Source organism: Chitinophaga vietnamensis, assembly GCF_902167635.1.
GTDB classification, from domain to species: domain Bacteria; phylum Bacteroidota; class Bacteroidia; order Chitinophagales; family Chitinophagaceae; genus Chitinophaga; species Chitinophaga vietnamensis.
Genome location: NZ_CABHMS010000003.1, coordinates 115344 through 346029, shown reverse-complemented (window position 1 = coordinate 346029; position 230686 = coordinate 115344). Strand labels below are relative to the sequence as shown.

Annotated in this window: 179 protein-coding genes and 2 tRNA genes (1 of these 181 running past the window's edge); 60 read left to right on the top strand and 121 right to left on the bottom strand. The window is 48.3% G+C overall.

Annotation, left to right across the window (positions count from 1 at the left end; all coding sequences use genetic code 11):
- From FPG75_RS09520 to zwf, 3 genes are all read right to left on the bottom strand, one after another.
- A protein-coding gene (locus FPG75_RS09520) for a DNA/RNA non-specific endonuclease (RefSeq protein ID WP_143306552.1) crosses the window boundary here: on the bottom strand, positions 1-1331 show its 5' portion. Its footprint begins 37 nt before the window's first position; the window shows 1331 of its 1368 coding nt (coding positions 1-1331); the start codon lies at positions 1329-1331; its stop codon lies beyond the left edge, outside the window.
- Positions 1332-1373: 42 nt separating this feature from the next.
- Positions 1374-1766 carry a nuclease A inhibitor family protein gene (locus FPG75_RS09515; RefSeq protein ID WP_143306551.1) on the bottom strand — a complete coding sequence of 131 codons (393 nt, stop codon included), beginning with the start codon at positions 1764-1766 and terminating at the stop codon, positions 1374-1376.
- Between the two features lie 214 nt (positions 1767-1980).
- Entirely contained in the window at positions 1981-3486 is a 1506-nt protein-coding gene (zwf, locus tag FPG75_RS09510) for a glucose-6-phosphate dehydrogenase (RefSeq protein WP_143306550.1), read from the bottom strand.
- A 74-nt stretch (positions 3487-3560) separates the two neighbouring features.
- Between zwf and FPG75_RS09505 the strand changes: the two genes are divergently transcribed.
- On the top strand, positions 3561-4547 hold the full coding sequence (locus FPG75_RS09505; protein ID WP_143306549.1) for an SUMF1/EgtB/PvdO family nonheme iron enzyme: 987 nt from the start codon (positions 3561-3563) through the stop codon (positions 4545-4547).
- Between the two features lie 5 nt (positions 4548-4552).
- Here FPG75_RS09505 and FPG75_RS09500 read toward each other — a convergent pair whose 3' ends face one another.
- Complete coding sequence (locus tag FPG75_RS09500; protein ID WP_143306548.1) at positions 4553-6325, bottom strand: eCIS core domain-containing protein; 1773 nt, start codon at positions 6323-6325, stop codon at positions 4553-4555.
- 140 nt (positions 6326-6465) lie between these two features.
- Here FPG75_RS09500 and FPG75_RS09495 point away from each other — a divergent pair, with 140 nt between their 5' ends.
- Positions 6466-6990, top strand: coding sequence for a hypothetical protein (locus FPG75_RS09495; RefSeq protein ID WP_143306547.1), 525 nt, complete (start codon positions 6466-6468; stop codon positions 6988-6990).
- Between the two features lie 28 nt (positions 6991-7018).
- Entirely contained in the window at positions 7019-7807 is a 789-nt protein-coding gene (locus tag FPG75_RS09490; protein WP_143306546.1) for a hypothetical protein, read from the top strand.
- 204 nt (positions 7808-8011) lie between these two features.
- Here the strand turns inward: FPG75_RS09490 and FPG75_RS26005 are convergent, their stop codons facing one another.
- On the bottom strand, positions 8012-8182 hold the full coding sequence (locus FPG75_RS26005; protein WP_161596738.1) for a hypothetical protein: 171 nt from the start codon (positions 8180-8182) through the stop codon (positions 8012-8014).
- A gap of 100 nt (positions 8183-8282) precedes the next feature.
- On the opposite strand from FPG75_RS26005, the gene FPG75_RS09485 reads away from it, so the two are divergent.
- Entirely contained in the window at positions 8283-9434 is a 1152-nt protein-coding gene (locus FPG75_RS09485; RefSeq protein ID WP_143306545.1) for a hypothetical protein, read from the top strand.
- 49 nt (positions 9435-9483) lie between these two features.
- On the opposite strand, the gene FPG75_RS09480 is transcribed toward FPG75_RS09485, so the two are convergent.
- Positions 9484-9858, bottom strand: coding sequence for a winged helix-turn-helix transcriptional regulator (locus FPG75_RS09480; RefSeq protein WP_143306544.1), 375 nt, complete (start codon positions 9856-9858; stop codon positions 9484-9486).
- A 101-nt stretch (positions 9859-9959) separates the two neighbouring features.
- Between FPG75_RS09480 and FPG75_RS09475 the strand changes: the two genes are divergently transcribed.
- From FPG75_RS09475 to FPG75_RS09445, 7 genes are all read left to right on the top strand, one after another.
- Positions 9960-10910 (top strand): quinone oxidoreductase family protein, encoded by a 951-nt coding sequence (locus tag FPG75_RS09475; protein ID WP_143306543.1) that lies wholly within the window; start codon positions 9960-9962, stop codon positions 10908-10910.
- A gap of 107 nt (positions 10911-11017) precedes the next feature.
- The gene (locus tag FPG75_RS09470; protein WP_143306542.1) at positions 11018-11926 is read left to right on the top strand and encodes a hypothetical protein; all 909 of its coding nucleotides are present in this window, start codon (positions 11018-11020) and stop codon (positions 11924-11926) included.
- 63 nt (positions 11927-11989) lie between these two features.
- The gene (locus FPG75_RS09465) at positions 11990-12274 is read left to right on the top strand and encodes a Crp/Fnr family transcriptional regulator (RefSeq protein ID WP_201747921.1); all 285 of its coding nucleotides are present in this window, start codon (positions 11990-11992) and stop codon (positions 12272-12274) included.
- Positions 12275-12517: 243 nt separating this feature from the next.
- Positions 12518-13399 carry a pirin family protein gene (locus tag FPG75_RS09460; protein ID WP_143306541.1) on the top strand — a complete coding sequence of 294 codons (882 nt, stop codon included), beginning with the start codon at positions 12518-12520 and terminating at the stop codon, positions 13397-13399.
- An 11-nt stretch (positions 13400-13410) separates the two neighbouring features.
- Positions 13411-13971, top strand: a complete 561-nt coding sequence (locus FPG75_RS09455; RefSeq protein WP_143306540.1) for a YceI family protein — start codon at positions 13411-13413, stop codon at positions 13969-13971.
- 31 nt (positions 13972-14002) lie between these two features.
- Positions 14003-14671, top strand: a complete 669-nt coding sequence (locus tag FPG75_RS09450) for an isochorismatase family protein (RefSeq protein WP_143306539.1) — start codon at positions 14003-14005, stop codon at positions 14669-14671.
- A 158-nt stretch (positions 14672-14829) separates the two neighbouring features.
- Positions 14830-18918 carry a hybrid sensor histidine kinase/response regulator transcription factor gene (locus FPG75_RS09445; RefSeq protein WP_143306538.1) on the top strand — a complete coding sequence of 1363 codons (4089 nt, stop codon included), beginning with the start codon at positions 14830-14832 and terminating at the stop codon, positions 18916-18918.
- 3 nt (positions 18919-18921) lie between these two features.
- Here FPG75_RS09445 and FPG75_RS09440 read toward each other — a convergent pair whose 3' ends face one another.
- The 6 genes from FPG75_RS09440 to FPG75_RS09415 all read right to left on the bottom strand — a co-directional run bounded on the left by FPG75_RS09440 (position 18922) and on the right by FPG75_RS09415 (position 31417).
- Complete coding sequence (locus FPG75_RS09440; RefSeq protein ID WP_143306537.1) at positions 18922-20850, bottom strand: sialate O-acetylesterase; 1929 nt, start codon at positions 20848-20850, stop codon at positions 18922-18924.
- 10 nt (positions 20851-20860) lie between these two features.
- Complete coding sequence (locus FPG75_RS09435) at positions 20861-21727, bottom strand: hypothetical protein (RefSeq protein WP_143306536.1); 867 nt, start codon at positions 21725-21727, stop codon at positions 20861-20863.
- 21 nt (positions 21728-21748) lie between these two features.
- Positions 21749-23341, bottom strand: a complete 1593-nt coding sequence (locus FPG75_RS09430) for a RagB/SusD family nutrient uptake outer membrane protein (protein WP_143306535.1) — start codon at positions 23339-23341, stop codon at positions 21749-21751.
- Between the two features lie 17 nt (positions 23342-23358).
- Complete coding sequence (locus FPG75_RS09425) at positions 23359-26484, bottom strand: SusC/RagA family TonB-linked outer membrane protein (protein ID WP_143306534.1); 3126 nt, start codon at positions 26482-26484, stop codon at positions 23359-23361.
- Positions 26485-26526: 42 nt separating this feature from the next.
- Positions 26527-29346, bottom strand: coding sequence for a TIM-barrel domain-containing protein (locus tag FPG75_RS09420; RefSeq protein WP_236652911.1), 2820 nt, complete (start codon positions 29344-29346; stop codon positions 26527-26529).
- Positions 29347-29485: 139 nt separating this feature from the next.
- Entirely contained in the window at positions 29486-31417 is a 1932-nt protein-coding gene (locus FPG75_RS09415; protein ID WP_143306532.1) for a glycoside hydrolase family 97 protein, read from the bottom strand.
- A gap of 122 nt (positions 31418-31539) precedes the next feature.
- On the opposite strand from FPG75_RS09415, the gene FPG75_RS09410 reads away from it, so the two are divergent.
- Entirely contained in the window at positions 31540-32451 is a 912-nt protein-coding gene (locus FPG75_RS09410) for a sugar phosphate isomerase/epimerase family protein (protein ID WP_143306531.1), read from the top strand.
- 43 nt (positions 32452-32494) lie between these two features.
- Here FPG75_RS09410 and FPG75_RS09405 read toward each other — a convergent pair whose 3' ends face one another.
- The 9 genes from FPG75_RS09405 to FPG75_RS09365 form a co-directional block, all read right to left on the bottom strand.
- Positions 32495-33082, bottom strand: a complete 588-nt coding sequence (locus FPG75_RS09405) for a hypothetical protein (RefSeq protein ID WP_143306530.1) — start codon at positions 33080-33082, stop codon at positions 32495-32497.
- A 67-nt stretch (positions 33083-33149) separates the two neighbouring features.
- A complete protein-coding gene (locus FPG75_RS09400; RefSeq protein ID WP_143306529.1) occupies positions 33150-34994 on the bottom strand; it encodes a cellulase family glycosylhydrolase in 1845 nt (614 codons plus the stop codon).
- Positions 34995-35010: 16 nt separating this feature from the next.
- Positions 35011-37098 carry a beta-galactosidase gene (locus FPG75_RS09395; RefSeq protein WP_143306528.1) on the bottom strand — a complete coding sequence of 696 codons (2088 nt, stop codon included), beginning with the start codon at positions 37096-37098 and terminating at the stop codon, positions 35011-35013.
- 21 nt (positions 37099-37119) lie between these two features.
- Positions 37120-38337: a glycan-binding surface protein gene (locus FPG75_RS09390; RefSeq protein WP_143306527.1), complete on the bottom strand. Its 1218-nt coding sequence runs from the start codon at positions 38335-38337 to the stop codon at positions 37120-37122.
- Positions 38338-38356: 19 nt separating this feature from the next.
- Positions 38357-39928 carry a RagB/SusD family nutrient uptake outer membrane protein gene (locus FPG75_RS09385; RefSeq protein ID WP_143306526.1) on the bottom strand — a complete coding sequence of 524 codons (1572 nt, stop codon included), beginning with the start codon at positions 39926-39928 and terminating at the stop codon, positions 38357-38359.
- 25 nt (positions 39929-39953) lie between these two features.
- Positions 39954-43112, bottom strand: coding sequence for a SusC/RagA family TonB-linked outer membrane protein (locus tag FPG75_RS09380; RefSeq protein ID WP_143306525.1), 3159 nt, complete (start codon positions 43110-43112; stop codon positions 39954-39956).
- A gap of 424 nt (positions 43113-43536) precedes the next feature.
- Positions 43537-44547: a zinc-binding alcohol dehydrogenase family protein gene (locus FPG75_RS09375; protein WP_143306524.1), complete on the bottom strand. Its 1011-nt coding sequence runs from the start codon at positions 44545-44547 to the stop codon at positions 43537-43539.
- A 131-nt stretch (positions 44548-44678) separates the two neighbouring features.
- Positions 44679-46010 (bottom strand): xylose isomerase, encoded by a 1332-nt coding sequence (xylA, locus tag FPG75_RS09370; protein ID WP_143306523.1) that lies wholly within the window; start codon positions 46008-46010, stop codon positions 44679-44681.
- Positions 46011-46039: 29 nt separating this feature from the next.
- Positions 46040-47515 (bottom strand): xylulokinase, encoded by a 1476-nt coding sequence (locus tag FPG75_RS09365; RefSeq protein ID WP_143306522.1) that lies wholly within the window; start codon positions 47513-47515, stop codon positions 46040-46042.
- Positions 47516-47669: 154 nt separating this feature from the next.
- Between FPG75_RS09365 and FPG75_RS09360 the strand changes: the two genes are divergently transcribed.
- Positions 47670-48563 carry an AraC family transcriptional regulator gene (locus FPG75_RS09360; RefSeq protein WP_143306521.1) on the top strand — a complete coding sequence of 298 codons (894 nt, stop codon included), beginning with the start codon at positions 47670-47672 and terminating at the stop codon, positions 48561-48563.
- Positions 48564-48568: 5 nt separating this feature from the next.
- Here the strand turns inward: FPG75_RS09360 and FPG75_RS09355 are convergent, their stop codons facing one another.
- From FPG75_RS09355 to FPG75_RS09345, 3 genes are read right to left on the bottom strand one after another with little or no spacing between them, the layout of a single operon-like run.
- Positions 48569-49444, bottom strand: a complete 876-nt coding sequence (locus tag FPG75_RS09355) for an alpha/beta hydrolase (RefSeq protein WP_201747920.1) — start codon at positions 49442-49444, stop codon at positions 48569-48571.
- 25 nt (positions 49445-49469) lie between these two features.
- Positions 49470-50486: an aldo/keto reductase gene (locus FPG75_RS09350; RefSeq protein ID WP_143306520.1), complete on the bottom strand. Its 1017-nt coding sequence runs from the start codon at positions 50484-50486 to the stop codon at positions 49470-49472.
- Between the two features lie 11 nt (positions 50487-50497).
- The gene (locus FPG75_RS09345) at positions 50498-52147 is read right to left on the bottom strand and encodes an alpha-L-fucosidase (protein WP_143306519.1); all 1650 of its coding nucleotides are present in this window, start codon (positions 52145-52147) and stop codon (positions 50498-50500) included.
- Between the two features lie 147 nt (positions 52148-52294).
- On the opposite strand from FPG75_RS09345, the gene FPG75_RS09340 reads away from it, so the two are divergent.
- Positions 52295-53176 carry a helix-turn-helix domain-containing protein gene (locus FPG75_RS09340; RefSeq protein WP_143306518.1) on the top strand — a complete coding sequence of 294 codons (882 nt, stop codon included), beginning with the start codon at positions 52295-52297 and terminating at the stop codon, positions 53174-53176.
- A gap of 5 nt (positions 53177-53181) precedes the next feature.
- On the opposite strand, the gene FPG75_RS09335 is transcribed toward FPG75_RS09340, so the two are convergent.
- The 4 genes from FPG75_RS09335 to FPG75_RS09320 form a co-directional block, all read right to left on the bottom strand.
- Positions 53182-54357, bottom strand: a complete 1176-nt coding sequence (locus tag FPG75_RS09335; RefSeq protein WP_143306517.1) for a DJ-1/PfpI family protein — start codon at positions 54355-54357, stop codon at positions 53182-53184.
- Positions 54338-55270, bottom strand: coding sequence for a GlxA family transcriptional regulator (locus tag FPG75_RS09330; RefSeq protein ID WP_143306516.1), 933 nt, complete (start codon positions 55268-55270; stop codon positions 54338-54340). Before FPG75_RS09330 ends, FPG75_RS09335 begins: the two co-directional genes overlap by 20 nt.
- A 67-nt stretch (positions 55271-55337) precedes the next feature.
- Complete coding sequence (locus FPG75_RS09325) at positions 55338-56543, bottom strand: alginate lyase family protein (RefSeq protein ID WP_236652910.1); 1206 nt, start codon at positions 56541-56543, stop codon at positions 55338-55340.
- A 171-nt stretch (positions 56544-56714) separates the two neighbouring features.
- Positions 56715-57536: an alpha/beta fold hydrolase gene (locus FPG75_RS09320; protein WP_143306515.1), complete on the bottom strand. Its 822-nt coding sequence runs from the start codon at positions 57534-57536 to the stop codon at positions 56715-56717.
- 364 nt (positions 57537-57900) lie between these two features.
- Here FPG75_RS09320 and FPG75_RS09315 point away from each other — a divergent pair, with 364 nt between their 5' ends.
- Both FPG75_RS09315 and FPG75_RS09310 read left to right on the top strand, forming a co-directional pair.
- On the top strand, positions 57901-58824 hold the full coding sequence (locus tag FPG75_RS09315) for a hypothetical protein (RefSeq protein WP_143306514.1): 924 nt from the start codon (positions 57901-57903) through the stop codon (positions 58822-58824).
- Positions 58824-59282, top strand: coding sequence for a type II toxin-antitoxin system VapC family toxin (locus FPG75_RS09310; protein WP_143306513.1), 459 nt, complete (start codon positions 58824-58826; stop codon positions 59280-59282). Before FPG75_RS09315 ends, FPG75_RS09310 begins: the two co-directional genes overlap by 1 nt.
- A gap of 75 nt (positions 59283-59357) precedes the next feature.
- On the opposite strand, the gene FPG75_RS09305 is transcribed toward FPG75_RS09310, so the two are convergent.
- The 3 genes from FPG75_RS09305 to nudK all read right to left on the bottom strand — a co-directional run bounded on the left by FPG75_RS09305 (position 59358) and on the right by nudK (position 60656).
- Positions 59358-59441: transfer RNA gene (locus tag FPG75_RS09305), tRNA-Leu, on the bottom strand.
- 85 nt (positions 59442-59526) lie between these two features.
- Positions 59527-59931, bottom strand: coding sequence for a carbohydrate-binding protein (locus FPG75_RS09300; protein ID WP_143306512.1), 405 nt, complete (start codon positions 59929-59931; stop codon positions 59527-59529).
- Positions 59932-60074: 143 nt separating this feature from the next.
- Positions 60075-60656 carry a GDP-mannose pyrophosphatase NudK gene (gene nudK / locus FPG75_RS09295; protein ID WP_143306511.1) on the bottom strand — a complete coding sequence of 194 codons (582 nt, stop codon included), beginning with the start codon at positions 60654-60656 and terminating at the stop codon, positions 60075-60077.
- Positions 60657-60733: 77 nt separating this feature from the next.
- On the opposite strand from nudK, the gene FPG75_RS09290 reads away from it, so the two are divergent.
- Both FPG75_RS09290 and FPG75_RS09285 read left to right on the top strand, forming a co-directional pair.
- Positions 60734-61351, top strand: a complete 618-nt coding sequence (locus tag FPG75_RS09290; RefSeq protein ID WP_143306510.1) for a TetR/AcrR family transcriptional regulator — start codon at positions 60734-60736, stop codon at positions 61349-61351.
- A 94-nt stretch (positions 61352-61445) separates the two neighbouring features.
- The gene (locus FPG75_RS09285; protein ID WP_143306509.1) at positions 61446-62261 is read left to right on the top strand and encodes a universal stress protein; all 816 of its coding nucleotides are present in this window, start codon (positions 61446-61448) and stop codon (positions 62259-62261) included.
- Here the strand turns inward: FPG75_RS09285 and FPG75_RS09280 are convergent.
- The 18 genes from FPG75_RS09280 to FPG75_RS09200 form a co-directional block, all read right to left on the bottom strand.
- Positions 62258-63043: a hypothetical protein gene (locus tag FPG75_RS09280; protein WP_201747918.1), complete on the bottom strand. Its 786-nt coding sequence runs from the start codon at positions 63041-63043 to the stop codon at positions 62258-62260. The genes FPG75_RS09285 and FPG75_RS09280 overlap by 4 nt on opposite strands.
- Positions 63044-63055: 12 nt before the next feature.
- A complete protein-coding gene (locus FPG75_RS09275) occupies positions 63056-65557 on the bottom strand; it encodes an eCIS core domain-containing protein (RefSeq protein WP_143306507.1) in 2502 nt (833 codons plus the stop codon).
- Between the two features lie 3 nt (positions 65558-65560).
- Complete coding sequence (locus FPG75_RS09270; RefSeq protein ID WP_143306506.1) at positions 65561-66970, bottom strand: ATP-binding protein; 1410 nt, start codon at positions 66968-66970, stop codon at positions 65561-65563.
- Positions 66971-66980: 10 nt separating this feature from the next.
- Complete coding sequence (locus tag FPG75_RS09265) at positions 66981-68429, bottom strand: contractile injection system tape measure protein (protein WP_143306505.1); 1449 nt, start codon at positions 68427-68429, stop codon at positions 66981-66983.
- Positions 68430-68446: 17 nt separating this feature from the next.
- On the bottom strand, positions 68447-71956 hold the full coding sequence (locus FPG75_RS09260; protein ID WP_143306504.1) for a hypothetical protein: 3510 nt from the start codon (positions 71954-71956) through the stop codon (positions 68447-68449).
- A gap of 31 nt (positions 71957-71987) precedes the next feature.
- Entirely contained in the window at positions 71988-76430 is a 4443-nt protein-coding gene (locus tag FPG75_RS09255; RefSeq protein WP_143306503.1) for a hypothetical protein, read from the bottom strand.
- Between the two features lie 38 nt (positions 76431-76468).
- The gene (locus FPG75_RS09250) at positions 76469-76894 is read right to left on the bottom strand and encodes a GPW/gp25 family protein (protein WP_143306502.1); all 426 of its coding nucleotides are present in this window, start codon (positions 76892-76894) and stop codon (positions 76469-76471) included.
- 10 nt (positions 76895-76904) lie between these two features.
- Entirely contained in the window at positions 76905-77195 is a 291-nt protein-coding gene (locus tag FPG75_RS09245) for a PAAR domain-containing protein (RefSeq protein ID WP_143306501.1), read from the bottom strand.
- Positions 77196-77205: 10 nt separating this feature from the next.
- Complete coding sequence (gene vgrG / locus FPG75_RS09240; protein WP_143306500.1) at positions 77206-78837, bottom strand: type VI secretion system tip protein VgrG; 1632 nt, start codon at positions 78835-78837, stop codon at positions 77206-77208.
- A gap of 30 nt (positions 78838-78867) precedes the next feature.
- Positions 78868-79548: a CIS tube protein gene (locus tag FPG75_RS09235; RefSeq protein ID WP_143306499.1), complete on the bottom strand. Its 681-nt coding sequence runs from the start codon at positions 79546-79548 to the stop codon at positions 78868-78870.
- Positions 79548-79709: a DUF5908 family protein gene (locus FPG75_RS25995; protein WP_161596737.1), complete on the bottom strand. Its 162-nt coding sequence runs from the start codon at positions 79707-79709 to the stop codon at positions 79548-79550. Before FPG75_RS25995 ends, FPG75_RS09235 begins: the two co-directional genes overlap by 1 nt.
- A gap of 4 nt (positions 79710-79713) precedes the next feature.
- Positions 79714-80181 carry a phage tail protein gene (locus tag FPG75_RS09230; RefSeq protein ID WP_143306498.1) on the bottom strand — a complete coding sequence of 156 codons (468 nt, stop codon included), beginning with the start codon at positions 80179-80181 and terminating at the stop codon, positions 79714-79716.
- A 3-nt stretch (positions 80182-80184) separates the two neighbouring features.
- A complete protein-coding gene (locus FPG75_RS09225; protein WP_143306497.1) occupies positions 80185-80619 on the bottom strand; it encodes a phage tail protein in 435 nt (144 codons plus the stop codon).
- 56 nt (positions 80620-80675) lie between these two features.
- A complete protein-coding gene (locus FPG75_RS09220) occupies positions 80676-82118 on the bottom strand; it encodes a phage tail sheath family protein (protein WP_143306496.1) in 1443 nt (480 codons plus the stop codon).
- 10 nt (positions 82119-82128) lie between these two features.
- Complete coding sequence (locus FPG75_RS09215; RefSeq protein WP_143306495.1) at positions 82129-83316, bottom strand: hypothetical protein; 1188 nt, start codon at positions 83314-83316, stop codon at positions 82129-82131.
- 7 nt (positions 83317-83323) lie between these two features.
- Positions 83324-83938: a DUF4255 domain-containing protein gene (locus FPG75_RS09210; RefSeq protein WP_143306494.1), complete on the bottom strand. Its 615-nt coding sequence runs from the start codon at positions 83936-83938 to the stop codon at positions 83324-83326.
- Between the two features lie 547 nt (positions 83939-84485).
- Positions 84486-88853 carry a glycosyl hydrolase family 18 protein gene (locus tag FPG75_RS09205; protein WP_143306493.1) on the bottom strand — a complete coding sequence of 1456 codons (4368 nt, stop codon included), beginning with the start codon at positions 88851-88853 and terminating at the stop codon, positions 84486-84488.
- Positions 88854-89113: 260 nt separating this feature from the next.
- Complete coding sequence (locus tag FPG75_RS09200; RefSeq protein ID WP_143306492.1) at positions 89114-90622, bottom strand: alpha/beta hydrolase-fold protein; 1509 nt, start codon at positions 90620-90622, stop codon at positions 89114-89116.
- Between the two features lie 68 nt (positions 90623-90690).
- On the opposite strand from FPG75_RS09200, the gene FPG75_RS09195 reads away from it, so the two are divergent.
- Positions 90691-92031: a vanadium-dependent haloperoxidase gene (locus FPG75_RS09195; RefSeq protein WP_143306491.1), complete on the top strand. Its 1341-nt coding sequence runs from the start codon at positions 90691-90693 to the stop codon at positions 92029-92031.
- Between the two features lie 13 nt (positions 92032-92044).
- Here FPG75_RS09195 and FPG75_RS09190 read toward each other — a convergent pair whose 3' ends face one another.
- Both FPG75_RS09190 and FPG75_RS09185 read right to left on the bottom strand, forming a co-directional pair.
- Positions 92045-93247: an acyltransferase family protein gene (locus FPG75_RS09190; protein ID WP_143306490.1), complete on the bottom strand. Its 1203-nt coding sequence runs from the start codon at positions 93245-93247 to the stop codon at positions 92045-92047.
- 84 nt (positions 93248-93331) lie between these two features.
- A complete protein-coding gene (locus tag FPG75_RS09185; protein ID WP_143306489.1) occupies positions 93332-95110 on the bottom strand; it encodes an AMP-dependent synthetase/ligase in 1779 nt (592 codons plus the stop codon).
- Between the two features lie 177 nt (positions 95111-95287).
- On the opposite strand from FPG75_RS09185, the gene FPG75_RS09180 reads away from it, so the two are divergent.
- A tRNA-Leu gene (locus FPG75_RS09180) sits at positions 95288-95371 on the top strand.
- A gap of 387 nt (positions 95372-95758) precedes the next feature.
- Positions 95759-96853, top strand: a complete 1095-nt coding sequence (locus tag FPG75_RS09170) for a site-specific integrase (RefSeq protein WP_143306487.1) — start codon at positions 95759-95761, stop codon at positions 96851-96853.
- 329 nt (positions 96854-97182) lie between these two features.
- Here FPG75_RS09170 and FPG75_RS09160 read toward each other — a convergent pair whose 3' ends face one another.
- From FPG75_RS09160 to FPG75_RS09145, 4 genes are read right to left on the bottom strand one after another with little or no spacing between them, the layout of a single operon-like run.
- Positions 97183-98076, bottom strand: coding sequence for a DUF4397 domain-containing protein (locus tag FPG75_RS09160; protein WP_143306486.1), 894 nt, complete (start codon positions 98074-98076; stop codon positions 97183-97185).
- Between the two features lie 13 nt (positions 98077-98089).
- Positions 98090-99826, bottom strand: a complete 1737-nt coding sequence (locus tag FPG75_RS09155) for a hypothetical protein (RefSeq protein WP_143306485.1) — start codon at positions 99824-99826, stop codon at positions 98090-98092.
- Between the two features lie 21 nt (positions 99827-99847).
- Positions 99848-103255: a TonB-dependent receptor gene (locus FPG75_RS09150; RefSeq protein WP_143306484.1), complete on the bottom strand. Its 3408-nt coding sequence runs from the start codon at positions 103253-103255 to the stop codon at positions 99848-99850.
- 40 nt (positions 103256-103295) lie between these two features.
- Positions 103296-104327, bottom strand: coding sequence for a FecR family protein (locus FPG75_RS09145; RefSeq protein ID WP_143306483.1), 1032 nt, complete (start codon positions 104325-104327; stop codon positions 103296-103298).
- Between the two features lie 123 nt (positions 104328-104450).
- Between FPG75_RS09145 and FPG75_RS09140 the strand changes: the two genes are divergently transcribed.
- The 4 genes from FPG75_RS09140 (at position 104451) to FPG75_RS09125 (ending at position 109040) form a co-directional block, all read left to right on the top strand.
- Positions 104451-105083 carry an RNA polymerase sigma factor gene (locus tag FPG75_RS09140; protein ID WP_143306482.1) on the top strand — a complete coding sequence of 211 codons (633 nt, stop codon included), beginning with the start codon at positions 104451-104453 and terminating at the stop codon, positions 105081-105083.
- A gap of 473 nt (positions 105084-105556) precedes the next feature.
- On the top strand, positions 105557-106321 hold the full coding sequence (locus FPG75_RS09135) for a DUF2490 domain-containing protein (RefSeq protein WP_143306481.1): 765 nt from the start codon (positions 105557-105559) through the stop codon (positions 106319-106321).
- A 40-nt stretch (positions 106322-106361) separates the two neighbouring features.
- Positions 106362-107408: a P-loop NTPase family protein gene (locus FPG75_RS09130; protein ID WP_143306480.1), complete on the top strand. Its 1047-nt coding sequence runs from the start codon at positions 106362-106364 to the stop codon at positions 107406-107408.
- A gap of 18 nt (positions 107409-107426) precedes the next feature.
- A complete protein-coding gene (locus FPG75_RS09125) occupies positions 107427-109040 on the top strand; it encodes an ABC transporter transmembrane domain-containing protein (protein WP_143306479.1) in 1614 nt (537 codons plus the stop codon).
- 14 nt (positions 109041-109054) lie between these two features.
- Here FPG75_RS09125 and FPG75_RS09120 read toward each other — a convergent pair whose 3' ends face one another.
- The 12 genes from FPG75_RS09120 to FPG75_RS09065 all read right to left on the bottom strand — a co-directional run bounded on the left by FPG75_RS09120 (position 109055) and on the right by FPG75_RS09065 (position 125507).
- Complete coding sequence (locus FPG75_RS09120) at positions 109055-110098, bottom strand: NAD(P)-dependent alcohol dehydrogenase (protein ID WP_143306478.1); 1044 nt, start codon at positions 110096-110098, stop codon at positions 109055-109057.
- Positions 110099-110517: 419 nt separating this feature from the next.
- Positions 110518-111891, bottom strand: coding sequence for a glycosyltransferase (locus FPG75_RS09115; RefSeq protein WP_143306477.1), 1374 nt, complete (start codon positions 111889-111891; stop codon positions 110518-110520).
- 345 nt (positions 111892-112236) lie between these two features.
- The gene (locus tag FPG75_RS09110; RefSeq protein WP_143306476.1) at positions 112237-112680 is read right to left on the bottom strand and encodes a lipocalin-like domain-containing protein; all 444 of its coding nucleotides are present in this window, start codon (positions 112678-112680) and stop codon (positions 112237-112239) included.
- 177 nt (positions 112681-112857) lie between these two features.
- A complete protein-coding gene (locus FPG75_RS09105; protein ID WP_143306475.1) occupies positions 112858-116640 on the bottom strand; it encodes a type I polyketide synthase in 3783 nt (1260 codons plus the stop codon).
- A 194-nt stretch (positions 116641-116834) separates the two neighbouring features.
- Positions 116835-117587, bottom strand: coding sequence for an SDR family NAD(P)-dependent oxidoreductase (locus FPG75_RS09100; protein ID WP_143306474.1), 753 nt, complete (start codon positions 117585-117587; stop codon positions 116835-116837).
- 48 nt (positions 117588-117635) lie between these two features.
- Complete coding sequence (budA, locus tag FPG75_RS09095) at positions 117636-118400, bottom strand: acetolactate decarboxylase (protein WP_143306473.1); 765 nt, start codon at positions 118398-118400, stop codon at positions 117636-117638.
- Between the two features lie 332 nt (positions 118401-118732).
- Positions 118733-120658, bottom strand: a complete 1926-nt coding sequence (locus FPG75_RS09090; RefSeq protein WP_161596736.1) for an Ig-like domain-containing protein — start codon at positions 120656-120658, stop codon at positions 118733-118735.
- 573 nt (positions 120659-121231) lie between these two features.
- The gene (locus FPG75_RS09085) at positions 121232-121738 is read right to left on the bottom strand and encodes a GNAT family N-acetyltransferase (protein ID WP_143306471.1); all 507 of its coding nucleotides are present in this window, start codon (positions 121736-121738) and stop codon (positions 121232-121234) included.
- 104 nt (positions 121739-121842) lie between these two features.
- On the bottom strand, positions 121843-123021 hold the full coding sequence (locus FPG75_RS09080; protein ID WP_143306470.1) for a chromate transporter: 1179 nt from the start codon (positions 123019-123021) through the stop codon (positions 121843-121845).
- Between the two features lie 35 nt (positions 123022-123056).
- Positions 123057-123980 carry a DUF1259 domain-containing protein gene (locus FPG75_RS09075; RefSeq protein ID WP_201747917.1) on the bottom strand — a complete coding sequence of 308 codons (924 nt, stop codon included), beginning with the start codon at positions 123978-123980 and terminating at the stop codon, positions 123057-123059.
- A 132-nt stretch (positions 123981-124112) separates the two neighbouring features.
- Positions 124113-124955: a chromate resistance protein ChrB domain-containing protein gene (locus FPG75_RS09070; RefSeq protein WP_143306468.1), complete on the bottom strand. Its 843-nt coding sequence runs from the start codon at positions 124953-124955 to the stop codon at positions 124113-124115.
- Between the two features lie 165 nt (positions 124956-125120).
- Positions 125121-125507, bottom strand: coding sequence for a YkvA family protein (locus tag FPG75_RS09065; protein WP_143306467.1), 387 nt, complete (start codon positions 125505-125507; stop codon positions 125121-125123).
- Between the two features lie 97 nt (positions 125508-125604).
- On the opposite strand from FPG75_RS09065, the gene FPG75_RS09060 reads away from it, so the two are divergent.
- Complete coding sequence (locus FPG75_RS09060; protein ID WP_143306466.1) at positions 125605-126357, top strand: SDR family NAD(P)-dependent oxidoreductase; 753 nt, start codon at positions 125605-125607, stop codon at positions 126355-126357.
- Here FPG75_RS09060 and FPG75_RS09055 read toward each other — a convergent pair.
- From FPG75_RS09055 to FPG75_RS09040, 4 genes are all read right to left on the bottom strand, one after another.
- A complete protein-coding gene (locus FPG75_RS09055) occupies positions 126329-127357 on the bottom strand; it encodes a beta-ketoacyl-ACP synthase III (protein WP_143306465.1) in 1029 nt (342 codons plus the stop codon). The two genes, FPG75_RS09060 and FPG75_RS09055, sit on opposite strands and share 29 nt — an antisense overlap.
- A gap of 26 nt (positions 127358-127383) precedes the next feature.
- On the bottom strand, positions 127384-128379 hold the full coding sequence (locus FPG75_RS09050; protein WP_143306464.1) for a beta-ketoacyl-ACP synthase III: 996 nt from the start codon (positions 128377-128379) through the stop codon (positions 127384-127386).
- Between the two features lie 51 nt (positions 128380-128430).
- Entirely contained in the window at positions 128431-129873 is a 1443-nt protein-coding gene (locus FPG75_RS09045) for an acyl-CoA dehydrogenase family protein (RefSeq protein WP_143306463.1), read from the bottom strand.
- 82 nt (positions 129874-129955) lie between these two features.
- Complete coding sequence (locus tag FPG75_RS09040) at positions 129956-131410, bottom strand: hypothetical protein (RefSeq protein WP_143306462.1); 1455 nt, start codon at positions 131408-131410, stop codon at positions 129956-129958.
- A gap of 385 nt (positions 131411-131795) precedes the next feature.
- On the opposite strand from FPG75_RS09040, the gene FPG75_RS09035 reads away from it, so the two are divergent.
- The 3 genes from FPG75_RS09035 to FPG75_RS09025 all read left to right on the top strand — a co-directional run bounded on the left by FPG75_RS09035 (position 131796) and on the right by FPG75_RS09025 (position 135211).
- Positions 131796-133025, top strand: a complete 1230-nt coding sequence (locus FPG75_RS09035; protein WP_236652750.1) for an NRAMP family divalent metal transporter — start codon at positions 131796-131798, stop codon at positions 133023-133025.
- A 633-nt stretch (positions 133026-133658) separates the two neighbouring features.
- Positions 133659-134162 (top strand): SRPBCC family protein, encoded by a 504-nt coding sequence (locus tag FPG75_RS09030; protein ID WP_143306460.1) that lies wholly within the window; start codon positions 133659-133661, stop codon positions 134160-134162.
- A gap of 146 nt (positions 134163-134308) precedes the next feature.
- A complete protein-coding gene (locus FPG75_RS09025) occupies positions 134309-135211 on the top strand; it encodes a hypothetical protein (RefSeq protein ID WP_143306459.1) in 903 nt (300 codons plus the stop codon).
- Positions 135212-135234: 23 nt separating this feature from the next.
- On the opposite strand, the gene FPG75_RS09020 is transcribed toward FPG75_RS09025, so the two are convergent.
- Entirely contained in the window at positions 135235-136359 is a 1125-nt protein-coding gene (locus tag FPG75_RS09020) for a serine hydrolase domain-containing protein (protein WP_143306458.1), read from the bottom strand.
- A gap of 209 nt (positions 136360-136568) precedes the next feature.
- Here FPG75_RS09020 and FPG75_RS09015 point away from each other — a divergent pair, with 209 nt between their 5' ends.
- The 7 genes from FPG75_RS09015 (at position 136569) to FPG75_RS08985 (ending at position 146359) form a co-directional block, all read left to right on the top strand.
- Entirely contained in the window at positions 136569-137594 is a 1026-nt protein-coding gene (locus FPG75_RS09015; protein WP_143306457.1) for a lysylphosphatidylglycerol synthase transmembrane domain-containing protein, read from the top strand.
- A 161-nt stretch (positions 137595-137755) separates the two neighbouring features.
- Positions 137756-138193 carry a hypothetical protein gene (locus FPG75_RS09010; protein WP_143306456.1) on the top strand — a complete coding sequence of 146 codons (438 nt, stop codon included), beginning with the start codon at positions 137756-137758 and terminating at the stop codon, positions 138191-138193.
- A 136-nt stretch (positions 138194-138329) separates the two neighbouring features.
- Positions 138330-139235: an EndoS/ChiA family endoglycosidase gene (locus tag FPG75_RS09005; protein ID WP_143306455.1), complete on the top strand. Its 906-nt coding sequence runs from the start codon at positions 138330-138332 to the stop codon at positions 139233-139235.
- A gap of 121 nt (positions 139236-139356) precedes the next feature.
- Entirely contained in the window at positions 139357-139968 is a 612-nt protein-coding gene (locus FPG75_RS09000; RefSeq protein WP_161596735.1) for an RNA polymerase sigma factor, read from the top strand.
- A 56-nt stretch (positions 139969-140024) separates the two neighbouring features.
- Complete coding sequence (locus tag FPG75_RS08995; RefSeq protein ID WP_143306453.1) at positions 140025-141176, top strand: FecR family protein; 1152 nt, start codon at positions 140025-140027, stop codon at positions 141174-141176.
- Between the two features lie 184 nt (positions 141177-141360).
- Positions 141361-144636 carry a SusC/RagA family TonB-linked outer membrane protein gene (locus tag FPG75_RS08990; RefSeq protein ID WP_143306452.1) on the top strand — a complete coding sequence of 1092 codons (3276 nt, stop codon included), beginning with the start codon at positions 141361-141363 and terminating at the stop codon, positions 144634-144636.
- Between the two features lie 10 nt (positions 144637-144646).
- The gene (locus FPG75_RS08985; protein ID WP_143306451.1) at positions 144647-146359 is read left to right on the top strand and encodes a RagB/SusD family nutrient uptake outer membrane protein; all 1713 of its coding nucleotides are present in this window, start codon (positions 144647-144649) and stop codon (positions 146357-146359) included.
- A gap of 64 nt (positions 146360-146423) precedes the next feature.
- Here FPG75_RS08985 and FPG75_RS08980 read toward each other — a convergent pair whose 3' ends face one another.
- The 10 genes from FPG75_RS08980 to FPG75_RS08935 form a co-directional block, all read right to left on the bottom strand.
- Positions 146424-148592, bottom strand: coding sequence for a peptidase domain-containing ABC transporter (locus FPG75_RS08980; RefSeq protein ID WP_201747916.1), 2169 nt, complete (start codon positions 148590-148592; stop codon positions 146424-146426).
- Between the two features lies 1 nt (position 148593).
- Positions 148594-149097 (bottom strand): TlpA family protein disulfide reductase, encoded by a 504-nt coding sequence (locus FPG75_RS08975; RefSeq protein ID WP_143306450.1) that lies wholly within the window; start codon positions 149095-149097, stop codon positions 148594-148596.
- 1 nt (position 149098) lies between these two features.
- Positions 149099-149743, bottom strand: coding sequence for a hypothetical protein (locus FPG75_RS08970; protein ID WP_143306449.1), 645 nt, complete (start codon positions 149741-149743; stop codon positions 149099-149101).
- 277 nt (positions 149744-150020) lie between these two features.
- Positions 150021-150218 (bottom strand): hypothetical protein, encoded by a 198-nt coding sequence (locus FPG75_RS08965; protein WP_143306448.1) that lies wholly within the window; start codon positions 150216-150218, stop codon positions 150021-150023.
- A 53-nt stretch (positions 150219-150271) separates the two neighbouring features.
- Positions 150272-150460, bottom strand: coding sequence for a hypothetical protein (locus FPG75_RS08960; protein WP_143306447.1), 189 nt, complete (start codon positions 150458-150460; stop codon positions 150272-150274).
- A 388-nt stretch (positions 150461-150848) separates the two neighbouring features.
- Complete coding sequence (locus FPG75_RS08955; protein WP_143306446.1) at positions 150849-151586, bottom strand: DUF4397 domain-containing protein; 738 nt, start codon at positions 151584-151586, stop codon at positions 150849-150851.
- A gap of 81 nt (positions 151587-151667) precedes the next feature.
- The gene (locus FPG75_RS08950; RefSeq protein ID WP_143306445.1) at positions 151668-154190 is read right to left on the bottom strand and encodes a TonB-dependent receptor; all 2523 of its coding nucleotides are present in this window, start codon (positions 154188-154190) and stop codon (positions 151668-151670) included.
- Between the two features lie 68 nt (positions 154191-154258).
- Entirely contained in the window at positions 154259-155230 is a 972-nt protein-coding gene (locus FPG75_RS08945; protein WP_143306444.1) for a FecR family protein, read from the bottom strand.
- A gap of 57 nt (positions 155231-155287) precedes the next feature.
- Positions 155288-155827 (bottom strand): RNA polymerase sigma-70 factor, encoded by a 540-nt coding sequence (locus FPG75_RS08940; protein ID WP_161596734.1) that lies wholly within the window; start codon positions 155825-155827, stop codon positions 155288-155290.
- A gap of 202 nt (positions 155828-156029) precedes the next feature.
- Positions 156030-156236, bottom strand: coding sequence for a hypothetical protein (locus FPG75_RS08935; protein ID WP_143306442.1), 207 nt, complete (start codon positions 156234-156236; stop codon positions 156030-156032).
- A 190-nt stretch (positions 156237-156426) separates the two neighbouring features.
- Here FPG75_RS08935 and FPG75_RS08930 point away from each other — a divergent pair, with 190 nt between their 5' ends.
- On the top strand, positions 156427-156993 hold the full coding sequence (locus tag FPG75_RS08930; RefSeq protein ID WP_143306441.1) for a Crp/Fnr family transcriptional regulator: 567 nt from the start codon (positions 156427-156429) through the stop codon (positions 156991-156993).
- Between the two features lie 34 nt (positions 156994-157027).
- On the opposite strand, the gene FPG75_RS08925 is transcribed toward FPG75_RS08930, so the two are convergent.
- From FPG75_RS08925 to FPG75_RS08900, 6 genes are all read right to left on the bottom strand, one after another.
- On the bottom strand, positions 157028-157489 hold the full coding sequence (locus tag FPG75_RS08925) for a pyridoxamine 5'-phosphate oxidase family protein (RefSeq protein ID WP_143306440.1): 462 nt from the start codon (positions 157487-157489) through the stop codon (positions 157028-157030).
- A gap of 21 nt (positions 157490-157510) precedes the next feature.
- Positions 157511-161701, bottom strand: coding sequence for an alpha-glucan family phosphorylase (gene glgP, locus FPG75_RS08920; protein WP_143306439.1), 4191 nt, complete (start codon positions 161699-161701; stop codon positions 157511-157513).
- Positions 161664-162908 (bottom strand): glycoside hydrolase family 57 protein, encoded by a 1245-nt coding sequence (locus FPG75_RS08915; protein WP_143306438.1) that lies wholly within the window; start codon positions 162906-162908, stop codon positions 161664-161666. The genes glgP and FPG75_RS08915 overlap by 38 nt, the downstream gene beginning before the upstream one ends.
- 13 nt (positions 162909-162921) lie before the next feature.
- Positions 162922-164205 carry a glycosyltransferase family 4 protein gene (locus FPG75_RS08910; RefSeq protein WP_143306437.1) on the bottom strand — a complete coding sequence of 428 codons (1284 nt, stop codon included), beginning with the start codon at positions 164203-164205 and terminating at the stop codon, positions 162922-162924.
- A gap of 6 nt (positions 164206-164211) precedes the next feature.
- Positions 164212-166197 carry an amylo-alpha-1,6-glucosidase gene (locus FPG75_RS08905; protein ID WP_143306436.1) on the bottom strand — a complete coding sequence of 662 codons (1986 nt, stop codon included), beginning with the start codon at positions 166195-166197 and terminating at the stop codon, positions 164212-164214.
- Between the two features lie 110 nt (positions 166198-166307).
- A complete protein-coding gene (locus tag FPG75_RS08900; RefSeq protein WP_143306435.1) occupies positions 166308-167426 on the bottom strand; it encodes a baeRF3 domain-containing protein in 1119 nt (372 codons plus the stop codon).
- 137 nt (positions 167427-167563) lie between these two features.
- On the opposite strand from FPG75_RS08900, the gene FPG75_RS08895 reads away from it, so the two are divergent.
- Genes FPG75_RS08895 through FPG75_RS08875 form a run of 5 tightly spaced genes read left to right on the top strand, consistent with a single transcriptional unit; the run spans position 167564 to position 173536 of the window.
- Positions 167564-168745 (top strand): MFS transporter, encoded by a 1182-nt coding sequence (locus tag FPG75_RS08895; protein ID WP_143306434.1) that lies wholly within the window; start codon positions 167564-167566, stop codon positions 168743-168745.
- A gap of 60 nt (positions 168746-168805) precedes the next feature.
- Positions 168806-169297, top strand: a complete 492-nt coding sequence (locus FPG75_RS08890) for a hypothetical protein (RefSeq protein ID WP_143306433.1) — start codon at positions 168806-168808, stop codon at positions 169295-169297.
- A gap of 5 nt (positions 169298-169302) precedes the next feature.
- Positions 169303-170145 carry a universal stress protein gene (locus tag FPG75_RS08885; RefSeq protein ID WP_143306432.1) on the top strand — a complete coding sequence of 281 codons (843 nt, stop codon included), beginning with the start codon at positions 169303-169305 and terminating at the stop codon, positions 170143-170145.
- A gap of 7 nt (positions 170146-170152) precedes the next feature.
- Positions 170153-172717: a magnesium-translocating P-type ATPase gene (gene mgtA, locus FPG75_RS08880; protein ID WP_143306431.1), complete on the top strand. Its 2565-nt coding sequence runs from the start codon at positions 170153-170155 to the stop codon at positions 172715-172717.
- Between the two features lie 12 nt (positions 172718-172729).
- Positions 172730-173536 (top strand): universal stress protein, encoded by an 807-nt coding sequence (locus tag FPG75_RS08875; RefSeq protein ID WP_143306430.1) that lies wholly within the window; start codon positions 172730-172732, stop codon positions 173534-173536.
- 89 nt (positions 173537-173625) lie between these two features.
- Here the strand turns inward: FPG75_RS08875 and FPG75_RS08870 are convergent, their stop codons facing one another.
- Genes FPG75_RS08870 through FPG75_RS08860 form a run of 3 tightly spaced genes read right to left on the bottom strand, consistent with a single transcriptional unit; the run spans position 173626 to position 175123 of the window.
- On the bottom strand, positions 173626-173856 hold the full coding sequence (locus tag FPG75_RS08870; RefSeq protein WP_143306429.1) for a BON domain-containing protein: 231 nt from the start codon (positions 173854-173856) through the stop codon (positions 173626-173628).
- A gap of 26 nt (positions 173857-173882) precedes the next feature.
- Positions 173883-174719, bottom strand: coding sequence for a universal stress protein (locus FPG75_RS08865; protein ID WP_143306428.1), 837 nt, complete (start codon positions 174717-174719; stop codon positions 173883-173885).
- Between the two features lie 20 nt (positions 174720-174739).
- Positions 174740-175123, bottom strand: coding sequence for a hypothetical protein (locus FPG75_RS08860; RefSeq protein ID WP_143306427.1), 384 nt, complete (start codon positions 175121-175123; stop codon positions 174740-174742).
- A gap of 210 nt (positions 175124-175333) precedes the next feature.
- Here FPG75_RS08860 and FPG75_RS08855 point away from each other — a divergent pair, with 210 nt between their 5' ends.
- Entirely contained in the window at positions 175334-175525 is a 192-nt protein-coding gene (locus FPG75_RS08855) for a hypothetical protein (RefSeq protein WP_143306426.1), read from the top strand.
- Positions 175526-175536: 11 nt separating this feature from the next.
- On the opposite strand, the gene FPG75_RS08850 is transcribed toward FPG75_RS08855, so the two are convergent.
- Complete coding sequence (locus FPG75_RS08850; RefSeq protein WP_143306425.1) at positions 175537-176463, bottom strand: 1-phosphofructokinase family hexose kinase; 927 nt, start codon at positions 176461-176463, stop codon at positions 175537-175539.
- Positions 176464-176633: 170 nt separating this feature from the next.
- Between FPG75_RS08850 and FPG75_RS08845 the strand changes: the two genes are divergently transcribed.
- Positions 176634-177467, top strand: coding sequence for a universal stress protein (locus tag FPG75_RS08845; protein WP_143306424.1), 834 nt, complete (start codon positions 176634-176636; stop codon positions 177465-177467).
- Between the two features lie 30 nt (positions 177468-177497).
- Positions 177498-177863: a hypothetical protein gene (locus FPG75_RS08840; protein WP_143306423.1), complete on the top strand. Its 366-nt coding sequence runs from the start codon at positions 177498-177500 to the stop codon at positions 177861-177863.
- Position 177864: 1 nt separating this feature from the next.
- On the opposite strand, the gene FPG75_RS08835 is transcribed toward FPG75_RS08840, so the two are convergent.
- From FPG75_RS08835 to FPG75_RS08825, 3 genes are read right to left on the bottom strand one after another with little or no spacing between them, the layout of a single operon-like run.
- Complete coding sequence (locus tag FPG75_RS08835) at positions 177865-178929, bottom strand: response regulator (RefSeq protein WP_143306422.1); 1065 nt, start codon at positions 178927-178929, stop codon at positions 177865-177867.
- A complete protein-coding gene (locus tag FPG75_RS08830; RefSeq protein ID WP_236652749.1) occupies positions 178922-180502 on the bottom strand; it encodes a sensor histidine kinase in 1581 nt (526 codons plus the stop codon). Before FPG75_RS08830 ends, FPG75_RS08835 begins: the two co-directional genes overlap by 8 nt.
- A gap of 35 nt (positions 180503-180537) precedes the next feature.
- On the bottom strand, positions 180538-181296 hold the full coding sequence (locus tag FPG75_RS08825) for an LOG family protein (RefSeq protein ID WP_143306421.1): 759 nt from the start codon (positions 181294-181296) through the stop codon (positions 180538-180540).
- 128 nt (positions 181297-181424) lie between these two features.
- Here FPG75_RS08825 and ppsA point away from each other — a divergent pair, with 128 nt between their 5' ends.
- A complete protein-coding gene (ppsA, locus tag FPG75_RS08820; RefSeq protein WP_143306420.1) occupies positions 181425-183824 on the top strand; it encodes a phosphoenolpyruvate synthase in 2400 nt (799 codons plus the stop codon).
- Between the two features lie 78 nt (positions 183825-183902).
- Here the strand turns inward: ppsA and FPG75_RS08815 are convergent, their stop codons facing one another.
- Positions 183903-185198 (bottom strand): DNA polymerase III, encoded by a 1296-nt coding sequence (locus tag FPG75_RS08815; RefSeq protein ID WP_143306419.1) that lies wholly within the window; start codon positions 185196-185198, stop codon positions 183903-183905.
- Positions 185199-185209: 11 nt separating this feature from the next.
- Positions 185210-186064: an ATP cone domain-containing protein gene (locus FPG75_RS08810; RefSeq protein WP_143306418.1), complete on the bottom strand. Its 855-nt coding sequence runs from the start codon at positions 186062-186064 to the stop codon at positions 185210-185212.
- Between the two features lie 296 nt (positions 186065-186360).
- Here FPG75_RS08810 and FPG75_RS08805 point away from each other — a divergent pair, with 296 nt between their 5' ends.
- Genes FPG75_RS08805 through FPG75_RS08795 form a run of 3 tightly spaced genes read left to right on the top strand, consistent with a single transcriptional unit; the run spans position 186361 to position 188584 of the window.
- Positions 186361-187182 carry a universal stress protein gene (locus FPG75_RS08805; RefSeq protein ID WP_143306417.1) on the top strand — a complete coding sequence of 274 codons (822 nt, stop codon included), beginning with the start codon at positions 186361-186363 and terminating at the stop codon, positions 187180-187182.
- A gap of 11 nt (positions 187183-187193) precedes the next feature.
- Positions 187194-187841, top strand: a complete 648-nt coding sequence (locus tag FPG75_RS08800) for a hypothetical protein (RefSeq protein WP_143306416.1) — start codon at positions 187194-187196, stop codon at positions 187839-187841.
- A 14-nt stretch (positions 187842-187855) separates the two neighbouring features.
- Positions 187856-188584, top strand: coding sequence for a polysaccharide deacetylase family protein (locus FPG75_RS08795; protein WP_143306415.1), 729 nt, complete (start codon positions 187856-187858; stop codon positions 188582-188584).
- On the opposite strand, the gene FPG75_RS08790 is transcribed toward FPG75_RS08795, so the two are convergent.
- The gene (locus FPG75_RS08790) at positions 188585-189034 is read right to left on the bottom strand and encodes an OsmC family protein (protein ID WP_143306414.1); all 450 of its coding nucleotides are present in this window, start codon (positions 189032-189034) and stop codon (positions 188585-188587) included. It abuts the gene before it with no gap.
- Positions 189035-189204: 170 nt separating this feature from the next.
- Between FPG75_RS08790 and FPG75_RS08785 the strand changes: the two genes are divergently transcribed.
- From FPG75_RS08785 to FPG75_RS08755, 7 genes are all read left to right on the top strand, one after another.
- Positions 189205-191241: a site-2 protease family protein gene (locus tag FPG75_RS08785; protein WP_143306413.1), complete on the top strand. Its 2037-nt coding sequence runs from the start codon at positions 189205-189207 to the stop codon at positions 191239-191241.
- 84 nt (positions 191242-191325) lie between these two features.
- A complete protein-coding gene (locus FPG75_RS08780; protein WP_143306412.1) occupies positions 191326-191574 on the top strand; it encodes a hypothetical protein in 249 nt (82 codons plus the stop codon).
- 26 nt (positions 191575-191600) lie between these two features.
- A complete protein-coding gene (locus FPG75_RS08775; protein ID WP_143306411.1) occupies positions 191601-191999 on the top strand; it encodes a hypothetical protein in 399 nt (132 codons plus the stop codon).
- Positions 192000-192012: 13 nt separating this feature from the next.
- Positions 192013-193047 (top strand): 2-hydroxyacid dehydrogenase, encoded by a 1035-nt coding sequence (locus tag FPG75_RS08770; RefSeq protein WP_201747915.1) that lies wholly within the window; start codon positions 192013-192015, stop codon positions 193045-193047.
- Positions 193044-195530 carry a cation-translocating P-type ATPase gene (locus FPG75_RS08765; RefSeq protein WP_143306410.1) on the top strand — a complete coding sequence of 829 codons (2487 nt, stop codon included), beginning with the start codon at positions 193044-193046 and terminating at the stop codon, positions 195528-195530. Before FPG75_RS08770 ends, FPG75_RS08765 begins: the two co-directional genes overlap by 4 nt.
- 22 nt (positions 195531-195552) lie before the next feature.
- Positions 195553-196005, top strand: a complete 453-nt coding sequence (locus FPG75_RS08760) for an Hsp20/alpha crystallin family protein (RefSeq protein ID WP_143306409.1) — start codon at positions 195553-195555, stop codon at positions 196003-196005.
- 174 nt (positions 196006-196179) lie between these two features.
- Positions 196180-196503, top strand: coding sequence for a nuclear transport factor 2 family protein (locus FPG75_RS08755; protein ID WP_143306408.1), 324 nt, complete (start codon positions 196180-196182; stop codon positions 196501-196503).
- On the opposite strand, the gene FPG75_RS08750 is transcribed toward FPG75_RS08755, so the two are convergent.
- The 19 genes from FPG75_RS08750 to FPG75_RS08660 all read right to left on the bottom strand — a co-directional run bounded on the left by FPG75_RS08750 (position 196500) and on the right by FPG75_RS08660 (position 222390).
- Positions 196500-199781: an efflux RND transporter permease subunit gene (locus FPG75_RS08750; protein ID WP_143306407.1), complete on the bottom strand. Its 3282-nt coding sequence runs from the start codon at positions 199779-199781 to the stop codon at positions 196500-196502. The genes FPG75_RS08755 and FPG75_RS08750 overlap by 4 nt on opposite strands.
- Positions 199778-203038, bottom strand: coding sequence for an efflux RND transporter permease subunit (locus FPG75_RS08745; protein WP_143306406.1), 3261 nt, complete (start codon positions 203036-203038; stop codon positions 199778-199780). Before FPG75_RS08745 ends, FPG75_RS08750 begins: the two co-directional genes overlap by 4 nt.
- A gap of 20 nt (positions 203039-203058) precedes the next feature.
- Positions 203059-204267, bottom strand: a complete 1209-nt coding sequence (locus FPG75_RS08740) for an efflux RND transporter periplasmic adaptor subunit (RefSeq protein WP_161596733.1) — start codon at positions 204265-204267, stop codon at positions 203059-203061.
- Between the two features lie 31 nt (positions 204268-204298).
- Complete coding sequence (locus FPG75_RS08735; protein ID WP_143306404.1) at positions 204299-205675, bottom strand: TolC family protein; 1377 nt, start codon at positions 205673-205675, stop codon at positions 204299-204301.
- A gap of 269 nt (positions 205676-205944) precedes the next feature.
- Positions 205945-206229, bottom strand: a complete 285-nt coding sequence (locus tag FPG75_RS08730; protein ID WP_143306403.1) for a hypothetical protein — start codon at positions 206227-206229, stop codon at positions 205945-205947.
- Positions 206230-206250: 21 nt separating this feature from the next.
- Positions 206251-206472 carry a hypothetical protein gene (locus FPG75_RS08725; RefSeq protein ID WP_143306402.1) on the bottom strand — a complete coding sequence of 74 codons (222 nt, stop codon included), beginning with the start codon at positions 206470-206472 and terminating at the stop codon, positions 206251-206253.
- Between the two features lies 1 nt (position 206473).
- Positions 206474-207163, bottom strand: coding sequence for a hypothetical protein (locus FPG75_RS08720; RefSeq protein ID WP_143306401.1), 690 nt, complete (start codon positions 207161-207163; stop codon positions 206474-206476).
- Positions 207153-208442: a glycosyltransferase family 25 protein gene (locus FPG75_RS08715; protein WP_143306400.1), complete on the bottom strand. Its 1290-nt coding sequence runs from the start codon at positions 208440-208442 to the stop codon at positions 207153-207155. The genes FPG75_RS08720 and FPG75_RS08715 overlap by 11 nt, the downstream gene beginning before the upstream one ends.
- A gap of 20 nt (positions 208443-208462) precedes the next feature.
- Positions 208463-209248, bottom strand: a complete 786-nt coding sequence (locus tag FPG75_RS08710) for a GLPGLI family protein (RefSeq protein WP_143306399.1) — start codon at positions 209246-209248, stop codon at positions 208463-208465.
- Positions 209249-209251: 3 nt separating this feature from the next.
- Complete coding sequence (locus FPG75_RS08705; RefSeq protein WP_143306398.1) at positions 209252-211993, bottom strand: outer membrane beta-barrel protein; 2742 nt, start codon at positions 211991-211993, stop codon at positions 209252-209254.
- 103 nt (positions 211994-212096) lie between these two features.
- Positions 212097-212426, bottom strand: coding sequence for a hypothetical protein (locus FPG75_RS08700; RefSeq protein WP_143306397.1), 330 nt, complete (start codon positions 212424-212426; stop codon positions 212097-212099).
- Between the two features lie 37 nt (positions 212427-212463).
- The gene (locus tag FPG75_RS08695; protein WP_143306396.1) at positions 212464-213003 is read right to left on the bottom strand and encodes an RNA polymerase sigma factor; all 540 of its coding nucleotides are present in this window, start codon (positions 213001-213003) and stop codon (positions 212464-212466) included.
- Between the two features lies 1 nt (position 213004).
- On the bottom strand, positions 213005-213346 hold the full coding sequence (locus FPG75_RS08690) for a DUF6249 domain-containing protein (protein WP_143306395.1): 342 nt from the start codon (positions 213344-213346) through the stop codon (positions 213005-213007).
- Positions 213347-213476: 130 nt separating this feature from the next.
- Entirely contained in the window at positions 213477-215072 is a 1596-nt protein-coding gene (locus FPG75_RS08685; RefSeq protein ID WP_143306394.1) for a tryptophan halogenase family protein, read from the bottom strand.
- A gap of 24 nt (positions 215073-215096) precedes the next feature.
- Positions 215097-216845, bottom strand: coding sequence for an ABC transporter ATP-binding protein (locus FPG75_RS08680; RefSeq protein WP_143306393.1), 1749 nt, complete (start codon positions 216843-216845; stop codon positions 215097-215099).
- A gap of 10 nt (positions 216846-216855) precedes the next feature.
- Positions 216856-218643 (bottom strand): S8 family serine peptidase, encoded by a 1788-nt coding sequence (locus FPG75_RS08675; protein ID WP_143306392.1) that lies wholly within the window; start codon positions 218641-218643, stop codon positions 216856-216858.
- The gene (locus tag FPG75_RS08670) at positions 218637-220085 is read right to left on the bottom strand and encodes a radical SAM/SPASM domain-containing protein (RefSeq protein WP_161596732.1); all 1449 of its coding nucleotides are present in this window, start codon (positions 220083-220085) and stop codon (positions 218637-218639) included. The genes FPG75_RS08675 and FPG75_RS08670 overlap by 7 nt, the downstream gene beginning before the upstream one ends.
- Before the next feature lie 74 nt (positions 220086-220159).
- On the bottom strand, positions 220160-220387 hold the full coding sequence (locus FPG75_RS08665; protein WP_143306390.1) for a hypothetical protein: 228 nt from the start codon (positions 220385-220387) through the stop codon (positions 220160-220162).
- An 89-nt stretch (positions 220388-220476) separates the two neighbouring features.
- Positions 220477-222390 carry a S41 family peptidase gene (locus FPG75_RS08660; protein WP_143306389.1) on the bottom strand — a complete coding sequence of 638 codons (1914 nt, stop codon included), beginning with the start codon at positions 222388-222390 and terminating at the stop codon, positions 220477-220479.
- Positions 222391-222967: 577 nt separating this feature from the next.
- Here FPG75_RS08660 and FPG75_RS08655 point away from each other — a divergent pair.
- The 3 genes from FPG75_RS08655 to FPG75_RS08645 are packed head-to-tail and all read left to right on the top strand — an operon-like array spanning position 222968 to position 225473.
- Positions 222968-223885 carry a choline kinase family protein gene (locus FPG75_RS08655; protein WP_143306388.1) on the top strand — a complete coding sequence of 306 codons (918 nt, stop codon included), beginning with the start codon at positions 222968-222970 and terminating at the stop codon, positions 223883-223885.
- On the top strand, positions 223872-224399 hold the full coding sequence (locus FPG75_RS08650) for a class I SAM-dependent methyltransferase (RefSeq protein ID WP_143306387.1): 528 nt from the start codon (positions 223872-223874) through the stop codon (positions 224397-224399). Before FPG75_RS08655 ends, FPG75_RS08650 begins: the two co-directional genes overlap by 14 nt.
- A 9-nt stretch (positions 224400-224408) precedes the next feature.
- The gene (locus tag FPG75_RS08645) at positions 224409-225473 is read left to right on the top strand and encodes an MBL fold metallo-hydrolase (protein WP_143306386.1); all 1065 of its coding nucleotides are present in this window, start codon (positions 224409-224411) and stop codon (positions 225471-225473) included.
- Here the strand turns inward: FPG75_RS08645 and FPG75_RS08640 are convergent.
- The 4 genes from FPG75_RS08640 to FPG75_RS08625 are packed head-to-tail and all read right to left on the bottom strand — an operon-like array spanning position 225452 to position 229625.
- Positions 225452-226324, bottom strand: coding sequence for a hypothetical protein (locus tag FPG75_RS08640; protein WP_143306385.1), 873 nt, complete (start codon positions 226322-226324; stop codon positions 225452-225454). The two genes, FPG75_RS08645 and FPG75_RS08640, sit on opposite strands and share 22 nt — an antisense overlap.
- Before the next feature lie 3 nt (positions 226325-226327).
- On the bottom strand, positions 226328-227599 hold the full coding sequence (locus FPG75_RS08635) for a LicD family protein (protein ID WP_143306384.1): 1272 nt from the start codon (positions 227597-227599) through the stop codon (positions 226328-226330).
- Complete coding sequence (locus FPG75_RS26140; RefSeq protein ID WP_201747914.1) at positions 227577-228875, bottom strand: glycosyltransferase family 25 protein; 1299 nt, start codon at positions 228873-228875, stop codon at positions 227577-227579. The genes FPG75_RS08635 and FPG75_RS26140 overlap by 23 nt, the downstream gene beginning before the upstream one ends.
- A 6-nt stretch (positions 228876-228881) precedes the next feature.
- On the bottom strand, positions 228882-229625 hold the full coding sequence (locus tag FPG75_RS08625) for a sugar phosphate nucleotidyltransferase (protein WP_143306383.1): 744 nt from the start codon (positions 229623-229625) through the stop codon (positions 228882-228884).
- Positions 229626-229883: 258 nt separating this feature from the next.
- Here FPG75_RS08625 and FPG75_RS08620 point away from each other — a divergent pair, with 258 nt between their 5' ends.
- Entirely contained in the window at positions 229884-230624 is a 741-nt protein-coding gene (locus FPG75_RS08620; RefSeq protein WP_143306382.1) for a hypothetical protein, read from the top strand.
- The last annotated feature ends 62 nt before the right edge of the window (positions 230625-230686 follow it).

The following is a 230686-nucleotide window of genomic DNA, read 5'->3' as shown; positions in this document are numbered from 1 at the left end:
GAGGGGCGCAGGTTCGAGAGCAGGTTGTAACCGGTAGCGCTTTCGATATCGCGAACGGTAACTTTATATTGTGTCCAGTCGGAATTGATGCTGTTATCATTGGGCGTATTCACGGCGATCACACGGGTGCTGCCATTGACCCTGCTCAAGTCGTTATTGCCATCAGGCAGCACTACGATCACTTTCCAGATGTTGGAAGGAACGGTTACGTTGCCATTGTCGATGGTGGTGGTTACGCCGCCGAGAGAGCCGGTGCCGCCTTGTCCGTATGAACCACAGATCACATATACTTCATTACCGCTGTTTACGAGGGTACGGGTGTAGTTTTCGAGGTTAGCCCAGGTATTGCGGTTGTTATTAGGCGCCTGCGGCATCATGTTGGTCATGAGGAAAGTGGCGGAGTTGGCGGTAGCGTCCGAGGTTCTGTCGCCTGAAGGGCAATTGTGGCCGCGATCGAAGCCGGAACCGGTATAGCTGGTATTCTGTACCTGGTACCAGCCGGCGGGCAGGGTATTATCGGCGCGGAAATCGTTGCTGCGTGACAGTGAGCCCAGGTCAGATGCCTGTACATGCCAGCTCACCCAATTGGGAGTACCACGGTCACGGTTATACGATAATGTGTAGTATGTTTTTGCCATCAGATAGTTGAGCGGATAGTTCACATCGGCTACGGCGCCGCTGGGGTTACCCATCAGCATATTGTCGTCATCGCCGGGAACGGGGCCACCGCCACCGGGATTGCCGCCGCCGGTAGTATCGGCGCTGCTGATCTTGATATCATCAATATTGATCCTGTTGGTACCGCCGGAAGTTTTACGGATGGAGATGCGCATGCTGGCGATCGCCGGGAAGGAGAAGGTAGCGGTTTGCAAGGTGCTGCCGGTGGTAACGGTGCTGCCCTGTTGTGCCCAGGTAGAGCCGTTATCGGCAGAGGTCCACAATTGCCAGTTGCTGGGCGCATCGGCGCCATAGGTTCCGTGGCTTACGGTAACTGTAATGTTGCCGGTGCCGCCGGTGATGTTGAAGTCGGTGGTGATAGATCCGGTGTTACGGATACGTACAGACTTGCTGCCATTTTTCAGGTCGTTGGCGAGTGTGCCGATCAGGGCGTCGTCGAAGGTCCAGGAGCCGCTGGCGAGGCTTACAGAGCCAATAGCATAGGCTGTTTTGGAGCCTGATTCAAAATCTTCGGTGAGCAGGGTAACAGCTTCAGTTGCGGCTTTCCGTGGGGTGTTCCCGGTTTGCGGGCGTATATCAGTTTCTTTTTTACAGGCGCTGAATAACAGACCGCCAAGGCAAATGACAAAGCATTGCCGGAGGAATTTTTTCATAATCTGGATTTTATAGGTTTCAATAAATAAGTGCTGGCGGGCTTATGATTCTATCGCTGTGGTAGCGAGGGCAATGCAAGCGCCTTCGGGCTGGTTACCGGTGATATACACGGGGATGGTGGTCCCGTTTTCCACGCGGTGTACCTGGATGCTGGCCAGATGGTCGTTTAAGAACTGGTGCAATGCCTTGAATCGTTGTGCATTTTCTACGATCGGTGTGTCGTTAGGATCGGCGCTTCTTTCTATCTGGGCAAAAAACTCGCTGGCGTCTACGGGTTTAACTACATGCTGGTCAACGTTGTGAATGGCGGCGATCTTGTGCGCTACTTCGGTTGCCGGCAAAGGTCCCCATTGCTCAATGGTAAGTGGGTACTCGGATTCGCTGAAATATAAGATGCCGGCGATCTTATCAGACAGTTGCTCTAACAGGGTCATGTGATTTACTTTTGCAGAACATGAAGATAGTTATTCTCATGTAATCATTTTATCATGCCCGCATTAGTAACAATTGCTTAATAATTTACGGATTTAGGGATTTTCGGATTTTCGGATTTGGAATTTACGGATTTAGAGATTTATGGATTTAGGGATTTTTTGATTGCTTGATTTATTCTAAATCCGAAAATCAAAAAATCCCTAAATCCCTAAATTATTTTATGCTTTCTCCGCGGGCGGCGAGGCGGAACCAATCCTTGGCGTATGGCTTCAACAGCTCGGTGGCGGCGGATGGGCCCCAGGTGCCGGCTTTATAGAGATGCAGCTCTTTAGCGGGATATTTTTTCCAGGTATCGAGGATCGGCATCACCACTTTCCAGGCGGCTTCTACCTGGTCGGCACGCATGAACAAGGTAGGATTCCCATCCAGCACATCGAGTAATAATGCTTCGTATGCTTCGGGGATCGTTTCGGTGTAGGAGTCCTGGTAGGTGAAATCCATTTCCACTGGTTTCAGTTTCATCTTCAGGCCGGGCACTTTGGCTTCAAACAACAGGCTGATCTCCAGTTCCGGCTGAATGCTGATCACCAGGCGGTTTGGCGTGATATCATCTTTGAATATCTTGTGCGGTGAATCTTTAAATTGTATGGTGATGACGGAAGATTGTACCGGCAAGGATTTACCGGTGCGGAGAAAGAAAGGCACGCCTTTCCAGCGTTCATTGTCGATGAAGAGACGAGCTGCCACAAATGTTTCGGTATTGGACGCTGCCTGCACCTGCTCCTCTTTGCGATAGGCCGGGCGCGGCGTTCCGTGCACGTTCCCCGCGGTATACTGGCCCCTGATCACATTCTTCAGCACCTGTTGCGGAGTATAAGGACGGATATGTTTCAATACTTTCACTTTGGCATCGCGGATCAGCTCTGATTCATAGAAGCCGGGGCGCTCCATCGCGATGATGCACAGCAACTGCAAAAGGTGGTTCTGCACCATATCGCGCAGCGCGCCGGCGCCGTCGTAATAGCCGCCACGCTTGCCTACGCCCACTTCTTCCGCCACACTGATCTGCACATGATCGATGAATTTCCGGTTCCACAAAGGTTCAAATACATAGTTGGCAAAACGGAATGCCATGATGTTCTGCACCGCTTCCTTTCCGAGATAGTGATCGATGCGGTAGATCTGCTTTTCCGCGAAACGCTTGCCCAGGAAGCGGTTCAGCTTCTTGGCGGTATCGAGGTCGGTACCGAAAGGTTTTTCCACTACGATGCGGTCCAGCCCATCGCGGCCACAGAGTTCGTGTTCATATAAAGCATCTGCAATCACCTCGATGAAACGCGGGGCTACAGCAAAATAAAAAACGTGTACGCTGTCTTTCTTGTTCTGCGCATCAAATGCTTCGAGCCTGGTTTTCAGATTATCAAACGTTTCTTTCTTCATGAAATCGCCTTGCAAATAGTTGATGTGCTTTGCAAACTCATTCCATTCCTCTTCCTTGGCTTGTCCGTTCCGGCTAAATTCATTCACGCCTGCCAGCAGGTCGTTCTTGAAAGCCGTTTCTTCCTCGGCGAGGAAGTCCACACACACGATGGCGAAACCGGGTGGTAACTGGCTATCGGTATACAGGTTGTAAAGCGCCGGAATCAGCTTTCTTTTCGTCAGATCCCCTTTTGCGCCGAAGATGGTGACTACGGAGGGGAGATTTTTTCCAGGTTTCATCTAAGCATCGGTTTATGCCCGTAATTTAAGCATCAATTCGGGAAATTCATAATTTAGCAGATAATTGAAAGGAGATGGATACTACGCCTATATACGATCGCAAGACCTGGAACGCGCTATCGCACGATGCTGCGCAGGAATTATTACAACATATGGTGGCCACGCAATTGCCTGGCTTTACGATCAAAAGCTTTGAAACATTCCGGAAATTTGACCAGCATACTTACACGGCCGTAATGGATCATGAAGGCAGCGAATTTGTATTCGTTCCCGGCGATACTGTTACCCTGGGGCTGAACAGCTGGTCCATAGCGGAAAACAACAAGATCAACCTGCTCAGCTTCTTCAATAATAATGAAGCGGAGTTGGATCAATATATCCTGGAACGGATGTCGCCCCTGCGCACCGCCACCATTGGCCCAATGATCGTAGAGCGCTGTGTACAGAGCACCGGCTTCTTTCCGGCAGCTATGGATGATCCGCGCCTGCTGACTGACAAATATTTCGAAGAGGCTTTGCGCACCGTACAATCTTCCGAACGGGAAAAATATATGTATACGGTACACAACAGCTTCCGTCTCGAAAAAGACGGCGACACCATCCGCGCATTGCTCTATTTCCCCTCTTCTCACGAAGAGATCATACAATCCTTTACCAGTAAAGGTTTCAGGCTACCTACGGAAGATGAATGGGAATACCTCTGTGGTGGCGGCTCCCGCACGCTTTTCCCCTGGGGCGACCATTTCGACCATGATCAGAAATATCATCATTTCATGACGGCAGAGGACAGCAACAGTGTCCCCTATCTCGACACACCCAATCAATTTGGCCTGGTGATCGCCAATGATCCCTATCATTATGAGATCATGATGGACAGCGAGCAATTCCTCAAATCCGGCGACGGCGGCTGCAACATCTGTGGCGGCGGTGGCATAGAATTGGGCTATCTGCCGGTATCTACCTATTACCGCGATCCTTACATCTTCGATGATGCAATGGAATATAAAGCAGAGATCACCGGCGATTATACCTATACCCGGCGGATAAAACGGCTGGAATAAAATATTTAAAACCGCGTTTCAAAAGACGCACCCGTAAATCCCAGCGGCTTTTCTTGTTGCACCGGCCTTGGCATATCAGACAAAAGCCTTGCCTGATGGGTATCTATAAATGGTTGATTGGCGAAATCGTTCACGCCGGGCAAGAGGAACATGCCGCCGAGTGTCAGGAATGATTTATTGCCGCTGCCCACCGGTACGGAGAGAGATGGTATGGGTAGCCCTGCTCCCGGCGCATGCAGCGCGAGACCGACGATGCCAGGCAGCACCGACAATGCGCCCAATGCGCGTACATCACCGAGGCGGTTGGCTTCCAGGCCACGCAGGGGACTAAAGTCCCATTGGTTTTGTGTAACGATGGTACGGTTGCGGATATCGCGGATCTTTTCCCGCATAGCTTTTCCGCCTCCCTGCAACAATGTTTCCCACCATTTATCCTTATCTGATGGCGGCCGGAAATAACGACTGAGTTTTTGCATGATCTCTCCCACTGCAGCCATGCGGGCATCTTTATCTTTTATCTGGAATATATCTTTCAGTGATTTCGCGGTTTCATTCACCACCAGTGCGGCCAGCACCATGGCCAGTTCATGATTTTTGTTGCTGGTGTAATCCTTGGCTATCCTGGCATGCGCAGTGGCAGGCAATGTTGCTTGTCCTGCCAGGAATTTCTCGTGGTATTGTTCACTCACACTTCCACTGGTAACATTGGAGAGGATAGAGTTGATGGCCGTATTATCGCCTGGTTCTACAGAGCCGGTGAAGAGCTCATGTCCGGCGGAATAATCGCCTTGCGTGAGCTCAAGGAAATTGGAATGCGCGAAGAAATCTTCCATCGTATGAAAAGCATTGCCGATGCGTTCGAAGCCGGCGGCGGATGGCGGCGTTTCCTGCACGGCTGCCAGCAGCTCTCCTTCGATAAATTGCAGCGGCGTCTTTTTAGGCGGCCCTATCCTGGGCACAGCCGTGGGTTTGGGCGCCCATTGCTTGCTGTAATCGTCCCAGGTTTTGTCCCAGTCTACCCTGCTGATCCAACGTTCTTTCTCTTTATCCCAAATGAAGTTATCGAAGTGTTCATAATCTTTATAACCTCCGAATAAGTTGTACTGTCCTAAGAAGAGGGCATTAAGTATGGGTAAAGGGCTTTGACTGTAATCGCGGCGTGTATTGCCTTTCTCTACATTGCGCTGCTGTTCTTCGCTGAAAATGCCGGCAGCGGCGGCTTCATCCACTACATGGTGATCGTCGTCCGCAAAGCGCTGGATGAGGGAGGTGCTGCCGCCTTGTTGTATGGTATGTGTGAGTTCATGTGCCAGCAGGCGTTTGCCGCTGTCGGATTGCGGATCGTATTTACCGCTGTTGAAATAGATGTCGTTGCCAACAGTAAAAGCCTGTGCATGTAAATCGCGATTCATCTGCGCCGACTCATGATCGGTATGTATCCTGACCTGGCTAAAGTCGGTATTAAAGCGGCTTTCCATGAAGGATTGCGTATGGCCATCCATCGATTGTCCTTTGCCGCTTGAAGCATGTATCTGCCGGCTGGCGGTTTCGGACACGGTAGCATTTCCGCCGTTCTCTTTCCGCTGGATGAAAGGAGTGTTCATCACTTTGTTGGCCATGGCATCGGCCTCGGCTTCCATGGGATCGTTGATGGCGCCGACAGTCAGTTTACAGGCAACATGTAAGGGTGCAGTATTGGCAGCAGGCCTTGAAGACGGGCTGTCATCGGCCTTGGTAGCCCGCTGTGCGGGCGCCGGGGATGTTAACAAAGTACTCATATCGGGGGTTACAAAGTACAATATTAGCAACTGACGGCAACATAATGAAATGCGCCGTTTAAATTCAGTAGAAATACTTAGGGAGATATTGGATATTATATTTACAAGATGTACTTTTGCCGGGTTGTCAATGTTAACCAATGTATCCGATTTATATCTTCCAGAACAAAAAAATTATCCGCACTGCCATTATTCTCTATACGCTCATTCTACTCATGTTTTGCTGGGGACTATTCGGTAGCAGGGGATTTTTCAAAGGAGGCATCTATTATGCCGTCCTGGTAATAATGCCTGTTGCGATCATATGCTTGCTGATTACGTTGGCGAGAAAGCTGCGGCAGCTGCGACACAGCGGCCCTGTTATTACTTTGTTGCGCGAGGGTATCACGTTTACAGAAGCGCCTTTCCGGGAAATCGGCGTTGTGAAATGGGCGGATATCACAGCTTGCTTTGATGCGCCCGGCGGGCTGTTCAATGAAAAGTTCCTGTTCATTGGCGTTGCCAATCCCGATGAATACATCAGTAAAGTCGATGCAGGCCAGCGTGATCGCTTCGCGAAGCAATGCCGGAAAAAACAGGCGCTGTTATGGACAGAGGCCGACCTGCTCAAATATGACCTGGTGGAATTAAAGCGAACTATTTTTCAATCGATAGATCATCATTAATTGTTAATCCAAATCAATCATTTTCATTATGGTAATTTTTTATCAGGTTGTTGTAAAGCCTTTAACATCAAAGGTCCTGGCCGACGAGCCTTGCCCTGTATGCGGCAAAAAAGGCGGCGTTCAGGTAACGCTTTATTCGCGGTATATATCGGCATTATTGCCGGTATTCGGATTGGGCACACGCACTGGCGTTCATTGCGGATTATGTTCCCATGAGATCAAAAATCCACAGGCATCTGTATTTGCCAAGCAACAGTACTCCCCTGCCATTGCCGCGGCCATTACGGATATCAGGCGCACCTATAAACGCAGCTTATGGCAATTACTTTATCCCTGGACACTCTGCTGGTGTTTCCTATTGCTGATCGCGGTGGCCTGGTTCGCCGGCGCCGGCAGAAGGCACCGGGATGCCAATAACCGCGCCCTGCTGGCCAACCCGCAACCCGGCGATATCTATAAAGCGCGCTGGGACGATGCAGCAGGAGCCGATCATGGCATGTTAGTAAAATTAAACCGCATCGAAGGCGACACCATGTATGTAGCACTGGGCGCACATTCCATACCGGTGAGCTTCAATGCCGACGATTGGGCCAAGCTGTCATCACAAAGCGAAACTTTTGGTCCACAAGAACTGAAGGTCAGCTATTCAAGATTCAAAGCATCCAGCGATTTCTATGAATACCTGCCACCAGCGCCACCTGTCAGCGATGAGCAATTCACTGTTAACCGCAACAGCGATAGAGTGCCGCTGACATATAAAGGCCAGGTAGCCGCCAAAGGCAGTGTGAATTTTGATGTGGTAGAACGAAAGCAATAAATAATATCGTTTGATAAAAAGGCGCTCCTGAAAGGGCGCTTTTTTTATGCCCGATCATCTATTAGACAGGATTCCTTATTATCTTATCGAGCATAATTTAGACTATCTCCATTCGAACATTTTTCAATACTTTTACAACGTATTGTTAATCGCTCTCTGATTGAGACACAACCTATATTCGCCATGTTATTATCCATTCGCAGCTCAATGTATCATCCTTTCATTTTCTTCAGTCCCTTGTTGATAAGCTGATAGCTTTTTGCTATTGCTTGCTTCATAGTTCAGATAGCCGTTTTCCTGGCTGCCGGGGATACCTGTTCCCTCTTTGTACTGTGGTTTCATGAACCCTGCAGGAGCAGCCATGTATCTATTCACCAAAAAAACAATTGTATGATGTTATGCTTCTCCTCCACGTCGCCTCCATGGCTCATTTCGGACCCAAACAACGTTATTCCTCATTCTAAAATCAGCATTTATGTCAAAGTACTTTTTTAAATCTTCCCTACTGATAGCCATCGCCTTTGTGGGCGCAAGTTCCTGTAAAAAAGATGTAACGGCAGATACCAGCAATGCCGTGAAGCCAGCCGAAGTAAGCGTTGAAAATGGTTATCTTGCCTTCAACAATTCCGCGCAATTTTCTAAAACATTAGATGACATGGCTACCGGCAAGCTCACGGCGGCCGACCTGCAAAGTCGCTATGGTTTTGAATCTGCCAACACTTTCTTCGAACGGGCGAATAATGAATTTGCAGCACTTGGCAACCAGGAACAGTTCCAACGCTTCCTGAAAAAGTATGAAGGCCAAATCGAGTACACGAAAGACAGCACCCTGCGCCTGATCAATGGCGCCGCGCTTTTCAACAGCCTGTTGAACAAAGATGGTATGGTGAAGATCGGGAAGAAACTGGTGAGATATGGTAAAGACCGTATCTATGAAAGCGAAACTGCCAGCGCCGATGAGCTGCTGCAAGCCGGTAATACAACCAATGCCCGCTCAGGTAGCGATATTACGGTCATCAATTTCAATAAAGGCAGGAGCCACCAGGAGATGGCCCGCACTACCAATGCGCCTTATGAAGCCTATCGCGCCACCAATCAATGGAGCAGCAGCAACCGCAAGTTCTGGCTGGAGCTGGTAGAAACTTTCAATATCGAGCCTTATTACGGCACGATCTCCGACCAGATACTTGGCAACAAAGACGGCTATCTTTGTTTCTATAGAATGCAGGTTTTCTTCACTTCACAAAAGAAAGTGCTGTTTGGCTGGACCAACTATAACGCGGATTATTCCATTACAGAAATGAAATATAACTGTAACATGGCCATACAACCCGTTGCCAGCGTGATACAACCCAATGGCAAACCAAATTATCATTTCCCGTTTGAAAATGTGTCCAACAACTATAGCGGGGCCGACAAATGGGTAGGTTCCGGCTCGAAATTCGATTGGAGCATGGGCCGCTGGGAAGCCTTGTCGCCCTACACTTACTGGAGAATATTTGTAGATAAAAATGCTTTCAGCGAAGGGCGTGTAGCCGTTCCCGTAGCTGATTTCAACACGCCTTTCTCCTGCATCGGGAAAAACTCAGCAATGGGAAATTACTTACAGATCACTTATTCCAATTAACCTGAGGATCAGCAGGTTGCCTATGCGCAGGCAGCCCGCTGATCTCCTGCTAGCGATCTGCGGCTGCCCTCATCTGCGCTTTGATCGTCTTCCTGTGCTTTTCTCCAAATATGATCAATGCTTCCATCACCCCTCTTATCTCTTTCGCATAAGTAGTGACGGCATATTCCACCGTCACTGGTTTCGTATTTTTAACCGTGCGAACGATCAACAGGTTTTGCTCCAATTCCTGCAACTCGCGGGTCAGTACTTTAGGACTGATCTGCAAACGCTCCTGCAGGTCGGTGAAGCGTAATGCGCCATGCGCAAGGTTTTTCAGGATGCTGAAACGCCATTTGCCACTGAGCAGCTCTATCGCATCTTTCAGGGCCAGGGACCTTTCTTTCCAATCAATATTGCCGCTGTTGCAAATATCTGCCGACATAATGTTTTCTGTGCTTTTAATGCACGCCCTTACCTAAAGGTAACCCATAGCAATGGAACCTGAAAGAATGTGCAAATTGCCAAAAGAAAAAATAACAAGACATGCAAGCGATACAATTAGCATATCCGGGCGATACCAGCGTATTAACGATGCACGAAACTCCCATCCCCGACTGCAAAAACGATGAAGTACTGGTCCGGGTGGCAGCCGTTGGATTAAACTATGTAGACACGCTCATTCGCAAAGGCAGTCACCCCGTGCTGAAACAATTCCCGGCCTTTATGCCCGGAGAAGTAGAAGGCGTGATCACTACCGTTGGCAGCGATGTGCCCGGTCTTCGGCCCGGCCAGCGGGTTACCGGCTATTCCAATGCAGGCTATGCACAGTTCGCCCTTATCTCCGCAAGCGAAGTGACCGTGCTGCCCGATGACCTGCCATTGGGGCAAGGCATGATGATTCAGCATCTAACAGCACAAAATCTTTTGCATACATCCAAAAGCTATGCATCTGTGCTGATCACCGCCGCCGCCGGCGGCGTAGGCTCCTCCACCGTCCGGATAGCCAGATTAAAAGGCATTCCAATGATCATCGGCCTGACCAGCAGCCTTGATAAAGCGCCCTACATACGATCCCTCGGCGCCACACATGTGATCATTTATACACAAAACGACTGGCAGGAACAAATAAGCGCCATCACCAACAACAACGGTGTAGACCTGATACTGGAATCCGTTGGCGGAACAATTGGTTCAGCATTGCTCACACAATTATCGCGCGGCGGCACGATGGTCGTATATGGCAACAGTTCAGGACAGCCCTCCCCTGTTACCTTGCAAAGCGTGATCATGTCAAATACGACGATCACCAGCTCCAGACTTTATGCAACGCCTTTGGCACTAAGAAAACAATGGGCCGATGAGATCATTCAATGGATACAATCGAAGCAGCTGGAAGTAGCCATAACAGCCTATCCGCTGGCACAGGCAGGAAAAGCGCATGATGATATGGAGAAAAGAGCGAGCACAGGAAGATTGATACTAACGCCTTTCTAATCTCATTTTAATTAACACACCAATAACATCAACAGCGATTTACAGATTAAACCTTTTGATGATAGACGCGTCTATCATCTCTATACATTCTTAATCTGTAAAAGCACATGAAAGTTCTATCTCTATGTATTCTGTTACTGCCGGCAATACCTATGTTCGCGCAGCAGCGGGATTCACTGCCAACTAACGGTCATGAACAAACGATAACAGCCAGGGAGATACATCCATCGCATTTCAGTCTTGGCTTGCAATACCTGAGCGACAACGTATATATGGGCAGAAAAGATGCTACCCGTATCCCGTATCTGTCCACTACCTTGGGCTACTATCATAAATCGGGCTTATATGCAGAGGGCATCGCTTCCATGTTAATGGATAACGGCACCCGCGTAGATGCCGGCGTACTTACCGCGGGGTATATGTTTACCAAAGGCAATTTTGACGGAGATATCAGCGCTTCCAAATTTTTCTACAACGACCTGAGTGATAACATCCGCTCAGAAGTAAATGGCGACGTGCATGCCAGCGCGGCCTATGATTTCAATGGCATTGTGACGGCTAACGCAGACGGCTATATTAATTTTGGATCAAAAACCGACTACACCGTCAGATTTGCGCTGGAACATCCTTTCGATCTCTTCAAGGAACGTTTGAGCATCATTCCCGGCGTATCGGCCAATGCCGGTACACAGCATTATTATGACGACTACTACAACTACCGCCGTCTCAGCCCTGTTGTGAAAGTGAGCAAGAAGAAAAAACAACGTCAGCCGCCTACGGTGGTAGCGGATATGAGCGATGCCTCCCATTTTACCGTACTGGATTATGAGTTCAGCTTACCGATATCTTATACCATTCATAAACGGCTCACTTTTTCTTTTGAGCCCACTTATGCGCTGCCATTGCATCCCGCGGTGCTGACCCTCACCACACTATCCACAAAAGAATCCACTGTAAAGGTGGAGCCACTGAGCAATCAGTTCTATTGGTCTTTTGGTATTAGTTACAAGTGGTAAAAAAGGTTGTACTGTTTTTTTATAGAAATTGTTGTAAAATAGCGACAGCATACTTAAAAAAACATGTACGACGCCCTTATTCAATATATCAATGCCCATACGTCAACGCCGCTTTCGGAAAGCGAGATAGATATCGTTAAAACTATATTTACGCCTCGCAGGATCCGTAAGCGCCAGTATTTTTTACAGGAAGGCGAAGTATGCAAACAGATGGGGTTTATCGTAAAAGGAGCCATGCGGCAATATACCGTCGATAACAAAGGTATAGAACATATTGTCCGTTTCCATATTGAAAACTGGTGGGTAGGCGACCGCCATCAGTTTGCCGGCAGATCAACGATATGCTGATCTGGAAAAAACCTATCCGGAATTTTTGCAGCGGTTTCCGCAACATATGATCGCTTCCTATCTTGGTATCACCAAAGAAACACTCAGTAGAGTAAGGCGTAAGCGCTAAATATTCATCATCTCCCATCATAAAAGCTATAAAAGCCTGTTGACAAATGTCAACAGGCTTTTATAGCTTTTATCATCGTTTTCCGCCTCCTGATCATAGCATCTTTGTAATGTCAATTCAAAAAAAGAAATGCTATGAAAAAGAACATCATCTTCAGCTCCCGGGGCCGCCGGGCCGATGTAGGCGAGTACAAGATCTACCGTATATTTCCCAATCATTATGCACGGTCCGCAGGTCCATTTGTTTTCCTGGATTATGCGCCTCCTGTTTTGCATGCCGCTGATGAGCCGCACAAAGTAGTAAACGGCAGCGGGGCGCACCCGCATCGCGGAATTGCTACGCTAACATATGTGCTCAATGGCGAAGCCGATCATTTCGACAGCAACGGCCATCATGCACGCGTTTATTCCGGCGGCGCCCAATGGATGAAAGCAGGTACCGGCGTTATTCACGACGAAGCCATGAACCCCGATCCCAACACCGGCGATCATCTCACCCATGCCTTCCAGTTCTGGGTGAACTTGCCGGCAGCAAATAAAAAAGAGAAACCAGATTACCTGCCTGTACAGGCGAATGAAATGCCCGTAAAGAATTTACCCGGTAATGCAGGCTGGTTAAAGGTTGTATCCGGCGCTTATGAGGAGCTGGTCTCAAAAATCCCCTCCTACCTCGAACAGTTCATCTATCATATTCATCTCGAAGCAGGAAAAGAATTTGTGCTGCATGGCCAGGCAGGTATTGAATATGCCATCTTCCTGCCCACCCACGCAACTATCGTCAATGATGTGATGTACAGTGATGGCGCCTTTCTTTTCCTCGATACACAGCAGGGCACTATTGAACTGAAAAATCCTTCCGGCGCCGCTGCGGAGATCATCGTATTCGGCGGCGCGCCTTACACAGAGCCCATTGTAGCCGAAGGCCCTTTTGTAATGAATACCCACGAAGAGATCGTTGCCGCCTACACGGATTTCCACCAGGGCAAATACGGCAAAATAGAATATAGTCAACATTAAAACCATCTGTCATGCAAACACAAGCAACAACTACTAAAACAAAATGGGTCATCGATCCCATGCACAGCCTGGTTGGCTTTAAAATAAAACATCTCATGTTCACGAATGTGAGAGGGCATTTCACCGAATACGAGGCGAGTATTTATACCACCGGTTATGATTTCCTGACCGCTGAAATTGACTGCTGGCTCAATCCCGCATCCATCAGCACAAATGATGAGAAAAGAGACCTGCACCTGAAAAGCGCCGACTTCTTTGATGTGGAGCAATTCAAAGAGATCACCTTCCGCGGAAATACCTATGAAAAAATAGACAAGGGCAATGATCATATCCTCTACGGCGATCTTACCATAAAAGGCATTACCAAACAGGTAAAGCTGTATGTGGAATTCAACGGCATCGTAAAAGATCCCTGGGGCAATGAAAAAGCAGTGTTCAATATTGAAGGAAAGATCAACCGGAAAGATTGGGGCCTGAACTGGAATGCCGCACTGGAAGCGGGCGGCATGCTGGTGGGGGAAGAAGTGCAAATTGATATCGAAGTACAACTGACCAAAGCAACAACATTATAATCCTTTTTTATCATCTTAAAAAATATAGATCATGAACGCAAAAACAAATCCTATCTGGAAAGCAGAAGACAGTGCATTGATATTAATCGACTATCAACCAGAAGTGCTGGATAATATTCACGACAGGGACCTGAAGCTGGTAGAACTGAATGCTGTTGCCCTGGCAAAGATGGCCACAAAGCTCAACATACCCGTTGTTTTAAGCACCGTAGCTGTGAAGCTGGGCTTTGAACAGCCCACCATTCCCGCCCTGAAAGCGGCCCTGCCAGGCGTGGAAGAAATTGACAGAACCACCATGAACGCATGGGAAGACGAAGCCTTTGTAAATGCAGTGAAGGCAACAGGGCGCAAGAAACTGGTAATGGGCGGTATTGTTACCTCTGTTTGTCTTACCTATCCGGCTGTAGCAGCTCTGGCAGAAGGCTATGAAGTGATGTTCATAGAAGATGCGGTGGGCGACAGATCAAAAGAAGAGCACGACATGGCCGTGATGCGATTGATCCAGGCCGGCGCTGTTCCTAACAATACCGTAGCAATGATCACCGAATGGTTCCGCGATTGGGCCGCACCGGCAGCCAATTTCGCCCGTGAAATATTTCCTGAATACCTGGTGGAAGTATATAAAAGAAAAGGCTTCCCGCTGCCTAACTGGGCAAAACAAAACAGCCTGGAAGAAAATAACTGGGCCTCAAAAGCATAAATATTCAATGCAATAAAGCAACTCTTACCAGTGATGCGCCGCCTTCGCCCTTTACCGGGCGAAGGCGGCGCATTAAAATATTATTTGTCATTTTTACAATTATATCTAACTTACGGGACTTGGCTATGCTGCAACGATAAATTATAAGTCAACACGTTATGATGCGCATTCTCCTTTTTCTGGCAATGCTGGCATCACCTTTTCAGGTTTTTGCTCAGGCGGCCGTTTACAATTTTTCCAAGCTGGATAGCTATTCCGGCTTGTCGAACAACCAGGTCACGGCTATCCTCAAAGACACGGAAGGTTATCTCTGGTTCGGTACTGTATCGGGGCTTAACCGCTACGACGGGCATACCTGCAAGGTATTGCGCAACCAGCAGTACGACAGCACCTCGCTGGCCGACAACTATGTATTTTCACTGTATGAACTGCCGGATGAAAAAATCTGGGTGGCTACAAAAACCAGCTCCTGCATCTATCACTCCTCTACAGAAAGCTTCGACCCCAATAGCGGCGCTTACCTTAAATCCATTGGGCTGCCGGATGGCGCGATGCACAGCATCATCAAAGGTGATAACGGAAGATACTGGTTCCTGTATGAGAACGGCAGCTTGTTTGTATACGCCAACAAACAAACGAAAAAAATCACGCTAGCCCCGGCCGACAAGATCATCGCCGTAAGAGAAGCCGGCGCCAACAAGGCATGGATACTGCACCAGGACGGCATTTTACAGCAATATGATATCCTCTCCGGTAAAACTATCTTCACCAGCACTACGATTCAACAACAAACCAACAATCAACTCCCTACCAACCTTTTTATTGACAGCGACGGCGACATATGGCTCTGGAGCTTTAACTACGGCGTCTATCTTTTCCGTCCGCAGGACAATACTATCAAAGCATTCAACGAAAGCTCCGCTCCGGCCAGGCTGCAATCCAACCTGGTGAGCCAGATCGTACAGGACAACAACGGTATCATCTGGATCGCAACAGACCATGGCGGTATTACGCTCATAGATAAAAAGAAAGATTTCCATATCACTTACCTGCTCAATGATCCCAAAAACCCGCAGAGCCTGAGCCAGAACAGCATCAACGCTTTGTATAAAGATGACAAGGGTATCCTGTGGGCAGGCACTTACAAGCAGGGCGTGAACTACTTCAACAGCAATGTGCTGCGGTTCCCGCACTATCACCACCAGGATTCAGATCCCGCGAGCCTTCCCTATGATGACGTGAACCGCTTTGTGGAAGACCGGCAAGGTAATCTCTGGATAGGCACCAATGGCGGCGGGCTAATTTACTTCGACAGAAAAAACAATACTTTCAGGCAATACCAACACCAGGCCGGCAACCCTAACAGCATCAGCAATAATGTGATCGTGAGCCTCTGGCTCGATCATCAGAATATACTCTGGATAGGCACTTATTTCGGAGGGCTCAACAGTTTTGATGGTAAAAAATTCACCCGTTACCAGCACCATGAACAAGACTCCTCCTCCCTGGCCGATGATAAAGTATGGGAGATATTTGAAGATAAAGACCAGCGCCTGTGGATAGGCACCTGGGGCGCGGGCCTGGACCTGTTTGACCGCAATACCGGCCGGTTCCAGCACTTTTACCGCAAGAGGACCGGTAACCTGTCGTCCAACTACATCTCCTCACTGATGGACGACCACAAAGGCAATTTGTGGATTGGCACCACCAACGGCGTGCTGGTTTTTTCCCGCGATAAAAAACTTGTGGCCACCTATGCCCATACTACCGATAAAAAAAGCCTGAACAGTAATAATATTACCTGCTTCCTGGAAGACAGCCACAACAGGATGTGGATAGGCACACATGAAGGCCTTCAGCTATTAAATGAGCAAACGGGCAACTTCGAGTTGTTCACCATCGCTGATGGCCTGCCGGATAATATCATCCTCAATATATTGGAAGATAATACGCACAAGCTGTGGCTTTCCACGCCCAGCGGGCTTTGTAGCGCCACGGTGCAACAGAAAGGCAACAACATCTCCCTTTCCATTGTCAACTACGATGAGGCCAACAATCTTCAGAACCGCGAATTCAACGAAAACGCCGCATTTAAAACCAGCGCCGGAGAACTGATCTTCGGAGGCCCTTCCGGTTTTAATATCATCAACACCAGCCAGACGGCCAAACCGGATGATCATCCCAAACTGATCTTCACTGGCCTGCAAATACTGAACAACACGATCAAACCGGGCGAGAAAGTCAACGGCCGTATTGTACTGGCGCAATCCTTGTCGAAACTGAAAGGCATCGACCTCGAATACCGGGAGAACGTTTTCTCTATTGAGTTTACGTCGCTGGACTATGGGCACAAGGCGCATCACCGTTACGCCTATACGCTGGAAGGTTTCAACACGGATTGGCTATACGCAGATGGCGATCAACGCAAAGCCACCTATACCAACCTGAACCCGGGCTATTATGTTTTTAAAGTCAAAGCGCTCAATAACGATGGTTCCTGGAGCGATCCCATATCGCTGAACATCCACGTGCGGCCGCCTTTCTGGCGAACGCCCCTCGCTTTCGTGATATACCTGCTGCTGGCGGTAGGCCTGCTATTGCTGGCACGGCGTATTACGCTGGACAGGATACACATGCGGTACGAAGTGAAGCAACAGCGCCGCGAAGCAGAAAGAGCGCACGCGATAGAACAGGTTAAAACAAAATTCTTTACCAATGTGAGCCATGAGTTGCGAACGCCGCTAAGCCTGATCATCGCGCCATTGGATACCATCATCAAAAATACCCGCGACGAAGTACAACAAAAGCAGTTAGGCCTGGTGCTCCGTAACGCCAAACGCTTGCTGAACCTGGTGAACCAGTTGCTCGATTTCAGGAAAATGGAAGTACAGGCCATCCGGCTGCATCTGTCCATGGGCGATATTATACAGTTCATCAGGGATATCAGTCACTCCTTTGTGGATATCGCTGAAAAGAAAAATATCACGTTTAACTTCTCCTCTACTATCGACAGTCTTGAGATATATTTTGATAAAGACAAGATTGAAAAGATCCTGTTCAACCTGCTGTCTAACGCTTTCAAATACACGCCGGACAATGGCGCGGTGGAGCTGCGGCTTTCCTGCGAACCATCTTCCGGGACGGAGGAAGATACTACGCTCGTTATAGCCATACAGGATACCGGCATCGGTATTCCCGAGAACCAGCAGCAGAAGATCTTTGAGCGGTTCTTCCAAACAGATGTGCCGGCAGATATGGCCAACCAGGGCACTGGCATAGGATTGGCCATCACAAAGGAGTTTGTAAAACTTCACCAGGGCCTGATAACCGTAAAAAGTACGCCGGGTATTGGCACCTGCTTCACCGTTCGTATCCCCGCAAAAAAAATGTACAACCCTGCGGCGCGCAGCACTACGCCACTGGTAACAGAGGAAGACGCCACACAAATGCTGTCTGAAAAAACGCGAAAAAATGATAAATTAAAAACCATCCTTGTGGTGGAAGACAATGAAGATCTCCGCTTCTATCTTAAAGATAACCTGCGGGGCCGGTATCATGTTGAAGAAGCCGCCAATGGCAGGGAAGGCTGGGAAAAAGTGAAGCAATGCAGCCCTGACCTGGTGGTCAGCGATATCATGATGCCGCTATCAGATGGCATAGAGCTGGTCAAAAATATCCGGGCAGAGACAGGCACTGCGCATATCCCCGTTATTCTGCTCACCGCGGTGGGCGATGAAGGCAGGCAGCTACAGGCCTTTTCAGCCGGCGCAAACGATTATATCACCAAGCCCTTCACTTTTGAAATACTGGATTCAAGAATTAAAAACCTGCTGGCCCAGCAAAAGCTGTTACAGAAAAGATTTCAGAAACAGATAGAGGTGAATCCGGCGGAGATAACCGTTACCTCCGTGGATGAGACCTTCCTGCAAAATGCCCTGGATGTGATCGAAAAACAAATGGATAATCCTGATTTTTCTGTAGAAGATTTTGGTGCAGCGATGCACATGAACCGGGTAACGCTTTACCGGAAAATCCTGGCACTTACCGGCAAATCGCCGCTGGAGTTCATCCGCTCCATCCGGCTGAAACGTGCTGCACAGCTGCTGGAGAAGAGCGGAATGACCGTCGCGGAGATTGCCTATAAAGTGGGATTCAACAATCCAAAACAATTTTCGAAGTTCTTTAAAGAAGAGTTCAAGATACTTCCTTCTCAATATACCACGCGTAAAAAAGAAACGGACAGTTAAATATCAATGTTGCGTTATTCCTTTCCAGCTGTCGGTCCTGAAAGGAACGGCCGGCAGGCCACCCGAGTTAACCAGGTTACAAACCGGATTATCCGCCCAGGCATAACGTACAGCCGTTGGCGTTAGTACGCGGTCTGAATAAACGATCACCTCGTCTCCTTCAATAAGGGCCGTGGCCCAGTAAAAATGTTTGTCCGCGCCGGCAATGGCAAAACCGGTCACTGCGCCGCCGTCTTTGGTGGAAAGGCCTTTCCCTGTATTGGTGAAACGGATACGAACACGATGAGCATCTACCTTAAAGCCTGCAAAAGAGGGTCCTGATACAATGCCCTGCTGATGATATACTTGCTTGCCTGCTACCAGCGCAAGCCGGCGACCTACCTCCTGCTTGTTTTTCGGGTGAATATTATCTGCTTCCCCGATGTCGATTATGCAGGCCATACCGGTATTGGGGAGCGACAGCGTCATCGCCTGCGCCTCCCTCACCTCGGCCCATCCGCTCTCTGAAGGCGCCGGCTGAATTTTTTTAAAGTTCGCCAGCTGCACAAACAGGAAAGGGAAAGCGCCTTGCTGCCAGCGTTGCCGCCAGTCTTTGATCAAACCGGGAAACAGCTGCCGGTAGTCGAAACCGGCGCCTTCATTGGCTTCTCCCTGGTACCAGATCGCGCCTTTGATCGCATAAGGCGCCAGGGGATGGATCATCGCGTTGAACAACACAGCAGGATAACAGTGATAGTTCTGTGTTACCGGCAGCGATTCAATGTCTTTTTTATACCGCCAGGGCCCGGCCAGCGAAATTCGTATATCCCCGTCCGTTATATAGATATCTTCTGCCGGCGGGTTCAATCCTCCGCCACCCCATAGGATGGCTATCCTGAGCGTAATAACATTCTCTCCGGTCTTCAGCAGTGCTGCCGGAACCGTATAGCGATGAGACGAGCCGCCATTCCATACCGCTTTGCAGATCTCATGACCATTAACATAAAGGGAGTAGTTCATTTCAGGGCGCCCCAAGGCTATTGTCAGGTCTTTCCCTTTAAAAGATGCAGGCAATGTAATTTTCCTGCGCATCCATGCAATACCTTCGTATGGGCCGCCGAAATCCTTGAACAGCGCAGGCATTTGGATCTGCGGCCACGCAGCGTCGTTAAACGTGTCCGATGGTATATCATGGTCCGTGTTGTTTTGCGGATGATATACGATATCCCAGAACCGTTGCATGTTGAGGCTGTCCTGTACAAAATGAGCGGTGGTCAAGGTATCATTGGCCAGCACCCGCTGCCTGGCAGCCGGCAATGCCAGCAGGCCTTCCCTTCCGGTCCAGGCTTCCACCGGGGTGCCGCCCCAGGCGCTTTGTATAATGCCTATCGGAACGCCTTGTTCCTGGTGTATCTTGCGCGCAAAATAATATGCCACCGCGGAGAACTGGCCGGTATTGGCCGTATCACAGGCTTTCCATTTTCCGTTCACAATATCCTGTTGCGGCGTAAGGCTTTTGTTATGTTCCACAACCAGGAAACGTATCTGCGGCCAATTAGATGCGGCAATCTCTTTCGCGGCATCCTTCGCATCTTTCACCGGCCACTCCATATTGGATTGACCGGAAGCTAACCACACATCGCCGATCAACACATTTTTAAATTCCACATTGCCTCCCCTGGAGGATACTTTCAGCGTATAAGGGCCGCCGGCTTTACGGGCCGGAAAACGGAGCATCCATTTTCCGTCTTTACCTGTTACGGCGCTCGCCTGCGCTGCGCCCAGCTTTCCCGTAACCTGCATTCCCGGCGAAGCCCATCCCCACACGGGGATGGGCTGATCGCGCTGTAGCACCATACTATCGCCAAATACTTTGGGCATCGTTATCTGCGCAAAGATGCCAGTATAAAAGAGACAACTTAATATCGTCCCGATAAATAATTTCTTCGTCATAAATCCTTACCTATTGTTGTTTCGCGACATAGTTATATACCAGCAGCGCCGGTCCATCGCAGGATGTTCTCAACACGCCCAGCTGCATGGATTTTTCTGTCAATGAGATCAACCGGATATTGCCCCATGCGGATACGCAGGCGTCGCGGCCGGCATCGTGGATAGGCGTGGCATCTGTCATGGTGAGCTTTTTGTTATTGGCGTCCAGATAGAAACTGCCGTTCTCTGTGCCTCGGGAAGGTATTTGGGTATGCACCACTTTCACAAACGGGCCTCCCTTGAGGCTGAACGTCATGGTACCATAATCGCCGCCTGGCATAAGCCAGGTGTTGTCGGCATATTTGGGCGCCCACGACCAGCAATCGCCGCCGGCTTTCATGCAGTTGCCACCCCAGCCGGCATCTGTGCCATAGAAGAAAAGCGGTCCGTCAAAAACGCTCGCCTTGATATCCAATATCCATGTCTTTTCCTGGCCCACGCCGCCGGTCAGCGCATTCCACAAAGGATCGTTGACGTAATTCAGGTTATCGGCGGTAACATGGATCAGCACAGAATCCAGCTGCACGATACCGCCGCCCGACAGCGCCGAACGTCTGATTACATAGTCGCCTTTGAAAGCAAAGTGAATAGTGTCTGTCTGGCGGCTGGATCTGCCGGTACCGTAATCCCACACGGGAATCACTTCATTGGTATGATTGATTACATAGATGGTATTGCCTCCCGGGTCCACCGTCATGTCTTGCTTCACTTCCATGTTGATGGCTGATTTATCGGGCAATGGCGGCAGACTATATTCTTTCTTCTTACAGGAAAGTATAGCGGATATAAAGATGAGCAGCAGCAATGTTACTGGCTTCAGGTATGACAGTTTGTTCATAGTTATAAGTTTGTGAGATGATCACCAGCCTGCATTTTGTTTCAATACGCCGTTCGACAATGTTATCTGCGAATAGGGAATTTGCGACAGGCCTTTTGTTTCAATGATCTTGCCGGCCTGTATGGTTTTGGTGGTAGTCACATCGCCGTTTTTCACCGTGGTTGTTTCTGCGATGGCCGCCGCTGCAACAGTAACGCCCTGACGAAGCAGGTCCCAGTAACGGATACCTTCTCCGGCAAATTCCAGTCTTCTTTCATTGAAAATATTCACCTGGTTAACGGGCAGCTGTACGAAGTTTTCAGCGTAAGCGCGCTTGCGCACATTGTCGAAATACAGCTGCGCATTGGGAGAGCCCAGTTCTGCCGCCATCAGCAACACATCGGCATAACGGATGGATACATAATCCTGGTACTGTCCGATCATAAAGTTGGTACCGCCCAATTTCACTGCGAGGCTGTTGCCTGCTGAATCTACCAGCGGTGTATATTTCTTCATATAATAACCCGTGTATTCTCTCTGGTCTTTACCATTCGTAAACGCCAATCCTTCATCAGCAATGGAGATGATGGTCGCCTTTCTCCTGGTATCGCTGGCAGCGTAAGCATTCCACAGCCTCGGATTAACGGTGCTGCCGCCCCATCCCATGCCATAAGGGAAAAGACTCTGACCACGAAGCCCGTTCATCACCATCCAGTAGTTGCCATCTGCATTTCCGTTGTAATCACTGGTATAAGTGTATTTGATGGCAAATACTGTTTCCTTGTTATCTTCTCCCACGTAATTATCGAGCGATGCTGCGGGCCAGAGGTTCGCAAATTTTTCCACGAGTCCGAAGCCGCCATTGCTGATCACATCTTCCAGGTAGGTCAGCGCCTGTTGTTTAGACACGGTACCCACCAGGTCCGTCTTGTTGTAATAACCGGTATAATAGAGGAACACGCGCCCCATTAGCGCTTCCGCCGCCCATTTGGTTACCCTGCCATGTGTAGCGGCAGGCTGGCTCGTATAATTCACGGCAGGAAGATTATTCACGGCAAACGTCAGGTCTGTTGCAATGAGCTTATACACGCTATCGGGGCTGGCCTGCGGAACATTATCGGTAGTGGGTTTCGCCAGCAGCGGTACATTGCCCCATAATCTCACCATATCAAAATAGAGGTATGCGCGTATAAATCTCGCCTCGGATTCATACACCGGGCGCAGGTTCTCGCTGCCTTTCCAGTCTACCTGGTCGAGATGTGTGAGCAGCATATTGGCGCGATAGATAGCCTTGTAATAGGCGTTCCAGTTATCGCTGTATAATCCCTGATCGGAAGGAGAACGGAGCTTGTCAAATTCATCGATCATCTGGTAACCGAAACCATCGGAGTTGCCGGTACCGCCGAAAGCGTTGTCAGACATTATTTCCGATGCTATGGGAAATGAAACGCCGCCATTCCACACGGTTTGCATACCATCGTATACCCCTACCAGCGCTTTAAAAGCGTCGCCGGGGGTTTTATAGAAGTTCTGTTCTGTTGCGGTAGTAACATCTTCTGTATCGAGAAACTTTTTGCTGCAGGCCGCCAGCGATACCAGCGCGAGGAGCAATGTATAAATATGTAGCTTTTTCATCTTCTTGTAGATTTTGATTAGAAGCGGAGATTAGCGCCTATCATAACTGTTCTGGGCCTTGGATAATAACCGAGGTCGACGCCGCTCGAGAAACCTTCATTGTAGCCAACTTCAGGGTCCATGCCGTTATATTTCGTAAAGGTGAAAGCGTTCAATACGGAAGCGTATATACGTAGTTTTCCCGTGTAACTGTGGGGCATCAGTTTAGAGAAATCATAGCCCAGCGTGATGGTATTGATACGCAGGAAACTGCCGTCATGAATGTAGAGGTCGGAGAACTGTGTCCAGTTGCGATTGTCTTCCGTCACCCTCGGCATCGTGTTGGATGTGCCCGGGCCATGCCAGCGGCTGAGGATCGCCGTGGAGTAGTTGCCAAACGCGCCGGACTGATCCCGCCACGATTGTACGATCTTGTTGCCGGCCACGCCTGACCCTTGTATCTGCAAGTCAAATCCTTTATAATCCAGCGCTATGTTGAAGCCGAAAGTGAAATGAGGATTGGGATCGCCGATCATGGTTTTGTCGTTGGCATCGATAACGCCATCGCCATTGAGATCAACGAAACGCACATCGCCAGGCTTCGCATCCGGTTGGATAGGCTTGCCATTTTTGCTTTTATAGTCATTTACTTCTGCTTCCGACTGGAAGATACCGGCTGTTTTCAATCCCCAGAAATAGCCGATGGGCAGGCCGTTTGCGGCCCTGTAAAATTCGAGGGCATTTGAATAGAGCGTATTGGTGCTCCCGTGGATGATATGATCATTCGTCGGGATGTTGCCCACTTTGTTCTTGTTGTAAGCGCCGTTAATACCGATGGTATAATTGAAAGATTTACCGATGTTGTTTTGATAGGTCAGTCCCAGTTCCACGCCGGTGTTGCTGACGTCACCGCCGTTGATCAGCGGCGCATCAGCGCCGGCAGTAGCCAGTATTGGCGCGGTGATCAGCCAGTCTTTTGTTTTTTTGATATAGTAGTCGAATGTTACGCTCAGGTTCTTCATGAGCGAAGCGTCGAAGCCGATATTTGTTTGTTCTGATGTTTCCCATTTCACGTTGGGATTGGCCAGCCTGCTGGGATAGGCGCCTTGCGTATTGGCGCCTTCCACCGGTCCGAAGATGTAAGCGGCATTACTGAAAGAGATGGGCGACAGGTACTGATAGGCTGCTACGTTCTGATTGCCCACCTGGCCCCAGCTGGCGCGCAGCTTGAAGAAGTCCAGCCAGTGGAGGCTCTGCATAAAGCTTTCTTTGGAAGCCACCCATCCGGCAGAAACGGAAGGGAAATATCCCCAGCGGTTTTCCGGCGCAAAGCGGGAAGAGCCATCAGCGCGGAAGGTAGCGTTCAGGAGATATTTTTCTTTGTAATTATACTGCAACCTGCCGAAGTAAGATGCCAGGGAATTGGTGAACGGACCACCGCTCACGCTCATATAGGGCGCGCCCCTGTTCACGTTCTGCGCTACGGAAAGATAGGCATGCCACAGATCTGCTACACGCAGGTCGCGGTTGTTGCCGGTCATGCTCACGCCAGTGGCTTTCAGTGCAGAGCTACCTGCCATCACGGTGAAACTGTGATCATTGCCAAGGGTGAAATCATAACTGAGGGAGTTGTCGAACTGTATGGTCTGACCGCTACCCATCGACTGCGTTACCCTGGAAGTATCGTTGAAGGAGTAGATAGAAAGATGGTATACCGGCGTGAGGCCATGGCTCTGATTGGCATAGTAGTTCAATCCCAGGCTGGTACGGAATTTCAGGCCTTTGATGGGTTCTGCCTGCAAGTACACATCACCAAAGAGCCCCTGGCTGCTGTTGCGGCTCTGGTTGGAATAATACATCACCGCGTAGGGATTGGCTTCGCCGGTATTCCAGGCCTGATCCGGCTTTCCGGGATACCAGCCTGTTTTATCAGCAGCGAAGAAATTGCCATTGTTGTCATACATCGGCAGGAAAGGGCTGGTAGTAAAGGCTGAACGCAGCGAGTTATTGTACAGGTTACCTACCATAACGCCATAAGTGTTCTGGTAATTGAAGGTCAGGTGTTCGCCAGCTTTGACAATATCCTTATATAATTTATGTTCGGAATTGATACGGAAAGTATAGCGTTCCAGGTTGGAGATGTCGGCCCCGCCTACAATGCCGCCCTGGCTGGTGTAACCTAACGATAACGAATATACGGAGCCGGCGCCGCCGCCCTGTACGCCCAGCACATAGTTCTGTGTAGGCACATTCTTTTTAAACATCTGGTCCATCCAGTTGGTATTTACCGGCAGGTTGTTGATCACATCATTGGTGAAATAGGGCGTTTTACCAGAGTTCACGGCCGCCTCGTTCATGATAATTGCGTACTCTTTTGCATCGAGCAGCTTTGCTTTGCGGGCTACGTTCTGCACACCATAATAAACATCCAGTGTCACCTGCGCTTTCTGATTGATCTTGCCGCTGCGCGTGGTAACGAGGATCACCCCGTTGGCCGCCTGAGAACCGTAGATGGCAGCAGAAGCGGCATCTTTTAATACATCGATGGAAGCAATATCTGCGGGATTGAGGTAAGTGATATCATTGGTCTGTACCCCATCCACCACATACAGCGGAGCAAAATTGCCCACGGTGCCTTTACCGCGGATGATCACGTTCATGGCCGAACCGGGCTGACCGGAATAGCTCGTGAGCTGCACGCCGGGCGCCTGTCCCTGCAAGGCTTGCAGCGCATTGGTGGTGCTTTGTTTTTGCAGGTCGTCTCCCTTCACTTGCAAATTAGCGCCGGTAACGAGTTTCTTCTTTTGCACACCATAACCGATCACTACAATGTCTTCAATCTGGGTAACAGCTTCCTGCAATTGCAGACTCATTTCTGTGCTGGTCACTTTTACTTCCTGCGGCACATAACCAACGGAAGTGACTACCAGCACGGCGCCGGGAGCGGCATCGATCTTAAAGAATCCGCCATTGTCTGTAACAGTGCCTTTAGTTGTTCCTTTAATGGTAACTGATGCGCCAGCAACAGCTCCGGCTGTTTTACCGGAAGTGATCCGGCCGCTTATCTGCTGCGTTTGTGCAATAACGGAGTGACTTATCAGTAGCACGACAATGAGCCATGTGTATAGCCGCCACTGTCCTGTATGCTTTTTATTTTTTTTCATAAAAGACGGGAATTTGGGTTTTGGTACTTGATGAACCTGCGCTTATATTTTGATGGTTATTCTTTTTCCTTCATAACGTATTTCCTGATCGGCTTTTCCGTCCGGGTCCAGTGCTTTGGGTGTTGCAGCAGCAACCTTTATCACCCGGAATGTCCGCTGCTGCAGCATTTCGTTGTATGTTCCCTTACGGTCGCCTATCGTCAGTGTCTTTGTGTTTTCATTGTAGTCAATGGGAATAATAGTGAACTGTCCTTTCTCGTAGTTATAAGAACTGCCATCATCTTCATACAGGCGGAAAGCGCCATTCTTGCCTGTGTAGACGTACAATGTAATGGTGTCGGCAGGCTTTTCAGTGGCGTATTGCAGCGCAGGGCCGAGAGGGATGATGGCGCCTTCTTTCACGTACAGTGGCATGCGGTTATACGGCGCATCCGCGGAGATCCTTTTGCCGCCTGCATTCCAGGCGCCGGTGTAAAGGTTATACCAGCCCTGTCCGGCGGGCAGGTATACTTCCCTGCTGCGTTGTTTGTAATGATACACCGGGTTCACCAGCAAGGAAGGGCCGAGCATAAACTGGTCTCCAATATTCAACACGGAAGTATCTTTGGCAAAGTCCATGACCAGTCCGCGCATGATGGTATAATTCTCGTGGTAAGCTGCACCGGCCAGTGAATAGGTGTATGGCAACAGTCTATACCGTAGCTTGTCGTAATACAGAAAACTTTCGTAAGCCGGATGATCTTCCGGTGCGACGTTAAATATTTCGCGATAAGGAAACTGGCCATGAGAGCGGAACAGCGGCACAAAGGCGCCGAACTGCGTCCAGCGTGTGCTTAGTTCCCGCCATTCTTCCAGGCTTTCCGCATCGGGCTTTTCAAATTTTGCCGGTACTACAAATCCGCCGATGTCCATGGTCCAGTAAGGAAGACCGGATAAAGAGAAGTTGACGCCGGCAACTATCTGCGTTTGCATATCCCGCCAGGTGGCGCCGATATCGCCGCTCCAGATCGCCGCTGCATAGCGTTGAGAGCCGCCGAAGCCGGAGCGGGTAAGCAGGAACACTCTTTTACCGGGGTCCGTTTGCCGTTGGCCTTCATAAATACCTTTGGCATTTTGCAGGGGATAGGCATTCAGGTATTCGGCGGCAGGGCCCAGCGCGGTGGGCGTCATCTGTTGCTTCCGTTTTTCCGGGCTCACGTTGGAGAGGATGTCGGGTTCGCTGGCATCCATCCACCAGGCATCAATGCCTTTGGCATATAGTTTCCGGTTGATCAGGTCCCAGAAGCCTTTGCGGGCATCTTCATTAAAAGCGTCGTAAAACGTAGATACGTAACCGTTACCGATCCAGTCTCTCTGTTCATCTGCAATATTCCTTTTATAGAGCCATCCTTTTTTATCAAATTCCTGATAGGCAGGGATATCTTTATAGAACTTGGGCCATACCGATATCATGATCTGTGCATGGTATTTTTTGTGCAATGCATCGATCATGCTGTCGGGCGAGGGGAACCTGGCGGCATCAAACTCCTGGCTGCCCCAGGCGTTTTCTTTCCAGTAGCTCCAGTCCAGCACGATATTATCGAGCGGTATGTTCTTTTGGCGGAACTGCGCTACCGTGGAGAGTATCTCGTCCTGCGTTTTGTATCGCTCGCGGCTTTGCCAGAAGCCCATTGCCCATTTTGGAACGATGGGCGCTTTACCGGTGAGTTCGCGGTATCCGGCGATCACTTCATCCATATTGCCGCCATGCACGAAATAATAATCTACCTGGTGGCCTGCTTCCGAAGAGAAACCAAAACAACGCTGTTCCTCCTGGCTCAGTGGCGCCTGCCATTTCAGCGACAGATAGGACTCGGTGCTTTCGGGCTTCCATTCAATCCTGACGGGCACCTTCACTCCTTTTTCAAAATTGACGGGCACCAGTGCTGGCGCGGGATTCCATGCCTTGCGCCAGTGATCCAGTACCAGCTTGCCATTGAGCCATACTTTCAAGGTGCCGCCGAAAGTAAACCGCAGTTGATGCAAGCCGGAAACATGACTGGCCAGGCTTCCCTCCCACGATGTCATGCCCGTGGCCGGTGTGAACCCTTGCGGAAGCACAGCTTTTGAATCTCCCAGAAATTCCATGTTAATCGCTGATTCCGCCCGTGTAGCCGTGATCTCCTGTGGCTTACGGGCATCGTTGGCGTAGACGGCAGTGAGCCATCCTTCCTCACCGTTTTTGGAGAACAGCTGCAAAGCAGACAATGGATGCAAAGGCCGCACATCCCCGGCTGTTGTTAGTGAGTAATTGTTCCAGAGGATACCATAATTTTTTTGAGAGATCAGAAAAGGAATGGCTACTTCGGTATTGTTCTGAAAAAAAGTGACCTGTTGTCCTTTGTAATTATATACGCCATCCTGGTGCTGTCCGAGCCCATACCAGCCGTCATTAGCGGCGCCTTCGAACTGTTGGGTAAGATGATAATAAGGCTGGCCTTCAAATACAGCGGATTCAAAAGCCCGGCCGCCGGCGGGTTTCTCCGCCAGTATTTTTTCGCCTGCGGCATCCAGGAAAGCAACGGCGCCTGTTTTCAATTTTACAAGAACCGTCAGCTTTTTTGTTTTAAGTGTAAGGGATTCGTTGGAGGCGGTCAGTTTCCATTCAGGCATTGGCCTGTTGATATTGACCGTCATCAGGTTTTGCTGCGGCGGCAGCTCTTTTCCCGGCGCGGCTACAACCCTGATAATATCATCGGTAATTACATACAGCCGGACGATGTTGGAAGAACCTGTAAAGGAGGGGTCGGTATAAACAATGACCCCATCTTTAGTTTGTGAATAAAACGGCGTGCCAGCCATGGAAGCGTGGCAAACGAGCATTAGCAAAAGCCAAGCGACAGTTATCGTCCCTTTCATAACGCGTTGAAAATCTTACGTGGAATAATGACGTAAAATTGAAGAATATGCGCGAATGCAAGGGATAGCAGATGTTACATTCTAGGGTATCAAATGTTGCAAATCAAGGTACAGGCGCGATCATGGCGGCAAAACCTCCGGCCCGGAGCAGTTGTACGTCCACGGTACTGTTCTTGTCAACGACGCTGTACTGGATGTTGAAGGCTTTGTCGTGCGTACCGTCTGCCATCAATGTCAACTTATACTTTGTATTTTCTTTCAGGAAATCGCAATGGATCGTTTTCTTTTTCGCTCCTTGTCCGGCGCTGATCCCTCCGATAAACCAGGTATCCGCTTTCCGGCGGGCAATGATCACATCTTGTCCGGGGTATCCGTCCAGCAGTTTGGTATCGTCCCATGCGGCGGGCACTGATTTCAAAAAGGATTGGACGGCATTGGGCAAATCCTGATAGCCTTCCGGCCTGTCGGCCATATGCTGTATACCGGATTCAAACAATACGCTCAGGGCCAGCTCGTGCCCGTAGGAGGTGATATGCGGAAACTGTGCGTTGGTGAATGTCACTGGCGTATAGTCCATCGCGCCCACTACATTTCTTGTAAAAGGAAGGATGGAATTATGTTCAGGCGCCGATATGGTAAAGTCGGGGCCATAGTTATACCATTCGGCGCCGCGCACCGCTTCGCTGGTCATGAGATGGGGATATGTTCTCGTCCAGCCCCGCGGCACGATGCAGCCGTGAAAGTATACCATGATCTCTGCGCGGGCGGCATCTTCCAGGATATCGAGATAGTATTTGATCATATCCTGTTTTTCATTTTCGAAGAAGTCTATTTTCACGCCTGCCACGCCCAGCTTTTTTAATTTGGTAAATTCCGCCATCCTGCTTTCATGCGTCAGCAGGCGGTCGCGCGGAGTGGCGGCAACATTGGTATGCGGGCCGCCGGAATTATACCACATCAAAGGTTTCACGCCTTTCGATAAAGCATATTTTGCGGCATCTTCCAGGTTGCCGCCATTGCTCATGGCATCCCATTCCCAATCGAACAGCGTGTAAGGCCAGTTCATGGCGGCGGCCAGGTCGGTGAATTGGCAGACAATTTTATAGTCTTTGGTGCCGTGGTTGTGGGACCAGTAGTTCCATGATGCAATGCCTGGTTTGATCCAGTCTGTGTTTTGAATGACCGAAGGAGACGATACATCATCCACAAGCGTAGACGCCACAATATCAGCAAGGCTGCCCATGATCACCACCCGCCAGGGCGATTTCCATGGCAGTGTGATCACCGGTGCGGCGGCTCCTATGCCGTTGCCATCACGCGGATCGGGGAAAGTGATTTTATATCCGGAAGAGTCGGCGATATTGCTGAGCTTAGTGCCGCAGTAGTTGCGGTCTACATCTGCTTCATGCAGCAGGAACCAGCAGGATTTATCTTCCGGCTGAAACAGCGCCGGGTAGCACCATTCCTGTTTCAGCACTTTTTCGTTTTTCATGGCGGTATAATAGCCTTCGTTGGGTGCATTCCATTTCTCCATCCAGCGCATGGTTGCCGGCGAAATGGAATAGGTGGTCAATTCATCCTTGATGGTAAATGTTCCTTTCTTTTCAGGAAATTCATAACGGAAGGCGATGCCATCATTATATACCCTGATGATCACATTGAGTTTTTCTTTGGCCGGATTCTCAAAAGCGGCCACCACTTCATTGGCCTGGTTGGTGCAAAGCGATTTCTTTCCATGCAGGGCAGTATACTTTTCATTGATCAGCCGCGGTTTACCCGCTTGCAGGAATTTCAGGTGTTTAGAAAAATCCTGATCACTGCGAACCAGGCCCAGATCAATTTGAGGAATGACGACAGATGTTTTGCCATCCGTATTGTAAGCGGCATTGAGGTACCACTCACTGTTGTCTGCCTTTAGTTTGGGATAAAGCGCCACCGTTATTTTCCGGTCAGGCGATTGTATAGTCAATTGTTGCGCGTACAATAAATTTGCGCTGGCAGCAAAGACCAGCAGTATCATCATCCATCTTTTCATTTGCAGGGAAATAATTTGTGTGTGTATCACGTGGAATCCTATCTACCTGCAAGAAAATAAAAAATTGTCATTCTTACAATTATTTATGCTTACTTTTATTTTAATAACCTAATCTGTGATCTATGAAATTGAACACCATTAACCGGCGCAACTTTCTCGCCCAGTCCGGCATGGCTGCAGCGGCCATTCTCCTCTCTCCTTCTGCTTTTGGCGCATTGTCCAAACCCAGGTTTAAAATGGGCCTGCAGTTGTATACTATTCGCGAAGCCATGGAAAAAGATGTTACCGGCACATTGAAAAGAATTGCTGGCATGGGCTACCAGGATGTAGAAACATACGGATTCGATCCTGTGCATATCGGCTACTATGGCCGCAGCGCAAAAGACTTTAACCAACTGCTGCGGGACAATGGACTAAGTACCGCCAGCGGCCACTATGAGCTGTATAAATACCTGAATGCAACAGAAGCGGAACTCCTCGCCTATGTTGACCAATGCATCGCCGGCGCTAAACAACTGGATCAAAAATATATCACCTGGCCCTGGCTGGCGCCGGAAGACAGGAGCATCGATAAATTTAAACTACTGGCCGCCAAACTGAATACGATCGGGGCGCGGATAAAAGCGGCAGGGCTGGGCTTTGCGTATCACAATCATGACTTTGAATTTGTTGACCACAACGGCATCAACGGCTATCAGATCATCATGAAAGAAACAGATCCCGACCTGGTGAAATTACAAATGGATATGTATTGGGTGGTGCGCGCCGCAAAAAAACAGCCTGTTGAATTTTTCAAACAACAGCCCGGCCGCTTTGTGATGTGGCATATTAAAGATATGGACCGCCAAACAGCCGACTACACGGAGTTAGGAAGAGGCGCTATCGACTATACGAAAATACTGTCGGATTTCAATATGGCAGGCATGCAATATTATTTCCTGGAACAAGGCGGCAACTTCCGCACCGGCGACGCGATGGACAGTATCAGCGAAAGCGCTGATTTCTTCAAGCGCAAGCTCCGGAAATACCTGTAACGTATAGGCGTTTCCGGTACTGTGAGTACCGGAAACGCCTGTTTTAAATCTTGTATAATACGCCGGTAAAAGCGATCATGATCAGGAGGGTAACTATCCCTCCCGCAATACAAATACCAAGCGTTTCTTTTTTATAGCTGCGTTGAAGATGCCCGTCGGGCCGCTGTTCCATCCTCTTGCTGTAATGCGCAGCAGCGATATGCGCAAACACCGCTACCAGCGATAACGTATAATAAGGAATGAAAAATAATTTTTCGGGATAATGATTAGCCACGCCGGCGGCAAAATAAAAATCGGTATTCATCTTCCACTGGAATCGCCCGCGCAATACCGCCTGTACATGATAGATCATAAAAAAAGACAGATACAATCCGCTTAATACCTGCACCACTACATAAAAAGGCTGGCGAACAAATCCCTTTCTGACCGCCAGACTGATACCGCTGATCACCTGAAACCCCACGCAGCACAGCAACACCAGCTCCAGCGGCCAAAACCGGTAGATATGTCTTAGTATATTCATGACCGTTATATGCCACTGCGGCCCGCCGAGTGCAAACAGATGATTGCTTATATGCAGCAGTAAAAAAGAGGCCAGCACAATACCGGAAGTATGGTGCAGCCGTTTCATAGATAATTTCATAAGCTGAAGGAACGACACATATTTGTCAAATTTACAATTGTAATTTTTGCTACCGCTACTGAACGATCTTGAGCACCTTGCATTTTTTTGTCCAGCCTCTCCCCTTCGCTTCTACTACATAGGCGCCTGTTTTCAGCGCTGCGCCCACAGACAAAAGGTCTGAAGCTGATGGGCGCACTTTTACTTCCACCATTTTCCCCGAGGCGTCAATAATGGTGATACGTTCTATGCTATCCTGTTTATCTGCTTTAATGCTGAAAGTAGAGGTAAAGGGATTCGGGTATACATTCAGTTCATTGGCGGACGGGTGGGCAAGGGCCATAGTGGAGCTTGTTGCCGCCATTGCCGCCAGCGCAACGCCGGTCATGGTCCATTGTTGATTATAGCTGCTGCTGCCCGACCACTGCGCCAGATCAGCGCCATTGGCCGTTTGCCCCAAGCCGTCAAGATACAGCCCTGTGGCGCGGTTCTTTAGCTTGATATAACTGTCTGTTACCTCCACCTTCCATTGCTGGTTATAGCTGGCACTGAGGCTCCATTGACCGGCAACCGACCCGTCGGAGGATCTTCCCATCCCGTCGAGATACAGCCCGGTGGCGCGGTTCTTCAGCCTGATGTAGCCATCGGCGGCTTCCACAGCCCACTGTTGCGCATCGCTGCCACTATTGCTCCACTGCCCTGCATTGGCGCCATTGGTATTTCTGTACATACCATCTGCCAGCAGGCCGCTGGCGCGGTTCACCAGCTTCACATATCCGGGAGCGTTGCCGGCGGCTTTCATGATAGTGGAAATCGTTTCCTGGTCCAGCACAGCGCCGGTACCGCGATCGTACATCTCTTTATTGATATCCCAGCAGAAAGGAATGAATCCCTTTGCCCTGGCAGCGCTCACGAAATAATCGTAGTAATGCCATCTCGATGCATTGTGCAAAGCCTGATCAGAAGGAGGATTCAGCGATCTTCTGATGGCCGCATATTCTCCGATGATCACCGGTATGCCTTTATCAATGAACTTCGTTTTCATGAGGTTCAATTCAGCATCCATATAACTCTCTTCTCCCCAGGTGGCATTGCGCGAAGCGTCGGTAGTGGAATGGTAGTTGGCGCCCCAGTAATAGAACATGCTCCCCCATGTTTCGTCTTTTGTCAACAGTGCAAACTGGGAAGGGCTATAGTAATGCACTTCCATCATTAAACGGTTGGCAATGGGATCTGTTGGCAGGGTGTTCATCAGCGTATTCGTCTTATCTATATCTGTAGCCGGTCCCTGGATGATCAGGGTGCGGGAGCTGTTGTTGGCGCCCGTAGCCCGTACAGCGTTGATGAATGTTTGATGGTAAGACAACAATACAGACATGCCGGTGGCGTCGTTCACATTCGGCTCATTGGCGCTGGCGAACAGCAGATGCTCATTATAGTTTTTAAAGTAATTGGCAATCTGCGTCCAGTAGTTTTGCTGTTTGGCATTTACCTGCGCCTGCGCGGCCGTTGTAACGTTATTTTCCAGCCAGCCGTTGTCCCAGTGTATATTGAGGATAACATAGAGACTGTCGCGCAGACAGTAGTCTACCACTTCCTTTACACGGGCCATCCAGGCCGGATCGATCACGCCGTTGGTGCTGTGGCAATCCCATGAGCATGGCAGTCGTACGGCATTAAATCCGGAAGCCTTCACGGCATCGATCGTAGTTTGCGTGGTGAGCGCGCCGCCCCAGGCGGTTTCCCCGCAAATGGCCTCCAGCGTGTTGCCGAGGTTCCAGCCCACTTTCATTTTGCCGGCGATAGATTGGGCTGTAGGTAATTGGGCTGACATTGACAGACTTGCAAAAAGCAGGATTAACAACTGCACCGCGATGCGCATGCAGGTGGGAACGTGGTGTTGAACATTGGTACGTGGCATAACAAAGTGGTTAAAGTTATTCTTTCCAGACAAGCACGCCGCCTGGTTTTACAGTTTTTTCTCCGATCATTATTTTGGCAGATGCAGGGATGTTCATGGCGTAATCATCAGACGAATAGTTCACTGCCACGTAAAAACCATCGCGCCAATAGACAAACACGCCCGGCGGATAATCCTCCGTGGTGGCGCCTGCCGCCGTATAGACATCACGCAGTACATCTTTCTCCAGCTTTGCATCGTCCGTATCTACGCCGATGTAAGTAACGTCGCCTTTGCCAAGGCGGCGCTTTACTACAGCGGCAGCGCCTTTATAAAACTGATCGTTGTATATGGCCACCGCTTCCGTGTTTTTATCCGGTTGTAGCAGGTCGCCCCAATTGTTCCAGCTATAGTGGCCTGATTTCGTTTGTACGTCACCGTAGTATTGATCCGGCAACATATCGAAGGCGCTGATACGGGCGCCGATCAATGAAGACAAGGGAGCAGCCCAGCCAGCTTCCCAGAGGTAGCCTGCACGGTTTTTGGCCGCCGTGCGGCAGGTGATGATCAAATGCCCGCCATTGGCGGCGTATGCCTGCCATTTCTTTATCAGCGCGCTGTCTACCAGCTCGTATGCCGGTACGATCACAAATTTGTATTTCGACAGGTCGGCTGTTTCAGCAACCACATCAGCCTGAGCGCCGAAAGATTTGGCGATCTGCAAAAACTTGATCGGATAATTCCAGGTATCCCACTGCCTGGTTTGCCGCTGCTGATCGAAGGACCAGTAGTTCTCCAGGTTCCAGAGGATGGCGGTAGCACGCTTCGCCAGTTTTTCCGGTAAGGGCGCATTCACATCAGCTTCTTTCCGCAGCAGGTTCATCTCCTTCATGAACTGCATATAATCATTTCCGCCTGGCGAGGGCGTTACGCCATCGGTGAGCATAATACCGGAATGATATTGTTCAGCGCTATAGTTGATCTGACGGAAACGATAAGAGCAGGCCAGCTTTCCGCCCGCCGCAAAAACGTGGTACAGCCACATGCGCACCGTGCCCGGCAATGGCAAGGGCGTAAAATTGCCCCAGTTGACCGTTCCCGGCTGTATTTCCATTGCTCCGCTAAAGCCGCCTGTTGCTTTGTAATATTCGGCGGCAAAGAGTATCACATTGCTGTTACCCAGGCGGAAGCCCTGTTTGCCGATGTTATAAGTTCCACCGTTCGGATACGCAGTGTAGGTGGCAAAGTCCAGCGCCTTGGTACGCCGCGGATCTGCGCCGGTACATACTGCCGTGTAATTGGTAGTGATGAACTGCTGCTGCGAAATATATTTCCGTAAAGTATGGGCCTGAAAATCGAGGAATGCCGCCTGTGCATCCGCCAGGTATCGTTTGAAATCGAGCACGGCGTGCGGGTTGCTGCCCCACCAGCCTACGAGGTTCACATTCGGAATGATGACCTGATCAAAACTGCTGTACCACTGGCTCCAGAAAGCGTTGCCCCATACGGCATTCAGCGTATCGATGCTATGGTATTTATCTTTCAGCCATTGCCGGAATGCTTCCTGCGAAGAAGGGCTGAAATCGGGCTTTGCGTCTGGTTCATTATCCAGTTGCCAGCCGATGATGTTTTCATTTTTTCCATAACGCTGCGCCATTTTAGTGACGATGATCTCCACAAAGCGGCGATACGCCGGGTTCACGATAGCGCCCAGGCCACGGGTGCCATGTTCGCCGCGGATATACTGGCTGTTCATCAGGAAAGTTTCCGGGTATTGATGGCGCATCCATGCAGGCGTGGTGGCAGAAGGCGTGCACATCACCACTTTCAGGCGATACTTTGCACAGAGGTCCATTACTTTGTCCAGCCAGCCAAAGTCAAACTTTCCTTCTTCCGGCTCCATCTTGAACCACGCAAATTCTGCGAGGTGCACAAACTCGAATCCCATCTCCGAAATCCGTTTGATATCGCGTTCCCAGAGGTTCGGGTCCCAATGTTCGGGATAATAATAAATGCCCGTTGTGATCAGTCGCCGGGCCGGGAAAAAAGGATGGTCCTGTTGGGAAAATGCCTGCGATGTGATGAACGTTATCAATAACCATAACAACAAAATGTGTTTCTTCATTTATTCGATTTTATCATTAAACTATCTTTTGATCTTGACGACCCTTATATTGTCGATGGCGGCATAGAAGCCTGTAGCGGTGGGCGATGCAGAGAAATTGGCCGTTTGGATATTTACCGGGCCGGCGCCGGTATTGGTGAGCAATGTGGTGAGGTCAGCGGCGCTCACGCCTTTGCCGTCGTTGGAGCGGAAGCTGCTAAAGGGGATGGTCACAGTACGCCAACCTTTGGTGACGTAGTTGGCAGCAGTGCCTGTAGCGCTCTGCCATGGCTCATAACGGGCCATATAATCCCTGCTGTAATTCCTGACCACATACAAGGTGGTGCCATTCCAGGCCGATGGTACATTGATCTCAAATTTCAGCGCGTAGCGATCCAACGGCGCCTGGAGGCTATCGCGCGGTACCCACTGCACTTCGTTGGTATTGATGCTGCGCTGGTTGTTCCACCAGCTGCCGTCGCCGCCGGCGAGCACGTCGTTCTTCAGCACCGCGTAATTACCTTTGTTGCCGGGAAAATCTGTTCCTGTATTTTCGAGATTAGTGCCCCAACTGAAAGGATTGATGTCGTCGAAGTTGCAGAGCATACCGGTGCTAAGGTCGTTTACATTGTAAGCCGTTGAATCTGCTCCCGATTTTGTTATCACTGTAACTTTGCCGCTATGGCTCAATTGCGGCAGTATAAAACCGATGGATGCCCCATCTCCTGCGGCAGTGAAATTATTGATCTGCTGGCCGGCAAACATCACCTGCTGTGTAAAAAAGAAATTAGTGCCATATATGTAGACTGAATCGCCGGCATTGGCATTTTCATTGGAAACGCCAGTGATGACGGGCGGCGGCGCCACAATACTGAATTTAAAAGTGGTCGTGCCCCGTGACGTGACGTAGCGGATAACATTCATATTATCAGCGCTGATAGATGGAAAAGGTATGACTGCCGGCACCTGCATCACGGCGCTGGTATCAGAAAACATCACGCTTTTAATACTGGCGGGCACACCGTTGAAAGTTACTGCCAGCGCGCCTTGTAGATGATGACCACACAATACTACCCACTGCCCCGGCAACACCGACGTCAACAACGTATCGCCTGGCGTGGCCGCATAATTCCTGACATGAGTGATCAGCGGGCCGCCGCCGTCTCCATCTTTCTTACAGGCAGCCTGCAACAACGCCATCATCCCGGCGAGTACCCATAACAATAACCTGCTGACTGAGTTTGAGATTAATTTATTCACGGGAAGAAGATTTACATGTTTAGTAATAAGATACCGGAGGCTCCAGCAGTTTAGGATTGGCGGTCACTTCAGAAGAAGGGAGCGGAAAAGAAAAGCTGTTGATGGTGGCCGGCGTGATCACGCCGAAAGGATCAGCGGGAGTTACCACACCACCGGTATAAGAAAATGTTACGCGCGTTTCTCCGTTCAATTTGCTGATGGCCTTTGCCGGGTTGTAATACGACAAGCGCACCAGGTCTGTCCAGTACTGCCCTTCCGCCGCCAGTTCAATCCTGCGTTCTATCAGCACGCTGTCGGCATCTATAGCGGGCGCCGGGTTTACGCCTGCTCTTTCACGCACCTTGTTGAAATAAAGCAGTGCATCCGCATCGTTGGTAGACGCATTGTTGCCCAGCACGGCTTCCGCATAGATGAGGTACACGTCTGCCAATCTTAATAATGCATTGTGTTCCGGAGAAGATGACAGCGTCATGGTGGGCGCATTATTATCTTTGTTCGTTCCGACGATATGTTTTTTTAATCCGCAGTCGCCGGTGAAATGATAACCGCCGCCGGCTGCATTCAGCTCGGGATAATAATCTCCCTTCAACATAAAAACTGCTTTACGCCTGACAGAATCCTTTGTGCTATAGCTTTTATACAGTTCCACAGTAGGACGGATATTGAACCATCCTGCCTGACCGTTGGCAGATATTTCCGCACCGCCGGGTGAATAGATCTGCAACATATTTCCTTCCAGCCATCCAACACCGGGCGCCCACTGTAAAGCGAACAATGATTCGGGGTTATCGTTGAACTGGGTTTTGAAAAGATCTGCATAGTTACGCAGCAAAGAGAGGCCACTGTTTTTACACACGTTGCCGGCGTACTTCCGGGCGCTGTCCAGCAATGCCTGATCACGACTTCCGGTATGATTGAGTCCTGCCAGGGTCAGATATACTTTGCCTAACATGCCCTGCGCCGACCAGGTGGTCAGTCGCCCCGCCACATCTGCGGGTGGCAGGTTTTGCGCTGCAAAAGTCAGGTCCTTGATCGCAAAACGAAATACGTCTTCTGTCTTTACCCGGTTAACCAAAGGAGCAATCACCAGTTTGCTGTTATCTTCAATAACCGGCACCGCGCCCCAATGCACGGCCAGGTTATAATAGGCAAAGCCGCGTATAAATCTTGCTTCCGCGATGGCGGCATTTTTGTTGGCGGCGGAAATGCTGTCCGGCGCTTTTTGTTTGATAGCATTGATCGTTACATTGCAATGCGCAATGATGGTATACATCGACTTCCAGTTGGAAACCATGATACTGTTCATTCCGGTAACGGAGAAGGTATTCAGTTGCACGGCATCTCCCCAATAACCAACAGCCAGGTTACCGCTCAGCACATCTCCTACGGGCAGGTAACAAGTGTAGTTCCAGTCGCCCCAGGGGGAACCCGCATACAGCGCTGCTGTGGCCAGTCGCAGGTCGTTGGTGGATTGATAGAAATTATCCGCGCTGATCTGAGACAATGGCGGACGATCGAGAAAACTTTTGGAGCATCCCGCCAGCAGGATCACGATGATCTGACAGAATAATATTTTTATGATAGCTTTCATGATGATCTGGATTAGCGTGAATGAATTATTTGGTCAGCTTTACATTGGCGCCAATGGTGAATGTCCGCGGCTGCGGATAAAATCCGTTGTCAACGCCGGCGGTCAGGGGATCCCATGAGCCTATTTCAGGATCCATGCCTGAATACCTGGTAATGATAAATGCATTAGACACATTGACATAGAGCCGCAGATAATGGATACGAACCTTGCTGAGCAACCATTCCGGCAAAGTATATCCCAGGGAAATATTCTTGCATCGCAGGAAAGTGCCGCTTTCCACGAACTTGTCTGAAGTGCGGTTGTTATCGTTGGTATTATCGTTCCTCAGTCCAACGATCCTGGTATCCGGATTTTTCACATATACGTTCTTGATATCCGTTGCAGAGCCCTGCGGGTTTATCAGCGCCAGCTGTGCATAGTCCATCAGCGAACGGAGATAACCGAAGCTGGTACCGGGATAATCGCCATTTATCCTGAGCTGGTTAAATACTTTATTGCCGATGTTGGCATTGAAGAAAATATTGAGATCGAAATTTTTATAGGAGAAAGTATTATTCAGGCCGATCTGGTATTTGGGGATCGGCGATCCGAGGAAGGTCTGATCCAGTTCGTTGATGATGCCATCGCCATTGATATCTTTGAATTTCAGATCACCATACCAGATGCTGCCGCCGGCGGCGCCTACCGGCAGGCGCACACCGTTCTTCACCGGCAGTGCATGCGTTTCAAAATCTTTCTGGGTGGCAAATACGCCGCCATCCACCACATAGCCGTAAAATTCCCCGATCGATCTGCCTACCACCGTTTTGCTATATGGCCTGGTCAGCGAAGCGCCATCGGTATTGAGTTTGATCACTTCGTTGATATTGCGCGAAACAGTGACATCTGTTTTCCAGGTAAAATTTTTTCCTTTAATATTGGTGGAGCTGATCCTGAAATCGAAACCTTTATTATTAACCGTTCCGATGTTCACGAAAGGAGCGTCCAGCGCGCCGGGAGCCCATCCGATGGCAGTTCCGGAATACAGTGGCAAGGGTATCTGCATCACCAGTCCGTCTGTTCTGCGGTTATAAAAATCGACAGCGAAATTCAACCGCCAGTTGAAAAATGTTCCATCCAGCCCGATGTTCGCATATTTCGTTTTCTCCCACTGCACATATGGATTGCCCATATTCACGGTGAGCTGCGCCACGCCGGTGAGGCCGGTGGCAACTGTATTCAGCGTAGAGGTATAAGCGTAGTCCCTGATGTTCTGATTGTTGGTTAATCCGTATCCTAACCTCAGCTTCAGGTCATTCAGCTGTTGCCACTGCTGCAAGAAATTTTCGTTCTTCATTTTCCAGGCAAAGGCGCCAGACCAGGTAGTTACCCAACGGTTTTCCGGCGCAAATTTGGAAGAGCCGTCTGCACGTACGTTGGCGGTAAACAGGTATTTATCATACAGGCCAACATTCAATCGGCCGAAGTAAGACTCCTGTGCGCTCTGGCCTTTGATACCGGTATTGGCAGCCGTGGTGGGATCTCCGCTGCTGATTACCTGCACATTGTTTGAGGGAAAATTGGAGCGGGTGGCGCTGCTGCCTTCACTGGTGCTTAACTGCGCTTCATGTCCCAGCAGCGCATTTACATTATACCGGTTCTTAAAAAGATGTGCATAGGTCAGGAAGTTCCTGACCGTGGTAAACAAGTTTTGATTGTAGATATAGGCGCCGCTGTTATTGATATTTTTTACCAGCCCGAAAGTATAGGAAGGATTGAAACGATCTTCCGTTGCCATGGAAAAGCTCACGGTGGCTTCGTTCCGCAGCACAAAGTCTTTCAGGAAAGAGATTTCACCATATAAATTTCCAAAGAGCTGGTTCCTGTTTACCTGGTCTTTATTGATCAGTGCAATCGCATAAGGATTGACGGTGCTGTTGACCCATCCGTTGGGATTATAAGCGCCGCCCCAGCTGCCGTCTGTATTTTTCACCGCAATGTCCGGCGTTTGGCTCAACGCGGTATTGATAACATTCGAGCTGGTGGCATTCACATTTTCCTTGATATTGATCAATTGCAGGCTGGTACCGATCTTCAGCCAGTCGGTTGTTTTATTGTCGAGGTTAAGGCGCAGCGAGAGCCGTTTAAAATCGGAGCCCAGCGCAATGCCTTCCTGTTTAAAGTAGGAGCCAGACAGCAGGTATTGCGTTCTTGCGTCACCGCCGTTAACAGTCAAGGAGTGATTGTACATGGGCGCATTTCTGAACAGCACATGTTGCCAGTCAGTGCCATCGCCCAGGTATTGCGGGTTGGCAAATTCTTCGCGGGTATCGAAGCCCCATCCCAGGGCTTTGTTGCGTTCATTGATGAAAGTGGCATACTCGCGCAGGTTCATCAATGGCAGTCTTTTAGGCAACTGTTGAAAGCCGGTGTACATATCGTACATGATGGCGGGTGGTGCGATCAGTCCCCTCCTGGTGGTAATAACGATCACGCCATTGGTGGCCTGGGAGCCGTAGATAGCGGTAGCAGAAGCATCTTTCAGCACATCAACAGATTCGATTTCGGAAGGATTGATACCGGCAAGCGGATTGGTGCCGGCGCCTGGCGAGGTTGTGTTGCCGATAATGACCCCATCGATGACATACATCGGAGTGGTGGCCCCGAAAGAAGAAATACCACGGATCTGTATGGATACAGCGCCGCCGGGCTGGCCGGAGATCTGTTGTGCTACCAGGCCGGGCACCTTGCCCTGGAGCGCCTGATCGAAGGTGACCGGCTGCGTTTTCCGGAGCTCATCTCCTGTAATAGAAGAGATCGCGCCGGTAACATCTTTACGTTTTGTTTTACCATAGCCGATCACTACTACATCTTCCAGCTGCGAAATATTTTCTGTCAGCTGCACGATGATACTGCCAGTATTCGTGAGCGTTACTTCTTTCTTTTGAAATCCCATCATGGAAACGATCAATACATTTCCTGCCGATGCTTCGATAGAAAAGCGTCCCGCGGCATCGGTAACAGCGCGGCGGTCGGTATTCTTTACGGTGACAGACGCTCCCGGAACAGGGGCAGCGTTTTTCTGATAAATGACAGTACCGCTTATTCTGGCAGTTTGCGCAAAGCCATAGGTACTGATCAGGAGCGCCCACAACAGCCATGCAGACAGCTTTGCATGAAAGCGATTAGTTTTGGTTGAGTACATAATAATTTTTTTAGATGGCAAAATTCCTGGTGTTCACATGCGAATACCCCACAACAACCGGATGGAAATCCGATTGTATCAATGTTCGAGAAATCAGAGGTATTATTGTGTAGCGAGAGACTTTATTGAAATGATCGTCGGCGGTGCGCCGGATGCTCCCGGTAAACCGCATCTTTACCGGGAACAAAACACCGTCCGGCGATATCTTCAGAAAATGAGGAAGGGATAGATAATATATCCAATACAGGTAGAGGGACAACGAATGCTTTCAATAGCGCAATAGGCTGCCCCGGGCCATTACAGCCCTGTAACAGTTCAAATTTCATACACGTGGATTAAGTATTGTAAAAATAAGAGGTCGCAGCCGTATTGATGGTCCTCTATTGTTTCAATTAAGGGGCTTATTTGTTACAATACCCGTCATTTAATCAAGTCTGATCATTCCTTTTACAATATTCGGGTCGGTGATCAGGGCAGGAAATTCTTCCACGGTATCATTGAAGTGCAGGTGATGTGTGATGTATGTTTCCGGAGCGATCCTGCCGCTGCGGATGTTTTCCAGTACCCAGTCGAAATCTTCTCTCGTGGCATTGCGGCTGCTGAGCAGCGAGCCTTCGCGTTTATGAAACTCGGGATGGCTGAAAGTGATGTCGCCTTTTTGCAGCCCTACCAGCACATACCTGCCTGCATGTGACATGAAACGAAATGCATTATTGATGGCATGCAGGCTGCCGGTAGCATCGATCACCACGGTGGGCATATCGCCGCCGGTGGCTTCTTTCAGCTGTGCTTCCAATTGTTCGTCCTGCGCATGAAAGACTTCTTTCACACCTTTTATCTTTTTGGCCCAGGCCAGCCGCTTATGATTCATATCGATCGCTAATACCCTGGCGCCGGCAATGGCGGCCATTTCCATGGTAGCCAGCCCGATAGGCCCCGCTCCCACTACCAACACATTTTCCTCTGGCGATACCGCTGCGCGCCTCACGCCATGGGCTGCAATGGCAAACGGTTCCACCAGTGCGAGCCTGTCGGGGTCCAATCCTGTGGCCGGCAATAGCAGCTGCGAGGGCACCATGAGCAGCTCCGCCATACCGCCATCAACATGCACGCCGATCACTTTCATATGCTGGCAGCAATTAGTATGGCCCTTGCGGCACGCAATACAGTTGCCGCAATGCTGATAAGGAATAACAGTGACCATATCCCCTTTGCGCAGGTGCGGTGCGTCGCCTTCCACAAACTCGGCTGCCAGCTCATGGCCCAGCACACGGGGATAGGTAAAATAAGGCTGCGTGCCGCCGAAAGCATGGATATCCGTACCGCATATCCCGATACGCCGGATCTTTATGATAGAATAACCAGGCAAACATACCGGCTCCGGCACATCACTGTATTCCAGTTTCCCTGGTTCGATGCAAGAAATTATCCGCATGGATCGCTGTTTTATATTTTCGGATTTATGGATTTCGGATTTATGGATTTGATTGGAGCGGAGATAGCAACATTGTTCATCTTCGCTCAATCAAATCCATAAATCCGAAAATCAAAAAATCCGAAAATCCTTTAAATGATGCAACTGTTGATGAGGTTCTCCAGCCATTCCTGTTTGCCGCTGATCTGCGCGGGCGCAGCGCCTGCAAGTGCCAGCTGGCGGAGGTCTTCGAGCGACAGCTTCCCTTCTTCAAATGCTTTGCCCTGGCCTGTGTCGAAGGAGGCATAACGATCCTGACGGAATTTTTTATACGCTGTTTGCGTCAGTATTTTTTCTGCGATAACAGCGGCCCGCGCGAAAGTATCTATACCGCCAATATGCGCATGGAATATATCTTCGAGGTCGGTAGAGTTGCGCCGCGTTTTGGCGTCGAAGTTCACGCCGCCGCCGGAAAAGCCGCCAGCCTCGAGGATGATGAGCATACTTTCGATGAGGTCGTTCAGGTTTGTCGGGAATTGATCCGTATCCCAGCCATTCTGCGCATCGCCGCGATTGGCATCGATGCTGCCCAGCATACCGGCATCTGCAGCCACCTGCAGCTCATGCTGAAAGGTGTGGCCTGCAAGGGTAGCGTGGTTTACTTCGATATTCAGTTTAAAATCTTTCTCCAGTCCGTACCGTTGCAGGAAACCGATCACGGTGGCGCTGTCGAAATCATATTGATGCTTGGTAGGTTCGCAGGGTTTAGGCTCGATGAAGAATGTTCCTTTGAAACCCTGTTTGCGCGCGTAATCGCGGGCCATGCCCAGGAAGCGCGCCAGGTGTTCCTGCTCCCTTTTCATGTTTGTATTCAGCAAGGTCATATATCCTTCGCGGCCTCCCCAGAATACGTAATTCTCCCCGCCCAATGCGATGGTGGCATCCAGCGCATTTTTCACCTGTGTGGCGGCATAGGTCACTACGGTGAAATCGGGATTGGTGGCGGCGCCGTTCATATACCTTGGATGGCTGAATACGTTGGCAGTGCCCCAGAGCAGCTTAACGCCGCTGGCAGCCTGCTTCTGGCGGGCATAGTCCACGATCAGCTGCATACGTTTCTCATAGGTGGCCAGGTCTGCGCCTTCATCGATCAGGTCTATATCATGAAAGCAATAATAGGGCAATCCTAATTTGGTAATGAACTCAAAAGCGGCGTCCATCTTGTCTTTCGCGCTTTGTTCCGGATCTGTGGATGCGAGCCAGGGAAAGTTTTTAGTGCCTGGCCCGAAAGGATCCGCACCGGTGCCACAGAAGGTGTGCCAGTAGCTGACTGCAAAGCGGAAAAGATCTTTCATGGATTTTCCTGCAATGATCCGGTTTTCATCATACCACTTATAGGCCAGCGGGTTGTCGGACTGCGGCCCTTCGTAATTGATCTTTCCTATCCCTTTAAAATATTCGTGATTTCCCAATGTAATGCTCATAAAAGGTGGATTTTAAAATGATATATCTTTTATAATTTCGAACGTAATTCCGTCAGCCATTTGTTGTAAACATCCTGGTATTGCGCCAGCAGGGCCTGTTCCGGCTCAATCACCATCAGCCGCTCCATTCCCCGGAAGGCATCTTCCGTATTCACGTACCCGGCGCCGATAGCAGCGCCACGCGCTGCGCCCTGGGCGCCATCGGTATTATACAGTTCGATAACAGTATTAGCGGTATTGGCAAATATCTCACGGAATAGCGGACTAAGAAACATATTGGCATTGCCGGCTCTTACCCGGTGAATCTTGATGCCCATGTCGGCCATGATGTTCAGGCCATAGTTAAGACCGAAAACGATGCCCTCCTGCACTGCCCGGAACATTTGCCTGCGGCCATGCCGGTTGAAATCCAGGTGCCTGATAGAAGCACCGGTATTTTTGTTGTTCAATACCCTCTCCGCACCATTGCCAAAAGGATATACCCGTAGGCCATCCGCACCGGGAGAGCAGGTGGCGGCTTCATGGTTCATAGCGGTGTAGTCAACATCACCCAACATATTTTTCAGCCAGCTGTTGGCGATGCCGGTGCCGTTGAGGCACATCAGCACGCCATTGCGGATATGCTGCGGATCATTGTTGACATGCACAAAAGTGTTGACGCGGCTTTGCAGATCGGTGGCATGGCGGTCGTGCACGGCATACACCACTCCCGAGGTGCCGGCAGTTGTAGCCGCTTCTCCCGGTCTCAGCACATTAAGCGATAATGCATTGTTCGGTTGATCGCCTGCCCGATAGGTAACAGGGATGCCCGCCGGCAATTGCAAGGCTTCCGCAGCGGCGGCAGTCAGCACCCCTTGCAAGCCGAAACCCGGCACTATAGCGGGTAACAGGTTCTCGTCTATCTTGTAATAGTCCAGTAATTCCCTGCTCACCGCATGGGCTTTGAAATCCCACAGCACGCCTTCTGAGAGGCCGGAAACAGTAGTACGCGCTTCGCCCGTAAGTTTCATGGCAATGAAATCTCCCGGCAACATGATCTTGTCGATACGCTCGTAGATATGCGGTTCATTTTCGTATACCCATCGTAATTTCGACGCTGTAAAATTTCCGGGAGAATTCAGCAGATGACCGAGGCAATACTCTTTTCCCAATGCGCTCAGCGCCTTGTTACCGATACCCACCGCACGGCTGTCGCACCAGATGATCGCCGGGCGCAATACCTGCTGTTGTTTGTCTACACAAACGAGGCCATGCATCTGATAGGCAATACCGATGCCGCCGATAGCGGCGTAATCGATCTGCGCTTGTTGCTTAAGCAAGCGGGTGGCAGCGATGATTTCCTGCCACCAGCTTTCAGGGTCCTGCTCTGCCCATCCCTTGTGAGGCACCTGTATCGGCATTTCCCTGGAAGGGCAGGTGGCAGACGCCATGCACTTGCCGCTATCCGCATCCAGCAACGCCGCTTTTATGGAAGAGGAACCAATATCGTAACCAATAAAATACATACCCGTTAATTTGATTCAATTGGATAAAGGTACGTGGCGGCGATTCCCGCAACCACTCCTATCATCTACAAAACATAAACTATTATACACAGCCTGTTTTTTATAACTTACTGAGAAGTCATATCTTAGTTCAATATTTACGTGCACGAATATCATGAAGCCGCTAATAGAGAAACTCACGTTATCAGAAAATACTTCTTTTGTAGCCAGAACATACCGTACTCCCCACTTTGAAGTACCCTGGCATCAACACAAGGAATATGAGCTCATCCTGATTCTGGAAGGAGAAGGATCTGCTTTTGTAGGAGATTATATTGGAGATTTCAGGCCGGGAGATATTTTCTTCCTTGCGCCTAACCTGCCGCATACTTTTCAGAAGTCCGGAGATATGATCACCAGCGCAGTGGTGATTCAATTTTCCACCGACTTCCCCGGGAGTGATCTGATTAATTTACCGGAAGGCATATATGTGAAACATCTTTTGCAGGCTGCCACACAGGGTTTGAAGATCACCGGGCATTGCAGGGAAAAAATGGCTGGCATTATCCGCGACCTGGAAAATCAACAGCGATTTGCACGCATCATCAGCCTGTTTCAGTGCCTGCATATGATGGCTGAATCGGCAGATTATATTCCCCTGTCCTCCCCCGCGCCAGATGCTGTGTCCAGTTTAAATCAGGAAGAGATAGATTTGATACTCCAATACACCAACAACAACTTCCGGAACAAGATCAGTCTCCGCGAAGTATCGACGGTCGTGAACATGAGCATACCTGCATTCTGTAAGTATTTCCGCAGAAGTACCAAAAAGACCTATATCGATTACCTGAATGAAATCAGGATAGGCTATGCCTGCAAACTCCTGAACGATACTAACAAAAGCGTGATTGAAATATGCTTCGAAAGCGGTTTCAATACGCTGGCGAATTTTAATAAACAGTTTCTGAAATACAAATCTATCCCGCCATCAACATTCAGAAAAATGATAAAACATCCCTCCATCCAATTTTCAGTTGACTATGACGATAGAATATTATCTGAACAATAGCCCTGTCATTTAAAGATATATTGAGAGAACAGATAGAGATTACGATCCCACTCCTTGTTGTCATGCCCGTTAGTATCTACATTCCAGATGTGTGAAACCCCTGTTTCCTCGAGGTACTGATGCGCCTTTTCACTGATACCGAAAAGGCCGTCTTTATTTCCGCATCCGATCCATAGCAGTTTCAACTTTTCTTTGGCCGCTTTAATATCCGGAATAAATTCAGTGTCGTTATACATGCCGCCAAACTTATTCGTATTAGGCGCTGAAGAAAATCCGCCTACATAGGCAAACGTTTCCAGGTGATGCAGGCCGATATTTAACGACTGTCCCCCGCCCATCGACAAACCCGCTATGGCGCGATGTTCGCGGTCATTCATGGTAGCATAATGTGCATCGATGTATGGGATGATATCTTCTAACAGGTCTCTTTCAAATAATTTTCTGTAACCTTCAAAACCGTCTGCCCTTCCGGAGCGACTGGCGGCAGCTGTATCTGTTACCGTCAGCTTTGCATCACAATTAGGGAAAACTATTATCAGGGGCTGTATTTTACCTGCCGCGATCAGGTTATCTGCAACGTTATCTGCCTGGCACCATTCCGTCCATTGACGATAGTCTGCACCGATGCCATGCAAGAGGTATAGCACAGGATACTTTTTATCAGCCGTATATCCCGGAGGCGTATACACGCTCATTTCACGGAGTTTCCCAAGTGATGCAGACTTGTATTGAACGATGGTTAATTTTCCGTGAGGAATATTATTATTCACCGCATTGTATCCGGCCGGCGGCTCGGCAAAAGTGGGTATAGTATCTGCATTTGCCAGGCAGGTATGACCAATGATCATCCATATCAAAATAAATAAACATCTACTGCTCATCTTCATTCATTTTGTCTGTTAGTATTTACAAATAACTGGAAGCATAGACGGGATCGATCAATCCTTCTCTTTCCATCTCCTCCCAGAACCCGCCAGGGATAATGGCATGCGGCAAGGCAACATTTTGCGCCACCCTTTCCGCTTGTGTAGTATTTAAAGCAATGCTCCTGACTCCCGGCGCGCTCATGCCAAAGATCACACAGACTGCCACCGGCTTTATATTGTATTCGAAACATAACTGGTGAAAGCGTTCCCGCCAATCGTATAGCGCTTTATCTTTCACGGGGTCTGTTAATTGATAATTGTAGTAAGCAGATCCTGTTAAGAAGCCGCCGTTAAAAACAGAGGAGTTGATAATGGCTATCCCTTGCTGCTCCAGCTCTATCATAAAATCCACCAAAGCGGCAGGGTGACTGTGAACAGTCATGCTATTGGCGATCATCACCCAATCCAGTTTTACGTCTGCTGCTATTTTCGCAATTATCCGCCAATCCTTTGCTCCTACGCCGATGGCTTTGACCTTGCCCACTTTTTTCAATTCATGCAAGGCGCGGTAAGCATCCAGTATGTCCTGATAACGTTGTTGCCGTTCTCTTTCATTTTCCGATGCGGCGATGTATTCATCCGGATCATGCACAGATACCAGTTTCGCAGGATAATCACCCAATAATTCATTGCCTTGTTCATAGCATTCCAGGATGCCATGATAACTTATTTTTTGAACGGCATCATGTTGCAGATTTCGCCATACGCCTGGTTCAAAAGTGGGTTCCGGCGTTTTTAATGCGGTACGATACCAGCCTAGTTTATTACTGATCAGTACATCCGCAGGATGGACCTGTAATTGTTTCAGGCTCCGGCCTAATACCTCCAAAGCCAAGCCGGCGCCGTATTTGCCGGCCGAATCAAACATAACTGCTTGTTGCGAATGCGCGAGGCATTCGTTAACAATGGATAACTTTTTTTCATCCGGGAGGGCGACGTATAAATTTCCTAGTCCGCTGGTGCCAAAAATCACTTCCGGAAATTTGAGTTGTTCCATACCACTTATTTTCAGACGATCGCTCCTTCAATTTTCAATACAAAGGCTTCTTTACAGGGTGCTTGCTCCGGCAGCTGTACTTTCAGGCCATCGGATGTTTGCTGAAAATGCAGCTTGTCGTTCCCGAGCAGGCTTACCTGGCTCACTTTCCCTACCTGGTTGTTTTCAGCCAGGGCCTTTACGGTGATGGTATTATTAGCCGGCCAGCCCAACATCACTGCGTACAAGGTTTTCCCTTTGGTGGTGAAGCGAATGTCTTCCGCTACAAATGGTTTGCCTTTTCCTTCATTGAAACCATGAACGTTCAGGGCAGTTACCGATTCCGTGGCGGGGCCTTCTCCAAATATTTTCCAGGGGCGTGTGCTGTAGATGGCTTCACTGTTGACCTTCATCCAGTCGGCCACCTGTTCCACCACTGCACGCTCTTCGCTGTCGATTGTACCATCTCCACGTACCGGAACATTCAGCAGGAGATTACCATTTTTACTGACGATATCCACCAATGAATGTATGACTGTTTTAGCGCTCTTATAGCCTTTGTTATCAAACAGGCGACGGTCGTAATGCCAGCTGCCGATACAGGTATCCGTTTGCCAGGGCAGTGGTTCTATCTGGTTGCTTTGTCCGCGCTCAATATCCCATACCATACATTTGCGTTGCTGTTCGTTCAACCTTTTTCCGAACAGGACGGCCTGCAATTTTCCGTATTTTTTGATACTGGTGTTATAGAGATGCGCAGCTATTTTTAATCCCGCATCGCTTATTGGCCAAAGCGGTAAGGCGTTGTCATCAAAATAAACGAGTTCCGGATCATATTTATCGATGAGGTCAATGGTCCGGTTTAGAAAGCTGTCGCAGTAAGCTTTAGTGGGCACATTGGCGCCATTGCCCCAATCCCAGTAGCCTGCCATGCTGTTATCATTCAAACTGTCTTTGCTCAGTGCATGATTTTGTGCATACAGCTGTTGCGGATCATATCCTTGCCACCACTTGCCATTGCCATCGGCTTTAGTCAGCTTGCCATCATAAGGGATGCCGGCATAAGGGCCGCTTTTATCGGAGCGTTGCGCCACTTCGTACCAGGTCCAGGCATGAGAAGCATGAACGGCCACGCCAAGCGGCAAGCCCTGTTTCCTGGCTGCTTTTGCCCAGCCCCCTATGAGATCTTTTTTAGGACCAAGCTTCGTCGAATTCCATGAATGGTATTTGCTATCGTATAAGTCGAAATTATCGTGGTGGTTGGCCATGGCCATAAAATATCTGGCGCCGGCTTTTTTGTATAAGGCAAGCAGCTCTTCCGGCTGCCAGTTCTCTGCCTTCCACTCATGGATCACGTCCTTGAAGCCAAACTTCGAAGGATGGCCGTATTTCTCAAGATGATATTTATATTGGTCGCTTCCTTCCTGGTACATGCCGCGGGCGTACCAATCGCCGCGCTCGGGCTGGCATTGCGGGCCCCAGTGCGCCCAGATGCCAAACTTTGCATCCCGGAACCAGTCGGGCACCTGGTATTGACCCAATGAATCCCAGGTAGGTTGAAATGGACCTGGCGCCAAACGTGGAATGGATTGGGCATTTAATATACTGCGTGCATAAAGATTAGATAGATAGAGGGAGGATACGCCCGCAGCTAACCCTTTTATCAGCGTTCTTCTTTTCATGGAATTTATTTTTTACCGGCAACAGCGCGCCTTCATTGATCCGTCAAACTTACTCTGAAATACCTGCCCAACATTTAGCTTAATTAGACTTTTTTTTATACAAATCCGACTTTTTATTATCATTGCGATGCTAACAATTATTTAAGCATGATCAAAAGAACACTCAAACAAACCTTCACGCTGTTGAACGTCGATCATGTGAAGCTCGGTTCCAAATGGAATTACAAAAATGTGATCAGCCCGTATTTCAGGATATACTATATTGACGGCGGAGCCGGAGAGATATGGGATGCGGCCGCAAAAACACGCCTGGAGCCCGGCTTCCTGTATATCATACCGAGCTTCACGCTATGCAACCTGCTATGCCCGCACTATCTCAGCCAGTATTTTGTCCAGTTTTTTGAAGAGTCTTCGGATGGTATTTCACTATTTGAAAACAACAGATCTATTTCGAAGGTAAAAGCAACGGAAATTGATATCCTTAACTTTAAGCGGCTATTGGAAATTAATCCGGGCAGGGGCATCAATGGTTCCGACAATCCGAAGGTATACGAAAAGGATACTTTTTACAAAGCCTACCAGGATCTTAACAACCGGCAAAGCATGTCCACATTTACGGAAACGCATGGCATCCTGCTCCAACTGGTTTCACGCTTTCTGACGCGAAGCACGTTTAAATACAACGATACGCAGCAGGTGCCTGCAAAAATTCTGAATGCCATCAGTCATATCCAGTTAAACTTACATCGCGATCTGTCGGTAGGCGTGCTGGCGAAAAGGGCCAACCTGCATACCGATTATTTTTCCCGTCTTTTCTTGCAACATACCGGAGAAAGGCCCGTAAAATATATACAGGAGAAAAGAATTGAGCGGGCGCAATACCTGATGGTGACGACCCAGATGACGTTCACCGAAATTGCCACACAAACAGGTTTTGAAAATGTTTTTTACTTCTCCAAAATTTTCAAAAAAATTACTGGCATATCGCCGGGGAATTACAAAAAACAGGTGGATGCAATGGGTTTTTAAATGCATTAATTATAGTCGAGCAATCGTTTCACCACTTCGGTGTATCGCGTGCCGTATTGCTGCTGAATCCTTTCCAGACAAGCATCTATGATATACCGGGGCTTTGGGCGGTCATAGTTAACGACTACAGCAGTTGCCGACAGGGATGGAACCGGGTGCAGGGCATGCAGTTCATCCGGATGGAATTTATCCAGGCTGGCGGTGGGCAATAATGTAAGTCCATAGCCTGTTATGATGCTGTTATTTGTCAATGTTACGCTTTCCAGTGACCGGGGAAAAGTCCGGTTATACGTATCCAATACCGCAGCCAGTTCCAGCTCATTGGCGCCATCCTGTAATAATACGCCGATCTTCCTGTTTTTCCCGAACAATACTTTTTTGGCGATGGCTATTTTATCACCGAAGTCAACGGGCATGCTCTTGTGCGCTGTTTGTTGAGGAGAAACGTTATAGTTGATCAAGCCGCTTACGTGCAACATCGTTTGACGGCCGAAGAGGGTATCAATGATGGAAAGCGCGCCATCCGTAGCGTTGGAAACGCCGGCGGTGCTATACAGGTTTCCACTGCGGGTTACGCGCCTGTTATTCACCCATAGTGGTTGGGTGTACTGCTTCCGGATGGCTGCAAAATCAGATGCATGGGCTGTAAGCGGCTGTCCATCATAGATGCCGGTGGCTGCTGCCGTCAAGGCGCCATCACAAACAGAAAGCATGATAGTTGTATCGTGATAGTGTTTTTTTATCCAATTAACGATCCCGGGATGCTGGTGGCGGGCATCCATCGCCGACAAGTTAGGAATAACGATCACCCTGGCATTGATGCCGGTGGAATCAAATTCATCAAAGGAAAAATGCGGCAACAGGAAAAGACCTTTTCGTATGATAACGGGTTCTTTTCTCATGGCCACCACATATACATTTGCTTTTCCGGTAGCGCTGAAGAGATAATACGGCGCCATCAGGTCGAAGATCTCCGTTCCTTCATTATCTGCGATCAGTATCACAGTTTCTTTGGTAGCGTCAAAGCCTGGCCCCTGGCGGCTGAAGCTGGCATGCCCCTCAAATGTTTTCCATCTCATAAACTCCCGCACGGGGGCGCAGGCGTAAAAAAACCAGATCACTGCCATGCCGGTCATCAGTAGGATGCCGTACGTTACTTTTCTATTGCTCACTTTTGCCATGTTTTTTTAATATGCGTTGTAATTGCCGGGCAGACTTGAATCCGCATTCCGCAGCTATTTTTGTGATGGTATAATCCGGGTTATTGCGCAGCGCAGCTGCTTTCTCTACCCTGAGCAGGGTAAGATATTCGTTGATCGTTACCCCGGTGGCTTCTTTAAAAATCCTGGTGAGGTTTCTAACGCTGCTATTGAAACGTTCAGACAATGTTTCTACCGTCAAAGACTGATGCAGATGGTTGATCATATAATCCTGCATCTGGTGAATCTTCGGGTGGATGTGATTTCTGTAATCGAGATAGATGCTCTGTTGCTGATGCTTATCGCTCCTGCGGTGATATACCACCAGTCCCCTGGCCACCTGGTTAGCTACCAATGGTCCTTCCCATTCTTCCAGGATAGATAAAGCCATATCAATTCCGGAGCTGATGCCCGCGCTGGTATAGATATTTCCGCTCTTTACGAACAATACATCAGTAAGTACGCGGGCAGCGGGAAACATGCTTTGCAGGAGACCAGTGCTTCTCCAGTGCGTGGTGCATTCACGGCCGTCCAGCAGGCCGGCGTTGCCCAGGATGAAGGCGGCATTGCAAACAGAACAGATATTGATCTTCCGGGCAGCACAGTCGCTCAGCCAGCGAAAAAATGAGGTTTCAATATTGGGGCGTCTTTTCAGGCCTTCAAAATAGAAGCCTGGAATAAAGATAAAATCGCCTTCCTTTAATATGGCTTTCCGGTAATGGCTGATTTTTCCAAAAGGCAGGCCGGCGGCGCTGACAGGTCGCTGATCTACTGCATAGAATGCAATGTCAAGCGGAATCCCCATCAGGCTTGCTTCTCTGAATACCTGGGCCGGGCCGGCCAGATCCAGGAGCTCTACCAACGGAGGCAGGATGAAAATAATTCTTTTAGTCATCCCGCAAAATTACGCCTTGTTGCCCTTTCTGTGAAGGACAACAAGGCGTCATATCCGGCCATGCGTTTTATTTCAGTGAGCAGGTTAACGTTCCATAACCAAGTTGATCAAAGCCGCCGCTGTTGGGACCATAATTTCCGCCGCCGCCTTCGGGGCGTGTTTTCTGGGCAAAGCGCGCGCAGTTCGGAGCAGCCAATCCCTTGCGGTTTACATAGTGATTATATACCAATTCCCAAACAGGACGGGTATTTCCCCGGCTGCCGCTGCTGATAACATTTTGTACAACACCCACGCAATTGGTGTAGGGTTTAAAAGCAACCGAATCGCCGAGATTATAGGCAGCTACATACTCCGCTCCTTTCAAAAAACGGTTGTCATCGTAACCATACATATCATCGCCCTGGTTCCATGCCATTTCACAAAATGCGCCCATCAAACCAATGCCGAGCGTGGTATGTCCTTGATCACGGCCACTTTCCTGCCATTGGCCCAGGCCGTCGGGGTGAATAAAATAAACGGCGTTGGTGATAGCGCCGTTTCCTGCGCCATACTTGAAATAGTTGATCGCTTCATTATAGAGGTCCCGGTCGTCGCACAATACGCCGATAGCCAGGATGGAGTTCATCACACAGAGATCCCAGTTTGCATAGAAATGGCTCATACACTTTTCCCTTCTCGTGAGGAATCCATGGTTCATCGGATAAAAAACATGCAGCATCATTTGCTGGAACCTGGAGAAGTCCGCTGGCGCCCAACCTTCATACGTTCTCATTATTTCTGCCGCGTTGGCAAATTGATAACCATAAAGCCCTGCTGCAAGATTGGCGTCGTTATTACCGCCGATGCGCTTTAGTTTGGCCGACCATGCGTTCATGATCTGTATCGATTTATCGGCATATCGTTTATCGCCAGAGACCTTCCATCTCAATGCCGTAGCGTAGGCAGCGGCAACATCGTTATACAGCTGACCATAATTCTGATGATGGGTACCATCATCGCCCCGGTAAATAGTATCTGTCGCGTTAGGCTGCCAGCTAAGGGCGCTGTGCGGGTTAGCGGTCAGCTGGTTCCAGCCGGATAGCCAGGGCTCCGCTCCCGCGCCCACTTTGGCTTTCATGCGATCGAAATCAGATTGTTTGTGCAATAATCCGGGATGCACAAAAACAGTATCATGATTGTTCAAGGTCTGTCTTCCTGTAGCATTGACCATCTCTTTTCTGCATGATGCTACCAGGAAAAAAAGCAGGATTCCTCCAATGGCGCCTATGTTCATAAATTTCACAGGTTATTCAATTAAAATAAATGTTAAAATGACAATTTTAAATATACGGTAAATTATTAACGCGGGTTGCCTCATGATATTTTCTCAGGATAAATAATTCATATGGAAATAAAATGGCCGGGAATAATTCCCGGCCATTTTTTCAAATGATAACGTTGACGACTATTCTTTTATGAAAGCCAGCAGGTCAGCATTGATGGTAGCCGCTTCGGTAGTGGGCATACCATGCGGGAAACCCGGATAGGAGATCAGGCGGCCATTCTTCAGCAGTTTGGCGGCCTTCACACCGGTGGTTGCAAAAGGTACAATCTGATCATCTTCGCCATGCATCACTAATACCGGAATATCAACGCTTTTAAGATCTTCCGTAAAATCTGTTTCTGAAAAAGCCTTGATACAATCATAATGGGCTTTAATGGCTCCCATCATTCCCTGGCGCCACCAGTTGTCCATAATACCTTGTGATTTTTTAGCGCCTTCCCGGTTGTAGCCATAGAATGGAATCGTAAAATCCTGGAAATACTGCTGACGGCTGCCGGCAGTATTGGCGCGGATTTCATCGAATACCGACAGCGGCACGCCATCGGGATTGTTTTCATTCTGTACCATGATCGGCGTAACGGCGCTCACCAGCACCGCCTTGGCTACCCGGCCTTTTCCGTGCTTGGCTACATAACGGATCACTTCTCCCCCGCCTGTCGAATGCCCGATATGTACGGCATTCTTTAAATCAAGGGCAGTCACCAGTTCCGCTACATCTGCTGCGTAGGTATCCATATCATGTCCGATAGCTGTTTGGCTGGACCTCCCATGGCCCCTGCGATCGAAGGCTATCACCCGGAAGCCCTGGTTCAGGAAAAAAATCATTTGCGCATCCCAATCATCGCTTGATAATGGCCAGCCATGATGGAAAACGAGGGGTTGACCTGTGCCCCAATCCTTGTAGTAAATTTCGGTGCCGTCTTTAACAGTGATCTTGTTCATGTTGCTTGAGTTTAATTGACAGTGAATAATGGAATGAATAATTAACCAGCATGCGGTTGGGATTGTTTTACCAATGATGCTGAAGACAAGGCAAAACTCAAGCTTTGAACCCATATCGTCAATAACCTATATTAAGAATTGGGGGTAATCTGGATTAATAACTGAGCTGATGGGTTTGCAATACAAAGATGTGTCAACCAATTAAACAGTATTTTTCAATATAAATTTCTCAAATTCATCAGGTGGCTACTTTCCAGCATGAATCGAAATATTCACATTTGAATCTTTTTATGTAATTTAGGCATGGTGGCCTTCTTACAAGAGTATAGAATGCATACATTAGTGTGATTTTAATAACCCTCTCATGAAATATGAAATTAAACTTTCCGGCGCGAATGAAGATAACGGGAAAATAGAGCTGCACAGGCTGGTACATTTGGCCCAAGCTATTACCGATATCGCAAGTGGTGCGTTAAGAATCAGATTAACAGGGATAAGTTTTGCAAGTGGAAGAAAAAATGAACGAATCTCCAATGCTATAAAAATACATTTGGCTGATTTAAAAAAAGGATCAACAATTTTACAATTAGAATGTGATACATTTAAAGATACATTAGCGGGACAGCAAGGTGATGTTTTCAATCCGGGAATTCTTGATGTATTACCTGAACAGACGCCTATGACGCTGGTTATTGAGTCTTTCAGACATGCCATTAATTATCAAAACGGCACAAATTATTTAGATAAAGGGTTACTAAAAAAACTTAAAAGCTTTGAAAAAATTTTCTGTGAAGAAAATGAGTCTATAATCTTTTCAAACCAAGGTAGCACACCAGAATTGCAGATAAAACGAAGTGATATTAAAAGAATCCAAAAATTAGAAGAGAGTATTCCTGAGCCGCAAGAGATTATCGTTAATGGAATCGTCGATGAACTCAAATATTCAAAATCAAGAGTAAATATTGCAACCGAAGACGGCCTGGTTAATGGTATATTAAATGATGCTCTTGAACCGGAAGAAATTTCAAAGTATTGGGGAAAAAATCTGACAATTTCAGGCAAGGCACATTACCAGCCCAATGGACGCTTATCTTTCATATTTATCGAAAAAATATTTGAGCCATCCGAAGCCGATAAATACTTCTCAAAGGCCTCCAAAAAAGAAACCGTTGAACAACAGATTTCCCGACAACAAAGACAACTAAAAAACAGTAACCATCTTGGTGAAATTGTTGGCCAGTGGCCAGGAGAAGAAGATATTGATGAAATATTAAAGGCGCTTGATTAATGAGAAGATATCTATTAGACACGGGGATACTTGTGCATTATGCCCGGCAAAGCAATTTATATAAAGATATTGAAGCCCAGGAAAATTTAACAGCAAAAGATTGTATGCCTATGATTTCTGTTGTTTCGTATGGGGAGATATTATCTTTTGCTCAGCAGAACAACTGGGGAGATAGTAAAAAACATAAAATTCAAAGGCTAATCAATAAAATCATCGTCATTGATATTAACTCCAGTGACGCTGACCTTTTAGATGCATATTCAACAATTGATGCATATAGCAAAGGGAAACTTCCAAGTAATGCTATAAACAACGTATCAGCAAGAACAATGGGCAAGAATGATCTTTGGATCGCGGCTACTGCTTATGTAGCCAAAGCAAAGCTTCTCACAATTGACAGCGACTTTGATCATCTTAACAAACAGTACATTGAAGTAATTAAATTTCAGCAGAAATAATTATTATAAAGCAGAGATGCTATTAACGCAAAAAAGGCTACAGTTGTAGCCTTTTTTGATCATTTTGTAGAAACGTGCCCAGAACTGGATTCGAACCAGCACACCCTTGCAGGCGCTGCGACCTGAACACAGTGCGTCTACCAATTTCGCCATCTGGGCAACAGGTTTTGTGTTTCAGGAGCGCAAAGATAAGCACCTGTTTCAATTCTCCAAAAAAATTTTGTTACTAACGGGAATGGCTATACTAATAATTATAAATAAAGCTGAAGGAAGTGATGCTGAAAGGCACGCTGCCTTTGGCTACGAGGTAGAGATCATGCACCCCTTCAGCATGCCGCAGGTTGCCGGTGAGCTTCAGCGCATAAGTGGTATCGCCGGTATAAGGAATAGGTAAAGTGCCGATGATCTTGCCTTTGGGCTTGTCGATCCGAAATTCAAGGCGGGAGCCTTTCTGTTTATGCTCGTTCGTTACTTCTACTTTGAAACCGATCTCCCCCAGGCTCAGGTTCACCTGCGCAAAGGCAAGATAGCTGCCTTCTTTCATCTGAAATTCCGTTTCATACTTCTTTTTCTTCGGCGCCGGCGGCGCTGCCTGTCCACAGACAGCCAGTGGCATCAATACAAAGATAAAAAGCAGGATCGGCCTCATAGGGATATAGGAATCGGTTGTATCCAACCTCCATAAAAGTGCAGCAGCTCATCGCTGCTGCACCTGAAAACTACTGAATAACGGTCATAAAATTAAGCAATTCAATTAAAATATATCAAAATAATAACATGCATTATTTTTTCCTATACCAGGCCTTTGAGCTTCACATGTTGCAGGAGCATGATCGTTTTGCCATCACGGATCTCGCCGCTGTCGATCATCTGCATCGCCCGGTCGATGGAGATCTCCAGCACTTCGATCTCCTCTTGTTCATGTGCAATGCCGCCGCCGTCATGGACCTGCATATCGGCATTGTAGGCGGCTACGAAAAAATAAAGTATCTCGGTAACGGAGCCGGGCGACATATACGCTTCAAACACTTTGCGCACATCGCTGATGCGGAAACCGGTTTCTTCTTCAGTTTCGCGGCGGATACAATCTTCCGGATTATCCTTATCCAGCAGGCCCGCGCAAGCTTCGATCAGCATGCCGTCCGGGTTGCCATTGATAAAAGTGGGTAAGCGGAATTGTCGTGTAAGGATCACCGTATGTTGCTGCGGATGATACAAAAGTATGGCCGCGCCATTACCCCGGTCATACGCTTCACGGCTCTGTGTTTGCCAGCTGCCGTCTTTCTTCAGGTAATCATAGGTCACCTTCCGCAAGGTATACCAGTTGTCCGACAACACTTCCGTTTTGCTGATCTTGACTCTGTCGTTTATCATCTCAAAAGGTTTAGCTTCAAATATAAACGGGAAAAAAAGATAAAATAGTACATTTGTACTAATTTTAACATTTACGAATGACGACAAAAGAGCGAATACTGGACGCAGCCCTGCAGCTGTTCAACGAGCAGGGCATCGATGTGATCACTATCCGTCATATCGCCAAGGCGCTGGATATGAGCCACGGCAACCTGCAATATCATTACAAGAATAACGACGAGATCATCACCGCACTGTTCAGGCAGCTGATAGAGGCCATGTCGGCACATATCAACAACATGACGCTGGAACAGGAATATAGTTTCCGCCGGCTCATGGAACAAACAGAGCAGGTATTCGACACCTTTTATCAATACCGTTTCATCTTCCTGCATTTTGTAGAGATCACCCGCCGCATCCCTGCCATCAAAACCGAGTATAGCAATCTCGACAAGATCCGGCAGGATCAGCTGATGCACCTGTTCAATATCTACCGCAACAAAGGCATTTTCAGGAAAGATATTCCTGAGGAGATATGGAGAGAACTGATCACCGAAGTATTATATATTGTGGCAGATTTCTGGCTTTCGCACAACGAAGTTAAACTCAACCTCAAGGGCAAGAAGGCCGTAAAGCACTACCACCGCCTGTTTTGCCATCTCTTCTACCCTTACCTCACTGCCAAAGGCCGGCAGGCATGGACGGAAATGACCTGATAAATATCAGCCTATCTCCTGCGGAATATCAGCGGCGATGAACTTTCACACGAGTACTTTTGTTTAACAACGAAAGCACTTAGCTGAACTGATCATGAAAATACTTGTTCCTACAGATTTTTCCGATACCGCCTTCAATGCGGCACAATATGCTGTTAGCTTGTCGTCGCAATATGCCGACGCCACCATCATTTGCTATCACTCCTACTATACGTCGATGGTGACCGGCATTCCCATGCCGATACTGCCGGAAGACGACAGCGCTTTCCGTCATAACGTGCTACAGGAGATGCAGACGGCGAAAGACAAATTTTCCGGCACGGTGCCCGACAGCACCACCATTCATTTTGAAACGGATGCCCTGCCCCTGGTGGATGGCATGGAGCAGATCATCGATATACAGGGCATACAGCTGGTGGTGATGGGCATCACCGGTAAAGGCACTATCGGCCAGCATCTCATAGGTAGCAATACCCTGGCCGTTGCACAGCGTATAAGCGTTCCCGTTATCATCATTCCGGAAAAGGCCAACTGGAAGCCCGTCCGTAAAGTGTTGCTGGCCTATAACTCCCGCCAGCCGCTCCTCAGCAGGCAGGCGGCCGCGATCAATACCCATGTGAAAGCCCTCGGCGCCCGGCTGATAGTGGTACATGCAGGCGCCGACAGCCACCTCGCCGCCGCGCGCCAGGAATTACAACAGTGGCTGCAGCTGCCTGATATCAGCTATCATACCATCCCTGAAAAAAATATAGCAAAAGATATCCTTGCTTTTGCCAGCGGCCAGGAAGCGGATATGCTCCTCGCCCTGCCCGGCCACCATGGCCTGTTTGAAGACCTCTTCCACAAAAGCGTCACCAAACGCCTGGCCTATAGCACCACCATCCCGCTGATGGTAATCGGAGGCGCCTAACTATTGCTCCTCGGATCACCCTGCAAATATGATCCGGTAACATGCTGATAAGCGCCGGATGTTCTGTTGCCGGCATAGCCATCTTCACGCAGGTTCATCCCCAGGGTATTCAGCAACGATTGCAGCTGCAATGCCTGATCGTTGTAGGTGTTGGGATCGAAAGGCACTTGTGCACCCAGCGCCTTTACCTGCGATACCACATCGGTTTGCGATTGTACCCACTGTCTTTCGTATATACGTCGGAGTAGTACGGCGGCGCCGATCTGTGTAGAAACGGCATTCGGGTCAAAAACGCCGTCAGCAGTGAATTTGCCGGCCGTATAATGTTGCGAGCCAGCCCACAGGTAAGGTGAGTTGATGCCCCTGGCCCGGTAGCCGAAGCCATTATAACGTTCAAAATCATACAGCATATTGGGTACGCCCCATTGCTGCTGCCCCACAAAACCTTCCATGGTGAGCGCGTCGGTGGCGCTTTCTTCCCAGGTAAAAGGCGGATCGCCCACCAATGGCCTGCCTTTCGGCACATGCACGGTACGCGCCGTCAGCGGATCGCCATTGTGTAAGTGCGTATTGAAATTAAAGCCCGCCTCCAGGCAATGGAGGATGCCAATAAAATACCAGGGAATGCCCAGGGGATCGCCTACCGTCACATAACGGTCTTTCCCCGTCATCATCCTGTCGAGCAAACTATCCACAGTGGAATACTTACTGGCCGTAATGATGCAGCTATCGAAGAGCTGCTGATATTCTCCAGCCAAGGCTGGTGTGAGTTGTACCGCCATGATATGATATTTTTATTGTTGTGCTGGTTGTCCGATCGGGACGGGATTGAAAGGAGACAACACTGGCGCCGGCAATCTGCCGGGAGTAAAGCGCGGCCTTCCCATGCGGTAGTTGCAGCCTTCAGGCTCATCGCCACCCCGCTCTGCGCATTCAGCTCTTGCTTCTGCATCTGTTTTACGGGAAGTTCCTATCGGGCCAAACAAGTTCCGGGCCTCCGCCTGCCTGGCTCTTTCATCACAAACCGAGCGCCCTGGCTCACTGACACTACCTCGTTGCGTATGCGTGGTAGTAGGATGCACTACCTCTGTACGTTCTACGCGTACGATACCCACTCTCAATAACCTGAATACATTTTCCCATGGCCGATAACCACGTCCGCCGGATGCTTCAAACGCGGTGATGGAAGTAAGTACCCTGCGCGCAATCGGACTATCGGATCTCAGACCGAAAAGCGCTAAGCGATCATCCGGATCAGGGATAGCCCTGAACAGGGACAGAAACTGTGCAGACAGATCCCTGTTGGCTATTTCAGGCCCTGTCAATAGCATCGACAGATCTTCTGCTGACCTGAAACCATTGGCCGTGATAATATCCCCCAACCTGCTGTTGGGTGTTGCGGCAGGGGTGTGCCCCAGCAACTCATCTCCGGCATATGGAACAGGGATGAACACGTTCGGGTTGTTGATCGTTTCCCTCACCAACTGCGCCGTTCTTCCGGCCCTTCTTTCGGAAAGATCATGGTTATGATCCCGCTCATTTCCCTCCGGCGAAGCGAAACCGCGGATCAGCAAGAGCCGCGCGCCTGCCCGCACCTGATCATTTATCAGGCGGAGGTTGCGGTTATTCTCCTGTTGCAAGGTGCTTTCTTCCGGTGCAGCGATACTATCATAGTGAAAATATATATTGATATCAGAAGATGGATGTATAGTATAATCTTCATCCGGTACCTCTCTGTCAGGTACGAAGTCAATACACTCATATACTGCATGTGGCGGCGGACATTTACAATTGTAACAGTCAGGACGTTGTATATGTTCCCATGTTCCACTGAGTCCACCCGTTATAGCAGTTTCGCTGTTGTCGCGCCGGTTATCACCACCTGGATTACCTGTGTGCGTAACGCCCAGCTGAAACTGAAGCTGAGGATTACCGATTAGCAAAGCGCCTCTTACCTCGTTAGGATCAGCATTATCAGGCAATCCCAATCTTCTTATATAAGCAATGCTCACGGAAACATGGATCTGTGCGCCATCTTGCTGCTCGAAAGAAAAACTGAGCATTCCACCTACACCTGGCGTTCCTTCAGGAATACTTCCAGCGCCTTCGTTGGTCGCCTGCGCCTCTCCTCTGGCGTTAATAGTAATATGCCGCGTGGCAACGGTACCGGATACGCCTGCTCTTCCGGTAACGGCGAGCCTTGATCCGCTCGACAGTGAGTTGGCGAGATTTGACAGCCCTGCATAAAGATCCGCTCTGCCTCGCCCCTGGCAATAACTGAAAGCAATGGCGAAATTATTCGCATCAGGGTCCCAGAAAGTGCCTGTAGCAGCGGTTCCCCTGTTACGGCAAGGACACTCTACCAACAGACGGATAACATAGGGCGTAGTCTCCGTTTGCCCATCTGTGATATTCGGCAAAACTGCTCTGCGCCGGTTCTCACAGCCTGTCTCCTGCGGTTGTGAATAGTTCTGTTCACGCACCGGTGCAGGTGCAGCCATTATATCTGCCGAGTCACATGAGTGCGCCAGCGGTGTACGCCGTATAACGGCGCCGGATGTACGAAAACCAGGCTTCCGGCGGGCAGTGCTACCCCCCTGCTGTATCGTGTGCGTCAATTCATGCGCCAGCAGGTGTTTACCGCTATCTGACGACGGAGAGAATTTGCCGCTATTGAAATAAATATCATTGCCGATGGTAAAGGCCTGGGCGCTTAATTCGTTTGATAATTTTGTGGCATAGTCGCCGGTATGGATGCGCACATCTTCAAACCCGGTACCGAAGCGGGTTTCCATAAAAGTGCGGGTATCATCGGGCAGGGCGCTGCCCAGGCCGCGCGTGGCCGCTATGGCATTGCCGGTATCATTGCTCACCACGCTGTCGCCGCCATCTGCTTTGCGCTGTATTTTTTGTTCCTCTTCTTCACAATGCGCACATTTGCGTTGCAGGAAACTATCCATGGGCTTGAGCCGCACGGTCTTCTCTTCTTCCTCGCAATGTGCGCATTTACGCTGGATGAAATTAGCCACAGGCATACGTTGCACCTGCTCTTCTGCTTCACAGTGCGCACACTTCCGCTGGATCAACATGGGATCGGGCATGCGCATGACCTTGTCGGCCATCGCATCGGCTTCGGCTTCCAGCGGATCGTCGACGGCGCCTACCGACAACCGGAACTGCAAGGGCAGCCGCATCATCTGCGGTTCCTGCCCGAGTTCATGCTTGCTTTCTGTAACAGCTTGCGCAGCCGGCACGGGGGATGCAGGCTGCATTGCGGCGGTATCGTGTGCTGACATATCTCAAACGGTTTTTCCTTCTTTCCTGAATTCTTTCTTTATCCCCTGTACAAGATCCTCAACAGTAATTTTATTGTCCTGCCGGTTCAATGCCTGCAAGGAGGCGAACTGCACCACATTGATGATGGAGCCGCCGGAAAGCTCGTACTGGTGCGCAATACGCTCCATAGCGCGATCGTCGGGCGGTATGCATTCCTTGCTGAAAGCGCTCTTCCAGAGGCGAAGGCGCTCCCGTGGCTGTGGCTTCTGAAAATGAATGATACTCTGCAAACGACGCACAAATGCTTCGTCTACATTATTGCGCATATTGGATGCCAGGATTACCAGGCCGGGATAGTCTTCCAGTCTTTGCAACAGGTAAGCGATCTCCTGGTTGGCATATTTGTCGTGCGCATCGCTGATACTGGTACGTTTGCCGAACAAGGCATCTGCTTCATCGAAGAACAGTATCCAGCTTTTGTTTTCTGCTTTGGCAAATACTTTTTCGAGGTTCTTCTCTGTTTCGCCAATGTATTTTGATATCACCATCGAAAGATCGATGCGGTACACATCGAGATTATACAGTTTCCCGAGCAGTGCGGCGGTGAGCGTTTTGCCTGTTCCGGGCGGGCCGTGGAAAAGCGCTTTGTAGCCGGGTTTCAGCTTGCGGTTCATGCCCCAGTCTTCAAACAGGGTATGACCATGTTTGAGCCATATACGCAATTCATCGAGCTGTAATGCGGTGAGGTCATCTACCACCAGGTCGTCCCAGTCCATGCGCGTAACGAGGCGCCTCGCCGGAAACTCAAGACTGAACTGCGGTTTGCGCAGGTTGCCGGTAGTAAAAAAATCTACATATTCTGCCGAAAGGCTGATCACACTGCTGTAAAAGGGTTCTGTTCCCTGACTGTTATCGATAGCGATAATATTATGTGCGGAGAAGATGTGATCTGGTTCAAAGAGACGGTACAAGGCAAACCTGGCAGCCAGGTCATTGCCCGCCAGTACGAAGAGCGCCGTTTCTACCGTTGGGATGAAGCCACTGTGGCGGCTCCCCTTGATGCCGCCAAACTCCGTATAGCCACGCGCAAGCGCTTTGTTGACAGAAAAAAATACATCCAGCAGGTGCGGTTGCACATGCGGGATAATGGTGAGCATCAGTAACAGGCGCTCATCGCGGGTGAGTTTATAGTATTGTACAAATTCCGCGTATACAGATTGATCATTCGTAAAGTCAGGCGGGGTAAGATCTTCCTCTGCTACCACATTACCGTTGATGATGGATTTGCCGCCACCCACTACCGCTACATCTGTGAGTTGCTGCGAGCCAAAATAGGTGCGCAGCCGCGCATTCACCACGCGGGCAAACCAGGCGATTTCCAGCGCCAGGCTCTGTGCATTCATATTGATCCGGTTACCTGTCCGTTGTTCCATATACGTTATTTTACCATTCTACATAAATCAGATAAGGATTCCAGGAGAGCGTGATCGTGGAGTATCCCCAGGGGATACCACTCAGCAGCACATCCAGCGTTTTCTGTTCTACCTGCAACAGCCAGCCGCCATCTTTGCGCGACAACAGCCCGTCGCGGCACAGGAACGATGTTCTCAGCCCGTTCACAGAAGTATTTTTCAACAGCTGCCAATGCTCGATCACCGAACTTAACAGCGCCTCCCCTTCTGCCTTCATATTGTCGTCCAGCGCGGTTTCCAGGGGTATCGGCTCATCGAGCGACAAACCACAGCAGATCTTTTCCAGGGCCAGGTTATATTCCGGCGCCATCGTTTCGCCGGTGGCCAGGAAACGCAACAGGTGTATGGCTTTGTATTGCGATTCCTTGTCTTTCCAATCCTTTCCTTCCAGCAGCGACAGGGTGCTGAACAATTGCTTGAGGAATGGCGTCAGCAATACCACACCCGCATGCCGCACCGCGATCTTCTCTATCACCTCTTCATCTTGCCGGAATAAATTATTTAACAAATCGTCGGCGCCTGTTGTTGCAGGAAGCGGTGCAGCGGGCATTTCAGGCGATACATCACCAGCGGCGGGCACAGGCAATGCCTGCAATAGCTCCGCGATCAATGCATCCGGAATAGTAAACGGCAATGCTGCAAATAAAGGTTGGGCATAGGTGCTGAATATTTTTTGCTGGATGAGATCAATGGAAGATGTTTGGAAGATGTACACTGCGTTTGCCAGTATGATATCGTCCAGGAGCGGGCCGGCAGCGGCGATGATCTGTTGTTGCAGCAGCGCAGGCGTGCCGTTTATGCTGATCTTGCCGCTGGCGGCGGCCTGTATCAGCATTTGTACCAGGGTGGCTACCAGTTGTTCCTGTGCGGCGATCAGTTCTTCCATCTGAAAAATGATCAGTGATTTTACTTCCTGCGGCAGTTGCCAGGTGATCCTCGTCCATATATTTTGTTCGCTGCGGCGTGCGCCCAGCCACTGTTTCATGGCTGCCGGCTGCTGTAGCAATACGGTGGCGGCTACGTCAGGCAAGCGAAAATCAGGTTGTTCGGCCCACCAGGGCAACACGCCCTGGCTAAGGAAAAATTGCAGTATCTCTATGCGCGATAGCTGCGCAGCCGCGCTCCGCTCTCCTGCCGGCATAGCCGCCAATTCCTTACTGATAGCGGCTTCCAGGCGAGCGGTGAACAGTTGCTCAAAATCGCGCGAGAAAGCATGCGCGCTGAGATGCCCCAGGTCGATTTCCAGTTTGTCGATCCGGATAAACTCATCATCCCCCACGTAGCGAGAACAAACTTTGTCCAGCGCTGCCATCACCTGATCCTGTAAGGTGAGGGCAAAGTTGTGCCGCAGGTTCAGCGCCTGCTCTTCATCGTAGCAGTTGGTCATGAATTGCAGCCGGTTCACTACGTGTAAAGACATAGTAATGGTTTATCGGGTTAATCACAATTGTCGTCGCAGGCGCCGCAGCCTTCGAGGTTATTGATGGCGTCCACTAATGGATTTGTTTTTTCATAACCAGGCAGTTCTGTTTGCGCCATTTCGAGGAGCCAGTCTTTATAGGCTTGTTCAAATTTGCTCATCTCGTTGATGCCCACCCATACGATCTTCGTTTGCACATAAGCGGGAAACTCTGTCTGGATGGTCTTTTCCACGAAATTGCGGAAAGTCAGGTCCCTGAAGCGTTTGGGCCAGCAAGGCAGCACCACGGTGGTCCGGAAAGAATAGGGATCTTCGTCGTTGTCGCAGGGATTGGCCTTGCAGTACCAATCCATTTCATAACTGAAAAAGGTCATCAATCCTGCAATCTCGTCTTCAATATCATCATCGATCGTTACGCCCTGTTGCTGTTGTAACTGCGTTTTTTGATTATAGAGATAAGCGCTTTGCGCCAGCACAGCACCTTTGGCGCCATGGATAACGAATTTATATTTCACGCCGGTGGATTCATCCTTGCCATTGGACACGATTTCGTAATTGATCCTTTCGGAACCAAATTCCTGCAAGTCCAGGATGCGTTGGGTCATGTTGCTATACAGCCTGAACTTCAGCAGGTGAGGCAGTTGCTTTTCGTCTGTGAATGTTTCCTGGAAAAGCACGGACAGTGGCTCATCTTTGCCGGATGTTTTATTCTTGCGCAGCCGGTAATATTCGAGTACCCACGGCATTTTGTCGTAGCATTTTTCTGCCGGGATGCGTGTGATCTTCTTCCAGTACACGGGTTTGCCGGTGTTTTCATCCGTGCCGATATTCACGTCGCAGAGACCGAGGCAGGTATCGAGCAGGCTGGGTTGTATCTGTGTAGCAGGATCGCCATCGTTGTACATCACATCGATGCGCGGGCGCAGCAGCAGGTGTTCTACGAGATGCAGGCCTTCGTTAGCATTGATCCTGGCGATCAGTTGCTGGATCTTTTTGAAGGCAGCCTCGCGGAGGTTTTTATTCTCAAAGCGTTCGCCGGTAGCCAGCAATACCGCGGTACTTGGATCAGGGCCATCGTACAGTTCAAACCAGAAGGAGCCCAGCTGCCCGGCTGTTTTGCGGCTGCGTTGTTTCAGGTCGTCGTGAAAGCGGTAATGCAGGCGGATATCGGCGTTAGCCAGGATATCGCTCATCAACTCATCGGTGCAGCAGCCATCGGCTACTTCCACGCTGGTGAGCAGCACGGTATTGTTATGTTCAGTGTCTACCAACTTGACCACATTTATATGTTGGCCACGTTTGTTCACTTTCCATTCGGGCACTTTGGTTTTTTCGTTGGGCACCATCACCGGTTCGCTGGTAATGCTGTCTGGCGCGAGCGAACGGCGATTGGCATTGGCAAAGCCCAGCAGGCGGCTCACCCTTCTTTCGGCGCCGGAAACATTGGCGGTGTCCCAGACTGTCTGGTCGGCATAGTTATATCCTTTGCCGCGGTCGGAGCTGATGTGGATGTATTCGCCATTTTGCAGCATGCGTATCTTGTCGTTGATCAGCTTTTCATCCACGTGTGCGGGCGTGAGCCAGCGGGTAAGCGTTTCATATTCGGTGAGGTCTTCGCTGAAGCGCGCGAGCATATGATTGAGGAAGGTATTGCGGCGTTGCAGGAAAGTTTCCGGTGATTCGGTAATGCTTTGCAGGGCGCCGGCAAAATCCTTGATGATATCATCTTTATGATCAGCAGGATGATTGCCGAAATTGATCAGCAGATCGGCGAGGTTTTGGTATTCCGTTGCTGGCAAGGGTTTGGTGAAATAGGTATGTTTTACGGTATTGTCAAAGCGGAAGAGATCACGCAGGTGATTGAGCTGCACAAGATGTCCTTTCAGCAACTGTTCAAAGAACATGAGGTAGCCTCTGAGCTGCAAGGCTTGTATCTTCTGCTTTTCGGTGGCGTTGCCTGGCAGGCCGGCGCGGTCGCTAACGCCGTAGCACATGGGCAATGAGTAGGTAACGGGATAATAATTTTCCAGTTCCATGTATTCTCCGGCGGGCACGGGAAAGTCTACCTGCTGGCCTTCGAGCTTGTATTTGCGTTCCAGTTTTTTGAGGTCTTCAAATATTTTGAGCATCCTCGCCGGGCGGCGATCGCTGGCCTGGCCCATGTTGTAGGTGATCAGGTCGCGTTGTTTGCAGCACAGTACTTTTGAGAGGTCCGGCCTGATGCGCGCGATCTTGCGTTCGCGCCCGAGGGCTTCTACCCAATCCGCAAAGTACCGGCTATCCTTACCACTTTTCTCATCTGCCGGGATATGCAGGTAAGTGATCGCTTTCACACCGCTGATCTCCGACACTTCATTGATGATATCCGACAAACGGATATCGCGGAAGAGGTCTGTATTCTCTACATCTGCATCCACCATAAATCCATGTTTCAGGGCGGGGCCTTCAAAGATCTCATCTACCTGGAAACCTTTGTCGATCATCTGCCCGATGGTATAAAAGGGAATAGACGGAGAGAAATATTTATAGACGGTGAAGAACAGCTGTGCCACCACTTCGTCGGGGTCGGCGTATTCTTCCAGCTCAATGTAAGCCTGCAGGCCTTCATCCTGGTATTCCACGGCGTCCACCGACAGGAAATCTTCGCAGAGGTTGCGGTGGCGCAGCAGGCGGTCCATCGCCTGTGTGCGGATATTCTCGCGATGATCTTCTGCCAGCACATCTTCTTCATATTCTATCATCACCCTGTACAAGCCTTCCAGCTCTACTATTTTCGGCGGCGCGACGGTGGCGGTAAGATAATTTTCCGCGCGCTGCAACACTTCTTTCAGTGCATTAAGTTTATCCACTTCCTTTTGCGCGTCTGCTTGTTTCTGTGTTAATTCAGCGCGAGTGGTAGGGTCGATATCGTGGTTGCTCAGGGCGACTTTGAGGTCTGCAATGCGCTGCTGTAGCCTGGCAAGCTCGCCATCAATCCTGGTGATCTGTTGATCGAAATCAGTTTTTTCTTTGGTTCTGTTAGCCTGCACCTGGTCGGCGGTAACGGCGGTAACGCCCAGTTTTCCGTAACATAATTCCGGCGCATCGCCTTCGCAGGAGCAATGATGTTCTTTTACAGAGACGGTGTTATAATCCATCCACAGCGGCACTTCATACTCTTTGGCCGGCTCTATCCATGCATTGCGGATGCCTTTGATATCGAGCAACAGCTTGCGGTAGTCGGTGATCGTAAGCGGATTATTGTGTAAGATCTGGCGGGCGGTATAGAAGATCTCTTTCCAGGTATCATCGGCAAGATGTTCGGGCGCGAGGAGGTCGCCGAGCTCAAAGCCGCTACGGTAGCCCAGATCGGTGATGGCATAACATACGGCCTCCAGTATGGTGATGCCCGGATCTGAAAAGTTATAATCCGTCCAGATGTCGCTCGACAACATCTCAATATACTTGATCCCTTGTTTGCGCAGCGCATTATAATCTTCTGCCGGCAGTAACGGATTGGATTTATTTAATGAAACGGGCGTTTGCATGGAGAAAATATTTTAGTCATTACGAGTTATTTCAGGGCTTGGCGTTTGGATCTGGTGGTGCTGGCGGCGGCGGCAGGTTGGTGGCCGGTTTTATCTCTGTCGCCTTTGTTACTTCTGCGGGCTTGACTATTTCGGCCGGCTGCATCTTCACGATGGTATTGGCCGGCGCAGGAGCCATGGCCACAGGGGTTCCACCTGTTGCGGTAGCCTTGCCAACATTTGTCATTGTAGCCCTTGCTGCCGCCTCCTCACAAGGCGTAGGCTTATCGGGCTCAATGTAGGGAGCAATGAAATGTTGCGGTACAGATACCAATATCGACCTGGGAGTAGACGGAACGGCCACTATCACTCCGCTGGTAGCCGCATCCAGTGCAAATTTGGCTTCGAGGTCATCGCAGTTCCTTACATCTTCTATCTTGATATCCTTGTAGTTATTATCATTCGTCTCATGCTTGCTGCCATGGCAACAATCTTTCAGGCATACCATCATGGTGAAGTCTGTGATGAAGTCCACGTAAGGTCTTTCTTCTATGAAATTGATCACAGCAGATGCATATATTTTTTGTCCGAAGATCACTTCTGCCTGGTCGTCAAACGCCCAGGGGGTAAGGTATTGCACGATTTCGGAGTTGAGTTGCTTGAGGTAATAACCTTTGTCGGCGCCGGCGATGAACTTCACGCGGAAGCGCACCAATACCTGTTCGTACACGGGGTTGCGGGCATGTACTTTTACAAACGGCGAAGTGCGTTTTTGCAGGTAGGCTTCCATTTCCAGCAGGGTACGGCGACTGGTTTTGGGTTGCAGGGGATTAATAGCGGTCCTGTTCTTCAGGTTGGCCAGCGGCACTACCAGCACATGGCCTGGCGCCTTTTGCGGGCCGCAGCACAATGGTTTGCCATTGGCATCCGTCTCGGTAGCGGAATCCCAGCAAACGCAGTCGGGGTCTACATCCGGCAGGCATTTCACTTTGTAGATCGAAGGATAGCGGTCCAGCACCAGGTGTTCAAAATCCCAGGCGGTGATAGCGCGGCCCTTGTGGCGCAGGCGTTCACTCACGCGCGTATAAAATTCGCGGCCTACCTCTTTATGCTTGCCATCAAAAGAAGCGAATGGTTGATCTACCTTGCTCACTTCGGCCACCTTTACCGCCAGCTTGTTGATACTGCCTGCTGGCAAGGCTTTATCGAAATGCCGTTGATCGTTGTTGTTGTCCTGGAACCGCACTTCTACCGCTTGCGCTACAATGTTGATCAGCTGCGGTAAGGTGTTGGAGAACCAGGTAACGCTGGCGCATAGCCACGACAGCCCGCTGGTGATAATGGTATTGTTGGTAGTGATATCTTCCGGTATATCTATCTGTACGATGCCGGTGGTTTGCAAACCGAAGGTGCCATCGGATACGATCGCTTCGCCTTTCAGCGGCCGCCATTCGTTATTCGTGAGGTACGACCAGTGGATGGGTGGCGGTTCCTGCTGATCATCTTCTGCGGTGCCATCTGCAAATTCAAACAACAATGATAAAGTTTGTAAAGGTTGCAGATTTTCCAGCCCGATGAACAACATGCCTTCTTCCTGGAACTCGCCGGAGTATTGATTCAGCTGACTGTCGGGCCCCAGGCCACGCAGGTTCAGGAGGATGCGCCCCATCTTGAGATCGTTGGTTCTTCTCAATGAGCGTACAGTATTGGCATCATTGGCGATGCCGACATTTTCTGATCCGGTATCATCGAAACTGTCGTACGGATCCTTGTAAGTAAACTGCGGTAACAGCAATCCCTGGCCATCCACCACGATCCTGTCATGTGCCGGCAGCAAAGGATTGGACTGTACAAGGAAATGCCCTGGCAGCAGGCTATTAAAGTTCACCACTTTCCGGTTGATCAGCGGTTTGCTTGCCACTATATTGCCGGCAGCCGCCAATGTTTTGACATCATCTTTCACTACAATATCTGTCTTGAAGTTCCCTCCCGATGTGTTTGGATCTACTTCAACGATACCGAAAGGATACACGTGGAAGAACTGGTCAACCTCTTTTTCCAGCTTGCTGAGAACGGAATAATAGCTGACAGCGAGTTCTTTCACTTCAAAATATTGCGCCAGCTGTATATTATTAATATCTACTGCGGAATTGGCATTATAGTATCCGGAGCTACCGCCTCTCGGGTAGGCGTCGTAGCGATTGCTGATACTGATGAAGCCTTTGATGGTATCGCCTTTAAATGTGGTTACCGGCATTACCGGATAACGGCAGAAAGGCAGTTTATCACAGGATGGTTGTTCCGGCAGATTCTTCAGGATATTCCGGGAAAGATCTTCTGGAGAAAAAGCATTGTGTGAAGTATTACCATTCACAGTGAGCATTACCCACTCACTGTTCTGGCGGATACTTGCGCCATAGTAGATCGTGGGCAGGTTATAATCGATACTTCCGGTTTCTCCGTCTATCTCATTAGTCCGTTTGATATTCACCGCCAGCGCGCTAAGGCTCTTGTTGAACACTTCTTCACTACCCACGTAAAAAGATTTACCGCGCGTAGGGAAAAAAGTGAACGGTGAAAATGTTTTGCCTATCGCCTGCAATCCATTTTCTGTTTCCAGCACCAATGTTTTCAGACCATCGTAATTGCGTGTAGGCGGCGTCTGCAGGCCCGTTTCTGAAGTTGGGTCGGGGTCCGGACTGATGGAGCCCACCCAGGTTTCCAGCCGCAGGTTGTTGAGCTGAAAGCCGTTGTAATCCTCCTTAGAAAGGTTGATCGTTGACTTCAGCAAGATCTTCATTACCGGTGAAGGAGTATTGTATACAGCGCCATCATGCAGCTTGGTATTGAAGCCAATGACCGCTGGTGCGGTTACTGGCAGGTATACAACAATATGTTGGCGGTTCTGCTGTTTGTCGTCTACAAAATCATAAAAAGCATCATTGGCATCGCTGGTGGTCGGGAACAAACCGGTGGTGGTACGACTGGTATATACCGTTTGTTTTGAGTTCCTCGTATCAACATGATACCAGCCCTGATCGGTGGTGAGCCATATATCGAACGGCGCATCAGTGTCTTTCGTCATGGCTTGGATCAGTCGGTCGATTCCGTTGAAATAGATGGCCACCATACGTTTGCCGCCTTGCAGCACCAGTTCCGGCGTGGCAAGCGCGAAACCGATATTGGCTATGTCCGACCTGTGGCCGCCTGATGGCAGCGTATTGTCCAGCACATCGCAGGCGCTGTTCGTGAACTGGTCCGGGTGCGACTGCCCCACGCCAAAGGTAGGCCACTTCGGATAGGGATCGGTGAACTTGGCGCCCATGCCATCCTGCGAATTAGCCACGGGGCGGGCATAGATGGTTTCTATAATTTTGTTATTACCATTGTCTTTTATATCGTCGGGAGTTTTGTAGACGTGGATCGTCTTCAGCTCCTTCACTTTAGCCTGATTAATGACAATGCCGTTTTCGGTGGCATACACCTGATCTTTGCCGCCGGGGTCCTTCCCTGCCAGCAGCGCGGTTCCCGGGGCGATCGCATATTCCGCCACATCTTTAGCCAGCTCAAACACCACATGGGCGCGGTCCGGGATAGAGGGTTTCTCTGTGAGATGAAGCACATCGCGATAATAGAAATCCAGCATTTTAGCCGTGAGCCCGTTCATCTGTTCCTGCGCAAGTTTGAACAATTGCAGGAAAGCGATGAAGAGTCCCATATGCGGCTGATGCGCGGGGTATTGTTCGAGCGCAAATTTCAGATAGCCGTCACCGTTATGAATGATGTTGGTGATCACACCAAAGAAGCTGAGAAAGATCTCATCAATATACAGCGCGCCATTGCGGATCTTGTCTTCCATGGTATCGCCTGTAAAGATGGTATCGTCTGCCTCTACGGGGTCATTGACTTTCCAGATATTATCGTTTTCGATATCGGTAAAGTCGAGCGTAATTGTTTTCTTCACGTCTACTGTACGGTATCCTTCCGCGTAGGCGATCATTCTTTTCACTTGTCCGGCCAGTATGGATTGAATGGCGAGGAGCAGGTCGGCATGCAGCGGGTTATCGGGGATGGCGAGGGTATACCAGCCATCGAGTTTCACCATGATGCCGATGATGGGTTTGAAGAGGGATTCAAAGCCGGCGGTATCAGGATGGAGGTCGAGCGCGGTCCGCACTTCATCATATTCTTTCTTGATGCTGGCGGGGTCAAAGGTGCCGATGGCAGCGGCTATCACGGCCATATCACGGCGGAAGAATTCTTTCCAGCTCACTTTATCGGCTGCGGTACCGGGCGTATTTTCTCTATCCGGTACATTGCTTTCGGGTACATCATAAAAGCGCAGCTGTGCCGCATATTTGCGGGCAAACACCAGCAGGTCTTCCGTGCTGCGGGCATCGATGGCAGCATAGGCAGGGTCCAGCGCCGCCAGGTAGCGGCCCAGCTGCCCTGAACCATCGCGGGTAACTTCTGTATGACATTGACAATTACTCATCTCAAAAATTATTTTATGGCTTTGCTGCCGTCAAAGTACTAGTGCGCAACATTGGTGGCTTCCTGCATGTAGAACGGGAAGACGTAATTGTACCGGGTGTTGGTGGTGATGATGGTATATTCCACGGTGATATTCAGCACGCCATCCAGCTGGTCGGGCACTGCATCAACGCTGTTCACGATGATGCGCGGCTCATGATATACCAATGCATCGTTCACAATCTTCTGGATCATCGCCACATTGGGCACATTCATCTGGTCAAATACATGCGGTTGCAGGTTACAGCCGTAGGCAGGCAGCATCACCCTTTCGCCGGTGATGGTAGCGATGATGATCCTGATGCTGTTATGCACATCTTCTTCTGCACTCACCATTTCTACGCCATACCATTCCCTGCGGAAGGTGGGAGGGAAATTCCATCCTGTTCCCAAAAAAGATCTGTCTATATCTTGCATGTCTTTCATTTTTTAAATGTTATCCGCCAATGATTACCGTCTCGCATCCCGTCATAATGGAGCCACCATGTGCGGTAGGATCATTCACCCGCGCTGCTTGCAGGCCGCCGATCAATACCGTCTGGGAGCCTGTCGTAATGCTGTCTGTAGCGCCAGTACAGGTGCACAGGCTATTTGCGGTGGCAGCAGGCTGCCCGCCGATCAATACCGTAGGCACACCCGGTGATAGTATCGGACCGCCTACATGCGCTACCGTGCCGGTTGATGCCGGACAAACGTGATTATCGTTTACTCTTGCTGCAAATGGCATTATCGTTTTTTTAATTGATCATTACTTTTTGACCTTTGATGGTAACGTTAGCACCGGATTCTATCGTGATACCGGAACTATCCATCTTGATGCTGTTCTGATGATCATCTTTGATTTCTATCGCACCGGAATCATTGTTGATGATAAAAGATTTACCATCGTCCCCGCCAGGCACCAACAGTGTCATGCGTTTGTTGGTATCGTCGAATACCAGCTTGATGCCTGATTTGGTAACGAAGCCGTATTGTTCTTGTCCGTCCTGCTCCGGCAAAGGCGACTTGTTCGTGTCTTTGCTGTGCAGATAGCCGAGCACAATAGCTTCCCGGGGATCGTCGTTCAGGAAACCAAGCAGCACTTCATCAGCGGGCTGTGGCCGGAAGTAAGATCCCCGTTGCGGTCCGGCATCCAGCGTAGATACTCTTGCCCAGATGCCTTCATTACCGGTGTTGATCATCGGCACATGTACCTTCACGCGATACTGCCCTCCTTCATCGGTATCGTTCACATCGAGCACCACGCCTATCTGTAGCCCGTTGATGCCGGGCAGCAGGCCTGATGCGGGCTTGTCCATCACGTCTTCTTTTTTATAAAACCACTCTTCGCGCCAGCCGAATTGCACATCGCTGTGCCAGTTGCCATCGAACTGGTGCAACACGCCAGTTACGAATACATCGCCGTTGAAGCGGTCGCCCACGCCGGCCAGCGTGATCACGCTGCCTGGCTTGAGTTGTGCGTTGCCTTCGATCCGTACGCGGCCGGTGATCTTTGAAAGATGGTTGCGCAATGCATAGGCATCGGACCAATCATTCAGCTGATCCTGATTGAGATGGCCGGTATGACTGAGCAACAGCGTAGCGCCCAGTACCGATGCCAGATCATCGGCAGAGAGGTTGCCATTGTCGGAGAAGGAAGAGCTGCCATCATGCGAGGTTTCAGCGCTTTGTTTCGTATAGTCCCACGACTGGCTCGTGACCTGTTGTATCTGTCGCCGGGCATCCATATCCGCTTCGAACTCGAATATGTTATCGCCGTAAGTAGCGGTAAGCACGGAGCTGCCGGGGGCAGGCTTCTTCACCACCAGTTTACCATCGTCGGTGAGCACAAACATACCGTTGGCTTCTGCGCGGGTAACGATGAAATCCCAATCGGTGGCGTCAAACTGTACGAGTTGTTTGTGCGTAACGTTGGTGCTATCTACATCAGCGGAGAATTCGGATGCGAGCGTGCTGATCACGTCGCTGTCGGCCTGGTTGATGAAATAGCGGCGGTTGCGTGCGCCGGTGAGTTTGATGGCTTTGTCTTTTGCTTCCAGCATGAGCACGGATGTTCCCTCCTGCCATATTTTGATGCCGTGTTTCACGATCACGCCTTTGAATACGGTGTCGGCGCTGCCCATGTATCCCAGCTGTATTTCTATTTCGCTGCCGGGTTTGAAGCGGTCATCGTTGCTGAGCGGAAAATCTCTGCCGGAGGCGGAACCGTCCAGCAGCACCACTTTCGCGTAGGCGACCTTGTTGAACGAGCGGTTGATGATGATCTGCGTAAGCAGTATTTCACCACTCAGTTCCGTGCCGTTCAGCAATACTTTGCTGGTCACCTGGTTGGTGGCTTTTGCGGTGCCGGGAGGTAAACTGTCTAACATGCGATGGCTTGTTTGCGATATTGAAATGGCTCACTTGGTTCCGATCGGCGGGAATACCAGCGTGGCGCCGGCTTCCAGCTTCCTGAAATTTTTCAGCTTGTTTACTTTGGCAACCTGGAGGTAATAGTCCTGGTTGTTATACACCTGGTAAGTGAGCAATGGCAGCAGATCTCCTTCTTTCACTATTTTGCGGTGGGTAAGGTCGGGAGAAGAGAGCATGCCCAGGATGCTGCCTAAAGATGATGGCGTTACTTCGGTGAATGATGCACTCACTTTAGCGCGTATAGCCAATCCCGTTAGGTCGAACATGGTGTAGGTGACGGTGGAGCTGTTCATCACGCAATTGCAGATGAAGAGGCCGTACTGTACCAGCAGGGATGCGGGGCGGTGTAGCAGGCCGTTCATCACGGTGGTGGCGGCTCTGAACAGCGCGATCTGCGCAAACACGGGTATCTTGACGCCGTTGGTGTTCACGCCGGTGCCGTCGATCGTAAATTCCAGCGAGAAGGTACGGGCCTTGGTGCGTTGGTATTTATGTTCGGTGCCGGCCCTTCCTGGTGCGGAGGCGGGTATCCAGTCGATATCCTCTTTGATCGCCACCGAATCGGGGTTGAACATGGCCAGGAATGGCACCCCGATGGGGATCAGGCTGTCGTTGACAGGAATGATCTTGAGGTTAAAAGGCAGTTTGGCTGCGCTTTGCGTATCCATTATCTTTCATTTTTTTCCCTGATAATTTCCAATACTTTCTCCACCACTTCCGTGTCTTTACCGCTGGGTTGCGGCGATGCCACGGGTGTGCCGCTGCCGCTGCTGTTGCCTGGCGGGTCTATCACGGTTTTGATGATCACTTCATTGATCTGTACCGGCATAGCTTTACAGTTTACGTTCGAAATATTGATAGGCCATTTCGAGGGTTTCTACCACGATGCCATTTTCGCTGGCTTTGAGATCAGAGGTGCTCCACTTTAACGGGTACGCCTGTACGACGTTCCAGATGGCCACTGGCTGATCGGCTTCATCCAGCAAGGTGATCGTGATATCTGCCGGCTTGAAATCATATACCACTACCGTGAAATACGTGTTCATCGCCTTCCTGAACCAGTCCAGCAGTTTGGTTCCTTTCAGCAGGCCGCGTTTCAGCACCAGGTTGGGATACCTGGCCCTTTTCGGCAGTTTGTACACGAAGCGGTTTTCACCGCCTTCGCGCATCTCTTCTGTTTCTACTTCAAAGGAAAGCCCGCTGACTTCCTGGAACCGTTGCTCTGTGTCGGAATCCGCGCCATCCACACCAACAAATTCCACCTTGAAATGAAAACAGGTCGGCGGATAATAGGTAGGCATTCCTTATGGTGTTTTAAGGGTGATTCCTTCATGCGCGATATCGATAGATTCTATCGCGATGTCATTGCCGGAAGCTTTCAGGCCGGGGCCGTCGATCTTCACGGGCCATGCCTGGGTAACGGTCCAGATAAATACCGGTGCGCCTTCGTCGTTCAGCAAAGAGATCACCAGGTCGCGGCGTTCCACATTCGGGTTACCGTTATTGTTCAGCCATTTATAGAAGTCATTGTTCGTTTCGGTATAACCACGCTTCAAGGTGATATTGCCGGCTTTCTTGAGCCCCGGCCTTTTCAGCGGTAAGGTAGTGCCGGACATCAGTCCGTCTCTGTAATCGATCGACTGCAATTCCTGCGAAAGACCGCTTACTTCTGAGAATCCTATATTGTCTCCACCCCATGATACCGTGAAATGGAAAACCGGTAAAGGATATTTTGCCATTGTATTTGCTGTTTAAATGATAAAAAGAATTTTAATTGCGTTACGGGGTTCGTTTATCAGGATGTTTGTAACATCTGTTCAAAACGGAGGATGATAAATTCCGCAGGTCTTGCTACGGCCATACCAATTTCTATGATGAGGCGGCCTTCGAGGATATCCACGGAGTTCATGGTTTTGCCCAGCCCGATGTTCACGAAGTAGGCCTGTTCCGGTTTTGCGCCGGCCAGTGCGCCATCGCGCCATTTCAGGTAGAGGTAATTTTCGATCATGGATTGCAGCTTGGTCCAGGTAGCGGAGGTATTGGGTTCGAATACTACCCAGTTGGAAGATTTCTTCACAGATTCTTCCACCACGCTGAAGAAGCGCCGTACGTTGATATATTTCCATTCATTATTATTACCGTCCAGTGTGCGGGCGCCCATTACCACGGTGCCTGCGCCGGGAATACTGAGGATGGCATCCACAGATTTTCCGGTGTCGGTATTGATATTGAGGAGATCCTGTTCAGGGCGTGAGATAGATACCAGTGGTTTCACCACATCCATCAAACCCACGTTGGCGGGGGCTTTCCATACGCCCCTGTCGGCATCTACACGGCTATAAACACCTGCCATAGCGGCGGATGGCGGCAGTACCATCGTGTACTTGCCATATTCCTGCTGGATGGCAGCATACATGGCGGAAGCAGTAGCTTTCAGCTGATCCATGGTTTTGCCGGTCTTGTCTTCTGCGCCGGGCGCGCCACCATTGATCGTATGCGTGGTGAGCGTGAGGGAAGCAAATGCGAAGCCCAGTGGATACACTGTTTGCAGGAACGGATAATAACCGGCCCCATAGCGACGGATATTTTCATCGATGGGCACTGCATCCAGCAATGTTTTCACATCGGCAGCGATAGAAGTGGTGGTTTTAGGTACGGTTGTTTGCAGGGTATCCAGGATGGCAAAGCGGTCGCCAAGGCTGGAAGCCTGGTTGAGCATCTGCTGTACGATCTTGGTATAGTCTGTAGCGCCGAGCCGCACTGCTTCAGGTACTACCAGTATGGTAGGTTCATCTTCCAGCGCTACCAGGTTCAAACCTCTTTCCAGGTCTGCTTCTGCGATAGGCGTGCTGTACTTGCCCACGGACACGATGTAGCATCTGCCGCCACCGTTGGCAAAGAAGTTCTGCACAGCATAGTACAACAGGTATTTCGACATGTTGCTGTAATCCGGTGTGATGGTCACTTTGTAGCTGGTAGTAACGGTAGCAGGGCGGATCTCATCCACTGCGATGGTGATGTGAGAATGATCTTCGGGTGCGGGGCCACCGTAGAGTTGCTTGAAATCGCCCCAGCTGTTGATGGGCGTTGCCACATTGAGCAGATCATCTGTAACAATGGAGGTGGCTATTTCAGTGTAACCCACAAAGGCCGGGACAGCCGATTCCACTTCTGCGATGGAGGGTGGCAGGAGTGATATTTCTTCTACATAAACACCTGGGGAACGATAAGTTGCCATTTTTGAAAAGTTAAAGTGTTAGAAATATGTCTGAATAGATAAAAGGAGCTTGCAGATTATTGACGGTACTGGTAGATGGATATGGCAGATCAGCCCGTACCACGGCCTCTTTCGGATCGCCAATATATTTTTTCAGCGAGAGCCCCAGCTGATCGTGGGTAGGACTCGAAGCAGATACATACACTTCCTGCAGGTCGAAGGGATTGACAGAAATAAATTCTATCGCGGTATCAGACACGAGGCCCTGCTTGAAGGTGATGCCGGTATCATTGCTGACTACATTCAGTTTACTGAGAAAATCAGTTTTGCTGGCGGGCGACAATGCCGCCATTTCCAGTGCCAGCGGGCTGTTGGCCGTCATGCTGAAAGTGTAGCGCCAGCGCGTTTTGCGGCGGTTGAAGCTGATCATATATTGCGGCGCCGGCGCATTCAATGAGCGGTCGGGTTCCACCACGCGGTAGTTGGCTGGCAGCAGACTGGAAAGCGACAGTTCGATCACGCCCAACACCGGTTGCGAAGGCAATCCCACCGCATAATAAAAAGTATCTTTTACGATGCCGCCGATATAGAGATCACAGATACCGGAGGGCAAGGGCAGCAGGTTATATTTTACATCTCCGAAAGTAAGATCGTTGAGAATGGCCGTGGGCTGCAGTTCCGCGCCGGTAAGGCGATGCTTCACTTTCGTGGTGCCCGGCACTACGGGCGCGCTGTTGCGGAATGAGTAGCTGGCGCCGGAATAGTTGACAAGATCATTGCTGCCTTTCACGCCGCCGCTATCTACCGTGATGTGCAGGTTATTCCTTGGCGCAGCGTTATCCGTTACGCCATTGCTGAAATAATAAAGCTGATTGGAAGCAGGTTGCAGGGGCAGGTCGTTGAAGTTGAGCAGTTCGGGATTGCTGGCAAACATCCAGAAGGAGAGCTTGGCGAATGCGCCGGGAGCAAAGCGCAGCAGGTCGCTGCCGCCTCCGTTCTTCCCTGAAACCCTGGCCAGCACTGCAAATCCGCCGCTGATACCGGAAGGGCGGAATACCATATCCAGTTTATTCATCAGTGCAATGCACTCCGAAGTAGGCGTACAGAGGATATCCAGTTCCGGCGTGACGGTATACTTGGGGCAAACATTATTCTTGTAATAAAGCTGTTGTATGCCCACTTGCAGCAATGGATCATATTTGATTTGCAAACCGCTCATAACAATACTAGTTTTCTTTATAGTTAACTTCTGTAACAGCGCCTGCTTTGTCTTTGCCTCTAGTATCGAATACGGTGAGCAGGCTCATTTTGTATACGGCATTGGGCAGGTATTTCACGCCGAGCATGCCCCAGAGGTTATTCTGCGCTTCGAATGAAAGGCTGCACAGGCGGAAGCTGAGGCGGTCTATCAATTGCCATGGCTTGGTATCGGGAGATGTTACGCTGGCGTTCAATGCCGGGTATGTTTGTGCATCGAAGATGGGGTTAGCCTGGAAGAACGCCGTTACATCCGACAGATCGCGCAGGGAAGTTTCATAGTTCTTGTAATTGGCTACCAGCAGCAGCGATAGCTCAAGCTCTATCGGCGGCTGCAAACGGTAATAGCTTTTATCATCGGCTGGAATATAATAGGGGCGCTTCCCTTCTCTCCTCAACTCCTCTACGCCTACCAGCATGATGGTAACATGCATCGTGTCGTCGAGATTGATGGTACCATTGGGAAGTGCCAGTGGCTTGATGTCCACTACGCCGCCGGCGTAATAGGTAGCAGGGTCCTGCTCTCTTTCCACTATATAGGATTCCAGTTCCTTTTTAATAAATTCCAAAGCAGTGCGTATCATCTCAATAGTGTGTTAATGGTCATGTTGCTTTCATCATCGGCAACAGTTTTCCAATAAGAAATATTATTTCTTTTTAGCTAATGTGACATAAGAGGAAATGGGAGCATTGGGGCATAGCATTTCCAGCAAACAAACAAGTTACGCCTGTATCGATTATCAATACCAATACCAATACAAATACGACAAGCTGAAGTAGATACGCGTGTAATCAGCTACCACAGGCCTTCGCAGCCATAGACAACTATTATTACAGCGTTAACTGCAACACAAACGATACATTAATCAGACAGACAAATTAAACGCTAATAAAACCGACCGAGGGAATTTAACATCATCGTTTTCCGATAACCGTGCTTTTGAGGTAAACAATCTTTGAGGTAAACAATTCGATTTCAAATTTAGCAAAAAAGAATGCACATAAAAAAATAATTTTTGACTTTTTCTGATACTTCCGTAGAAGTACGTATGATACGTGTTTTATGCAAGATGCCATAAAACAGGCGCGCAGCAAGGGTTACCTGCTGCGCGCCTGTTCATTGTATTATAATTATTGTATCCTCATCACTTTGGCGCTGCCGGATATTCCGCTCTGCTGGCCGGTTACACGGATGATCCATGTACCTGCCGGCACGCTGCGCATATCCAGTTTCACTTGTTGCCGTCCTTTTCCGGAAGGGATGAAGACCTGCTGTAACACAGGCGCATGGCCGCTTACGCCCAATACTTCTATCAGCAGTTTTTCACCGGAAGTTGCCTGCCATTGCAATTGCAAATCATTGCCTGCCACCGGATTCGGGTAAGCAACAACAGAGAAGGCAGGCGCTTTACTCGCCGCCGCCATACTGGAAGTAGCGCCAGTGCAATCCTGTACGTACTGCCATGGTTTGCCATCGCCGGTATTGATATCCGGCTGATCGCCTTGTGTCCACCATTTGGCTTTATACACTTTACTATTGTATACTACCTGGGCGCCGCCTACATAGGCCGTAGTGGCCGACCATGCCGGCAAGCCGCTACAGCTGCTTCCGCCGCCGGTACCTACTGTAATGCTCACCGCCGCCGATGTGGTAGTGGCATTGCCATTATCTGTCGCTTTGGCCGTGATGCTGTACGTGCCTGCTGGTACGTTGGTCCAGCTGAAGGCATACGGCGCAGCAGAATCGGTTGCCAGCAAGGTGCTGCCGTTGTAGAACTGTACCCACTTGATGGTACCATCGCTATCGGTAGCCGTGGCCGTGATGTTCACGGTAGCCGGCGCGGTGAAAGTGGCGTTGTTGGCTGGCGCAGTGATGTTTACCACCGGCGGCTGGTTACCCGGCGTGCCGCTACAATCGCTCACGTATTCCCAGGGCAGGCCCGAGCCGGTGTTCTGATCCGGTTGATTGCCCTGTGTCCACCATTTGGCTTTGTAGATCTTGCCATTATATACTACCTGGTCGCCGCCTACATAGGCCGTGCTGGCCGACCATACGGGCAAGCCGTTGCAACCGCCGCTGCCGCCTGTTACAGTAACGCTCACCGGAGCAGATGTCGTAGATGCGTTGCCGTTATCTGTCGCTTTGGCGGTAATGCTGTAGGTGCCAGCGGGTACGTTGGTCCAGCTGAAGGTATAAGGCGCAGCAGTACTAGTGCCCAGCAAAGCGCTGCCATTATAGAACTGCACGCTGGTGATCACACCATCGGAATCGCTGGCGGCCGCCGTGATATTGATAGTAGCCGGCGCGGTAAAGCTGGCATTATTTGCTGGCGATGTAATACTCACCACCGGCGGTTTGTTGCCGGGCGCATTTACTTTTACCGTTACCACCGCAGAAGTAGTGCTGGCGCCTTTATCGTCCGTGGCTACTGCCGTAAGGCTGTAAGTGCCTGCTGGCACATTGTTCCAGCTATAAGTATATGGCGCTGTGGAGTCGGTAGCCAGCAAGGTGCTGCCATTGTAGAACTTCACGCTCTTCACTACGCCATCGGAATCACTGGCATTAGCCGTGATATTGATATTGGCAGGCGCTGCGAATGTAGCGTTGTTGGCCGGTGCGGTGATGCTCACTACCGGCGGTTTGTTCACCGGTGTGGAACCAAAGAAATAATCATAGTAGTTATTGGCAAATTCATCGCCGTTGGCTTTATCCCAGTTCACCGACCAGGTCATGATGCCACGGAAACCGCTATAGCCGGAAGGTTTACGCAGCGTATAGGCGCCGCCGTAAGTAATGCCTTTCATCAGGTAATCCAGCGCTTTCTTCACATTGACGGGCGTGGTATATCCGCCGCCGGCGGCGCTGGCAGATGCCGGGATGCCGAAGGCTACCTGGTCCTGGCGCAATGCCGGGAAGGTTTTACCGGTACCGGATACCGGGAAGCCTTGTAACAGCATTTCAGACATCGATACGATAAAGTCGGACGTTGCCTGGTTATAAACGCCATTGTCCAGCGCCATCACAGAACCGGTATTATAATATTGCGGATGGATGAAAGTAAGTTCATTGCGCAATCCATAGATCACGGGCAGATAAGCGCCTACCAGCGGGCTATATGCAGCCCCATACGCGGTTTGCACGTAATAGGTTTCCGGCGCCATGGTGAGCCAGCATTTCTTTCCTTTGCCGGCACGGTAAGCGATGATCTCTTTTACAGCAGCTACCAGGTTCACCACTTTAGGCGTAGTGGGATTGGTGAAATCATTGTCGCCACTGTTGAGTTGCAGGTTAGTGCCGCCTTCTATATCCAGGTCGAAGCCATCGAAATTATATTGATCGAGCAAGGCTTCCATGGAAGAGACGAAGGCCGTTTTCTGCGCAGCGGTGCTGAGATCCAGCGTGCCGTTCTGCCCTCCTATTGACAACAGCACTTTTCTTCCTTGTGATTGCAGGTATTGCACATCGGCCGCGAACTGCGCAGCGGTGGTATTCTCCGGCACAAAGCTCATAGTGGCTTTGTCGGTACCGCTGATCGCGAAGGCGATCTGGATCACATTGTATTTAGGATTGACATTACGGAGAGGGATATACGGAGATGCATCTGTAGTAGCGCCCCAGTTCTGCCAATAGCCTACGATCACTTTACCGGAATCGATCACCACAGGCGTGGAAGTATTCACGGTGATGTTTACTGCGGCAGAAGTGGTGCTTGCTCCTTTATCGTCCGTGGCTACGGCGGTAAGACTATAAGTACCTGCGGGCACATTGTTCCAGCTGTAAGTATAAGGCGCAGTGGAATCAGTAGCCAGCAAAGTGCCGCCACTGTAGAACTTCACGGTCTTCACCACGCCATCGGTATCGCTGGCTGCGGCTGTGATGTTGATGGCGGCAGGCGCCGTGAAAACAGCATTGTTGGCGGGCGCCGTGATACTCACCACAGGGGGCTGGTTGGCGGGCGTGCCGCTACCGCCGGCAAATACTTCATTGATCTTGTTCACCAATGGAGAGGTCGTATTGGGACAATAGATCAGTTTACCCTTGGCCTGTGTGCTGGCAGTCATATTGAGCATATCGCCGAATACCTGCCAGATGATTACGCCACCGAGGCCATTGTCTTTGATGTACTGGGCTTTTGCGGCGATAGACTTTTCATTATCATAGCTCAGGAAGAAGTTACCTTTTGTTTTGTATGGCACCTTGGCTACATCGTCCCAGTTGTCGGTCCAGCCGGAGCCGCTGCCGGTTTGTTGCAAGATATAGCTATAGTTAGGCGTACCATCCCAGAGATCTTTGGCCCAGTTGGTATAGTCGGCGCAGGTTTGGATGGGGCCATCGGGTTGTACCGTTTCTGCGCGTTTGGTGGTGGGTGCATTGAGTGCGGCGGCGCCGGTGGTGATCACGCCACGGCCGTAGAAAGGCGCGCCCAGGTTCACTTTGCTCATGTTCACGCCGAGGGCGCGCACGGCGCGGGCAGTGGCATCGAGCGAAAAGTTGCTGTACTCGGCGCCGGGATAATCGTACAGGGGCGCATTGTGCCCTGCTTTGTTGGACCAGCCGCCATTGTAGTCGTAGGTCATCATGTTGAAGAAATCGATCGTCTTGTTCAGCCTTGGCCAGTCGAAGCCCGGGAGTTTTCCTGGCGCTGCAGAGAAACAGGAGGTAATGAGTTTGCCGGGGCCGATGGTGGCGCGTATCGCTTCTACCAAAGCTGCAAAATTGGTATAATCTGCCGCGCTGTAGTGTTCAATGTTCATACCGGGATCATTGGGATATTCCCAATCGAGGTCGATACCATCGAAGCCCATGCTCATCAGCTGGCGGCAGCCGGCGAGGAACCTGGCCCGCTTGGCTGTATCGGCGGCCATTTCGGGATAATGTTTGCACATGCTCCACCCACCGATGGAAGCCAGTACCTTCACCCCTTTCTGATGTGCGAGGTCGATCACGCCGGGAGCGCCGCCCTGCTTGGGTACAGACAAAGGAAAAGCGCCGGATTGACCCGTGTTCACATTGCTCCAGCCACTGCCGGAATTACGGTATCCCAGCGTATAGGCGTAACTGTTATCCGGCACATAGTAGAGGATATCCAGCTCTCCATACAGCAGGTACATATCCCAGCTACTGTAGATGTCTGAGTCCACCAGCGCTGCGGGCTGTTGTACGGCGCCAACCTGGTAGATATTTTTGTTGCGGTAGTCGCCGCTGTGCAGCGATCCATCTACCGCCACACCAAAGAAAGAGAAATTGAGGATGGTGTACTGTGAATAATCTACATTCAACTGATTATAACCACCGGCGGGCACAATACCTGAAACATTTTTCCAGGCATCCCATTGGGTGATATAACCAATCACCTGCTTGTTGTGTTGCTTGGTAGTAGCGGGCACTGTGGGGCTCACCTGCGCCTGCACGTTATTGTACAGCCACAGACACAGCAACCAGCTTACCATCATGATGCGGCACGATAGGCCATGTTTGAGAGTAAAGACGGGTTTCATACACGTTAGGTTTTAATAAAGGGTTTATCGATCTTGATTGTGATAATGCTACCGGGCTACCAATATTTACGGCCACGCGAGGCCATTACAGGCTCAATATGCTCTTCATTCAGATGCTTCCGGTTTTCAATAAATATGGCTTCATAACGGTACGGCACAGGTACTCGGGCTCCGGCTGGGGAGTCGTGCGAACTTGTCTACAGTACCATCTGTTTTAAAAAAATTTTTCGCACGCTGCAACAATCATGCTGCAATCGAAATCACCTGCTATATAAATGCTCCAATGGAAGTGGGTAGTCTTCCTTAGCATCTGGTTTGATGTAGACGGCCTGGGGATCATTGCCGCCTTTTTTATAATTATAGATGATCTGCAAGGGATAGAAACCTTTTTCCAATGGCAGCAGGAAATGCTCGCCGGTACCGGTTTTGAAATGAAGGCCCAGCACCTGCTTGCCGCCGATAGATACTTTCGTATAGTCGTTACTGCTACCGATCTCAAACGTATAGTATCCTGGCGTCGTTATTTCGAGCCAGCCCTCCGCCACCAGGCTGAAATCGGCCTCCCGGGAGAATTTGGCCGGATTGAAATCTTTGTCTATCCTGCCGGTATCATCCGGTTTTCGTGTAGCCGTGTTCCAGTCGCCTTTGTAAAAGCGGTAGCGCAGGCCGCCAGCTATAACAGCAGCAGGTTTAGGCGCGGCAGGCAAGGGAGTCCCGGCTTCAAAGCGGGCTTGCAATACACGCCGGTATTCCGGGCGCTTGCCAACGGCAGTAAAAGTAATGGTAGCACTGTTACTAAGCGTAATGGGCGTCTCCTCTCCTGCCAGCGGCGTACTTGTTAACGTATCGCCAATGGCATAATGAATAGCGCCGGGGTTCAAGTTGTAACAGGTCATGGTAAAGGGTTTGCCAGGCAGTATGATGCCATTGTCCGGATTGATCACAATATCGCGTGAGGTATTATAACCGCCGGCAGATGCATAGAATCCGCCGTAGGAGAACTTCATGCCTTCCCAGAAGCATTTGAAGTTGGTAGAGAAATGTGATTCATTATCTACCAGCATCACCTTCCAATCCAGTCCTGCCGGGGCTTTCGCGCGTAGCACGCTGTCTATCCTGTCGATGCCCATGTAGTGATAGGCCGCCCCCTCTCTGCCCGTGATGAACAGGGTGTTGTTCATCTTCCTGATACTGTCAAAGCAATGCGCTGCCAGTTGACTGACAGCAAATTGATCCCACCATAAACTGGGATCGCCGGCAATATATGAAGTAAAAAGATCGGGCGACTTCAAGAAAGCATATACAGTAAAAAGCCCTGCCAGTGAGCCTCCGCAGAGGGTATTCCCTTTCATCTTCACATGATATCGCTCATGTACATAGGGCAGCAGCTCCTCTCTCAAAAATAAAATGAATTGATCCGCGCCGCCATTCCGGGGCAACTTGCCAGTGGGAGTGAGATCTCTGTCGCGCGTGAAGACGCCATCATGCTCCATATTGGGAATGCCTATCAGCAGCAGGTCTTTCGGGATAAAACCTTCCCCCTGTAAAAAGGCGGTTTCTGTTTTCTGAAAATTAAATACATCATCCAGGCAGAAAACGGCATCATGCTCCGTAACGCCCGTCTGTGGCGGTTCCTGCGGCATTATAACATTGATGTATCTTTTTTCTTTCAAAATATTGGAATAGATAGAATCCCTGATCGCATTTTGCTGCGCGTATAAAGAGATACTGATCAACAGAGAGATAAATAGCGGCGGCGTAATTTTCATACTGCAATATTTTTTCTGGTGACGGTGCTTATCTTGCAGGCCATATTTGTTAACCAATAATAGTGATTATGAAAACCCCAACAAAATTCCTCCTGTTGTTCCTGTTTGCATGCGTGTTGTTTGCCTGCAAACGCCAGGACACGCCCCCACAGCCAGCTCCATCATCCCGGGCTTTGACAGAATCTTTATCCTCAGGTAATGCCAGCGTGCCGGTATCCTGGTATCAGCTGGAACTGAAGCTGATCACGGAAACGCCGGGCTTCACGCCACCGGTGGCCGCACGTGCGATCGCCTATACCGGCGTTACCCTGCATGAGGCAGTGGTAAATGGCATCTGGGGCTATCCTACGCTGAGTGGCCAGTTGAACGGCCTCTCACAGATGCCGGCGCCGGACCGCGGCAAAACCTATAGCTGGGCCATTGCCGCCAACAGCGCCATGGCCGCCATTATCCGGCAGCTGTTCCCGAATGCCAGTGCAGCCAATGACACCCTGATCGCGCAGCTGGAAGTCCGCAACCACGACTCCCTTGCCGCCACCGTGCCCGCCGATGTAGCTGCCCGCTCGGTGAGCTTCGGCCAGCAGATCGCGTCAGCGATCTATCAATGGTCGCTCGGCGATGGCGGTAAAGATGGTTACCTCAACAATTTCCCTACCGACTATGTGCCGCCGGTAGGTCCGGGCCTGTGGACGCCCACCCCGCCTGCCTTTCAGCGCGCCATGCTGCCCTACTGGGGCAACAACCGCCTGATGGTAAGGTCCTGCGTGCAGGATACCGGCAACATTTTACCGCCGTCTTATTCTACAGACACCAGCAGCGCCTTCTATCAATCTGCTTATGGTGTGTATCAGATCTCTAAAACGGCCACACCGGAGCAGGTCACTATCGCAAAGTACTGGGCCGATGGCGGTGGTACCTTTACGCCGCCGGGACATATGCTGGCCATCGCCACGCAACTGGCCATGAGTGAAGGCCTCAGTCTGAATGAAGCAGCCAGGCTGTTTGCGCAGATCGGCATCGGGCTGAATGATGCAGGCATCGTCTGCTGGAAGTACAAATACAAGTACAACCTGCTGCGTCCTGTTTCGTATATCCGTGACCGTATCGACAGCAGCTGGCTGCCGCTGATCGTTACGCCGCCTTTCCCTTCGTATACTTCCGGCCACGCGACTTTCAGCGGTGCGGCAGGACAGATACTCGCCGCCAACTTCGGCAACGGCTTCTCCTTCACCGACTACCAGAAAGTGCCGGCCGGCTTTGCGCCCCGCTCCTTCAGCAGCTTCAGTGCTATGGTGGATGAAGCGGCGATATCCAGGGTGTATGGCGGCATTCATTACGATTTCGATAGCGAAACCGGCAAGCAAACCGGCAGCAACATTGGTATCAAAGTATTATCATTAAGATTTTAGCTGTCACGTGTTTTCAGCCCATGTTAGCCCTGCGGTTATCCGCGGGGCTTTCTGTTGGCAATACCTCCATGGCCGCCTGGCGGCCCTTCCGCAGCACATGGTCACGAACACGCATAAACGGTTTTTCGATCAGCTTGTTCAACACCCATGCGGCGGCAAAAGAAGTGATCAAACAGATACCGAACATCAACATACTCTTCCTATCAATATTCCATCCGGAGAAATAATCCTGTGTAAGATGTAATACAATTTTATGGCTCAGGTAGATGCCATACGACAAAGCCGCAATGGTGGCGCTTATCCGCGACCGGAAACGGTATAATATGCTCGCCGGGCTGATGGCTCCCATCAGCATCACCGCATAACCGATGCTCACCAGCGGAAAACCAAATACCGAAGCGCCGTAAGAGCGCTCCTGCACACAAACAAAGTAAGCGCCCGTAAGTATTGCCAGCGATAGCAGCAGCAAGGCATTGCCATAAGGCTCCACGCGCGCCTTCAGCGCGGGTTTGAACTGGTAGGCGGCAGCGATGAACACACCTGCCAGCAGGCCATCGAGGCGGCACCAGGTAGGATAATACACCAGGCTATACCAATAAGCCCAGCCGCTATCGGTGTGCGCGTTCTGGTACATATAGTAGTCCCAGCACAGCGAGCGGATGAAAAAGCCTGCTACAAAAAGCGCCAGGATAATAAAGATGCCCTTGCGCAGCGATTTGAAATACAGCAAAGCGGTGAGCGCCAGTGGCAGCACAAGGTAGAACTGTTCTTCAATGCACAAAGACCATGCATGCGAAAAGGTGCCATGAACGCGGAGATCAAGCCCGATGTTCTGGACGAAAAAAAGGTATTTCCATAGCGGCGCCAGGCCTTCCCGCTCATGTACGGCGGGTATCAGAAAGTACAGGCCGAGTATAAACCAGTACAGCGGCAGGATACGGAAGAAACGTTTGATGAAGAATTCTTTCAGGGCTACGCCTTTTCCTTGTGCGATCCTTGCGAAGAGCTGCGAGGCAATGAGGTAGCCGCTCAGCACAAAGAAAAGGTCGACGCCCGTCCAGCCGAACTTGCCGATGGCCGTTACCCTTTCCGGCGATCCGAACAAACGGCCATAATGATAAATGAAAACAAAGATGATCGCGAATGCGCGCAGATGATCCAGTCCGTGAAGCTTGGGAGAGGCTTCCGGCTGGCGTAATACCCTGGTGATACCCATAAAATTTTTGCCTGGAATTTGAGATCAAGCTAGTGCAAAAAAATTGCCTGCTAATGAAAACTACACCATCGGCAAATGCTTTATTTATGCGGCATACATGGCTTCGATCTCCTCCGCAAATTGTTGCTCGATCACTTTTCTCCTGACAGATAATTTAGGGGTGAGGATGCCATTGTCCACCGTCCATTCCGAAGGCAGCAAGGTGAATTTCTTCACTTGTTCCACATGCCCGAACAGGGGGTTGTATTTATCGACCTGCTCCTGGATGAGTTGCACCACCGCAGGATTTTTGATCAGTTCCTTATTATCTGCCGGCAGCTGTACGCCTTGTGCAGTCAGGCGGGTCCTGATCTGTGCGAAGCTGGGCACGATCAGTGCCGACACAAATTTGCGGCCGGGCCCTACTACCATCATCTGTTCGATGAAGGGGCTTTCGCGCATCTTGTTTTCGATGGCCTGCGGCGCTACGTATTTACCGCCGGAGGTTTTGAACACTTCTTTTTTGCGATCGGTGATCTTGAGGAAGCGACCCTCGATCCAGGCGCCGATATCGCCGGTATGGAACCATCCATCGGGTGTGAGCACTTCTGCGGTGAGCTCGGGTTTCTTGTAATAGCCTACCATCACATTAGCGCCACGGCAAAGGATTTCGCCGTCTTCCGCGAGTTTCACTTCTACGTTGTCGATGGCCGGTCCTACCGTTCCGATACGCCGTCCTTCACTTTCGAGGCGATTTACGGAGATCACTGGTGATGTTTCTGTAAGGCCATAGCCTTCCATGATGGTGACGTTGGCCGCGGAGAAAATGCGGATCAGCTTTTCCTGCAGGGCTGCGGAGCCGCTCACCACCGCTTCTACCCTGCCTCCCAGGGCTTCTCTCCATTTATTAAAAATGAGTTTATTCGCCAGCGCCAGCTGCCAGCGGTAGAATATCGAGCCACGCTTGATGTTGTCGTATTCTTTGCCGAGGTTCACCGCCCAGAAGAAGAGAGCGCGCTTGATGCCTGTGAGCTCCAGGCCTTTGGCCATGATCCTTTCGTATACTTTCTCGAGCAGGCGCGGCACGCAGGTGAACACCATGGGCTTCACCTCCCGGAGGTTGTCGCCGATCGTGTCCATGCTTTCCGCATAGTAGATGCTGATACCGGCATGGATATACAGATAGGACAGCATTTTCTCGAAGATGTGATTGAGCGGGAGGAAGCTCAGTGCGCGGTCATCTACGCGGGCGAAATGGAACACGGGCATGCAGTCGAGCACATTGCTCACGATGTTACGATGGCTCAGCATCACGCCTTTAGGGGCGCCGGTGGTGCCGGAAGTATAGATGATGGTGGCGATGGTGGCTTCGGTGATGCGGTTGCATACTTCTTTTCTTTTTTCTTCGCCGGCGGCGGTGGGCTGTAGTGTTTTCCAGCCGGGTATGCCGGGCACTTCATCGAACGTGAAGAAGCGCTGCAAGGTAGGTATCTCCTGAAAAGCGGGCTGGAAGCGGTCGTACAGCTCTTTGTTGGCGAAGATGGCGATGCGCACTTCTGCCTCGTTGAGGATGGCGGCAAATTCGGCCGGGCTGATGGTGGGATAGATCGGTGTGAGGATGGCGCCGGTTTGTTGTACGGCGAGATCGGTGATGATCCATTCCGGCCGGTTGGGTGATACCAGTACGATCTTATCCTGTTTTTCCGGTACCAGCTCTTCGTTATGAATCCCCAGTTCCAGGAGGCCGGCGGCCAGGTTACGGGCTTGTTGCATTACGTTATCGCAGGACAAAGTACGCCATTCACCGTTCACTTTAGATGCCAGCATGATGCCGTTGGGGCGGCTGCTGGCCTGTGCTTCCGCAAAATCAAATAATCGCTTCATAGATTGAGATTGTTCTTACCTTCTTCAATGTTACAGAAAATTAAGATAAGAAATTCTTCCGTAATGCAGGCCACACGGCATCTTTCAAAAAAAATTAAATATTTTCTTGGTTTTAAATAAAGATTTTCTACATTTGCATCCCGCAATTGACGCGGATGATGCTCACATCAATGAGTTGCCCAGATGGCGGAATTGGTAGACGCGCTAGACTCAAAATCTTGTTTCGGCAACGGAGTGCAGGTTCGATTCCTGTTCTGGGCACTGAGTAGGCTTGTAAGTAATTAACTTACAAGCCTTTTTGTTTTTGGTAAGTGTCAAATTTTCCCGGTTTTTACTGCTTTCTCCCACTATTGTTGACACTCATTTGACACTCACAATGACACTCACTAAATTCCGTGTAAACCGTTTACCACACTTGATTTCATGGGATCGGCCTGAAAAATTCGGATGCAAGTTTCTCACAAGAAAACAGCTACACTGGGTTACCGTCGTAATCTGCCAGCCATCATGTCATAACAAAGGAAAGAGCAAAAATTCTTTTGCTCATATTTTACCACTTACATGCGGCTGCTTATTGAGCAATCAAGCCAGGCGCGTCCGGGCATTGGTTTTGATGACACCCTATTTGTCACTTAAAAATTTGTGTGTATGAACTTCCTGGAGCGATTGAATCAAAAAGGTGATAAGATCTACTACTATTATGATCTCGGGCGGGAAAAAGGTCAACGTCCATCTACGGGAATATTTACCTATGTAAAACCCAAGACTGCCGAACAGCGTATGCACAATGCTGAAACCTTCAAGTTACTCGAAGTCAAAAAGTCTCAGGCGATCCTCGAGAAACAGGCGATTGGCACACCGTTCATCCCGAAGCACAAGTTCAAGGAAAATTTCCTGGACTACTATGCTGACTACGTGAAGAAGAACAAAAAGGATAATAATAAGCACCTTTATTACAGCTTATATCATTTCAAGAACTTTATCAAAGTAGAATATATCTCTCCGAAGGAGATCACCGAGGAATTATGTAAAGACTATCGCCAGTATCTATTGGAGCGCTTGAATGGAGAATGCCCGGCCAACTATTTCAGGCCCTTTCGGAGAATGATCAAAGCTGCCACCAAAGCAGGATACTTCGTCGATAATCCGGTTGAAGATGTTAAAGGAAAGGAAAAAAAGAACAAGCGCGTCAAAGCTAATCTGGAGGCAGAGGACTATTTAAAGTTGCTTCGTACACCTCTTTTCAATGAGGATATCCGTGAAGCATTCATCATCTCCTGTTACCAGGGATTCCGGTTCTGCGACGTATCCCCATTTGCCTGGGAAACTATATCTTTAGAAAAAGGATTTGGAGAACTCACACAGAATAAAACCGGCATCCCATTATCAATTACACTCCACCCGGTAAGCATCGAAATACTTTCCAGACGTTACCAGCGTCTTCCCCCGGAGAAAAGAAAAGGGCCCATTTTCAGACTACCATCTCTTCGGGCATGCAACTATGCGCTGGAAGTGTGGTGCAAGAATGCTGGTATAGAAAGCCATATCACCTGGCACTGCGCGAGGCTGAGTTTTTCCATACTGCTACAGGATAAAAATGTGGAAGCCGTAACAGTAGCACTTCTAATGGGACATACGACGCCAAAATATGTGCTCGCGAATTATAAAAGAATAAGGCCCAAGGACGCGAAGAAATCAATAAATCTTCTTCCTTGTCCTGACGATATTTCCCATAACATATAAGAATCAAATAAAAATATCCAACACAAAGAACATGCTGGCACCTCTTCTTTGTGTTGGATATAACGCATAACGACATTGCAAAACCCTGAAACTATCTGGCATCTGTTTTTCCGCCGGCCATCATTCTATTCAATTCCTCACGTATATAATAACCGCCGTCAGTTTTGAACACCATACTCTCGGTACATCTTTTTGCAAACTGTGTCCGCCCCAGATTGCAATAAATCATAGCCTCCTCCACTTTGAGATATGGTTTGAAACAAATGGAAAAAGCGCGTCGATTGCCGCTGGACGAAAAATTGTGTGTCATTAAAATCATCGTTCAACAGTTAATTGACCGTTCTGACGCAGCCCCTGACGTTGCCGGGAAAACTCACCAGCCTTTGCATGACACTGCCATCCGGCTGTTTCACAGCAAATCTGCAGTTCCATGTATTAACATGACCAAAGAGCAGGACAGTATAGGTGCGGCCGGGCGTAGCAGGTATGGGCACCTGCGTTATTACGCTTGTTGTATCTGCTTTCGGGAATATCCGCAACCGCATTTCTCCGTTTATCACCAGCCCGGCGGTATCCAGGTCATAATAACTGCTGGCAGTGCCATAGGTAAGCGCATGAGGTGTGGCATTGCTGGAGAACTTACGCCCGTTCGAGGCAAAGATATAACCATTGAGGGTGTCTTTATCCAGCACTAGGTCAATATACCGCAGCCTTACTTTTCCGGCCGTACTGGTCTTCTCTTCAGGAAAGCTGAATACGCGGAACAAACCACTCCTGGTACTTGCATTCACATGGGTGGTATCATCTGCCAGATAAATACTGTTGTAGCTGCCGGATGAAAAATCAAGCATAGTATCTGCTACAATAATGCCGGCTGTATCGGCGAAGCGTACACGCTGACTGCCGGCTATAAAATCATAATAGCGCATAGAACGATCCCGGCGGATGGCTTCCTGCGGCCCGTCGTCTGGAATTTCATAATTGCCGTATGCTGAAAATTGCGTCCGCAATAGTGTACCAGCAGTATCAAAGCCCGACATCCATACAAGTCTTGGCCTGGTTGTGCCTGCGGCCATGGAATCATACACATGAGATGCGTTGAAAACATTAATGGAAGTGGAAGCCGGGGCATCTATGGAATGACCGGTTTTGGTACAGGACTGACTCAGCAACCCAAGCACCAAGGCGGTAATCTTTACATATTTATTATTCAACTGGTTCATTGGCATAAGTTGATTAGTGTTTTAAAGCATAAGTGCGGCGCACATCATAATAAAAAGCATAAGCTGGCAACAGCACTTTATAAAAAGGAGCAATCCTGTAAAGGTTGCCCTGCTGATCATAGTTAAGTAATATAGCAGGCAGATCTTCCCGCGTGCCGGTAAACTGGTCATAAGCGCCGGCGGGTGCGCGAAATCCGATGCTGTCCTTTATAACAGGTGCATAGTAGTAAGCCTGCTGACCGGTAAAATCATATACAATACCTGCGAGATCATCGAGAAAACGGTTAGCGCTGCCAGGCAAGGGCGCCAGGCGCCCGTTCTCTCCCCCTAACGCACTATAAGTGGCATTACTGGCGGGCGTCATCGCATCCAGCAGGTTAAAGGGCCCGGTAGGGCCGCCGCCCATAATGGTAGGATATAGTTGGGAGATTATACTGCGGCTGTTGAGATCATATAAAGTAATTTGCAGATTGCCGCCGATACTGGCTTTGGTAAACATGATCCCCTTCACAGGATCCAGTGATAATATAGTGTTTTTGATAGCGCCGCCACCGGGCCAGTCGTTTCTGGTTTTCATCAGGTATTGCACCTTTCCGTCGGGAGTAATTTTACCCAGGTAATTATATCCGTTCAACAGGTATAAGGTACCGTTATACACCTGGGGATAGGCGCTGACCCGGCCTGTAGCGTCAAATCCCCATCTGTTGAAAACTAAACCGATGGGCGTAAAATAAACATCCCCCTGGTTATCAGCCCAGGCCTGGGAGAATGGCAACAGGTTCACCTGCGATGCCTGTCCTTCACCGGTATACAATGTTTGTAACTGGATACTTGATCCAAGCGCATTCACACTATTCTGGTAAATGGGAACAATTGTACGGTTCACTACCTGCAACAGCTTTGTTTGCATATCCAGTTTGCAATAGCGGAAAATCCAGTTGCTGTCTGCATCAGCGGCGGGTCCTGGCGTACCGGGAGTTTTGTAATGGTCGCTGGTGAGCGCAGAGAAATACAGGGTATGCTCCTGTTGGTCAACGGCGCCGTTGTACATTTTAATAATGCTGAACGGTCCCCTGGCATCGCTGAGGTTTTGCAGGTCGGTAACAGGTACTATATTTCCATCTGGACGCAGTAATTGTATTTTACTTTTTTTACTAAAAAACACATTGCCGGTACCCGAGTAGGAAGGATAGAATACCGGGTGGGCCAGAAAAGAATCTATCAAGGGATTGGAAGCGATATTTGAAAAAGCCTGGAAACACAATTGCTGTTTCCATACCAACGTATCTGTTACCGGCGGCAAGTTGCCTTTAGGTACCAGGAACAGCAATGGGCCTTCCAGCGTATATCCGCGACAGTTAACCTTTACCGAGAGCCGGCCAGTGCCCATGGCTGCTGTAAGCACGATGCGGATCGTTTCTACTGATTTGTTATATGTCACCTGATCGGCGTTAGTAATACTGTCTGTTCTATCTATACCAATTACCGTTGCATCCCCCTTCCCTATCTGCACATTCACCTGAGACGGTGCAGCGTTAAAGCGGCCGTTTATCCGCAAGGTATCTCCAACATGATACTGACGGCCAACACCGCGATCGTCCCTGCTGTAATCGAGCTTCAGACTGGTATAGATCTCCGGCGTATTACTCAGTTGTCCGTAATAGTTGTCGGTTTTCTTACAGCCAGTATAAACCAGCAGGAACAGGCACGCTATTATCTCCCCAATTATTTTCCCCTTATTTCGTTTCATAATTTGTTCTGGTTGCATTTTTTAAAAAGAATAAGTGAACGTTGCCCTGATATACTTATTTGGATAATATTTGCGAAAGATATTATCTCCCTTATAAGCTGTTTGCTGTGAACCGTCTGGGTTCAGCAACGGGCTTCCATCGCTCCGGTATAGGGGCGTCAGTTTTTCCTTATCGTACTTATAGTTGAAATTGTTATCCTCTACATAGGTCACTGCTTCATTCAGCAGATTCTGTATACTCAGCTTCACCTGCAAGGAACGGACGATGCGTTGTGTAATGCTGAAATCCACCAGGTGGCGTGGCAGCTCAAGAATACTGCCCCGGTAAACGCTTTGTGATATACTGCCCCCCAGAGGCTCAAAGTAGCCAACAGCATAGATGCGTGTGCCGGCTACGTTATAAGATAGCGATGCGCGCGTACCGGTACCGGCATTATCATAGAATAAGCCCACATTAGCTGTATAGGGTGCCTGTCCTTGCAGCGGGCGCTTATATCCATTACTTTGATAGCCGCCCAGGCGAACAGTGTCCTGCACGGTTATTTCACTGTGGATCAAGGCTCCATTGGCAATGATATACAGGTTGCGGAAGAAGCGGCCGGGAATGAAGCCAAGGTTTTTGTGCAGTTCTGCTTCCAGGCCGTATAAGGTTCCTTTATCTGCGTTCTGGAAGCTGATGGTAGTAAGATCCTCTCCCACCGCGGCCTGCTTGCGGATGCGCTCAATCGGATTCTTCAATGCTTTATAGAATCCACCAATGGTGATCATTTCATCCTGCCGGCTGCTTTTGGGATACCATTCTGCGCGTAGATCAAAATTATCCAGCCTGGCGCTTACCAGCAGCGGGTTACCGAAGATCAGCTCATTGGAAATAAAATCCAGGTTGGAGAATGGACTTATTTCCCTGAACTCAGGCCGGTTTACACTACGTCCATAAGCAGTCCTAACTATCAAGTCATCTGCAGGATGATAACTGATATTAAGAGACGGCAACCAGGACCATACTGGGCGGTTCACCAATATAGGCGTGGTACCGCTAACATCGCCGGGGGCTGCTGCCAGCTTCTGACGATCGTATTCAACACGCAAGCCGCCGTAAATATCCAGCCGGCTATTCGCAGGCTGCGCCAGTAAGGCCAGGTAACCGGCATTCAGTTGTTCAGTGGCGATGTAACTATCCTGTGTTTGGGTGTTGTCGTATACTTTCAGGGCTGTACCATCATCGCGCAGGTAATCATTGCTCCATACTTTGGACAGGTCCTGCTCTTTAAAGCCTATCCTGCTCCAGTCTGCATAGCTGTAGTATCCCGGCGGATAACTACTTAACTGTTCCTGTCCGTCATTCACTTTGAATTGTTTGCGGTATACCTTTCTTTCTTTCCATTGCTGGAAAGTGCCGGCTTTCAAAGTCATCCAGGAACGCAGGCGCACATCATAATCTGCCGTGGCATTGTATACTCCTTCCATATTCTTTAACCACAAACGGGTGATCATCCCATAGGTAGGCTGATAGTCTACTTCAGATGACTGCCCACGGTAATAAGGCTCCCAGCCAAGCCCTGTCCCCTCTGCGGCGCGTGCTACACCATCGGGCATTGTATATACATCCGGATACATGGTGGTGGTACGGTGTTGCAGGCGAATAACCCTTTGGTCGGGAATATCCTGACGGCTATAGGTATAGCCCAGGTTCCATTTAAGGCGCTGCCGCCGGCGCAGGTAGTGGATACCACCGAGGTTACCTGCATACAGAAAACGCTGGGTGAAGGAGAGAATATTATCTTTACGCATGGCCGTGAAATAATTAAGCGGGCCCGCTGTTGGAAGGACATTATCATGATTTAACCGCACCACTACGGATTTGGAAGCGTCTTCCAGTAAGAAGTTCCGGAAATACAACTTGCTGGAGTCTTTGAGCTTCATGCTGAAATTCTGCAACAGGTTCATCTGTGTATTCTCGATGTTCTGGTCTTCACTACCTATTTTATCATAGCCATACCCATGGGGAAGTGTGTTGGTATTCCCGGTTTGCGTGTAGATGTCGTTCCGTTGCGCTTCATAGCGATAGTTAAGCGCTGTAAGGGAAGAGATGCCGGCCTTACCTATCCTGAATGAGTTGTAGGCATTCAGGGTTGCCTGCAGGTCCGGAAGTGCCGTCTTGTAGCGATATTGCAATATGGGTGAAAAATTCTGCACATATTGCTGCTGTGTAAGTGATGCTTTATGCAGATCGCCAAATCCCGGTACACCTGCGGGCAATTTGCGGGTACCGTCGTCAAAGCCGAGGTAATCATACTTGCCGCCGGCGTAGGTAAGCAGGGGCTTGAAGCTGGTACCCACATGGTCGCTTGCTACTATTTCTATATCGAGATGTTTCACCGATTTGGCGTCTTTGGTGTATATTTTTACAGCGCCGCCGCTCATATCTCCATAAATATCCGGCGCAGGAGACTTATAAATCATAATGCGGTCAAGGATGCGGCTGGGAATGAGATCCATCGCGAAGGCGCGACTGTAAAGCTCTGTAGAGGGAGCAATATTATCATTGAGATAAATAACATTATAGCGGGGATCCATGCCTCTTATCACCGGAAATTTATCATCCCTGATCGTTACGCCAGATGTACGCTGTATCACCTGGGCAGCATTGCGGTCGGCCATTTTGCTGATCTGTTCGCTGGAGATACCAGTGACAACGCTGTTGGCAGTGCGTATCTCACTGATCAGCTGTTTGTCAGTAGTATGGGTGACCGCTTTCAGCTGGCGGGGACCAGAGGTGACTACTACTTCGCTCAATGAACGTCCGCCTTCCATTTTTACATCAGATATCACCGTTTTACCATCTGCCAAAACAATACCGGGCAGGATATTATGCTGATAACCTATAAAGCTGGCACGCAACGTATATTTTCCTGCAGAAAGATTTTTGAACTCATAATAACCTTTTTCATCTGCCAGCGCAACGGTACCTGTTTCTGCCAATTGCACAGTAGCACCGGGCATAGGCTGCGTGGTTTCAAAATCCACTACACGACCTTTGATAACGCCTTTCTCTGTCGCCTGCGGTGGCAACTGTCTTTTTATAGTATTATCCTTTATAACGGCGATATTTCTTCCCGTGATCAAAAAGGACAGACCTTCTCTGTCGCGCAATTGCCGCAACACATTGCCCAGGGGCACATCTTTGTATTCAAGATTGTGCAGTGTGATGGCGGTCATCTCCGCTTTGTTAAATGAGAAAGTATAACCGGTCTGTTGTTGCAATACCTGTAGCAACGCTGCGGCATTGGCGGCTTTGGCCGTATAGCTGACCTTCGCGGTCAGCGGAGAAAATTTATCCTGCGCTCCTGATGGAATGGAGATGGTTACCCACCATACCAGCAAAAGAAAACAAGCATATTTTCTTGCCTGTGTGTAAATAAATATCATAAGATTTTTGATTTTGATAGCTGTCTCTTTGGATGTGGGGTTATTTCCTGGTCACTTCCAGTATTGATCCTTTTATGGTATAGTTACATCTCGAAACAAATAGTATAATATCCAGTATCTCATGTACGGTTTCCTGCCTGAAAACAGTAGTGATCCGTTTTCCATCAAGGTTCAAACCCTTATCATATACCACTTTCAGACCATACCTGATAGCTACTCTCTCCAATGCATCTGTTATCAGCAGATCATTGCATACGAGATAGCCGTTGGTCCATTCCTCCATACTGCGGATCTTCAAGGGAGAGGTAGCTGCACTATGTTTTTCTTTATTATAGTCTATCATTTCTCCTGCGTGTAACAGCGCTGCATTCCTTTTCTCCGCAACCTGCTCTACGGACACTTTTCCGCTTACCAATGAAATCCTGATAGAAGCCTCTTTTGCATAAGCTTCCACATTAAAGGCGGTGCCCAGCACTTTGGTAGCGATATCGCCCGTATATACCATAAATGGATGTGCTTCATCCCGCTTCACATCAAAAAAAGCTTCTCCCTGCAAACAAATGGCCCTTCGGGCGGCGCTGTCCCGCATGGTAAAGGATAGTCTGCCACCTGGATGCAGCCATACTTTGGTGCTATCTGGCAATACCGCATACTTTACATGAGCGCTCTTATTGAAAAGCGTATCCCATTTTATAGCAGGAACAACTGACGCCAGTTGTTGATGTGAAGCAGTACGGTAACTGCTCATCAGCCACCATGCAGCAATGCCCGCCACCAGGATGGATGCGGCTATCTTATACCATAAGTGCCTTAAACGGTTTTTAGCGGGCGTTACTGTTGTGTTCCATTCAGGATAGAGCTGTTGGCGCAGTGTGTCCAGTAGCGCCGCTTTTGCGGCTTGTTCTTCAGGCAATGCCACATCTGGTAGCTGTTCCCATGACTCCGCCATCACTTCATACCATAACGTGAGGTCTGCCTTTCCATCAGACAAATAAGCTACTATCTTTTCTTTCTCTGCCGGATCACATTTTCCTTCCAGGAATTTCCGGATCAGTGGTTTACCTATTATCATACTATACTACACGAAACAGTTAAAAGAAATGGGTAGTACGATCATGCGACTTAATATTAAGTTAACACAGGATCAGCCCGGGCCAGCTTACTTTTATATCCCGTAAAACACTGACATGTGGTTATGAATGCTATTCCAAACCAACAGTTACTGATCAAAAGATTTGAAAATATTTACGCTGCTACGTATGATAAATTGTACCTGTTTGCCAAGCGATATGTAAAGGAGAACGATGCCATCAAAGATATTCTGCAAGACAGCTATATACGGTTATGGGAACACCTTGAAAACCTGCAGGATGATGAGAAGATACTTCCCCTGCTACGTACCATTGTGATGCGCGTTACAATAGATGTCTTGCGTAAAGCGGCGAGTGACCAACAAAGAAGCGCCGTGTTTTATGAGCAACGGCGCACCACCTGTGAAGCAGATGAAATATTAGACATGAAAGAAGCAATAGCCGGATATGAGGAGTCCGTACGCTTGCTCCCTGATAAAAGACGACAGGTATATCAACTTATACAGGAAGAAGGACTGTCCTATAAAGAAGCTGCCCAACGGCTGAACATCAGCCTTCATACTATCAAATACCATTTCACCAAAGCGAGACAGACATTACAAAAAAAGCTGCCGGGCATAGGATTTATTTTTTTGCTTTCATCAGCGCTGATGCTGTTCTGTCAGATAAAGGATGTAAAAAAAGAGCTATCCCGGCACCGGAAAGAAGTGGATGTTATACAAAAGGAACGCGGCTAAACGTTACACTGAGAAACAACAGCTGCGCCGTTTCATTTTTCCTTTCAGGGCACCAGATTGGAAAGCTCCGAAAATTCGAAACTTTCCTCATTTTCAGACACCGGTTATTTTTCCACCATATTGTTTGCATATCAAATATCCTCTTAGCAGCAGTTCTTCCTTTGCCGTTTGCTTTGAGGGGAACTTTCTTTTTCGGCCATTTAAAATATCTCGCACTTCCTTGATTAGCCCGGCCGTAATAATGGGCTCATGGGAGGATCATATTATATATCCCTCTCACTACTTCTTCAAACACCTATTTTATCACAGGCTCCCCCTTCATAATGTTAAAAAAAACAGAAAAAATATATAGTAGTAGGAACAATAGGAAGTTTGATGTCTTCCTAATATAGGATTATACCAGAATAGCAAAATACTAACAGTCAGTTGCTACGAGTATCAATCCCAAGCATTTTTAGAAAATTAATTTCTTTATGAAAGTTTGCATTTTCTTTCTGATTTTCAGCATCGGCCTGGTAGCAGTTGCACAAAAAAATGATCTGCAGAACTGGAATTCAATTAGCGCAAAAATTTCATTAGGTAAAAAAACAGACCTTCATATAAGCGAATTAGGCTCATTTTCCCCTGCCAATAATTTCCAGCTCAATTTTGCTCAAACACATTTTGGTTTAAACTATAAAATAAGCAGGAACTTTTCGCTACGTGCGGGTGACCAGGTAAACTATATTCCTGATAGCAACCGATCATGGCGAAACAGGATTTATCTGAGAGGAACTTTCGACTACAATCTTGATAAAATGTTAAAAGCAGAACATAGCCTTCAGTTTGAAGTTCATGATAAAAACGAGCATCGCTATTCTCAAAGAATCATCTTCATTAATGGTCTGAGTTTAAGGAAACGTTTTTCTGCGCCGCGTTTACGACCCTCTGTCTCATACTGGCTATATTATAATGTGGGGGGCACAGGAGTACAATACTACGATGAAGCCGGAAAGCCCATTGCTTCACAAACACCCGATGGTTTTCACAGGGGGAGATTATTTATAACACTCAATTCTAAAATTAGCGAACATGTCAGACTGAGTTTATTTTATATAAACCAACAGGAGTTCAATCTGTTCACTGCCCCTAACCGGAATATCAATGTTGTAAATCCAGCTACAGGTAAAATTTCAAAAGCCTATGACAATTTTAATGCAATCGGGCTTTCAATTCAATTTGTATTTGGTAAAGACTAATGCTAAAGTCTTTTAATCTGCTGACTATAAAATTGCCGCTATGCATACAAGAATCAAGAAAACAATTATTTGTAAAAATGTTGATCTGGAAAGGTGCACAATCAATAAATCAAAAATCAACTATTATATTCCGCAGGTTGGGGACGTGGCCATTTTTGAAATCATTTCTATTGGCAAACATAAACGGGTTCAGGCTGATGATAAACTAAATGTTCTCATCCTGCCGGGCGACCTGATTATGGGAGCTTTTGGTACACGCTATGCTTCTGCTCAATTTGAAGGATATGTGCCAGCTGATTGCCGGGATACTTTTCATATACTTGGCGCCGGTGGAACCATTGGAGTTGTTGAAAGCATGCACGATTCTTTTAGTGACGTGGGCCCCACCGTGCTTAGAATAGTTGGTTATGTGACCAACCAGATGGGAAACATAGTTAATACCAGGAAGATTAGCAGGTCACTCATTCCTTTCAGCGGCATAGCAACAAAAAGAAGTAATATTATTCTTTCAATAGGATCTTCAATGGACAGCGGCAAAACTACCACCGCAGCTTACATAGTCAGGGGATTGAAAACCCAAGGGCACAAAGTCGCATTTATAAAACTTACTGGAACCGTTTATACAAAAGACAGGGATATGGTTTATGATTGTGGAGCGGATATAACTGCCGATTTCTCCGATTTCGGGTTCCCGTCTACCTATATGTGCCCCGAACAGGAATTGCTTGACCTGTTTGAATCTCTTATGCAAGATGTAATGACAGATGGCGCTGAACATGTGGTGGTGGAAATTGCTGATGGCATTTTGCAGCGTGAAACCAAAATGTTGCTGGAAAATAAACACTTTATGTCGCTGATTGGTCAGGTTATATTTTCCTGTTGCGATAGTTTGAGTGCTTTATATGGAATTGACACACTCAAACAAATAGATATTTACCCTACAGCACTGAGTGGCTTATTTACTGCAAGTCCATTGCTTGTAAAAGAAGTAAAAGGGCAAACACAAATACCGGTAGTAACAATTGCAGAATGGATGGAAGGGAAGTTTAACCACCTGTTCAAATGGCCTATGGTGAAATATGCATAGTGTAATAATAAATGCTCAATGAAACATTGGGATATCATCAAGAGCCACTTTAAGCGAAGAGTAATCGCATGTTTTGCGATTGTGCTACTGGGTGTAATTAACAGTTGCATCACTGTACTGCTTTCGCTTAGCATAGGGGTATACTACGAGATGCTCAGTCAGCACCATTCAAACAAGAGCCGGTTATTACATCAGTTGCATATTGAACTGCCGCATCATCCAACTATTTTTTTTCCTGTTTTTGGAGCTGTAATTATATGTAAGCTGATTTTACACTTCTTGGAAACCTATTATTCTGAAATGATAGCGCTAACAATCTCGCTATCGCTGCAAAAAAAATTGTTTCGTCACCAGGTGCGGATGGATACAAAGGATTTTATACAAAAACCGGTGGGCAAATACCTGCTCCGCTACAGTGGCGACATGGCCAGCATTCGTAAGTATGTTTCTAAAGGTATTTTTCGTTTCATATCCGATTGCATATTTATGTTGATTTCATTAGCTTTTTTACTAAGTATTAATACAACAACAACGCTCACAACAATAGCAACACTGATAGCCGGCTTTCTGCTTTTGAATAGCATTAACAGAAAACTCCGCCATATACAATCCCAACGCAGGGATATGCTTTCTTCCAATTTGCATTTTGTACTTGGCGCTTTACAGGCATTAACTACTGTTAAGGCTTACAACCAGGAGTATGCTGTAATAAAAAGCTATAAAAGGAAAATGGAAAAACTGGAGCATACCAGCAGGCGGTTTTTATTGCTGAACAGCTTTAACAAAGCCATCGTACCGGCATTTTTATTCTTTTCGCTTTTGCTGATTTTTATTGGCCATATGCCATACACCGCAGGGCAAAATAACCCGGATCCGGCACGTATGTTTATTCCATTCATCATCCTTGTTATTTTAATGTTTCCTACATACAAACGATTTTTAGGAGTGAGTAGCATTTGGCAGGCAGGCAACATAGCTTTTTTAAAAATTTATTCCATCCTTAATCTTCCACTGGAAGAGTATGGGGAAGATAAGATGGAATATCAACCAGTAAAAGGCATCATTGAATTCAGGGATGTGTCGTTTAGCTACTCCGACAGGGAAACCATTTTAAATAACCTGAATTTTCAATGCGGGCCAGGAGCAATAAATCAACTTCATGGCAATTACAAAAGCACTATTCTGAAATTAATACTGGGTATTTACACCCCCGATAGCGGATCCATACTATTTGATGGCAGTGATGCCAAAGGTTTATTAAAAAAATCTTTCCGGCATCATATTGCATTTATTTCCGATAAAGCTCCATTATATGGCAACACCATTTCAAAATGTCTTTTTCTGAAAACTGATGCCGGTGCACGGCAAAGAGCAGTGGAATTATTACGATCACTTCATTTTTCAAATGACAATAGTAATGATATCATTGACCTGGATACCGGAATCGGGGAAAATGCAAGCCACTTATCCGGTTCGCAGTATAAAAAACTACTGGTTGCAAGAGCATTATTGAGCGATAAAAAAATTATACTGATCGACGACCTGCCGAAGAGTTTTGATGACAAAATACGGGAGAAAATAGACGTTTTTTTAGACCAGCTAAAAGAAAATCGTACCATCATTGTAGCATGACCGGTATACAGTCTTCACAAGGTCGCCATATCAATCACAAATCTATATTTTATATCCCCTTTGATCATCCGTTCGTAGGCTTCATTGATACGGCTGACAGGAATAATCTCTATATCAGCTACAATATTTTTTTCTGCGCAAAATTCCAGCATTTCCTGGGTTTCATGGATGCTGCCAATTAAAGAACCGCTTATGCTTCGCCTTTTAAAGATAAGCCCCGAAACATCCAACTGCAAAGGGGTACCTGGCAAACCTACAAGTATTAAAGAACCATTTACTTTAAGCAGGTTCACATAAATGTTATAGTCATGCGGCGCTGATATTGTATCAATAATAAAATCAAAATGTCCATATAATGTTTTAATTGCTTCCAGGTCTGACAACCACACAAAATGGTCCGCACCTAATTTTTCCGCATCTTGTTCTTTAGCGGTTGAGGTACTTAAAACTGTTACTTCTGCTCCCAGTGCTTTGGCGAATTTTACCGCCATATGCCCGAGGCCTCCTAAACCTGCGATACCAATTTTATGCCCCGGCCCGGCCTTGATGTATTTAAGGGGGGAATATGTAGTTATACCGGCGCATAATAAAGGGGCAGCAGCAGCCAATGGAAGTGCAGCAGGTACCTTTACCGCATAGCGTTCATCTATTACCAGCTTGGAGGCATATCCACCATATAAAGGCGCTCCGGTTTCCCTTTCCTGTCCGCCCATAATAGGTGTTATGCCGTTTTCGCAATACTGTTCGGCGTCGTGGGCACATTGATAACAATGCCGGCAGGAGTCGTACAAATAACCGGCCCCGGAAATATCGTTTATCTTAAACCTGGTTACAGCCTTACCTGTCTGAATAACGCGCCCTATTATTTCATGCCCGGGAACAATAGGGTACATGGTGCCTCCCCAGTCATTGCGCACAGCATGAATATCTGTATGACATACACCACAGTAAAGTATTTCAATCAGAATGTCGTGATCTCCAACAGGTCTTCGTTCAAATTCAAATGGTGTTAAAGGTACGTTCGCGCTTTGTGCGGCATATGCCTTTGTTTTAATCATTGTGGAATTGGATTTTGGCGTGAAACAGTTAAATTAAAGATAAGTCAGCATATTGAAATCATCTTGCAGTGCGGTTAGTTTAATGCGTTTAACTTTTTTTGCATAGCTATTTTAGGACGGAACATTAAGAGTAGAATTACGGAGCGCATTTTCGAAATGAATGTGCTCCGTGATTTCAAACACTTCTATCACTTTTGTAATATAATCTTGGCTTTGATATATTATCCGTTCGCGGGTAATTATTCTTATCAGATATAGGCCATCTATACCTTCCAGCCGGAAAGCACTGCTATTCAGCTTTTCTTTTTTCACTTCCTGTAATATTAAATCCCTGCGGATCAGCATACAGCCTGAAGGTAGCATGGCACAATGAATTGCCAAGTCAGTGATAGCTATAAATATTTGTTAGCATAGAAATTTTATGGGCCGTATTGAATCGTGTGGCTGTTATTTACTAAATAATCTATGGTGGAAACCGGGTAAGGCTGCCTGGGATTGATGGTGCTTATTGCTGCATCAAATTTCTGGCAGATAACATCCCAGGTATAATTGGCAAGTGCAGGTTCAAAAACATTTTCACTACGTAGTGCCGGAACGTTTATAATGGCTCGTGCCAATGCTTGGGGATTATCAGTATTGCAAGCGGTAATCATACCATCAGGCAGCATTTCCACTATTCCGCTGGTCTTATCAGCTATGCAATATGCACCACATGCCAGCGCCTCCAGTGATGCCATCCCGAATGGTTCATGGCGTCGGGCAGCAACAAATACATCAATGTTCCGCATAACAGCGGCCAGCTTCTCCTGTGGCAATCCTTTATGCCAGCTGATGATGTGCGCGCTATTATTCATTCTGCTTTGGGTTTGCAATGCGGTTAACAGCGCTCTTTCCGCTGCGGTATAACTCCCTCCAATTATCAACACCTTGGTATGGGGTTTCTCTTTCAAAATATAAGGTAATGCACTAATGAGACGGGAAAAACCTTTTTCCGGAACAAATCGCGCAGCCATGCAAATAATAAAATCATCTGCCCCCAGACCTGTGAAACCTGATGCTTTCAATTGTTGTATGCGTTGCTCTTTGGATTGCGGCGACATATAAAACACACTTTTATTATAGCCAGGACAGACCACCAACACAGGAGTAGTAGCAGCACAGTAGGGATACCGCTGTCCCAGTTCTGCCTGGGTTTGAGATGAGTGTGCTAACAGATCTGCATGACGATAGATATAGGACTCCGCCGCAATCCGGTCATTGAAATTGTATGCTGATGTTCCTTCATCTGCACTATATGCGGGCATACTTTTGAGTTTGGCATATCCCATGGAGTGCGGAACATGGATATGTGGAATAATACGTCCGTTTTGTTGATACAAAAGGTATTTTAAGTACTCGGCTGTCAAGCCGGCATCTGCATAGTGGCTTATTAAAATATCCACTTTCTCAAGTTCCTGTGATAATGTGTTGAAGATAGCATCGGCAATTAAAGAGGCCAGCGGGTACATATCCTCTTTGCGGATAAATTTCAGGCTGTCACCGAATGAAATACGACGGATAAAATAAGGAGCATCAGTTCCTTGTTGATACGTTTGCCTTTGCAACATTGATTCTAATGATCCCGAAACAGCCTCGTTGATCAGCCGTGTTACAACGGTGACTGTATGTCCTTGCTGCGCCTGCGCGCGCGCCAGTTCGTGCACCACGCGTGTTTGCCCGCCTGTATCAATGCCGTCACGAATACCGCCGGAAGGATGGTAGAACCCTTGAAGGTGCACATGGACAATATTCATAATACACTTTTGAAAGTAACAACTGTGGGAAGCCTGAAAATATAGTTATCTCTGGAGTTGAACAGGGTTATGAAAATATAGTTATGGTTATTTGATTGAGAATATCAAGTTACGCAGTTCCTAATTATTTTTCATTTTTTTAATTAATAAGAATAGGCTATTTTATTTTAACAAAAAATATGTTTGCATTCCTTACTATATACAAGCAGGATAAAATATGATTTAAAAAAATGACATTGCCATTACTTGGCAGGAGGAAATTTTAAATTTGTATTTAAAAAAATCCCAACAACACAATCTGCTGTTGGGATTTTATAGACCAAATTACATATACAGACGACAAGCCTAGCATGAAACCCTTCTCCACGCAAGGTGGAAGACAACCTCCCCGTCTTTTGACAAAATGGGGGGAGTGCGTATCGTCAACCGGTCGTCCTCAATGCTTACATACCTTACTTGCCCATTACCAATCCAATTAGGGAAGAGACTACCTTCGATAATATGCACCAATTCTCCGGGTTTATTTTCAACATACCTCCCATAATAAGCAAGATAGCCGCTGAATGCGGAAAACGTTTCCTCAGGGGTTCCGGCGTTAAGGGATGAAGTACTGAAAAGCGGACGTGACGCCTTCATGATCTGAGCATTCATATAACCGCTTCGGTCATAAATAATTATTCCCATAACATTCTCTCCAAAGTAATGAATCGTTTCACCTTTGTCATTATTATATGTCCATGACAGCAGCTGCCAGGCGCCGATAATTTTTTCTTTGATAAACTCCTGCATAAAATAATTTTTATCAGATGATTATGGGGTATGTTTTCAGGGAACATAAAAAAGATCACTCAGATTAAGGGTTATCATTGTTAATCGATCTTAAACAAGGATAGATGTACAGATGCATCTTCTTCATGTAAAACTACACTTACGCCACGAAATAGCTTTGCAGTTAGTAAAATACGACTACCGGGAATACGAAGAAATATTGATCAGGGGAACAAGAAATACCAGGTTCTCATCTGTAAGTTGGTGCCCGCCGGGACGTGACACCAAGCGGAAACTCTTTGTCGTTTCTTCAGACCAGGGTGCTGCATTTTCTTCATTTACCCGATCATCCATCAATCCATAAATAGCAATAATGTCTATATCGAGTGGATCATCGTTCGTGTATTGATAAGTCTTCATCAATCTCAGGTCGTTGCTGAGTACTTCTAAAAACATCTGCCGGGAATCATCGTCCAACATCCTTGATTTATCAAGGTAGGGGAATAATTTTGCCAGTTCCATTTCGTCAAGGGCAGTATAAGCATCCGGCATTCTATACCTGCTTACGGCTGGCATGGAAGAGGTAATGAGTTTTATAGGTTGAGGCATGTTATTCCTTCGTAGGGCACGGGTGAGTTCAAATGCCACCAGCGCCCCCATGCTATGACCAATAAATAAAAAAGGTTTATCAAATAAAGGCGCCATCACAGGCAACATATCTGTGATAAGATCATTGATATGCTCATATATCTTTTTATGAGGGCTATTGGCTCTTCCGGGCAAGTCAATACAGACCAGCTCTGTATCCTTGTCCACAAATTCTGCGAGAGGAAAGAACAAATTTGAAGAACCTCCGGCATCATGGAAACAGAAAATCCGGTAGCTGGCAGAAGGTACGGGAATGGGGATGGTATACCAGGAACTACTATCAATTACATGGTTCCCTTCTATGAATTGGAATAAGGCTGAAGCTATTCTGTCTAATCGCAAATGCGATTGGATGATATTTTTTGGGATTTGCATACAGAGGTCCTTTTCAATAGATCTTTGTAATTGCACCATCATCAAAGAATCGATCCCCATTGATTTTAAGGTGATATTCAGCCTGATCCTGGAATAAGGCACTCTGGTTATAGAAGCAACTTTTCCTGCCAGCAATTGTTGCATTTCAGGCTGACTTTGTGGAAGCCTTGCCGGCGATTGGCCTTGCTCCTTATGGTTGACGGCCAGGGGAGTTGACGGTATTACTACCTTGCGTTCTGAATGACCTTTTTCCGGTCTCCATAATTTAGATAGTTGCGAGTTATCCTCCAGTTCAAGATGTTCTCTCTGAAAAGGATAAGAAGGAAGGTCAATAGCCGGAGCTGTTTTCGTCCGGTAATATTTTATCCAATCCACTGGACAGCCATACGAATATGCCAGACACAGGTTAGCATATAACGAGCTTTGTTCAGGGCTTTCCCGAAATAGCGAAGGGATACAATGAATATCGCGTCCATCAACCGCTTCCGCACATTCCCGGATCGCATTTACGAGGATCGGATGGGGGCTTATTTCAATAAAATTAGTATGCCCTGTGCTTATCAATTGTTGTATGGCGGGGCTAAACTGAACGGTATGCCGCAAGTTCTTCACCCAATATGCCGCATCTGCACTTTCAACCAAACCCGGCATCACCGTGGAGTAAAATGGAATGGAAGGAGGATGAGGAATGATTCCCTGCAAGGTATTAGATAATTCTTCTGTCAGGCTATCCATATGTTTGCTGTGCGAAGCAACATCCACCTTTACTGGTCTGGCAAATAATCCACTGGATTCCAGCTCTGACTGGACATGGCCAAGTAAATTTTGGTTACCCGCCAGTACAGTGGATCTTGGGCTGTTGATGGCAGCGATAGATAGTTCCGGATATTTTAGGATGAAGCCAGCAGCGTCAGTAGAGGATAATTCGGTCACCAACATGCCTCCTCCTTTTCCACTAACCTTTCTCATCAATTGACTTCGCATGAAGATTATCCTTACCGCATCTTCCAGATCAAGGGCCCCTGCAATGAAGGCCGCAGCTACCTCTCCCATACTATGGCCGACAACTGCATCAGGCCGTATTCCTATTGATAGCCACCATTGTGCCAGCGCCAATTCTACCGCAAACAGAACAGGCTGAATGACGTTAATTTCTTCCAGACTTTTATTTGATCGTTCACTGTCAGATAGCAATAACTCTTTCAATGACCAATCGGAATAAATCTTAAAAACCTCGTCACAGGTATCGATCACTTTCCGGAACACCGGTTCCAGTCGATACAGTTCCTGCCCCATTCCTTTCCATTGTGATCCCTGACCGGGAAATACCATAACGGTCCTGCCACCTGAAGAGATACAGTCATTAAGAGGGGCTGTACCTGTATTCTCTTTAAATGCCTTCAAATTGTTCAACACTTCATTTCTGTCTCTTCCCGCAAATAATGCCCTGTATTCAAAAGATGGTTTGACAAGCGCAGTAGCTATGCAAATGTCCACGAAACTATCGTCTGAGCAGGTTGTTATGGTCCTGATATATTTTTCAACGTATTCGTTCAGGGCGCCCAAAGCCCTGGCAGACAAGGGTAAGCAATAATAATTTAGTGCAGGCGGCTCTCTTTGTACATTCGTTTGTGCGGGATACTCTTCCAGAATCGCATGAGCATTAGTTCCTCCCCAACCAAATGAGTTAATCCCTGCTTTAAAAGTTTCTCCATCCAATACCGGCCATGGGCTGTTTTTTTGTTGTACAGTAAGCATAAGTTCATCGAACAATATTCCTGGATTGGGCTGATGGTAATGAAGATTTGAAGGAAGTACCCTGTGCTTCATGGACAAAACCACTTTAATGAAGCCCGCTATACCTGCAGCCCCTTCGAGGTGCCCGATATTCGTTTTTACTGACCCTATGCTCAGGGGCTGTTCTCTACCCCGGCGAAAAAACATCCCCAGTGCAGTCGCTTCAACAGGATCTCCTACAGCGGTTCCTGTGCCATGTGCTTCCACATAGTGCACCAGACTTGGATCAACCCCACTGTCCCTATAAGTATCTTCCAATAACCTCAACTGACCTTCCTGGCTGGTAGCTGGAAGGCTGACATTAAACCCATTGTTGTTAACGCCGGTTTTTCGGATTAGGGCCAGAACCCTGTTTTCATCCTTCACTGCGTTAGATAGTTTTTTCAGAATGATGATCCCCCCACCTTCTCCTCTGACAAAACCATCGGCCTTGCTATCAAAAGCGTTGCATCTGCCACTGGAAGAAAGGCCACCGAATTTCGAAAGAAAAACATACTGGACCGGATCAAGCAGATGATTAACGCCTCCCACCATCGCCACATCAATACTTCCATCCAGCAAAGCCTGACAAGCGAGATGCAGGGCCACCAATGAAGCAGAACACCCGGTATCTACAACAAGGCTGGGGCCTGTCAATCCTAGTTTATAGGATATCCTGCCGGCAATGATATTGGGGGATTGCCCCAATGCAGAATGAGCTGTTATAGAAGAATTCCTTTCTCGCCTGAAATGCTCAAAGTCGCTCCAGGTACTTCCAATATACACGCCCGTTTTTCCTTGCCTGAAATGATCCAATGGAATACAGGTATGCTCAATTGCTTCCCAGGCCAATTCAAGCATCAACTTTTGAGAAGGGCTGATCTCTATAGCTTCGGCCGGAGAAATATCAAAAAATAAGGGATCAAAGTCATGAATGCCTTTCAGCATGGAAGCATGCTGTTGATTGGTTTTTTGGTCAGCATAGGGGTCTGGATCAAAATAGTCCTCCATCTTCCATCGATCTGGTGGAATCGCATCCACTGTATCCTTCCCGGAATACAATATATCCCAAAACTCCTCTAAATTAGCAGCACCAGGAAACCGGCACGACATGCCTATAACGGCAACAGGTTCTTTTTGCGCTGCTGGCGCAAACACATTGCCTTCACTCATATCATTCATTATTTTCGATTTTAATTAAACAAACAATTTTCTTAGGCGACCATTTCCTGCAATCGAAAGCCCAGTCAGAACATATAATTTCAGGTAGGGCATTTTTGGAAGAATTTATTCGTGCTGTGGAACGGGTTAAACCTACGGGAGACATTGGTTATAAAACGCAGGGGTATTGTTCAGGGATAAAATGGTTGATATATTTATTGGGCTGTGTATGCACCATCAATCGTATAATAACTTCCGGTAACGAAAGAAGACTTGTCTGAACTTAGCCAAAGTGCCAGTTCAGCAACTTCCTCCGGTACACCGATACGGCCAATGGGATGGATGTCCGCCAGATCAGAAATCCCTTCATCGGAAAGAATATCATTGAGCAATGGAGTACGTATATAGGCAGGGCCGATAACATTAACCCGGATCCCCTTATCGGCGTATTCCACAGCGGCAACCCTTGTCAGGCCCAGTAATCCATGTTTGGCGGCAACATAAGCCGCCAGGCCCCGAACAGCCACCTGTGATGCTATAGACCCGATATTGACAATCACTCCTCCGCCTGAAGCCAGCATAGCAGGTATCTGATAACGCATACCATAGAACACACCATTCAGGTTTGTATCAATAACATTCTCCCATTCATCGATATCATATTCTCCAACGGATGTCAACGGGCTGATCTTTGCAGCATTATTGCAGGCAATATCCAACCTTTGATATTTTTCCAGGGTTTTTTCTACCAGCCTTTCGCAATCCTGTCGCTTGCTTACATCCGTTTGGATAAATATAGCTTCACCTCCCTTGTTCATGATTGCATCTACCACTGATTGATTACGTTTTTCATCGCGACCGCCAATCACTACTTTTGCACCATTGCTGGCATAGATCTCGGCAATTGCCTTTCCTATTCCGGTACCACCACCTGTAACGATAGCTACTTTGCCTTGTAATTCTGACATAAAATAAATATTAAGGGTTAAAAATTACTCCTCAAAGACAAACAGACATCATTCATTTCTGATTTTCTTTGATCGTGCTTCTACTTCAGTCATGTCTGATTTCCGGTCTTTCGAAAAATCAGTCCGATAAAAATCAGGATGAGTATTCAACTCTATGATATATCCTTTAACGGAGTCCAAAGATACTTCCAGTTTATCGGCTCTGAAATCAAAAACATGACCTCCTACTTGTAGATCTTCAGAAATAAAATGAAGATGGTATCCGGGAACATTGATCGATCCGATATGCTGGGGCAGGAGAAATCCAACACAAATTGCTTCAATGTTCGTATACCAATATTCTTTTTGCCCTCCATTGCTGATATGCGCTGCCATTTCCAGATAAGGCCGCCGGGCGAGGGTTACTGACCTTGCATGGATCATGGAAAAAGTTCCCCGGAGACAGACCGCGTACATTTTATTTTTTATTACCCGCTTATCAATCTCCGTTTTCAAGGTGTGATAGTCCATGGAGTCAATAGAAACAAAAAACGAGTCACTCCTGTTGAAATATTTCACGATAGCAAAAGGTGTCAGATCATTTTCGGCAAAATCTTTAATAGCGCCATTTTCCTGAGTCTTAAACACTTTTCCTTCATAAATAATCAGCTCTCCTTCCAAACCGTTCAAAGTGCCTATGCCGAAGTCCCCCCAGTTTTTAAGTTCACGTAAAAATAAGTTTCCATCATACACGCCAGCCAACAGCGCATCCATAAAGGAATACTGATACATGAAATCTCTTAAGGACAAACCTGTCGCCATTTTCTCCACCATGGGAAATTTATTTTAACGACTAATGTAGTTATCTGATGGAAGCGGGATAGCAATAGCCAGGCATAGCGCATTCTTCCGGGGGATACAGCGAAAGAATTAATATTACAAACATAATAATTGATCCTGCAATTTTTTTTCAGTAATTAAATTTTCGATTGTTATTAATAAATAAACAGTCGCACTTTGATGATACCTTATTTGTCTCCGAAAAATTTGTGCGCATGAATTTCCAGGAATGATTGACTGAAGAAGCCGTCTCTTGTTTTGAGACGGCTTTCTTCAACCAATATTCATCTGAGGCTATTACACTTAAGATCGGCACTCTTATTAATTTATTGCAGCACTATCTTACCAATGTACACTTGCCTTTCTTTAGTTACTACTTCCACAATATAGATGCCTTTCAATGTCTGATTGATTATCCTGAATCCGTTCGACTTTAATTGTTCACGTTGTACTTCTCTGCCGCTTACATCTTTTATGGAAAGAATACTACCTGTAAGGTCTTTGTCAGCTGTGAACCTGACTTCCCCATGCGTTGGATTAGGATAGAATGCCAATGTAGTAACAGCCGGGGCTGGCGTCTTACTGGCTGCTATGTGGGGTGATGTACTTGTATTCAGACAATGACGAACAATTACAATAACAGACCTGCGAACCGGATTTTCGCAGCTGATAGCCGAAGTCACGTAGTAAGTCATCGTTGTGGCAGGTTTGACGGTATAATAGTTACCGACATGTAACAGGTTCCCTCCCGTTGGAGCATCATACCAGCGAATCTGAGGGAAGTCAGCCCCGGGAGTATAAGCATGCAAAGTAACGCTATCCGTATCACAAATATTCAAACTATCTGCGTCTACATTAGGGACAGGGCCTGTAGGGCCAAGTGTAAGCGTCTGATGCACAGAATCTGATCTGCAGCCAGACAGCGGATCAAATGCCTGAACATACACCTCAGTGGTTGTGACGGCAAAAAGAGATTTCCCAGGAACTATAATAGTATCCTTATTAATTACTGTAAAAGACGTATCGGAGGATGGCAACCCTACATTAGGGACATACTTGATCCTTACGTAATAGTTTATGCCATTAACGTGGTTTTGTACCGGCAGATAAGCATTACCACATACAAAGCCTTGCGGGACCTGGTAAACAGGGTCTGGCAATTTAGTAACTTTTACATTAACAGGTCTACGGCCCGGATATTCGCATACAAGCAGCGCGGTAACATAATAGGTAGTAGTAGAATCTGGCGAAACGGTAAAGTAATTACCTGAGTATAGCAAATTTCCACCAGATGGAGCGCTATACCATCTCATCGTTGGCAAGGTATTGCCAGGAATAAATGCATGTAGTGTTGCACTGTTGCCTTTGCAGATAGTGATGCTATCTGCGTCTACCTGTGGCAGCCCCCCTGAGCCACCGGCAATAAATGCCATCAGCACAGTATCTGAAACACAGCCAGTGAATGGATTGACAGCCTGCAGATAAACGTTCACCTGCACACTCAATGGAGAAACTATGCCGGGAACATGAACGGTATCATTATTAATGATGGAAAAAGAAGTATCAAGAAGGACTTGTGATAACACATTTGTGTATTTCAGTCGGACATTATAATTAGTTCCCTGTCGGTGATTGACTATAGGCAACAGCTGTGTACCACAGGTATTGCCCTGTGGTACGGCAAAAACGGGATTGGATGGCTTGCCGGAATTATGATAAGCATAATATACCCGGAACCCACTCAACAGCCCGAGCAAACTGCTGTTTAATGTAATCTTCACACGGTCGAATGACTGAGTAGGATGCAACACAACAAACGCCTGTGTGTTATTCTGCAAAAGACGCAATGATGCACTATCTACAACATGTGCATCATTGTTGGCCGTGCTGCCATTGAAAGTTTGTACGGTGACGCCACCAAAGAGATTGACTGACAATACCGCGTTGTCGCTTCCTACTCTTATGACCAGCGAATCACAGCCAGTACTACTTATAGCGGGAAAGATCAGCGTTTGCTGTACTGTTGTCCCCAGCAGACCAGCTGTAATATTAAAAGTAGAATAATCAGTAAGGTCGGTGTTAACAGCATTATCCGGATTTGCTACGCCACACAACAGACATAACCCTGTAACACCATTTGTTTGACTGTTAGCGTAGACTTGAGCAGACAATTTACCGGGAAATGAAAGACAAAAAATGAAAATTGCTAATGAAAGCAGCATATTGCCTTCGACTGAATAGAATTTCTTCATGGATTTTAGCATTTTATGATTAAATAGGTACAGGTTGTTGATCAGGTGCGAATAAGTATAGGGTCCAAAGTGCTGTCGGGTTAATACTGTGGCGTTATTACAAAAATATACCGCATGCCCTGAAAATGTATATCAGTATAATGGAGACAAATATTGTTAAAAGCTACTTAACACGGTATTGAGATAAATGAAAAACAGATTTCTATTTAATAGCGCTAACGAGAATATTCTTTTTACCCGCCCAAAGTGCCTCAGTGGAATAAGGATTTTTCATTAGATTTGCGTCGATATAGGGAAATTGCGTAGAGAGGAAGGAACACCACCTTATTTCCCAGGCTTATGGTTTCTCCATGTCCAATCAACCCAAATTAGACAGGAGTTATTTTTCCAGCAGGAAATTGAATGATTAATGCGTACTATTTTCAATGACGACTTCAGAGATTTTAGTATGGGTGCAGAGATACCAGTATCCGATTTTCGCAGAATTCTGAGCACATCTGTTATAAGGAATCGTTGTGTGCTATTGTGCTATCAAATAAAAAACAAAGCTGCACGGATTTCTAAATTATTCTTCTACGATTGCCGAACACCATCAACACCAACCACTTTGCTTCGGCGCTCCAATAACAAAGTATCCCGCCACCTGTCACGCATCTTGCCAATCTTTTCCCGGCAACCTACTTGTCTGAAACCAGCTTGTTCATGGAGTTTCACGCTGGCCACGTTCTCAGGAAAAATACCAGCTTGCAGCGTCCAGATATTATTTGTTTCACTGGATGCGATAAGCGCTTTCAGCAAGGCCTTACCTACACCGCGGCCACGGTAAGCATCACTGATGTAGATACTTACTTCTGCAACACCTGCGTATACGCATCTGCCAGATACAGGCGTGAGAGCCACCCATCCGACAACTACATGCCCATCCAGAGCAATCAGACGGCTATGCTGGAGATGAGACTGATCCCATTCGTTCCAGGACGGAGCACTGGTTTGGAATGATGCATTACCTGTAGCCAATCCGCTTTCATAAATGTTTTTCACATCGGGCCAGTAGTCTGGCAACATTGCTGTTATTTGCATAGTATTTTCGTGATACCTATATCGCGATATTACGATTACAATTTCGATAATTACGAATTATTTCCAGCGCCAGATAAAACTCATCTACAACTTTTCGCCTGCTGCTAAAATACTGCCTTCAATAAAAGTCCTGTAATTGCCGCTGCCAATATAATAACCGGTTCAGGAATTTTTTTAAACCGCCATAGAATGAGAACACTTACCGCCGCTATTCCTATGGTGTACACATCTGTTAACGTCCGTTTGGCCAGCACGATCACCGCGCCAGAAATAGCTCCTATGGCTGCGGCGGTAACACCGTCAACAAAAGCCTTGATGCCAGGGTGCTTACCATATTTTCGGAAATAAGGCGCCGGTAATACTGTGAACAGGTAGCACGGAAAAAAGGTGGCAAATGCTGCTATGCAAGCCCCATAGAGGCCTGCCGTAAGATACCCGATGAATCCTACGGTGATCACAACCGGACCGGGTGTGATCATGGCAACAGCTACGGCATCTACAAATTGTTGTTCGTTTAACCAGCCATATTCTTTTACTACACCACCGTACAAAAATGGAACAATAGCGAGACCGCTTCCAAACACAAATGCACCTGCCTTAGTGAAATACCAGCATATTTGCCACAGTGTCTTTCCCGAAGCATTGGCTGTAATATTATTATTCAGCAATACAGAAACTACCAACATTTTTGGATGGACAGCGCGATTACGTAAGAAAGAAAACCTGCCAGGCGGCGCTTTGCTTAGCCAGTAAAGGGTTCCCGCGCCGAGGAATAACCAGATGTTTTCGCTTTCTTGCCAAACAGTATAGATACCAGCCACAACATAGATAACAGTCAGCATCTTATCATTTCCTAATGACTTCCGCGTGAGCTTGTACGCAGTCATGGCGATGATCCCGATAACGGCAGCGCCCACGCCATAAAAAACAGCTTGTATCCAGGCAATACCCTGCCAGCGGGTGTAAATAAATCCAATACCCAGCACCATACAGAATGAGGGAAGCACAAATGCCAGTCCGGTCAGTGTTGCGCCCAACAGACGGTAATGCACATACCCCATATAGATACCCAGTTGTGCAGCCAGCGGTCCCGGTGCCAACTGGGCCAATGCCATCCCCTCCCGGTAGTCTTCTTCACTAATCCAACGTTTATTTTCAACCAGGTCACGATGCATATAGCCTGCGAGGGCCACTGGCCCGCCAAATCCCCAGGCGCCTAATTTCAGGAAGTATATAATCATATTCCGCAGGCTATACGGAACAGTTGTTTCGTTGCTCTTCATTTGTTACAGATAAAGAAGGATTCCAGGAATGTTTTTCAGATTGACAATACTTTGTGTTGCTTATCTCCAGTTTGATCCAGTGCGGCCCTGAATCCTTTTGCCAGCTTTCCAGCAGGGCCAACACCCCAGTAGTGAAGGAAAAATATCCGGGGCTGTTCATGCACCATGTGATTGTGCACTGCTACCACTTCGATGCCGTTTTCAACCAATGCCTTGATAACAGGTTCCACTTCGTTCTCCAGCATGGTGAAATCCCCTGCTACTGCGGCTTTTTCATCTGTGCCCTGCCATGCAGCCCAGGTATTAAAGCCCATAAATGCGCTCACCGGGATACCATGTTCCTGTAATGCAATATCCGGCCTGCCGATAGTGTATTTGTAGACTCCTTTGCTTCGTTCTCCTTTATACCCGATAATGGAATCCAGACGGGCAATGTTGATGGTGTTCTGTACGCTATCTGCCGGACTTCCCTTTGGATCCTTGCCACGCACTTCTTTCACTTTATCAAAGATAGCTTTGGCACTGGCCGATACTTTCTCTAACTTGCCGCTGCCATCGATATGCATGTACATCACGTTTGGATGATTGCGTACAAAATGATTGTGGATCGCAGTAATGGTAAAGCCTTGTTGTATTACTTCGCGTTGCACCGGAGCCAGATCAGTTTCGGTTACGATAATGTCTCCCATTACCATCACGCTGTCGCCACAGGGAGTAAAAGCGGCCCAGCTTCCCAATCCCATAGGTGGAATGATCCTGAATCCGTCTACCACTACCTTCAGGTCATTTTGTGGAACGGTTATTTTGTATTCACCATTCTTTGCGGCTCCTTTCATACCGGTAAGCTGCTCAATTTTTTGCACATCCAGTTTACTGCTTCCCGGTGGGCAAAGGATATTGGTGCGTTTGCTGCTATCTGCATTGGTGGCGGGTTGTATGGAATTATTGCAGGCTGACATTGTCAATATGACAACAGAGACAGAAAAAAGTACACATAAAATAGTACGAGTCATAAAAGATGTATTTACACCCGCAAGTTCCCGCTCTGTGTCACTAAAAAATAGAATGAATGCTAAGGTTTAGTCTATTTTTTACTTTTTCAACAAACCTTTTCTATAGGCGGAAGGGCTCTTTCCCATTACTTTTTTGAAGATGCGGGTAAAATGGCTCTGATCGGAAAAGCCGGTGAGATAAGCAATCTCAGTGAGGGAATGAGTAGTACTGTTTAAGAGCTGAACTGCCTTGTCAATTCGCAGCTTGCGGACATAATCGCCGAAAGACAGATCATCAAAATATTTGGAGAACTCCCGTGACAGGTAAGCCGGATGTACCTGCAATGTTTCTGACAGGCCCTTCAGACTGAGGTTTAAGTTGGTATCGATCTGATCCTGGATGATCTCCTTTAATTCTTTTGCCCATACAGGTATCTTCCGGCTATCCTTTTCCTGTTGCAGGAATGTTTTGAAAATATCCAGCAATTGGCTTTCAAACGGCTGTTGCGTATGCTTTATCTGCTGAAGATACTTAGCCCAGCTGTAGAGGGCATCGTATAACAGCATGCCTTTTTCCAATAAAACCTGATCATCCGGTTCATTATAAGCCATACCAGCGGAAATAGCCCATAACCCCGATGACTGGCTCGCCAGCTTATGCCGGTCGGTGTCAGCACCGCGAACAATGGGAGCCATTTTCAGGACGGCAGCATCCTCTATCTTATGCTTCCTGATAATATAATCAAAAGTACACAGGTCATCATAATGCGTGTACTCCACGCCTGTAACATCGAAAGGGATAGCGCCTTCCGCCTTGGCTCTGATGAGTACCTGATCAAAAGGCACATAGATAAATTCTGCGGCAGAATCTACAAATCTTTTGATTAGCCAGGGGCAGGCGAGCCTGTCTATCTTAGGACGTTCACGGGTAATCCATTTCATAAAATTATGATAAACGCTGTAAATCAGGTTTGCGTTCTCATAATATGAAACTTTTAGGGAGTTTCAAAAATACAGGCCCTGTTTGTCAGTAATGGCAGCTGTTAAAATTCTTCGAATGAGATTGTTGATACAGACAACTATGGGTACTGCCATCATTTCGTTTATTCATACCCGGTATACTACCCATTTGATAAGCACCACCAACAGCACCAGCCATATCATAATGATCACCACTGCTCCCTGCCAGCTCTTTTTCAAGGTTACGGGATTTTCACCTGCCTGCTTCCGGCATTGCTCCATTACAGGCATCGGTATCAACCGGACGGATAAGGTGATGAGTAAAGGAACGATCAGCAGGTCATCCAGGTATCCCAGTATGGGTATGAAGTCGGGGATCAGATCAACGGGGCTTAACAGGTAAGCAAGCGTGAATGCAATCAATACCTTGGCATACCAGGGCGTATCGGGATGCCGGTAGGCCAGGTAAAGCGCATGGCATTCCTGCTTTAATAATTTTACTTTCTGTTTTAATATTGAAATAAGACCCGCCATTGTCTTTTTAGTTTAGATCATCATTCTCATATGGATTCCTCACTGACGCCTCCTTACATCATCTCCTCCTATTTTTGCGCAAACAAAATACTATCTTATGGAACAATTACAAAACAAGGTTGCCCTGGTAACAGGCGCCACTTCCGGCATAGGAAGAAGCATTGCAATCGCATACGCACGCGAAGGCGCGAAAGTAGTGGTAAACGGAACCAATGAAATCCGTGGAAAAGAAGTAGCGCAGGAAATCAACGACAAAGGCGGCACGGCTGTTTTTATAAAAGCAGATGTTGGCAAGGCAGAAGAATGCGCTATGCTGGTGAGCCGCACCATCGACACATTCTCTGGTTTGGATATCGCTTGTAATAATGCAGGCATCTTTCATGCCACCGTGCCCCTTGCAGACTTTGACCATGACCTGTGGCAGCATATCATCAATGTGAACCTGAATGGTACGTTCTACTGTATGCAATACCAGCTGAAAGCCATGCTGCCACAAGGACAAGGAGTGATTGTGAATATGTCTTCTGTTGCGGGACAGATCACTTTTCCCGGGATCAGCGCTTATGCCGCCAGCAAACATGCGATTATCGGCCTTACCAAAACGGCGGCACTGGAGTATGGCGCAAATGGCATCCGTATCAATGCTGTAGGTCCAGCCATCATTGAAACGCCCATGGTAGATAACAATTTCACCAAGGAACAACTCGACTTCCTCCTGCCACGGCATCCGCTGGGCCGCTTCGGAAAAGCGGCGGAAGTAGCAGAGCTGGTATTGTGGTTAAGCAGCCCTGCTGCATCCTACGTGAACGGCTCCTATTATCCTATTGATGGCGGATACCTTTCTCACTAACCGTATTACCATCATAAGCCCACTTGATATAACTGCTACCCCACATAAAACCCGCTCCAAAAGCAACCAGCAACAGTTTATCGTCTTTTTTCAACTGCTGTTCATAATCCCAGATGCATAATGGCAAGGTACCCGCGGATGTATTACCATAGCGGTGTATGTTCAGCATTACCTTATCAGCGTCGAGACTCAGCTGTTGAGACACGACGTCCACAATGCGTTTGTTAGCCTGGTGCGGTACCAGCCAGTTGATATCTGCCACGCTGAGATGGTTCCTGTTCATCAGCTCTCTGGCCACCTTTTCCAATTGGGAAACGGCATGTTTATAGACGGCGCCTCCGTTCATGTAAATATAATGCGCACGTTCCGCCACCGTATCAGCGTTGGCGGGACGTGCGGAGCCGCCTGCACGCACGTTGAGATGTTTCCATCCACTTCCGTCTGTTTGCAGGATACTGTCTAATACGCCATAGCCTTCGTCATTAGGCTCCAGCAGTACGCCGCCACCGCCATCTCCGAAAATACCGCAGGTGACTTTATCTGTATAATCAACGATAGCGCTCATCTTATCGGCTCCTATTACCATCACATTTTTATAACGCCCGCTTTCGATGAAGCGGGCGCCTATATCCATCGCATAAAGGAAACCGGAGCAGGCTGCATTTACATCGATCCCCCAGGCATTGCGGGCGCCTATTTTATCTGTTACAATATTGGCGGTGCAGGGCATGGGCATGTCTGGCGTAATGGTCGCCACAATAATGGCCTCCACTTCTTCAGGAGTGATACCGCGTTTACGGCAGATCTCCTCTGCAATGGGTACACAGAGATCGGAGGTGGCCTTCCCCTCTCCTTTCAGAATGCGCCGTTCCTGGATACCAGAACGGGATACAATCCATTCATCAGAGACCGGCGCAAAGGTCTCCAATTCACTATTGGTTAACAGGTAATCCGGTACATAACCGCCTACCGCTGTAATGGCTGCTGTTATCTTTTTCATAGTTATTCATGCTGGATGGTTTGTAATTAATTACCCTCGCCCCAACGCACGTAGCTCGCTCCCCAGATAAAGCCTGCACCGATGGAGACCAATATCAGTTTATCGCCTTTTTTTAGTTTATCGCGATAATCCCAAAGGCAGAGCGGAACGGTGCCTGCGGAGGTATTGCCGTACCGGTGTATATTGATCATTACTTTTTCTATGGGAATGCCCAGTTCCCGGGCCACCACTTCAAGGATGCGTTTATTGGCCTGATGTGGTACAAGCCAGTCGATATCTGCAACACTTAGCTGATTACGATGCAGGATATCCTGTACGGCCTGGATCATGCCAGGGACGGCATATTTGAGGACTGTCTTGCCATTCATCTGCACAAAATGCTCCCGGTTATCTACCGTAATGCTGGTGGCAGGGCGGGCAGAGCCTCCGGCTTTGATATGCAAGCCGTCTATATCGCTTACATCGCTGCGCAACAGCACATCCATTATGCCAAACCCGCCTTCGCTTGGCTCCAGGAGCACGCCTCCGGCGCCATCTCCGAAGAGGACGCAGGTGCTGCGGTCTTTATAGTCAATGACGGCGCTCATTTTATCTCCGCTGATCACCATCACGTTCCGATAGCGGCCACTCTCAATAAAGCTGGCGCCAATGTTCAAACCACAGAGGAAGCCGGAACAAGCCGCATTAATATCGAGGCCCCATGCGCTGTTGGCGCCTATCTTATTCATAACGATCAGGGAAGTGGAGGGAGTGATCCTGTCGGGTGTAGCGGTAGATAATATCAGCACTTCAATCTCCTCCGGGCGTATGCCGCGTTTACGGCATATTTCCAATGCTACGGGAGCGCATAGTTCAGAAGTCCCTTTGTCTATCCCTTTGAGGATACGCCGTTCCTTAATCCCGAAACGTGCTGTGATCCAGTCATCGGAAGTATCCACCATCTGTTCCAATTCGGCATTGGTGAGGATATAATCGGGCACATAGCCCCCTACAGCTGTAATGGCAGCAGTGATCTTTTTCATGGTTAGCGTGCTTTAATGGTTAACTTGATCAATTTTATGTGCGCATCAGCGCTACGATGTAAATGCATGCAGGCTGAAAGTCAAGGCATCGAGCGCCTCGTCGATCTCTATTTTACATCGTGCGATCGCAAAAGCCTGTTCTGATTCGGATAGTCCTGCTTCAATACCAAAGGCTCTTATCAGGGATACTGCAAACAGGCGGGCCAATATTTTGCCGTATGTTACTTGCTCCAGGTTATCTGTCGGATATTTTTCTAATAGTTCCCGTTTATCTTCAATAAGATCAGCGGCATCGGCAGTATGCGAAAACTGCTTGATCACCTCATGAAAAGGCGTGCCTGCTGCGGCTTTTGTTGCACGAAGACTATATTGCGTTAGCATCGCGTACAGCAGATCGTTTGCGCCGCCAAGGATACTGAATGCCCTCGCGTCCAACATCGCCGTGGCGGCGAAGTTGGACGCCGCTCCGATACGGTAGCCTTCCGCACCGCAGAGTTCCAGGTAATGATTGGCGCCGGTGAACATCAGGTCTGCGCAGCATGTCTTCATCGCCTGTTGAATGAACAGGTCTGCTATTAGCGGTTGCCGCATGTCGGTTTTGTTCAGCACATAATGAAACAATGTCCGGCATATATCCCGGCAGGCAGCGATGACCCGCAGCCTGTAACGAACATAACCAAGCTGAAACAGCGTACCAGCGCGTGTTTGCCTTTGCGTGACGTATGCAGTGGCTGATTCATGCACGCGTTGCAGAAAGCCGGCGCCCATGGCAGCGAACTGCGACCACGTACCTCCTATCAGATTCAGCACTCCTTCAAAATTGAGGTGGCCGATATTCAGCTTTCCATGCCCGGGCGCCAGCGCATCCACTTCATTCATCCCGAAATCAATGAGCCGTAAGCCCAGCGGCGTGTAGGTTTCAGTAGTGCGCCATGCTCCGTTATTTGCCTTGTGAACGAAGAGGTCCATTCTGTCGCCGTCTATACCTTCGCTTTTGTTTTTAGCTAGGGTAAGCCACCAGTTGGCTGTTGCGCTGCATCCCTGCCAGTGTTTGCGTCCGTAGATATGATATCCTCCCTCTACTGTTTCATATAAAGTTCTCATAGTGGAAATGCCGGAAGGCGCATCGGGATCAACCACAGCAAAGCCTGTCAGCGCGCCGTTTACAAGGATATCCTCAAACACTTCCCTTTGCAGGTCATCGTGCCCGAAAGCGGCAATATTGCGGCAAACGATGACATCCTGCGTAAGCACATACATCGCCAGCGAGAGATTATAATAAGCCGCTCTTTCCATCACCCGCACCATTTCCTCATGGCTTTCCCTGCCACCGTATGCGCGGGGGATGATGGGATGAACAATGCCTGCCTTCACCAACTTTTGCCAGTCGGCCCTGGGCATGTTCTCATATGGATAAGTATAGCAGTCAAAACTGCGAAGCGTTTCTTCTACATGTTGTAAGAACGCTGCTGAAGATAGATCAGTTAGTTGCATAGGCAAAAGAATATACGTTTGAAAATAGGGTTGTGCATCTGTCGCGGCATCCGGGCCTACCGGGCTTTCGCCCCTACGGGGCTTATGCCTGGCTTAGCGGCGGAACTTCCATGTCAATCGTAATGATCGCATGCAATTTTGCAGGGGCTTCTACGGCCATGACCTTGTGTACAAACTTGAAGACCTGCTTCGATAAGCGGTACACAGATATATCAACAAGAAAAACGGTTTTGACAGGCATTATCCTCACCGGGAACATTTCTATATTATCCACCACCGGCCTTATGGAAGATGGTATCTCTATCTGCTCTCTCAACCATTTTTCATCTTCCGTTGCCATACACTGATACACCAATAATACCGGCACGAGAGGATAGCCAGGAAAGTGCCCGGCGCAATGTTCATATTCGAAAGGAGACAGCACCGCGCGGTAAGCGTAGGGATCTGTAAAGTTTGTCCGCTTAATGCGCGGCAAAGGCAATTCGCCTGTTGCCGGTATGACAGGTTCGGTTGTTTTTATCGTTTCAAATTTTTCCTGGAATGTTGTTTCATCCAGTGAATAATAATGGAAGAGAAGCTGATAGACCTGTTCGCCGCGGTCAGTCAATATCTTCGCAGTGCTTTTTCGCTTGCGGTTATTTACCAGCTGGCTTTCTACCAGCATATTAAACTCCGTGTCCCTTTCAAAAGCGCCGCACCTGATGGCTCTGAACGATATCCCCGACATATATTGCGTGCTGCGGGGTTGATGTATCCTTTCATTATTGTAAGCCTCCATAGACACTTGCGTTTTTATCAGATTTACAAAGTCAGCTGCTTCGAAATCATGTGCATGACCAATGGGGGCGTATAACAGATGACCATAACTACTTATTTTCCCTTCGGGCAGTGTGAAGAAGGGAGGCGTCATCGCGATCTGCGATATGGGCGCTTGCCGGCTTTCCACCTCATGCCGGATCGTCAACTCATAATTACAACTACTATCATCCGCAAGTTGATTTATCTGCGCGTAAACAAACAGCTGTGATGAGATCATATCGATGGCTCCCCTGAGAAATGGAAGGAAGACCGGCCATGTAAGATGCGTTACTATATTTAATTCAGTCGCCATCCTGTGGTAGTGGTCTACTCCTTTAATGACTACTCTGACCAGTTCCGGTTTAAATTCGACCACTTTAAATTTGCATTCAGTACTGGAAGAAAAAAAAGCGATGATCAGGATGAGGAAAACACTGCGTGCATCTTTATCCAGGTCAGGACAGGCATCCAAAGCCTCGGCTGTTTTGCGTTTGCCCAGCTCATAAATAGCGGCCTGCGATAAGGCATCTATCATACCGGGGCCATTCAGCAGTGCCGCTCTTTGCAGCACCAGTCCATAAAATGCAGTGATAGTATCTGAGAGGCCAAATGCTGATGCGGAAATATTTGGCGGGAAAAATTGCGCTATTATTTCAGCAGCGCACATATAAGGGTGATGCACATCTTCATCTCTCCTGGCATGCAAATGAGGACAGGACTTGCTATCAGGGGCGTTCATAGAAAGTATTTTTTAATTTATTATTTACAATAATGACAGCAGGGTCATTCAAAGTTAGGTATACTGACTGTTGTCTTGATCACAGTAGATAATACTATATTTGGATATCATCTATCACATTATCTTTTTGTTATTATGCCACGCCCGGGCGCCTTACGTCGTCGGCTATACGACAATGCCGGCTAAAAGGCCTGCAAACAATGATGCTATAATTCCCCATCAAATGAGTATATAGTTCCGCAGTTTTAAACTTACAGTGCCTGATAAGCGGCCATTCTTCAGGGTATCCGGCCTTGGCCGGATTTCTGCTCCTGTAAACCGGATATATTTACCCCACATGAAAAAAAAGTGTACAGCACCCGGGACCCGGTTCACCATGAAAAATATGAAAAGGTATTTCAAGATCCTGGGCCCCGGGCTTATAACGGGCGCAAGTGACGATGATCCATCTGGCATTACTACCTATTCACAAGCCGGGGCGCAATTCGGGTTTATGACCTTATGGACAGCCCTGGTCACCTTCCCGCTGATGGTGGCAGTGCAGGGCATGTGCGCCCGCATAGGCGTGGTAACAAAACAAGGGCTGACAGGCGTACTGCGGCAGCACTACCCCAAATGGATACTATGGCTGGTGATACTGACAAGTTTCCCTGCTATTGTATTAAATATCGGGGCGGATATAGCAGGCATGGGCGCCGTGGCTACGCTGATCATACCCGCTATCCCCGCTTACGTATTCTGTATCCTTTTCAGTGTTCTTATTATGCTGTGCATGATTTTCTTTTCCTATCAGAAGATAGCCAGTATACTTAAATATACCTGTCTGACACTGATAGCATACCTGATCGTTCCCTTCCTGTTAAATACCGACTGGACAGCAGCGATAAAGGCTATCTTCCTGCCGCAAATCTCATTTTCCAAAGACTACATTGAAGTATTGGTGGCCATTTTAGGCACTACCCTGTCTCCCTACCTCTTTTTCTGGCAGGCCAATATGGAAGCCGAAAACATAAAACATTATACGCGGCGGGTTGTTGTTAACAAACATATACTGGCCGATATCTGGCAGGATGTGACCACAGGCATGTTCTTCTCCAACATCGTTATGCTGTTCATTATTCTCACCTGCGGCAGCACATTATATACGCACGGCATACGCCATATCCTGACTGTAGAGCAGGCAGCGAGTGCGCTAAGGCCTATTGCCGGAAGATTCTCTTATTACCTGTTTGCCATAGGCGTATTTGGCACCGGTATGTTGGCAATACCTGTGCTCAGCGGTTCCTTATCATATATTTTAGCGGAAACATTCGGGTGGGAACAAGGGCTCGATAAAAAGTTCCATCAAGCCACCGTCTTTTATACTATCATCGCTATTTCCCTGGTATTGGGCATAGCCATTAATTATATCGGGATCACGCCCATACAGGGGCTTTTTTATACAGCAGTTTTATATGGATTAACAACCCCCGTCCTGTTGCTGATAATATTGCACATCTGCAATAATAAGCGGATCATGAAGGATAAGACAAACAAAAAATGGGAAAATATTTTGGGCGCATTTACTTTCATATTGATGACCATCGCTGCAATATTGTTATTATGCTTGTTATGAAAATATTGAGAGCCGGCTGGCCGGCTCTCAATATTAACGCTAATATTCTTATCGTGCATTGCAATAAAGAATACTACAGGCAATTCCCAATGTTGGTCTGGTAGTACCGGTTACAGGTTCGTCTTTGGCATCTGCTGCAGACAATTTGGAAACTTTGATTTTGACGAGATGAAGTTTTTTTGAGGGTTTCTTTTTCATGAGAAAGGGTTTTGGGTGAATAAAAAAGTACAGAATAAAATTTGTCAACCGGGTTTCAACAATAGCTTCAAGTTAAGCAAAAGAAGTAAGCGGCATTAAAATGCTCGACGAATTTCATTATCTCCAAGACCAAACGCTCAAATTTTCTAATCTATCAGGTCTTTATCTTTCAGGTAATCAAAAATGAGCTGGTCTACATGGAGCATTGGTCCTTGTCTTTATATTCCAGCCAGGCAAAGTGATCAATTTCCATCAATAACAATCCTCTTTTAACGGGCATAACAATTCCTTTTTTACAGAAAGCCAAACTTCCGTGAATCTTACATATAACACAAAAATAAATTTGCGCAACTGATTGGTTGCTTTTATATTTGCAACCGAACAGTTGCCAATTAATCATGAGATATATTTGTTAACTATAAAAAAGCAATGAAAATGAACAACAATTTAGCATTTGACTTCTCTGTAAATAAGGAGAACAAATCCATTCATGTGAAAAGAGAGTTTGCTGCTGAACGCTCTTTAGTGTGGGACGCCTATACGAAAAGCGAGATCCTCGACCAATGGTGGGGACCCAAGCCCTGGAAAGCAAGGACAAAATCTATGGACTTCCGGGACGGCGGCCGCTGGCTCTACGCCATGGTAGGGCCTCAGGGCGAAGAACACTGGAGCTACGCCGAGTTTGAAAGCGTTCAGCCACAAAAGCAATTTATCTGCCGTAGCGGCTTCGCTGATGCCGACGGCAACATCAACAAAGATTTCCCCCAATCTAAATGGAATCTGACTTTCACGGAAAAAGATGCTGTAACACTGGTGGATATACTCATCACTTACGAAGATGTGGCCCACCTGGAAACCATGATCCAGATGGGATTCAAAGAAGGGTTCACCATGGGTCTCGACCAGCTGGCCGAACTGCTGCCTTCTTTAAAAAAATAGCGCCACCCTCATCCAGGTATGATATATTGACGGGCAGTGTATCATACCTGGATAAGTTTCTGAAAGATGATGGTTTGCCGCCCCAACCTTCCCGCATGCCGAAGACGTATCTTTAACTGGTACCAGGTATTTAAACCGGGAACGATATGCGTTTGTTTACAAAACCCTTTACATACCATTTCACGATGCTGTTGCTGGCCGTGCTTTCCTGGCAATGCCGTAAAGATCATCCTGTTGCAAATCCCCCGCGGCCGCCAGATAAGCAGGAAGTGGTGGTGTCCATTTATCTGAATGGTGTTCCGCGCGACAGCTTGGTCTATAACAGTCTTGGGCAGGTAATTGAAAAATGGGACTATACGAAAACCTATCATCACTGGCAAAACTACACCAGGTATACTTATAACGCCAATGGCTATATTACCGGCGCAGGGTATTTCAGCGAACTGCGGGCCAATATCCGCGACCTTACACAAACAGATTCTGTAGTTTGGCTGGCAGGCAAAATGGTCATCTATAGCGTAATGTACCGCGCCTATGGCGTTGAGATGTCCGGCCGCGATACTTCCTTTTACCAACTGAATGCACAACAACAAATAAACCTTGCCGGAACAAGGGATACCATCAGGCACCTGGGCGCTATTGTACTGAAATCCCTGATGTTTCTGCAATACGATTTCAAAGAAAATGATATCAGCCGGCTACAGGATATCAATTATTTCCTTGTCCTCAACAGTCCGGAGGTAAAAAAAAAGTTGCAGTATGATATGGAATATGGTCCTTATACCAATCCCCTTTTCCGCGTTGTAGCGCGGAATCCCTTACTACTGCGATCATTGGCCGGCGAGGTGTTTCCTCTCCCCCGCAATGCCATGTACCCTTTCCTGGGCAGTGAGCACTACGTTTCATTCCTGCGGTACACCCATAATGATGCGGCGCCCCTAAGTTCGGCAGCAACGTACACCATGCTGGGTAACGGCTACGCACAAACGCAGGAATTTAAGGAGATGAATTTGCTGTTTGAATACCATTATAAAACGCTGGCGCCGTAGCAGGCAGCCTGCGACGCTTTATGTTAGTTACTCTTTATTCCAGACACACCATCTGTAAACAAAGGCAGCAGCGTATCGAATAATTCTCCGGCCTCACTGTTATTCACAAGAAAAACAAATCCGGATCTTTTTTCATTGTAGATAACAAAATATGCGGTGTAGTCGCCATTGTTCCCGCTATGCATATATCTTACGCCATAGGGTGTATGTTTGATGGCAAGCCCAAGCCCCCACGCTTCTCCGGTGTCTTTTATCATGGCCGTATCCGTTAGATATACGCCAGGCTTCAACATTTCCCGGAAAGAACTTTTCTTCAGCCCCCTTTTTTCCAGCAAGGCTATGATGAAGTTTGCGTAATCCAGCGCGCTGGTGCGCAAGCCGCCTGCTGCACTGAAGGCTTCAAATTTTTTCAACTCGCCGGGAGTATTAATACTATCATGCTCAAGCCGGTATCCGGTGGCGCGGTGCTGTCGCACATAATCATTCCAGGAAAAATAGGCGTGCTTCATTCCCAGCGGCGCACAAACTTCGCGGTATACAATATCACCAAGGTCTGTAACGCTGGTATGCAATAAGTGCGCGATCACATCTACCAGGTATTGATATGCCTCCCCCGAATAGGAGAAAGTCTTTCCCGGCTTGAATTTGAGATAAAGCATGCCTTTTTTGATATGCAGGGAAGAGTCTGCCAGATCGTATTCACGCCAATTGGGCATACCTGTAGTATGCTCCAGCACCATCCTGGCGGTGATAAGCTTGTATCTTTCATCATAAGCAAGATCAGGGTTGGGAAGATAGGTATACAAAGGGGTATCCAGCGCAATCACTCCTTTTTCCGCCATTTTGAGAATAAAGAAGGCAAAAACAGTTTTGCTCATAGAGGCTGCCTCAAACAAGCTCTCGTCGTCCGTTTTTTTTGCTGAAGCGATATCTGCATAACCTAGTGCACGGTGGTACACTATTTTGCTGTTATTGATAAAAGCAATGGATAATCCCGGTATATGAAAAGAGTCCATTGCTTTTTTCAGAAACCGGTCCATTGCTTCATCCGGAATGCTCTTTCCATTGAGGGCCTTTATTTGTGCGGTGGCAATTGTTACATGGAAGGTCAGCAGTGCTAGGCTGCCAATAACGGATAAGTATCGCATGTGGGTTATTTTCGTTGATGATTAGTTGGATGAAAATAGAAAAAATGTAATGAATAGAGATTTATTCTAATTGCTAGATAATAACATACTTTTTACGGCACCGCATTTGCGGGACAACAATTCATGTTTCCAGCAAATCTGGCGGCACAGGAACCCTGCCGTACCAATAGGCACGGCCTTTGGAGGCTGCATCATGAGCAATTCAAATAATGACTTCCTCAAAAGAAAAAATAAAACCGGCTTACTGGGTATGGTCCCTTGTATTCCTTGTTTTCGCAGTGGTGCTGATCGTCCATTATTTCCCTGATATCAAAAAAGAAGTACTGCTCCTCGGAAAAGTGAATGGTTATTGGCTCGCCATGGCCATCTGCTCACAACTGCTGACCTATCTCTTCGCCGCATTGGTGTACCGCCTGCTAATGAAATCATTTCCATTACAACGGTACCCTCCGCTATGGGAAATGATGAAGGCCAGCCTTATATCCCTGTTCTTTAACCAGGCCGTGCCAAGCGGCGGCATCAGCGGCAATACTTTTATCTTCAGGTTCCTGAAAAGATTTAAAATGCATGCAGCAGACCGCATCTCGCTGATCGCGATAGAGCTGGTATGCTATTATTGCGCACTGGAAATACTGATCATCTCCTCACTCTTCATCTGCATCTTTGTTTACAAAACACCACAACTGTTCAAAGGCGTTTTGACTGGCGGCATCCTGATCTTCTTGCTGCTGGGCGCTTTGATCATATTTGCCAGCAGGAAAAAATTTATCGTTCACCTGTTTAAGAAAATCAAACAGATAAAATTTATCGGCAAGCACCTGTCGTTCGACTTCCCCAAAAGCGGCGGACGGGAATTTACTTTCCTGAAAACACATCGCCGCAAAGTAATGGTGAGCGTGCTGTTTCAGCTGTTGATGGTGACTGCCGACAGTTTTACCGTGTATGCATTGTTCCGCGGAACGGGCATCAGCGCTGCTCCTTTCGTGGTGATACTGGCATTTATCAGCACCCGCATCATTTCCATCCTGCCCGTTTCACCCGGATCGCTTGTTTTGTATGAAAGCAGTATGGTGTTCTTTTTTGTTCACCTGGGCATGCCCGCAGGCGCCTCTGTTGTTGTTACACTGCTCTACCGGCTATTGTCTTTTTGGTTGCCCATGCCAATAGGATTTGTATTATATAGAAGAGAGATGAGAAGAACTCATCGTAATACAAAGCTGTCTCCCACTAAGTAAACCACTCCATTATCCGGCGCGCGCTATGCCCGACAAAGAAAAACATGTGCGTCGTTCTTTGAAAGAAGAAAAATAGTATCTTCATATCTCTGCCTGAAACAATCCCCGTTTTTGCCCCCGGAATCCATCATGCTATTCTTTTACCCTTTAAATGTTATCTTATGAATCCTCAGGAAAAAAGCACGCCCGGCGCGTCTGCTACCGCGGCATTTAATGACCCCGATTGTGTCATCAACATTGTAGCAGCAGGATCTGTTCAAAACTATCAAAGCCCCAACTCCCAGCAGCAGCAGGATGCAGAGAAAGCAATTGCACAGCTGACATTTTTTGACATCTGGCGCCTGCCGCCCTTCCGGATCGACGTAGGGACCGTCCGGCTTGAAGTAATAGCCGCCATTGCCGGAGGAGGCCGCACCTGGCAGATCGACATAAACGGCGTTGAACGCATGACAACCATCGCCAGCGCAGATATCCAGGGCAACCTGGCCACCGCTTCGTCAGATGCCAGAAGAGCCTATGTAGAAAAAATGGCCCGGCAAGCACTGCTGACCAGCCTGTTCTCCGCACAAAAACAGGACGCGATCGGTCCCTGCAAGTAACTCAGTTTCGCTAAATACTCCGAAAGGCTTGTGAGCAGCTGCTTACAAGCCTTTTTTATTTTAAAGGTGTCCATTTTTTCTACTCGTCCGTCTTTTAGTTTGGCATCCTATATTTTATCACCCTAAATCATCTGTTATGAAAAAAGTATTACCGCTGTTAGCCGCGTTAGCCCTTTTCTCCTGCAAAAAACAGGACCCATTGATAAGCACGCCCCCCTCCCATTCCACTGCCAGCACCGAATTACTCGCTGGTCCACCCTACAAAGTCGCCTATTATGCCTTCGACAATGGCGGCCCGCGCCTGATCGACTTTGCCCGCGAAGCCACTGTAGTCGTGCTCTTCGAGGCGCATGAATGGCGCTTCGTTGACAGTACTAAATATACCGGCAATGATATCATCTTCGGCAACCAGTATTACAAAAGTTATGGCGCCGTGATGTATGATGTACGGATACTGCAAAGCAGGGGCGTGAAAGTATTGATGAATGTAGACGATAACGCCGGATGGAGCACCAACAAGCCTTTCACAACGTACAACGGCGTCGTGCTGAATAATACCCAGTTCATCTCGCAAACAAAAAGGTACGTACTGGATTCCCTGAAACTGGACGGCATTGCCCTGGACATTGAGCACGGTGCTACCAACAATGCCAGCTATCGCGCTCTTCTGAAGGGGCTGGGCGCATATTTCGGGCCGCTGTCTAACAAGCCTGCTACATTATACACTGCGGCCATCTATTCCGGAGCGCCTGAAGGCGGCGCCATCGGCAAGGATACCAGCGTGGCAAAGTATGTCAACTTTGTAGAGGACATGGGCTACTGGGGCGACTATGTATCCCGTTTCACACAATGGTCGAACTACATAGGCGTATCCAAAGTGATGGTGGGCGTTTCAGCAGAAAGCCAGTTCAAAAATCTCGCGAACGATACGGCCGCCGCGAAATGGCAACCAGCCAGCGGAAAAAAGGCAGGTATCATGGTATATGCCGCTAATCTCGATTCCAACTATACGAATACGGTATTCCGCGCCTTGTCTAAATAATAACACCTTGAAAATACAAAGCCCGGGCGGAGATGATCTGGCCGGGCTTTGTATTTTCAAAAAAATGTCCGCTCTATTGAAAGGACTTTTTATTTTTGATTGGTCAGTACCTGGAAATCTTTTGAATAACGAGCGCTTAAATACAGAACAGGAATTATTACAGCTGGTGGCAGAAGGCGACCAGCAAGCATTTCAGCAATTGTTCAACATTCACTGGAAGCAGATTTTCGGCGCCTGCCTCTATCTGACGAAATCTCCCGAACTGGCCAAAGACCTGAGCCAGGATATCTTTCTCAAAGTATGGGACAACAGGTATAAGCTGGGAGAAGTGAAGAACTTCACCGCTTATCTCTTCACGATCGCCCGCAATATGGTAAGAGACGATCTCAGGGCCAAGGTATTCCGCGAATCCAACAAAGAGTTCCTGCTGCATTATTTCTCGGGACAGCCAAGCTCACCGCAGGAGATGCTGGAACACAAACAACTGAACAACCGTTTGATGAGCGCCATCAACAGCCTCCCCCCGAAACTGCAACAGGTATTTACCCTCGCGCATCTCGAAGGGCTAAGCCATAAAGAGATCGGCGAGCGACTGGACATCTCTCCCCTGTCTTCCAAAACCTATATGGTGCGCGCCCTCCTCCTGCTCCGGAAAGCGCTGATGAATGAACCCAGCTACCGGCTTATCATGACGCTTTTGTATCTCTGCTATTTTTTTGTTCATTTTTTTTAAAAAAGATGTTTTCCTTTTCTCTACTCATCCGTCTATAACAATAAACAGCTTGGTAAATGAATGCCCGGGAGAAAAATGAGTTCCTGCAATTATTACGGAAATATAGAGATGGCACATTGGATGCGCATGACATTCCGCTGCTTTATCAATACATCGGGCAAGCGCGCCATGCTGATGTGATGGATGAATGGCTGGATGAAACTTTTAACGATCCAGCTTATGCCAGCGCGGCCAATGATTATGATCCCGCAATCGTATTTGCGGAAATGCAGGAACACATGCAAGCCCGCAAGCGGGCCTTCCCCTTCTGGAAAAGCCTTGCTGCGGCATCGGTGGCGCTGCTGATCGCGATAACGGCTTATGTTATCTTACGGCCGGCACGCGCGCCCCAGCCCACGGTCTTCGATGCGCCGCCAGGAAAAAATGGCGCCATACTAACGCTAGCCAATGGCCGCCAGGTACAGCTGGATAGCATGGATGCCGCCCTGCCCACACGCCAGGGACAAGCCACCCTGCAAAAAACAAGCGGCCAACTCAGCTACCAGCAACAAGGCGATCTTGTTACGGAAGCAACTGTTTATAATACGGTATCAACGCCAAGAGGCCGGCAATTCAAACTGGCGCTGGCCGACGGCACGCAGGTATGGCTGAACGCAGGCAGCAAGATCCGCTTCCCTACCGGCTTCACAACGAAAGAACGCAAAGTGGAACTGAGTGGCGAAGCCTATTTTGAAGTAGCGCAAAATCCGGCAGCTCCTTTTATCGTACAACTTCACGGCAGCAAGATCACTGTGCTGGGCACACATTTCAATATCGCCGACTATGAAGATGAAAACAATACCAATACCACGTTATTAACCGGCGCCGTAAAACTGCAAACCGGCAACCAGGCAGTAGTGCTGAGCCCCGGAACACAGGCCACTATCGACAAAAGCTCGGGAACGCTATCAACCAAAACAGTAGATACTGAACCAGTCATCGCATGGACAAAAGATAAGCTGATATTAAGCAACGAGGATTTCGCGGGATTAATGCGCAGCATTTCCAGGTGGTACGACGTAGATATTGTCTATGCCGGAAAAGTGCCAGCACTGCGGATCGGCGGCTCCCTGCACCGCAATGTTAACCTGTCTGTCGTGCTCGGGTTCCTGGAAGAGAACGGCGTCCATTACCAGGCCAGCGGAAAAACAGTGACGATATTCCCGTAAACACGTTATTCAAAAAAAGTAAATACAGACCAGTTATGAAAAGATAATGCTACCAGGCAGACAAGCCTTAACAGAAAGGACCCTGACGGCTATCAGAGTCCTTTGCAAGCAGGTTTGTCAGCTAATTCAACCAGATTCTAGTAAAGACGACTGTTTAACTTTCAAAACCCAATTCAACAAAAGTATGCAACTTCATGCGTATGGCAAAGCTATTGCCAGCAAATTCCACGTCATCACCCGGCTCTTTCCCACTGCAAAACTTACCGTTGTACTGCTGCTCGCAGGAGCGCTTCACGTATGTGCGGCAGGGTATTCCCAGGGCGTCACCATCGTAGCCCGGAACGTTACACTGGAAAAGATCTTCAGGCAGATCGAGGCGCAAACAGGCTTCTCCTTTCTATGGAATGAATCGCTGGTGGATAAATCTACCAGGGTAAGCGTAGAAATACATGAGGCCAGCCTCAACAGCGCGCTGGATCAATGTCTCAAAGGATTGCCGCTCACATTCGAGATCCGCGACAAAGTTATCTTCATCAAACCTGCGCGCAACAACATTGCCGCAGATACCACGCAGCCGCCAGGCATATTGCGTGGAAGGGTGACGGATGAAACCGGGCTGCCACTCGGCGGCGCAACGATCACCGTGAAAGGAACCACCAAAGGTACGGTCACCAATGAAAAAGGAGAATTTGCCTTGCCGCGCAACGCTGGCGCTTTCACCATCATCGTCAGTTTCATCGGGTATACAGAAAGGTCGATAACGGTCGGGAACCGCCAGTACATTGATATAGCGCTGCCGCCATCCAGTCTAAGCCTGGGGAGCGTTAATGTCGTCAGCGTTGGTTATGGTACCCTGAATAAAAAAGAAGTACCCAGCGCCATCACGCATATCACGGCCAAAGACCTGCTTTCTGTTGGCGGCAATGGCGCATTGATGTCTTTACAAGGCAAGGTGGCCGGTCTCACGGTTTCCAATACAGCTGCCGCAGATCCTAACTCCACGCCGGTGATACAGCTCCGCGGCGTATCCTCCCGCAATGCCGGACTGGGGCCACTCTACGTGATCAACGGCGTTCCGGGCGGTAATATCGATAACCTGAATCAGAACGATATAGAATCCATCGATGTACTCAAAGGCGGCGCCGCTTCTGCCATCTACGGCACGCGTGGCAGCAACGGCGTTATTGTGATCACCACCAAAAGAGGCACGGCCGAATCACGCCTCTTCTATGATGGTTACCTCGGCCTCGACTTTATCACCAACAAGCTGCATGTACTGAGCCGGGAACAATTCCTGGAACATAAGCGTGGCGTAGATTTCGGCGGGAATACGGATTGGCTGAAAACCGTCAGCCGCGATCCTGCCATCTCCCAAAAACATACCCTGCAATTCTCCGGCGGCTCCGAACGTACAAACTATATGGCTTCTGCCGATTACCGGAAAGCCAACGGGATCGACTACCGTTCTTCCAAAGAAGAATATGGCGCAAGGCTGAACCTCAATCACAACGCGGCAAACGGCCTCTATAACGTAACGCTGAACGTAGCGCCACGTATGGCCAAAACCAATCTCGCCGATTATTCCGCCTTCAATTATGCGCTGACACTCAATCCTACGCTTTCTCCTTTTGACAGCACAGGAAGATATGCCTATATCAAAACAGGCTTCTTTGCCAACAATCCGCTGGAAGCCGCGAAAACAGTGCTCTCGCAACAAGAGATCAAATACCTTGATATCAATGGATCCTTTAAAGCCAATCTGTTCAAAGGATTCAATACCATCCTCACAGTAGGCCAGGTAAATTCAGTTTTTCACAACATGAATTTCACGCCCAGCACCAACACCAATGTATCCGTCAGCAATGGTGGAACCGGCCGTAACAGCGGCTCGCAGGAATATAGCGAGAATGATCAGAAGACCTTCGAATGGATCGGCAACTACGGGATCAATACCGGCAAACACGCCATCAAACTGCTCGCCGGGTACTCCTATCAGCAATTTGTGTATTCAAGATTGAAAGCTTCCAATGAAAATTTTCCTTCTGATGTACTCACCTACAACAATCTCGGCTCCGGCCTCTGGAACCTGGAGAAAGGACAGAACGGGGTAGAATCAGAAAAGAACAGCTCCAGACTGATCGCTTTTTTCGGCAGGATAAATTATGAGTTTGATCAGAAGTATTATCTGTCTGCCAGCATCAGAAGAGAAGGCTCTTCCAAGTTCGGGCGTAACAACAAGTGGGGCAACTTCCCCGCTGTTGCTGTTGCCTGGCGCATCGCACAGGAAAGATTCCTGCAAGGCATCCCCTGGCTGAATGAACTGAAGTTACGGGCCGACTATGGCGTAACCGGCAACCAGGACTTCGGCAATTACCTGTCGCTCGATACTTACAGCGGATACGGGTATTATCTTTTCAACGGCGTCACCTACCAGGTGTGGGGCCCCAGCCAGAACACCAACTACGACCTGCGTTGGGAGAAAGCGCTCAACTTCAATGCAGGGCTGGACTTTGAAGTATTGAACAGCCGCATCAGCGGTAGTATCAATTATTACATACGTACCAATAAAGACCTGTTGGGATATTATTCCGTATCCAATCCTCCCAATATACAAGGGCAAACCTACGCCAACGTGGGTACGATGAAGAACGCGGGCCTCGAGCTGCAACTGAATGCAGCCGTGGTAAAGCAAAAGGATTTCGATTATCGTCTCTCTTTTGCAGGCGCTACTAACAGCAACAAGTTTGTTTCTTTTTCCAATGATCTCTTCCAGGGGCAAACTTATATCGATGTGGTGGGCATGCCGGCGCCCGGCAGTCCGGGCAACCTGCAACGCTTGCAGGAAGGAAGGCGCATCGGCAGCTTCTATGCCCTGAGATCTGCGGGCGTAGATGCCAACGGCGCCTTGCTCGTCTATAATAAAAAAGGAGAAGTGATCACCGCAGACAAAGCCAATAATGACGACAAACAATTCGTGGGCAACGGGCTGCCGCAATTCACGGCCAGCCTGGGCAACAACTTCAGCTACAAGCACTGGGACCTGGGCATCTTCCTGCGCGGCGCCTTCGGATACAAGGTATTCAACACCGTCGCGTTCTATCTCGGCACGCCCGCCACACAAGCCGATGCCAATGTGCTCACATCTGCGTATAATGGTAGCCGTTATTCAAAGCTCACCAATGCCGGCACGGCATCGGCCCTGTCTGACTACTTCCTCGAGCCTGGCAGCTTCGTGAAGATAGACAATGTGAGCCTGGGATATTCCATGCCGCTGAAATGGAAGTATGTACAACGTTTTCGCATATACGCTACGGCCAGGAACCTGTATACCTTCACCAGGTTCACCGGCGGCGATCCCGACCTGATCCCCGTGAATGGCCTGTATCCGGGCGTGAACAACAGTTTGTCTTATTATCCATCCACCACGCAATTATTATTTGGTCTCCAGGTTAATTTCTAAATGCTCATTCATGAAACACCACATAAATATCCGCTTCATCCTCCTGCTGATACTGCTCGGCAGCAGCTGTACCAAGCTGGATGAACAGTTATACGACAAGATCACATCCGGCAATTTCCTGCAAACAAAAGCCGATGTGGTACGGGATTTCCTCCGCCCCTTTGAACACGCCTACTGGAGCATCCAGGGCGGCGCCACCTTCATGCTGCAGGAAAACAGCACCGATGAACTGATGACGCTGAACCGCCAGGGCGACTGGTACGATGGCGGTCAATACCAACGCGTGCATTATCACACCTGGACGCCGAACGACGGATATACCAGCGATGCCTGGAATGCGCTGTACCAGGGCGTCAACCTGGCTACCAACTCTCTCGAAGACCTGCAAGGCATCAAAGATCCCGGCAGGTTTGATCTTACGCAGGCACAGCTGGACGATTTTATTGCAGAACTGAAAACCCTGCGCGCATGGTTCAATATCCGCCTGCTCGATCTATACCGCAACATCGTGATCGTTACAAAAGTAAAAGGCGAAACCAAAGCGGGGCCGCAGGTAACGCCACAGGAAGCATTTGATTTTATAGAGAAAGAATTGAAGGACGCCATCCCTGCACTTCCAACACGCGATGCGCTCGGCCAGAACGCCATCGGGCGCTGGACGAAAGGCGGCGCTGCCGCCCTGCTCGTAAGATTGTATCTCAACGCAAAGGTATATACCGGCAAAGACCGGTTCGCCGATTGTGCCGCCATGTGTAAAGACCTGATCGATGGCAAATACGGCAGCTATGCCCTGGAACCCAGGTGGGATGCCCCTTTTGACTATAACAACAGTCAATCCCCCGAAACCGTTTTTGGATTTCCCGGCAGCTTCGGTCTCACTCACTGGCAATATGATGGTGGTATGTACTTCTGGATGATGCCCTACCAGGCCACCCGTTATTTCGGCTTCACCGATTTCGGCGAGGCCAATCCCAAGTATGCCTTGCAGCCAGGAAGGGATGTGGACAGCGTCGAGTATGCGTTCACGTTAGGAAAGCCTTTGATAAAATTCTACCACTATCCCGATGATTTCCGTCTTCGTAAATACAAGAATCTCGGCAACAGCACACGGGAAGGCATGTTCCTCTTCGGCTATCTGCCTTATATCAATGCGGCCGGCAATGCGGATACGGTGCGAGGCAACAAAGGCCCCTATCCCTTATTCCTCCGCGACCAGGTGGGCATGTTCCTGAATGCGCCGCCAGGCACAAGGATCACTGATAAGGAGTCCGATATGAATCACGGCGATCATAACTCCGGTATCTTTCCGGTAAAATATCCATACTATCCCAATAATGATCCCAACAAGATCTCTTCCGCCTATGCGGAAATAAGGTTCGCCGAAATCTACTACTCCTATGCGGAATGCAAATACAGAGCAGGAGATAAAGCCGGTGCAGCCGCCTTGTTGAATGCTGTGCGCCAGCGCAATTACCCGGCAGGCTCGCCGAGTTTATACCAGGCTGATGGCAGCCAGCTCAGCGACAATGAAATGCTGGATGAATGGGGAAGAGAGTTCCTGGTGGAAAGCAGAAGGAGAACGGACCTGGTACGGTGGGGCGTTTTCAATACAGGCGCCTGGTGGGATAAAAAGCCGGATGCAGATCAGCACACCGCCATATATCCCATTGGACAGAATGTGCTCAATGCCGCGCCAGGATTGAAACAGAACCCGGGGTATTGATGTTTCTTGCGCCGGCAATTCGGCCCTGCAAACCCTGTCGGGTGTTGCCATCCGGCAGGGTTCTTCAGGAAACCATATCTGTCCAGTAAATACTGTAAAGATTATCTGTCTTCAGCAGCGTATCATGACTACCTGCTGCTGTTATCGTTCCTTTCTCCAATATATATATCCTGTCGCAAAACGCTTTCAACACATGAAGGCGGTGTGTTATAAAAACAATGGCCATCTCCTGCTTCAGCCGTTGCAGCAGGCGAAGCACAAAGCGCTCGTGTTCCCGATCCATGGCGGCAGTGGCTTCGTCGAGTACAAGCAGTTGCGGTTTCCGGTACAAAGCTCTTGCCAGCGCTATCATCTGTTTTTGCCCGCCAGACAAGCTGACGCCTTCCTCACCAATCAATGTCATTACAGATTGCGGCAAACTATCCAGAAAAGGTGCAAAGCCATACTGCTGCAAAAAGAATATCACCTCCTGTGTTTTTGTGACAGCATCTTCAAAAGCAATATTCTCCAGTACTGTTCCATTGAAAAGATGAATACTCTGTGGCACCAGCGCACAAAGACTCCGCCATTTATCAAGTTTGATATCCCCGAATGAATATCTCTCATTGATCATAATAGTTCCATGCTCCGGAAAATAATGTTTCAATAAGACCTGCCCCAAGGTTGACTTGCCGCAACCATTCTCTCCCATTATCGCTATTATTTCGCTCCTGTTTACTTCAAAAGATACACTTTTTAATATCTGGCTTCTGCCGGCAAACCGGAAAGATAATTGTTCAACCTTTAATGATATAAGTTGTTCTATTGCCAATTCAGTTTCCTCATCCTTTTCCGGGCTTATTGATGTAAATTCAAACATGCGATCAAAGGCGATCTTCGCTTCACTCAAGGGGATGCTGATTAATGCAAGATTGGCTATACACGGCAATAGCGTGCCGTACATAGATAAAATTGCTATCAATTCTCCTGTCTTCAGACGATCTGCCAACACCAACTTACTTCCGTAAAATAACACTCCTACGAGAAATAATACGCCAAGGCTGTTAGCCAGGAATGACAGCCGTATCTGTATCTTCCCCAGTTTGAATATCGATTCCTGGTAACGTTGATAAATAGTTTTGTTTACCGATGCAAACATCTGTTGCAGATTATGGTTTTTGATGGGATCAATTCCCTGTAGGGTAGAAATATAGTTGGATTCCGTATTGGCATAATCTACCATTGTCTTTTTTTGCCCTTCCAATATGGGACGGTTATGCAGGTAAACAATAAAATAGAATGTTGGCAATATCACTATACAGAGGACTCCCATTGAAATAGAATAGGAGAATAGAAAACCGGTGGTAACTATCACCACCAGCACATCTATAAGCGTATTGCCGGCGAGTTGGCTGATAACTCGCTGAATACGGGTGGTATCATTCAGCCTCGCCGTAAGCTCGCCAACCTTCCGGGAATCAAAAAAAGGTTTAGGCAAGTGTAGCAACCGCGAATAAAAGATATCAGTGATACGGGTATTAAATCCTTTGGACTGGCTGATAAGAAAATATTGTCTAAAAAAGGCTAATACTTCCTTTGCAATAAGTACAAAAAAGAGGAGCAAAATACCTGGTATTAATTTATCGACCTTCTTCCCAGGAAGGATATCATCTATCAATCGTTGGGAGAAAATAGCCATAGACAACCCCAATACAGCAATACCTACGCCTATACCAGCAGCGATACTTAAAATGGCAATATCATCAGTTAGCAAGTTTCTGATCCACCTCACTTTCTCGCTTCTGATATCTTTCACCTTTCTGAACTTATCATTATCAGGCTCCAATGTTAAACATACTTTTGATCGCCAGATAGCATCGAGTTTTTCAGCAGGCATATAAACCATCCCTGACGACGGGTCACCGATAATAAAGGTATAGCCGCCATCCTTCTCCTTCCTCGTTCCAAAGCATACCACATAATGTTGTAAATGTCCGTCGATTACAACATGCAGGATCACCGGTGCAAGCTGCTCTTTTAAGGCATCCACGCTTGCCACGTAGCTATTGGATATAAAACCACAGTCTTTAGCCGCCTGAAATAGGCCAAGCAGCGTTGTTCCGCTACGTGAAGTTCCACTGTTTCTTCTCAAGGTTTCCATGCTTACGCTCCCACCATAGAAGGTGATAATAGTGGAAAGACAGGCAACCCCGCAATCTGACTGATCCTGCTGTGTTATAATAAATGGTTTCATACTATAGAGGGCTAGAGAACAAAAATTCAGCGGCATGTAACCCATCTACTCTTCTCAGTAATTTTCCATTTCTGTCGAAGATCAGGGATGTTGGAAAATGATGAATACCAAACATACGGGTGAGCGAATTACCAATATCGTAGCGGATTTCCATTCCCTTACCTTCAGCCGCGTTCATACCAGCTTTAAACTTCCTCAACACTTCAATATCTTCATCTGATACAAAGATTACACGATAATTAGCACTTCCCTTTTCATACCTGGATATTTCTCCTATCTGTTTCTGGCAGTCATCACAAGTTGAGTTAAAAATCACCAGGATGGTGCCTTTCGAGGTATCAGCATCAAATGATGCGGGGCTTCCTGAAAGATAACTGAGTTTGATGCTATCATCAAAAAGTGATAATTGGGCCAGCTTTTCCTTCTTATTCGTTTTCAACAATATAGCGGTAATAAGGGAGGCAACCGCCAGAACGATAAGTATACCGATTATAATACGTTTCATTCTACAAATAGGTTATTGTAAGAAATGCAACCACAAGTATCCACAATGCCATGCCTGAAAGATAACCGATACCAGCTATACTAAATGACTTACGAAATGACATCCCGAACCTGATGGAAAATAGTTTTGACAACAACAGCACATAAAATACCTCAAAAACATTCAGAAACTGTAACGGATAAACCGACCAGTTGGGCAAATGTATCATACGAAGCAAAGAGTGAACCGATAACGGCATAATGTTGCAGTCATCAAGTGTTTCCGGACTTTTAAAGAAAGTCAGTAATGATATTTTCAATACCAGCGGAACAATAAAAACCAATTCTGCTTTTACGCACAAATCAAATATCCCGCTAAAACCCGCACTACAGTTATGCAGGAAAGCACTGGTATATACTGCGGTACTGTTAAATGTGATCTTTATAAAAAGTAATGCAGGGATCATCAGCAGAGATGCCCACAAATATCTTTTCTTTATGCCAAGTGCATTTTCTATTTGCTCAACAGTTAACTTCCCTGAAAAACTGTTATAGTAAAGACTGTCAGTCAATACATAAGTATTCAAATAAAAAGTGGCGAGGGCAATGATCAATACTATTGCACCCAAATAATACCACTTATTATCTTTTAGCACGTCATTCAACATATTGCCAACTTTTTATTTAAAAAAAGATCTTGTAGTGGTAAAGAAGTTGTTCGTAAGGCACTCTTTGAAAAAAGAGGTAATAGGCAGCACAACAAACTATGCAGCATCGTTGGGGGACGATTTTAAAACAATTCTGGTAAGGGCTATCAACTGTATATATTAACAGACATGTTATATCATGGAACCATCTATCAAATCCCATTGATCATCTTCAAAAAGGGTACAAACTTCCCGAGGCACAATACTCTTCAGCCTTTTATCATCGTATCGCAATAAATTAGTTTTTAGCCTTTTTAAGTTTTTTGTCAGCCATAATAAAATTAATACCCGCAATCATAGCACCTAATACAGCGCATACGTAAAAAACAAAATACTTGTCGGCGCCAAAGGCGTTATACCTGTTTATCACCTGAATAAGCATCAGGCCTGCAATGGTTAATGCAACAATTCCAAGAAGCAGAAAATATTTACGCATAACTTTAGATTTATAAGGCGGGAACGGGTATGGGTTCCCGCCCGGTTAGAGATTTATACAAAGCATCCAGCCAATCCTGCTGTTGCTACTGAATAGCCTACAGCACTAAGTGGATTGGGGGCAGCTATTAAAGAGGCCAACGACAATCCCCAGCCAGCCACTGTTAAGCCGCAGAGAATAGCTTGCTTGGCAGAATAACCACCTTGAATTTCTTCCATTTGAAGAACGGTCATTTGTTGCATAATGAGAATTTTAGAAGGATACCTCTCCTGTCTCTCGCCATGGTTCGGATGTTCAGCGTCCAATTTTTAGCGTGCTAGGGAATGCACAGGGTTTGATGCTTCTCTATTCGTCGCGACCGAATTAGATGTAAATAGGATTAATCCTGTAAGTGCTTGCAAGACCTAAACTAATATAGGATATTTTTCGTATTTCAAACAAGTGCGTTTTTGTTAATGATAAACGACAACGATAAAAATCGCTGTCAGTACAAGCTAAATACGCATATTAAAACAGCATTAAATTCGCTTCCAATCTTATCCAGCATGAGAAAGTACGGACTGATGATAATAACAAAACATAAAGGCCGCCTCTACGGGCGGCCTTCGTTTTCATGACTCCTGTTACCATCTATTTGTGTTGCCATGCCTGAAGCCCCACCCCTGTGGCTCCTATAGCGTTGGTTAACCCGCTAAGGTAAAGCGTCACAACTTTTCCTTCTACCAGTTTAACAGAAGGAATATCCACAATAGTCGTCACTTTCGTTCCTGTTTTGGTTTTAATTTTCACACGATAATCGCCGGCAGCAATAGACTTGAACGCTGAAAGCGCCACTGCATCCGGCCTTTCGCCGATATAAGATACATTGCTCGCGAGCCGCACACTGTCTTTCGCCTTGAATACATCAATATCCACATTGGCAGTATTTGGCGACAGGTGCAAAAAACGCAGATTAGCTTTTCCTTTTCCCGGATCACCCAGATCATCTTTCAACAACAAAGCCCTGATCTTGCTGTTCGACAGCGTATCATAAAGGAACAAAGAATAGTTTCCTTTATTCTCCAGTGTATACTTTCCATCCAGTACCACTTTGTTGCCATCCAGCGAAAATTTCAATTGTGCTTCTTTGTCTGCAGACACGCTCACATAGCCTTTGGGCTGGCCCAGGAACACCAGCTTGTCCTGGCTTTTCTTTCCATTGATCTCCGCTGTCAATTCACCTGTTTTGGGGGAAGCGTGCACCAGTTGTATCGCGGCAGTCTTCGTAGGAGGCGGAGCCGGATCATCTTTTTTCTTGCAGGAAGTAAATACGGCGCCAGCCAACAGTGTAAAGGCAATGCCTTTCAGAGACATTCTTACTTGTTTCATATGTGCTGATTATTTATTGAATGAATGGTACAGTACTCTATTCAATCATAAAACAGCAAATGAGGTATTCTTCCTACGCGTTTAGAAACTTAATGTATAAGAGAGATAATAAGTGAGATTAAATACATGCTTGTCTGATACTGTGAAACTGCCATTATCTACATTCCACACTTCATTCGGGTAGCTGGCTCTGGAGTGTATGGCGTTATACAGGCCGGTAGATATTTTATGTTTCAATGTACCCGTGTTGAAATAATAATTCACATTACAGTTAAGCTGATGGCGGGCTGGCGCACGACGATCATAATAGGAAGATCCCCGGTATTGAAAATTACCGGCATTATTATCTCCTTCAATATCTGGCAGCGTGCCCACTTGTGGCGGTATCCAGTCGCCGGTGCTGAACAGCCATATCATGCCGAGGTCCCAGTGTTTGTCGGGCCGGTAATTAGCCGCCAGGCTAAGGATATGACGCCTGTCGTAGCGGAATGGAAATTTTTCACCATTGTTCACATCATCGAACTGCCGCCAGCTCCAGGACAGCGTATAAGCCAGTTGCAGCTGCCAGCGCTTCATTCTTTTTGCGGCCAGCAGTTCTGCACCATAGCTCCAGCCCTTGCCAGTGGTGATGTCCTGCTCCCAGGTATCCTGGTTATAAAAAACGTTCCCCTTGTTGGCGAAGTTGGTAACGTTGTTCATCTTCCTGTAGTAGAGATTGGCCGATAATAAAATGCCTTTGTCGTTGTGGAGATGATAGCCCAGGTCAAACAGGTCATTTTCCGCAGGCTGCAATATGGATGTACTGGGCACCCACAACTCACTGTTCACACCGAGCGCCGGGCTCGACACCTGGTGCAGGTACTGCCCCATCCGCGCATAGGCGAAAGTGAGCTGCTGGTATTTGTTGATGCGGTAGGCTGCAAAGAATCTCGGCTGAAGAGCGCTGTAGCGATAATCCCGGAACCAATAGGTACTGAAATTGACGCCTGGCCTGATCAGCAGCCGGCGGCCCAGCCGGAACTCATTTTCATAATACAGCGACATCTCTGTAAATGGCAATCGATCCATCGGTTTGTAACCACCGGTTTCTTCCTGCAATTCAGAAGAAATATTGGTATTGAAAGGACGGATCACCATACGCTGCACCTTGGCTCCGAAATGAAACTGCGTGCGGGCAAATGCATTGAACTCAAACTGCGTCTTCGCCTCGTAACGCGCTATAGATGCATAGTTATTGTAGGCTTTTGATTCTTTTACTTCGCCGGTGGAGTCGTCTACAAAAGTTAGTTTAAAGCCGGCAAGATTGTGATAGTTGCTTACATTCAACGTGGTGTTCATAAAGGCGCGCGGGCCTATCACATGATTCCAGTTGATGGTTGCCAGCCGGTTTCCCCACACCTGGAAGTTCTGCAAGCCTTCCTGTTTCAGTTGTAAACGGTCGCCGCCCAGGTAGCCGCTGAACATCACTTTGTTGTTATTATCGAACAGGTGGGTGACCTTGAAATGAATATCATGGAAGCGCAGGCGATAATTACTATCGAGCACATTCAACAAAGGATTGGACCAGCTTTGCCGGAATGAAGCCATCATACTGGTACGCCCCTTTTGCAGCGGGCCCTCTATGGCGGCCGCAGCGGCCAGCAGGCTGGCATTCAGCTCGCCGCCCCATTTGTCCATGCTGCCATCTTTGGTGTTCACCTCTGTTACAGACGATAAAGCGCCATCGAAGCGCGTAGGGAAATCATTTTTAAATTGCCGGATCGATTTCAGTGAACTCTCATTGATGATGGATATCTCGCCCAACAAGTGGGTGGGATTGAATACGCGGTTACCATCCAGCAGGAATATGCTTTGTTCGGGGTCTCCGCCGCGCACCATCAGGCGGCCGGCGGTTTCCTGCGATTCGATGTTGCCGGGCATCAGGTATAAAGACCGCACCGGGTCGCTCTCTCCGAGCATATTATTATAGGTAGAAGAAAGATATTTCTCCATATTGGAACCGCCATCCTTTTGTAGCATGTTGCCGGAGCTGACCTTCACCTCTGGCAATAATGTGGGGCTTAAAGTGAAGTTCTTCCTGGTGGGGCCACTGATGAATACTTCAGCCACCTGTGGCGGGCGGCCAGCCTGCATGATCTTTACATGGTGCATGCCTTGTGTGAGGCGAAGGCTGTAGTATCCGAACATGTTCGACTGGCAGGCCTGTCCGGATTCGAGGTCTGTGATCACCGCATAGGGCAAGGGTTCCAGGCTGCTCTCTTCTTTCGTATAGCCGAACAGGTTATAATGGTCATCCACTTTCGTGACGGCCAATGTAAGGTCGGCGGGGATGAGCATGATCTTCCCGTTCCTTTCATCTACCTTCACTTTCCTGCCTGCCAGCAAGCCATTCAGCACCTGGCCCAGCGTGGTTTCTCCTTCCTTCAGCTCCATGGGGCTGCCGCCTTCGAGGTACTGCGCGGCATATTCAATGGCTGCGTGGCTGTCGGCGCTGACCCTGGCCAGCAGGAAGGGTACGGAACCTTTGGCGGCATGGCATGTGAAGCGCCGTTCCAGCAGCCGCTGCTGTGCAAGTACACATCGGCTGCCGGTGACAAGGATCATCAGCGATAAAAAAAATCTCAGTCCTGCTTTCTTATATCGTAGCGGGGTGGCCACTCACTCTTGGTGATTCAGTAAATGATCAGCGTATCTTTTTTTAAGTTGTGATAATGCAGGCCGGTGATGGCGGTTATTTCGTCCAGCACTTCCCGTAAGGGTTGTTTACGGAAGCTGGCAGTAACCTTTACACCGGCTGCATTCAGTGTATCATTCAATTTAATCGTCAGTTTGTAATAGGCGGAGAGGTCTTTTACTACTTCCTCAAGGGGAGCGTTGGTAAAGGAAAGCGCATCCGTTTGCCATGACAGATAGTTAGCATCACTAACTTTTTTCTTCTCGATAGATTTTCCGTTATAAGATGCTTCTTCCTGTGCGGCAAGGGTACAATGCTGCTCCGGGTCTGCATTGGCAGAGAACATTACCTTTCCGGTGATGACTACGATATGGTCGTTCTTCGCGCTGGTATTGATCACGAAGGAGGTGCCGAGTACTTTCACCAGGGACCGGTCTGTCTGTACCTGGAAAGGCAGGTCAGCTTTTTGTGCGATGTCGAAGTAGGCATCGCCGCTGAGCGAGAGTTGCCTGTTGCGGCGTCCGAAAGTAGCCGGATAGCGGATCGTAGCGCCTTTGCGGAGCAATACCAGCGAGCTGTCGGGCAGGCGCACATACATATTGGTATTTTGTGCCACTACTACTACTTCTTCGCTCACCTTTTCGCGCTGGCGGTTAAACAGTTGCCAGCCTGCAAAGACGAGCAGCAGCGCCACAGCCGCTGCTGCGGCCACTTTGAGATAGACCATGCGTGGTGAGGCGCTGCGTCGCAAACGACTGTCCACCCGCTGCCAGGCACGGGCGGTATCAAAATCTGCATGTGACAATGCCCAGCCGCTGGCGGCCCACAAGCTGTAGTAGTGCTGCAATTCCTCGTCATGTGCCGCACTTTCCAATCGCCATGCTTCCAGCATCGTTTCCTCTGCCGGCGTAGCGAGCCCCTGTAATTTGTTTACAATAATGTACTGTATGTTATCGGGTATTACCGTCATATTTTCCGTCCTCCTCTACTTGACAAAACAGGATCATCCGCCATATTCCTATCTGTTTCATAAAAAAAATAATAGCCAGCTGTTAACGCTCCTTGCGAAAGCTTTTAATAGTTTCAAAGCCTTCCACAGCTGGTTGTTCACCGTTTTTACAGAGATGCCGAGGGTATCGGCCACCTGCTGGTTGCTGAGCTCTCCCATCCGGGCGAGCAGGAACACCTCCTTGCATTTGGGAGGTAGCTTCTCGATGCCCGCGCCTAGCAAAGCCTGGTAATTAACGGCCTCGCCTGCCGGCGGCTCCGCGTCGGCGATGCCATCTTCATCTTCAGGGTCGAGGTCAGACAGGCTGTATATCGCCCGTTTCTGTTCCCTGCTGAGATGCGTAAGACAATTATTACGCACCGCCGTGAAAAGATAAAACCGTATGGAGTCGGACTGTAGCAGGTCTCTGCGGGTTTCCCATATCCGGATAAACACCTCCTGTACAATATCTTCACATATGCTTTGTTCTTTCACAAAGCTGTTCGCGTACCCGCAAAGGGGGTTGTAAAACCTTTCAAATACCAGCCGGAACTGTTCATATAGACCATCTGCACGCACAAACAAAAATTTTAATAAAATATACTACTGTACTTCTGATGCGACTCGTGGCGCGCATTACAGGCCATACCGCCGGCCCCGTATATTTAACTAGAGACGGGATTTTCCTTTTCTCCCTCTATTTCGATAACAAATAAAGCGCTAACACAAAAAGGCCTCTGCCAAAGCAAGAGACCTTGTATCCAGCGCTTAACAGCTAACGCTAGAGATGTTTTTTAACCGGCTTTTTTGCAGTATCTGCCTTGAATCCTGGCTTCGGAGCTGGTGTTGCTGTATGCACCGGCGCTTTCCTGCCTGTATCTGCTGGTTTGCGGTGTTCTTTAGATGGATTCTGCGCCATTGCGCCGGTTGCTGATACTGCGGTGATGGCAGTTACCAACACTGCTGTAAGAATGGACCTGTAGTTCATGATGCTGTTTTTTTTTGTTATTTAAATATCAGCCGGTCTGATAACCGCCCGTTTACGAGAATAAAACAGGCCCTTGAAGCATCTTCCTATCGCTCACCCGCCAGGCGGCTGTTAAACTCGTGTTAAAAGCCCCGGGAGATAAAGCGTATAGCCGTGCACGTTATCCTGTTAATATGCTACCTTCGCGCGGATGAATAGTTTCCTGGCATATATCCACTCGCTCACCAGCTTCTCTGCGGAAAGCTGGCAAACGCTCTCTCCGGCCCTGACAGCCGTATCATTCCCGAAAAACGGCTACCTGCTGGAAGCCGGCAAAGTATGCGATGCCCTCTTCTTTATCAGCAGCGGCCATTGCAGGGCCTTCTATGATAAAGACGGGCAGGATATCAATACCGCTTTCTTCTTTGAACATGATATCGCTACCAACATCAACAGTTTTGCTTCCGGGGAAAAGTCCGGGTTTGCTATACAGGCCCTCGAACCAGTGGAAGCTATCCGCCTGGATAAAAAATTATTGCGGGAGGTAGCCGTGAAAGACCCGCAGATAGAGGTATTGGGCCGCAAATGCCTGCAACTGATCGCCGCCAAACAGGAAAAACATGCGGCGCTCTATAAGCTCATGACAGCGCAGGAGCGCTATGAATACCTGGAAGAAAATGATCCGGCGCTACTGCAAAGAGTGTCGCTCAGCCAGCTCTCTTCCTACCTGGGCATTGCCCGCGAAACGCTCAGTCGTATACGCAGCCGCAGGATGTAAATGAGCGCTTGTCATAAACAGGAAGCTGAAATGGCTATTCAGTTTTTTCAAAGCGGCCCGTTTTTTCCCTGATCCTGATCTTGTAAACCACCGGTCTTACGATGGAAGGCTCCGCAGGCGAATGTTCCAGTTCCTGGCTCATTTCATGCACGCCGGCGGTTTCGCTCACAGGTATGTGCATCAGGCGGCCGACAAGGAATTTCATAGCATAGTATCTTTCTTTCGGGTCGGTCACCTCTTCATAATCGCCCCATAAAATTACGCTGCGCCAGTTAGACAGGTCATCTATCTCATCTATCTGGAAGCATATATGCGGATGCTTCCGCATGATGTCGATCTTCATTCCTTCGCGGGAATGCGCCACCAGGTAAGTATCATTAAAAGCATAGCTCACCGGCACGATGTACACTTTCTCGCCATCGGTGCAGCCCAGCCTGCCGGTAATATTCCGGGTCAGTACCTGGTCAATGTCCTCTTTCATTAAAACACCTAACATAGTTTTAAAATTTTAGTATGATCAGATCCACATGATAAGTGGAAAGTCCAGGCGATGTGGTAAAAGCGCGTGCTTGGGAAATATCCTGAAACTGTAGACGTATGATCCCGAAAAGGCCAGCGGCACTTTACAGGCAAAGGTAGCCCTGCTGCCCTCTACCGCGGCAAGCGCCAGTTCCTGTACCAGTACATAGCTGTCTGTATTGTCTTTGCGGGCATATACGATCTCCACGCCGATATCATTTGCGGGCAGCTCGCCGGTATAAAGCACTACCCTGGTATGAAAGGTGGTGGCCAGCGTTTGCAGGGGCTGATCACCGGGAGGATGTTCCATTTCCATCACATGCAGCTGCCCCCAGCTGGCGCGCACATCTTTCTTCCAGGCCGCCAGTGCTATTGCTGATTTGTATTGGTCCCTGCTGAGTTGCCGGCTTCTGTTATATAATTTATCATAACAACTGCCATATTCCTTCACTACCCGTTGCATGCTGTAATCCGGCGCCAGGGTACTGATCCCCGCTTTTATCCTGCTGATCCACTTTTCCGGGATACCGGCAGGATTACGGTCAAAGAAAAGCGGGATGATCTCGTTTTCCAACAGGCTATACAGCATCGCCGCATCCTCTTCATCTGTTTGTTCTTCTTTGTCGTAAAAGATGCTGGAATCCAGTGCCCATCCAAGGTCTTCGCGGAACGCTTCCGCCCACCAGCCATCTTTTGTGCTGCATTGCAGTACACCATTCCACAGGGCTTTCATGCCGCTTGTACCGGAGGCTTCGGTGTTTAATCGGGGCGTATTAAGCCATACATCTACTCCCTGCACGAGCATCGCGGCTAGTTCCAGGTCATAGTCTTCCAGAAACAGTACCTTGTTTTCCAGTTCCGGCATCCTGGTGACGGCCATGATCTGCCGCAGGATGACGATGCCTTCTTCGTCTTTGGGATGCGCCTTGCCGGCAAGTAGTATCAGCACAGGACGGGCATTATTTTGTACGATGCGTTTCAGCCTTTGTATATCTGTGAAGAGCAAGCCCGCTCTCTTATAGGGGGCAAAACGTCGTGCAAATCCTATGAACAAGGCATTTTCACTGATGCTATCCAGCGCCTGGCGTATCTTTGCGGGGCTTTCATGCCTGGCGATGCGTGCTTCGCGCACGCGTTCCCTGATGATCCGCATCAATGCTTTCTTAGCTTCTATTCGTATACCCCATACCGTTATATCCTTCATATCCGCTATGCTGCCTGTGCTACCCTGGGCTTTTTTCCATTCTTCAGCGAGCCAGGTAGGCACATGCACGCCATTGGTAATAGCGGTGAGATGCAGCTCCGCCGGCCGGAAGTCTTTCCACAATACCTGCAGCATCCTGGCAGACACCTGGCGGTGCAACTTGCTGACGGCATTTATCTCCTGCGACAGCCGTGCGGCCAGGTACAACATAGAGAATCGCTCTTCTTTATCAGCAGCATCTTTTCTCCCCAGCGCCATTATTTGTTCCCAGCTGATATTAAAATCCCGCGCCAGGTATGATAAATAGGCGCGCAGCAACTCTTCGCTGAACAGGTCAACCGCCGCAGGCATTGCGGTATGCGTAGTGAATTGTGTGCTGGCACGTATTATTTCTAATGCGGCATCAAAAGGGAGGTTGGCTTCCTGCATGATGGCGTGTATCCTTTCAAGGCCCGCAAAAGCGGCGTGGCCTTCATTGATATGATAAACATCAGGCCGGATGCCCAGCAGGGCCAACATCCGCGCGCCGCCGATGCCCAGTAATATCTCTTGTTTCAAACGCATATCCGGTTCGCTATTGTATAGCTGCGCCGTGATCTGCCGGTCGTCTGCCTGGTTGCCGGCAACATCAGTATCGAGCAGGTAGAGGGTGATACGTCCTACCGCGACTTTCCAGATAGCTGCCGAAACCATGCGCCCGGGAAATGCCAGCGGCAGCAACAAAGGACGGCCATCGGCATTCTTCACGGGATACACGGGCAGACTGTTCAGATCAAAGGTTTCGGGCACTGCCAGCTGATCTCCCTGGCATGTTATTTTTTGTGAAAAATATCCTTGCCGGTACAAGAGCCCTACCGCTACCATATTCAGATTAGCGTCGCTGGCGGCTTTCAGGTAATCTCCCGCCAGAACGCCCAAGCCGCCTGCATACCATTTCAATCCGGAACAGAGGCCATACTCCATGCAACAATAGGCTATCAGCGGCCCTGCCTTGTGCTCCGCCGCCTGCATATAATCATCAAACTTTTGCTCTGCTATCGCCAGCCTGTCAAGGAAGTCTTTATCTTTTTCCAATTGCAGCAAAGCGTCAAGACCTAATGTTTTCAACATTTTCAGCGGATTGTGCTGACATTGCCGCCAGCATGCGGCGTCTATATGTTCAAATAGCGCCCTGGCTTCGCTGTTCCATGACCACCACAGGTTGCCGCCGATTTTTTGCAAAGGCTTCAATGCCGCGGGAAAGGCCGCCTCTATTTCGATGGCCCTCCAAACAGGCTGCTGCTCTGGTATACCGTGTACCATCAGCGCCGGCATCGCTTGCGGTTTTCCCCGGAAAAGCGCTTCCCTTTCCGCACTTTTTTGTAAAGCAAAGTCATAGGCCATTTTATACCGGACAATAAGATGCTCCCATGAAAATTTCTGACTGATAACATAGGCTGCCTGTCTGTATTGCGTTACTGTTTCATCAGATTGTGCGGCATAGTTGCGGATGATATCTGCAATAGTGATGGCCGCTTGTTTTTCATTGTTATCATTCCTTTCCACGATGTAAATACCTTGTCCGGAGAAATCCGGCAGCTGGCTTACTGCCATGCCAAAACCGGACACGCTGGTGGTAATGGCTGGTATATGAAACGCCAGGCTTTCCAATGGCGTATATCCCCAGGGTTCATAATAGGAAGGGAATACCGCGAGATCGAAGCCGATGAGTATATCATAATAGCTCATATTGAAGATGCCGTCATTTCCGTCCAGATAGGTAGGTACAAACAAAACTTTCACCTGGCTGCCGGGTGCATTATCAAGCCTGCATTGATGAATACGGTCCAGGACAGGATCGGTGTCCGCGCCCAGCAGGTGATGGGTGAGCACCTCGCCGGTTCTGGGGTGAGCAAGATCGGGTTGTTGCATGCTGTGCAGCAACAACTCTCTCGGGCCAGTCTGGCGTGCAGGCACAAATATGACAGCCAGGATATTTTTGTCTGGCGGCGTTCCATCACGCAGCAAGGCCAGGCTGTCAATAAAAACATCGATGCCTTTATTCCTGAATTCGTAGCGGCCGCATTTCACGACCAGCAGGCTGTTTTCAGGCAATGATTGTTGTAACAATGCAGTAGCTATCTCCAGTACTTTTTTGCGGGCGGCATTACGTTTATCCGTGAACGTGGCATCGGACGGTACAAAGGAAGCGTCAAATCCATTGGGGGTGATAAGATCCGGTTGCCGGCCCAGAAACTTTTCACATTCTCTCGCCGTAAATTCACTTACCACTGTGAAACAATCCGCTATGCCTGCTGCGGTTTTCTCCAGTGAATGCTTGGACACTACATTCATCTCCCTGGCCATCTGCTCTGCATTGAAAGTATCAAAACGGCTATAGAAAGGTTGTCCGTTACCTGCAATGTTTCTGCCAAGCACTGTTGCATGCGTGGTAAACACAGTGGCCACCTGCGGCACCTGGTCTTCGATATACAGGATACCGGCGCCAGTCATCCATTCATGAAACTGTGCAATAATCTTGTCGGTAGAATTGAGATGACATTGATAGAAACTGTTGATCACTTTTGCAGCGGCGTAGCCGAACATGGCGGGCTCAATATAATCCCATTGTCCGCTCAGGGAATCCAGGTGAAACTTTACCCACAGCTCCGAGAAGATGGCATTCTTCTGCTGATAGAGCGGCGTAAAATCCACCAGCGCCACCAATGGCTCTCCCGGGATGTTCCAGCGCCCTACCCTGATGGGAAGTCCTTCCTGCAGCGCATGTGATTTCCAGGTGGTGAAGAGCGTTTTATCTTCTTTAAATTCGGGGATGATGCCAGTGCCGGTGTGCAGGTCGGGTCCTATCATGATCAGGTGGTCGTTCCATTCCTGTTGCAGCAGGCGCGCTTTGGTGCATAGCACGGTATGTATGCCGCCCGCTTTGTTGCATACTTCCCAGCTTACCTCAAAAATGTAATCCGGTTTTAAAAGCGTATCGGTCATTGGTGGTTATTTTTTTCTTTTCCAGGCATCGGTCTATGCGCAGCGTAAAATCGGTCAATACATTCATATAGTTCATAAAAGCGTCGAAGGGCGTATCATAGGGACTGAAATAATTGTGCACATCGCCATCTGCAAAGGATTTGGTGGACATATAGTAAAAGTGATCGCTGGTTTGCAGGTATAGCCAGTCGCGTTGTAACGGCTCATCGTTACAGTCCTGTATCTTTTCTTCCAATGCATACAGGGCGTTAAAGGCGTCTTGCTGCAAATCGTTGCCCAGCCAGGCCGAGAGGTCGCGTGCTTCATCTGCCCAGGAAACCGGTTGCGGCATGGACAAGGTGGGCAAGGCAGGCAAAATGGCTGCGGCTTCAGCCGGTGTGGCAAAGCTGTAGCGGGTTTGCGACAATATTGTTTCGGGTAATGTTTCCAGGAAATGAAAGATACCCGTTTCCCGTGCATGATGTTCTCCGAATGTTTCATAATCCATGAAGAGGTTCACGATCTCTTCCTGTGGCGGCATATGATGCAGCCAGGCGGCAAATTTAGCTGCAGTGAGCGGCCACTCGGACCAGTTGCGGTCTGCAAAACGGAAAGCGATATCATCGCTCAGGCGGAAGTTTTTGAGCAACAGTTTCAGGTCGGGGTTAGCGGCGCTGCGGTATATATGATTGGGGCTTTTCCAATGCAGCACCTGTGCGGCGCCTTCCGCCAGCATGGTTGTAAACCCCAGGCGGTGGACCATTGCGCCGATCGCGTCTGTATAGATCAGTTCAGTATTGCGGAAGGTAAGCGGCCTGGCGCCAAACAGCTGCGTGATCCTCTTGCTATGTGCATTTACCTGTCGCGTAAATGCTGTATCGCTCGCCAATGCCGCCAATGAATGCACGCTGGTTTCGCCCAGGAATTCCACGCAGCCCGTGTCCGCCAGGGCCTGGAAGCTGTCGATCACCTCAGGCATATATCTTTCAAACTGGTCCAGGGCAGTGCCTGAAATAGAAAAGCTGACGCGAAAGCGGCCGCCATATTTCCTGATCAGCGTTAACAGCAGCTGGTTCGCTGGCAGATAACAACGGCGGGCGGCTCTTTGTAACAGGGCATCATTGATGGCGTCGTCAAAGTAAGGCAGCTCCTGTCCTATGTCCATAAAGGAGAATGGACGTAGGCGGAAAGGCTGATGTACCTGGAAATAAAGGCAGATAAATTGCATAATGAAAATGGATTCACGGGTGCTGTAATTTTCTGTAAAGCTGTTTGATAAGCTGCGCCTGTTTTTCCCAACGCAGCGCGGCCACTTCTTTTCCGCTTTCGCGGGCGAGGAGGCCGGACAGGCCACTGTAGCGGGCGAGCCCGTAGATAGCATTGGCGATGGCATCGATGTTCCACCAATCCACTTTCAGCGCGTATTGCAGCACTTCCTGCACACCGGATTGTTTGGACACGATCACCGGCAGGCCTGCTTTAATCGCTTCCAGCGGCACGATGCCAAAAGGTTCTGATACCGAAGGCATCACCAACACGTGGCTGCGGGCAAACAGGTGATCGCGTTGCGGACCGCTGAGGAAGCCGGTAAAATGCATGCGGGAAGAAATGCGCAAGCGGGCCGCCATTTCCAGCATCGATGGCAGCAGGTCGCCACTGCCGGCCATGATGAAACGGAAACCCTTGTCTTTCTTCAATATCCTGGCGGCGGCTTCTATGAAACTGGCCGGCCCCTTCTGCCAGGTGATCCTGCCGATAAAAGTGATCACCTTTTCCCGGAAAGGGCTGACAGCCGTTACCGGCGGCGGCGTTGCAGCGCTTACCGCATTGTGAATGGTGGTCACTTTCTTCGGGTCGATAAAATATTTGTGGACGATAGTTTGCCGTGTCAATTCACTCACTGCTATCACTTCATCGGCCTGCAACATGCCTTGCCTTTCGGTTTCGTACACTTGCATGTTGATACGGTCTCCTGCCCTGTCAAATTCTGTTGCATGTACATGCACTACCAGGGGTTTGCCGCTGATCTCCCTGGCCATGATGCCTGCCGGAAAAGAAAGCCAGTCGTGTGCATGGATAACGTCGAAATGATGATGTGCGGCAATTTCTGCGGCTGCCAGCGCATATTGCCATACTTCTTTCATGAGGTTTTTGCCATAACCGCCACTGAATGCATAGCGTACTGCGGGCGCGCCTGCCTCGGTTTCAGCGCCGGCGGCTTGTTCCGCGGCGATGGCGCCGTGTTTTGCAAATTCATCCGGGCTTAGATAGGGCACAATCGGGCAGTTCACCTCAAAGAAAGTGAGCGCGGGAGAGATATTTGCTCCGGGCACAACAGGCACCGGGATATCTCCTGCGCTCAGCAGTTTTATTTTCTCCGTATATTCGTTACCGTGAGCCTTCGGCACCACGAATAACACTTCTACTCCGCTGGCCGTAAGACCGCTGGTGATACCATGGCAGGCAGTGCCCAGGCCGCCCGATATATGTGGTGGGAATTCCCAGCCGAACATCAGCACTTTCATCTGTTGTTATTTTTTTCTAATGATCTCTTCTTGTACCGGTATATGAAAATGATGGATCAGATCGTTCATCCGCAGCAGCTCCGCTACGCTCCAGGCCTGCGCCACGGCTCCGCCGGCCTTATAGGGCGCATCGCTGTCAAATACCTCTGCTATGGAGTAAAGGCAATATTCATCCAGTGCATGCGCCATGCCCTTGTAAAGTTCTTGCAGCAAGGGTAGTGCCTCGTATTTGTATACCCTGAGATATGCCGCCGCAAAATGCGCCAGCATCCAGGGCCACACGATGCCCTGATGGTAAGCATGATCGCGGGTAGCCTGGTCTCCGCCAAAGTGCCCGTGGTATTGATCATCCTTGGGCGACAACGTACGCAGGCCTCTTGGTGTAAGCAGGTCTTTACGCACTTTATCCGTCACCGCCTGCTGCATATAGGGCGTTAGCGGCGAATACGGCAATGATACTGCCAGCAGCTGGTTAGGCCGTACTGCCGCATCTTTAAACGCGCCGTTCACATAATCAAACAAGCATTGCTCAACAGGGTTCCAGAAACATTGCAGAAATGACAAACAGATTTTTTCCGGCCACTCGCTCCAGTTGGCGATGAAGTATTTATCTCCCGCTAATGTGGCGAGTTCCAGGCAAAAACAAACAGCATTGTACCAGAGGGCATTTATTTCTACTGCCTTACCGGCGCGCGGCGTTACGGGACGGTTGTTCACAACGGCATCCATCCATGTGAGCGCATAGCCCTCTTCCCCTGCGTATATCAGGCCATCTTCTTCCATCCTGATCCCGAAGCTGGCGCCAAGCCTGTAATGATGCAGTATTGATTGCATGGCGGCGCCGTATTCTTTCCACACGGCTATACGGGCATGATAGCGCTGTGCATATTGCTGCAATGCCCATATCAGCCAGAGGGAGGCATCTGCCGTATTATATGTTGGATGCCCGTTTATCACTGCGTTCGGCAATAGCCCGTCTTTTAACCCACGGAGCAAAGTATTTACAACCGACTGAAATGTTTTCACATCGCCGTTAAGCAGGGTAAGCCCGGGTAATGAAATACAGGTATCGCGCCCCCAGACGCCAAACCAATAGTAGCCGGCTTTTATGATCGTACCCTCGTTGGTGTTGACAATAAATTGCCGGGCGGCACGCCGCAGGTATGCATCCAGTGAAGCAGGCGCTTGCCGGAGATCCGGCTGGGGGTCAAAGGCGGAAACATCCGCCGTTTGCGCAGCTTTCAGGCCGGCAGAAAAAATAACTGATTGCCCTGCCTGCAGGCCGACTTCAAAATATCCTGGTGTATAAAGGTCTTCCTGAAATTCGTACCCCCGTTCCCGTTCTACAGGATATTCTGCATTGAAATACCAGGCGGGCGAAGGTACAAAGGCAGCATTGCTGAATAGTTGCAGGTATAAGGGTAAATAGGCATCATATAGCCGAACGCTTATACCATCCGGCATTGAAAGGATATCCCCGTTTATACAGGAATTAGCCTTGCCGGTTGTATGCATATTCCTGAAGGCCAGCAAAGGCAGGAGGCGCAACGTAAAAGGGCCGGGCGCTGCTGTAACGGTATACCTGATGAGCAGGCGGTCGGTTTTATGATCCAGTAACAGTTCTTTGTCCAGGTTCACTGCGCCGGCCTGGTATTTCCAGCGGAGAACCGGCTGTGTGGCAAACTCGCGTATATACTGGTATCCCTGCGGATAGTATACACCGGGATAGCAGTGCATGCCCAGCTCCCATATGCCGTCTTCACTGATAACTGTTTCATCCAGTGCAGACAGCAACACATGCGCATCCCCGTCTATCTGCGGCTGAGGCGCAACGAACAGCCCGTGGTACTTGCGGGTATTACACCCGCATATAGTGGACGCGGTATAAGTTCCCTGCGCCCCGGTGAGCAGGTATTCCCTGCCTGTTGCAGCCGCCAGGTTGTTCATAAAAGCGCCGTCAAAATGCGTTTGTATTTTATAGGGTGCCGGCATGATATCGTCATTAAAATTGATTCAAAGCTATGACAGCGGCAAGCACGCAACTATGACTACCATTAGGCTGCCGGATGATCTTTATCAGGGAGCAGTCTCAAGCAGCGATATCAATACCGCGTGATCAGCGCAATATGTTGCTGTTCCAGCAATACGCCCTCTTTCACAAATTTTACTTCTCCATTTTTTTCCACTACTTTTTTCATGATATCATCGATGATATCAATGGTGATGCGGTGTTTCACTTTGGGCGGTTTGAGGAACAACCTGTCTTTTGCGTCTATGAAGGCGGGGCGTGCGAAATCCTTCTCCACCAACAGTTTGAGCCCTCTTCCTTCATTAGCGGCTTTCCAGACATTCTTTATGCCTTCCACTACCAGGCGCCTGCCTGTTTGCTGTATCAGCTCCAGTATATCCTTGTGCTCCTGGTCATCTATCCATTTGTGAACCAAGGCCCATGCCTTGTCAGCCAGCTGCTGTAGCGTTGTATGTGTATAATTGCCTTTAATGGCGCCAATGGTGTTTTTATTATGACTGGAAATTTCTTCCAGCAGTGCAAGGTCTTTCGTTGGCCCGGCTACCACCAGGGGAGATTTCCCGACATAAGAGGCCAGCCATTCATCAGCCTCCCGGTAAAAGTGTTTCAGCCGGTCCGCTATCATGGTGGATTTATCTTTTTCAAAGCTCTGCACAACGGAATTACCGGTGGAAGACAGCCCCCTGGCTGGTTTGCTGTATTCGTAATCATCGTGGAAATGCCTGGGGAAATGCTCGTCTTTTATTTCTTCGAGCTTATTGAGTCCGCCTTTGTACAGCGAAATTTTCTTTCCGTTGATCTCTAACAGGAAGTAGTCGATGGCGTAATGTTGAAGGAACAGCAATTCTCTTATTTCAAAAGCATTGCTGATGCTTATCTTTTCCTGTACCGGGAAAGGGAAGCTGAAACAAGCATGTCTGTCCGGCGATACATATAAACCAACACCTGTTATGGCCGGATTGTTGTCTTTATCGAGTGTTTCTTTCAACTGCCGTAGTGATACCAATAATTTTTCTACTAATGAGGCCGGATACATTTCCTTCAGGAAGTCGCCGACCTTTTGTATAGCGTCCTGTAACATTTGACTGTCAGCTTTCTTTTCTTCTGGCAGTGGCTGTAATACAGGCACAATAAGGGATATACAGGGTTGCCCTGTTTCTCCCCCTATCCTGATCAGATCTTCTGGTAACATAAGCGGTTGTTTTAGGTGATCAAAGTAACATGATATTACAGCCAACAAGAATGATGCTCATCATACTCCTGCTTGATGCTCGTCACAACGCTTTTTAAAATCATTATCTTCGTGTGGGCCGTTAAAAACTATACCTGATGCAATACCTCACACGCACTATCTGGATATTATCGCTCATCAGCCTGTTAACAGACACCGCCAGCGAAATGTTATACCCTGTGATGCCGATCTACCTGAGGAGCATCGGCTTTACCGTATTGCTGATCGGCCTACTGGAGGGCGTGGCGGAGGCCACCGCCGGATTGAGCAAAGGGTATTTCGGCAAGCTGTCGGACCATACCGGCAAACGTACGCCCTTTGTGCAATTGGGATATGCTTTGAGTGCCTTGTCGAAACCGATGATGGCCATTTTCGTATATCCGTTATGGATATTCCTTGCCCGTACCGTAGACCGGCTGGGAAAGGGCATCCGTACAGGCGCGCGGGATGCGCTGCTGTCGGACGAAGCCACAACCGCCACCAAGGCGCGCGTTTTCGGTTTTCACCGCTCGATGGATACAGTAGGCGCTGTGGCAGGACCCGCACTGGCGCTCATTTACCTGCATTTCCATCCCGGGCAGTACCGTCCTTTGTTCCTGATCGCTTTCTTACCAGGATTGCTCGCCATCTTGTTGTCGCTGGCAATTAAAGACCACAGAACAGACCACAGGAAAGACAATACCACCGTCTCTTTCTTCTCCTTCCTGCATTACTGGAAAGAGAGCCCCGTTATCTACCGGAAGGTGGTAACAGGATTGCTTGTTTTTACGCTCTGCAATAGTTCTGACGCCTTTCTTCTGTTGAGAATAAAGCAGGCCGGGCTGAATGACACAGCTACTATCGGCGTATACATCTTTTATAATCTTGTTTTCGCGCTGGCTTCTTTTCCGTTGGGGATACTGGCAGACAAGATCGGCCTGAAGAAAATATTTATTGCAGGATTGTGTTTGTTTGTATTGGTATACACCGGCATGATGTTTACCGGCGGTCCGTACTTTTATGGAGGACTCTTCTTGTTATACGGCTTGTATGCCGCAGCAACAGAAGGCATTTCAAGCGCATGGATCAGCAACATTACAGCGAAAGCAGATACAGCAACCGCCATAGGCACCTGTACCGGCTTGAAGAGCATCTGCAGTTTGCTGGCCAGTTCCATTACCGGCTGGATATGGTTTCAGTTCGGCGCAGGTGCAGCCTTCCTGATTACGGCAGTGATAGCAACATTGGTCGTGTTTTATTTTCTCTTCTTCATCCCTGACATAAATCATCCTGCGCACTGACCCTTATCATTCGGCAGGCATAGCGGATAGGCTACTTTAGTAGTACTAAATCCATATGGTATGCCTGCAAATATTTTCTCCATCGCCTACCTGGTTACCAATCTCTCCAGCATCTTTATTTTGGTCGCCGCCATCAAATGGCCGGGGCTGGCGCGTTTCCTGCTCTCTTCCCTCTTCTTCGTTGCCGCACTTTACAATGTGGATACTATCATGCGCGCGCCGCAATCCTACCTGGTACTGGGCGGGCTGGCAGTGTTCCCGGTTTATGAAGATTTTATCTTCGGCGCTTTCAAAAACAATATCACCACATTTGTGCTCAGCATAGCCTTTCTTCAGTTGTTTACATCCTTCGCTATTGCTGCAAGAGGAGAGCTGATGAAAGTGGGACTGACCATCGCCATCGTTTTCCTGCTGGCGATTGCTCCACTCGGCGCCGGCGCCGCCTTCCCTTCTTCCGTGATATTGGCGATTGCGGCAGTCATATTGCTGTTCAAGGCGAAGCGCCTGAGCATACATCATGTACTCTATCCTGTTCGTCATCTTTTAAATTAATGTATATGAAAAAGATCATCGTAGTATTGGATGGTTTGCGTTTCCGTCAGAATACGGTGGATTACGCTATCGCTGTCGCCAAAAGCGAAAAGGCCCACCTGGTAGGCGTTTTCCTGGAAGATTTCAGCTATCGCAGTTACGGCATTTATGAATTAGTGGACGAATCAGGCGCAGTGACAGATGAAAAGATAGCTACCATGTCCGGCCATGATAAAAGCATGCGTGATGGCGCTGTGCTTCGCTTTGAAGAAAGTTGTCAGCATGCGGGATTGAATTATTCGGTGCACCGCGACAGAAACATTGCCATAGAAGAGCTGCTGCACGAAAGCATCTACGCCGACCTGCTGGTGATCGATGCGCGCGAATCCTTTAACCGCCTGCGGGAAGAGGCGCCCTCCCGCTTTATGCGTCACCTCCTTGCCGATGTGGCCTGCCCTGTACTGATGGTGCCGGACCCGTATCAAACTATCGGTAAAATCGTTTTGCTGTATGATGGCACGCCGCCATCTGTGCAGGCAGTAAGGATGTTCGACTACCTGTTCCCTGGCATGAAACAGTTGCCTGTAGAAGTGATCACAGTAAAAAGCCAGCGCGAAGATTATCACCTGCCGGATAATAAACTGATGAAAGAATTTATGAAACGTCATTTCCCGGATGCCAGCTATACCGTGCTGAAAGGCATACCGGAAGACGAGATCGTTGAATATATCAACAAAATGAGCACTAATATCCTCGTGGTGCTGGGCGCTTACACCCGGGGCGGCCTTTCCCGCTGGTTCAGGCCCAGCATGGCCGATATTTTGGTAGAAGAAACCAGCGCGCCTTTATTCATCGCACACAGTAAATGATCTGTATATGTCATCTGTCCCGGATTTCAAATTATCAGAGGTGGCATCGATGTCTTGTGAGGAGATCGAACGGCTGTTGAAAACCAGCGTGGATACCGGCATTACAGAGCAGGCTGCCTTTTCCCGCCTGCGTGAATCCGGGCTGAATGTGATCGACAGTAAAAAACATATCACAGAATTAGGCGAGCTGCTCTCCCACTTCAAAAATCCGCTCGTGCTGATCCTGCTGGCAGCGGCCAGCATCTCCGCAGGTATGGGAGAAACAGCCAATGCACTTATCATCTTTTTCATCATCCTGCTCAGTATATCGCTCGATTATCTGCAGGAAAGAGGAGCCAGAAATGCGGCAGCGATATTGAAAAAAACATTGATCAGCAGAGTGATGGTCACAAGGGGTGGCATCAGCTACAATATAGATACCGCGCAGCTTTGCGCCGGCGATCTTGTTTCCTTGCGCGCCGGCAATATTATACCGGCAGATGTGAGACTGATAACTGCACGCGATCTTTTTGTGAACCAGTCGTCGCTCACCGGTGAATCCTTCCCGGTAGAAAAGCATGCTGTCGTCACTGCCGGTGCTGCTGACGACACATCGCTGGAGAATATGTGTTACATGGGTTCCGGCGTTATCTCCGGCACAGGGCGGGCTATCGTAGTACGCACAGGCCGCAGCACGATGATGGGCAAGATAGCCGATGAGCTGAACAGCCGGCAGGAGCAAACAGACTTTGGCCGGGGCATGCAGCAATTCGGCCTGCTGATCACCAGAGTAACGCTTGCCCTGGTAGTGTTTATCTTCGTAGTGAATGCGATCAGCCATCATGCGGTATTTGAATCCTTCCTGTTTGCCATCGCTATCGCCGTGGGGCTTACGCCGGAATTATTACCGATGGTGATGAGTGTGGCCATGTCCAGGGGAGCGATGAAAATGGCGCGCAAAGGCGCCATTGTGAAGAAAATAGCCGCGATCCCCAATTTCGGCAGCATGGATGTGTTGTGTACGGATAAAACAGGTACCCTCACTACCGGCGAGATGCAGCTCGTGAAATGCGTGGATATCGAAGGAGCGCCATCAGCCAATGTTTTCCGCCTTGCCTATCTCAACAGCCTGCTGCAAACGGGCGCCGCCAACCCGCTCGACCAGGCGGTGCTGGACAGCCAGCGGCCCCAACTGCCAGCCTTCGAGAAAACAGATGAGATCCCCTTTGATTTCGACCGCAAGCGCCTGAGCGTAGTGGTGAAACAGGAAGGCGGCTTTACCCTGATCTGCAAGGGTGCTCCCGAAGCAATACTGAAAGTATGCCGTACAGATGCCGCCGTCAGCCAACGGATACAACAACTTTATGAAGGTTTCAGCCAGGATGGCCTGCGGGTGCTGGCCATCGCATCGAAGCAGCTTCCAGGTGGCCAAGGCCTGCAGGCCAGTGATGAAAATGAGCTGTCTTTTGAAGGACTGGCAGTATTCCTCGATCCACCGCGTGAAGATGCCGCCGCTACAATCGCTGAAATGGAGAAGATCGGCGTGGAAGTAAAGATCATCACCGGCGACCACCATCTCGTTACAGAAAAAATATGCAGGGAAATAGGCTTGCCGATAAAGGGCATCCTGCAAGGCTTTGAGGCAGAACAGCTGAGCGATGCCGCCTTGCAGGAAAAAGTGCGCAGCATCAGCATCTTCACACGTTTCTCTCCCGATCAGAAAAACCGGGTGATACATGCGTTGAAAGCACATCATACCGCAGTAGGTTACCTCGGCGACGGCATCAATGACGCCCCTTCGCTGAAAGCAGCCGACATCGGCATTTCCGTGGCCAACGCCTCCGACGTAGCCAAGGATGCAGCAGATATCATCCTCACCCACAAGCAGCTGATTATCCTTCGTGATGGTATCATGGCAGGCAGAGAAACTTTTGCCAATACCATGAAATACATCCTGATGGGGCTCAGCTCCAATTTCGGCAACATGTTCTCCGTGGCCGCTGCCGCCGTATTCCTGCCATTCCTGCCCATGCTGCCGGTACAGATACTGCTTAACAATTTCCTGTACGATACAGCACAGATCACCATTCCGGCGGACAATAACGATGCGGACTCCCTCTATCATCCGCAACGCTGGAATATGACTATCATCCGCAACTTCATGCTCATATTCGGATTGCTCAGCTCTGTATTCGACCTGGTAATATTCTTCCTCCTGTATCATGCCTTTCCGGTGAGAGAGGCCCAGTTCAGAACAGGCTGGTTCATGGAGTCATTGGCTACACAGATACTGGTAGTGTTCATCATACGTACCAGGAAACTGTCATTCATCCAAAGCAGGCCCGCAATGCCGCTGGTGATCAGCACGCTGGTATGCCTTGCCACAGGCTGGCTGCTGCCCTATCTGCCCTTTGCGGCAGTGATAGGCTTCGAGCCTTTACCATTGCATATCATGCTATACATCTGCGCAGTAGTGATCGTATACCTCTTTTGTGCGGAAGTCACCAAACGCCTGCTGTATGGCCATCACGCAAAAAAACCAAACAAGCGCTTACCGGCCGTCATAACGGCGCCGCCGATTCAATTATCCTGACAATATTATTTTATGAAAAAGATACTGCTGGCCACTGATGGCAATAATTTCTCTGAAGGCGCTTTTGCCTTTGCCAGAAAGCTGAATGAACGTGAGCACGTGCTGCTTACCGGCATCTTCCTGCCTTCGCCGGATTATACTTATCCGCTTGCAAGCGCTTCTCCATATGTTCCTCTGGTAGAAGAATACGCGGCCGCTTCTGTGGAACCGGCCGTGGAGAAGTTCCTGGAAGCCTGCGTAAACAATGGCCTCGAATGCCACGTGCATAAAAACCTGCATGCCTATGCTATGGCGGAATTAAAAAGAGAAACGCGCTTTGCCGATCTCCTGATCGTGTGCGGAGAAAAGTTCTTCGATGAGCTGCGGATAGCGGGGCCGGATGAAATGCTGAGCAATGCCCTGCATCAATCAGAATGCCCGGTGGTGATAACACCCGAAGGATATCACTTTCCGGAAAGTGTGATACTAAGCTACGATGGCAGCGCGGCTTCGGCTTTCGCCATCAAGAGCTTTGCTTACCTGTTCCCTGATCTCTGTAACAAACCGGCTATACTCATCTATTGCAACGAAAAAGAAAGCAGCATGCCTGAAGAAGAAAATATTACCGAGCTGGTAAAACAACACTTCACTGATCTGACCATTCAAAAGCTCGACATTAATCCAAAGAAATATTTTGATACCTGGCTGAGAGATATCAAGCTGCCAATACTGGTAACGGGCGCCTACGGCAGAACGGGCGTTTCCCGCTTATTAAAGCAGAGCTTTGCCGCACAGATATTGAACGAACACAGGATACCAGTGTTCATTGCCCACCGGTAAATATTTAGGGATTTTTTGATTGACGGATTTTTTGATTTGAGGGGAATTTCAGCTCCCTCAAATCAAAAAATCCGTCAATCAAAAAATCCCTAAATATTGATAATATCTTTAGTTACATGAATGAAATTGGTTACCCCTTTTACGCCGGCGAGATCTTTAACGGCAGCTTCGGCCATCTCGCGTTCCTGTTCGCAGTTTACTTCGCCACCAAGTGTAAGCCAGCCGTCTATCACCACTATGTGAATATGATCAGAAGGTAAGGTTGCATAGGCTTTAAGGGCACGGCCAGCGGCTGCCATAATATTTTTGTCTGTGTTCATAGATAAATCATTTACAGGATCAATAATCAGGTGTGCGCGATGAATACAGGAAAGGCCAGGGATCGCATCAGCAGATCGGCATGGCTCTGGTGAAAGAACCTGGATACTACGGAACGGCCGTATGCTCCCATCACTACCAGGGTACGCTTGCTTTTCATCAGGTAAGTAAATAATTGCGTATCGGGATCTCCTTCCAGCACCTTGAATTCAGCATTGTCGTAATACTTGCAGAGCCACTCGCGAAGGCGCCTCTTCTCTTCCGGCAGTATCACGCCTTCTTTATTTACCGTGAGTACAGTAGCTCTGCATTCGCTGAATACGGGCAGCAGCAGGGAAAATTGTTTCATTGCATGAATAGCGGCATCGCTATGATCATAACAGAACACCACTTCTTCCACCGCCTCAAATACCGGCGGGGTAATCAACACAGGGCAGGTGGCGCCTGCCAGCAAATGCCGGATGAAGCGGGAAGGAACGGGTTCTTCCTCCTCCGCCAGCGAAGTGGTAGCATCTGCAATCAACAGATCAGATAATTTCGCTTCTTCAATCACTTCATCAGGCGTTACGGCGCTGCCACGAAAAACGGTAGCTGTAGTGCCTTCTTTCTCACAGCCCATCAAAAATTCGTGTATGCTGCTATCAACGTTGCGCAGCTGTTCCATGGTGCGCACGGGCTTATGATCTTTGCCCTTAACGTAAGGCTGGCCAGGGGCGTGCGTTAGCGCCGGTATATCCGGGGAGGGCTCATTTTCTACAAAAACGCCGGTAAGCCGGGAACCGGTCATATTGGCGATATAGCAAGCATACTTCATAGCTCCTTTGGTGAGCAGCATGCTGTCTGCAACCAGTAATATCTTTTTCATAAGAACATGTTTGACAGGGATTATTTGACCAACACTGCGGCCCTGGCATATTCCTGCCGGGCTATTGCTTCCTGCTTGGCAAGGGTCCATACGTCTGTGGAAGTAGTTTCTATCCATACTTTCCCCGCCCTTCTGAACACTTGTGCGCTCAGGCCCAGCAGATCATAGAATGCCTGTTCCATATCGCCGGTGATGACGTTTTCGCCAATGTCAACCCAGGCGGATGTATGAATGGTACGCACATCATCTACAGCAAGATGATTGTCCAGCTTTTCTTTCTCCGGGCAACTATCTCCCCGTTCGTGCGGGTTCTTGTAAAATTCCAGCCGCAGATGAGGATAAACTTCGCTGAACTTTTGTTGAATTTCGCGCAGGATACTTTCTTCGCTGATATATATCTGCATAACAAAAAATTTTCGGTGAATAATCTTGTCCCAAACTTACATTTATACACCAGCGAAGAAAATGACATTGGTTACAATGCAGGATGATATTGATCATACGGTGTAGTGTGAGCGGGATCAGGGGATGGCCTGATGCTGGTCATTCTTTGTATGCGGGAAAGAAAAGAATTTAGTATTGCTAATTTTTCTTTTCATTTTAATCAGACAGATATGAAACCAGATAAGACCGGTGAAGAAATATTTCCGCCACGGGAGCCGGATACCACGCCGCCAACTACGCCTGAAAACCCCGGCAAATGCACGGAAGCGCCAGTGATAGCCCCGATCCATGAACCTGCGCCGCCAGTATCGCCTGCGGAAATACCCTTGCCTGAGAAAACGGACGACCATGATCTCAGATGAACGCGGGCTATCTAATCCATACTTTGATAAAGGGCCTGCACATCCTGCAGGCGACACAATGCAGTGCCGGCATTCATAGTGGCGGCGCTACCGCATGCCACGCCATATTTCACCGCGGTGGCAATATCCGCGCCGGCAACCAGTTGCAGCACCATGCCCGCTACCATGCTATCACCTGCTCCCACCGTACTTAGCCGCTTCACTACCGGCGCCTGCACACGCAGCACCTCTTTATTTGTTACCAGCATTGCACCTGTTGCTCCCAATGATACTACGATATACTTGCAATCGCCTGCGCTTATTATCGACCTGGCGGCAGCCGCCACCTCGTCACCGGTAAGTTGTTCCTTACCGGCCAGTGTAGCCAGTTCCGAGAGATTGGGTTTCAGCAGATAAGCGCCGCTGCGCGCCGCGCGTAACAACGCTTCGCCGGAAGTATCTACCACATAAGGAAGCCCTTTCTGCTTTGCCTGTTGACCGGCTATCGCAAAGGCGTCTGGCGGCAAACCAGCCGCCAGGCTGCCACTCGCCACTACAAAGGAGGCCTGGTCCATCGCTTTATCGAGCATTGCCAGTCCCTGTTGCCATTCTGTTGCCGATAACTGCGGCCCTGGCATGCCGAAACGGAATTGCTGACGGGTAGTATCATCCGTCACGATCAGGTTTTCGCGGGTATGGCCCGCGATCGGCATCATCACTGCCGGCACCTGCTCGGCCGCGAGCAGCGCAGTAAAAAACTGGCCGGTATATCCTCCGCCAAAGTATGCGGCAGTAGCCTGTCCTCCAAGCTTCACAATAGCCCGGGCCACATTCACGCCGCCACCGCCAGGTTCGAATACCGGCTGCGAACATTTCAACTTCTTATCAGGCACCAACGCGGCCACCCTGGTACTTTTATCGATGGCCGGATTGAATGTAATGGTGAGAACAGTTTTCATAGCAATCACGTTGATGCCCGTAAAACTAGGCTGGCAGCTGTAATCCGCCAATGACCGGTATCAGACCCGGGGCTGACTATCATCAACCGCTCACAATCAGCTATTGACATGATAATCGTCATGGCAAAGCGATAGCCGCCGCCATACCTTTAGGATACAAAACCTGGTGTATGAAAAAGATACTCTTCATAACGGATGCTATGTCGCTCAATTACCATGCGCTCGATTTCGCTGCATTTCTTTGCAACCTCACGCATTCGAGGCTCACCGCCGTATTCCTGGAAAACCTGGAATACGAGCAGCGGCCGGCTTCGGTGCTAAAAGAAAAAACTGCCGAAAGCGGCCCCGTTACTGCTACCGCCACGCATGAAATGAAATTACAGTGCTGCGAAAACAATATCCGCCATTTCAAGGAAGCCTGTATAAGCAGAGGCATCAATGCTAACTTTCACCGCGACAGAGGCCGCCCGCTGGATGAGATCATCCAGGAAAGCCGCTACGCAGATCTGTTGGTCATAGATGCAGAAACCTCTTTCGCGGCCGATCGGGAATACGTTCCAACCCGGCTGGTCAAAGATGTGCTGGGAGATGCTGAATGCCCTGTCATCATTGCCCCTGTTGATTTTGAAGGGATCGAGAAAATCATTTTCACTTACGACGGACAGGCATCTGCCGTATTTGCGATCAAACAGTTCACCTATCTTTTCCCGGAACTGGAACAACAGCCAGTATATGTGGTAACGGTAGATAGCGGGCACGCGCCGCATGCGGAAGACAAGTACCATATGAAGGAATGGCTGAATAGCCACTATCATCAGGTGGAATTTATTGAAAGAACAGGCAGCACCAAGCCTGAACTGCTGGAATACCTGCTATTCAATAAAAACGCTATTATCGTCATGGGCGCCTATGGCCGCAGTGCATTGTCCAATCTGTTCAAACCCAGCCATGCAACATCTGTGCTGCGACTGATCAGTCAACCAGTTTTTATCACGCACCACTAACAGTGATTTTGCCAGTAAAAAGAATAATAGATGAATTTCAAATTAAAAGGCCTCATCGTAGAGAACGAATCCTGGAAAGGCCAGGTAAAGCAGCTGGAGGATGAGAACATACAATTCAAAAACCAATTGGTGGGCATATTGAAAACAGGTGTGGCAAACGTATCGATGGATCATCTCGAAAGTTTCCAGAACCGCTTTATCAAGATGGATGAGCAGATTATTTTGCTGCGCCATGAGCTCCGGGAACAGTTTCATTTGCTACAGGACGAAGGTACCAGCTATCGGAAGGCGATGGAGCAGCAGAAACGGCTGGAAGTAAAGATGATCATTGTTCAGGAGAATTTTGACAAACTCCGGGTTTCTTTTCACGACTACCTCCGGCAAGTTTATCTGTAACTCAATACAACATGTTGCCCAGTTTCGCTTCATTCAGCAATACGATCGCACCCTCGCGGATATCGATCAGTTTTTCTTCCCGGAAATCTGCGAGGGTGCGTATAACGGATTCAGTGGCGGTGCCTGCGATGGTGGCCAGGTTATCACGACTGATATCAATTATAAAGGGCGGTTCTTTTTTGAGATTATATTTTTTGTTGAGGAATATTAATGCTTCCGCCACTTTCCTGCGCAGGGAATTATAGGCCAGTCCCAGCAATTGCTGTTCTTTCATGGTAACGCTGCCTGCCAACATGCGGATCAGCTGAACGGTTACTTCGCGGTTATTATTCAGCAGTTCTTCGAAATCCTCCCGCGGGATCAGCGCGATTTCACATTCTTCCATGGCCTGTGCAGAATCTCTGTACACGGTATTTTCCAGCAGTGGCACATACCCGAAAAAATCGCCTTCTTTGTACAGGTCTACCACCAGCTCTTTACCGTCGTCGTTACGTTTGAACACTTTCACTTTACCTTTTTGTATGTAGAAGAGGCGGATGACGTGATTACCTTCCTGGTAGATCACCTGTTTGTTTTTGTACCGGTCAATATTGCGCCCTTCAGCCAGCTCTTGTAGCGGCGTTTTGCCGGTGGCCTCGTACATCAGCCTGTTGAGCCCTTGCAGGTTAGGCGGAAAGTGATGGCTTCTGAGTGTAGATCTTTTCAGGCGGCTTTCGATCGCCTGCAAAAGGTCCGTACCGCTGAAAGGTTTTGTGATGTAGTCGTCAGCGCCCATTTCCATGCCCCGGCGCATATCTGCGCGTTCGGCCCTTGCTGTAAGAAAGATAAAAGGTATATCCTGTGTAACGGCATTTTTCTGAAGCATGTGCAACACGCCATAGCCATCCAGCACCTGCATCATGATATCGCATACCACGAGATCGGGGCGATGCTGCAAAGCCAGCTCCACGCCGGTTTTGCCGTTATCGGCTGTCAATACCTGATAGCCGGAAAGGCCGAGTATTTCTGCTGTGTTCTCTCTTATCTCCCGGTTGTCTTCAATCAACAGGATCGTTTTCTTACTCATTTCCTGGTTCGTAATTTATGGGTAATATAACGGTAAATGCAGTGCCTTTTCCCAGCGTGCTTTCACATGATACCTCTCCCTTCATCAGCTCTACATATTTGTTCACGATGTGCAGGCCAAGGCCGGTGCCCTGGATATTGCTGGCATTGGCGGCGCGGAAGAACCGCTCAAACAGGTGCTGCTGGTCGTCTTCCGACATGCCGATGCCGTGGTCTTTTATTTCCAGTTTCAAGCGGTGTTCATTTACGTTTGTGTGTAACAATACCTGGCTGTTCTCCGGTGAAAACTTGATGGCGTTGCTCAGCAGGTTCATGATAATGTGCTTGAAGAGCGAAGGGTCCAGTATCACTTCTTTCGGTCCTTCATGGCGGTAGCTGATCTCCTGCCCTTCTTTCATCGCGCCCTGCATTTCCTGGGTCACGTCATGGATCAGCGTATGCACGTCAAAATTGTTGTTGCGCACTTCTATCTTTCCTTCTTCTATTTTTCCGAGGGAGAGAAAATCATTCAGGATATCGGTGAGCATATCTACAGAAGATACGATACGCTGCAGATGGCGGTCGCGCTTGGGTTGGTCTTCTTCGGCGGCATATTGTTTCACCAGAAATGCAGACGAAAGGATCGTGCTGAGGGGCGTTCTGAATTCGTGCGAAGCCATGGAAACAAAGCGCGATTTCAGTTCGCCAAGATCTTTTTCTTTGCTGAGCGCCACGGTCAGTTCTTCTTTTGATATTTCCAGTTGCTTCAATGCTTTCCTGAGCTGGATGGTGCGTTCTTCCACCATCTGTTCCAGTTCATTATTCAGTTTCTCGATTTTTTCTTCTGCTTTCTTTCTCTCTGTAATATTGTTGATGTAGGCGATCACAAAAGCGCCTTCTTCGTTTTTATAATGGCTCAAGCTGATCTCAACAGGAAATTCAGCGCCGTCTTTATGTATGGCGAAGAGGTCCATACCGATGCCCATAGGGCGGTTCTGGGGATGTGCATTATAATGCTGGCGATGGCCTACATGTTTATCTTTGAAGCGCCGGGGCAATAATATCTCTACTTTCTGTCCCAGCACTTCCTCCCGCTGATACCCGAACTGGTTGAGCGCAAAATTATTGATCATGATGATCTCGCCTTGCGCATTGGATACCAGGATACCTACGCTCGCATAGTTAAACAGGGCGCCAAAGCGTTGCAGTTCCTTGTCGATACGCTGCCGGTAAGGAAATGCAGCTGCGGTATCGGATATACGAAAAAGGCAGTAATCGTTTTCATTATACCGGAAGAAGATTTCTTCGTAAATACCGGCGATCTTTTGCCCTGTGGGGCCGGTCCACTCTCTTTCTTCCTGCTGGTTCCTTTCCTGGTTCAGTGCCTGACGATAGCCGAATTTATTCTGGTTCACCAAAGAGCACAATGCTTGCTGGTCTATACCATCGAGCATTGGCATCGCGTAAAAGTTGAGGTAAACGAGGCTGTCATCCTCCAGGTTTCTGATCCCGGTAAGTCCTGGTACTTTCTCTATGATGGCATTGAATACGTTCAGTTGTGCTGAAATATCCGCGTTAGTCACCGGAGTGTTCATAGTTATTATTTATTTGCATAGTCGAGGGAAATCTTTCATTCACCCAACAAAATAAAACGCTTAAAAGTTTTACGTCTGCTGGTTCGATATTTTTCGTAAGCAAGTTTATTCAGGTGAGCCAATGCTTCTTCAGTGGAATCAGTATACAGGATATATCTAAGATCGCTTGTATCTATCATGGTGGCTGCCAGCATATGCCGGAACAATGTCATCACCGGCTCCCAGTAATCTTTACCCATCAATACCACCGGAAAGTTAAGGATTTTATGCGTCTGTATCAAAGTTAGCGCCTCAAAAAATTCATCCATTGTGCCCATGCCGCCCGGCATGATCACGAAGCCATAGGAATATTTAAACATCAATACTTTCCTGACAAAAAAATGCCGGCAATTAAAAACTTTGCTGAGCCAGGGATTGGGCTGTTGCTCTTTCGGCAGGATAATGTTGCAGCCCAATGCTTTGCCACCGGCCTCGCTGGCGCCTTTGCTCGCGGCTTCCATAATGCCGGGGCCGCCGCCGGTCATCACGTTGAAGCCCATGGCGGCAATGCCGGCGCCCATTTTACGGGCATCTTCATACCAGGGCGTATCCTCCTTTACCCTCGCCGATCCGAATACGGCAATACAAGGGCCGGCAAAGTGAAACACCCGGAAACCCCGCAGAAATTCCCATAGCGTACGTAAAAGAAAAAGTAGTTCAAGCAGCCTTGAACGCGGTCCTTCCAGAAAATATTTCTCATCGCCGGCCTTGGGTGATGGCGCTTTCAAGGTATCATTACCGGGTAATACGATCATATCGGAAAATTTACCACCAAATTCCTGCTCCTGGCCCAAAAGAGCTATGATGCCTGTCACGGCAACCTGTGATGTATATCATAGGATGCCCGTAATATTTTACAGAAAATTGTACAAAGCTCAAGTATATGGACACTTTCATCAAGCCATTCTCCGCCATCCGGATGACCGATGTTCCGGAAGTGGGCGGGAAAAATGCATCCCTGGGAGAAATGATCTCCGGGCTACAGGATAAAGGCATCCGCGTGCCTGACGGATTTGCCACTACCGCCGCAGCATTCCGGTATTTCCTCGATGTTAACCAGCTTGCCAGTCCCTTGCAAACATTGTTGCAAACGCTGAACCGGCGCGACTATTCCAACCTTGCAGCCATCGGCAATGCGGCACGCAACATGATCCTGACAGCCACATTCCCCGATGATCTCAGGCAGGCGATACTCGCCGCCTATCAGCAACTTTCCGGCGATACGCCTGCCGCCGTTGCCGTGAGAAGCAGCGCTACCGCCGAAGACATGCCACAGGCCAGCTTCGCAGGCCAGCATGAATCTTTCCTCAATATACAAGGCCCCGCCGCGTTGATAGCGGCAGTACAACGCTGCTACGCTTCTTTATACACCGACAGGGCCATCAAATATCGCGAAGACAATCACTACGAACACAGCAAAGTGGCGCTCTGCGCCGGGATACAACAAATGGTGCGCGCCGATCTCGCCTGCTCCGGCGTAGGATTTACCCTTGAACCGGAATCCGGCTTCCGTGATATCGTGTTGCTGACCGGCATATGGGGCCTCGGCGAAAATATCGTACAAGGCGCCGTAGTACCAGACGAGTTCTATGTATTCAAACCCTCCCTGTATCAAAACAAACAAGCTATTGTACAACGGAAAAAAGGCAGCAAAGCGCAAATGCTGATCTATGGCGATACAACAACTACCACAAACATCGCTACTCCTCCCTACAAACAAGCGCAGTATGTATTGTCTGACGAAGAGGTCATGCAACTTGCCAGATGGGCAATAGACATAGAACGCCATTATCAATGCCCGATGGATATTGAATGGGCCAAAGATGGCATCAGTGGAAAGTTATACCTGATACAGGCAAGACCGGAAACCATCCATTCGCGCCAGCGGCCGCAGCTGGTTACCAGCTACCAGCTTGAAAGGAAAGGGCATTGCATCGTGTCTGGCGAAGCCATTGGCGACCAGGTGGCCAGCGGCATTGCACGTGTGCTGGCATCACCGGCAGATGGCGCCCGCCTGAAAGCCGGCGAGATCATCATCACCACCAATACCAGCCCGGACTGGGATCCGCTACTCAAAAAAGCCGCAGCCATCGTTACCGACAGCGGCGGCAGAACAAGCCATGCCGCCATTGTTGCCAGGGAACAGGGCGTGCCAGCCATTACCGGCACGCAGCAAGGCACCGCCGTGATACAAGATGGACAAGCTATTACAGTGTCTTGTTGTGAAGGTAAAACAGGATTTGTATATGAAGAGGCGATCCCGTTCGAGAAAAAAACTTTTGACTACAGCCAGGTAAAAATGCCGGAAGGCACCGCCGCCATGCTCATCATCAGCGATCCCGAAAAAGCCTTCCGCCTGGCGCTGCTGCCGAATGACGGCGTAGGGCTGCTCCGCATGGAATTTATCATCACCCATGCTATCGGTATCCATCCAATGGCACTGGTAAAATATGATGCGCTCAGAGACCTGGCCGCGAAAGAAAAAATTGCATCGCTCACAGCAGATTACCGTAACAAGGAACAATTTTTCATCGACCGCCTTGCAGAAGGAATTGCCACCATTGCTGCTGCATTCTATCCCAAAGACGTGATCGTGCGTATGAGTGATTTCAAAACCAACGAATACCGTCAATTGCTGGGTGGCAAAGAGTTTGAGCCAAGGGAAGAAAACCCGATGCTGGGCTTCCGTGGCGCATCCCGTTATTATCACCCCTTGTATCAACAGGGCTTTGAACTGGAATGTGCCGCCGTAAAAAGGGTAAGGAATGATATGGGGCTCACCAATGTAAAAACGATGATCCCTTTCTGCAGAACGGTGGAAGAAGGACGCAAGGTATTACAGGTGATGTCGTCCTGTGGGCTGAAGCAGGGAGAAGATGGCCTCGAAGTATATGTGATGGCCGAGATACCATCCAATGTATTAGATGCAGCGCAATTCGCCGCTATATTCGACGGTTTTTCTATCGGCTCAAACGACCTCACACAGCTTACGCTGGGCATAGACCGCGACTCAGGGCTGATTGCCAATCTCTTCAACGAAGAAGATCCTGCCGCCATGCGCATGATCAGCATGATGCTGCAAAATGCCAAAAAAGCCGGCGCCAAGATAGGCCTTTGCGGACAGGCCCCCAGCGATATTCCCGCATTCGCCAGCTTCCTGGTAGAACATGGCATCGATAGCATCTCCTTCAACCCCGATGCGCTACTGAAGGGCATCGAGAATATCCGGAACGCAGAAGCTGGACAATCCATACCACATCCGCCACTAACTGTTCCATCGTAATAAAAAAAACGGCTCTTATTTCTGAGCCGTTTTTTTTATTCAAGCGCCGCAAACACGCAATAACATCGGTTAAAGATGTTATGCATTTTTCTTGCGGCGTTTGAACGTTGCCATTTCACTCCACGGTAATGTATTTAATATATGCTCCTTGCTGCACCCTGCCCTGCGGGCTTTCCCGACTCCCAATTGCATATAGTCAAAATGTGCCAGCGTATGCGCATCTGTACCAATGACCAGGTAAACGCCTTTCTCCACCGCTGTTTTCAGCAATTGGTCCGACAGCGCGAGCTGCCCCGGATAGGCATTGATCTCCAACGCAGTGCCAGTGATGGCAGCCTGTTCAAATAACCGCAGCCAGTCGACCGAAAAGGCATTCAGTCCTTCCGCCCTGGCGGGGCCGATACGCCCGATGCAGTGCACATGCGGGTTATCGCAGGCTTTCAGTAAACGGGCGGTATTATCATCTTTATGCGTACCACGAACAGTAGCGATCACCCAATCAAATTTTTCCAATAACATATCGGGCAATTCAGGTGTTCCATCTTCCAGCAGGCTTATCTCTACGCCCTTCTTTACAAAATGCTGCCCCATGGATTCATTTACTGCATCGATCTCTTTGAACTGGAAGCGGAAATCGCCAGGCTGCAAGCCGCCAGGGCAGCCTGTTCCCGCCACATGGTCTGCCACCACGATATATTCATAATGCGGGAAAGCATTCGTGGCATAGTGTGCCAGCGCGGATATCTTCTGCTCTCCATCTCCCCATACGCTGTGTATATGCATATCTCCTTTAATCTTGTTAAAGCTCACCAGTGCAGGCAACTGAAAGCGCTGTGCCGCTGCTATCACGTCATTGTCTTCCCGCAGCTCTGGCGGAATAAATTGCATCCCGAGATGCTGATAGATATCCTCTTCTGTTTTGCCCGCTATATATTGTCCACTCTTCCTGTCAAACAGGCCGTGTTTATTCAGCAGGAAACCCTTGGCGGCGGCGAGGTTTTCCAGCATCAGATTATGGGCAACGGAGCCGGTGTAATAAAGCAGGCCTGCGCCATACTCGGCTGCATCCAGCATGTACACATCCACTACTTCGCCGGCATAACCCAGGATATGCAGATGATGCTCATCGCTGGAGATCACATGTTGCACCTGCGCCAGCTGCGACAGCTCTCCCTTTGCGGCGGCCCGTTTTGACCTTGGCACCTGTAGCACCAGGTCGATATTTCTCACGGTATCCTTCTCCCTTCTGAGGCTTCCCGCCATAGCCACCTTCTCTACTGAAGGAAGTTGTATCATGGCCCGTTGCAGTTCATGGCCCAGCAACGCGGCATCCCATAATAATAATCTGCCCGAAGGCATTACCAGATTATTCATGACTGTGATATTTAGTGTGGTACTGTAAATTCGTCCTTCTTGCAAAGTCCGTCTATTTCCGCCATCAGCAACCCGCGCCGGGCCGGCGATACCTTTACTTCATCCAGGTAAGCGGGATGGGCTTGTAATGCACTACAGAGGATAATCCCTTTTTCCAGCAACCGGTATTTTTCCGCTCTCGATAAAGTTGTCAGACAAGTAAGCGGATAAAGCCCGGAACGATCAATGATGTCCTTGATCCCTTTGTTGGCCGGATAATCCCAGGAAAGCAGCTGCAAGCCTGCGCAATTACCATATTGCAAGGCGTCTGCAGAAAACCGTGTATTGGTGACCAGGCATCCTTCAAAAGGGCCGCTGTACCGGGCGGTATTCTGCGCAATATCTTCACATCTCGCGTGGAAATAAAGGGGGGTCTTCACATCACAAAAGGTTCCCCCCTGCTGATGGTATTTGCATTCTATAATAAGCGTATGCTTCAGCTGTTTGGCCAATACGTCTACTTCGTGCTTTACGCAATGGCCCTCCATGATCACGTTGGTGGTGACGGTAAAGCCAGTGTTGCCAAACAGTTCAGCAATAAATTTTTCAAAAGGAAAACCGGATGGCCCTAACTCGAAGATGGCTTGCTTCAGGTTGTACCGCGCCGCTACATGGCGCGATGCGTGCTTCAGCAAGTCAAAGGCGATCCGGTAGATCACACGTGTAGGAATACCCGGATATAATTGCTGATACAGCTCTTCCATGATCCTGTCAATAGTGTCTGTTGCCGCTCCCGCTTTCTTCAGCGAGGCTCTCACCTTCTCGTCCGAGAAAGGTCTTTTTTCTCCGCTCCACTTTGTTACAAATACCGGCGCATATTTTTCCATAACAATGATTTCTGTGTATAAAATGGCGTTGTCCTATCGCTCCTGCGGCGTAGCTCATGTTTTATCTACCGGGCGATATGTTGGTAGCCCGCATCACATCTACCAATATGCCGCCCCATAGGAGCGGTAGACTTATGCAACAACGCTATGTAAAATTAATGTTGCAAGCCGCCGACTGCAATGATATTGATTAGCTATCCTGCTGATCTGCGTCACTGATCATCATCATCCTGGCGCTTGCCGCAGATCATTTTTCCACAGCATTCCAGCCACTAGCTTCACAAAAAAAACAAACTATGAAAAAGGTATTGATCGCCTTTGATGGCCCGAATTTTTCCAGGGGAGCCTTCGAGTTTGCCAGCAAGCTGAATGAGCTTTCCCCTATTCTGTTAACAGGCGTATTCCTGCCACAGACGGACTTCTCTCTCGCCTGGAGTTATGCCGCACCCGGTGGCGGCCCTTATATCCCGCTCATCGAAACCGCTACCACAGCAGCAATAGAAGAGAACATCCAACGATTTCAAAACGCCTGCGTAAGGGAGCATATTGAATACAGGGTACATCAACACCTTTATGATGGCGCGTTGTGGGAACTGAAGAAAGAAACGCGCTTCGCCGATCTGCTGATACTGGGCAGTGAAAAATTCTACGAACAAATGGGACTAACGGCCTCCAATGAATATCTGAAGATCGCCTTGCATGACACATCCTGCCCGGTCGTCATCACTCCCGAGTCCGGCAGCTTCCCCGACACCGTGCTGCTGGCCTATGACGGCAGCGAAGACGCTACGTATGCCATCAAAGCATTCGCTACCTTGTTTCCGGAGTTGTGCAATATGAAATCGGTATTGTTATACGCAGCCAATAAAAGACATACAGAGATCCCGGACCTCGAATACATCAAGGAGCTGGCCGCCAGGCACTTTCCCCAGCTCGATATTGAAGTGCTGCCCGCCACTCTCCGGAAATATTTCGATACCTGGGCCAATGAACAAGGACATCCCATCCTGGTATGCGGTTCGTTCAACAGGTCGGGTTTGTCACAACTGTTCAAAAAGAGCTTTTCCTCAGATGTGATCAGTGACCGCCGCATTCCGGTATTCATTGCGCATCGTTAAATACGCCGTAAATGAAACGATTCAGATCGTGGTTTTTCCTGTTGTTGATACTGGGTGGCTGCACAGCCACCCATATCACCAGCGAGTGGCAGTCGCCGGATATCCATCCATACCGGTACCGGCGTATCCTGGTGCTTGCATTGCTGCCTGCTGCAGAACAATCCTGGCGGCAGGAACTGGAAACGCATCTTGCCAACGACCTTGCCACAATGGGTTATACCACCGTCACTTCATCCAGTATCCCCTACAATAACGCATTTCAAGGGAAGGATGAAAAAACAGCCATTGCCATGCTGCAACAGGCCGAAGTAGATGCCGTGCTCACGATCACGTTGCGCAGCACTTCAACGGCGCACTTTTATATTCCGTGGATATTCGACTACTCGCTGCTCGATCCCGATTACAATTTTCTGCCAGACTACCTTAATTCGGCGTTAGCGCTGGATGCCATCCCCAGCTATGATCTCGATCATACCACTTACTACTGGGAAAGTAATTTATACGATATGCTGAACGGAAAACTTGTTTACTCAGTACAAACAGCTTCGCTGGATATCAATTCCGCAAGGCAGTTCAGCCATCGTTATGGCAAAGCCATTGTGCAACGCATGAAAAAAGCGAAAGTGCTGGAAAGGCAATACCCCAGTGATGTAGAATAAAAAAAACAAGAAAGATGAAACGCGTGTTACTATTGATCTTTTGCGTGATGGCATATGCAAGGCCCGTATGCCAGGAAGTGCCTGTACTTTGCTATCACAACATTTTTACCGGCAACAGCTATACGCCAGGCCCCTTGCGCATCAGCGCTGATCAGCTGGATCAGCAGTTCCGTTCGCTGGCGGAAAACGGCTACCACAGCATATCTCCCGATGAGCTGCTGGCATGGATACAGGGCCGTAAACAATTGCCTCCCAAGCCGGTGATGATCACTTTTGACGATTCCCATGCAACACACTATACCCTGGCCGCTCCCATACTGGCGCGTTACGGCTTCAAAGCCGTATTCTTCGTAATGACCGTTACCATCGGCAAGCAAGGATATTTGTCATCAGCACAAATAAAAGCATTATCAGACAAGGGTCATGTGATTGGCTGTCATACCTGGGATCATCAGCCGCTGGCATCTGGCAATATCAACTGGCAGCAGCAGCTGACCAAACCCAAAGCGGTATTGGAGAAGATAACAGGTAGACCAGTGAATTACTTTGCCTATCCGTATGGAGAATGGAATATGGCGGCAATAGAAGAGATCAAAGCGCATGGATTTCTGGCAGCCTTTCAGCTAAGCAACGCGCAAAGCAGCCAGGAACCGATTTTCACCATCAGGAGGATGATAGTGGCGGGCAACTGGTCCGGCACGCGGCTGCTCTCTAAAATAGAAGAAACATTTCCTCCAAAGTGATCAGGCAGGCCGTGGATGAGGATCACGGGCCACTTCACTGTTGAAGATAATAGCCGCTTTCAGTGAATTGGCCACAATGCAATTGGCCTTTGCTTTTTCCAGGGCCTCCCTGGCTTTGCCCAGGCATGCATCATCTGTCACATATATCCTGGGATACAAATGTATCTGGCTGAAAACATACCGGCCTTCTGACAATGCTATCACTCCTTTTACTTTGCAAACAAAATGGGAGATATCGAAACCTAGCTGTGAAGCATAATACAGGTAGGTGCTCATAAAGCTGCTGCTCAAGGCGCTGATGAGCAGATGCTCGGGGCTCCACTCTTCGCCATCACCGCCGAAAGCCGGCGGCGTAGCTACCCTTATCAGATCCTTCACTTCGCCGGAAGTAATGATCCCTCTTTTCAATTCAAGCCAGTTAAGCCGCGTTTCAAATTGAACGGTCTGCATAATATCAGGATTTAGAACGATGATAAAGTTAACAGTGTTGCCCCGGCAGATACATGACCACGATCATGTAGCGTGCTGATCTTCGGCGCTGATGGAAGTCACGCAGCGTATTGACCGCCATCATTTCCAGGTTGTGCTCCTGTTGGTAGCTTGCGGGTAAACCTGGCAATATGAAAAATGCAGTCACCCTCTTCCGCGTCCGCAAGATTGATATTTCCATTCACTGGTCTTTTCCGCTGATCATTGCGTGGATAATGCTCATCATGGCTCTTCAACGCGAGAGCCTTGCAAGTACCTTATGGGCGCTGCTGGGTGTGGTGGCCGTTTTCAGCTGTGTGATATTGCATGAACTGGGGCATGCGCTCACCGCCGCGAGCTATGGCATCCGTACAAAGCGTATCCTGTTACTGCCCATAGGCGGAATGGCCAGTATGGAACGCATCCCCGAACATCCGGTGGAGGAGATCAAGATCAGCGCCGCCGGCCCTCTCGTGAATGTGATCATCGCCGGCGCACTGCTGCCATTCATTGCTGACTATATCCCCTTCTGGAAATACCAGGATGCTTTTACAAACCTCAACGGCAATAATTTTTTGCTGTACCTGCATACGGTAAACATCTTACTGGCCATTTTTAATCTTATACCGGCATTCCCGATGGATGGCGGCCGTATCCTGCGCGGGATACTGGCCTTGTATAACAATTACACGCGTGCCACCTCCATGGCGGTACTTACCGGGCGTATCATCGCTGTGTTGTTTATCATTGCCGGCTTGTTATCCTTCAACCTCTTGTTACCTGTTATCGGTCTTTTCATTATGGTCAGCGGAAAAGCGGAAGAAACAGTCACTTACCTGCGCCACCGCGCAACAGGACTGCTTATCAGGGATGTTATGACCACCGACTTTGTCACACTTCCGGGCGGCCTGCTTTTACAGACCGCCGCAAAGGTGTTGCTGCGCAATGCAGATCCCTATTTTGTGATCGTGGATGATACTGCCGCCCCCAATATCGTTACACGCCATGATGTGTTCCAGGCGATTGCAAAGGGGCACAAAAGAGATGCTTTAAGGAATTTGCCCGCAAACAACAAAACGATATTGCAGGCAGATATGCCCATGACAGATGTGGTGGATCAGCTGGCAACCAATCCTGCACAGGCTTTCGCGGTATTGACCGATAATCGTCTTTCCGGTATCATCACCATCAATAACCTGGCGGAATATGCGCTGGTACATGAACAGGCAGCAAATGCAATTGCTGGCCGCCATTCGCTGTCATGGCTGAATCTATTGCTGGCGCTGCTGTTATGCCCGCAAGCCTTGCCAGCACAGCGCACGGCAGACAGCCTGCGGAATATACAGGTGTGGGATCATTTGCTGCATCACCGCCCTGATAGCAAATGGCCATTGCCTTCTGCTGTGCCGTTGCCGGGATCTTTGTTGCCTTATAAAAGAATTGTGGCGTTCTATGGTAATTTCTATTCTCCGCAAATGGGCATCCTGGGCGCTTTGGCGCCAGACAGCATGTTGTCGCGCCTGCAACAGGAAGCGCAGCAATGGCAAGCAGCAGACCCCATGTTACCGGTGCAGCCAGCCATTCATTATATCGCTGTAACGGCGCAGAAAACAGGCAGCAAATACCGCGCGCAGATGCCGCCGGCACAAATCGACAAAGCCCTGGAACTGGCCGCACGGGCGCATGCCATCGTATTCCTGGATGTACAGGTAGGGCTCAGCACTTTGCAGGATGAGCTGCCGCACCTCGAAAAATATCTGGCCATGCAGCAGGTACATCTGGGCATCGACCCTGAATATTCCATGAAAAACCAGCAGGTACCCTGTACGTGTATCGGCGCCTATGATGCCGCTGATGTTAACTATGCCATTAACTATCTCGCCGAACTGGTCAGGCAATATCACCTGCCTCCTAAAATACTCGTCGTACACCGGTTTACACAGGACATGGTTACCAACTATAAAAACATACGCCCGCTGCCTGAAGTGCAGGTAGTGATGAATATGGACGGCTTCGGAGGGCCCGCCCTGAAGCGCGACAGCTACAACGCATGGATAGCAGGACAACCCGTGCAATACACCGGTTTCAAACTCTTTTATGGAAATGATGTCAGCATAGGAAAACACCTGATGACACCGGCAGAAGTGCTGCAATTATTTCCCGCTCCGGTATATATACAATACCAGTAACTCAAACGAATATCATGCTGTAGCCTGATCCTGATCAGTGTTTCGCAGTGTGGGGCCATGTAATTTTATATCAAATTCACTGCTATGCGAACGGAACAATTTGATATCACCATCGCTCATAAAGGCATCATAAAAAGTGTCCCGGTCTTCATAGAAAATATTGGTCATGAAACCAGGATCACCGCCCTGATAGATGGTACGGCGGTGCTGTACCAGCAGGATGCCTACCACGATAGCCTGCAACCCGCTGCAGGCTTACCAATAAGCGATATAGAATTATTGTACCTCGTCGGGAAAGAAATTTGCAGGCAACATCGTGAAGCGCAGCTATAATAGTGTTAACTGAAAAATGATATTATATGCAGATATACATTGGCCGCGACACCACTGTAAGTGATATCCAGCAACAATTTCACACTGACTATCCAAGGTTACGCCTCGTATTCTCCAGGAAGCCGCATGCAAAGGGAGAAAAATACGACCCGGATGAAGCGCCATCACCGGATACCACGGTGGAAGCCCTTACTCCCTTCCGCTCTCCCGGCTGGCTGGATGTCAGCTATTTCAGAACGGCTGCCGCTGTTGAGCACGACCTTCGGCATCACTATGGCCTGTATGCACAGGTGTTCCGCAAGTCGGGCGGGCAATGGCTACAAACCACCGGCACCGATAACTGGTCATTGGAAGAGCTGAATGCAAAAGGCCAGGCGGCAGAACCACAGCCATTTGCATGGCCTGATGAACCAATTGATGAATAACATACCCCAATTGATGAATAACTTACTCAATACCCGGATGATGAAAATATTAGTATATAGTCTTCAGGATTTTGAACAGCCCTACCTCGAAGCCGCCAACAAAAAACATCAGGATACGCGGTTCACCCACCGGCAACTCACGGCAGCAACAGCTGCCCTCTCGGAAGGATGTGATGGTATCTCCATCTTCACCTCGGATGACGCCAGCGGCCCGGTACTAAAAAAACTCGCTTCGCAGGGCATCAGGTACATCGCCATCCGTGCTGCCGGTTATGATAATATCGACCTCGCAACAGCGGCACAGCAGGGCATCCGCGTAGCCAACGTGCCGGCCTATTCGCCTTACGCCATTGCTGAACATGCCATTGGCATGATGCTGGCGCTGAACCGGAAAACCATATTGGCCCATCAACAAGTGCATCAGTATAATTTCACTATCGGCAACCTGATCGGATTCGATATGCACCACAAAACAGCAGGCATCATCGGCACCGGGAAAATAGGCGCCGTAGTGGCCACCATACTACGCGGCTTCGGTTGCCGCCTGCTGGCATATGATATAGCGCCGAACGCCAGCCTGGCAGCCAATCTCGGCCTGCAATACACCGACCTCGAAACCTTGTGCAGCCAATCCGATATCATCACCATACACACCAACCTGACCAGCAAGAGTAAATACCTGATCAATATGGAAATGATCCGGATGATGAAAAAAGGCGTGATGCTGATCAATACTTCACGCGGCGCAGTAGTCAATACCGCCGCCGTCCTTGACGCCCTGAAAGATGGCCGTATAGGCTATTTTGGCATGGATGTATATGAACATGAGAAAGGTATTTTCTTTCAGGACCTGCGTAATAATACCCCGGTCGACAAAACTCTGGACCAGCTATTGCAGCTACCGAATGTGCTGGTCACGCCGCACCAGGCATTTGCAACACAGGAAGCCTTGTTGAATATTGCCACCACTACATTCAGCAACTTGCGGCATTGGGAAATGCAGGAACCTTGTCCGAATGAACTCATCCATCAAGTGGTTAGCATATGAACCAATCGAATAGCATACAGGACATAAAAAACTACACCGGGCTGGAAGAGGCAGCCGTAGCCGGTTTGCGCCAGTTATACGGCTGGAATATTCTGAAGTCCGGCAAGCGGAGGTTCTTACCTGTACTAGCCGGCATCTTCGGAGACCCCATGCTGATATTGCTGCTCACCGCCTGCCTGTTGTATTTTATACTGGGCAATAATACCGAAGGATGGATGATGCTCATCGCCACATTATTGGTGAGCGCCATCTCCCTGTACCAGGAAGCCAGAAGCAAACGCGCCCTGGAAGCGCTCAGGCAATACACCGCGCCGCTGTCTACTGTGATCAGGGATGGCGTTGAAAAAACAATACCATCAGTGGAATTGGTTCCCGGCGATATCCTCCTGTTGAATGAAGGCCACCAGATCCCCGCCGATGCGCGGATACTGTCTGCCAATGACCTCGCTGTAAACGAATCTGTGATCAGCGGCGAAGCGCTGCCGGTAGACAAAGACGCCCTGCCGGGCAACAACCTGCTTTACCAGGGCGCCACCATCGACAGGGGCAAATGTATTGTAAGCGTAACGGCAACTGGCAACCAGACAACATTAGGCAAGCTGGGCAAAGCAATAGAAACAATCAGCCAGCAAAGCACACTGTTGCAACAGCAGGTGAACAACACCGTGCGCAGGCTCACATTATTTGGCGTGCTTGCTTTTGTGGTCATCTGCCTGCTGCATTATATCCGGAGCCATCACCTGCCGGAAAGTATCCTCCTCGGGCTTACATTGGCCATGGCGGCCATACCCGAAGAAATCCCGGTTGCATTTTCTTCCTTTATGGCAATGGGCGCCTTTTACATGTCGAAGATAGGTATCATCACCCGGCAACCGCAAACCATAGAATACCTCGGCGCCGTTAGCGTGCTTTGCCTGGACAAAACCGGCACGCTCACAGAAAACAGGATGACTGTAACAACCGTATACAACCATGTTACAGGAACATTGACAGATATTGAACAAACACTTCAGCAGCACAGCATCCCGGTACTTTACTACGCATTCCTTGCAAGTGAGCACGATCCTTTTGACAGCATGGAAAAGGCTATTATAAGCGCCTACAAAACACAAAGCGGCGTACACGACAGCCAGCCAGCCATGATATATGAATACCCGCTGGAAGGCCGCCCGCCAATGATGACGCATATTTATCCTTCGGAAAAAGGACGGATAGCTGCCGCAAAAGGCGCCCCGGAGCGCATATTGCAGGCATGCGGCATCAGTGGAGATACAGCCCTGCGCCTTCAGCATATCCTGCAACAAATGACCTCCGGCGGCCAGCGTGTGCTGGGCGTGGCCAGCGCACGCCCTGATGAAGGAGCACTGCCTCAGCACCAGGATCAGTTCAACTGGCACTTTGAAGGCTTCGTTAGTCTTTATGATCCTCCCAAAGCCAATGCCGCCGCCGCTATCGAAAGATTATACGCGACAGGCGTCAACATAAAACTTATCACCGGCGATCATCAGGCAACAGCAACGGATATTGCCCGCAAAACCGGTATCCTCGATGGCGCCAACGTAAAAACCGGCGAAGAAATCATGACGATGGATGAAGACAGGTTCAAAGAAATTGTACACCGTGTTAACGTTTTCGCGCGCATGTTCCCTGACGCCAAACTGAAAGTGATCAACGCACTGAAACAATCCGGCGAAACAGTGGCGATGACGGGAGATGGCGTAAACGACGGCCCCGCGCTCAAAGCCGCCGATATAGGCATTGCTATGGGAAAGAAAGGCACCGAAATAGCACGCCTCGCCGCAGCGCTCATCATCACAGATGATAATCTTGAGAAGATACCTGAAGCGATACTCCAGGGAAGAAAAATTTATAGCAACCTGAAAAAAGCGATCCGCTATATTATCTCCATCCACATCCCTGTTATCCTTACAGCTATCCTCCCCCTGATCCTCAACTGGAAATACCCGGTCATCTTCACGCCAATACACATCATCTTCCTGGAACTGATCATGGGCCCTACCTGCTCTATCTTTTTTGAAAGAGAACCGGTGGATGCCGAAGTGCTGCGCAGCCCGGCCAACAAAAGAACAGATAGCTTGTTCGGCGCCGGAGAGCTCCTCATCACCGTCACGCTGGGATTGACCGTCACCGCGGCGGTGCTCATCGTTTACTACTACACCATGCAACAGGCATCTATCGCCACTACCAGAACGATGGTCTTTACGATACTGCTGATCAGTAATATTTTTCTCACATTCACCAATCGTTCATTTGCTGAAAATATTTTTCATACTGTCCGTTACAAGAACCGGCTGACGCCAGTGATACTGCTGGCATCCGTCCTGTTTCTCGCCGGCCTGCTCCTGCTGCCGGCAGCAAGAGCCCTGTTCGGTCTGGCAGCGATCGACCTGCCGTCGTTCCTGCTATGCCTCGCCGTAAGCATGGCTGGCACCTTATGGTTCGAAGTTTATAAATATCACTAACTATAAAAAAAAGGAGGTAACTATGTCTACACAAGCTGTAACCAAAACAAACAACTTTCTCCCATCTTTATTTGATGATTTCTTCAAACCCTGGAAAGAATGGGTAACAGATTTTAATGGCGGCCGTGCGCTGGCGCCCTTAACCGTTCCCGCTGTAAATATCAGCGAAGACAAAGACAGTTATAAAGTATCAATGGCCTGCCCTGGCATTAAAAAAGAAGACCTGAAGATTGATGTAGATGGAAAAGTACTGACCATCAGCGCCGAATCCGAAGAAACGAAAGAAGAAAAAGAAAAAACATATAGTCGCCAGGAATACAACTACAGCAGCTTTTCCCGCAGCTTTACGTTACCGGAAACCGTGCAGCTGGACAAGATAGAGGCCCATTATGATGACGGCGTGCTGAAGTTAAAACTTCCGAAGAAAGAAGAAGTAAAACAGGCGTCCCAATCTATGCAGGTCAAAGTTCAGTAGTTTGATTTAGGGATTTTTTGATTTACGGATGTAAGAATTTGTGGCAGACTTCAGGCCCGCCACAAATTCTTACATCCGTAAATCAAAAAATCCGCAAATCAAACATTGTGACGATCGTCACAGGCCAGGATACTGCCAGTTAGCTATCTTTGTGCCAACAAAACGATCATAAAAATGGCTAAAGAAACCGTAGTACGATTTATCAATGCACTCAACGAAGAAGATTTCACCACCGCCAGAAGCCTGTTACAGGATGACTTCTCGTTTGTAGGCGTGCTCGGCGCGCGCGATGGCGCCGATGTGTACATCGAAGAAATGAAACAAATGAAACTGAAGTACGACGTGCAAAAAGTACTGGAAGATGGCGATGATGTGGCCGTATTTTACAACATATTGATCGGCGGCAAACGCATCTTCAGCAGTGGCTGGTATCAGCTGGAAAACGGCAGGATCAGGCATTTCAAAGTGCTCTTTGATCCGAGGCCTTTGTTGAATTAATTCCCTTCTTCCCGGCGCTCCTCGCGGTCCCGCTCATGCGCTGCCCGCGCCTGCGCGATATCATATTCCAGTTCGCGGTCGATGTTCTGTGATTCTACCTTCCGTTCTTTTTCCATCAACAATTCATGGTTAGCACGGAGCCATGCCAGCTTCTTTTTACCATAGCTCAAGCGGGTGAACAACACGAACAATACCGGCACAATAAAGATAGCGATGCAGGAAGAAGCTACCATGCCGCCTTGTACAGTAACGCCGATGGTCTTGCGCGATTGCGCGCCGGCGCCGGAAGCCAGCACCATCGGCATTACGCCTAATATGAAAGCCAGCGAAGTCATGATGATGGGCCGCAAACGCAGGCCCACGGCCTCAATGGTGGACTGGATCAGGTCCTCGCCCCTGTCTACCCGCACTTTGGCAAATTCAACGATGAGGATCGCGTTCTTTGCCGACAAGCCAATCAAGGTGATCAGGCCGATCTGCGCATAGATATTATTGGACAATGCCGGCATCGTAGTGAGCGCGAAGATGGCGCCGAAAGCGCTGATGGGCACTGCCAGCATCACCGAGAAAGGTACCGACCAGCTTTCATATAATGCAGCAAGGAAAAGAAAAACAAAGACGATCGAGAACATGAAAATATAAGCGGTCATGGAGCCAGCCTTTATTTCCTGGTAAGTCAATCCTGAAAATTCGTAAGTATATCCCCGCGGCAATACCTGTGCAGCTACCTTCTTCAGCGTTTCAATGCTCTGGCCTGTGCTGTAGCCGGGCGGCGTTGAGCCATCTACTTCAGCGGAACGGAAGATATTGAAATGCGTGATCAGCGGCGCCGTGGAGATAGGCCGGTAATTCACCAATGTGCTCATGGGCAGCATCTCGCCGGCGGAATTACGTACATAGTATCTTTCAAGATCAGAGATCAGCGCGCGGGTAGCGGTGTCCGACTGCACAATGGCGCGGTACGTGCGGTTATACAACGTGAAATTGCCCACCAGCCTGCTGCTCATATAACCTTGTAAAGTGCTGAACACATCTGCTACATTCACGCCCAGCTTCTGGCATTTTTCACGGTCGAGCGATAACTCAAATGCCGGCGTATGTGCGGCATAGTTACAGTAGGCCGTAGCGGTAGCCGGTTCTTTCTTCAAAGCCGCCACAAATTTGTTCATCACCGTTTCGAACTGGTGAATATCATCGCTGGTATTACCTTGCTCTATCTGCATACTGAAGCCTGCAGCGGTTCCCAGGCCCCTGATAGCGGGCGAGGCATTCACCGTGATGCTGGCATTTTTGATACCGGCGGCAGCGATCCGTTTCCTGATCTCCGTCATGATGCCAGGTATCTGCGTTTCCGGCGTGCTGCGTTCATCCCAGGGTTTCAGCATGCAAAAGATACTGGCGCCGTTGGAGGTAGCGCCGCCACTCAATACGTTCATCCCGGAGATGGCGTTGTAATGCAGTACCCCAGGCGTTTCCGCCACGATCTTCATGATCTTCTGCAACACTTCTTCTGTTTGCGTGGTAGCCGTGCCTTCCGCGAGCTGGATGCCGATCATCACCCTGCCCCCATCTTCCGAAGGAATAAAGCCCGTCGGCTTTTGTTTGAAAAGCAGGAGCGCGCCGAGGCAAATACAGATCAGCATGATCACTACCAGCCTCGATTGCCGGATGCAATACCTCACCCCATTGGAATATTTACCAGTGATCCGGTCGAACCAGCTATTGAAACGATAGAAAAATTTATTGAGATGTTTCGATTGCTTGCCCACATGCGAAGGCCGCAGCAGCAAGGTACACAAGGCCGGCGTGAGCGACAGCGCCACAAAAGCCGACAGCATCACGGATATAGCGATGGTAATCGCAAACTGCTGATACAGCTTTCCGGTAATGCCCGGAATGAAACCTACCGGCACAAATACTGAAGCGAGGATCAGGGCAATGGCTACCACCGGCGCCGAGATCTCCTTCATGGCCTGATAGGTGGCCTCTTTGGGCGACATATGATCATGGTCAATGAAATGCTGCACGGCTTCCACTACGATGATCGCATCATCCACCACGATACCGATCGCCAGCACAAAACCGAAGAGCGTTAGGGTATTGATGGTAAAGCCCAGGGGTATGAACAAGATGAAAGTACTAATGATAGATACCGGTATGGCGATGATGGGGATCAGCGCCGAGCGCCAGTTTTGCAGGAAGAGGAACACCACGATCACCACAAGGCCCAGCGCCTCGAACAAGGTTTTCACTACTTCGTTGATGGATACCCGTATGATGGTCACATTTTCGAAAGGCACCACATAATCCACATCGGGCGGGAAAGATTTTTTCAGCTCGGCGAGTGCGGCGTAAACATTTTCCGCGGTCTGTAATGCGTTGCTGGTGGGCGATTGATACACCATCACCGTGGTGGCCTGTTTGCCGTCTGCAAAGCCTTTGTTGCCATAATTGAATTTGCCCAGTTCCACCCGCGCCACATCTTTCAGGTAGATCATCTCCCCGGTGCCGGGCTTCGTTTTCACGATCACCTTTTCATATTCTTCCGGTTTGCGCAGCAAACTATTGACAAGGATCGTATATTCATTTGTTTGGGTAGACGGCTGCGGAGGCGCGCCCACTGCGCCTCCCGCGATGTACATATTCTGCCGCTGCAAAGCGGTGATCACATCCACCGGCATGAGACTGTAGGAGGCCATTTTCTTCGGGTCCATCCAGATGCGCATGCTGAAGGGGTTGCCGCGTGATTGCACATCTCCCACACCGGGCACGCGCAACAGCGCATCCACGATGAAGGTATTGGTGTAGTTGTCCAGGAAAGTGATATCGTGGGTGCCTTTCGGCGAAAAGATAGCGATGTTCATCAGCTGGTCGGGGTTGCGCGCACGCACGGTTACGCCCAGCTGCCCTACTACTGACGGCAATATCGGCGCGGCAAGGGCCACCCGGTTCTGCACATTCAACGTAGCTACGTTCACGTTAGTGCCCACATCGAACAACACGCTGATACTGGCCGATCCCGTTTGCGTATTGGTGCTCTGCATGTACATCATGCCGGGCACGCCATTTACCTGTTCTTCGATGGGGATGGTCACCGTTTGTTCTACTGTTTGCGCATCGGCGCCGGTATAGTTGGCCGAGATGCCCACGCCCGGCGGCGTGATCTTGGGAAACTGATCCAAGGGCAGATTTACCATACAGATAAGCCCCGAAATTGTAAGTACGATAGATACTACAATTGCGCTGACAGGCCGCTTTATGAAGGTATTGGCAATCATCCGTTCTCTGGTTTATTAAAATCGCGGGATCTTTGAATCTCAAATTCCAGCTCCGGATCAATATTCTGTTCTTCTATTTTCCGCGCTTTCTCCATCAGGCTCTCATGATGTTCTTTCAACCATGCCAGTTTCTTCTTGCCATATGATAATCTTGTGATGACCACAAATAATACCGGTACGATAAAGATAGCAATGGTAGAAGCGGCGATCATGCCGCCCAATACCGTATAGCCAATAGTACGGCGGGATACGGCGCCCGCGCCTGTTGCCAGCACCAGCGGCAACACGCCTAAAATAAAGGCCATGGAAGTCATCACGATCGGCCGCAAACGCAGGCCCACGGCCTCCAGCGTGGACTGGATAAGATCCTCTCCCCTGTCTACACGCACTTTGGCAAATTCCACGATCAGGATGGCATTCTTCGCGGCAAGGCCGATCAAGGTGATCATACCGATCTGCGCATATACGTTGTTGGTGAGCCCGGGCACAAAAACCAGGGTCAGTATTGCGCCGAAAACGCCCACCGGCACGGCAAAGAGCACAGAGAAGGGCACCGACCAGCTTTCGTACAGGGCCGACAGGAAGAGGAATACAAAGGTGATGGAGAAGATGAATATGTAGATGGTGGTAGAACCGGCCTTGATCTCTTCATGGCTCAAGCCTGAAAACTCGTAGGCATAGCCTTGTGGCAGCACTTTGGCGGCCACGTCTTTCAAGGCCTGTATAGTTTCTGTGGTGCTGTAGCCTGTGGCAGACGTGCCGTCTATCTCCGCGGAGCGGAAAATATTGAAATGCGAAATCAGCGGCGACGTTTCTACCGGCTGGTAACTAACCAGCGTTCCCAGTGGCAGCATCTGCCCTGCCTGGTTGCGCACATAATATTTGTTGACGTCCGATATCAGGTTGCGGAATGCTGTATCGGCCTGCACTACCACGTGGAAGGTGCGGTTATAGGTCGTGAAATCATTGATGTACATACTGCCCATAAACGCTTGTATGGTGGTAAATACATCGCCTACATCCACGCCCAGCTTTTCGCATTTCTCGCGGTTCACGTTCAGGCTGAAGCTGGGCGTATGCGCGTTGTAGAAGCTATAGGCGCCGGATATCGCCGGGTGCTGGTTGGCGGCCGCCACAAATTTCTTTACCACATTTTCAAAAGCATGCAGGTCGTCGTTGGTGCTGCGTTGCTCTATCTGGAAGCTGAAACCCACGGTGGCGCCTACGCCCGGCAATGGCGAGGGTTGCACCACTTCTACATTGGCATCGTTGATGCCGGCGTCTGAAATTCGTTTACGCAGTTCCGTGATGATGCCCGGCACCTGTTCCGTCTTCTTTGAACGTTCCTCCCAGGGGCTCAGTTGCAGATAGATCGTGCCGCAGTTGGAATTAGACGCGTTGTTGATCACATTCAATCCGGACAATGCCGCGTAATGCGCCACGCCAGGCGTTTCCGACACTACCTTCATCAGTTTGTTCATCACCTGCACAGAACGTACTGTAGATGATGCGGGCGGCAATTGGAAGGTCACATACAGGTTGCCGTCATCTTCCGAAGGAATAAAGCCCGAAGGCTTTTTCATGAATAAATATCCTGCGGCCGCACAGATCAGGATCAGTAAGAAGATGATCAGCCGCTTGGCTTTGATGCTCCTGTCCACGCCGCGCACATAACTTTTCGTGACACGGTCGAACCAGGCGTTGAATTTCTCAAACACCTTGCTCATGGCCTTTTTCGGCTTATCTGGATCAGTAGGTCTCAATAACAGTGTACAAAGCGCAGGCGTGAGCGACAATGCTACAAAGGCAGAGATAATAACAGAGATGGCAATGGTGATCGCAAACTGCTGATACAGCCTTCCCACAATGCCGGGAATGAAACCTACCGGCACAAACACGGCCGCCAGTATCAGCGCAATCGCTACCACCGGCGCGGAAATATCCCGCATGGCATGATAGGTGGCCTCTTTGGGCGACATCCCCTTTTCATCCATGTAATGCTGCACCGCCTCCACCACGATGATAGCATCATCCACCACGATACCGATGGCCAGCACAAAACCGAACATGGTGAGGGTGTTGATGGTAAAGCCCAGTGGTATGAAGAAACAGAAAGTGCCAAAGATAGACACCGGTATCGCCAGCACCGGAATGAGCGTGGAACGGAAGTTTTGCAGGAACACATATACCACTATGGCCACCAGCGCCAATGTCATCAGCAGGGTTATCACCACATCGCTCATGGATACTTTTACCACCGTCACGGATTCGAAGGGTACTTTATATTCCACATCTGAAGGAAAGAACTGCTTCAGCTGTTCCAGCTCTTTATAAATGCCTTCGGCTGTTTTCAGGGCATTGCTGCCCGGCGCCTGGTAAATACGCAGGTACGACGCGCGATGCCCGTCCACAAAGGAATTGCTGGAAAAGCTGAATTTGCCCAGTTCCACTCTGGCCACATCTTTCAGGTATACCAATGCACCGGTAGAAGGGATGGTTTTGATGATGATATTTTCAAACTCCGATACTTTGCTGAGGCGGCCATTCACCAGGATGCCCAGTTCAAAGGTCTGTGCCTTGGACTGCGGCGGCACGCCCGCGGAACCTGCCGCCACCTGCACGTTCTGGCTGTTGAGCGCCGTGATGATATCCTGCGGCGTGATGCTGTAGGCGGCCATCTTCTCGGGATTCATCCACACGCGCATACTGAAATTATCCGCAAAGCTGTTGATGGTGCCTACGCCGGGCACGCGCAGCAGCGCGTCCTGTATGAATATGTTGGTGTAGTTGTCGAGGAAAGTAATATCGTGTGTGCCTTTGGGTGAGTAGATGGCCACCATCATGAGCATACTGGGGTTGACGGCGCGCACGGTCAAACCCAGGCGGGTGGCGGCGCTCGGCACCAGTGGCGTAGCAATGCTCACCCTGTTCTGCACATCCAGCGTAGCGATATCGATATCTGTGCCAACGCCATAGGTAACAGTGGCTTGCATGCCGCCGTTGTTGGTACTGTTGCTTTGCATGTATTCCATGCCGGGCGTACCGTTCACCTGTCCTTCTATGGGCGTGGCCACCGTTTGTTCCACTGTTTGTGCATCAGCGCCGATGAACTGCCCATTGATCTGCACCACGGGCGGCGTGATATCAGGATATTGATCCACAGGCAGGTTGAGAATGCAAACAGTGCCCGTTAGTACCAATACAATGGATACCACTATGGCTGTTACCGGTCTTTTGATGAAAGTATTTGCAATCATGGGCTGCCTGTATCTTTGCGCTATTTTCCTTGTTGTGTACTATCTTTCCCGGGCTTGTTTTTCTTGGCTCCCAGCGAGATGGGCGAGCCATCGTGGATAGACTGTATCCCGTCTACGATCACCTTTTCGCCATCACTCACGCCGGATAATATGATCACGTCGGCGCCGATCGTCTGGCCGAGTTTCACTTTTTTCTGGATGGCGTGCAGCCTGGGTCCTTTGCCTTGCTGTTCCTCTGCCGGCGCGACTTTGGCGGCGCCGGTCTTTTCAGCCAGCACCGTATCTTTCGCCACATATACGAAATATTCGCCCATCTGTTCTACCACTGCTTTGCCAGGTACCACGATCTGCGGCGTGGTTTCGAGGTTACGTACGCGCACCACGCAGCTCATGCCCACCTTCAGCAGGTTTTGCGGATTGGGAAATACGAGGCGTACGCGGATGGTCCCTGTTTGCGGGTCTACGGCACGGTCGATCACCGCGATCTTGCCTGGAAAGGGATACAGTGAATTATCCGGCAGCTGCATGGTGAAGAGCGAATCCGGCATGCCTTTACTATCGTTCTTGAATCGCTCAAAGGCCAGCAATTGTTTTTCATTCACCAGGAAATCCACTGCCATCGGGTCATTGGTGGAGATGGTGTTCAGGATGGTTTGTCCGCTCACTACCACGTTCCCTACTCTTACGGCGCTGATGCCGATGGTGCCATCGAAAGGCGCGTAGATGCTGGCGAAGTTCAGGTTGGTTTGTGCGGTCTTCAATGCCTGCTGTGCCGCCTTGGTCTGGCTTTTGGCCGTTTCCAGCGCAATCACCGCATGGTCATATGCCTGTTTGGCTACGGCATTGTATTTATTCAGATATACGTAACGGTCTGCATCCTGCTGCTGTTGCTTCTCGTTGGCTTCTGCCACTTTGAGATTGGCTAAGGCCTGATCATAAGTAGATTGATAGATCCTTTTATCGATCTCGTACAACAGCTGTCCTTTGTGTACCTGGCTACCATCAGCGGCGAAGATGCCGGTAACATATCCCTGTACGTTCGTGGGCACGATATTGACCTGGCTCAGGGCCTGTGTGGTGGAAGGGTATTGATCGAAATACTGGACCCGCTCACGCTTCACAGTGTACAAGTTCACAGGAGTGGGCGGCTGTGCGGGCGGCGTTTTTTGCTGACAGGAAAAAAGCGCCGCACAGCTTACTAAAGCGATACATACAATGACTCTACCCATGGAGCAGATTTTACTTTTTGCAGAAATAAAATTAATACGGAATATCCCCCATCGCCTTCTGCCAGTCGATCTTGCTGGAAAGCACCTGGAACAAGGCATTCAGGTAGGTCAACTCCGAAGTTCTCAGATTAGTTTCGGCCGTGATCACATTCAGGTAGGGTACGATGCCCTGCTTGTATTGCAGGTCCACCACAAAGTACACCCGCCTGGCCAGCGCCACATTGTCTTTCGTTTGACGCATATTAAAGATGCTGCTTTTGTAACTCGACAAAGCGGCGGCATATTCCGAATAGATATTTGACTTCAGGTTTTTCTCGCTCCAATCCAGCACTTGCTCCTGTAGCGTGGAGCGGCGCAGGTTGTGTATGCGGGCCAGGCCTGTAAACACCGGCAGGCTCAGGGTGAGGCCTATCATAGAGTTGGGATAGGCGGTATTATATAGTTTGGAAAACTCATTATTCTGAAACGCGCCATTATAATTATAGAAGGCAGATAATGTGGGCAGGAAAGCATACTTCCTGTAGTAGTTGGTCTGCTGATGTTGCAGGTCTTTCTGCACGGCCAGCTGTTTCAGCTCTACCCGTTTTTCATATTGCAGTTGCTCGGTGGTATCGATCTCGATGCTCCTCATCATTTCGGTGCTATCGTAGCTCACATTGAATTGCTGGTCGCTTGGATAGCCCATCATTTGCTTGAGGGTGGCGTATTGCGGCCAGATGCTTTCGCTGGCCTGTTTCAGCTGCACCATGGAATTATTGAGGGAGATGGAGGCCTGTTCATAATCCGTTTCATCTACAATACCGCCTACATATTGATGATAGGCTGTACGCATGCTTTCGCCGAGGCGGGCAGTATCTTCTTTCAATACATCGATCTGTTGCAGGGTGAGCAGCAGGCTATAAAATGATTTGCTGATGCTGGCCACCAGTTCTATCCGGGCGCTGTCGGCGCCCTGTTGGGCAGCCTTCAGGTTGAGCGGCGCCACCCTGGCGGCATATACGAGACTGGGCACAAAGATGGCCTGCGTAACGCCTATACCTGGCGTGGAGGTATTGATCACGCTCGTTTTGACGGGCGTTTCCACGCCATTGATATTGGACAGCGAGGTAGGGCGTTGTAAATAATGGTTTAAGTTGGCGGTAACGCCCACCTGCGGATACCATCCGGAAAGGCTCACGGCATTGGAAGCCCTGACGATATTTGTTTTAATTAAAGACTGCTGTAAGCCGGGCTGATGATGCAGCGCGTAGTCAATGCATTGCGGAAGCGATAAAGAGGCAGGCGTATTATTGATCTGCTGACCGTAGGCCACCTGAGCAACAATAAAAAGAAATATTCCCGGTATCAAACTTTTGCGGGCTACTCCTGTCTTTCTTGTCTTCTTTAAATGATACATTTGTTTTATCATCTCAGCTGCTCTTTTGACGACGGATTTGATCTTAAAGATAAGATATAAATAATTAAGGAGAAAGCCAGATACGCCTGTCCCCTTTCAGTTATACGTCCCGTCAAAATCAGTTGGAATCCTTTCCAGTCGGGCCTTTGGGGCATTACAGCAGCAGCCCCATGAACAGTAGAGCCTTTTATAGAGAAAATCGGACCATCGATCGGGAAAATTGGAGGATTGGCTGATGTCAGGGAAGGTTTGGCAGAATTAAAAAAAATCTGATCTTCTTCCTATCCCAGTTGTTGTGCAAGTGCCCAATCTCCCCAATCTTTATTATGGAAGTCCCGGGCCAGGTTAAAACGGATCGTCTCATTTGCCAGATGGTTATTTTCATCCAGCTCCAGCAAAAGGGATCTTTCGAAAACCAGCCACCAACTATCGTTCCCATACCTGCTGGCATATGCGCTACGGAGTTTCAGTTGTATCCTGTCACCAATTGCAGGTATAACACTCAGGTCACCTTTCCTGAGGATGCATACCAACTTGTTATCAAAATAAAATTCGTAGAGCGTCATGATCTTTGTTTAATGTGGGTATTACAATAGGCCTTTCTCTTTCAAACGATTTAAATGACGGAGCAGCCGCTGCTTTGCAGCTTCTTCCTGATGTGGAGATGCCCAATGTTGTCGGAATAAGGCCAGCACTGCGGCAATTTCAGGTTGCAAGGCTGCTATTTGGTTCAGTTTTATCCTTTCCTCAGCGGTGATCTCATTGGATAACTCGCGTGAAATTAGTTCGTAAATACGCTTGACTTCCATACTAAAAGTTGATTGGTTCAAATATGACCTTATATGATCCGTACCGGGCATCATACACCCTTTCCAACTCTGCGCGCTTTTCCGCGGAGGTAGTGGCTCCTGTTTTATCATTGACATGTCTCACCTTAAAGAAATCGCTGACAACGATCTTTCGTTGCCGGATGCGCGCCTGATAAGCCAGTTCCAGGTCATACCCCCAACCACTCCTGGAATCTGGAAACCCGCCAAACTCCTGAATAAAATCAATATCCATTGCGCAACACAGAATATCTGCATGTGGCACCACCCTGTTCTGCCATTGCGCCTGGTCTATCATCCAGGGGTAATGCGCGGCCTGATCCGAATGTTTTGTTATGGATGCACTCAACTGCACTACCTCCGGATATTGTGCAAGTATCAATTCGAAATTCCTGATCTCTATCCTGGTTATGGGAACAATGTCATTCACCAGTAGTAACAGGTATTTAGCCTGTTCTTTCCTTGCGATGCGCAGCGCATCGATGATCCCTCCGCCTATCCCTGAGTTCACCATATTCTGATGGGTAATAAACCTGCTTTTATTTTGGTTGCTGGCATTGTCGAGCACATTGATCTTATAACCAGGGTTCCATTTGGCCAGTCTTGTATAAAGGGCATCCGTTTGTTTGCCACCACAGTATTCCAGCAGCACACAACAAATATTACTTTTCATGCTGACTATATTTTTTTAACATGCACTGTGCCACACGGATACGCTCTCCAGCGGGCAATGTGTGAACATATTGATTGCCGTTATCTTCCAAATAAGAAATGAAGGGGAAGATGAACATTTTGCTACTGGTCAATCTTGACAATACCTCATCCGGTTTTTGCTTATCTTTCGGATCATATGCTAATATCTGCTGAAAAAGGCTGCTATTTAAAACCAGCAGTCCGGCGGATGAGAATATGTTGACCCAGCCCAGGTTTTCAGTTACAGGAATGGCGATATCAAAATCACTAAGGCCACCAGACAGCACTTCAATCCTTCTGTAATAAGCTTCCATGACATACCTGAAAAATGATTCACTCGAGTATTGAGAAGAAAACCTGTGTCGCTTATCGCAGAGAATAATCATATCATCATCGTTTGCTACAGCCATTTCGACCGCTTGTTTGATGGACTTCCAGGTGATACCGGCATTTGTATTTTCCTCTTCTGTCTCCATTACAATCACCTCAAACTCATCTTTTCCTTCAAACGTTTTTTTAATATCCAGCCATCCGTCCACATCGTTCCGATGAAGGGGAATATAAACAGGAAAGGTAATTTCACCAGCGGGAGAAGCCAGCGCCGGCAGCTGCCATTCCTGTTGTTTTTTCATATAACCATAAATCGATCTGACCAGCGCTCCTTTTTTGATACTGTTGGTGAATTGCATTTCTACTTTCCCTTTTGTACTGTTGGCAAAGGTGACATCGGAGTATCCAAATTCTTTCTGTACAGAAATAAAAGGGAAGATGAGCAATTTATTTGCTGAAAGAGAAGATACTTTAAAATCGGCAGCATCATGCTCATCGAAAGAGGCAGAGATGATCCGCTCAAAGAACGGGCGGAACAAGACGGTGAACTGAAAGCCTGTAAACCCTTCTATCCATAGCACATTTTCTGTAACCGCGAAAGCATTACTAAACCAGCTAACGCCGCCACTGAGCATGTCCGCGTGGTAACGGGCTGCTTCCGCAATGCTTTCTGCGAGCAATTCCTTCGAATAGTCGACGGTGAAAGTGTGGTCATCTTCACAAATAATAATGTATTCAGCATCAGCATCAATACTTTGTCGTATAATCAGCTTAATGGTTTCCCATAGGCCTATCGCACCTATTTCATGTCCTTGCGCATCTATCACGGAAACATCAAATTCATTTTTATTTTTGAATTGTTCCAACGCATGCGCTCTGCGGTCGGGCCGCCTTTTCAGGTTAATAACAAATGTGGGGATCGGGTTCATAGACGCTACTATTATTTTTTTTAAAGCCCTGCTTTCGTGATCACCATGGAGGCCATTTTTCCCCATCCCTGGGTGATACCGGAGAGCCGCTCTGCAAATTTTTTATTATCGATACGATTCTTATTTTCCGGGATCACACATTTCAATTGCCCGGCTATAGGTGTAGTATAAACCTCCTGGGCAAACCACGTGATATGCTCATGTGGTAAAGCTATGCCCAGGATCATTCCGGGCAGTCCTCCAAAAGATTCCGGTCCGCCACGGGGAACAATCTCATTGGTATAAAAGGCAACCACATAAACAGAATCCATCATCACCGCATTGGCCCGCCGGCATTGAAAACCGGCTATCTTCCTGGTTTCGCTGGTAATCTTCCATTTTATTTGTCTGGCACTGTCGGCAACGGTAAACAGCTCACCAAAAACATGTTTCTGCACAACCGTCTGCCGCAGATCCAGATCGGAACAAACCACATTATCGTAGGCTACCATACTAAACCACTCGTCAATAGACGCCGGGGCGCTGATGCCTTTCACATCAGGTTGATAAACCATTTGACCTCCTTTAAATTGCAATACAAACCTGCTGGTATTAAAAGCTGGATTATCGTGCTTATAGGCATCCAGCTTTGCTTGCGTGAGGCCTCCGGCCTTTGTCATGGCCTCCATCAGGTTATAGCCATTCACCCTTCTCTCGTACAAAATCTTCCCTTCTCTGATAGCCGGTGCTTGTTGTCCATAAATAAATGGCATGCCTGTCAAGCCTGTTACAGCAAAACAGATAGTCAAAAAACAATGCTTTATCATGATTTATTTATTACTGTTTAAATCATTGTTATGAACGAAATTCCAGCTCACAGATAACAGGAAAAACCGTTGTATAGTTGTGTAGCTGTTTTGTATAATAAAATTATTGGCTACCGATCTGCTGAAGCCACGGTTCTGATTTAGCAGATCATTGGCCGACAAGCGAACAAGCAGGCTGCCGTCCCTGATCAGGCGCTTTTCCAGCCAGGCATTCCATAGCAAAACATCCAGGTTATCGGTAAACAAAGTAGTACGTTGCCGGTGCTGATAACTAAAATCAGTATGTATCTTGAATCCTGCTGGTAAAAACAGGGTAAGGTCAGGACCAATCATATACAGCCAATAATTGACAGATGCGGACTCCTGTAAGGAAGATCGATTGGTATTGTACGAAGCTGATAATTTCAGGCTGGCATCAAACCATTTTTCCCGGTATTTATTGGCATATGCCTCCACTCCATAACGACTGTAGCTGAGGACATTTTTAATATGGTTACTGTAATTCACTCCTCGCCCGCCATTGATGTTTACATTCAGACCTGCATTCATATCCAATTGCTGCATCTTCTTTCCAATACCCAGGTATCCCCAATAATTGCTGCTTCCGCCCACATTGGCATAGCTGTATACATTTTTACCGGCGGTGTCAGTGAGGGTATTAATGGCAATCTGGTTATTGGAAAAGGCGTAATTAAAATTACTGAACAGGTATTGTTGCGCTGCCGTTTTATATGAATTGTATTTCACACCCAGTACATGGCTAAAGGAAGGCCGCAATGCAGGATTGCCGATATAAACATTCAGCGGATCGTTCACGTTCGGTACCGGTAACAGCTGGTTAACGGTTGGCATCTGGTTATTTCCCTTGTAATATATGCCAACAGATTTCTGCAATCTGATCACATAGGCAATTTCGGCCGTCGGGTACCAATTCACAAAATTGCGGCTGAGTGTCGCGCCTGTACTTTTATGCTGCTGAAGAAGATTGGCATAGCCCATATCCAAACCATAATTGAGATGGATTTTATTGTGGTCGTAGCTGAATGCGACGCCCCCCTGGTGTATCCGCTGATCGAACTGATACCTGCTGCTCAGCGCACTGTCTATCTCCTCATACTTGCCGTTTCCGGCTTTGTTATAAGTAGCCAGATCAGATTGACTGCTATTGGCAAAGAAGCTATAGTTCAACAACATTACCATGGAACGCGATAAAGGCGCTGTGAACACCACTTTACCATCGAGATACAGGGACCTTGACAGATCAGCTTTGTATTGGTTCACCGTTGCCGCACTATCGCCGGAGGCAATATGAAAATGGTTTGTACTGCTGATGAAGCCCCTGTTGGATTCGTCGATATAATTATTATGCAGATGAAGGGAGATACTCCTTCCCTTTTTCCTCAGTTGTTTCACCATTAAAATATTGGTATTCATATTATGCAGGTCTCCGGCGCTGTTCAGGTGCCTCTCGCCATTATTGAGCAGGACGCTGTCTGCACGTAATGTATTGGTGATATAGAAATTTTCTGTGGTGGTATGCTGCAAGCCACCAGCAACATTCAGCTTAATAGACAAGCTGGAATCCGGCCTTATCTCGTATTCCCCTGTAAGCCGGTTCCTGGTGCTGTTGTTGGCAAAAGTTTGGCTGGTATGCGAAATGATGATTTCACCGGGCAGGTTATTTTGTGTAATGGTATTGTTCTCCCCTTCAACCGTGAGCCCTGCCACGCGGTAGTTCAGGTTTATTGATTGACGGTCTTCATTCCATTTATCGTTAAAATGGGCGCCCCCTGTGCGGGCAACAGGTATACCCTGTCCATCATAAGCGCCATTCCAGGTATCCAGCTCATTATCTTTTGTAACAGACTCGTTCTTGCCCGTGCTATATTTCTCATCATCCTGCGCACCCAATCCTACCCGGCCGGTATTGGCCCAGGTCCCAAAAACAGACACTTTTCGTTTATTCTTGAACAAGTTGAACATAGCCTGATTTTCATAGTACCCCTGCAATCCGCCGCCAGCAACTACTTTTCCAAAACTGCCTTTCTTGCCTTCTTCCTTTAATTTCAGGTTGATCGTTTTGTCTTTAATCCCGTCATTAATACCTGTGACAGTTGCGAGGTCAGATTTCTTATCATAGATCTGTACCTTATCAATGATATCAGCGTGAAGATTCCTGGTTACCAGTGTAGGATCATCTCCAAAGAACTCTTCTCCGTCCACCAGCACTTTTTTCACTGCTTCTCCCTGTGCTGTTATTTTGCCATCTTTATCGACATTAAGTCCAGGCAAGCGTTTCAACAGTTCTTCTACCGAAGCGCCATGCTGAAGATGAAAGCTGTCTGCAACAAATTCAGTGGTATCTCCTTTGATGCTAATAGCCGCCACGGCTCCTTTTACAACTACCTCCTGCAATAGCCTGGATCGTGTAATCATGTTGATATTACCCAGATCCAGTGCTGCTTGCCCGGTTATATGAATAACATCCGTATAATCAGCATAGTCAGCAGATGATACCAGCACAATGTAGGAGCCGGTATCTGCCTGTAGCTCGAAATGACCATTAGTATTGGTTCTCGTGGCATTAACCAGCATTGAATCTTTACTATTCATTAGTACTACAACAATATCGGCCATATGCTCACGTTGTAAACTATCTCTCACCACACCACGAACGGTAGTTTGAGCGAAGGTTTGCGAAACTGTGAGGCAAAAGAATGCCAGGAAAATAATTGCCGTTCTCATGATCAGCCGTTATTAGGTTATAGCTTCACCAATGCGCACAGCAAGCCCTGTCCGCATCGGACGATTCATTATTAGAGCATAAAACATCCGGATAAACGGGTTATCAGGCAGGGTGCTGATCAGCCATCAGTCTATATCTCGCTGAAACGACCAGGTTAACTAACACAAGACATACACCCAAAAGTGCCACTACAGTGGCAATGAGCAAGATCGCTGTTCTGGTGATCTCCTGCATAGCCGGCATGAAAAACAATAAACAAACTGCTGCAACTGAGGCAAAAAACAATAAGAAAACCAATACTACATCGAAAGAAATAAAATGTTTCTTCTCTTTTTTCATAGGTATCCGGCTTAGTACCCTTTCGTTAAAATTACGGGCACTAACAGGCGCGATACCATCACCCAGGAATTTTCTTATATCTTCTTCGTTCATCTTATTTTTTTAATAATTTAATAAATTCGCCATGCCGTTATATTTCGCCGGTGGCTGCGCTGTTATTCAGATATGCCGCTATCTTCTTTCTTCCCCGGTGCAACAATACTTTTATGTTCGCGCCCGACTGTCCAGTGATCTGTTGTATTTCGGTGATGCTCTTCTCCAGGAGATAGAACAGGTTCATGACTAAGTATTCATTGGCCGACAGGCATTGCATGGAATGCCTGATGATATTGGTTCGCTCATCCTTGAACAATACCACATCTTCATGCACCGCTGTTTCGTCTTTCACTTCTTCTTTTATAGACAATATCCTGCGTTGTTTGCCAATATGCCTGCAAGCCTCGTAGTAAACTATTTTATAAAGCCAGGTAGAAAAAGCTGATTCATTGCGAAACTTCCTGATGTTTAAAAATATCTTCACGAAGGCCTCCTGAACAATATCTTCCGCGTCGTCAGCATTTCTAAGATATTTCAACGCTATTGAAAAAGCGAGATCACGGTGCTTTTCCAATAGCTGGTTCATAGCTTCCCTATCCCCGTCTATAGCGCTTTGAAGTATGTCTGCCGGCATCTTATTTGAGTGCCTTTTTTATAATAAAATAAAAGCAGCACAAACCAATACCAATGGAACTCAGCAATGATATCAGGTAAATCACTACTACCGCCGTACCTTCCATGCGCTGCGTTATCCCGAAGGCAATACCGAATCCTAACGCAAGGGCAATAAGAACGATACTCTTCCCTAAAACATTGTACTTCATGTTTTCCAGGTAATTGCTTTGGAAACCGTAATCTCCCTTTTTTATCAGCTCCATTTTTTCTTTGTGCCGCATCCGTATATAAAAAAATAAGATCAACATTCCCAATACCACAAAAACAATGATCGCAATTGCAAAAATTTGCTGTTCAGACATTCCTTAAATAGTTTATGATTACACAATACCCTTTTTAGATCAATGTCAGCAAAAAAAGGTTACACTATTTTCCAAAAAAGTCATCTTTTTTATAACAACATGCTTTTCAGCTATTTATAAAGATACGAAATCAAAGCAATTGCGGATTACGTAATAATACATCCAGGTCATCTTTCAGTGGTATAGTATATTTCGTTATTTTCTCCCAGGTGCTGGTCATCCTGCTCCACTCTTCTTTGTTATCCAGGCTGATCCTGGAGATACGATCCGGCAACACCCCTTGCCCGAAAAGAATATGATCGATCCCGTACAGGTCAAAGATCGTATCCCTCACATCGTGGCGGATCATATCCTGCACAGTGGTATCCTGCCTGGTGAGCAGGCCAATTTCTTTATACAGGGAAATGAATTTGTCGAACCCTTTCGTATTGGCGTTGGACCGGCAGGCTTTCCAATAGGGCGTATCAAATTTCCTGTTGAACTTAAAATGTATGGAAAGGAACCACCTGATGTATTCCCAATGCTCATTCATGTTGTCGTTTAGCAATTTCTTCAGTGTGGGATTACGTTTCAGGTTGATGAAATTATTCATTAACACGATGATCTGATCGATAATCATGTGAACGCCTGTTGATTCAAGGGGCTCCACAAAAGAATAGGCGTTCCCGATCGCTACTACATTGCCCGTTATGAATGCGGCATGCCTGCCACTGCGAAAGCGGATGAACTTAACATCTTTGTCCATATCCGGGTTCTTCCTCAGCAATTCTTCATAGGCCTGCTCGTCTGAACAATGATCCGAGGAGAAAACATATCCCCGGTGATCTTCATGCCTCAGCGGGATATTCCAGCACCAGCCATTATCCATAGACTCGGCATAGGTATAACACTTGATGTGCCCGCCATTAGGCACCACGGTGGTAACTGCACTATTGTTGAAAAGGCTATCCTGGAAAGAAATATAGGGGACCTTCATCTTCTTTTCCAGCAACAGAGATCTGAAACCGGAGCAATCCACATAAAGGTCATATTGAAACTTGTCTGCCTCTTTATTAATGAGATATGAGATGTCGCCTTTTTCATCGGTTACGGCATCCACAATTTCTTCGTCAAGGAACACGACGCCCGCCTTCCTCGCTTGAAATTTCAAATAATCAATAAATTTCCGGTTATCGAGGTGATACGCATATTTTAGCGACTTGGAAAGAGAATGGTACTTGACTTCTTTGTGATCTTCAATCTTTGCTACGAAGCTCAGGTCCTCGGACATGAGCATTGAATTCAGTGAACAGCGGTTAATATCTCCATCGTGAATATAGGCGGAGAGTATATCCTTCGTATCAAAGGGATAATTAAAAAAGTAGTCACCGGGTAACCCCCAGAAGAATTTGATGCCTAATTTCCAGGTAGGCTCCACCATCTTGAGGAATTCCTGTTTATCCAACTCCAGGGCGCCAAACAGGTAATCCGCCAATAAAGGCGTGGTGGCCTCCCCTACGCCAATCGGCGGGATACCGGAAGGCTCTATAACGGTAACGGGTATATCAAAAAACTTTCTGAAAGCAATGGCGGTCAGATATCCTGCCAGCCCGCCACCCACAATACATACATCCTTGTATACATCTTCGCCTTCCCATTCCAGGTCGAAATAAAATGGATGCTTCTGTTGAATATTTTCCTTGGAGGATTTAAAACTCTCTACGAGTGACAGATAAGATTCTTTCATAAGATTTTCTTTTGGGAAAAGTATTTATATAGATACCTGTTCTGCTGCTTTCATCTGACTTTCGAATATCGCACAATATTGTCCTTCTTTCGCTACCAGGTGATGGTGCGTTCCATTCTCCACTATGCGGCCCTGATGCAATACAATGATCTCGTCAAGGTCCCTGACAGTGCTGAGGCGGTGACTGATAGCGATAACGATCTTTGAGCGATATCGGTCGATGATATTCTGCAGAATGAGTTGTTCCTTGTAAGAATCGATGGCAGATGTAGCCTCGTCGAGGATGAGCACCTGTCCTCCTCTCAATAGCGCACGTGCGATGACCACTTGCTGTTGCTGCCCTCCCGAGAGAATAATACCGGTCTTACCATCGCCCAAAACAGTATCCAGCCCCGCTGGTAATTGTTCAACAAAGGAGCGTAGGCCTACTGCTTCCAGGGCTTCCCACATTTCATGATCAGTAGCGCCTCGTCCACCGTAATCGAGGTTAAACCGGATCGTTTCCATAAATAACAAAGGTTCCTGGTGAATGATATTGACATGCTCGTACCACTCCGCAGCGGGTATCTCTGCGAGCGATTGCGTATCATTGACAATGATATCTCCTTCCTGCGGATCATACAGCCGGCCTATAACTTTTAGCAGGGTGCTTTTACCAGATCCGTTAAGGCCTACCAACGCATAACTCTTGCCGCTGACAAACTCAAATGAGAGCGCGCTGATAATTTCAGTCTGGTTATAGCGGAAACAAATTTTATTCAAACGCAGAGAAGCAATTGCTTGCTCCGAAACACTATCCCTGCCAGAGGGCAACTTGCCGAATTTACCGAGCAAGGGAAGTATCCGTTTCATTGATACCTTGGCATTTACATAGTCTACATAGAAAAAGACGATATCATTCGATGGCGCGTACAAGCGGTTCATATATTGTATGAATGCCACCAGAGTGCCGGTGGTAAGTGCGCCCAACATAACACGATATCCCCCATACGCCAGCATTATCAGCGGACCTGCCATCAGGAAGAAGGAAGATGCGTTCCTGCTTAGCGATGAGTAAATGCCAGATCTTCGATACAACGAAAATAATTGATCCAGTTTCTCCTCAAGCGCTGAAGATTCTTTTCCTGCTGCGTTATATGTCCTGATCACTTTCATGTTCCGTATCCGGTCTATATAAAAATTAAATATCCCTCCTTCTGCCACAGATATCTTTTCTACTAATACCTTTATTTTCCTGTTCCATAGCCGGTTGAGTATGATAGAAAAAGGGAACACGCTCAACGCTACCAGGAACAGTTTGTAATCGAGCAGTAACAGCATGGACGAAAGGCCTGCAATGGAAAATATATTATAGGAAAGCCTTAAAATACTATTGGTGAGGAAATATTGTATCTTATGTACTTCCTGGTTTACTTTCTGAATAATATCGCCTGGGTTATTCTCTTCAAAATAAGCATAGGGCTGCCGCATAAGGTTACTGAAAAGGTTTTGCTTGATATTATGCACCACTTTGTTAGCGATCCAGGTGCTTATATAATCCGACCAGAACCCTATCAACATCCTCAACAGGTAAATGATGATCAACACTCCCAATACAGCAAGCAATCCCGCATAATCCTTTCCTGGTATATACTGATCAATGATGAGCTTTAGCGCATAGGGAGAGGCCAGTCCTGCAAGTGTACCAGCTATCATCAATACAAACAACAACAACTCCCTGACCCAGAAGGGATACAGATAAGAAAAAAATACCTGGTAGTCTTTCCATTTCATGATCAAACAGCTATGTTGTTTCAAGTATTGGTTGTAATGAAAAAAAAGACCTGATGACCTTTTCAAGGCCAGGGTACATGCCTGAGGTATCCTGAAAGAGCACGATCCCGAAAGGGGTCAACAGATCGTACAACGCGGCGAGGCGATGATTTCCTTCAGTGCCAGCCAGTAAAAAGCAACATCTCCTGATACCGCTTAGCCCGATGGCAGTATGATAGTTACTCCATATTCGTTCTACCGGTACTTCTTCCGTAACATATATCAGCAGTGCATCAGGCTGAATGCCTTTCAGGAAAGACAGTCCGGCCAGAGAGGATCCTCCAGGTGCATCAGTTGGCACCACTGCTCCTGGCAAGCCCGTAAGAATAAGATCAGGACGCCGGCAATGTTGCACTGCTTTTAATATCCATTGGAGTGATTTCCCGGTTTCGATATCATTGTCGGATAAGTGCGCATCATTCACAGAATAGGAAAAGTCGGCGCCCAATAGTTCTCCTTGTGCTACCGGAGCAATATATGCCACATCATAGCCCTCATTATTGAGCTGCCGGTAAAGACTGGCCTGGAGCGAAACAATCTCCCCTGAACTGGTACCAACTGTTGCTACCACTGGTATTTCCAGCGGCTGTATATCATCGAAACACCGGAAATCATCGAGGTCCTCTTTGCGCAATAGCGATAACGCTATTTGCACCGGCGTCTTGGTTTCGGCTTTCAGTTCAAGCAGCAGGCCATAGTCTGCCTCATCATATACAATAAAATGTTTTCCTTTCTTCAACAGGAGCTTTATCTGCTGGTATACCGGCCCGCTGTTATAAGCGGTTAAAAGCGAACTTAATCTTCCCAGCGCGATAGTATCAAATGTTGCGCACAACTCGGGAGGCGGAATTAAAGACGGCACCTCATTAGCAAAATAACTATGTTGCCAATATTGATAGATCAATCCCCTGCATGCTTTTACGCCAGCCGCAAAAACAGCTTTCATGCCCTCGTCATAGAGCGGCATAACGAGCACCCGTTGAGCAAAATCGTATCGCAAAAGCGGTGCAAAATATTTTTCAATAACTTGTTCTTTCCTTTCATAGCCGGGGGCATGAACAGCACAAGGCAGTTTAAGCGGATAGCGAAACGCTGCCTGGCTGGCTTTGCTGGCAAGAGCAGCTTTAAGATGATTGACATTGCGTGTAGGCAAGCGATCCATCAATATTACCATTTCGCCGGTTACTTTTGCACAAGAGAAGCTTGTTCCGAAATAGAGCTGCCCATTAAACGTAATTTCTCCTTTTGTATAGAAGTCGATGGCGGCGTGTTCCATGTATACCAGTTCCACCGCTGCGGATAAATCCAGGCACCCCACGCCGATCACCTCAGGGTGGCATGCGGGGAAACATATTTTATCATCCAGGCGACCAGCGGCAATAATTGGTATATGCCGGTTATAAGCCTGGCGGCAAATTTCATAAAGCGGCGCACTGATCTGATCTGACTCAATACCAAGGCTTACATTGATGATATCTACTTGTTGACTAATACACTCAGCGATCGCCGCTACCAGGATATCCGGATCAGCCTTCCATTGTTCATCAAAAATCCTCAGCATATAAAACTGTATATTATTGCTGTACTGCCATATCGTAGCCACACAGGCAGTTCCGTGCCCCAGCAAATCGTTAATATCCTCATCAGATATTATCTGTCCATTTTCATCTTTATAAAAATGCACACCCGTTATCCTGTCGGAAGGTATCTTAATACCCGACTGATTAACGCCACTGTCAATTATTCCTACTTTTAACATGTTTCAACGGTTCCGTTCCGGCTAACTATTTTTGATGCATGTTCCTGCTCTCCTGCGAAATTATACTCGTAAATAGCTGCCATCCTTTCTTCCATAAAATATTTCCAGGCAGAGCATATTTTGCTTTCTGCATTCGAGATGAACCGCATATTGCAATTCTCCTCGCAGATAGGAAGCACCTTGCAGGTCTGGCAATCTGGTTGCTTTGTTTTATCAAACTTCCGGTACATATCCAGCTCTTCCTTCAACGGATCGAATTCACCGATATGCTGTATACGCTTCGTTTTGTCGTTGATAGTATTGTAACATTTGTGGATATAGCCGCCATCATCCACCGAAATAGAGTTAGGGCTTTCTACTGTTCCACAATAAAATTCTGCAAAACTTGGATAAGCGAAATTCAGCTTTCTGGGTGGCAGTTTATTCTTCTCTGCCCACTTATTATACCGCTCCATCTTGAACCGGGTAAATTCTTCTTTTGATCGTTGGTATTCGTAACTGGTGTAGTAAACATCCTTATCCTGGTTATATCCAAGAAAGTTGTAAAATTTCGGGGCCCAGCTAAAATCTACTTCATTGGCACGCTGAGGCCACACCCCACTTGCTTCCAGGTCTTCAAACATTTCGGTCAGGTTATCGAAAACAGCTTTATCTCCATTAATGCGTATCGTTATTTTAAATTTACCAGCCGGCATGGCTACGAGGTTGGCAAGTATTTTGTCATAAGTTCCTTTTCCATTCAGGTAATAACGTACAGAGTCGTGCATACGTTTGCTGCCGTCTACAGTAATCTGCAGGTTGCTTACCTTACACTTTTCCAACAATGCAAATGCTTTCTCATCCAGCAAGGTACCATTGGTAATAATGGAGGCAGAATAATCTATGCCGTGTTCTTCGGCCAATGCTATCACATAAGTGGAAAACTCCTCGATGGTATTCTTTCTCATCATCGGTTCTCCGCCAAACCATTCAATGCGGATATGTTTTACCGGAGCAGCATGCGGATGTATGATCCTTTCTTTCATGAATAGTTTCAATGCCTCCATATTCTCCTTACCGAGGTATTTCACATCATGATCATCACCGGTTTTATCTCCCTGATAACAATAGGGGCAATTCATGTTGCAGGTATTGGTAGGAGAGATCACCATGAACAAGGTATCTGACGAGTCAAATACCTTCCGGTTGCCGGCGGCCCGGCCACGCACCAATTCAAATTCATTGACCTCTCTTGGAATAATCATCTGATGGCTCATCAACATCTCAATTACATCTTCATCCAGGTAATGGATTTCCATGCTGTTCAGTTTGGAACAGCGGAGCCCTACTTCCCAGTCCAGCTCAATCATCGAGTTGGACAAGGAATTATAGACAAGGTAAATGTTCCTTGTCGGGTGCGGAATAAAGAAATTATAATAGCTTAATTTAAGATCGGGTATCATAACAGAACTTTGTGGCGTGAGAAAAAAGGCCATTACGGAACAGAAAGCTCCGCAATGACCCTTGGTAAAACACATCAGAACAGCACTTCATCTCCACCTGTGGGGCTGGTTACGCACCAGGCATTTGAAGAGTAGCCTGTTTCGCAGGTCCTGCCACTGCTGGTGTTGCTGTAGCCGCTGTTGCAATAAGGAATCACCAGATTCCTGTACTCATTTGAACCTGTGAGGGTCAGATCAATTCTTTGGGGTTTGATCAGGTCCCTCATTTTTTTCTTTTGATTTTCTTTTTTCTGGTTGTCCATAAAGAAAACATTGAATGGTGAAAGAATAGGTATTTACTATATATCGACATGATATATACCAATGGATAAACCTGCGTACCGCATGCAATTCATCTATGAACGGTCGCCTGGCGCTCTTTTGAGAGCAAGCTGTATGCTACGCTGAGTATTTTATCATCATAAGGATAAAGGTCCCGGTAACTTTCCAGAGGAACCTGGACATCCGGGTTGATCCCTCTCATTTCTATACTTCCACCCATCTTGTTATTGAGCGAAAATTTGTTCAGGATATTCACGTGCATAGTAATATTCAAAGGGAGATAGAATATATCGCCACTTGCATAGGAGCCAGCAGTTTTCTCATTGCCGATCACTGTTGCCCGGGCATAGTTCCTGAGTGTGCTGGTAAAAATTTCCGATGCGCAGGCAGTGTTATTATCTACGAGTATGAGCACCTTCTTATCTGAAAGATTCAAAAACTGATTCGGGACTACTACATTAGGGCCTTCCACTTCACAACTGTCGCTGTAAGCATAGGAGCTCCTGGATATCAATATAGGCTGTTTCAGAAAACAGGAGAGCATTTTAAATGCTTCTACCTCCAGTCCTCCGCTATTACCTCTGAGGTCGAAAATGATAGCGCCGGCTTTACTAATACGCTCGCGGTGATTATAAAAGTAGAGCCAATCGCCCGCATCCCATCTATTCAGGCGGTAATAGCACGCATCATCTTTCCAGGATATCTTTCTATGCACCGGCTTGAAATTATCAGGGATAGCAATCGCTTTATTGTAATAATAACTAACCATCTTTCTTTGCCCTTCATCCATCACTTCTATAGTAGTAGAATCGCCCTGCGCTTTATACAACAGCCGCGATACCGCCATATTCTCCCGCTCCTGTTCGCCACCATAATAACGCATGGAGATGGTTTTCATATAGCTGTTGGCAGGTACGCCATCTACCGACAAAAGTTCATCACCGGGCTTCACTTTACCCTGCAGCGCCTGATCAAATACAGCAATGACTTCCAGGCGCCCATTGATTCTCTTGACGTAAACAGGGCCACTGTTAAGCGCAGGAGATTTTTTCTCTAAATAAAAATGTCCATCAGAAAAAGAGCTAGCCAGGCTGTCAATTACAGATAGCTTCCGGTCAAAAGACACGCCTGATTTCCCCAGCGTATCGAGAAAAGACACAATTCGCTTTTTATCCAGGTGATGTTCTTTATAATATGGATATTTATGAATAATCAGCTGCAACAATGCAATAACGCTATCTTCAAGATGCTCTCCTGATAACGGAAATGCTGGTTGAAAAGCAAATGCCTGCGCGTAGGTATCTCTGAAGATAGTGAACGCTGACAAGGGATAACAGTTGCCTATTTCAGCAATAGTATAGGAAGGCGCCGCATTTGCGGCATCACCTGTTAACTGGTAGAAAAAGCATCCTTTCGCTGGTTCATCCTGTACCCGGTGCGTATACAACCTTAACTCGCCAACAACAAACGACCAGGGGTCATGTGCTTGCTTTTTCTTTATACTCACAAACAGCCTGCTAACAGCAACACTATCAGCTCCTTGTTGCATCAAAGGTATTTCCAATGGTTGTTGATACTGATCCCATGTCACCTTAACCGACCGGGCATACACTTGCCCCCTCTCATCCTCAAACCCGATGGTGTATTCCGAAATATTGTCTGTATAACAATTAATATACAGGAATGAATTTCTTTTATCCAGATGGATACAATTTGGTAAGGAAGCCTTACATATAGTATCGTCCATTGCACCAGGAAAAGAAGATCTCTCCGGATAGTAGCCGGTTGTTTCAACCTGCTCATGCAGATCAAAAGCAGGCCCAAAGAAGGTAAAACCTTTACCTGACGGCCACTTCAGAAAATGTGTCAAGTCTATTGCCGTCTCCCGACTTACCTTCTTTACGCGCACATCCCATTGTGCACAGGCATACGTCGACCACAGCAATGTACTTACCAATAAGGCATAGCTTCTGAGACGCTTCATGCGTAAACAATATTTAAAACAAGAAAATGAAAACAGGCAAAAGGTTATAATGCAAAGGCCTTCTTATCCTCACTATTTATTTTCACTGTTCGGCTATCTTTACTTTCAGGAACAATGTGCGATCACCTGCTTTAATGATATTATTAATGAAGTAGATCGGGTTATACAAGGTCCGTCTCAATGGTCACTCTGCATGGATTACAGTCTTCACAGGGCTCGTAACAAGACAACTTCAATTTTTTAAGTCAAAAATAAAATTTGATTTCTTTAAGGGTTTGATTCTTCGGGTTTATCTTTATTTCATGATAGTAAAATGAAATTAGTGAAATAATATTGAAATTTCATTTTTGGCGCTGATTTTTTTTTCAAGGAAAATTGATCTGTCAAACACCATATAAATCAATGGTTACAGGGAAATCACATGTGAATGATGTAAGATAAGAAGCAAAAAAAAACGGAAAACTATTCATTAATTTTTCTATTTTTATAAAGCACGTTTTACCCAAAAAAATTGTTGTAATTAGCCCAGATCACCCGCAAATCAGAACAATGAAACCCACGAAAACAGATATCTCCTATGACTACAAACACATTCTCCCCCGATACCATTATCACGCGGGTACAATCAATACTGCTGGAAGAAGTAGTAAGTTGTGATAGGCTTCCGCATGGCATGACCAATTTCAATTATAAAATATGTACTATACAGGACGCATATGTTTACAGAATTCCTGGTGGTGGCGCCAACTTATTGATTGATCGGAAAGAAGAGAAAGATGTGCTGCAGCAGATTTCCTCTCTTGGTATTGACGTAGAGACGATATATTATGAATCCATCTCCGGTATTAAACTAACAAGGTTCGTAGAAAACATCCCCCTATCAAGTTGTCCTTTTATAGAAAGATCGCAGCTCGTAGCTGGAATGTTGCAACGCCTTCATGCATCCGGAATTACTTTCAAAAACACATTTGACCCTATGGAAAGGATATCCTTCTACGAAAGTGTACTGATCGATTATCACATCCCTTTCTTCCATGATTTCCCGATCGTCAAACAGCAGCTTGCATCTATCTGCCGCCATCTTCTCCCTACATCTTCTGCCGAGCTGGTACCGTGTCATAATGATATTGTGCCTGAGAATATCCTGCTAACACCACGCGGCAAAGCATATCTGATCGATTGGGAATACGCAGGCATGAACCATGTGTTCTGGGATCTCGCCTCTTATTGTATAGAAAACAATCTGAGTACAGAAGAAGAAGAAATATTCCTGTATATATATCTCTCAAGGCCGATAGCAGATGTAGACCTGCAAAATATGCTGCTCTTCAAGGCGCTTCAGGATATTCTGTGGTCATTATGGTCTGCAGTGAAAGTACACTTCGGCGCCAACTTCGGTAACTACGGCGCAAACAGGTACCATCGAGGGCTCGGCAATCTCAGCATATTACTGCATTTAATCAAATTCAAATTACACAACTATGTCCCTTATTAAGTACTTAAAGAGCTACAGCACTTCTGGCACATTCATCAGCTCATCACGAACTGCAATTAACAAACTTACTAATGATGATACTTTCAAAAGAGCTAAAACAATTGTGGAACTTGGAGGAGGAACAGGAAAAGTATCCAGGCGTATCCTCTCAAAAATGCAGCCAGACGCTTCACTTCTATGCTTTGAGATCCAACCGGGATTTGCCAACGTACTGCACAAGATCAATGATCCCAGGCTGCAAATCATCAATGACTCGGCTGTACACTTACTTCGCTATGTCGAAAAAAATTCTGTTGACCTGATTATTTCTACCTTGCCGCTTTCATTTATCAAACCTGAAGAAAGAAACCATCTCATCATGGATTGCCATACTGCGCTGAAAGAGGATGGCATCTTCCGCCAGCTTTCTTTTCTGTACTTTCCACAATATTTCAATGGCGTATTCAATTCCGTACGCACAGAATTTGCAGTAATAGGCATTCCCCCGGCGGTGCTCTATTTCTGTTTAAAATAAATAATCTTCATGCTTAGAATAGTTTCCAATTATACGACTCAGTCCAGACGGGAAAGGCAGCAGCGAATAAACAATTCCCGCAACTTTCGGCATAACCGCTTCCAGAACCTGATCCCCACTGACACTTATATTAAAGGCACCAATTTTTTTTCTCTCATTTATCTGTACCTGAAAAAACACCAGTCAAGAAAACCGGCATACCCTATCCTGCGTGTCCGGGAAGATCTTGCTACACACGGTCATCATGATCCGGAAATCACCTGGTTTGGTCATTCATCGTACCTGATCAGCGTGAACGGACGCCATGTGTTAGTAGATCCAGTTTTTAGCAACAACCTTTTTTTCTTTCCTCTTTTAAGGATCAGAGAATTTGCAGGAACTGATTCAATAAATATTGATGACTTACCCTCTATTGATGTGGTGATTATCACACACGACCACCAGGATCACCTGGACCTCAACACCATCAAGAGATTAGCTAAGAGTGGCCCCAGCTTCTATATGCCGCTGGGTGTTGGCGCCTACCTTGAACGATTAAAAATTCCACCTGGTAGGATCATAGAGCTGGATTGGTGGGAAAAAGCTGTGCACTCCCCGGAGATCAAACTTACCGCTACACCGGCAAGGCATAATTCAGGCAGAGGGCTCACGAATAACAAAACACTTTGGGCCTCTTTTGTACTTGAAATACATGGCTATAAGATCTTTGTTGGTGGCGACTCCGGATACGCCAACCATTTCAAGGAAATTGGAAAGCAATTTGGCAGCTTTGACCTGGCGGCGCTTGAATGCGGACAATATGGAAATAACTGGCCAGATATTCACATGAGTCCTGAACAAATGGCCATGGCCGCCGCAGACCTGAAAAGCAAGATACTGCTTCCTGTTCATTGGGGACGATTTTCACTGGCACTCCATCCGTGGCAGGAGCCTATACTCAGACTGGAAAAAGCGCTCCAATATACGGTGATCAAAATACTGCATCCGGTTATCGGAAAGAGAACGCCAATCTCCGGGCAGCTGCCAACAAATAAATGGTGGCTGCAAGCAGATCAGAGCAAACAAGCTTTATAAACATCCTGCTCATTTATTACCATCCAAATAATATTCAAAGGATTTAAATGATACAATAACCGTGTCTTTTGTTCTCTCACAAACCTGATCCTCTTAGCGCGCTCACCATCCCTGATCGATCTGATTATCACGTCCAGCGCCTGTTCCGGATTTCTCACATCTATCCGTACAAAGGCTCTCGAATCAACAAAAGATTCCAGGTTGGTGCATCCGTCGTAAAAACACAGGCACTCAGCAATAACAGGATCAACAAACTTCTCGGTAAAATAATTATCGATGAAAGAGTTTTCACACGCAAAATGATATTTATAATTCCATAATGCCTGATACTTATCAATAATTTCACCTTTATATGCCTGCAGGCGAGGTAACAGTCCCATGCCGCAAGGTCGTCCCCACAAGCTAAAACCAGCCGCTATGGCATGATCCAGCAAACACACCAGCTCCAGGCGCCGCTTATGCCCTTCCATCGTGTACAGCTCACTCGTTACAGCAGAAAACAATTCCCGTTTGCGCAAGCCCAAGCGCTCAATTTTATTGCGATGTCTGGCCGCTATGCAACTCCAGAATGGAAGCGCCAGGTACACAGGTAATACCGCCGATGAAGCATGCGGAATATGATGACTGGAATCCGGTGGCTCCGTTAATACCGTGATAGCCCGGGCAGGGTCGTAATCGTAGCCGGGATAAGGATGGGTTAATATAATCAGACGATCATAGTTGTCGTGCGTCACAAATTCGATGTTCTTCCAGCTACCAGTGCCAAAGGAAAAGAGCTTGATAGCCTCCATCAGCGATACGCTATCTTCCCAGAAACAAGTTACTTTTACTTTGATCTTTGCATGCTTCATAACCTACCATATCATTCTCCCCGAGCTGTCTGTAGAGATATCTACCAGCAAGGGATTGAAGTCTTCCCGCTCTAACCGGTGAGACCATGGGTACACAATAATTTTAGTTCTCCAATGAGAATAGCTGATATCAAGACACTTCAACGGATCTTGCGGTATTTTAAAGCTGGCGCCTTCAAACACCGCTGTACTAAATGGTTTATATATCTCTTGGGGATAAACCGTTCCGCTTTCAAAAATAATCTGTTTCTCTCTTTCTTCATAAAACCAGATGTCTACAAAAGGAAATTTATAGGAAAAACCTGGTATATCTTCTCCCTCATCAGACCATATCTTTGCATATCTCACTTGCTCATCTCCCCAAAAAAAGAAACCTGTCCTCAAAACACTCGTGGCTGCTATCAAAGCCTGCAGTTTCTCATAGGCAGCCTTGTCCAGAGCCAGGTCTACATCATCATCCCATGGCATAATGCCGTTGTGCCGGATATGCCCAAGCAAAGAGCCATCACTTAAAACCAGATCTATTGAATGATCCATGGCAATACGGCTGATGATCTGCATCATCTCCCTTATCTGCTGCTTATGCAACACCGACCACCCATCCATCATAAATGCCGCTTCTCTCAGTGCATCATTCCTCTGCTTCAGCTGATGTGTATTTTCCGAGTAAACAAAACAATCCAACTGCGTACAATCCACTTCCAGTCTGCCTTCCATTGACATTGTCAATATCTCTTCATCAACAGGCTGCCTGATCTCTTTAATGCCAAGCAATCCAGCCACTCCCTTTCTGCTTATAAAATAGGCTTGCAGGCCCCAGTAATATCCGAGCAGATAATGTGGATTAGGTACTTTCCCCTCTTCACCCGGTTCAAATGGGAAAAGCACATCCCATTCTCCGTCTTCTTCAAGCATCTCACGGATGTTGTTCAACTGTTCACCAAACGTTTCAGCGAAGTGTGCTGTATCTTCCATCACCAGGCAATAGGGGGCATCTGTTTGTTCAAACTGCTGCCAGATATGATAATGAGTAGCAAATAATTCGCATTCATATCCCGAGATACTGAATCCATACTTGCTGCGCATGAAATCGCGATCCAAGTGAAGCGGATCATCCGGAACAAACGCTACTTTGTTTACATCAATCAACTTGATTCCATGAATCGGTATAGGGGACAAGCCATCTACACGCTCCTGACGTATTTTATATATAAGCATAATGTTCAAAATTCCTGGAGGATCAACCGGGTATTTATGTTTCCGGAACGAATCCATGCTTTTCGTGAATATGTACCGTATGTCTTAAACGGTTTTCGCAACGCGTAAAAATATCTGGAGTTTCCCTTATTTCATTCCTGTTGCTAATATCGGAATACCCAAAGTCTTTCTGAATGGATATAAAGGGGAAAAAGACCATTTTCTCATCGATGATTTCAGAAAGAAAATCGTCTGCGGTTACGGTGTCGTCAAACTCACTGGATAAAATCTTGTCGAAGCTCTTTCGGAAAAGCACGAGGAACTGTGTTGACCAAAAAACATCAATCCAGTAACGGGTGGTGGTAACAGGTATCGCCTGTGTAAAGTGTCCGATCCCTCCTATCAGCAGCCCGGCGCCCTGACTATAGGCCTCTGCCACATTCCGGAGAAAAAGTTCTTTCGAATAGGATTCTGTGAACTGATGATCATCTTCACAAATAATAATGATGTCGTCATCGCCAGCTGAAGCGATCTCCAATATTTTCCTGATGGTCTGCCATAGGCCAACAGCGCCGATCTTGTGTTTGCAGGCTGGAACGATCGTCACTTCAAATTCGTCTCTTCCATTGAATTCATTCCTGATATGTTCTCGCCTTTCTACTCTTTCGGGAAGGTTGATAACATATGTAGGGATACAAACCTGCTCCATATCTTCTGTACTCAGTCCGATCGGAGTACGTGATAAGAGCCTGTAATAATTGGAAATCTTGTTAATGCTATCTACCTTGGCGGCGCTGTGTTCAAACATGTTGCGGGCTATTCCTGCGTCTATTGTATCGCGGCGAATAGACACAAATGGATGAACGAGCAGCTTGCGTCCCTGAGGCCTGTATGCTTTCAAGTTAACATCATCGCCACTTCCGCCGGTAGCTGCCAATACCGGTTGAAAGAATTTTCGAAAGAAGATAATAAACTGAAAACCATCAAAACCATCTACCCAATATAAATGTTCTGCCACCCTTATCGCATTATCAAAGCTGCTGGCGCCGCCAATCAGAATATCGGCATCCATATGCTTTGCAGCATTGATACTCTCAGCCAGGTATGCTGGAGAATAATCGGCAGTAAATAGATGATCGCCTTCGCCTATCAGCACCAGTTCAGGTCCATCGTCCGGCAAGCCGCGAAGGATACGGGCTACGGTGTTCCACCACCCTTCACTCTCACGCTCGTTGCAAAACGTCACTGCAAACTCGTTGCGGTCGGCGAATGTATTTCTGGCATATGCCTCAATACCAGGATACTTTTTTTCGTTGAGAATAATATACGTTGGAATAGGAAACGGGTATTGCATGGGAAACTACTTAAGCGTTACAACTGATGTGATTCGATTATTTTCTGCCAATTTGAGGTCATCTATTTTATCCACTTCAAACCAATCATCAGAGGCAATTTTTATCACTGCGATATGTAACAGGAGAATATTATCTATCACAATCTGGTCCCAGTACTGATTTCCGATATCAGGAGCAACCCCGCTCAAATAGGCGGTTATCCTGTCCGTCAGCTCTTTCTTTATAAAAGCGGTAGCTTCCGCATTCCAAAACGATATACCCGACATAATATAATCTCCTGCATTACACCGGGCTTCGCCGAGTTCGGTGAGATTACCATTGATAATATTATAAACGTGATTATCAAATTCAATCACCCACTCCCTGGCAATATCTTGTTTAATACCCGTGAAATAAGCCGATCCAGTAAGATGCTGCTGAAGGAAATTTTTATTCAGATAAACGTCACCTTCTATAATATAAGTTTCATAAAGATACTCCCGGCACAACCAGAGCGAGTAGATGTTGTTGCATTGTTCATAGGCATCATTATACACCAGATGTACCCCGTACTTCTCTTTCAGATAAGAAAACCGTTCGTGCATATAGCCCGTCACAATATATATTTCTGAAACGTCTCTTGCCAGTAGAAATTCAATTTGTCTTTCAATGATAGGCTGGCCACCTACTTTTACCAAGGGTTTCGGCGTGTGCGTGGTCAGGGGCAATAACCTGCTTCCTTTCCCTGCCGCCAGGATAATAGCGTTCATGGGTTTGAGTTAACGTGTTGAAGGCTGCAAACAAATATTTTCATTGTCGTTGTTTCTAAAATACAATTTTTTTATTGCGGGATAAAAAAATGTTTCAATTTTCGGCCATACAGGCATCCGGGGCATCTTCGGCAATATCCACTCAACTATTCTAGTTGTTTTTCTAACGGAAAAACGTGATTTTTCATGTCGCCTTTGCCGAAAATATAGTCATGCTGTAACTTGCCGGACCTTTCATTAAAAACACTTATCCTCACCATGCAACAATTACAGCAAGAAGTACTGCAGCTTCGTCGCCAGATGAATTATTTTCGTATATACGCCATTGTCTCATCTGTACTGATCTTTGCCTTTATCGGCTTCGGCTTTCGCAAATCGCAAGATGATATCGTTAAAAGTTTACGCGCTGAGAAAATTGATATTGTAGAAGCAGATGGCACCGTCCGTCTTGCGCTGTTCAACAGCAAAAACATACCACCGGCTATCGTTAGGGGCAAAAAACTAAGCCGCGAGGGAGCAACTGGCGCCGGCTTGATGTTCTACAACACAGAAGGTATAGAATGCGGTGGCCTTACCTTCTCAGGCAAAAAAGGAAAAGATGGCAATGGTGAAAGCGACCTGGGCATGACCCTGGACAAATACAACCAGGACCAGACCGTCAAGCTCGCCTACGAGCAACAGAATGGAAATGAATACAAGGGGCTAACTGTCTATGACCGTGCTGACTACCCGATTGATATCACCATGACCACCATCGACTCCATTCGCGCCCATATAAAAGATTCCGCCCAACAAAGCAAAGCATTTGACAAACTGATACAAGAAGGCGTATTCGGCACGGTTCGTATGGTTGCCGGGCAATACAACAAACGTACGGGCGTTTTCCTGCGCGACAACAAAGGGAAATTAAGACTGGAGATGATCGTGAACGACAAAAATGAACCAGAGATCTTGTTCTACGATGAAAATGGTACTGTGCACAAAAAAATAACTTATTAAATCTTCACAACAGGAGGGAGAGCATGCGTTCTCCATCCTGTTTGTCCGTTAAAAAAGAGCTG

Coding starts and splice junctions, on each gene's coding strand:
- FPG75_RS09515 (WP_143306551.1), bottom strand. CDS start 1,766: ATGACCCTGTTAGAGCAACTGTCTGATAAGATCGCCGGCATCTTATAT.
- zwf (WP_143306550.1), bottom strand. CDS start 3,486: ATGAAACCTGGAAAAAATCTCCCCTCCGTAGTCACCATCTTCGGCGCA.
- FPG75_RS09505 (WP_143306549.1), top strand. CDS start 3,561: ATGGATACTACGCCTATATACGATCGCAAGACCTGGAACGCGCTATCG.
- FPG75_RS09500 (WP_143306548.1), bottom strand. CDS start 6,325: ATGAGTACTTTGTTAACATCCCCGGCGCCCGCACAGCGGGCTACCAAG.
- FPG75_RS09495 (WP_143306547.1), top strand. CDS start 6,466: ATGTATCCGATTTATATCTTCCAGAACAAAAAAATTATCCGCACTGCC.
- FPG75_RS09490 (WP_143306546.1), top strand. CDS start 7,019: ATGGTAATTTTTTATCAGGTTGTTGTAAAGCCTTTAACATCAAAGGTC.
- FPG75_RS09485 (WP_143306545.1), top strand. CDS start 8,283: ATGTCAAAGTACTTTTTTAAATCTTCCCTACTGATAGCCATCGCCTTT.
- FPG75_RS09480 (WP_143306544.1), bottom strand. CDS start 9,858: ATGTCGGCAGATATTTGCAACAGCGGCAATATTGATTGGAAAGAAAGG.
- FPG75_RS09475 (WP_143306543.1), top strand. CDS start 9,960: ATGCAAGCGATACAATTAGCATATCCGGGCGATACCAGCGTATTAACG.
- FPG75_RS09470 (WP_143306542.1), top strand. CDS start 11,018: ATGAAAGTTCTATCTCTATGTATTCTGTTACTGCCGGCAATACCTATG.
- FPG75_RS09465 (WP_201747921.1), top strand. CDS start 11,990: ATGTACGACGCCCTTATTCAATATATCAATGCCCATACGTCAACGCCG.
- FPG75_RS09460 (WP_143306541.1), top strand. CDS start 12,518: ATGAAAAAGAACATCATCTTCAGCTCCCGGGGCCGCCGGGCCGATGTA.
- FPG75_RS09455 (WP_143306540.1), top strand. CDS start 13,411: ATGCAAACACAAGCAACAACTACTAAAACAAAATGGGTCATCGATCCC.
- FPG75_RS09450 (WP_143306539.1), top strand. CDS start 14,003: ATGAACGCAAAAACAAATCCTATCTGGAAAGCAGAAGACAGTGCATTG.
- FPG75_RS09445 (WP_143306538.1), top strand. CDS start 14,830: ATGATGCGCATTCTCCTTTTTCTGGCAATGCTGGCATCACCTTTTCAG.
- FPG75_RS09440 (WP_143306537.1), bottom strand. CDS start 20,850: ATGACGAAGAAATTATTTATCGGGACGATATTAAGTTGTCTCTTTTAT.
- FPG75_RS09435 (WP_143306536.1), bottom strand. CDS start 21,727: ATGAACAAACTGTCATACCTGAAGCCAGTAACATTGCTGCTGCTCATC.
- FPG75_RS09430 (WP_143306535.1), bottom strand. CDS start 23,341: ATGAAAAAGCTACATATTTATACATTGCTCCTCGCGCTGGTATCGCTG.
- FPG75_RS09425 (WP_143306534.1), bottom strand. CDS start 26,484: ATGAAAAAAAATAAAAAGCATACAGGACAGTGGCGGCTATACACATGG.
- FPG75_RS09420 (WP_236652911.1), bottom strand. CDS start 29,346: ATGCTCGTTTGCCACGCTTCCATGGCTGGCACGCCGTTTTATTCACAA.
- FPG75_RS09415 (WP_143306532.1), bottom strand. CDS start 31,417: ATGAAAAGATGGATGATGATACTGCTGGTCTTTGCTGCCAGCGCAAAT.
- FPG75_RS09410 (WP_143306531.1), top strand. CDS start 31,540: ATGAAATTGAACACCATTAACCGGCGCAACTTTCTCGCCCAGTCCGGC.
- FPG75_RS09405 (WP_143306530.1), bottom strand. CDS start 33,082: ATGAAACGGCTGCACCATACTTCCGGTATTGTGCTGGCCTCTTTTTTA.
- FPG75_RS09400 (WP_143306529.1), bottom strand. CDS start 34,994: ATGCCACGTACCAATGTTCAACACCACGTTCCCACCTGCATGCGCATC.
- FPG75_RS09395 (WP_143306528.1), bottom strand. CDS start 37,098: ATGAAGAAACACATTTTGTTGTTATGGTTATTGATAACGTTCATCACA.
- FPG75_RS09385 (WP_143306526.1), bottom strand. CDS start 39,928: ATGAAAGCTATCATAAAAATATTATTCTGTCAGATCATCGTGATCCTG.
- FPG75_RS09380 (WP_143306525.1), bottom strand. CDS start 43,112: ATGTACTCAACCAAAACTAATCGCTTTCATGCAAAGCTGTCTGCATGG.
- FPG75_RS09375 (WP_143306524.1), bottom strand. CDS start 44,547: ATGCGGATAATTTCTTGCATCGAACCAGGGAAACTGGAATACAGTGAT.
- xylA (WP_143306523.1), bottom strand. CDS start 46,010: ATGAGCATTACATTGGGAAATCACGAATATTTTAAAGGGATAGGAAAG.
- FPG75_RS09365 (WP_143306522.1), bottom strand. CDS start 47,515: ATGTATTTTATTGGTTACGATATTGGTTCCTCTTCCATAAAAGCGGCG.
- FPG75_RS09360 (WP_143306521.1), top strand. CDS start 47,670: ATGAAGCCGCTAATAGAGAAACTCACGTTATCAGAAAATACTTCTTTT.
- FPG75_RS09355 (WP_201747920.1), bottom strand. CDS start 49,444: ATGAGCAGTAGATGTTTATTTATTTTGATATGGATGATCATTGGTCAT.
- FPG75_RS09350 (WP_143306520.1), bottom strand. CDS start 50,486: ATGGAACAACTCAAATTTCCGGAAGTGATTTTTGGCACCAGCGGACTA.
- FPG75_RS09345 (WP_143306519.1), bottom strand. CDS start 52,147: ATGAAAAGAAGAACGCTGATAAAAGGGTTAGCTGCGGGCGTATCCTCC.
- FPG75_RS09340 (WP_143306518.1), top strand. CDS start 52,295: ATGATCAAAAGAACACTCAAACAAACCTTCACGCTGTTGAACGTCGAT.
- FPG75_RS09335 (WP_143306517.1), bottom strand. CDS start 54,357: ATGGCAAAAGTGAGCAATAGAAAAGTAACGTACGGCATCCTACTGATG.
- FPG75_RS09330 (WP_143306516.1), bottom strand. CDS start 55,270: ATGACTAAAAGAATTATTTTCATCCTGCCTCCGTTGGTAGAGCTCCTG.
- FPG75_RS09325 (WP_236652910.1), bottom strand. CDS start 56,543: ATGAACATAGGCGCCATTGGAGGAATCCTGCTTTTTTTCCTGGTAGCA.
- FPG75_RS09320 (WP_143306515.1), bottom strand. CDS start 57,536: ATGAACAAGATCACTGTTAAAGACGGCACCGAAATTTACTACAAGGAT.
- FPG75_RS09315 (WP_143306514.1), top strand. CDS start 57,901: ATGAAATATGAAATTAAACTTTCCGGCGCGAATGAAGATAACGGGAAA.
- FPG75_RS09310 (WP_143306513.1), top strand. CDS start 58,824: ATGAGAAGATATCTATTAGACACGGGGATACTTGTGCATTATGCCCGG.
- FPG75_RS09300 (WP_143306512.1), bottom strand. CDS start 59,931: ATGAGGCCGATCCTGCTTTTTATCTTTGTATTGATGCCACTGGCTGTC.
- nudK (WP_143306511.1), bottom strand. CDS start 60,656: ATGATAAACGACAGAGTCAAGATCAGCAAAACGGAAGTGTTGTCGGAC.
- FPG75_RS09290 (WP_143306510.1), top strand. CDS start 60,734: ATGACGACAAAAGAGCGAATACTGGACGCAGCCCTGCAGCTGTTCAAC.
- FPG75_RS09285 (WP_143306509.1), top strand. CDS start 61,446: ATGAAAATACTTGTTCCTACAGATTTTTCCGATACCGCCTTCAATGCG.
- FPG75_RS09280 (WP_201747918.1), bottom strand. CDS start 63,043: ATGGCGGTACAACTCACACCAGCCTTGGCTGGAGAATATCAGCAGCTC.
- FPG75_RS09275 (WP_143306507.1), bottom strand. CDS start 65,557: ATGTCAGCACACGATACCGCCGCAATGCAGCCTGCATCCCCCGTGCCG.
- FPG75_RS09270 (WP_143306506.1), bottom strand. CDS start 66,970: ATGGAACAACGGACAGGTAACCGGATCAATATGAATGCACAGAGCCTG.
- FPG75_RS09265 (WP_143306505.1), bottom strand. CDS start 68,429: ATGTCTTTACACGTAGTGAACCGGCTGCAATTCATGACCAACTGCTAC.
- FPG75_RS09260 (WP_143306504.1), bottom strand. CDS start 71,956: ATGCAAACGCCCGTTTCATTAAATAAATCCAATCCGTTACTGCCGGCA.
- FPG75_RS09255 (WP_143306503.1), bottom strand. CDS start 76,430: ATGAGTAATTGTCAATGTCATACAGAAGTTACCCGCGATGGTTCAGGG.
- FPG75_RS09250 (WP_143306502.1), bottom strand. CDS start 76,894: ATGAAAGACATGCAAGATATAGACAGATCTTTTTTGGGAACAGGATGG.
- FPG75_RS09245 (WP_143306501.1), bottom strand. CDS start 77,195: ATGCCATTTGCAGCAAGAGTAAACGATAATCACGTTTGTCCGGCATCA.
- vgrG (WP_143306500.1), bottom strand. CDS start 78,837: ATGTTAGACAGTTTACCTCCCGGCACCGCAAAAGCCACCAACCAGGTG.
- FPG75_RS09235 (WP_143306499.1), bottom strand. CDS start 79,548: ATGGATACGCAAAGCGCAGCCAAACTGCCTTTTAACCTCAAGATCATT.
- FPG75_RS25995 (WP_161596737.1), bottom strand. CDS start 79,709: ATGCCGGTACAGATCAATGAAGTGATCATCAAAACCGTGATAGACCCG.
- FPG75_RS09230 (WP_143306498.1), bottom strand. CDS start 80,181: ATGCCTACCTATTATCCGCCGACCTGTTTTCATTTCAAGGTGGAATTT.
- FPG75_RS09225 (WP_143306497.1), bottom strand. CDS start 80,619: ATGGCAAAATATCCTTTACCGGTTTTCCATTTCACGGTATCATGGGGT.
- FPG75_RS09220 (WP_143306496.1), bottom strand. CDS start 82,118: ATGGCAACTTATCGTTCCCCAGGTGTTTATGTAGAAGAAATATCACTC.
- FPG75_RS09215 (WP_143306495.1), bottom strand. CDS start 83,316: ATGAGCGGTTTGCAAATCAAATATGATCCATTGCTGCAAGTGGGCATA.
- FPG75_RS09210 (WP_143306494.1), bottom strand. CDS start 83,938: ATGATACGCACTGCTTTGGAATTTATTAAAAAGGAACTGGAATCCTAT.
- FPG75_RS09205 (WP_143306493.1), bottom strand. CDS start 88,853: ATGAAACCCGTCTTTACTCTCAAACATGGCCTATCGTGCCGCATCATG.
- FPG75_RS09200 (WP_143306492.1), bottom strand. CDS start 90,622: ATGAAAATTACGCCGCCGCTATTTATCTCTCTGTTGATCAGTATCTCT.
- FPG75_RS09195 (WP_143306491.1), top strand. CDS start 90,691: ATGAAAACCCCAACAAAATTCCTCCTGTTGTTCCTGTTTGCATGCGTG.
- FPG75_RS09190 (WP_143306490.1), bottom strand. CDS start 93,247: ATGGGTATCACCAGGGTATTACGCCAGCCGGAAGCCTCTCCCAAGCTT.
- FPG75_RS09185 (WP_143306489.1), bottom strand. CDS start 95,110: ATGAAGCGATTATTTGATTTTGCGGAAGCACAGGCCAGCAGCCGCCCC.
- FPG75_RS09170 (WP_143306487.1), top strand. CDS start 95,759: ATGAACTTCCTGGAGCGATTGAATCAAAAAGGTGATAAGATCTACTAC.
- FPG75_RS09160 (WP_143306486.1), bottom strand. CDS start 98,076: ATGAACCAGTTGAATAATAAATATGTAAAGATTACCGCCTTGGTGCTT.
- FPG75_RS09155 (WP_143306485.1), bottom strand. CDS start 99,826: ATGAAACGAAATAAGGGGAAAATAATTGGGGAGATAATAGCGTGCCTG.
- FPG75_RS09150 (WP_143306484.1), bottom strand. CDS start 103,255: ATGATATTTATTTACACACAGGCAAGAAAATATGCTTGTTTTCTTTTG.
- FPG75_RS09145 (WP_143306483.1), bottom strand. CDS start 104,327: ATGATAATAGGTAAACCACTGATCCGGAAATTCCTGGAAGGAAAATGT.
- FPG75_RS09140 (WP_143306482.1), top strand. CDS start 104,451: ATGAATGCTATTCCAAACCAACAGTTACTGATCAAAAGATTTGAAAAT.
- FPG75_RS09135 (WP_143306481.1), top strand. CDS start 105,557: ATGAAAGTTTGCATTTTCTTTCTGATTTTCAGCATCGGCCTGGTAGCA.
- FPG75_RS09130 (WP_143306480.1), top strand. CDS start 106,362: ATGCATACAAGAATCAAGAAAACAATTATTTGTAAAAATGTTGATCTG.
- FPG75_RS09125 (WP_143306479.1), top strand. CDS start 107,427: ATGAAACATTGGGATATCATCAAGAGCCACTTTAAGCGAAGAGTAATC.
- FPG75_RS09120 (WP_143306478.1), bottom strand. CDS start 110,098: ATGATTAAAACAAAGGCATATGCCGCACAAAGCGCGAACGTACCTTTA.
- FPG75_RS09115 (WP_143306477.1), bottom strand. CDS start 111,891: ATGAATATTGTCCATGTGCACCTTCAAGGGTTCTACCATCCTTCCGGC.
- FPG75_RS09110 (WP_143306476.1), bottom strand. CDS start 112,680: ATGCAGGAGTTTATCAAAGAAAAAATTATCGGCGCCTGGCAGCTGCTG.
- FPG75_RS09105 (WP_143306475.1), bottom strand. CDS start 116,640: ATGAATGATATGAGTGAAGGCAATGTGTTTGCGCCAGCAGCGCAAAAA.
- FPG75_RS09100 (WP_143306474.1), bottom strand. CDS start 117,587: ATGTCAGAATTACAAGGCAAAGTAGCTATCGTTACAGGTGGTGGTACC.
- budA (WP_143306473.1), bottom strand. CDS start 118,400: ATGGTGGAGAAAATGGCGACAGGTTTGTCCTTAAGAGATTTCATGTAT.
- FPG75_RS09090 (WP_161596736.1), bottom strand. CDS start 120,658: ATGAAGAAATTCTATTCAGTCGAAGGCAATATGCTGCTTTCATTAGCA.
- FPG75_RS09085 (WP_143306471.1), bottom strand. CDS start 121,738: ATGCAAATAACAGCAATGTTGCCAGACTACTGGCCCGATGTGAAAAAC.
- FPG75_RS09080 (WP_143306470.1), bottom strand. CDS start 123,021: ATGAAGAGCAACGAAACAACTGTTCCGTATAGCCTGCGGAATATGATT.
- FPG75_RS09075 (WP_201747917.1), bottom strand. CDS start 123,980: ATGTCAGCCTGCAATAATTCCATACAACCCGCCACCAATGCAGATAGC.
- FPG75_RS09070 (WP_143306468.1), bottom strand. CDS start 124,955: ATGAAATGGATTACCCGTGAACGTCCTAAGATAGACAGGCTCGCCTGC.
- FPG75_RS09065 (WP_143306467.1), bottom strand. CDS start 125,507: ATGGCGGGTCTTATTTCAATATTAAAACAGAAAGTAAAATTATTAAAG.
- FPG75_RS09060 (WP_143306466.1), top strand. CDS start 125,605: ATGGAACAATTACAAAACAAGGTTGCCCTGGTAACAGGCGCCACTTCC.
- FPG75_RS09055 (WP_143306465.1), bottom strand. CDS start 127,357: ATGAAAAAGATAACAGCAGCCATTACAGCGGTAGGCGGTTATGTACCG.
- FPG75_RS09050 (WP_143306464.1), bottom strand. CDS start 128,379: ATGAAAAAGATCACTGCTGCCATTACAGCTGTAGGGGGCTATGTGCCC.
- FPG75_RS09045 (WP_143306463.1), bottom strand. CDS start 129,873: ATGCAACTAACTGATCTATCTTCAGCAGCGTTCTTACAACATGTAGAA.
- FPG75_RS09040 (WP_143306462.1), bottom strand. CDS start 131,410: ATGAACGCCCCTGATAGCAAGTCCTGTCCTCATTTGCATGCCAGGAGA.
- FPG75_RS09035 (WP_236652750.1), top strand. CDS start 131,796: ATGAAAAGGTATTTCAAGATCCTGGGCCCCGGGCTTATAACGGGCGCA.
- FPG75_RS09030 (WP_143306460.1), top strand. CDS start 133,659: ATGAACAACAATTTAGCATTTGACTTCTCTGTAAATAAGGAGAACAAA.
- FPG75_RS09025 (WP_143306459.1), top strand. CDS start 134,309: ATGCGTTTGTTTACAAAACCCTTTACATACCATTTCACGATGCTGTTG.
- FPG75_RS09020 (WP_143306458.1), bottom strand. CDS start 136,359: ATGCGATACTTATCCGTTATTGGCAGCCTAGCACTGCTGACCTTCCAT.
- FPG75_RS09015 (WP_143306457.1), top strand. CDS start 136,569: ATGACTTCCTCAAAAGAAAAAATAAAACCGGCTTACTGGGTATGGTCC.
- FPG75_RS09010 (WP_143306456.1), top strand. CDS start 137,756: ATGAATCCTCAGGAAAAAAGCACGCCCGGCGCGTCTGCTACCGCGGCA.
- FPG75_RS09005 (WP_143306455.1), top strand. CDS start 138,330: ATGAAAAAAGTATTACCGCTGTTAGCCGCGTTAGCCCTTTTCTCCTGC.
- FPG75_RS08995 (WP_143306453.1), top strand. CDS start 140,025: ATGAATGCCCGGGAGAAAAATGAGTTCCTGCAATTATTACGGAAATAT.
- FPG75_RS08990 (WP_143306452.1), top strand. CDS start 141,361: ATGCAACTTCATGCGTATGGCAAAGCTATTGCCAGCAAATTCCACGTC.
- FPG75_RS08985 (WP_143306451.1), top strand. CDS start 144,647: ATGAAACACCACATAAATATCCGCTTCATCCTCCTGCTGATACTGCTC.
- FPG75_RS08980 (WP_201747916.1), bottom strand. CDS start 148,592: ATGAAACCATTTATTATAACACAGCAGGATCAGTCAGATTGCGGGGTT.
- FPG75_RS08975 (WP_143306450.1), bottom strand. CDS start 149,097: ATGAAACGTATTATAATCGGTATACTTATCGTTCTGGCGGTTGCCTCC.
- FPG75_RS08970 (WP_143306449.1), bottom strand. CDS start 149,743: ATGTTGAATGACGTGCTAAAAGATAATAAGTGGTATTATTTGGGTGCA.
- FPG75_RS08965 (WP_143306448.1), bottom strand. CDS start 150,218: ATGCGTAAATATTTTCTGCTTCTTGGAATTGTTGCATTAACCATTGCA.
- FPG75_RS08960 (WP_143306447.1), bottom strand. CDS start 150,460: ATGCAACAAATGACCGTTCTTCAAATGGAAGAAATTCAAGGTGGTTAT.
- FPG75_RS08955 (WP_143306446.1), bottom strand. CDS start 151,586: ATGAAACAAGTAAGAATGTCTCTGAAAGGCATTGCCTTTACACTGTTG.
- FPG75_RS08950 (WP_143306445.1), bottom strand. CDS start 154,190: ATGATCCTTGTCACCGGCAGCCGATGTGTACTTGCACAGCAGCGGCTG.
- FPG75_RS08945 (WP_143306444.1), bottom strand. CDS start 155,230: ATGACGGTAATACCCGATAACATACAGTACATTATTGTAAACAAATTA.
- FPG75_RS08935 (WP_143306442.1), bottom strand. CDS start 156,236: ATGAACTACAGGTCCATTCTTACAGCAGTGTTGGTAACTGCCATCACC.
- FPG75_RS08930 (WP_143306441.1), top strand. CDS start 156,427: ATGAATAGTTTCCTGGCATATATCCACTCGCTCACCAGCTTCTCTGCG.
- FPG75_RS08925 (WP_143306440.1), bottom strand. CDS start 157,489: ATGTTAGGTGTTTTAATGAAAGAGGACATTGACCAGGTACTGACCCGG.
- glgP (WP_143306439.1), bottom strand. CDS start 161,701: ATGACCGATACGCTTTTAAAACCGGATTACATTTTTGAGGTAAGCTGG.
- FPG75_RS08915 (WP_143306438.1), bottom strand. CDS start 162,908: ATGCAATTTATCTGCCTTTATTTCCAGGTACATCAGCCTTTCCGCCTA.
- FPG75_RS08910 (WP_143306437.1), bottom strand. CDS start 164,205: ATGAAAGTGCTGATGTTCGGCTGGGAATTCCCACCACATATATCGGGC.
- FPG75_RS08905 (WP_143306436.1), bottom strand. CDS start 166,197: ATGCCGGCACCCTATAAAATACAAACGCATTTTGACGGCGCTTTTATG.
- FPG75_RS08900 (WP_143306435.1), bottom strand. CDS start 167,426: ATGTTACCAGAAGATCTGATCAGGATAGGGGGAGAAACAGGGCAACCC.
- FPG75_RS08895 (WP_143306434.1), top strand. CDS start 167,564: ATGCAATACCTCACACGCACTATCTGGATATTATCGCTCATCAGCCTG.
- FPG75_RS08890 (WP_143306433.1), top strand. CDS start 168,806: ATGCCTGCAAATATTTTCTCCATCGCCTACCTGGTTACCAATCTCTCC.
- FPG75_RS08885 (WP_143306432.1), top strand. CDS start 169,303: ATGAAAAAGATCATCGTAGTATTGGATGGTTTGCGTTTCCGTCAGAAT.
- mgtA (WP_143306431.1), top strand. CDS start 170,153: ATGTCATCTGTCCCGGATTTCAAATTATCAGAGGTGGCATCGATGTCT.
- FPG75_RS08875 (WP_143306430.1), top strand. CDS start 172,730: ATGAAAAAGATACTGCTGGCCACTGATGGCAATAATTTCTCTGAAGGC.
- FPG75_RS08870 (WP_143306429.1), bottom strand. CDS start 173,856: ATGAACACAGACAAAAATATTATGGCAGCCGCTGGCCGTGCCCTTAAA.
- FPG75_RS08865 (WP_143306428.1), bottom strand. CDS start 174,719: ATGAAAAAGATATTACTGGTTGCAGACAGCATGCTGCTCACCAAAGGA.
- FPG75_RS08860 (WP_143306427.1), bottom strand. CDS start 175,123: ATGCAGATATATATCAGCGAAGAAAGTATCCTGCGCGAAATTCAACAA.
- FPG75_RS08855 (WP_143306426.1), top strand. CDS start 175,334: ATGAAACCAGATAAGACCGGTGAAGAAATATTTCCGCCACGGGAGCCG.
- FPG75_RS08850 (WP_143306425.1), bottom strand. CDS start 176,463: ATGAAAACTGTTCTCACCATTACATTCAATCCGGCCATCGATAAAAGT.
- FPG75_RS08845 (WP_143306424.1), top strand. CDS start 176,634: ATGAAAAAGATACTCTTCATAACGGATGCTATGTCGCTCAATTACCAT.
- FPG75_RS08840 (WP_143306423.1), top strand. CDS start 177,498: ATGAATTTCAAATTAAAAGGCCTCATCGTAGAGAACGAATCCTGGAAA.
- FPG75_RS08835 (WP_143306422.1), bottom strand. CDS start 178,929: ATGAGTAAGAAAACGATCCTGTTGATTGAAGACAACCGGGAGATAAGA.
- FPG75_RS08830 (WP_236652749.1), bottom strand. CDS start 180,502: ATGAACACTCCGGTGACTAACGCGGATATTTCAGCACAACTGAACGTA.
- FPG75_RS08825 (WP_143306421.1), bottom strand. CDS start 181,296: ATGATCGTATTACCCGGTAATGATACCTTGAAAGCGCCATCACCCAAG.
- ppsA (WP_143306420.1), top strand. CDS start 181,425: ATGGACACTTTCATCAAGCCATTCTCCGCCATCCGGATGACCGATGTT.
- FPG75_RS08815 (WP_143306419.1), bottom strand. CDS start 185,198: ATGAATAATCTGGTAATGCCTTCGGGCAGATTATTATTATGGGATGCC.
- FPG75_RS08810 (WP_143306418.1), bottom strand. CDS start 186,064: ATGGAAAAATATGCGCCGGTATTTGTAACAAAGTGGAGCGGAGAAAAA.
- FPG75_RS08805 (WP_143306417.1), top strand. CDS start 186,361: ATGAAAAAGGTATTGATCGCCTTTGATGGCCCGAATTTTTCCAGGGGA.
- FPG75_RS08800 (WP_143306416.1), top strand. CDS start 187,194: ATGAAACGATTCAGATCGTGGTTTTTCCTGTTGTTGATACTGGGTGGC.
- FPG75_RS08795 (WP_143306415.1), top strand. CDS start 187,856: ATGAAACGCGTGTTACTATTGATCTTTTGCGTGATGGCATATGCAAGG.
- FPG75_RS08790 (WP_143306414.1), bottom strand. CDS start 189,034: ATGCAGACCGTTCAATTTGAAACGCGGCTTAACTGGCTTGAATTGAAA.
- FPG75_RS08785 (WP_143306413.1), top strand. CDS start 189,205: ATGAAAAATGCAGTCACCCTCTTCCGCGTCCGCAAGATTGATATTTCC.
- FPG75_RS08780 (WP_143306412.1), top strand. CDS start 191,326: ATGCGAACGGAACAATTTGATATCACCATCGCTCATAAAGGCATCATA.
- FPG75_RS08775 (WP_143306411.1), top strand. CDS start 191,601: ATGCAGATATACATTGGCCGCGACACCACTGTAAGTGATATCCAGCAA.
- FPG75_RS08770 (WP_201747915.1), top strand. CDS start 192,013: ATGAATAACTTACTCAATACCCGGATGATGAAAATATTAGTATATAGT.
- FPG75_RS08765 (WP_143306410.1), top strand. CDS start 193,044: ATGAACCAATCGAATAGCATACAGGACATAAAAAACTACACCGGGCTG.
- FPG75_RS08760 (WP_143306409.1), top strand. CDS start 195,553: ATGTCTACACAAGCTGTAACCAAAACAAACAACTTTCTCCCATCTTTA.
- FPG75_RS08755 (WP_143306408.1), top strand. CDS start 196,180: ATGGCTAAAGAAACCGTAGTACGATTTATCAATGCACTCAACGAAGAA.
- FPG75_RS08750 (WP_143306407.1), bottom strand. CDS start 199,781: ATGATTGCCAATACCTTCATAAAGCGGCCTGTCAGCGCAATTGTAGTA.
- FPG75_RS08745 (WP_143306406.1), bottom strand. CDS start 203,038: ATGATTGCAAATACTTTCATCAAAAGACCGGTAACAGCCATAGTGGTA.
- FPG75_RS08740 (WP_161596733.1), bottom strand. CDS start 204,267: ATGGGTAGAGTCATTGTATGTATCGCTTTAGTAAGCTGTGCGGCGCTT.
- FPG75_RS08735 (WP_143306404.1), bottom strand. CDS start 205,675: ATGATAAAACAAATGTATCATTTAAAGAAGACAAGAAAGACAGGAGTA.
- FPG75_RS08730 (WP_143306403.1), bottom strand. CDS start 206,229: ATGACGCTCTACGAATTTTATTTTGATAACAAGTTGGTATGCATCCTC.
- FPG75_RS08725 (WP_143306402.1), bottom strand. CDS start 206,472: ATGGAAGTCAAGCGTATTTACGAACTAATTTCACGCGAGTTATCCAAT.
- FPG75_RS08720 (WP_143306401.1), bottom strand. CDS start 207,163: ATGAAAAGTAATATTTGTTGTGTGCTGCTGGAATACTGTGGTGGCAAA.
- FPG75_RS08715 (WP_143306400.1), bottom strand. CDS start 208,442: ATGAACCCGATCCCCACATTTGTTATTAACCTGAAAAGGCGGCCCGAC.
- FPG75_RS08710 (WP_143306399.1), bottom strand. CDS start 209,248: ATGATAAAGCATTGTTTTTTGACTATCTGTTTTGCTGTAACAGGCTTG.
- FPG75_RS08705 (WP_143306398.1), bottom strand. CDS start 211,993: ATGAGAACGGCAATTATTTTCCTGGCATTCTTTTGCCTCACAGTTTCG.
- FPG75_RS08700 (WP_143306397.1), bottom strand. CDS start 212,426: ATGAACGAAGAAGATATAAGAAAATTCCTGGGTGATGGTATCGCGCCT.
- FPG75_RS08695 (WP_143306396.1), bottom strand. CDS start 213,003: ATGCCGGCAGACATACTTCAAAGCGCTATAGACGGGGATAGGGAAGCT.
- FPG75_RS08690 (WP_143306395.1), bottom strand. CDS start 213,346: ATGTCTGAACAGCAAATTTTTGCAATTGCGATCATTGTTTTTGTGGTA.
- FPG75_RS08685 (WP_143306394.1), bottom strand. CDS start 215,072: ATGAAAGAATCTTATCTGTCACTCGTAGAGAGTTTTAAATCCTCCAAG.
- FPG75_RS08680 (WP_143306393.1), bottom strand. CDS start 216,845: ATGAAATGGAAAGACTACCAGGTATTTTTTTCTTATCTGTATCCCTTC.
- FPG75_RS08675 (WP_143306392.1), bottom strand. CDS start 218,643: ATGTTAAAAGTAGGAATAATTGACAGTGGCGTTAATCAGTCGGGTATT.
- FPG75_RS08670 (WP_161596732.1), bottom strand. CDS start 220,085: ATGATACCCGATCTTAAATTAAGCTATTATAATTTCTTTATTCCGCAC.
- FPG75_RS08665 (WP_143306390.1), bottom strand. CDS start 220,387: ATGGACAACCAGAAAAAAGAAAATCAAAAGAAAAAAATGAGGGACCTG.
- FPG75_RS08660 (WP_143306389.1), bottom strand. CDS start 222,390: ATGAAGCGTCTCAGAAGCTATGCCTTATTGGTAAGTACATTGCTGTGG.
- FPG75_RS08655 (WP_143306388.1), top strand. CDS start 222,968: ATGACTACAAACACATTCTCCCCCGATACCATTATCACGCGGGTACAA.
- FPG75_RS08650 (WP_143306387.1), top strand. CDS start 223,872: ATGTCCCTTATTAAGTACTTAAAGAGCTACAGCACTTCTGGCACATTC.
- FPG75_RS08645 (WP_143306386.1), top strand. CDS start 224,409: ATGCTTAGAATAGTTTCCAATTATACGACTCAGTCCAGACGGGAAAGG.
- FPG75_RS08640 (WP_143306385.1), bottom strand. CDS start 226,324: ATGAAGCATGCAAAGATCAAAGTAAAAGTAACTTGTTTCTGGGAAGAT.
- FPG75_RS08635 (WP_143306384.1), bottom strand. CDS start 227,599: ATGGATTCGTTCCGGAAACATAAATACCCGGTTGATCCTCCAGGAATT.
- FPG75_RS26140 (WP_201747914.1), bottom strand. CDS start 228,875: ATGCAATACCCGTTTCCTATTCCAACGTATATTATTCTCAACGAAAAA.
- FPG75_RS08625 (WP_143306383.1), bottom strand. CDS start 229,625: ATGAACGCTATTATCCTGGCGGCAGGGAAAGGAAGCAGGTTATTGCCC.
- FPG75_RS08620 (WP_143306382.1), top strand. CDS start 229,884: ATGCAACAATTACAGCAAGAAGTACTGCAGCTTCGTCGCCAGATGAAT.